Genomic DNA, 230,686 nt, shown 5'->3' with positions numbered 1-230,686 from the left:
TCGACAAATTGCTTATCCGCGGTAAAGGTCATCTTCAACCACTCTTCGGCGATTTCGCGGGCGCCGAGGTCCGGGTTCCAGGCCAGGCGGCCGAAGACATACCAGTTGGCCTGGTTGAAAATGGAGCCGCTCCAGTTGCGGTCCCTGCCGATATTGGCGACGCCGGCGATGCCGGTGCGCGAATAGTTGTGCAGGCTGCCGTCGATTACCCGGGCGACGGTGGCGCCGTTTCCGCAGGGTGATTCTTCATTATTGTAGGAGCGGCCGTTGGCCGCGATCGGCGGGCCTTCGGCCCGCTTGCCGATCTGGAGCTCGGCGCTCCCAGCACAGGTATCCGCGTCCAGCACCTCTTCGTACAGCGGCCCCAGATAGACCAGGTGGGTGGCAAAACCCAGGTACTCCTTGGTGATCTGGAACTCCATCATCAGCGGGGTCGACGGCATGGCGCCGAACAGCGGGTGGAAGGGCTCCCGGGGCTGGAAGTCGATGGGCCCGTTCTTCACCTGCAGCAGCACATTGTCGGCGAACTGCCCGTCCAGCGGCTGGAACTCGCTGTAGGCCTGCTTGGCCCTGTCCTCGGGATTGACATCGGAATAGACAAAGGCCCGCCACATCACCGCGCCGCCGTGGGGACGCAGAGCCTCGGCGAGCATATTGGCGCCCTCGGCGTGGCTGCGGCCGTAGTCCTGGGGTCCCGGCTGGCCCTCGGAATTGGCCTTCACCAGGAATCCGCCGAAATCGGGGATGGCCTCGTAGATTTCGTCAACCTTGGCTTTCCACCAGTTGCGCACCGCGGGATCCCGGGGATCGGCGGTTTCCAGGCCGCCGATCTCCACCGGGGCACTGAAGCGCGCGGAGAGGTAGACGCGAATACCGTAGGGGCGAAACACCTCCGCGAGGGCCGCGGTCTTGGCGATATAGCCCTGGGTCAGGCTGTTTGCATTGGTGTTGACGTTGTTGAGCACCGTGCCATTGATGCCGAGGGAGGCGTTGGCGCGGGCGTAGTCGGTATAGCGGGGGTCGCGGTAGTCCGGCAGCTTCCACCAGTCCCACAGGGACTGGCCGGCGTAGCCGCGCTCGACGCTGCCGTCCAGGTTGTCCCAGTGGTTGAGCACGCGCAGCTGAACACTCGGCCGGCTCTCGATAGCCAGGTCCGCCAGCGGCTGGAGGGTCTGCAACAGGCGCAGGAAGTGAAAAGTGCCGTAGAGCACACCGATATCGCTGTTGGCGGCGATGGCGGTGGCGGGGCGGCCGCCGATCTCGACGCTGCGGATCACATAGCCCTCGTTCCCCAGGTCGCCGAGCGGCAGATCAAGCCGGGCAATCAGCGGCGACGACGCCGGCGTGCCGATCAGCAGTGCGCCCCCACCGGCCTTTTCATTCAGGCGAACCTCTTCCCCCAGCAGCCCCCGCAGGCCGCGCGACAGCTCATCCCGCGCGGCGGCCAGGGTAGGCGAAGGATTTTGCGGCGCCACCAGCGAGCGCAGGGATTTCGCGTAGGCCGAGCGCCATTCCGCAGGAAGCTCCTGGTAGCGCAGCCACAGGTCGTAGCCGTCCTCGGCCCGGGAAAAGGGTGAGGACAGTATCAGCAAGGGCAAAATCAACCGGCACCAGAGGGCTGCAACGCGCATTACTCTCACCTCGATTTTTTATTGGAATTCTTTTGACAAGACGGCGCATGGATTTATTATGGTAGCGCTATCATCTTCCCCATACCATAACACACAATAAAGACAAAGGAGGAAGCCCGCCATGGAATCAGCGAATCCATCCAGGCGCCGGCTCGCCATCGGCCTCGGCGCCGGGCTCTGTATTGCCGCCATCGTTGCGCTCAAGCTGAACTCCGGACCTCAGCTCGCCGGCGCCGAACCGTCCGCGCCCCTGTACCGCGATCCGTCCGCGCCGGTGGCCGCACGCGTGGAGGATCTGCTGGCGCGCATGACCCTGGACGAAAAGGTCGCCCAGGTCACCACCCTGTGGCAGGGCAAGGCGGATATCGTCGACGCCGAACTCAATTTCGACCCAGCCAAAGCCCGCGACGCCCACCCCCACGGCATCGGCCATATCGCCCGCCCCTCCGACCGCCGCGGCGCGCCCTCCCCCGACAATGACGACGGCCCGCGCTGGCGCAACCCGCGCGATCACGTGGAGTTCGTCAATGCGGTGCAGAAATACGCACTGGAGGAAACCCGCCTCGGCATCCCGGTGCTGTTCCACGAGGAGGCGCTGCACGGCCTGGCCGCCAACGACGCCACCAGTTTTCCCCAGGCCATCGCCCTGGCCAGCAGTTGGGACCCCCAACTGGTGCAACGGGTGAACGCTGCGATTGCCGGTGAGGTGCGCGCCCGCGGCGTACCGCTGGTGCTGTCGCCGGTAGTGGATATCGCCCGCGATCCGCGCTGGGGGCGCATCGAGGAGACCTTCGGCGAAGACCCCTACCTGGTGGGCGAGATGGGCGTGGCCGCGGTGAAAGGCTTGCAGGGCGAAACCCTGCCGCTGGCGGAGGACAGGGTTTTCGCCACCCTCAAACATATGACCGGCCACGGCCAGCCGGAGAGCGGCATCAATGTGGGCGCCGCCCCCTTCGGCGAGCGCACCCTGCGAGAGTATTTCTTCCCGCCCTTCGAGCAGGTGGTCAAGCGCACCAATATCGGCGCACTGATGGCCTCCTACAACGAGATCGACGGCGTCCCCAGCCACGTCAACAAATGGATGCTGGGAGATGTGCTGCGCGGGGAGTGGGGTTTCAAGGGCGCTGTGGTGAGCGACTACGGGGCGATACCCCAGCTGGTCGACCTGCACCACCTGCTGCCGGATATGGAGTCCGCGGCCGCCGCGGCGCTGGGTGCCGGCGTGGATTCGGACCTGCCAGACGGCGAGGGTTACATCACCCTCGCCGCGGCGGTGCGCGAGGGCCGGGTGCCGGAGGCGCAACTGGACGACGCGGTGCGGCGCATGCTGACCCTGAAATTCAACGCCGGCCTGTTCGAAAACCCCTACGGCGATCCGGACAGGGCCGAAACCCTCGCCGGCGAGCCCGAAGCCCGCGAACTGGCCCTGGAGGCCGCGCGCAAATCCCTGGTGCTGCTGAAAAACGACGGCACCCTGCCTTTGGATGAAAACACACTGAAAACCCTGGCGGTGATCGGCCCCAATGCCGCGGCGGTGCGCCTGGGCGGCTACTCCGGCCAGCCGCGCCACACCGTGAGCATTCTCGACGGCATTCAAGCCAGGCTGGGCGATGCGGCGAATGTCGTGCACTCCGAGGGCGCGCGTATTACCGAGAGTTCCGACTGGTGGGCGAGCGAAGTGACCCAGGTGGACCCGCAGGAAAACCGCGAGCGCATCCAACAGGCGGTACAGGTGGCGCAAGATGCCGACGCCATTGTACTGGTGCTCGGCGATACCGAGCAGACCAGCCGCGAGGCCTGGGCGGACAACCACCTGGGAGACCGCTCTAGCCTGCGCTTAGTAGGCGAGCAGGAGGAACTGGCCCAGGCCATGTTCGAGTTGGGCAAACCGGTGGTGGTAGTGCTGATCAACGGCCGCCCGCCGGCGCTGGAAAATATCGCCGCCCGCGCCAACAGCCTGATCGAGGGCTGGTACCTGGGCCAGGAGGGCGGCACCGCGGTGGCCGAAGCGCTGTTCGGCGATATCAACCCCGGCGGCAAACTGCCGGTCACCTTTCCGCGCAACGTGGGCCAGCTGCCCCTCTACTACAACCACAAACCCAGCTCCCGGCGCGGCTACCTGTTCGACGACAAATCCCCGCTGTTCCCCTTCGGCTACGGCCTCAGCTACACGACTTTCGAAATAGGCGAGCCGCAACTCTCCGCGCCGGCGATCAAAACAGACGGTTCGGTACAGGTCTCGGTGGCGGTGGAAAATACCGGTGGGTACCCTGGCGACGAAGTGGTACAACTCTATATCCGCGACAGGGTGTCCTCGGTGACCCGGCCGGTAAAAGAGCTGCGCGGCTTCCAGCGTGTTTCCCTACAGCCGGGTGAAAAACGTGAACTTCGTTTCACCCTTGGCCCGGAAGCACTGTCCCTGTGGAACAGCACCATGCAAAGGGTTGTCGAACCGGGGGAATTTGAGATTATGGTGGGTGGCAATTCCGCGGACCTGAAAAGCACCACACTGATGGTTGAAAGATGATTTTGTAGAAGCAAAACCTGCCGCCCGGAGGGCGAGCCACAGGGCAGAGGCGAGTCAGCGGCGGGCCTCGCGACCCGCAAGCCGAGCTGGGGCTCGGCGTTCCCGGCAGGCCCCCTACAACAGAAACAAAAACCGACACACTGAAACAAATAAAAAAATGGAGAAACCAATAATGATGATGAAGAAACGGGCCCTGCCCGCCCTCGTGGCACTGACCGCCGCCCTATCCGGCTGCAACGGTTCGGAACCGGAAGCCAACGCGGCAACCCAGGGCGAGGTCCCCGACGTAATCCAGAAAGAAGCCGAAAACCGGCGCATGGCCCAGGAGCGCAAATTCGTCTCCGAGCCGCTGGTTTCCCATATCTACACCGCCGACCCCTCCGCCCACGTGTGGGACGACAAGCTCTACATTTATCCCTCCCACGATATCGAAACCGATATCCCCATGGACGACACCGGTGCGCACTTCGCGATGCGCGACTACCATATCCTGTCCATGGATAAGGTGGGCGGTGAGGTGACCGACAACGGCGTGGCGCTCTCGGTGGACGACGTCCCCTGGGCCGGCCGCCAGATGTGGGCCCCGGACGCCGCCAGAAAAGGCGACAAGTACTACCTGTATTTCCCCGCCAAGGACAAGCAGGATATCTTCCGCATCGGCGTGGCGGTGAGCGATTCCCCCACCGGCCCCTTCGAGCCGATGGAAAAACCCATCCCCGGCAGCTACAGCATCGACCCGACCGTGTTCGAGGACAACGGCGAGCACTACCTGTACTTCGGCGGCATCTGGGGCGGCCAGCTGCAGCGCTGGCAGACGGGGGAATATGTGGCGGAGGACAGCTACCCCGCCGACGACGAGCCCGCCCTTGCACCGATGGTGGCAAAGCTCTCCGATGATATGCTGAGCTTTGCCGAGCAGCCGAAGGAAGTGCTGCTGCAATACGAGGACGGCAGCCCCATTCCCGCCGGCGACAACGACAAGCGTTTCTTCGAAGCCGCCTGGCTGCACAAGTACGGCGATACCTATTACTTCTCCTACTCCACCGGTGACACCCACAATATCGCCTACGCCACCGGCGACAGCCCCTACGGCCCCTTCACCTATCGCGGCATACTCCTTGAACCGGTGCTGGGCTGGACCAACCATCACTCCATCGCGGAATTCGACGGCCAGTGGTATCTCTTCTACCACGACACCCAGCTCTCCGGCGGCCAGACCCATCTGCGCAATGTAAAAATGATGCCCCTTGCGCACAACGACGACGGCAGCATCCAGACCCTGAGCGCCTTTGCGGACTGAACCATGAAAAACAGCAAAAGAATCCCCTGCCTGCTCGCGGGCCTGCTTACCGCCGCCGCGGCCTGCGCCGATCCGGACACCCGCGGGGTGGAGGTGCACCGGCTGCAAAACGACAAGCTGAGCTACAGTTTCACCACCGGACTGGGCGGCCGCGGCCTGGGGTTTGCCGCCGCCGGCCGGGACAACCTGTTGAAAGTGGGCGAGGCGGTGCGCGAACAGCCCGCGCCCGAAGTCTCTGCGGACGCCGGCTTTATCCCCTACTTCGGCCATATCGTCTGGCCGGGGCCCCAGAGCAACTGGTGGGGACAGCAGACAGTGAATCCCGAACGCCGCGCCGCGAAGGCGGACTGGCCGCCGGACCCTTTCACCGTGCTGAGCAAATACTCCCTGACCGAACTCACCGACACCTCGGCAAAAATCGTCTCGCCGGTGAGCCCGGTCACCGGCCTGCAGCTCACCAAGGAGGTGCACCTGCAAGGCGATGCGCTGGAACACCGGGTGGAAGCCGTCAACCGCCGGGACGAAGCCGTGAGCTGGGATATCTGGTTCAACACCCGGGTGGGGCCGGAAACCCGGGTCTATGTGCCGGTAAAGGATTTCGACGGCGACCTGCGCCTGTCGGAATTTCCCGAGATGGCCGGCGAAGCCAAGGCCGATGAAGAAAAACGCAAGCGCGGATTTTTCGATTTCGCCCGCGGCGAAAAGATCAAGGCAAAGGCCTTTATCCACCCCGCCGCCGGCTGGTTTGCGGCCTTTACCGACGACCAGCTTTTCGTGATCGAATTCCCGATGCTGCCTCGCGACGCCATACACCCGGACCAGAGCCTGGTGGAACTCTACCTGGAAGCCGACCCGGCGCAGCCCGGCAGCGGCGTGCTGGAACTGGAAGTGCACGGCCCCTACCACACACTCGCCCCCGGCGAATCCATGTCCGCCACGGAAAAATGGCGCGCGGCCGCCTATACCGGGGAGGACACCGTCGAGGGACACCTGCGCGCACTGCGCGAGCTGGGCCTCAAAATTCCTTGATTGATTCCTCCCCTGTAGGAGCGGGCCATGCCCGCGATCAGTCTTGCTACGTAGCAGATTCCGATCGCGGGCATGGCCCGCTCCTACAGGGGTAAAAACAAATCCCGAAGGACAGAAACTCCATGTCGAAAATCACCGCCGCCCGCGTGATCATCACCTGCCCCGGGCGCAATTTCGTCACCCTGAAAATCGAAACCGATTCCGGCCTGCACGGCGTCGGCGATGCCACCCTGAACGGCCGCGAGCTGGCGGTGGCCAGCTACCTGAACGACCACGTGATCCCCTGCCTGATCGGCCGCGACGCGCACAAAATCGAAGACACCTGGCAGTACCTCTACCGCGGCGCCTACTGGCGCAGGGGCCCGGTGACCATGTCCGCCATCGCCGCGGTGGATATGGCCCTGTGGGATATCAAAGCCAAGGCCGCGGGCCTGCCTCTCTACCAACTGCTCGGCGGTGCCTGCCGCGAGGGCTGCATGGTCTACGGCCACGCCAACGGTGTGACCATCGAGGACACCCTGGCGGAAGCGCAACGCTATATCGACCGCGGCTATCGCGCGGTGCGCCTGCAATCCGGCGTGCCCGGCCTCGCCTCCACCTACGGCGTTTCCAAGGACAAGGATTTCTACGAGCCCGCGGACGCGGACCTGCCCACCGAAAACCTCTGGTCCACGGAAAAATACCTGCGCAGCGCCCCCGAGCTGTTCGCCGCAGCGAGGGAGCAGTTGGGCTGGGACGTGCACCTTCTGCACGACGTGCACCACCGCCTCACCCCCATCGAGGCAGCGCGGCTGGCCAAAGACCTGGAGCCCTACCGGTTGTTCTGGCTGGAAGACGCGGTGCCGGCGGAAAACCAGGCCAATTTCCGCCTGATCCGCCAACACAGCACCACACCGCTGGCAGTGGGCGAAGTGTTCAACACCATCTGGGACTGCAAGCAATTGATCGAGGAACAGTTGGTCGACTATATCCGGGCCACCGTGCTGCACGCCGGCGGCATCACCCACCTCAAGCGCATCGCCAACCTCGCCGAGCTGTACAAGGTGCGCACCGGTTGCCACGGCGCCACCGACCTGTCCCCGGTCACCATGGCCGCGGCACTGCACTTCGGCCTGTCGATTCCCAATTTCGGCATCCAGGAATATATGCGGCACACCGCGGACACCGATGCGGTCTTCCCTCACCAATACCAGTTCGCCGATGGCTACCTGCACCCCGGCGACGCACCGGGGCTGGGTGTGGATATCGACGAGCCGCTTGCGGAACAGTATCCCTACCAGAGAGCTTATTTGCCGGTGAACCGCCTGGAAGATGGCTCCATGCACGATTGGTAAAAGGCAAAAGCAGTTCTTTGTAGGGCAAAGCTAAGCGTGCTCATGAACGCTAATGCCGCCGACACACTGTTGAATCAAGCTGCGAACATTAGGGACGAACACAAGGTTCGCTCCCAACAACGCAATTTCGTCGTTCCGGCGAAAGCCGGAACCCAGGAGCCACAGTCCTGGATACCGGTACCGGATCAAGCCCGGCACAGGCTCTGCGCCGGTATGACGAGTCCACGCGAGCTTGATTTAAACAGAGTATCTGCGAACTCCGCACCCTTGTTTTTCTGTTCGCTTTTTTACAAGCTGGGCCTGTTCGCCCCATCTACCCTGTAGCGGCAGATCAACCGACAAACAGACAATAAGTAGCCCATGAAATATCCGACACTCGCGATCTCCCTCGCTCTCGCGACCCTACCCCTGCAGGTCACCGCGGCTGGTGCCGCCGAAAATCTCTACCGGGACAACTGCGCCGGCTGCCACGGCGGCAAACCACCGGCTGTCCCCGCCGGGCAGGCGGCGAGGACAATTCGCGAGGGCCTGGCAGACAGGGGCATGCCCGCCTTCGGCGCGCAACTGTCCGACAGCGATATCCGCGCGCTGGCGGAACTACTCGACGCCCGCTCCCGCGCCCAGACTTCCAGTGGCACATCCCCGCTCACCGGCACCGCCATTCCCGCGCAGAACCTGAATCCGGAACAGTCTTCCGGCTATCAGTTGGTAAACTCAGAAGCCGATCCCGACCTGCGTTACGTGGGTTACTTCAATACCGGCAGCAGCCTCTGCTACGACGACATAGACCTGAGCGGGGTCAGGAGCGTGGAACTGGAATACGCCAACGGTAATCTCGACCCGGGCCGCTTCGCCCTGATAGCCCACACCGGCAACGGCGAGCCGGTCCACCTGGGGGAGGGGAGCACCGCTGTCACCGGCGGCTGGGAAAACTTCCGCAGCCTGCGCGTGGGCCTGTCGCAGCAACTGGAAGGTCCTCACCAGCTGTGTTTTGGCGGCGTTGCCGGCAGCGGCATCTTTAACCTGCACAGCTTCACCCCCAGCGACCAGCCGGGCCGCAACGAGGGGATCACCCAACAGTTCGACCTCACCCCCCGGGGCCTGTCCCTGCGGGTCGCCTCCGACGCCCTATCGGCGGGAGGCCATCGCTTCCGGCTGGAGCCGGTGGCCAGCGCGACGGGGGAACTCTGGGATATGGACTTTCTCCCGGACGGCACCGCGATCGCCACCCAGAAGGAGGGCCGGTTGTGGCTGTTCAAAAACGGGGAGCGCCGGGGCCCGGTGAGCGGTATACCGGCGGTGAAATACGAAGGACAGGGCGGCCTGCTCGGGGTCACCGTCCACCCGGATTATGCGGAAAACGGCTGGATCTACCTCACCTATGCGGGCGTCGGCGACGGCGGAGCAATGACCACCGTGGTGCGCGGAAAGCTGAAGGGACTGCGCTGGGTGGACCAGGAGAAAATCTACAGCGCTCCCGACCGCTTCTATACCGGCACCAGCCATCACTTCGGCTCCCGCTTGGTTGTACGTGACGGCTATATCTATTTCAGCGTCGGCGACCGCGGGCACAAGGACGGCGCCCAGGACACCGGCGACCCCCGGGGCAAAATCCACCGCCTGCACGACGACGGCCGGATACCGGAAGACAATCCCTTCGCCGCGGCCGGCGGCGCCGCCGCCTCGGTGTGGAGCTACGGCCACCGCAATCCCCAGGGCGTGGCCCTGCAGCCTGGGACCGACGCCGTTTGGGCCGTCGAACACGGCCCCCGGGGCGGCGACGAAGTAAACCTGATCCAACGCGGGCGCAACTACGGCTGGCCGCTGGTCACCTTCGGCATCAACTACGACGGCACCACTATCAGCGAGCACAGCCAACGGGAGGGAATGGAATCCCCCAAACACCACTGGACCCCCTCTATCGCGGTTTCCGGTATCGACTTCTATACCGGCGACCAATTCCCCGCCTGGCGCAACCACCTGCTGGCGGCCAGCCTGGCCGCGCAGCAATTGCACCTGCTGCGTATCGACGGCGACAAAGTGACCGACGACCAGGTATTGCTGGACGGCACCGGCCGCATCCGCGGCGTCCGCGGTGGACCGGATGGCTATCCCTATCTGCTGATCGGCAGCGATATTTTCCGGTTGGAGCCGGTGGAGGGGTGAGCCAGTTTTGTTGAGTCAGGGAATAACCCTCTTGCAGGAGCCCGCCCTGCAGGACCAAACCGCGCGTTTATAAAGCGAAGCTTTGTGCACGGTTTGACGACCCACCATGGATAGCGCGGCTGGGGCCGGATCGAACACGCTTCGTCTCGCCATGGATGGCAACCGGATGTTCGTTGTCTACACCCTTCGCCTGCAAGGCAGGCTCCCACAAACCGACGCCCTGCGCGTCCGGCTTTTTCTCTCTTGTATTTTTACCCACGTGACCAAATTGGCGAGAGGATTTCGGTCTTCGGGGCGATATTTATGAAATGACACAGGAACCGCTCAAAAGGGCAAGTAAAATCAAAGCGTTAAATGAGAGTGTGAATATGCGGATATGAGTCTTGAGGACTGCTTTTCCAATATTGTACGATCGTACAATATTGGCTTCAGGCTTGACGTTCAAAGGGCTTCAAAGCATGCTGTTGCCAATCGCGTCTCGAAATATGGAGCAAGGAAAATCGGCCTTCGAGGCTACGATATAAATGTTAAGCAAAGGGAAAATGCATGGAGTCGTACAGGTACAGTGTCTTTGGCCGGGAAGTGTTGATAGAAAGAAGGGGCAAAGACTGGTCAACCTTCTATGTAGGGTCCGAAGGTAAGCGCAGAAATGCTGGTATTTTTATACCTCCAGAAATAGCAAATTCTGAATTAACGCAATTCTTGGATGATCTATGCCATGAGTGGGCTTCAGAAAGATTTCCTAATGTTATACGACTTAATAGAAAGTGAAATAAAGGTTCAGGATAGGAAATTGCTTAACAAGCGTATGCTGTCGCCGCTTCTCGGCTAGGAACCTCCGCTCCGCTACGCCTCACTACGGCCCCAAATACAGATGTTATGAGTAATCATCTATGGAATATGATGTAATTATATGAGTATGAACAAACGTGTTTTTTTCCCGATTTTTATCATTGCCTTGGTGTCTTGCTCTACATTGCAGAATGAAAATGAGTTATTGACCTATTCCAGCACAAAGAAAGAATGTATTTACCCTAATGAATTCACAGAAGGTAAAGCTCTTTTAGAGAGTGGAATTCGTAGTAAAGTTAAGTTTTTGGGGGAACCAGAAAATTTAGCTTCTATCTCTAGCAAAATGTCTGAGCAGAAAATACCCGCTCTATCTCTTGCAATAATAAAAGGGGGGCGTATTGAATGGACTGAAATTTATCAAAATAAGAGCTTTACCAAACAGCCATCGTTAAAATGCACAAGCCTTTTTCAAGCAGCCTCTCTATCTAAGCCAGTTACTTTTCTGGCTGCTGTACGTATGCATTCTGCCGGCAAGATAGATTTTGATACAGATATCCAACAATATTTAAAAAAATTTGAACTCCCAGTTGGCAAGCAAACAATTGAAAATCCTGTCACTTTCAGGAATATATTCTCACACACTTCAGGTATTACACCTGGTGGTTACGAAGGATATATACAAGGGCAAGAGTTACCTTCTGATTTGGATATATTAAAAGGAAGCTCAGGTGCAAATTCACCTCCAATAGCCGTCGTTATGCCTCCAAATGAAAATCTAGCATACTCAGGGGGCGCTTATACGTTAGCTGAATTAGCACTTCAAGATATTTACAAGAGTGAGTTTTCAGTCATTATGAGAGACTGGATTCTTGACCCTATCGGCATGGAACATTCTGATTTTTCTCAACCATTACCATCATCAATGTATGCACAAGTAGCTAAAGGCTACAAGCATTCAGGAGAAGTTTTAGATGGTGGTTGGCGAAACCAGCCGGAGCAAGCTGCGGCTGGGCTTTGGAGTAACGCTGTTGATATGGCTAAATTTCTAATTGAAATTTACAAAGCTTATCAAGGGAAAAGTTCTTTATTTTCTCAATCTGAGATTAAAGAGTTAATTAGTCATCAGCGAGATGGCCATGTGTATGGCTTTAGAGTAGAACAACATGCCGATGACATCTCAATCACTCATTATGGGGGAACAGCCGGTTACCGCTCAGGCATGACTATAAGCCTTACCAGCGGAAATGGCTTGGTTTACTTAATGAACTCAGATAATGGTATTGCATTAGGAAATGAACTCTTGTTAACCGCATCCCAAATATACAACTGGCACAGCTTTAAACAAACTACCGCCTATCGCAAGCAGGTCGATGCGCAAACACTTCGTGATTTAACGGGAAAATATAAGTGGAACAAACAAATAGAACTTTCGGTAGGTTTTGATGAAGACAGAAAACAGGTTTCATTATTTTTCCCTAATGGCGATGAATATAAGCTTGATCCTATTGTTGGTGATGAGCTTGAATTTATCCATCAAAATTCAGGGATTAAAGTTTCGTTTATGAAAGATGACGATATTCAATCATTCTCACTGTATGGGCAGCCAGCCGTCAAGTTGGAAGCTAAAAAGCCAATTCAGCCAACCGCTAGAGCGTCGACTGATTGAGGGTTTAGTGCCCTGAGCACACATATCCATAGACGCATAAGGATGCAGTATGAAAGACTTGATTACTGGTGGTTGTGTTTGCAGTGAGGTTCTATTTTCTGTTGAAGATGATTTTGAAAATTTCTATTTTTGCCACTGTGAACAGTGCAGGAAAATGACAGGTTCGGCTCATGCCAGCAATCTATTCACTCGTCCCGATAATATCAAATGGGAAAAAGGATTCGATTCGGTAAAGCGTTATGATCATCCGACCAGGACCTTTTAACCTTGACGTGGCGGGACTTTTGCGGGCATTCTGTGCGAAATTTCACAAAGAGATATCGGCCTGGGGCAAAACGGCCTCAGGGACCACTATACAAATGTTAGCAGTGGATATTTAATAACCGCAAGTAGGACAAGGAGAATCAGGAATGATTGCAATGGAAGATCTTTACATCATGGATGTGGTGGAGTTTACGAAGGATCTGTATCGTATGGGCAATGCTACTTGGCCAGCCTTTACAGAAGATCGAGCGAAGCGAGATGTACAGATAATCGTTCGAGATGGAATTGAAACTGTTGTCGCTAATGGCAATGGATTTTCTGCGTTTGATCATCTAACAAAAATTATGGCCAAGCCGGGAAAAAAAGTATGGAGAATAAAGAAGGGAGCAGTTTTGCCTCCAGAGTTAGTTTTGGTCAAGGATCAACGACCTGGTCATGAAGGGCATTATATGATTGCGCCTTCTAAGACAATGTCTCTAAGAAAATACCTTGGAGCTATGGAAGAGCTTGGTCTTGATCGTTCAAAAGTAGAGTTGTTAGTCGCAGGGAGTGGTGTCAATGCCGTCTAAAGGTTTTCGTCCTATTGTAAGTGAGTACCATATTTTATGGGAGGCACTTAAGCATTATGAAAATCGTCTTGAAAAGCTATCGTCAATGGAAACCGATGAAGATAAGCAGCTTTCCTATGATGAGAAACTCCAGGATCTAGAAGGAGTTCTGAACTCCATAAAAATTGCAGCCAAAGAGGATTTCCAGCTAGACCTGGAGTAGTCCGGCTGCTAACCAAGCGTTGCAGGGGACGGGCTAGAGTATGCACCTTTTGTGTGGCTCGCTGCGGTCGCATTATCGCACAAAAGCCGCATACTGCAGCCCGCCCCCGAATGCGGCGAGATTGTAAATTAAATTGTGTAACTGCTCATGCCTCCGTACTCTGCACCAGAGGATACTATGAGCAGAACAATGAAAAACCACGACCTGGAACAACAACTCAAAGCCCACGTCACTGAGCTGGCCAAGGGCGTCAAGTCCGAGGCCGACCTGAACGACCTTACCCAGAAGCTGGTGAAGATGACAGTGGAGGCGGCGCTAGGCGCGGAGCTGGACGACCACCTGGGCTACGACAAGCATGATCCAGTAGGGCGTGGTTCCGGCAATAGCCGCAACGGCACCAGCTCCAAACGCCTGAAGGGCCAGCACGGCGAAGTCGAGATCAATGCCCCCAGAGACCGCTCTGGCACCTTCGAGCCCCAGTTTGTGCGCAAAGGGCAAACCCGCCTGACGCAGATGGACAACCAGATTCTGGCGCTGTACGCGAAAGGGATGAGCACCCGCGATATCGTGGATGCTTTCAAGGAGATGTACGATGCGGACGTCTCGGCAACACTCGTCTCCAAGGTCACCGAGCAGGTCATGGAGACGGTCACCGAGTGGCAGAGCCGCCCCCTTGATGCCGTCTACCCGATTGTCTACCTGGACTGCATCGTTCTGAAAATCCGCCAGAACAAGCGGGTCATCAACAAGGCCATGTACGTCGCCCTTGGCGTCAACATGGAGGGACAGAAGGAGCTGCTGGGTCTGTGGCTGGCGGAAACGGAAGGCGCCAAGTTCTGGCTATCCGTACTCACCGAGCTGAAGAACCGCGGACTGCAAGACATCCTGATCGCCTGCGTGGATGGCCTGAAAGGCTTCCCGGAAGCCATCGCGGCGGAATACCCGGAGACCAAGGTTCAACTGTGCATTGTGCACATGATCCGTAACTCGCTGAAATACGTTTCCTGGAAGGACTACAAGGCCGTAACGGCTGACCTGAAGGAGGTCTACACCTCAGTTACCGAAACGGCAGCACACGCGGAGCTGGAGCGCTTTGCGGAGAAGTGGGACGACAAGTACCCGCAGATCAGCAAGTCCTGGGCAACCCACTAGCCAAACCTGATCACTCTGTTTGAGTATCCGCCAGAGATCCGGAAAGTGATCTACACCACCAACGCCATTGAGTCCCTAAACAGCGTTATCCGCAAGGCGACGAAACAGCGGAAGGTGTTCCCAACGGACGACTCGGCGATGAAGGTAGTCTTCTTGGCCATGCAGTCCGCAGCGAAAAAGTGGACGATGCCCATCCGCAACTGGAAGCCAGCACTGAACCGTTTTATGATTGAATTTGGTGATCGCTTGACCGATTACCAGTAACCAACTGGTACGGGCGGTTACACAGAATTATTTACAGCCTCAATGCGGCATTAGCTGTGAGTAGCACATGAAAGAATATAAAGTCCCATATTGTACAATTATCATTTCACTGGCTACCTTTGCCTATTCATTGTTTGTTTGCTACGAGATAAATGGCGCTTTCTTTGGGAAGACGAAAATCATTCAACTGGAAGAGTACGGCGGTATTACCTTCGAGCACTTGAAAAACTTTGAGCTCTGGAGGCTATTCGCATCTCAAATGATACATAGCAAGCAATTACACATGCTTTACAGTGTTCTGTCTCTTTTGGCTCTAGGGACTTTTATTGAACGTCACGTTAATTTTGTCCAATTTTTCTTTATCTGGTTCGTACCAGGAACAATTGGAACTTTAGCCAGCACACTTTCCGTAGATCCACCCTGGAACTTAGGGACGGGTGCTTCCCAAGCTACTTTAGGGATCGCGGCCTTTGGCTTGGTTTTGGCGGTCAAGAAAATTGAAAATTCTTGGAAATTTTATAGCGTCTTGCTTTTTTCTATAGCTCCTGCACTTACGCTAGATTTCATTTATGCAGGCTACCCTAAGCCTGGCCATGTAACTGGATTCTTCGTAGGTGTGTTACTCGGCCTGGCATATTTGAAACTCAATCAGCCCGGGGAGCTCATGGCCGATCGGCTCCGATCCAGCTAACGAGGCGCTGCAAAGGAGCATTAGTGCCTGAGCGCATATATCCATAGATGCATAAGGATGCAGTATGAAAGACGTGATTACTGGTGGCTGTGTTTGCGGTGAAGTTCTGTTTTCTGTTGAAGACGATTTTGAAAATTTCTATTTTTGCCACTGTGAACAGTGCAGGAAAATGACAGGTTCGGCTCATGCCAGCAATCTATTCACTCGTCCTGATAATATCAAATGGAAAAAAGGTTTCGATTCGGTAAAGCGTTATGATCATCCGACCAGGACCTTTTCCCAAGCTTTCTGTATTCATTGCGGTTCAGCTTTACCTTATGTGTCAAAAAGCGGTAAAGCTCTGGTCGTGCCGGCGGGAAGTCTGGATAAAGAGCCAAAGAAGACGCTGGACGCACAGATTTTCTGCAGCGAGGAAACTGAATGAGGGTGTTCAAAACTCTGTGTCAGCCAAATAGTCTCACAGGCTGATGTATTTCTCCAGGCGGTCCGGGAAGTGGATCGTCAGCTGTGATAGCGTCAGGTTCCAGTTCTGAATCGGATGCGTCCATCGCTCGGAGGCTTTCAGTATACCGGCATAGAGCAGCTTGAGTAAGCTGTTCTCATTGGCAAAGCCGCCTTTGGTCTTAGTCAGCTTGCGGAACTGGCGGTGGACAGCCTCGACGGCGTTGGTGGTGTAAATCGCCGTACGCACGTAATCCGGGTATTTGAAGTAGGCCGACAGGGTCGGCCACTTGCTGCGCCAGGACTTGATCACCATTGGGTACTTATCGCCCCACTTGGCCTCCAGCTCGTCCAGGGCGCTCTCGGCGGCAGTGAGCGTTGCCGCTTTGTAAATGCACTTGAGGTCGGCCATGAAGACCTTCTGATTTTTTGAGGCGACGTATTTCATCGAGTTGCGGATCTGATGGATGATGCAGTGCTGGATCTCGGTGTTGGGATAGATGCTCTCGATGGCTTCAGGGAAGCCCTTCAGGCCGTCTACACAGGCAATCAGGATGTCCTTGACCCCGCGGTTATGGAGGTCGGTAAGTACGCTCAGCCAGTGATGGGCGCCCTCCTGGTCGGACAGATAGAGCCCCAGCAGCTCTTTCTTGCCTTCGATGTTCAGGCCAAGAATGGTGTAGATGGCCTTGCTGACATAGCGGCCATTTTCCCTGATTTTGTAATGGATGGCGTCCAGCCAGACGATGGGATAGACGGCCTCCAGATCGCGCTCACGCCATGCCTGAAGCTCGGGCAGCAGCTTGTCTGTGATTGCGTTGATGGTGCCGTTGGAGAGTTCCATTCCGTAGATTTCGGCAATGTGTGTACGGATGTCCTGGTAGCTGTTACCCAGAGCAAATAGGGCGATAATCTTGCGCTCTAGTTCGTCGGTAAGCTGGGTCTGGTGCTTCTTGACGATCTGCGGCTCGAAGGTGCCAGCCCGATCCCGCGGCGCCTGCAGCTCGAAGCTGCCAGCGGGACTTTTCATAGTTTTGGACGTGGTGCCATTCTTGCGGTTGGGCTTGTCCTCGCTGGCGAGGTGCTCCTCCAGCTCCGCCTTCATGGCAGCTTCGGTGAGTTGTTTGATCAGTGGGGTCAGGATGCCGTCTTTGCCGCTGAGGTCTTTGCCCTCACGCAGCGCCTTGACAGCGGCATCCATGTCGAATGTAGGTTTGGTCATGAGTCATCTCTTTTTTGCGTATGGTAAAGAAATGACACAGAATTCTGAACACTACCAACTGAATGGCATAAGGTTGGCCTGTCTTCGCCCAGGTATTCAGGATTTCGGGAATAATCCCGGCACTAACGAATAAGGATAGCCTAAGAAGCGTCTGGACAAACCCATTTCGTCACTCCGGCAACTCACCAGAGCAGCGCGCTTTACCCGGAACCCGGAGAAATCACCCCGCCCTGGATTCCGGCTTTCGCCGGAATGACGATATTCAGGGGACCAGGGAACACCGAGTTTTTTCCGAGCCCCTAAATCGCAACCTGAAGCTAAAGACCGGCGACGCGCATTTCCAGGGTGTAGACGGAATCCATGGCGGTGATAAACAGTGTTCTGCGCTGTTCGCCGCCGAAGGTGACATTGGCGGTCCAGTCTTCGGGCACCGGGATGTGCTCCACCTGCCGGCCTTCGCTGTCGAACACGGTAACGCCCTTGCCGGTTAAATACAGGTTGCCCTGCGCATCCAGGGTCATGCCATCGGAGCCCATTTCGGTGAATAGCCTTTTGTCGGACAGGCGCCCGTCTTCCACCACCGAGTAGACGTAAGTTTTGTTCGCGCCTATATCGGCCACGTACAGTTTCCCGCCGTCGGCACTGCCGATAATCCCGTTGGGTTTCACCAGGTCGCCGGCAACGCGGACGACTTGCTTGCGGTCTGGAGGGAGATAGTAGACGGCTTCGGCTTCGATCTCTTTTTCGCTTCTGTCCCAGTAGTCGCGCAGATAAAACGGATCGGTAAAGTAGATGCCGCCATCGGGAGCAACCCAGAGGTCGTTGGGGCCGTTTAGCCGCCTTCCGTCGAAATTTTCCAGCAGTACGCTGATCTCCCCGCCCGGACCGATGCTCCACAGCTGCCCCTTGTCATCGGCGCAGGCCAGCAGCTTGCCGTCGCCATCGAAATACAGGCCGTTTGCGCGGCCGGCGTCGTCCATAAACAGGGAGAGTTTTCCGTCGACGCCGTACTTCCAGATTTTGTTGTTCGGCTGGTCGGTGAAAAATACATTGCCCTCCTTGTCCGCGGCCGGGCCTTCGGTAAACGCGAAGTCGCTCGATACCAGTTTCAGTTCCGCGCCTTCGGCGATAACCGGACTCGCCGCGATCGCGCCCTGGGCGAGGAAAATCAGCCCGGCATAAAAAGTCGCAAATTTAATGAACATGATCTTTCTTTAATCCCCAATGGTTTCGGTGTTCTTTTTCAGGCACAGCGTTTCCCTGTAGGAGCGGGCCATGCCCGCGAACAGGCTCTGATCGCGGGCATGGCCCGCTCCTACAAGGGTATAGTGCGCACCGGGCAGCTATTCAAACCGATGCCGGTTCGGTGCGCATGGCGCACCCTACGGGTGAAGAAGCGTTGGTGGCGGGCAGTAATATGCGCAGCTGGTAGCGGCGTCCCGCTTCTATCGGACTGATCAAAGGCTCGCGCAAAGGAACTCCGTCCAGCTCCACGCGCTGCTTTTCCGCCTCCGCCGCGCGGATAAAATCCACTTCGAAGACGGCGCCGCGGAAATGGCGTTCCACCCGCGCCCGCTGCCAGTGCGACGGCAGCTGTGGCGCTATGCGCAGGCCCGACCGCTCTCCTTTCAATCCGAACAGCTGCTCCAGCACGCAGCGGTACAGCCAGGCGGCGGTTCCGGTGTTGAACAGCTGGCTGGAGCGACCCGCGTGCTCCGGGTACTGGTGCCAGGCGCCGCGGTAGTAATTGGGCACGAATACCGGCAACTGGCCGCGCCGCAGCAGGTCCTCCGGATCGGGGCCGGGAATCATTTTCCGCAACAAACTCCAGGCTATATCGCTTTCGCCGACGCCGTAGAGGCTGTGGATATAAAAAATCGCCGCGTGATTGTACACGGAACCGTTTTCCGCACTGCCCGGGTGCTTCTGGGTGAGCCGGCCCACGTCTTCGCGCATGGCGGTGTAGGCGGGCGCGAGCATCACCGGGCCGAAGGGGGTTTCCAGTTGTTCTTCAACGGCGCGCAGCATGCGCGCGCGCTGTCCGTCGTCCGCGGCGCCGGAGAGCAGCGCCCAGCTCTGCGGGTTGAGATAGATGCGTCCCTCGCGATCGTCGCGCACACCGAAAGCGACGCCCTCGTCGGTGATACCGCGCGCGAACCAGTCGCCGTCCCACAGGTGGCGGTTTACCGCGCGATTGATTTCCTCCGCCGTGGAGAGGTATTTTTCTGCGAGTGCACCTTCATTCCGCTGCACACAGATCTGCGCCCAGAGTTTCAGTCCGTAAGCCGCGGCCAGGGACAGCCACCCGGAGACACCTTTTCCCCGATAGCCGGCCATATTCATCGGGTCGCACCAGTCACCCTGGTTGATGTAACTGAGGCCCCGCTCGTCCCGCGCCGCCGCCAAGTGTTCCAGAGCCCGGCTGACGCACTCGAAAACGCTGCGACCGCCCTGCCCGGGCACGGGCTCGTCCAGCAGGGCATAGTCGCCGGTCTCATCCAGGTAGGCACTGAGGCAAACCGGCAGCCACACGCAATGGTCCGTGTGCGGCACCTGGTTGATATATTTCAGCTCCGAATTCGCATCGAGCAGTATGCCGTCCGGCATAGCGCCGTCCGGCTTCTGCTGGGCCAGGGCGTGTAAAAATGCCTCGCGCGCGGTCTGCGGGCGGATATAGGCCATGCCCATATGATCCTGCAGGTAGTTGCGGGTCTGCGGGTCGGTGGTCAGGCGGTTTACGTCGCCGTGATAGAAAACCTGGCGCGGCAGCCAGTGGTTGACGAAATGATTCAGTTCCCTGTCCGGTGTATCAATGTGGAGACAGCCGCGCCCCTGCTCCAGGTAGCGCCGGTAACCGTCCGCGGCCGCGGTAAATCCGTCGGCGGAGAGATACCGCTCGCGCAGCGCAAGAATTTCCTCTTCGTCGCGGGCGGGGCCGAACAGGAAACGCAGGGTGCGGCTTTCTCCCGGCTGCAATTGAAGACGGTATTGCAACACCGCCGCCGGCATCTGGTAGCGCGCATCTCCGCAGCCGAGCAACGGCTTTTGAACGGCATCCGGATTGTGCAGGCCGCCCTCACCCTCGAAAGCCTGCTGGCACGCCTCCCAGGCCTCCGGAGATGTTTCGTGCAGGAAAAAGGTCTTGTCCTTGAAATCGCGGTTTTTGAAATAATCCTCGACCTTCTGGTAGGGCGTCACGCTGGAGCAGACGATGCCACCCAGGTCGGCCCGGTATTCGGCGGACTGGTTCATCCAGCTCATATAGCCGACGGGGAAATAGGGATAGACGGAAACAACCCGCGCCTCCGCGGAGGTGTTGGCAATTTCGCACTGCCACAGCTCCACCACCTCGTCGACGGGCAGGCTGAGCCCCATGGAGGCGCGCAGGCCGTGCTTTTGCACTTCCCAGGTAATTTCTTCCGGCGCCGCAGTAAAGCAAAAGCTGTCGGGTGCCGCGCGCACCGGCTCGTGGGGTGCGGAGAAAAGCGCTCCGCTCTGCTCGTCCTTGATATACAGAAAGCGGCCGGGGTGGTGGGCATAATACGGCTGCTCCGGCTGCATAAAAGTGGTGGCTTCTATGTTGGGCCCACGGGCATAGCTGGCCGGTTCCGGCTGCATAAACCGCGCCACTGCAAAGCCGCGGCAGTTGGCCTGGATCATCATGCGCCGGTTCCACAGGAAGGCGCCGGCGGCGGGCATGGCGGTGGGGCTGTGCAGCCGGCAACGGCTGCCATCCTCGGCGCTGCTCACGAGATCCGACGGGTTTTCCATATTACTCACAATACCTCCGGTATAACTGCTCCCCATAGGGAAGCTGCAATGATTTAGAAGAACCACACGGTAGGAGCGGCGGGGCGGCCATCCGACATACCCGCGACGGCCTCGCTACGAAGAGAGATCGATCGCGGGCATGTCGGATGGCCGCCCCGCCGCTCCTACAGATGTCCGGTTCTACTCACGCGCGAGTTCCCTCTCCCGGATTTCCGCCTGGATTTTTTCCAGCCTCGCGTTATTCAGGGGATAGAAGCTCACCAACAGCGCGGCCAGCAGGGCGAAGACGCCGGGGACCACCGTCTGCAGCAGGGCGATGCCGGTTTGCGAGGCTTGCGCCTGCACCTCATTGGCCACATAGCCGAAGGCCGCCAGGGTCCACAGCATCAGTGCCGAACCGAGGGCGCCGCCCAGTTTCTGCGCGCAGGTGGCGGCGGAAAAGGTCATGGCGGTGGCGCGCCGGCCGGTGCGCCACTCGTTGTAGTCGGCGCTGTCCGCGTACATGGACCAGGCCAGGGGCGATTTCGGCCCCAGGGCCAGGCTGATCAGGATATTCAGGGTGAACATCATCCAGATGGCGTCTTTCGGCACGAAATAAAAAGCCGCGGATAGAGTGCCGACAATTACCATCAGAATCACCAGCAGGCGCGTCTTGTCCACATAGCGGGTCAGCAGCGGGGTCAGCGCCGCGCCGGCGGCCAGCGCCAGTGCCTGCGCCGCCAGGTAGTTGGAAATCAGGTCCGGCCGTTCCACGTAGTACTTGAAGTAGTAATAGGAGGAGCCGCCGCGCAGGGTGATGGTGAGCATGATCACCATCGCCAGTGCAATCAGGATCAGCCAGGGGCGGTTGTGCAGCAGGTCCCGCAGGTCGTCCCGCACGCGGGTCTTCTGCGTCGGCGGCGGCACTATGCGCTCCCTGGTGGAGAAAAAGGTAACGGCGAATATCGCGCAGGCCATTGCCCCGTAGAGCGCCATGGTCAGTTGCCAGCCCAGCTGCTCGTCCCCCTGCCCCAGCCACTCCACCAGCGGCAGTGTGTATTTGTTGACGAAGGTCATGCCGGCAAAGGCGGCGATAAAGCGGAAACTGATCAGGGTGTTGCGCTCCTGCGGGTGAGCGGTCATCACCCCGGACAGGGAGGAATAGGGGGTGCTCAGCACCGAGTAGGCCAGCATCATGGCGCTGTAGGTGATATAGGCGTAGACGATCTTGCCGCTGTCGCCGAGATCCGGTGTGGTGAAGGTCAAAACGCCGGCGCCGGCCATGGGCAGGGCGCCCAGCAGCAGCCAGGGGCGGAATTTGCCCCAGCGGCTGCGGGTGCGGTCCGCCAGCGCGCCCACCACCGGATCGGTGAGCGCATCGACGATCTTGGTCACCAGCAGCATGGTGCCGGCGACCGCGGCGGGCAGCCCGAACACATCCGTATAGAAAACCGCGAGAAAGGAGGCGATGCTGGTCCAGTAGAGGTTGAAACCGAAATCGCCGATGGCGAAGCCGGCTTTTTCGCCCAGGCCCAGGCGGGCAAGCCGGGGATTATCCGAAACTGCCTGCTCGGGGACCGCGGCCGGTGCCGCCGGTGATGATGATGCCGCTTGTGGCATAGCTTGCTCCGTCTTTATCGTTGTTATTCGTTGCGAAGGAATTGTGAAAACCATCGCCTTCATCCCTTCGGCGAAATCGGCCGTAAATCGCTTCACGCCCTCGTCCTCTCATCCCGGTTGATGATAGCGCTACCAAATGCGCAGATAAAGGCGCAATTGCCAAGCGAACAATGGCGGGCCGAATCAGGTTACAAAATCCCAAAAAAAATAGATAACACAACAAAATTGATCTCAAGTCCGAGCCAATGTGAACCTTGCATACCGCGTTCAGATGAAGCGGCACAATGATCGAAGTGGCTCGCCCGGCCACTTATTGTAAACGTTTACATTGAATGATAGCGTTACTGTCACTACTCGGGGAGCGCCCGCACCGGCGCTCTGCAGTCCGCAGAACAAAAGCAATAAATCAACTGCGGCCGCCCGGCGTTTGCGGGCGCCCCGCATTCACAGCGGTGAATCAGGGAGGGGAAATATGAGCGTTCATTCGCCGATTCCGGCGCACACCAGTCCTTTGTGGAAATCCATCTGCGCGGGCGCGCTGGCACTCGCACTGGCGGGCCAGGCCCAGGCCGCCGACGGCTGCGGCTACCGGGTGGCCAGCGGCACCTACGCCACCTGGCCCGGCGGCTATCAGGCCTGGGTCGAAATCGGCAACCAGTCCGGAGAGACCGCCACCAGCTTCGAGGTGCTGCTGGATACCGGCGGCACCGCGATTACCGACGGCTCTCTGGCAAAATACCAGCCGACGGAAGGCGGTGGCTATCTGGTGAACGAGCCGAACTGGCTGCAGTGGCAGCAGATACCGCCGGGCGCCAGCTACCGCTTCCACTTCAACGGCGAACCGGATTACGCCGGGGTGACCCCCTACCTGATCTCCATCAATGGCAAGCCCTGCGACCGGGAGCCGCCGGAAATCAGTCTTTCCTCCAGCGCCCGTTACTTTACCGCCGCGGGCACCCTGACCCTCACCGCCGAAGCGGCGGACAACACCGCGGTGCGCAAGGTGGTCTTCGCTCGGGACGGCGAGGTGATCGCCGAGGACTGGGACAGGCCCTACCGGCTCGAGCTGGCGATAGATGGCACCGACTACGGTCGCCACGTCTACACCGCCACCGCCTACGATCCCGGCGGCAACAGGGCGGTCTCCGAACAATCCCGCCTGCTGGTCGCCATCGGCGACAAGTTCTTCGGCACCGCGCCGGATGGCGAGCTGGACTACCCCCGGCTGGCCGATTACTTCGACCAGCTGACCCCGGGCAACGCCGGCAAATGGGCCAGCGTCGAGGGCAGCCGCGATCAGATGAACTGGCAGAATCTCGACACCGCCTACCAGTTCGCCCGCGATCACGGCCTGCGCTTCAAACTGCACACCCTGATCTGGGGCCAGCAGCAGCCGGGCTGGATCGGCGATCTGCCGCCGGAAGAGCAACTGGCGGAAATCGACCAGTGGATGGCCGCGGTGGCGGAGCGCTACCCGGATCTGGAAATGATCGACGTGGTCAACGAGCCGCTGCACGCGCAGCCCGCCTACAAAGCGGCCCTGGGCGGCGACGGGGAAACCGGCTGGGACTGGCTGATCAACGCCTTCGCCCTGGCCCGCGCGCACTTTCCCGATGCCGAGTTGATCCTCAACGACTACAACATCCTGATCCTCGGGCAGTTCACCAACGACTACCTGGCGGTGATCGAACGGCTGCAGTCCCGCGGCCTGATCGACGGCATCGGTCTGCAGGCGCACTTCCTCGAACGCGCGGAGCTGCCGGTGGTGCAATCCAACCTGGACGCCCTCGCCGCCACCGGTCTGCCCATCTACATCTCGGAACTGGAACTGAACTTCGTCGACGACGCGCGCCAGGCAAACGCCATGCGCGACCTGTTCAGCATTTTCTGGGAGCACCCGGCGGTGGTGGGCGTCACCCATTGGGGCTATCTGGAGAACAGGATGTGGCGGGAAAACGGCTACCTGCTGCGCGCCGACGGCACCGAGCGGCCCGCACTCCAGTGGCTGACCTGCTATCTGGCCGGCGGCGACTGCGACCACCTGGTGCCGGAATACATTCCCGCCGGCTGGAGCGGCGGCGAATACGGCCTCACCCTGGAGGCGGAACTCTACGACGAAGGCCAGGGGCTGATCGCCTCCCGCAACCAAGTGGCCTTCACCGACGACGGCGACTGGATCGCATTTCGCGACGTGGAATTCCAGCAGGGTTGGGACATCTTCCAGGTCCACTACGCCAAGGGCAACGAGACAGTGGGCAGTATCTCCATTCACCTCGACGACCTCGCCAGCGACCCGGTTCTGACCCTTCCCCTGGAGCCCACCGCCGGCTGGGGCAGTTCCTCCACCCTGGAAGTGCCCTGGGCGCCGCTTGCCGGCACCCGCGATGTGTATATCCGCTTCAACGACACCTGGGGCGTGGCCAATGTCGACTGGCTGCGCATCGGCAAGCCGGAACCGGTGCCCGACACCAACCTGGTGACGGACGGCGGTTTCGAGGGCGACGCCCTCTCCGGCTGGCAGTCCTGGGCCGGCGCCACGCTGTCGCTTTCCAGTGACCGCGCCTACGCCGGCGAACAGAGCCTGTTGGCCGGCGAGCGCGGCAACAGCAACCAGTTCGCTGTCTACAACCTCACCGGCAAAGTGAATCCCGGCACCACCTACGCGGTAAGCGCACAGGTGCTGCATACCGGCGACACCGCGGACACCGTGCGTCTGGCGGCCAAAGTGGAGTGCTCCGCGGAAACGGTGCCGGATGGACACAGCACCTTCCCCTGGCTCGACAACAACACCGCCGTCGCGCCCGCCGAGTGGACCCAGCTGTCCGCCAACCTGGTGATCCCGGACTGCGAACCCGTCGACGTCGCGATCTTTTTCGAGGGCACTTCCGCCGGCGTGGATGTGTATCTCGACGAGGTGCAGATACTGCCCCCGCCGGACGGCAACCTGGTGGTCGACGGCGGCTTCGAGGGCACAGCGCTGGCGGCCGGCTGGAACGCATGGTGGACCGGCGGCACCGGGCTGGCGCTCACCGGTGAACAGGCCGCGGAGGGAACCCAGAGCCTGCGCGTACACAACCGGGCTGAAAACTCCAACCCGTCCTACGACCTCAGCGGGCTATTGGAAAACGGCAGCAGCTACGCCGTAAGCGCCCAGGTGCGGCACACGGGTCCGGCGGATACGCGGGTCAGCCTGACCGCCAAACTGGCCTGCAGCGGCGGCGACAGCTATATCGGCCTCGCCGACAACAGCGCCCTGGCCGCCGATACCTGGACCCAGTTGTCCGGCACCCTGGAAGTGCCGGCGGACTGCAGCCCCGGCGAAGCGCGTATCTATTTTGAAAATACGCCGCTGGAAGTAGAGACGTTGTATATCGACGAGGTTTCAGTAATTCCCCTGTAGGAGCGGGCCATGCCCGCGACCCTGGGAACGCCGAGCTCCAGCTCGGCAAGCGGGCCGCAGGCCCGCAATCGCGGGCATGGCCCGCTCCTACAAAACAGTGCTAAACGCGATGGATGTATCGATGAAACGCTTAAAAAAACCATTGATTCCACTGCTGGTTTCCAGCCTTTTTTCACTGGCAGCCAATGCCGATATCCGCCTGCCAAAACTGATCGGCGACGGTATGGTGCTGCAGCGGGACACGGCGGTAAAAATCTGGGGCTGGGCAGACCCCGGCGAAAGGGTATCGGTACATTTCCGCAACGGCAGCTATCAGGCCAAAGCCAACGGCGAAGGTGAGTGGGCGGTAAACTTACCGGAAATGCCGGCGGGCGGCCCCTACTCTTTGGAGATCCGCGGCGACAACACCATTTCCATCGAAGATATCCTGGTGGGCGATGTGTGGCTGGCCTCCGGCCAATCGAATATGGAGTATCCGATACGCCGGATACTACCGCCCTACGGCCCATCGCTGGAACTGGAAAATATCCCGGCCATCCGCCAGTTCCTGGTGCCCCAGCACTACAACTTCGACACGCCGGAAACGGATTTCGAGTCCGGCCAGTGGCAAAAGGTCACCCCGGAAACCGTGCTCGAGTTTTCCGCGGTGGCCTACTTTTTCGCGCAGGAAATCCACAGGAAACAGCAGGTGCCCATAGGCCTGATCAATGCCAGCCTCGGCGGCTCGCCCGCGGAGGCCTGGCTCAGCGAGAGGGCACTGAAACAATTTCCCGATCATTTCGCCGAAATGCAGCGCTTCAAGAGCGACAAACTGATCGCGGAGATCGAGCAGTCGGACCGCAAGCGCATCGACAGCTGGTACCAAGAGGCAAACCGCCAGGATAAAGGCCTACGCGATTCCAAGACACCGTGGCACAGCATGCGTATACCGGGCTACTGGGCGGATACCCAACTGGGCGACACCAACGGCATCGTCTGGTTCCGGCGGGAATTCGAGGTATCCCACAGCGCCGCGGACCGGGAGGCCATCCTGGTGCTCGGCCGCATCGTCGACGCGGACACCACCTACATCAACGGCGAACAGGTGGGCAGCACCGGCTATCAATACCCGCGGCGCAGGTACCGGCTGCCGGCGGGCCTGCTCAAGGCCGGAAAAAATACCATCGACATCCGCGTAACCAGCGAGCGGGGCCGCGCCGGCTTCGTGCCGGACAAGACCTACGCCGTCTTTGTGGGGGACGAGCGCATCGATCTTGCCGGCGAATGGCAGTACCGGCTGGGCGCGGCCATGCCGCCGCTCGCCGGCCAGACCTTCGTGCGCTGGAAACCCGGTGGCCTCTACAACGCCATGATCCACCCGCTGCTGAATTACCCGATCAAGGGCGCCATCTGGTACCAGGGGGAATCCAATACTGGCCGGCCGCGGGAATATGCAAGCCTGTTCCCGGCACTGATCCGCGACTGGCGCCGCAGCTGGAAACTGGGGGATTTCCCCTTCCTGTACGTGCAGCTGACCAACTTTATGGCAGCGAGGAAACAGCCATCGGAAAGCGACTGGGCACTGCTGCGCGAAGCGCAGCTGAATACCCTGGCCGAGCCGAATACCGCCATGGCGGTGACCATCGATATCGGCGAGTGGAACGACATTCACCCGCTGAACAAAAAGGACGTGGGCAGACGACTGGCACTGGCCGCGCGCAGGGTAGCCTATGGCGATAAAGAAATTGTCTTCTCCGGCCCGAGTTTTGAATCCATGCAGGTGGCGGGCAACAAAATCCAGCTCAGCTTCGACAATACCGGCAGCGGCCTGGTCGCCAAGGGCGGCGGCCCGCTCAAACATTTCGCCATCGCAGGAGAGGACAAACTCTTTGTCTGGGCCCAAGCCGAGATAAAAGGCGACCGGGTGATCGTCTGGAGCGACGAGGTCTCCGAGCCGGTGGCGGTCCGTTATGCCTGGGCGGACAACCCCGAGGGGGCCAACCTCTTCAACCGAGAGGGCCTGCCCGCCTCCCCTTTCCGCTCAGACCAGTGGTAAATTGAAAAGCCCCCGCAGGAGCGACCGTCCCTGGGAACGCCGAGCTCCAGCTCGGCAAGCGGGCCGCAGGCCCGCCAATCGCGGCCAGCGGCCGCTCCTACAGAGTGATTCCTCTAAATCATTGCAGGTTTCCTATGGGTCACGGCGCCGCTCGATTGCGCGGCGCAATGGCGATCGATATAGTCTTGATGGCTCGGCAGGGCGGTCGCCGTTTTCGCGACGGCATCTTTCAGCAGGCGCATGTTGTGAATGAGCGCGCTCGCGGGGACACGATCAACCAACGCATCGTAGCTCTGCGGCTCAATCCCTTGACCCAACATCACCGCCAACCAACTATGCGCAGTGAACAAATCGTCCGGACTGGGAATGATCCTGCCGCTGGCTTGGAAGATGTCCAGCTTCCACGCAAGCGTGTCCGGGATCGTCATGTTGCCGACATAGCGCCAAAACTCCGTGTCGTCGCGCTGCGTGGCGTTATAGTGCAGCACAATGAAATCGCGAATCCGCTCGTAATCAGCCGTCATCGACCGGTTGTAGTGTGCAATCTCGGCGGCGTTGAAGCCGCGGCCGGGCCACAAATTGATAAGCCGTTGGACGCCCATCTGCGCCAGATGGATGCTCGTCGATTCCAGCGGCTCGATGAAGCCGCCGGCGAGACCGATCGCGATACAGTTTTTCTCCCAGAAGGCGCGGCGATGGCCGGTCCGAAAACGCAGCGGCAGCGGATCGGCCTGTGGCGCGCCGTCGGTGCCCTCAACGAGCCGCCGATGGACTTCATCCTGATCGATGAAGGCGCTCGAATAGACAGTGCCGTTGCCCGTCCGCTGCTGCAGGGGGATGCGCCAGCGCCAGCCCGCGCGGTCCGCCGTCGCCCGCGTAAAGGGGTCCGGCGGTCCGGAGCGGGCCGTAGGAAGGGCGAGCGCGCGATCACACGGCAGGTAGTGGCTCCAGTCGATGAAGTCGCTCGCCATGGCGCCCTCGATCAACAGCGATTTGAAGCCGCTGCAGTCGATAAACAGGTCGCCAGCGAGAACCTGGCCGTCGCGCAGCGTCACAGACCGGATCAGGCCGTGCTCCGGATCCTGCTCGACGCTGACGACCATCCCCTCGATCCGGCGAACGCCTTTTTGCTCGGCGTAGCGGCGCAGTATCTGGCCGTAGCACATGGAATCCAAATGATAGGCGTGACGCATGGTCGATAAAATGGCATCGGCCCCGCCTTTCGGGGGGGAGAAATGACCGAGATGGGCGGCGGCCGCACAAACGTTGTAGTGACTGATATCGCCCGCGGCGTCGGGCGGCGCTGCGCCTTTCGCCGACAGGTCTCTCAGGCGAAGCCACAACTGGTGAAATGGGAACTCGGGCGTATCGCGGCCGTAAAAGCCGAACGGATGGAAGTAGCTTTCGCCCGCCTTCAGCCAATCAACGAATTCGATACCGAGCTTGAAGGTCCCCCGGCACTGCCGGAGGATGTCGTTTTCATTCAGCCCCAGGAAATCGTTGAATTCGATCAGTGTGGGGATGGTGGCTTCGCCGACGCCGATCACACCGATGTCCTCGGATTCCACCAGAGTGACGGCCAAATGAGGGGGCGCCATGCGCGCGATCGCCGCGGCGCACATCCAGCCGGAGGTGCCGCCGCCGACGATGACGACGTTCTCAACCGGGGCTGCGCTCGAGGCGCCGGACTCCGACCCCGGCCTCATCGCCGCGGGCCCTGGGAGGGACGGAAACCGCCCGCGACGACATCGTTCACCAGAGCGCGGTGAGCCGGCACGGCAGTCAGGGCGTTGTGGCTCTGGCGGCGGATGCTCTCAAATTCGCGCCGCGCGTCGTCATAGAAGCGAAGGGCGCCGGCGCGGGCCGTAATGTCGGTTTTGAATTCCATGCCGTAAAGAATGTACTGCCAACTGTTCTCGTCGAAGATGTCATGGCTCGAATCAACGTCGAGAAAAGACGGGGGCCGGTGCCGCCATTGCTCCAGTTTGTCCTTCAGGCTCTCGGAGATCGATGAAGGCGCGCGATTGTCGTGCCAGAAGTCGGTGTCAGTCCGCCGGCTCAAAAAATAGTGAAGCTTGATAAAGTCGATGACATGCTCGAAGCGTTTTGTCATGGCCTCATTGAACTGCTTGGCCGAGCGCTCGTAGTCACCCGACCAGGGGAAAAGATTGCAGAGCATGAGTGCGGCAACTTCAGCAAAGCTGATGCCGGTCGCTTCCAGCGGCTCGATAAACCCTACCGACAGGCCGATGCCCACACAATTCTTGTGCCATTGGATCTTTCGAAACCCGGCCTCGAACGACAACTGCCGGTGCTGCAGATCGTTCGCGGCAGGACCTATATACCGCTTCAAAGCTTCCAGCGCCGCATCGTCACTGCAGTGATCGGAAGAATAGACATAGCCGACGCCGCGGCGGGTATGCAGGCCGATATCCCAAGTCCATCCGGCTTCTTGTGCGGTGGCATAGGTGCAGGAGGGGATCGGCGCATCGGGCCGGTCATAAGGCACCTGCATGGCCACAGCGCGGTCACAGAATAGCTGATCCCTGTACGACGTAAATTCCGATCCCAGTGTTTCTCCGATCAGCCGCGCCCGGAATCCGGTGCAATCAATGTAGAGGTCGGCGCACAGCTCGCCATGCGCCCGCGCCTGCAGGGAGGCGATGGCACCGTGCTCGTCCAGCCGGACATCATCGATCGTATCGACAAGCCGCTTTACGCCCAACGCCTCCGCGCGGTGGCGCACAACGGCGGCAAGTTTCACGGCGTCGAAGTGATACGCATAATTGAGCGGCCCTTCATAATTCGGATGGGTGATCAGTTTCGGCGCGCGCATCGCCTCGACGACGCGCCCCTGCACTGTACTGGCCTGGGCCCAGGGCACTTTCCCGGCGACGCCGAGCAACCAATAGGGCAAAAGGTCCATATCCGTATGCTGGGCGCTGACCTGGAAGGGGTGAAGATACCAATCGTCCGGATGAGCGGCCGGGTTGGATTTCCAGCCCTGGAACCGGACGCCCTGCTTGAAGGTGGCGTCCGCGTCCCGGATCAGAACGCTTTCATCGAGGTCGATGCGGCCGAGCGTCCTGCGGATGATTGGAAAGGTGCCCTCACCAACGCCAAGGATGCCGATCTCGTCAGATTCCACCAGGGTGATCGAAACGCCGCCGGGGAGGTCGGCGGACAGCATCTGCGCCAGGTATGCGGCGCTGATCCATCCCGCGGTCCCGCCCCCGACGATCAGGATGCTCTTCTTCATTCAGGTCCTCCCTTGGCTGCGGATACTCGGCGCCGAGGCGCCGGGTATCCGGTGAACAGGCGTGTCGAAAAGCCACCCTTTCGCCCATTCAGAAGCTGACCCCCAGGTGCAAGCTGTAACGACGGTCGGTTGTGAAGTAGCTCCGCGTCACAAACTTGCCCGGCAGTATCTCCATCTCGGCTTCCGTGATCTCGTCGGTGATGTTCGCCACGTTGAACTTGAGATTGACACTGTCGCTGAACTGATAGGCGATGCTGCCATCGAGCCGCCCTTCCGCCGCACCGTAGACGGGCAGCGCATAGCTGATGCTCTCCCCGTCCGGAGACGTATAGCTGTTGGTGGTGCTGGAGTCGTTGGTGGTAATCAGGTAGCGATCACGCCACTTCCAGGCCAGGCGCACACTCCAGTTATCCCGATCGTAGAGCAGGGTCGTGTTGTAGCTTAACTTAGAGAGGCCGGTGATCGGCAGTCCGCTCATGGCCGATCCCGTCATGTCGAAGGCCAGGGCATCGGGCGCGCTGCTGTCGATGTAGGTGACGTTCGCGTCGATGCCGAACCCGCTCAGCCAGCCTGGAAGCGAGTCAAAATAGGTCCGCCCGCCAAGTTCGACCCCTCTTACGCTTGAGGTCTTGTCCGAGTTAATGTTGGCCGCGCCGTTTACCGGCCCATCGACGAAGCTGCCATCGCTCCCGTCCGCTCCGACTGATATCGGCTTCTCCGCGCCGAAAACGTCACCCGCGCTGAAATCGACATTGTTGTAGAGTATCTTGTTGTCGATCGACTTGTGGAACAGGGACAAGTGCATCGCCGTCCCCTGCTTTGGATACCATTCAACGGATATATCCTTGTTCAGGGAGATTTCCGGCTTGAGGGTCGTATTGCCGGAGTTATAGGTGTAGCCGCTGAAAATTCCAGGCAAGCCAGAATCGGTGCCCGTGCTGTATGGATTTGCGTCCGTGCTGATCGAAGCGTTGCCCTGCGCCCGAATGTCGTAGTAGTTCGGCGGTGTCAACGTCTTGGTTAAAGCGAAGCGGAAGATCCAGTGATCAAACGGCTCGAACTTGATGTTGAACGACGGCAGGAAATAGTCGTAGGAAGTGCTCTCGATGCGATCGGCTTCACTGGCGACGCTCGTCAGCGTGAGCGGCAGCTCCTCGTCCGGATGGGCTTGCCGCCAGGCTTCCAGGTTGTCAATGCCTCCGATCATCTCCAGCGAGGTAGCAGCATCCTCCAGGCTTTGGTAGTAGGTGTTGCCGCCGCTGAAAACGAAGTTGCCCACGCTTTCGGCCTCGTTGCGCACCCAGCGTACGCCGATATTGCCGGAAAAGTTCAGGAATGGATTCGCGCTTTCATTCTCGAAGCCGAGCATGGCGTAAACGGATTGCGTATCCGATCTCGTGGTACTGAAGGACGGCTGCTGGCCGAAGGTGGTATCCGGAGGATTGCCGTACAGGTAATTGCTTTGCGTCGGGTCGCTGCACTGGAAGATCAGGTCGGGTCCGCAAGCCGCATAGGTATTGAGCATGCGTACGAGCTGATCTCCCTTGAGGATCGAGGGGTCGGCAACGTAGGCGGAAGTCGGTGCGTCGATATCGCCCTTGAAGAAATCCGAGAATTCCTCCAGACGGAAATCGCCTTCCGGAGATGTGGCGATGTTGCGCGATGGTACGCCGTTCCAGCCACGCGCCGTTGCCGACCACCAGGTGCCGACGAAACTGTCCGATTCCTTGCGGCTCGCGGCGCGAACGCCGGCGGCGGCCTTCTTGAAGAAGCCGTTGTCGAGATCGTAGCTCAAGTCGAGGGTGACGGCGTCGCTCTCGGCTTCGTTGTCCTGGGTTAACCAGGCAAAGTTGGAAAGACTCGTGGTTTCCGGATCTGCCTGAAACGAACCGTCAAAGCTGATGTCAGGAAGCGATCCACTGAGGTCTATGTTTTGCTGAACCACTCCGGCCCCGTTGAGGCTGAGACCGTATTTGGAGGTCAGCGACTCGCTTTCTACGCGCTGGTAGCTACCGCTCACCTCCCATCGATCGGACGAATAGGTAAAGCCCTGGCTGTAATCGCGGACCTCTTTGGACGAGGGCGTATAGTTGCTGGTACTGCCTACCACAATGCCGCCGGCAGGGTTGGCGCTGTTTATAATAGATCCGCGCACGAAGACGCCGTCGCCGTCGATCTCACTGCCCTCGCCCACGCCGACGGTGTTGCTGACCGGCGAGATGAATTGGCTCTCGCGGTTGCTGTCGCGGCCCGAAATAAACGTGGTGTGAAAGAGTTCGAGTTCCGGCGTCGGCCGCCACTGGACGGCGCCATAATAGCCCTTGCGGGTTCGATCGAACTGGTCGGTACCGGCGAAATAACCGCCGGGCGCGAACGCCGTGTCACCGCTGTACTCGGTCTCGTAATAGGGCTGGATGCGGACGAAGCTGTCGTTCGACTCGATTCGCGAATAGGCGCCATCGACGAGAACACCGAATTCGCCGATGTTTGTATCGAACCGCGTGGAGCCCAGAATCGATACGCTCGGGGTGGTGCTCTCGGAGAAGTCGCCATAGCTGCCGGACGCTGCGGCACTGAATTGCGTGCCGTCGAAGTCGAAAGGCATATGCGTCTGCAGATCGATGGTGCCGGCCACGCCGCCCTCGATCAAATCCGCCCTGCTGGCCTTGTAGGTGGTAACGGCCTTCATCAGTTCGGGCCCGATGTCGGACCAACCGAGGCCTCCCTGGAAAACCTCCCGTCCGTTCAGGAGCCCCTTGGTACCGTTCAAACCACGTATCTGAAGCCCCGATCCTTCGAATGTAAATTGATCCGGTGAACCGGCGGAGCGGACCCGGTTTATGGTGATGCCGGGCACGCGCTGCAGAATCTCGTAGAGCGAAGTGCTGGGCACTTTGCCGGCCTCGTCCAGGACGATCGTGTCGCTGACCGTGTCCGATGCGCGCTTCAATTCCATCGCGTTTTCGAGCGATCTTCGTTGAGCGGTGACGGTGATCTCTTCCATGGACCCCGGGGCCGTGGCATCCCCACCTTTCCCGGAGACGGCCTCGGGAGCGGTGGCCTGACCGGATGACGGCTCTTGCTCTGGCGACTCTTTGGCCACCGCATCGGTAGCTTTTTGCGCCAACACACCGCCGGAGGCACTCTCCCGATCTTTTGCCTCCTGATTTTCAATATCCTGTGCAAATGTCGGAGAGGCGCAAGCCATGATGGCCGCTGCCAGCAGCGAGCGCCTGAAGAGGGGCCCGCTACTCTTTGCGCTGGACGAGACTGTGGTGGTGGATGCGTCTAGACGGGAAAAAGGACGGGTATTTTTCATTTTTTCAACGGCCGCCGTTGCCGGGTAACCCGCGGCGGCAACTCTCCTCTTCGCTGTTGCCGCGGCAGCGCCCTTGCAACAACCCAGGAAGCGTCTCGGCGGCGTGATTATTATTGATCTGCCGTGTACTACCGGAGAATGGTACCGCTACCATCAATACTCACATTAACTGACAATGTATGTCAATATTATTGTATGAAAAAACACCTTTTCTGCGGGTCTGCCCAGAGGGGGCTCCACAGTCGCCACTGCCGCCACTGCCGCCACTGCCGCCACTGCCGCCACTGCCGCCACTGCCGCCAGGATGATAGCGCCATCAGATTCAACTTCAGTGGGAGGGACGGGTGGGGAAATTCTCGCGCAGGCTGTGCGCCTCGCGTATCTGAGAAGCTCCTCCATGGGCTTGCCCTACGTCAGCTAAAAACTAAACAAAATCGCTCCCGGCGATTTTGTGCGCCAACATTCCACGGGTAACAATCAAATAGTTCAAGGTCGAAGTTGCCGCGAATACATGGAGCAGCCGGGCCGAACTATTTGATTGCCGGGTTAGTTAATACGCACACTCTCCGGCGACCCCAGGTAGCTGGGCTGGAGGCCGCCGGTGTCGATAACGATTTTCTGCAGGGTAACCGCCGGGTCCAGGGCGTAGATGCGCAACTGGTGCAATCCGGGTTTGGTGACCTGCAGGCGGCTTTTCGCCAGGCGCACGCCGTCGCTGACTTCCCGCGCCCACCGGCTCTGGTCCAAACCTTCGAGCAGATCCACAACCTGCGGTTCGCCGCCGTCCAGCGCCAGGGCGTAGCGCAGGCCGCGCCCGGGCACGATAGCCTGTGTCGGGGCGAAGTAGCCACTCACTTCGAATTCACCCGCGGAGAAGAAATAGATGTCGTACTCGAGCCAGGGCGCGCGCTGCGGCTGGTCGAAACTCCTGTCGGTAACGGGGAACACTGACATGGAGGAGCGGGTGCGCCCGTGCCCGGGAATTTCCTCCCAGGCGATGCCGTCCGCCCCGCCCTTGCGGTTGAAGTGGCCGGCCTCGATGGACACATAGCCGTCCGCCTCGACGAAGCCCCTGGCCGCGCGCTTCTGTTGCGGCGATGGATTGAAGGCGCTGACTCCCACGCGGGCGCCGCCCCAGCCGGTGCCGGTGATATGCATGTGACCCTCGCTGCGGCCTGCGGGCGCCGCGTCCCAGTCGATACTCACTTCCAGGGTTTCGCTCACCTTCACGCTGCCCTCGACCCGGCTGACGCGAATCCAGGGTGCGCTGCTGTCCACCTTGAAGTCGAAAGGCGCGGTGCCGCGGTTGTAGATTTCCAGGCGGCGGCTGGGCTGGCCGTAGGGGCTGAATTCCGGCAGCCGGTAGTCACCGGGTTCCGGCCAGGCGCGGGCCATGCCCTCCACCGCCACGCCCATATCCGCCTGTCCGTGCGGCTCGTAGCTATACAGCATCGGCAGGGTGTTGGCGGGCGGGTTGTTCCAGTGGGTGTAGCCTATCCGGGGCTGGGACATCATGTGATTCCACTTGCCGCCGGCCAGTTCCCGGTGGAAGTAGTCCTCCAGCAAACTGTCCTGCTCAAACAGTTCCCGGGCCCTGTCGGCCCAGACCTGCGCCTCGGTGCGGCCCTGGCGGGCATAGAGGCGGTTGCGCGCGGTGGCGGTATACATTTTGGTGATGGTGGCAGAGGCCTTTACCGGGTGCAGCACCAGTTGGTAGAAAGCATCGCGGCGGTTTTGCGGCAGTTTGCCGTACAGGGCTTCGGCCCTGTCCACCAGTTGATCCAGCTCCGCCTCGATCCGCTCCGCCTCGCGGTAGTGCAGCAGACTGTAGGTATCCGCATCCTGCTGTTCCGGCTTGCGACGGCCGTTGTGGCGGGTGTAACCACTCACAAGCGCCTCGATTTCCTCCGCGTATTCGGCGCCGAATTCGCGCGCGGCCCAGAGGCGGCCGAACTCCCGCAGTCGCTCTCTGGGCCAGGATTCCGGACTCCAGGCCAGGCGCAGGAAAAACTCGGTGGGAAATTCCATCGGCTTGAGGTCGCCGACGTTGACTATCCAGATCTTCTTCGCCTCGTAGGCCTGGGCCAGGTTCATCTGCTCCCACACCTTGGCGATGGGCACCGTGTTGATCCAGCGATAGGAACGCGGGCCGCCCACATAGTCGAAGTGATAATAGACACCGGCGCCGCCGCTGCGCCCGCGCTCATCCGCTGTGGGCAGGCGGCGGATATTGCCCCAGTTGTCATCGGACCAGAGCAGGGTCACGTCTTCGGGGACACGCATGCCCTTTTCGTAAAAACCCTGCACCTCCTTGTAGAGGGCCCAGACTTGGGGTACGGATTGCGGATCACCAAAAGCCCGCGTCAGGATTTCGCGCTGGTGGTCCACGATCTGCTCCAGCAGCGCTACGTTCTGGCCCTCACTCATGGGCGTGTCTGCCTGGCCGCGCATGCCGAGGGTGTAGAGGCTCTCGTAGGGCTTGTTGCGCGTTACCCCATCCTTCCAGAAGTCGCGGAGATTCTTTGCGTTGCTGGAGTACTCCCAGGGCCCTTCGCCGTAGCGGTTCCACTCCTTGTCCGCGCGCATCATCGGTTCGTGGTGGGAGGTTCCCATGACGATGCCGTACTCGTCGGCGAGGATCATATTCTGTGGGTCATCGTCGGCGAAGGCGTTGTTCCACATGGCCGGCCAGAGGTAGTTGGCCTTCAGGCGCAGCAGCAGTTCGAACACCTTTTCGTAGAAGTCGTGGTTGTAGTCGCCGAAGGTTTCTTTGACCCAGCCACTCAGCGCCGGCGCCTCGTCGTTGAGGAAGATGCCGCGGTATTGGACCTCGGGGGCATCCTGCACGAGAGTATTGGCGCGCGCATAGAGGCGCGGCTTTTTCTCCGGCGGCAGGTCCGCCCACCAGTGCCAGGGGGAGACGCCTATCTGCTCGCTGAGGTCGTAGATGCCATAGATGGTGCCGCGCTTGTCGCTGCCGGCGATCACCAGCGCGCGTTCCACACCGGGCAGCGGTTGCTGCACGGTTTCGATGTGGTAGCCCTCCCAGCGACCGGCGATGGCGGCGGGGTCGATCCTGCCGCTGGCGATCAGCTGATCTATCAGTGCGCTCCTGCCGATGGTGCCGGCGATTACCGCGTGTTTTTCGCCGGTTTGCGATACCGCCTGGCGGATTTGCGGACGCTGACCCGTGACCCGTTCCAGGTCACCGGCCAAGGTGGCAGCCGCTCGCTGCACCCCCTTGTGATCGGCGCTGTCCACATACAGGCCGGCGCCGTGCAGCTGCACCGCGCCGGGTTGTGATTCGGTGGTTACGTAAGGGGCGCCGCCCAGGGCCAGGACAGCGGGAGTGAGCAGGATGCCGATGAGAAACAACAGAATTTCGGCGGCGCTCGGGGCTGGTGGCACTCTCACTCGCGGCATTTTTTTTCCCTCTCCGGTTGCGATTTATATTGTGAGCGTTGTTCGCGTCGCCGGCACCCGCTCTTCGTTACTAGTTGTTGATATACCGTTCACGGGCGAAAATGATATCGCTACCATAAGCATTTACCCCGGCAGCTCGAGGCATGTCAAGGTTTTGTATAAAAAATCTCCATTTCACTCCTTGATTCCCATGATTCAAGACTGCCGGACCCATCTGGTTGCCACCTGCCCGGCAGAATGGTAGCGTCACCATGATTGCCCCGGCCGGCGCCCGGTGCGCCGATACAATAATAACCGCCGGCGCCCCCAAGCCAGGCCCCATCCGGCAGCTTGCCTTTAACGCTTGTACCCCGCTCTCCGCGATCGCCGCCGACATCCGGTTGCGACCAGGAGCTTCAGCCAGATATTTTTTAGAAGGGATAGTCCAATGAACACCAGACGACTCGGCAAAACCGGCTATCAGGTGAGTGAGATAGGCCTCGGTTGCTGGCAACTCGGCGGCGACTTCGGGCCCGTCGCCGACAGGGACGCGGAGACGATTCTCGCCGACGCCGAGCGCCTCGGGGTTACCTTCTGGGATACCGCCGATGTCTACGGCGACGGCCTGAGCGAGCAGCGTATCGGCAGTTTCCTGCGCAAACAGAAGGGGCTGCAGGAGGGACAGCAGAAGGAACAGCTAGTGGCGACCAAAGTGGGGCGTTCATCGCTGCTCTATCCCGACAAATACACCCGGCACGGGGTTCGCGGGAGCCTGCAGGGCTCCGCAAAGCGCCTCGGGGTCGAAGCCATCGATCTCGCCCAGCTCCACTGCGTTCCCCCCGAAGTTCTCGGGGACGGCGAGATATTCACCTGGCTCGACGACCTCAAATCCGAGGGGCTGATCCGCCACTACGGTGCCAGTGTCGAGACTATTGAAGAGGCTTTTCTGTGCCTGGAGCACGATGGCCTGGCGAGCCTGCAAATCATCTTCAACCTTTTCCGCCAGGACGCCAGGCTGCAATTGCTGGACGCCGCCCGGCAAAGGGATGTCGGCATTATCGTGCGTCTGCCGCTGGCCTCCGGCCTCCTCTCGGGAAAATTCACCAGGGACACCCGCTTCGCCACCTCCGACCACCGCAACTACAACCGCGACGGCGAAGCGTTTTCCGTGGGCGAAACCTTTGGCGGAATCCCCTTTGGGAAGGGCATTGAACTGACCGAAGGGCTGCGCGAACTGCTTCCCGGCTCCATGGATATGGTTCACTTCGCCCTGCGCTGGATTCTCGATCACGAGGCGGTATCCACGATTATTGCCGGGGTATCGAAGCCTGGACAGATAGGCGCCAACGTGGAAGCAGCAGGACTGCCGCCGCTCGATCCGGCAATCCACGAAAAGGCGTTCAACTATTACCAGGATGCCGTTAAACCGTTTATTCGCGGAAAGATTTAGGGATTCCTTAATAAGCGTTCCGGACTACAAGACATAATGTTCAGTTACAGATTTTCGCCCACCGGGTTAAACCCCATTGCATTTCTCGTTCTCTCTTTTCTGGTGGGCTCCTGCGGCGCCTCACCCAAAGAGCAGGGTCTGCAGCCCACTGACCAGATCCGATTAAACCAGGTCGGCTACTACCCCTTGCAGAAAAAAGTGGCGGTTGTTTTGTCCGAAAAGTCTCCCGGGTCCTTCAGGGTTCTGGACCGGAAGAAAAATACCGTAGTGCTCGAAGGAAAGCTTTCCGAAAATGCCGCCCCAACCTGGTCCGGGAAAAAGGTGTGGAACGCGGACTTTTCTGAACTGAAGAGTGAAGGGGAATACACCCTGGAGATTCCCGGCCTGGGCAGGTCCTACGTCTTTGCGGTGCAAAACGGGATATACAAAGATCTGGGAAAGGCCGGTCTAAAGGCATTCTATTTCCAGCGCGCTTCCACGGATATAGAGAAAGCCTATGCAGGCCGGTGGGCCAGGAAGGGCGGGCACCCGGACGACTGGGTAATGATCCACGCCTCCGCGGCGAGCACTTCCCGCCCGGAGGGGACCCTGATTCCCTCCCCGAAGGGCTGGTACGACGCCGGCGACTACAACAAATACATCGTGAACAGCGGCATTACCATGGGCACCCTGCTGGCCGCTTACGAGCGGTACCCGGATTACTTCGGCTCGCTGGACCTGAATATTCCCGAATCCGGCGACAATCTCCCGGACATCCTGAACGAGGTGCTGTACAACCTGGACTGGATGCTCACCATGCAGGATCCGGCAGACGGCGACGTCTATCACAAGCTCACCACCGCTGCGTTCGAGGGCATGGAGATAGCACCCACCGGCGCCACCAGCCAGCGCTACGTAGTACAGAAGAGCACCGCCGCCACCCTGGATTTCGCCGCGGTGATGGCCCAGGCAGCCCGGGTGTTCAAACCCTTCTCCCCGGAGAATTCCGCGGCCTACTTGAAAGCCGCGGAAAAAGCCTGGCAATGGGCCGGGTTGAATCCAAAGGTCCACTACCGGCAAAACGAAATAAACCGGAAGTTCGACCCGGATGTGCAGACCGGCACCTATGGCGATGAAAATCTCCGGGATGAATGGATATGGGCCGCTTCCGAGCTGTATATCAGCACCAAAAACCCTACCTATTGGAAAGAGGTGGAAAAGGGCTCCGCGGAATACACACTACCCTCCTGGCCCGATGTGCAATGGCTGGGCTACTACTCCCTGATCCGCCACGGGGAAAACCTCGAGCATGTGCCTGCGGAGTGGCTCTCCGGACGGAAAGCCACTCTCGTCGCCGAAGCCAAAAGACTCCGCCAAGAAGGCGCCCGGTGGTCGTACCTGGCCCCGATGGGATCGAGCGAGAAAAACTTTATCTGGGGGAGCAATTCGGTGGCATCCAACCAGGGCATACTGCTACTGGAGGCCTATCACCTGAGCGGAGACAGGGAATTTCTGCAAAGCGCGGAGGACAACCTCGACTATCTGCTGGGCAGAAATGCCACCGGCTACAGCTATGTAACGGGTTTTGGCGGCAACAGCACCCGGTGGCCCCACCATCGATTGGCCGCGTCCCGGCCGGATCTGCCTCCACTACCCGGCTTCCTCGCCGGAGGCCCAAATCCCGGCCAGCAGGATGGCTGCGAATATCCCAGCAATATCCCCGACGAATCCTATACCGACGCGGTCTGCAGCTATGCCAGCAACGAAATTGCGATCAACTGGAATGCACCCTTTGCCTACCTGGCCAACGCGGTGAATGCCATTCGCTCTGCAGACTGAAATAAACCGGATAGCAAGAATGAAAATAAACTGTAACTACTCGCCTTCGGGACTCGGGAAAAGAATACCGGGGCTTGATGCTAAGGCCCTGATACCGGGAGTCGTTCGAGAAAAGCGCCTGCGGCTGATAAATAGACCGATGAGGCTGTTGAACGAACGGCTACCGGTAGCAGGGCCGCCCAGGCCTTGGCTTAGTGATCTGAAGGCCCTGATACCGGGAGCCGTTCGAGAAACGATTGCCGATGAGGCTGTTGAACGAACGGCTACCGGTAGCAAGGCCGCCCAGGCCTCGACTTAGTATCACAGGGGGGGAAATGGATTATCGCGAACAGGCACCGCGGGCGGAACTCCGCCCCTACATCAACTGCTTCTGGGCGATTGATTCCGCCGAGCCGGTAACTGTACGCGATCGCACCCTGCCGGACGGCTGCCAGGAAATCATCTTCAATGTGGAAACCCGGGTGTTGCGCGACGACGGCCACGGGCTGAACACCAACCCCGCGGTGGAATTGGTGGGGCAGATGACCAAGCCTTACCAGGTCGTCACCAGCGGGCGCCAGCGGTATTTCGGCATCAAGTTCTACCCCCATAGTTTCTCACCATTTACCCGCGAATCCATTTGCGACCTGCGGGACCAGTCCATCGATCTGCGCGCGCTGTTCGGCGGCGACTTCGAGCGGATCGTCGACAGGGTGTTCGAGAGACCGGCGTTCGAACGCTTTGTCCGGCTGATGGAAAACCACCTGTTGCACCGGCTGCAGTCCGCGAATACCGGGAGCTGTTACCGGCTGGTGGAGCGGGCGGTGCGCAGGCTGTTTCTGCCGGAACCGCCGACCATCGACAGGCTCTGCGCGGAACTCGGGGTGAGCGACCGCCATCTGCAATCCCGGTTCAGGCGGCATACCGGCCTGTCGCCGAAACAGCTGGCGAAGATGATCCGCTTCCAGAAGAGCTTTCAGTACCTGGCCGATCCCCGAATCTCGCTGACGGAAGTTGCGCAGCACTGCGGCTACTACGACCACGCGCATTTCGCCCACGATTTCAAATCCCTCGCGGGCGTGAGCCCTTCACAGTACCTGTGCACCGACAGGCCCCTGACCGGCTTTTTCCTCGCTGCGGAAAGCCGGGCCTATCTGTGCAATCTTCGTTAGTTGACGTCGTTGTAGGAGCGGCCGTTGGCCGCGATCTGGCTCGGATCGCGGCCAACGGCCGCTCCTACCAGATATGTTCCCCTCCAGCCGGTTCGGTTTTTTACAAGACCCCCACACCACAGACCCTCTAAGGTCAGTTCCAAATAACACTGACCTCAGAGGAAGAAATCATGAAATATCTGGCGTGCACCCTGTTGACCGGAATACTCGCCGCCGGCACAGTCCAGGCGGCGACGCCCCGGGCGCTGCTGATCACCGGCAACGGCAACAGCGAGGAGAGAAACCCCGACTATCCACCCTGGGTTCACGAGTTCCACAACGACAGGATCGTGGAAATACTCGGCGATATCGCGGACATCACCGTGACCGAGGATCTATCCGTGCTCAACGACCGGGCGCTGGCGCGCTACGACCTGATACTCAACAACTCGATGTTTCTGACCCCCACGGAAAAGCAGCTGGATGCCTTCTATCGTTTTATCGGCGAAGGGAAATCCTATCTGGCGATGCACTCCGGCCTGGTGACCTTTCTCAACTCTGAGCGCTACCCGAAACTCATGGGCGGCCGCTTCCTGGGCGGCGCCGATATGGCCGAGCGGGTGGTGTACACCTTCGACTCCTGGTACGGCTACGACTACAACGATCAGGTCCAGCATCCCATAGTCCGCGGGCTGACAAATTTTTCCATTCGCGACGAGCTCTATTTCTTACAGACCAATACCGAGGACCTGGAGGTGATCGCACGCTCTGAACACCTGCCGGTGCTGTGGCAGCGCAGTTGGGGAAAGGGCAGAGTGATGGGGCTGGCCCTGGGCCACGGCAGGGAGGCGGTGGAGAACGCCGGCTACCAGGCACTGCTGCAAAACAGCGTGCGCTGGCTGCTGGGCTACCCAGTGCTGGAGGACATCACCGACGCCGTATTTGCCACCGGTACCGAAACTTCAGTGCACTACGTCGACCTGGATGAAATCGGCCACCACCCGGCGAACGCATCACTTCGGTACCAGATCACCGGCAATTCCAATACCGACCTGGTCAATGCCAGTATCGACAGCGAAAACCGTATCAGACTGAACTTTGCGCCCAACCGCGCCGGCTCGGCCGTGATCCAGGTGCGGGCGGAGGCTCAGAGCGGGCTGGCGAACACCTCCGATTTCAATATTTCCGTACAGGAGAAAGGCAGCGGCAACCTGGCGCGCTACCATGGCGTTTCCGTTCAGACCTCCTCCAACGAGGAGCGGAAATTCACCTCCGATCCCGGCTACCTGATAGACGGGGATTTCGGCACCCGCTGGTCGAGCGACTACCGGGACCCCAGTTGGATAACCCTGGATCTCGGAGAGGCCTATCCCATAAACAATGTAAAACTCTTCTGGGAGACCGCCCACGGGCGCGACTATGAAATCCAGATGTCAAACGATGCCGAAAACTGGAACACCGTTTATGAGCGGAGTGACAGCGAGGGCGGCACCGAAAATATCCGTTTCGAGCCGGTAACTGCCCGCTTCGTCAGGCTCTACGGCAAGGAGCGCGCGACCCGTTGGGGGTATTCGCTGTACCAGTTCGAAGTCTACGGGGAAAATGCCGGGGCGGTGCAGGCCAGGCGGGCCACAGAATAAAAGTAGGATGGGCAAAGGAGCACAGCGACGTGCCCATCAACGGGGCCACGATGGGCACGTCGCTACGCTCCTTTGCCCATCCTACAGAGACTCCAACCGCGCGTGGGGCCCCAGGGTGGTACCGACAAAGCCGCCGGCCACTTCGGTGCTGAGCAGCTTGCCATCCAACCCCGCAACCAGTTTTTTTGCCGGCCCGCCGGAGGACCGGTAGTAAAAGCCTATCTCGGACCGGTCGCCGCGAATTTCCAGCGCTATCGGTTCGCCCGCCTTTGCATCCACGGAAACGCTGTGCAAACGCTGCGGCTCACCACCGGCGGCCCGTTCCAGGAATATTTCGTAGCCATCTGTTCCCGCCGCCTTCACACCCAGGTAGTAGTGATAATTTTCATTCTGGAAGGCGACGATTCCGGCGGAAACCCCTTCGTCAGCGGGCAGCCGCAACTGGGCCGAGGTTTGAAAACGCTGGTGCTGCTGCCGGCGGCCGACATAAGCGGGCTGTTCCTGCGATGCCATGGAGCGGGGCTTGGGGAGCAACTGCAACTGTTTCCCGCGCAGCTGGAGCCAGTCCTGTTCGAAATCGCCGCGCAGCAGGTTCCAGTGGGGATTCAGTTCCCGCGTCTCGAAATCGTCGCGCCAGGTGAAGTTGCCGGTAAGCGGTGTGCCCTCCGCGGGCGCGGCGTCGATGGCGGGCGCGCTGGGGCGCATGGGAATCGCCCGGCCCGCCGCCAGTATCCGCGGCCAGCCGTCTTTCCAGCTTACCGGCAGCAGGAAAGTCTCCCGGCCGGTGTTGTAATAAACTTCGTCGTAGGGACGGGTGCCGAGGAATACCGACCACCATTCCCCCTCGGGGGTCTGCACCAGGTCCGCGTGGCCCGCGGCCACTATTGGATCGGCACGGCCGCGGTCCAGGTCCCGCTGGGTCAGTATGGGGTTGCCGCTGTAGGGTTCGAAGGGCTGGTCCAGTTTGCGGGTGCGGAAGACCACCTCCGAGTGGTTGTAGCCGGTACCGCCCTCGGCACACAGCAGGTAGTACCAACCATTCACCTTGTACAGGTGCGGGCCCTCGATCCAGATGGGCTTCTCACTCAGGTTCACGCCGCCGTTGACAATCACCCGGCCGGAACCCGGCAGCACCCGTTCCGCCTCCAGGTCGTACTCCCACAGCCAGATGGCCCTGTGACCGTCGTACAGCGGCTCGCCCTCCGGCGCATCGTTGTGGGCGATATACACCCGGCCGTCGTCGTCGAAAAAGATATCCGGATCTATGCCACCGATTTCCGGCAGCCAGACAGGATCGGACCAGGGACCTTGGGGATCTTTCGCGGTAATCAGAAAATTGCCCCCGGAGTCCACCGCGGTGCCGATCAGGTAGAAGCGGCCCTGGTGATAGCGCAATGTAGGCGCGAAAATACCGCGGGACACCTGCAGCCCACTCATATCCACCTGCGATCGTCGCGTCAGCGCGTGGCCGAGCAGCCGCCAGTTGACAAGGTCGCGGCTGTGCAGGATGGGCAGGCCCGGAACATAGGCAAAGGACGAGTGGACCATATAATAATCATCGCCCCGGCGCGCGATGCTGGGGTCGGGGAAAAAGCCGGCGGCCACGGGGTTCTGGTATTCCCCCTTCGCCAGGGAGCCGTTGAACAGGGGGTCCATACCGCGATATTCGAACCAGTCGAAAGCCACCGGTTCCACCGGCCGGGGCGCGGCGACAGTCTGTGCACTGATCAGCAGCGCGGCGGCGAGCAGCCATTTCAAACGCATCGGATTTATCTCCCTTGTCGGGGTTTATGGTGTGGAGCCTGCTTGCAGGCGAATAGCGGCGGCAACCGGCGCGTGCCCCCACGAACTCTCCGACTCAGAACCAAACCAGTTGCCAGTCGCCAGGGAAACTCCGACTACTGCACCTGGATCTTGGTCTTGTCCCGCTCCACCTTCAGCAGTACAAACTCATTCCCCCCTTTCGGGGAGTAGCGCTCGAGCGCTCTCTCCTGTTGTTTACAGGGCAGGCACCTGTCGGCGTAGAACTCGATAAACACGCTTTTGCCCCCGGGCAGGGATTGTGGCGAGAAGTCTCCGCCGTCGCGCTCCTCAAACCGGCCCAGGTAATATTCCAGTTCATGGGTGCAGCTCGGCTCGGGATTGATCGATTCCCGCAGCGAGGTGCGAATCGTCGATTCCTTTTGTTCCGGGGGGATGGATGTATTCTCGTAGACGGCTTTGCGCACCGCCAGCTCCAGGAGTTTACGCTTCTCAGGGCTGTCGACGGGTAATCTCTCGATACGCCCTCCGGCCAGCACTATGTCCAGCTCTTCGAGAAAGTGCTCCTCGGTTGAGAATCCCTGGCTGTGGTAAACACATTCCCCTTCCGGGTTGAAGATCAGAAATTCGGGTAGGCCCCGATCGAAGTCTTCACTAAAGTTCGCTTTCAGCCGGAGTTCCCGCTTGTCCAGCTCACCGGAACAGGCCGACAGCGCAATCGATACCGCCAGGACCAGCCATTTCAAGTAGTACATACCCCCACCTCCTTGTGAGTGCTTTTTTACGTACCCCGGGTCCGTATTTACTACCGGGCCGGGAGGAAAGAAAACCCCTCTACCTTATCATTTACTACCGGGTCGGAAGGAAAGGATACCCCTCTCCCGGGACACGCTGTAACCCTGTACGCTCGTAACCGGCATCCCTGGCTCATACGGTCCCGGGAGTATCCTTCCCTTCCGCCTTATATCCTTCCCTTCCGCCTTATTAGTATCTTTCCCTGCAGGAATTTGCCCACCTCCCGCAGAGTGGTCATCCAGAACTGTCCCCGCTTCGGGGTGTTCTCCCCCGACGCCGTATTGACCGCCCACCAACCACTAGTCACAAAATGCGATGGCATTTTATATGATAATATGGTTGTATAAGCATTAAAGTAAACATTTACAGCAATAACGAGACCGGCCGACTGATGCCGGCGCCGCAAGCAGATAAGCACAGCCATCACAGCTCAATGATTACTCATCCCGGCCACCCAATTGACGAATCTCCTTGCTGCCTGGTCACAATCCAACAGTGCCGTCATCACCTTGACGGAGCTTTAAGGATGACCACGAATGCCAGACACGGCAATCGTCCCTTCATGTTAATGACAACGATCGACGACTATGATCCGGCAAAGGCCTGCCTACAGTACCTGGATCTCGACCCAGCCTGCCAGGAGTGGGAAACGTTAATGGACCGCCATCAGCAGAGACTGCCTAATGTGCCGGCTGAGTCGCTGGCTTCTCGCACTATCCTTAGTGACCCGTGATCCCCCGACATGCTGGATTTCTATAATAAAGCGTCCTTGGGCCTGCTGGGTTTACTGCTGATCAGCGCCCTGGCGACTTACCTGTGTGTCGAGCGCGCTTTCCTGCATGTTCCGCTCTTGCCGGCGGATGCAAGTGAACTCTCCTGGGTTGCCGAGCCGCATACGGATATTCATCAGGGCGGGCTTTCCACTGTAAAAATAAACGATGCGCGCTACAGCCTGGATTTCGAGTTAAACGTTTCCGAACAGGCGCAGTATCCTTTCGCGTCGGTGGTATTACTGTTCAAGGACCGGGAGGGGCAGCCGAGGTTTGTGGATTTGTCTGCATTTACCAGCTTATCTTTTTCGGCCAAGTGCTCACCCGCCAATGTGCTTACCTTCATCGCTTCGGCGGTGGAGGAGGAGACCACCGATCCCGATGATTTTTTGTCCTACCGTACTCCTATGACGTTCTTTTCCTGCGATGAAGACTGGAACCAGGTGGAGCTGGACCTGACCCGCCTTGAAACACCGCAATGGTGGCTGGACAAGTACCAGCTCAAGCTGTCGAAGACGGAATACAAACTCGACCAGGTACGCCAAATCCAGTTCGGCTCCAGCTTTCAAAGTCCAATGGATGCGGCATCCAGGGTGCAGCTGCATGAGTTGGAGCTACACGGACGCGATTGGCGCTATATGTATTTTCTGGGAGCCTTTTTGTTTCTGGCCTGGAGCGCCTATGGGGTTTGGTTTTTTCGCCAGCATACACAGGCGCTGATTAGCGACCTGAGAAGCAAAATCCAGAAGGATCGGCCCCTGGTGGCCTACCAGCAGCTCTCAATGGAACCCCAGCGCGACAGGGAGAGAGCGGATATCCTGCGGTTTATGGGCACAGAGTACGCCAACGCCGAGCTGAACCTGGATACCATGGCCGCGGCTATTGGCGTGAGCCGAACCAAGATCAACGACATACTGAAGACGGAGCTGGGTTTTACTTTTACCGGTTACCTGAACAAGCTGCGCCTGACCGAAGCCGCACGCCTGCTCGCGGAAAAGGAGAAGGCGAGCATTGCCGAGATCGCCTATTCGGTGGGTTACAAGAACGTCTCCTACTTCAATAAGCTGTTCAAGGAAGAGTACGGCTGCACCCCCAAGAACTTCAAAAGCCTCTATGACCAGACTCCTGTGAAGCCAGGGACCAAGACGCACTGACTTCCTGGAGACCATTCCACAAACTGCGCGCCTGTCGGCGGCAGCATCTATCCGGCTTACCAGAACGCCCCCTACTTCAATAAGCTGTTCAAGGAAGAGTACGGCTGCCTCCCAAAGAATTTCAAAGCCTCTATGACCAGATCCCCGGCAAGAGTCAATACGCGCGCCTGACGGGCGGCGGCATCGACTCACAATACCTGCGGCAAACTTCAACTTATACGAGAAAAACTGCAACTTTCTGCAAGTTGGTAAGCTTTTTCAGAATAGCATTACCGACAAGTCTCTGTTTTCAATAGATTTATTGCTGGCAGTGACCCAGGCTCCACCCGGGCTACAGGTCCATATCCAACAACAATAAGCTTTCAGAGAGCGAGCATGAGCAGAAGCGGCGCCTTGGCCTATTTTGGCCTTCCAATCCTGGTGAGCGGCTGCGGCGGTGCAAGCGATGGTTCCTCTGCCGGGATTGGCTCAAGTTTCATCCAGCTCCTCCGCCGGGTCAGCGGCCCCCCTTTACCCCAGCTACAACACCAGTCCGCTCGAGCCAGATAGCTCGGGGATGCAGAGCACAGCCGTGCAGGTCGCCAGCCAGATCATCCCCGGCTGGAATATTGGACGTTCCACTTGGAGGTAGTGGAGCACCGTAATCCTTGGAAATCTACCTTACGTTCATTCCCGATATATTGGCCGAGCAGGAGCCCCATTAATGAGAAGCGGAATAATTTCCAAACTTTGCTTGCTTTGTGTTTTATTGCCAGCTGTCAGTACTTTGGCCCAAGACCGCACCATCACGGTCAATGCCAATGAGGTACAGGGAAACCTTAACCGATTCTTCAACGCCAGCATAGGCGCAGGCCGGGCCAATGAGGGGTTGCGTGCGGACTGGCAGCAGCAGCTGGCGCAAGTCAGGCAGGATGCTGGTTTCCGTTACATTCGCATGCACGGTTTGCTCACCGATGATATGGCGGTATACCGCATAGACAGCCAGGGCAAGGAGCAATACAACTTTCAGTATATAGACGCCCTCTACGATTATATCCTCAGCATCGGTATGAAGCCCTTTGTGGAACTGGGCTTTATGCCTTCGGCCCTGGCCAGTGGCGATCAAACCGTTTTCTGGTGGCGCGGCAATGTCACACCTCCACACAGTTACGAAAAATGGGAAAACCTGATCAGAAGACTGGCCGAACACTGGACTGAGCGCTATGGCGCCGAGGAAGTGGCCAGCTGGTATTTTGAGGTGTGGAACGAGCCCAACCTGGACGGTTTCTGGGCCGGATCACAGGCGGAGTATCTTAAGCTCTACGCCCATGCCGCACGTGCCATCAAAAGTGTAAACAGTCGCTACCGCGTAGGCGGTCCCGCAACGGCGGGTGCGGCCTGGATTCCGGAAACCATTACCTACGCCGATGAAAACAAGGTACCGCTGGATTTCGTCAGCACGCACGCCTATGGCGTGCGCCAGGGATTTCTCGATGAATTTGGCACCACCGGCACCGTGCTCAGCAAGGACGAATGGGCTGTAAGCGGCGATGTATTGAGAAACCGCCGGGAAATCTCCGAGTCAAGCATGCCCCATTTGGAACTGCATTACACCGAGTGGAGTTCATCCTACACCCCCGCCGACCCGGTTCACGACAGCTACCACCAGGCGGCCTACATACTGCAGAAACTAAAGCAGGTGGGCGATGCGGCACAGTCCATGTCCTACTGGGTGTTTACCGATATCTTCGAAGAGGCGGGGCCGCGCTTTGAAGCCTTCCACGGCGGATTCGGCCTGATGAATACCCAGGGTATAAAGAAGCCCGCTTACTTCGCCTATCAGTTTTTGAACCAGCTCGGACCGCAAGAGCTGCTGAATAGCGATCAGCAGTCCTTTGCGACCAAGGACGAGCAGGGCAACGTGCAGTTGTTATTGTGGGATTTCACTTACACCCTTCCCGAGGACATCAACAATCAGCAGTACTACGTTCAGGACCTGCCGGCCAAAGATAAGGGTGATGTCGACATTCAGGTAAAAGGAGTGAAGGAAGGTCATTACACCCTCAGTGTTTCCCAGGTCGGCTATGGGCGGAATGACGCGTACACCGCCTACATTGGCATGGGATCTCCCGCACAGCTCACCAAGGCGCAGGTGGAGACACTCAAGGCGCAGGCCACGGGCAAGCCCGCACAGGAAAAGAACATTCGCATTGGCAAAGAGCGCGTGTTTAACCTGAGCCTGCCGCTGCGTGAAAACGATGTATATCTGGTTGAACTCATCCGGAAATAAAAGGAGGCAAGTATACAAATTTAAGAAATCAAGAAGTAGTGTGAGAAATTTCAAAGCGAATAGAGAGAAATTTCTGGATCTAGTCGATTAACAATAATTCTTAACTTATCCAGGCGGGTTCTTACATGTCTAAAATAAACCAAAAATACTGCGAACTTAGGGGTTTCAAAAAGTCATTTTTAGCTGCGAGCATCATGGCGCTTGGCTCCATGTCGTATGCTGCGGAACAATCCAGCGCACCTTCGGATGAAAGCACTGAAAATAAAGTTGGCGAACATCTTGAGGAAGTCGAAGTTACGGGTATTCGCAGGAGTATTGAAACGGCACAAGCGTTGAAAAGGAATGCCAGTACCGTCATAGATTCAATTACTGCTGAAGAACTGGGTGACTTCCCGGACAAATCGATTGCCGAAGCACTGATGCGAGTGCCCGGCGTAGCGGTGGAGAGATTTGCAACGCGTACAGATAGCGGCGCATTTTCAGTCGAACCATCGGGTGTCGTTATCCGGGGTCTACCATTTGTCAGGAGCGAATTCAACGGCCGGGACACTTTTAGTGCAAATTCCAGCCGCGGCTTGAGCTGGGGCGATGTTTCTCCCGAACTGATGGGCGGTGTCGATATTTACAAGAACCAAACTGCCGAACTGGTTGAAGGCGGTATCGCCGGTCTTGTGAACCTGAGGACTCGATTGCCATTTGACAGCGACGGTGAAACGAAAATACTGACAGTCAGCGGCAACTACAGTGACCTGTCCAGCTCGAACACCCCTGAAACCTCAGGTATCTATACCAATCGCTACGATACGGATATCGGTGAATTTGGCGTTATGGCCAACTTCGCCTACTCGGATGTGGAAGCGACCTCACAGAGCTCCAGAATAGCGCGTGTCAATCGCTTCCGCGACGTCTATGCAGAGGATTCGCTGTACTTTATACCACAAGGCGTTACGTTCGGGGACGACGAGTACAGCCGGCAGCGTACCGGCACGGCGCTCGCGCTCCAATGGCAGGACAATGAAGAGCGCTTCCTGGCGTCACTTCAGTACAATCGCTCGCAGTACGAAAATAGCTCACAACGCAACGGCATCGGTGTCGGCTGGGCCGGTCTGGGCGGTGGTGACAGCTTATTCCTTGAGGTTACCGAGGGTGGTACGGGTTCCGGGGCAATCGTGCGGCCGGCTGAAGGTACGGGACCATTTGAGTTCTCGGAGGACGGCCTGTTTTCCTACGGCACGCTAACCCAGAACCATGGCTGGTGGGGTGCCAACAATGCGGACTCCGCACTTATCGCGGCCAACGCCAATGGTGAGGCGCTGGTGGAGACCTGCGCCAGTACCGATTCCTGGGCGGGATGCGGAGAAGGAGCAACCGTCACCGACTACATGGGCGTTAATGTCACTACGACTGCGGACGTCAGCGATTCAAAGAGCGTCACCGAGGATCTTGGCTTTAACTTTAAGTGGCATATATCGGATAACCTCCACGCAAACTTCGATGTACAACGCGTGGTCTCGGATCTGGACGAATATCGACTCAACAGTGCATTCACTACCTGGGCAAATGCTGAAGTTGATTTGCGTGACGATCTTGCCAGGGTAACCCTGCATCATCCAACCAATGTCAATCTGCTCGACGCCGGCCAGGGCGTGCACGCCAATCCGAACAGCTATTATCCGTCCAGTGTATTGGAGTTCCTGGGTGATAACCACGGGGAAGAATTCGCTACAAAAGCCGATTTTGTTTTCGATATCGATTCCGGGTTTGTTGAGAACGTCAAAGTTGGTGCAAGGTATGCCGAGCGTGATCAGCAAGTGAACCAGGCCAGCAATTGGCAGGCCATGTCAACCTCTTGGAATAACAATGCGGCCTGGTTCAACCTTGACAGTGCGCCCCACACCGGAGTGTACGATGGTGAGGAATATACCTTTAATGGATACCAGGATGCCTGGGTTGTTCAGGAGTGGGGCTCAGACTACGGTAGTGTCAATATAGCGGGGGGAAATAACCTGTTCGTTTTCCCCAATGCCGGAAGCATGCGGGACTGGAAAAATACCATGAGCGCGATGGCCACCGGACAGCCCGTCAACGGCTTCATACCAATATGCTCAGGCGTGCGTAGTCGCTCTGATGAAGTAGAGGGCACCTGCTTCCGTCCCAATGAGTCCCTGGATGTTACGGAAGAGACTGAAGCACTCTATGTTCAAGTTGATTTCGGCGGAGATGATCTAAAGCTTTTTGACAGGCCCATCAGGGGTAACATTGGCGCCCGTTACGTGAAGACGGAAATAACCAGTGCCGGCGGAGAGCAGTTCCCGTTCTTCGATCTGGAAAGCCGCCCCTGCGAGGAAACCCAACCGCGTGATCCCGAGGATCCGGATTCCAGGCCGCCGGTTCCAAGAACCGTTACTTGCTACCTGGACAGTGACGAAATAGCGTTCATGAACAACGCGGGAAACCAGGGCGAGTCAGAAGAGACACACCACCACCTGCTGCCAAGCTTAAACGTCAAATATGACGTCACCGACAATTTTGTGACCCGTTTTGCACTATCAAGGGCAATGTCGAGGCCGGATATAGGTAGCCTGCGCAACTATATCGGCGTCAGCGTTGATTTACCTGATGTGGATGACCCAAATGGCTCCCTCTGGGTCAAGGACGGGAATGGCGAGATTGTTGGTGCCAATGTGAGGTACCGTGGCAATGCGGCCAACCCGTTCCTGAAACCGATCATTGCCGATCAGGCAGACATCAGTTTCGAGTACTACTCTGGTCGAAACAGCGTTTCTCTGGCTCTATTTAAGAAGTCATTTGATGACTATATCCAGACCGGAACCTACCTGCGCGAAATGACCAATAACGGCATTACAAGGCAGGTCGAGATTACCGGACCCGTCAATGGCGACGGCGCGGAAATTCAAGGTTTTGAGGTTCAAGGGACCTACCTGCTGGACTTCCTACCGGGTATCTGGGGTGGTTTTGGTGTCCAGGCCAACTATACCTACGTCGACAACAAGGGCATTGAGAACACTGGAGTCAACAGCTCCTCAGATAACGGTTCCAGCGGCTCCAGTGCTGCGTCTGACCGCGTGCAAGTGGATCAATTGGAAGGTCTTTCCAAAGATACCTATAACATCAGCACCTTCTATGAACGCAACAAGTTGTCCGCTCGCCTGTCCTACGGTTGGCGCTCGGAGTATCTCGTAACTGTTCAGGACTGCTGTATCGGAACGCCAGTCTGGCAGGATGACTATGGTCAGCTCGATGCGTCGGTTCGCTATCGCTTTACCGATACGCTCGAGATGAGCTTGTCCGGAAGCAACCTGCTTGGCGAAGAAGCGGTATTGACGCAGCAGGTCGAGAATAGCGACGATGGCGGGAAGAAACTGAAATTCGCAACTAATCAAAGCGATACTCGTTATACGTTGAGTCTGCGTATGCAGTTCTAACGCACGATACAGTTCCAACTTACCTGCAGAAGGATCTGCGGCTTTTCAGCTGCAGATCCTTTTTCTACAGGATTTAAAAATGCAACAGCCCTATAGAATAGTTATTGTTGGCGGAGGCACGGCCGGCTGGATGACCGCGGCTTCCATCTCATCGCTGTACAAGGACCCAAGCCGCTACCAAATTGTGCTGATTGAATCCGAAGAAATAGGGAGCGTTGGCGTTGGTGAGGCCACCCTGCCACAGATTAAAAGTTTCAACGATCAGCTCGGTATTGTTGAAGCGGATATGATGAAGGAAACCAATGCGACCTTTAAGCTGGGCATTAAATTTGTCGATTGGGGGAAAATTGGAAACGACTATATTCATCCTTTTGGCCTGTATGGAGGACCTGGAAATACTTTTGAGTTCCATCAGTACTGGGCGCATATAAGATCACAAAAATCCATCCCTGAAATTTCGCATTATTCCCTTGCGGTTCACCTTTGTAAGAAAAACCTGTTTAATCTTCCCTCCAAGAACCCTGATGAAATAGAAAACACCTTTTCCTACGCCTATCACTTCGACGCTACCCTGTATGCCAGATATCTCAGGAAAATCAGCGAAAAAGCCGGCGTACAAAGAATCAACGGGATCGTTGTAAGCATCAACAATGACAAAGAAACAGGAGAGATTACCTCAGCCGGTCTCAAAGATGGCAAAGAAGTTTGCGGTGACTTCTTTATCGACTGTTCAGGATTTCGATCGCTTTTGCTGGAGAAAAACCTCAAGGCAGAGTTTGAAGACTGGTCTGATTGGCTGCCCTGCGATAGAGCGATGGCGGTTCAAAGTGACAGGGAAGAGAACATTCCTCCATATACGGTATCCACTGCGAAGGAAGGTGGCTGGCAGTGGCGTATTCCACTACAACACCGCACCGGGAATGGCTATGTATTTTGCAGCAGCGTAATAAACGAAGCCCAGGCGCATGACTCGCTTTTGCAAGATATTCACGGGAAAGCACAGACCGAGCCCAGACTGCTCAAGTTCAAGGCCGGGCGCTACAAGAATTCCTGGAGAAAGAATTGCGTCGCTATTGGTTTGTCCAGCGGGTTCCTGGAGCCGCTGGAATCAACAAGTATATATTTGATTCAAATTGCCATAATCTGCTTGTTGCGCCTGTTCCCTGCCCGGCGCGATAGCCGCAACTCCATCCTCGCTGACGAATACAATCGACTCATTGACAATGAATATGAGCGTATTCGGGACTTCCTGATCCTTCACTACCACTTGAATGAACGCACGGACTCTGAACTCTGGCGTCACTGCCGATCCATGGAGATTCCGGAAAGCCTGTCGCAAAAGATGGATCTATTCAAGCGACGCGGATACACGGAGAGCTTTAAGTACGGGCTATTCAGTACACCAAGCTGGCTCGCTGTTCTTTATGGGCAGGGCTTAAGCCAAACGGGCATTGATCCATTCATCTCATCAATTCCCCTGGCGCAGATAGAGCCCCTGCTCAGCGATGTTGAAGCCAAGATAAATCAAGCCCTGTCGTCTTCATATACTCACAAACAGTTTATTGATGAGTATTGTGCATCACACGCTATGAGTGGCGAGCAGAATGAGCGATAAGATCAAAAAAATTTCAGTTATTGGCCGCGATCTGGACGCCTGGGTAACGGCCTTGTTTCTAAAGTCCATTCTCGATAGATTCGAGAACAAGTACGACATAGAACTGATAGAACTGAATACTGAATTAACGCCACATGACTTTTACGCGGTTTTGCCGAGTTACAAAATGCTGCATAAGACTCTTGGTGCAGACGAAGGGAAACTGCGAGCAACGGCAAACTCACACATCCATTTCGGACAGAGATTTACGGATTGGAACCGGGATCAGCCGGAATTCTTCCACGCTTATGATAGGCACGGCATAAACTTTAACGGCGTTGATTTCTACCAGTACTGGGCAAAGGCAAAACAAAACGGCCTGGACCTGCCCCTGGAAGCGTTTTCCCTGGGTGTGGCGGCCGCCAAGCATCGCCGGTTTATTTCCGGAAATGATGAATCCGGATTTTCACATGCCGCACATGGATACCACCAAAGTGCCATTGAGTATACCGGCGCTGTCGCCCGGGCAGCCCTGAACGCAGGGGTCAGGCGGATTGCCGGGAGCGTTAAATCGGTTAACTGCGAGAATGAGAGGATCATTTCCGTAGAATTGAATGATGGAACTGTTGTAGAGGCTGACTTTTACATTGATGCATCGGGCCCTGACTCAGATCTTATCAATGCGCTTTCAACGAACAACTTTTCGGATTGGGGCCGCTGGTTTCAATGCGACCGAATGATCGCGGCATCAGGCGGCCCTTTGACGCCGCACCCAGCATTTTCCCAGATTACTGCCTTCTCCTGTGGTTGGTGTGGACTTTATCCACTTTCCAATCGCACTGGCATCCATGTTTTGTATTCCTCCCGAGAGGCAGATTTCAACAAAGTAGCCGGGGAGATCCGGTCACTCACCGGCGCGGATATCAGCAATGGTGTTGAACGTAGCATAAGATGTGGTATTGCAGAGAAGTCATGGATCGGAAACTGTATGGCGGTTGGCTCTGCGGCAGCGACCTTGGAACCGTTGGACGCATTGCAGCAGCACCCCTTGGTTATCAGCCTGGTCATGCTGAGACAACTCTTTCCCAACGGAAACGAGTACGTCAACGAAAGGAAGATCTACAACGAGAAAATGCATTCTTTTGTTGGCAACCTGAGAAATTTTCAACTGGCCCATTATCACCTGAATACAAGGGATGATCCATTTTGGAAGGCTTGTCGCAGCGTAAGGCCACCGGAGGCACTTTCGGAAAAGATTGCCTTGTTCAAACACAGTGGTTACGTATCAATCAGGGAAGATGAGACATTTCAAGAAGAGAACTGGACAAGCATATTCAACGGGCATGGACTGGCTCCAGAACACTATAGCCCGTTAGTTGACAATATCCAGGAAGAAGACCTGATGAAACAATTCAAGGAAATACTAAGAACAATTAAAGAGCGAATTGAATCAGCACCACTAATAGATTGAATAAATTTCAGTTGAAAGGTTCGCCTGACAGATTTTTGCTCCTGCAAAATCTGCATTTCCGCTGGGCGGCACTCCGCCATCCTTGGCGGTCACAAGCAGGCTCCTACAGAACGACAGAGTTTGATAACAAGTGAAGTACGAACAGGACCATGAAAGAATATAAAACCTATGCACGCCCACTGATGGCACTCGCCCTCTTCCCCTGGCTCTACGCCTGCGACGGCGCGCCGAAGGAAACCACCGCCGAAGCTGCGGCTAAAAACTGGCAGAAGACCGCCAACGGCGCGGTAGTCGAGCTGGCGGACGGAGAATTCAAGCGGGTGCGCCTGCAGGTGATCGATGATGACATCATTCGCGTAACCGCTACCCCGCAGACGAGTTTCGCCAATCTGCCCGATAACCTGATGGTGATCGCCGAGCCGCAGAAAACGGCATTCTCCGTAGCGCAGCGCGACGACCGCCTGGTGATCAAGACGGAAGAAATTTCCGCGGAGGTCTCCCTGGCGAATGGCGCGGTACAGTTCAAAGACGCACAGGGCGAAGTGCTGCTCGCCGAGGCGGAGCGCAGCCTAGCCCCGGTGCAGGGTGATCCCGGTGCGGTGGATGCGGATTCCTATTCGTTCCGCCAGCAGTTCCAACCGCTGCCCGATGAAGCCTTCTACGGCCTGGGCCAGCAGCAGGACGGCCACGTGAACTACGCCGGCAAAAATATCGAGCTGACCACTTACAACCTGGAAATCACCATTCCCTACCTGGTTTCCAGCCGCAACTACGGCCTGCTGTGGAACAACAACGGTATCTCCCGCCTGGGCGATCCGAAGCCGCCGCAGCCGCTGTCCGCCGCCTTCGAACTCTACGATGCCGAGGGCAACAAGGGCGGCCTCACCGCGCGCTACTACGACGGCGACGAGCTGAAAATGGAACAGGTGGTAGCGGACCTCGATTACCAGTTCCTGTCTCACGCCAGCGTGCGTGAAGTACCGCTGCCGGAAGAAGTGGCAGAGGCGAAAAACTTGCGCATAGAGTGGGAGGGCAGCATCTCGCCGAAAACCAGCGGCGAGCATGAGTTCAAGATGTATTCCAGCGGCTACGCCAAGCTGTCTCTGGACGGCGAGCTGCTGCTGGACCGCTGGCGGATGAACTGGAACCCCTGGTACCACAATGCCGAAGTGGACCTGCAGGCAAACACAAAATATCCATTGAGCCTGGACTGGACCCCCGGGGGCGGCTACTTCCGCCTGCTGCAGCACGCCCCCCTGCCGGCGGCGGAAAAGCAGCGGCTGTCATTCGCCTCCGATACCGGCAAGGCGGTGGATTACTACTTTGTCGCCGGCGACAGCAAGGACGACGTGATCTCCGGCTATCGCGAACTGACCGGCAAGGCCACCATGCTGCCCAAATGGGCCTTCGGTTTCTGGCAGAGCCGCGAGCGCTACAAGTCCCAGGATGAACTGCTGGGAGCGCTGGAGGAATACCGCGAGCGCAAAATCCCCATCGACAATATCGTACTCGACTGGTCCTACTGGCCGGAGGACGCCTGGGGCAGCCACGATTTCGACAAGGCGCACTTCCCTGAACCCAAGGCCATGGTCGACCGGGTACACGAGCTGAACGCCAATATCATGATTTCCGTATGGCCCAAGTTCTATCCCACCACTGAGCACTACAAGGCGCTCAATGCCAAGGGCTGCATGTTCAACAAGAACATCGAGAAAGAAAACCTCGACTGGATCGGTTCCGGTTACCTGAACAGCTTCTACGATGCCTACAACCCCGAGTGCCGGGAAATCTACTGGGGCCAGATCCGGGACAAACTCAACACTCTCGGTTTCGACGCCTGGTGGCTGGATGCGGTGGAGCCGGATATCCACTCCAACCTCAACTTCGAACACCGCAAGGACCTGATCACCCCCAACGCCCGGGGCACCGGTGCCGAGGTCTTCAACGCCTACGCGCTGCCCCACGCGGAGAGCGTGTACCAGGGCGAACGCGAAACCGACGGCCACAAGCGCAGCTTTATTCTCACCCGTTCCGGCTTCGGCGGCATCCAGCGCACCGGCTCGGCGATCTGGAGCGGCGACGTGGTCTCCCGCTGGTCCAACCTGAAGGAGCAGATCGCCGCGGGCGTCGGTGTGGGCATGGCGGGCATGCCCTACTGGACCTTCGATATCGGCGGCTTCACCCCCGAAGACCGCTTCCGCCAAAACGGCAGCGTCACCGTCGGCCACTACAGCGAAATGGCGGAGAGCGAACAGCAGGAGTGGCAGGAACTCAACCTCCGCTGGTTCCAGTTCGGCGCCTTCACCCCGCTGTTCCGCTCCCACGGGCAGAACCCCTACCGGGAGATCTACAACCTCGCCGACGAGGGCAGCGAAACCTACGAAAGCCTGGTCTGGTACACCCAACTGCGCTATCGCCTGATGCCCTACATCTACACCCTGGCCGGCGATGCTCACCACAAGGACGGCACCATGATGCGCGGCCTGCCGATGGACTTCGGCGACGACCCCAAGGTGCGCGATATCAACACCCAGTACCTGTTCGGCCCGGCACTGCTGGTGAACCCGGTATATGAATTCGGCGCGCGCAGCCGCGATGTCTACCTGCCCGCGAGCAGCGACTGGTATGACTTCTACAGCGGCAAAAAATACCGCGGTGGCCAGAGCATCGACGCCGAGGCCCCCTATGCGCGTATGCCGCTGTTCGTGAAAGCCGGCTCCATCATCCCCACCGGCCCCGCGATCCAGCACACCGGCGAAAGCCTGAATGCACCGCTCACCCTCAACGTGTACACCGGTGCGGACGGCAGCTTCGAGATCTACGAGGACGACGGCAAGAGCTACGGCTATGAAAACGGCCAGTGGTCCCGCATCCCTCTCAGCTACGACGGCGCCACTGGCACCCTGACCATCGGCGAGCGCATCGGCAGCTTCAAGGGCATGGCGGAAAAGCGGCAGATCAAAGTCCGCTGGATCACCGAAGGCCAGAGCGCGGCGGACTTTGACGCCGAGCCGGCGGAGGCAGTGGAATACAACGGAGAAAAACTGGTACTGAAAAAACCCACCTGAGCCCCGATAGGAATGGCACTAAGTTAATCGAAGCCCCCCTGTAGGATGGGTAAAGGAGCGCAGCGACGTGCCCATCTTCCGCGGCAGTGATGGGCACGCTGCGCTTTGCCCATCCTACGCAAAGCTCATAACTTAGTGCCATTCAGCACCGACAGTATTTGGACCTAACAACTAGTGGAAAAATCATGAAAAGATCTCTCTCGACAACTCTGTTCCTGGCGCTGTGCACACCGGCACTTGCCGCCGACTGGTCCCTGCAATCCCCCGACAGCAGCCGGGAGATACAGGTCCGGCAGAACAAAGCCGAAGCGCTCGAATACCGCATGCTGCTGCACAGCGGAAAGGACACTACCGAACTGCTCGGTTGGTCGCCCCTGGGCCCGGTAATTCACAGCTACAACTTCCGGGACATACCACTCGATCCGATAGTCAGTGATTTCTCGCACACGGTGAAATTCCACCGGCAGAGAGAGCGCCGCGGAGAGGACAACTACACGCTGGTAACCGGCAAGCGCCGGGAAAACCACGCCGAATACCGGGAACTGGCACTGGAATTCACCGACACTGAAACCAAGCTGGCCATGACCCTGGAACTGCGCGCCTACGACGACGGGCTCGCCTTTCGCTACGTGTTGCCCGAAAAGAGCGATTCCTACTACCGGATGGTAGAAGAGAAAACCGCGTTCAACGTGGGAGAGGGTTCGAGCTTTTGGGGCCAGCCCTACGACTTCAACACCATCTACCACCCTTCCTACGAAACCCCCTGGCAGCAGGTTACAAGCGGCACAGCGGTGCTCGAGGACGAGGGCGTGGGCTGGGGATTCCCCTCGCTGGTACAGAAGGGCGACGCCTGGCTGGTGATCCACGAAGCGGGCCTGGACGAGCACTTCCACGGCTCCCACCTGCAGCCGAAGGCCGAAGACGGCATCTACCGCATAGCACCGCCCTCAAAGGAATCCGCGCTGGGATTCGGCAGCAACATCGCCGCCTCCACCCTGCCCTGGCAAATGCCCTGGCGCTTTGTGATCGCCGGTGAAAACCTCGCGGAAATTGTCGAGAGCAACCTGGTCTTCCACCTGTCGCCGGCGAGCCGTGTCGAGGACACCAGCTGGATAGAACCCGGCGTCTCCTCCTGGAGCTGGCTGACGGACCACGAGAGCCCCCGGAACATGCAGACCCTGAAGAAGTTTATCGACCTGGCCGCGGAGATGGGCTGGGAGTACTCGCTCATCGACACCAACTGGAACACCATCGCCGACGATGCCATGGAGCAACTGGTGGCCTATGGCAAGCAAAAGAAGGTCCGCCTGATCTTCTGGTACAACTCCGGCGGCCGCCACAACTTTATCGGCGAACTGCCGCGCAACCGCATGGACGAACGCAGCATACGCCGCGCCGAGTTTGCCAAGCTGCAGAAGCTGGGCGTGGCCGGCATCAAGGTGGATTTCTTCCAGAGTGACAAGCAGGACATAGTGCGCCTATACCAGGAAATCCTTGAGGACGCCGCGGACTTCCAGCTACTGGCCAACTTCCACGGCAGCACCATCCCCCGCGGCTGGCAGCGTACCTGGCCCCACCTGATGAGCATGGAGGCGGTGCGCGGTGCCGAGTTCTACACCTTCTCCGCCGATACCGATTACGACGAAAATGCGCCCCGCTACAACACCATTCTGCCCTTCGCACGCAACGTGATCGGCTCCATGGACTACACGCCGTCGATCTTTTCCCAGCCACCTGCCGGGCGCCACACCACCAATGCCCACGAAGCGGCACTGGCGGTGGTATTCGAATCCGGTATCCAGCATATCTCCGACAGTGTGGAGTCCATTCGTGCACTGCCGACGGACTACCGCAAATACCTGCAGCAGCTGCCCACCGCCTGGGACGAAACCCGGCTGCTCGCCGGCTTTCCCGGTGAACACGCAGTGCTGGCCCGGCGCAGCGGCAAGCGCTGGTTTATCGCCGGCATCAATGGCGAGGCAAAGGAAAAGACACTGCAATTGAATATCAGTCAACTGGATGGCCTCGGCAAGCGCGCCCTGCACTTGTACGACGACAGCGAGCACCCCTTCGCCGCGGGCCAGGTGCAGTTGAAATCCAGCGAGATGTTGCAGGTTTCCATGGAAGCCAACGGCGGCTTTGTAATGATGGTCGATTAAGCGGAAGTTTTTGTAAGGAAGTTCCTATGAAGAAATCAATCTTATCCGCCCGTCTCCTCTGCGCGGCGCTACTGTTCCCGGCGAGCTGGGGGCTGGCGCAGGCGGACAAAAGCCCGGAGCTTTGGCCGCAGGCCACAAGCCCGGCTGGCGACGAGAAAATCGAAATCCAGGTGGAGAAGCTGCTGGCAAAAATGCCCCTTGAGGAAAAAGTCGGGCAGATCATGCAGGCAGAAATCCAGTCGATCACGCCGGAAGAAGCCGGGAAATACCATATCGGCTCGGTCCTGAACGGTGGCGGTTCCATGCCCAACCGCAAGGATGGCGCCGGGCCGGACGACTGGGTGGCGCTGGCGGACGCTTTCTGGGAGGCGTCCATGGATACCGCCGACGGCGGTACCGCCATCCCGATTTTCTGGGGAACCGACGCGGTGCACGGCAACGGCAACCTGATCGGCGCCACCCTCTTCCCCCACAATATCGGCCTGGGTGCTGCGCGCAATCCGCGCCTGGTGCGTGCCATCGGCGAGGCCACCGCGCGCGAAGTGCGCACCACCGGCGTGGAGTGGGTCTTTGCCCCCACCCTGGCGGTGGCCCAGAACGATTTTTGGGGACGCACCTACGAGAGCTATTCGGAAAAGCCCGAGGTGGTGCGCCAGTATGCGGCGGCCATGGTACAGGGGCTGCAGGGCACTGCCGGTGCAAACAGTTTCCTCAATGAGGACCGGGTCATCGCCACCGCCAAGCACTTCCTCGCCGATGGCGGAACCTACGGCGGCGACGACCAGGGTGACGCGCGCATCGACGAGCGCGAGCTGGTGGATATCCACAACCCGGGCTACCCCGCCGCCATCGAGGCCGGGGTGCAGACGGTGATGGCCAGCTTCTCCTCCTGGAACGGCGAAAAGCACCACGGTAACTCCTACCTGCTCACCGACGTGCTGAAAGAGCGCATGGGCTTCGACGGCCTGGTGGTGGGCGACTGGAACGGCCACGGCCAGGTGCCCTGCTGCACCAACGACAGCTGCGCCCAGGCGATCAATGCCGGCATCGACCTGCTGATGGTCACCTACGACTGGAAAAAAATGATCGAAAATACCCTGGCCCAGGTGCGCGCCGGGGAAATTTCCGAAGAACGGCTGGACGACGCGGTAAGGCGCATTCTGCGCGTCAAACTGCGCGCCGGCCTGTTCGACAAAAGGCCTTCCGAGCGGGCACTGGCCGGCCGCGAGGATATCGTCGGTTCCCCGGAGCATCGGGCGCTCGCCCGCCGCGCCGTGCGCGAGAGCCTGGTGCTGCTGAAAAACCGCAACAATATTTTGCCGCTGAACCCGAAACAGAAAATCCTGGTGGCCGGCGACGGCGCCGACAGCATCGCCATGCAGTCCGGCGGCTGGAGCGTCAGCTGGCAAGGCGCGGGCATTCCCAACGAGAAATTCCCCGGTGCCACTTCGATTTATGCAGGCATCAAGTCCGCGGTGGAAAAGGCCGGCGGCAGCGCCCTGCTGTCCGCGGATGGCAGCTTCGAGCAGAAGCCGGATGTGGCGATAGTCGTTTTCGGCGAGCGTCCCTATGCCGAGGGCCAGGGCGACCTCAATACGCTGGAATTCGAGGCGGGCAAAAAGCAGAGCCTGGCGCTGCTGAAATCCCTTAAATCCAAAGGCATTCCGGTGGTTTCTGTATTCCTCTCCGGCCGCCCGCTGTGGGTCAACCCGGAGCTGAACGCCTCCGAAGCCTTCGTCGCCGCCTGGCTGCCCGGTACCGAAGGGGCCGGCGTCGCCGACGTGATTATTGCAAAAGACAGCGGAGAGCCGAATTTCGACTTCAAGGGCAAGCTGTCGTTTTCCTGGCCGAAACTGCCGTTGCAGGCGCGTCTCAACCCCCACCACCCGGACTACGATCCGCTGTTCGCCTACGGCTACGGCCTCGACTACGCGGGCGCGGAGCAAGGGCCTTCAGGCCTCGCGGAAAATGTCCCCGGCCTCACCAGTGGCGAAAGCGACAGCATCGCCCTGTATGTCGGTCGCCCGCTGCAGCCCTGGGGAGTGCAGATCAACGAGTTCGGCCAGAACCAGATGCTGAGCGGCGCCTTTGCCAGGCTGCCCAGCGGCCACGTCACCCTGGTGACCAGCGACAAGGACGTGCAGGAAGATGCCCTCACCCTCACCTGGAAGGACACCTGGAGCGCCGACCTCAGCTTGCAGCACGGCGGCCCACTGGACCTGTCCGGCTATGTGCCTGAGGGCGTGCTGTCCTTCGACCTCAAGGTGGACGATCTCGACAAGGGTGACCTGGAACTGGTACTGAGATGTGGCAACGAGTGCGAGCGGAAGCTGGATCTCTCCAGCCACGGCCGGGCCACGGCCGGTAAGGGATGGCGGCATATCAGCGTCGCGCTCAGCTGCCTGGCCCAAGGCGACGATTTCTCTGCGGTATCCGTGCCCTTCGAACTGCGCGTCGCCGGCGCCGGCCAGGCGGCCGTGGCCAATATCCGCCTGGACCGCAAAGGCGAGGCGAATCAGGCCTGCCCCGACTACAGCAAGCTCTCCGTCACCCCGGCGACACTCGATCACTACTGGTCGCGGGACTGGTGGCTGCCCCGCCACGAGGAAAAACTGGCGCGCATCGAGCAGGGCAATGTGGACCTGCTGATGATTGGCGACTCCATCACCCAGGGCTGGGAAAAGGAGGGCAAGGCCGTATGGGAGAAATTCTACGGCGAACGCAATGCGGTCAACCTCGGTTTCAGTGGCGACAGGACCGAAAACCTGCTCTGGCGTTTGCATCACGGCGAAGTGGACGGCATTAACCCCAAGGCCGCAGTGCTGATGATCGGCACCAACAACACCGGCCACCGCCACGAGGACCCGCAGCTTACCGCCGCCGGCATCCGCACGGTGCTGGACGAACTGCGCAGCCGCCTGCCGGAGACCAAAATCCTGCTGCTGGGCGTCTTCCCCCGGGATGCGGAGCCCGGCACGCTGATGCGGAACATCAACAGCGAGATCAACAGGATCATTTCCGGATACGCGGACGGGAAAAATATTTTCTTCCTGGATATCGGCGACGAGTTCCTCTCCGGGGACGGCCGCCTGAGTGCGGACATCATGCCGGACTACCTGCACCCGAACGGGAAAGGATACGAGATCTGGGCCGAGGCCATGGAACCGACCCTGGCCAAACTGTTGCAATGATGTCGGGACCCGGGACTCGAATTTGTAGGATGGGCACACTGTGTTTTGCCCATCCTACGAATACAACTCTGTAGGAGCCTGCTGTGACCGCCATGGATGGCGGAATGCCGCCCAGCGGAAATGCAGATTTTGCAGGAGCAAAAATCTGCCAGGCGAACTGTGCCGGCAACAACCTTCCAGTTGCCATCACTGGCGAGGGCAAAGGGGCGTTCGATTAGGCCCCGGCCCCGCCATCCCTGGCGGGTCGCCAAACCGGACACAAAGCTACTACAGCCTTAACAACAAAGTCCCGCACGCAGGACAAACGGGAAGAGTTCGACCATGAAATTTGACCTATTTCGAGTGGTTTTCCTCGCCGCCGCGCTGGCCACCGCCGGCTGCAGCGGCGGCAAGGGGAGCGAGGGCCCGGACGAATCGACGCCTGACAACAACGCACCGCCGGTGGCCGACGCCGGCGCCGACCTGACGGTAACTGCGGGGAACGCCGTCACCCTGGTGGGCTCCGGCAGCGATGCCGACGGCAGCATTGCCAGCTACAGCTGGAGCCAGGTCTCAGGCGCCTCGGTATCCCTGTCCGCGGACGGCGCCGAGGCGGGCTTCACCGCACCGGCGGTGGGAGAATCGGCGCAACTGGTATTCGAGCTTCTGGTCACCGACGACGACGGGGCCACCAGCGAGGCGGACTCGGTGACCGTGACGGTGCTGCCGAAACAGGAGAAATTCTTCGGCACCGCGGTGGAACAGGCCGACGACTACAACCAGCTCACCGTCTACTTCGACCAGCTCACCCCCGGCAACGCCGGCAAGTGGGGCAGCGTCGAGTCCACCCGCGACCAGATGAACTGGACGGCCCTGGACACCGCCTACCAGTTCGCAGCGGACAACGGCCTGCGCTACAAGCACCACACCCTGATATGGGGCCAGCAGCAGCCGGCCTGGATGGATGACCTTCCCGCAGAGGAACAGCTCGCGGAAATCGAGGAGTGGATGGCGGCATTGAAAAACCGCTACGACGAGATCGATATGATCGACGTCGTCAACGAACCCCTGCACGCCCCGCCCTCCTACAAGGAAGCCCTCGGTGGCGACGGCGACACCGGCTGGGACTGGGTGATCACCGCTTTCGAGATGGCGCGCGAGCACTTCCCGGATTCCACCCTGATCCTCAACGATTACAACATTCTGCAGCTCCGGGAATTCACCGAGGATTACCTGGAAATCATCGAACTGCTGCAGGCGCGGGAACTGATCGATGGCATAGGCCTGCAGTCGCATTTCCTGGAGCAGACGTCGGCGCAGGAAGTACAGGACAACCTGGACCGGCTGGCCGCCACCGGCCTGCCCATCTATGTATCGGAACTGGACATCAACTTTGTCGACGACGCGCGCCAGGCCAACAAAATGCGCGAATTATTCAGCGTCTTCTGGCAACACCCGGCGGTGGTGGGCGTCACCCACTGGGGCTATCGCCAGGGCCACACCTGGCGCACGGAAGCCTGGCTGCTGAACAGCGATGGCACCGAGCGGCCGGCACTGAAATGGCTGCGCTGCTATATCGCCGGAGAGAGCATCGCCGGAGAAAGCGGTTGCGACGCGCTGGTCCCCGAATATGTGCCCGCCGGCTGGAGCGGCGACGCCTCCGGGGTGAAGCTGGAAGCGGAACTCTACGACCGGGGCCAGGGCGTGCTCGCCTCCGGGGACATCGTCTCCCACACCGACATGGGCGACTGGATCCTGTTCCAGGGCGTGGAATTCCAGTCGGAATGGGACAGCTTCTCGATCAACTACGCCAAGGGCAGCGGCGCGGCCGGCAGCATCTCCGTGCGCCTCGACAGCCTTGAAAATGGCGATACGCTCATTGTGCCGCTGCCGACCAGCGGAGGCTGGGGCGAGTTCGACACTGCCGAAGCCGAGTGGCCGGCAATCGAAGGCACGCACGACGTCTACATCCGCTTCAACGAGGTGGCCGGCGTGGGCAATATCGACTGGCTGCGCTTCGCGGGCGCGGCGGAGGAAGTGAACCAGGCATGCGATCTGCCCGGTTCCTTGAACTGGACCTCCAGCCAGCCGTTAATCACACCGAAGAACGGCAGGGCATCGGTGAAGGACCCGACGATCATTAATTACAATGGTCAGTATCATGTATTCTCGACGGTTTATGACACCGCCTATAGATCCATTTACATGAACTTTACGGATTTCAACCAGGCAGACGCTGCGGATCAACTTAATTTTGCACCCGGTGGAAGGAACACCGTCGCTCCGCAAGTGTTCTACTTCGCGCCCCAGGACAAGTGGTACCTCATTTCGCAATGGCCCGGCAAATACTCGACCAACACGGACATCACTAATCCGAATGGCTGGACCTCGCCGCAAAACCTGTTAGCTGGAGAGCCCGATGCCTCCCTGGATTTCTGGGTGATTTGTGATGATGCGAATTGTTACCTGTTCTTCTCGCGGGACGATGGCGCGTTGTACATGAGCAAAACCACCATTGACAATTTCCCGAACTTCAGTGGTTACACAACAGTCATGTCCGGTGCGCAGAACGTGCTGTTCGAAGCCTCCAATGTGTATAAGCTGCAGGGACTTAACAAATACCTCCTGATGGTGGAAGGCTGGCAATCGGGCCCCCGCTTCTTTAGAGCCTGGACCTCGACCAGCCTGGAAGGACCCTGGACACCTTATAAGACTTCGGAGTCCGATCCCTTTGCGGGCTCAAACAATGTTTCCTTCCCCGGCGGCCGGTGGACCAACGATATCAGCCACGGTGAAATGATCCGGGCCGGCTATGACCAGAAAATGGAAATCGACGCATGCAATATGCAGTATTTGTATCAGGGTCATGATCCCGACATCACTGTTGAGGATTACAACCAGCTGCCGTATAAACTTGGCCTATTAACCGCCAATTAAACTCTACTCCCGATAGCGCAGTGCCCTTTGTAATAAAGGGCACTGCAACTTTTTTATGGAATAAATATCAGCGTTGATGGGAGTGCCGCTGTGACCAAGAGAAAATTGGTTACGCTCTTTTACCCGCGGCTGCCGCCCACCCGGCGATTTCCATACTACAGCCTTAACAACAAAATTCCGCACGCAAGACAAACGAGAAGGTTCGACCATGAAATTTGACCTGTTTCGAGTGATTTTCCTCGCCACCGCGCTGGCCGCAGCAGGCTGCAGCGGCGGCGGCAGCGACAAGGGAACAGGGAGCCCGGACGACCCGGCGCCCGACACCAACACGCCGCCGGTGGCCGACGCCGGCGCCGACCTGACGGTAACTGCGGGGAACGCCGTCACCCTGGTGGGCTCCGGCAGCGATGCCGACGGCAGCATTGCCAGCTACAGCTGGAGCCAGGTCTCCGGCTCCCCGGTATCCCTGTCCACGGACGGCGCCGAGGCCGGCTTCACCGCACCGGCGGTGGAAGCGTCGGCGCAATTGGTGTTCGAGCTCCAGGTCACCGATGACGGCGGGGCCACAAGCCCGGCGGACTCGGTGACCGTGACGGTGCAGCCGAAGCGGGAGAAGTTCTTCGGCACCGCGGTGGAACAGGCCGACGACTACAACCAGCTCACCGTCTACTTCGACCAGCTCACCCCCGGTAACGCCGGCAAGTGGGGCAGCGTCGAGTCCACCCGCGACCAGATGAACTGGACGGCCCTGGACACCGCCTACCAGTTCGCAACGGACAACGGCCTGCGCTACAAACACCACACCCTGATATGGGGCCAGCAGCAGCCGGCCTGGATGGATGACCTTCCCGCAGAGGAACAGCTCGCGGAAATCGAGGAGTGGATGGCGGCATTGAAAAACCGCTACGACGAGATCGATATGATCGACGTCGTCAACGAACCCCTGCACGCCCCGCCCTCCTACAAGGAAGCCCTCGGTGGCGACGGCGACACCGGCTGGGACTGGGTAATCACCGCTTTCGAGATGGCGCGCGCACATTTCCCCGATTCCACCCTGATCCTCAACGATTACAACATTCTGCAGCTCCGGGAATTCACCGAGGATTACCTGGAAATCATCGAACTGCTGCGGGCGCGGGGGCTGATCGACGGCATCGGCCTGCAGTCGCATTTCCTGGAGCAGGCCCAGGCGCAGGAAGTACAGGACAACCTGGACCGGCTGGCCGCCACCGGCCTGCCCATCTATGTATCGGAACTGGACATCAACTTTGTCGACGACGCGCGCCAGGCCAACAAAATGCGCGAATTATTCAGCGTCTTCTGGCAACACCCGGCGGTGGTGGGCGTCACCCACTGGGGCTATCGCCAGGGCCACACCTGGCGCACGGAAGCCTGGCTGCTGAACAGCGATGGCACCGAGCGGCCGGCACTGAAATGGCTGCGCTGTTATATCGCCGGAGAAAGCGGTTGCGACGCGCTGGTCCCCGAATATGTGCCCGCGGGCTGGAGCGGCGACGCCTCCGGCGTGAAGCTGGAAGCGGAACTCTACGACCAGGGCCAGGGCGTGCTCGCCTCCGGGGACATCGTCTCCCACACCGACGCGGACGACTGGATCCTGTTCCAGGGCGTGGAATTCCAGCCGGAATGGGACAGCTTCTCAATCAACTACGCCAAGGGCAGCGGCGCGGAGGGCAGCATCTCCGTGCGCCTCGACAGCCTTGAAAACGGCGATACGCTCATTGTGCCGCTGCCGACCAGCGGAGGCTGGGGCGAATTCGACACCGCCGAAGCCGAGTGGCCGGCAATCGAAGGCGCGCACGACGTCTACATCCGCTTCAACGAGGTGGCCGGCGTGGGCAATGTCGACTGGCTGCGCTTCGCCCCCGCGGCCTCCAGCGGCGACTCCCCCGCTTTCTTCGTGGGCAACATCACTACGGGCGGCCAGGTCCGGTCCGACTTTATGCAGTTCTGGGACCAGATCACGCCCGAGAACGAAGGCAAGTGGGGCAGTGTGGAAGGCGTTCGCGACCAGTACAACTGGAGTGGCCTGGATGCGGCATACAACTTCGCCCGGGAGAACGGTATTCCATTCAAGCAGCATACGTTCGTATGGGGAAACCAGGCTCCGGGCTGGATCGATAATCTCAGCCCCTCGGAGCAGGCCGCGGAAATCGAAGAATGGATTCGCGACTACTGTGCGCGTTATCCGGACACCCAGATGATCGACGTAGTCAATGAAGCCACCCCCGGTCACGCACCGGCGGGCTATGCGCAAAGCGCCTTCGGCAATGACTGGATCATCCGCTCGTTCGAACTCGCCAGACAGTATTGCCCGAATGCCACTCTGATTCTGAACGATTACAACGTGCTGAGCTGGAATACCCAGGAGTTCATCGATATGGCCAGACCGGCGGTCGAAGCCGGCGTGGTGGACGCCATCGGCTTGCAGGCGCACGGTCTGGAGGACTGGTCCCTGAGTGACCTTAAGAGCAAACTCGACGCGGTGGCCGCCCTGGGTCTGCCTATCTACATCTCTGAGTATGACGTCAATGAAGCTGATGACCAGCGGCAGTTGCAGATCATGCAGGAGCAGTTCCCGATGTTTTTCAGCCATCCATCCGTTGCCGGAATTACCCTGTGGGGCTATGTGGTGGGCGGAACCTGGGTGCCCGACAGCGGCCTTATCCGCAGTGACGGTTCACACCGCCCGGCCATGACCTGGCTGATGGACTTCCTGGAACGGTAGGTCTTCAACTCGCCGAACTGATTCAATGAGCTAGTCGGTTCGAATATGTAGGATGGGCAAGGCGCAGCGTGCCCATCCTACGGGAGTAGTTGCTCCCAATAAAAAATAAATGGGGATTCCCGATGCAGTTTTTGACTCGTAATTTTTGGGGCGTCGTCGCCCTGCTGTCGGCCACCTTCGCAACTGGTGTGGCGGCGGACCCGGGAGCGCTCAAACTCTGGTACGAAAAACCGGCCACCCGCTGGGAAGAGGCGCTGCCCCTGGGGAACGGGCGGCTCGGGGCCATGGTCTACGGCGGCGTCGGTACCGAAACCATCCAGCTCAACGAAGACACCTTCTGGGCCGGTGGCCCCCACAACAACCTCAACCCCGCTGCGCTCGAGGCCCTGCCCGAGATCCGCCGCCTGATCGATGCCGGCGACTACGCCGGCGCCTCGGCCCTGGGGGCGAAGAGCATCACCAGCCAGGGGGCCCAGGGCATGCCCTACCAGTCGGCCGGTGTGTTGCGAATCGACTTCCCCGGGCAGGAAAATTTCCAGGACTACCACCGGGAACTGGACCTGGAGAATGCCGTTGCGCGCACCCGCTACAGGGTGGGCGAGGTTCAATACGAGCGCGAGGTGTTCAGTTCCTTCGTCGACCAGGTGGTGGCAGTGCGCCTGAAGGCCAGCCGCGCGGGGGCCCTGAACTTTTCCCTGACTTTGGAGCACCCGGATGGCATGGCGGTGACCGCCAATGCCGCTGATCGCAGTGTCCTGATGGAGGGGCGCTCGCGCGACCATGAAGGCATCGAGGGGCAGGTCAAACTGGCGGATCTCGCCAAGATCGTCCAGGTGGATGGCCGGGTTCGGGCAAAGGGCGATCGGCTGCAAGTCTCCGGCGCCAGCGAGGCCCTGATCCTGGTGTCCATGGCGACGAATTTTGTCAATTACCGGGACCTCAGTGCCGATGCACTGGCGCGCGCCGAACAGGCCATGCAGAGTGCGGAAAACCGGTTTGGCGCGGGGGCGGATGCCTATGCGGAGCGCCTGGAAGCGCACAGCGATTTTTACCGGCAGTACTTCGACCGCGTCAGCCTGGACCTGGGCGGCAATGACCTGGACCCCAATCGCCCGGCCCTGGAGCCGACCGACAAGCGCATTCGCGAATTCGCGAAGCGCCATGACCCGGCACTGGTGGCCCTCTATTTCCAGTTTGGCCGCTACCTGCTGATTTCGTCTTCCCAGCCCGGCACCCAGCCCGCCAACCTGCAGGGCATCTGGAATCCCCATTCCGAACCGCCCTGGGACAGCAAGTACACCCTGAATATCAACGCCGAGATGAACTACTGGCCCTCCGAGGTCACCAATCTCAGCGAACTCAACGAACCGCTGGTGCAACTGGTCCGCGACCTGTCGCAAACCGGCCGCGACAGTGCCCGCCTGATGTACGGTGCGCGCGGCTGGGTTGCGCACCACAATACCGATATCTGGCGCATCAGTGGCGCGGTGGACTGGGACTGGGGGCCCTGGCCCACCAGCAATGCCTGGCTGGTGCAGCACCTGTGGCAGAAGTACCTGTACAGCGGCGACGAGGATTTCCTGCGCAGTGTCTACCCGATTTTCAGATCCGCCTGCGAGTTCTTCGAGGATTTCCTCGTGCGCGATGCGCGCAGCGGCTGGCTGGTCGTCTCGCCCTCCATGTCCCCGGAAAACGCCCCCTGGGCCACGGGGCAGAAAATTGCCAAAGGGGTGACTCTGGACAACCAGCTGCTCTTCGACCTGTTCACCCACAGTGTCGAGGCGGCCAAACTCCTCGGTGAGGACAAGGCCGCCGTCAAGCGCTGGCAGGCCATCATCGCGCAGCTGCCGCCGATGCAGATAGGCCAGTACCACCAGTTACAGGAGTGGATGGAGGATTGGGACAATCCCCTGGACCACCACCGCCATATCTCCCATTTGTATGGCCTCTATCCAGGCAACCAGATTTCCCCGCTGCGCACACCGGAACTCTTCAATGCCGCGCGGGTGACCATGGAACAGCGCGGCGACCCCTCCACCGGCTGGTCGATGAACTGGAAAATCAATCTCTGGGCGCGCCTGCTCGACGGCGACCGCGCGCTCAAGCTGATCCGCGCTCAGATCTCGCCGGCGCGGAAAGACAATGCAGTTGCTGGAGACGGCGGCACCTACCCCAATATGTTCGACGCCCATCCGCCCTTCCAGATAGACGGCAACTTCGGCTTCACTGCCGGCATCGCCGAGATGCTGGCGCAGAGCCACGACGGCGCCGTACACCTGTTGCCGGCGCTGCCGCAGGCCTGGCCGGAGGGCGAGGTCCGGGGCCTGGTGATGCGCGGTGGCTTTGTGCTCGACATGCGCTGGGACAAGGGGCAGGTCAGTTACCTGAAGGTACTGTCGCGGTTGGGCGGCAACCTGCGCCTGCGCAGCCATGCCCCGCTTCCACAAGCGGGGGACTTCGCTGTGAAAAGCGCGCGTGGCAGCAACCCGAACCCCTTTTACGCCACGCCGCAGGTGAAAGCGCCGCTCGTGCACACCCAAAAACGCCTGCCGGAAATATCACTCGACAACAGCAGGCTGGTGGACGTGGCGACGGAGGCAGGTCGGGAGTATGTCTGGACAACCGCAGAAAACTAGTGTCCTGTCTGGGCATATCAGCATCGGGTCAGCTGCCTGGCCCAAGGCGACGATTTCTCTGCGGTGTCCGTGCCCTTCGAACTGCGCCTCGGTGGCGCGGGCCAGGTGCTGAGCGCCGACGGTGACACCTTGCTGTGGAACCCGGGGGCGAGAACTGCTACCGCTCTCTGGATGGCGGCCTGAGCTGGAATCCCGTATCCGACCTGCCCGCGTGTCCGAAGCCAGTGGCGGACAGGGCCGATGCCGGGCATTCCTACGCACTCGCCGGAGGCACCCCGTACGTTAAGACGGCGGCCAGAGTTTCAGCGCCGCCGCGGGCGGGCCCGCCGGCGGCCGACTCAAGGCACTGACTCCCTGGAAGCCATTTCACAGCGACTGCGCCACTGGGGCGGTAGCAGCGTCCACGACGCCTGCTGCAAACTTCAACTTACACAAGAAAAACTGCAACTTTCTGCAATTTGATAAGCTTTTTCAGAATAGCATTACCGCTAAGCCTCTGTTTTCAATAGGGTTATTGCTGGCAATGGGCTAGACAGGCCCATATCAACAAAACAATAAGCCTTCAGAGAGCGAGCATGAGCAGAACCGGCGTCTTGGCCCAATTCGGCCTTCCAATCCTGGTGAACAGCTGCGAGAGCGCAGGCGATGACTCCTCTGCCGGGATTGGTCCAGGTTCATCCAGTGCCTCCGGCGGAATCAGCGGCACACCCTTACCCCAGCTACAACACCAGCCCACTCGAGCCACACAGCCCGGGGATGCAGAGCACAGCCGTGCAGATCGCCAACCAGATCACCCTGGGCAGAAATATTGGCAATACCCTGGAAGCCCTTGGCGGGGAGACGGCCTGGGACAACTCCACGGTCTCCTGCGGTTTGATGGAGTTGGGGAGGATAGCGGTTTCGACCCGGTCCGTATTCCGATCTCCGGGAGCAGCACGCCACCCTCAACATCTCCCAAGTCGGCTACAGGCAGAACGACGCTTACACCGCCTACATTGACATGGGATCGCCCGCACAGTTAACCAAGCCGCAGGTAGCGGCACTCAAGGCGAAGGCCACGGGCAAGCCCGCACAGCAAAAGAACATTCGCATCGGCAAAGAGCGCGTGTTTGACCTGTGCCTGCCGCTGCGTGAAAACGATGTATACCTGGTTGAGCTCATCCGGCGCAAATAGAAGTTGATTCAACAAAATCATCTATTCCAAGGGCGGCCGCCGTCCCAGATAGATGGCAACTTCGGCGCTACGACGGCATCACTGGGATGCTGCTACAGAACAGCGACGAACTGCGAGCGCCTGCCACAGAAAAACAAGTTCAGTTTGCGCCGAATTTAGTAATAACAAATTCTCAACCTGCGCCCAGGAAGGCAAACAGTGGCTTTCGAGGCGCGGGGCGGAGTTGCTCACCTTCTGACCGATGGTGAGTCAATAATCACGGGGAGGTAGATTCAGCACCAGGCTCCCATCCAGGTGTGCAAGCCAAATACCTTTTGGTTTCGCTCACTAGGTGCTTGTGGGGTTCGCAAGAGCCCCTTTTTTTCCATTGTCCTCAAGTCTGTACCAATGAGTGGAGTGAAAGACGAACACTGTTAAAAATATGGTTTTGGCCGAATCAGCGGCCACCCGTGCACGCCAACGGTATCACCGGCAATCGTGGCTTTGGTACTTTCCATCGAGATACGACCCGGCCGGATACCCCGATATTATCGATGCGGTCGCACCATAGAGAGAAAAATTCTTCATGTATATCGACAAGTCACACCATCTTTGCTCAGTCGTCGCCCTGGTGATTATCGCTGGATTTTTGGCGGTGGTTGCACCTCGGGAAGCCGCCGCCAAAGAAAGAGGGCTGTCCGATGACTGGCGGTTTTTCAAAGGGGACGTCTCGGGTGCCGAAAGGACGGATTTTGACGACCGAAAGTGGAAAACAGTTACCGTACCCCACGATTGGTCGATCATGGATCGTGCGGGAACCAAATCTCCGTTTACTCCAGAGGCAGAGAGTGGTCAGGACTCCGGTTACCTGCCAGGCGGAACGGGCTGGTACCGCCGGCAATTCATTCTAACCGAGGAGGAAGCCGCGAAGAACGTAAGACTTAATTTCGGCGCTGTGTACATGGATGCCGACATCTGGGTCAACGGTCGGCACCTGGCATCCCATCACTATGGCTATACGGCCTTCACGGTTGACCTGACGAATAAGGTGCGGGCTGGAGGCAATGTTGTTGCCGTGAGAGCGCGCCATGAAGATCCATCGTCCCGCTGGTATGCCGGTTCCGGAATTATCCAGCCAGTTGCACTGGAGATATTGAACTGCGTTCATATCGATCCGGATTCCGTCTTTGTGACCACACCAGTAGCGACAGAAAAGGTCGGCAAGGTCAAGGTGAGCGCCCAGGTCAATCACTGTGGAACTGATCCCCGACAAGCGCTCCTTTCGTCGCGAATACTCGATGGTTCCGGCGCGGTCGTAGCCTCGACGCGCGCTGAAAAGCGGCGCCTGTCCGGCAAGCCCTCTCCCTGGGAGCTGTCCGTCTCCATCGAAAACCCATCCCTTTGGTCCCTGGAGAAGCCGAATCTGTACACCCTTGTCCAGGAGGTCCAGGTTGATGGACGTGTCGTGGATGAGCGTCGAACAAGATTCGGTATTCGCAGCATAACGGTGGACGCGAAGAATGGCTTGCGTCTCAACGACAGGAGCATTGTGCTGAAGGGTGGGAATATCCACCATGACAATTACATGATTGGGGCCGCCGGCTTCCCGGATGCTGATGCACGAAAAGTGCTTTTGATGAAGCAGGCCGGATACAACGCCATTCGTAATGCGCACAATCCCGCCAGCAAGGCGACACTCAACGCGGCGGATGAGCTGGGTATGCTCGTCATCAACGAGGCTTTCGACAGCTGGAACAAGCACAAACGAGCAAAAGACTACTCGCGCTTCTTCGCCACTGACTGGAAGGCCGACATTGACAGCATGGTTATCAGCGGCCGGAACCATCCCAGCGTTCTGTTCTGGAGCATCGGCAATGAAATCCCTGAACAGGGCACACCTCTGGGGGTCGAGACGGCAGAGGCACTGACCGAGCGTGTGCGTGAACTCGACCCCACCAGGCCGGTGACTCAGGCTGTCAGTATTGACCCACCCGAAAGTGCGGGCCAGTACGCCGCCATAGATGTGGCTGGATACAATTACCGGTCGCATTTGTTTGAGAGCGACCATACCGATTATCCGGACCGCGTGATGTATTCTTCCGAGTCCCTGCCCAAGAATGCTTTCAAGGTCTGGCAAACCGTTGAGGATATGCCCTGGGTGATTGGCGACTTCGTATGGACGTCGGTCGATTACCTCGGCGAAGCGGGGATCGGCTGGATGGGCTATAGCCAGGACTGGCAAAAACTCGGGCCCTATCCCTGGCATCTGGCGTACTGCGGTGAAATCGATGCGACGGGGCGGAAACGTCCTGCGGCCTATTATCGCGAAGTACTCTGGAAATCCGCACTGAACCCGATTTCGGCGTTTGTCCAGCAGCCGGAAGGCACGGCTGATTTACCGGATCGCCACTACTTCAAAATAGAGCCTCCCCACCTGGATTGGTCACTGGAAGACGTTCACCCGAGCTGGACATGGCCGGGGCAGGAGAACAAACCCCTGACCGTCTTCGTATATTCCGAACATCCCGAAGTTGAGCTTTTCCTCAATGGTGAGAGCCTTGGGCGCAAAGCGGTAGGGGAAGCATCGGAATACAAGGCCACCTATACGGTTCCCTACCAGCCGGGCTTGCTGAAAGCGGTAGGTTATAACCAGGAACGCGAGGCCGGAAGCTGGGTATTGCGGACGGCGGGTTCCCCAGCCGCGGCGAAGGTTTATGCAGACCGCCATAGGCTGCAGGCAAATGGCCTGGACCTGGCCTATGTATCCGTCGAACTCACAGACCAGAATGGTACGCCAATCTACGCCAGAAGTGATGACCGCTTTGTCGATATCCAAGTGGAAGGGCCGGCTGAGCTTATCGGCGTAGGAAATGGCAACCCCATGGATGCCAGCAGCTTTCAGTCCGGACGCAAGAAGACCTTTCACGGCCGGGTTGTCGCTGTCGTCAGGGCGGGCACAGAGCCTGGCCAGGTCACCGTGCGCGTAGCGGTAGAAGGCCAGCCGGAGCAGCAACAAGTGCTTCACGTAACGTCGGTTGATTATCGTTAATGGATCACTGACGGCAATGGATAACAGTTTTAACAGTATGGTACGAGAATGGCAGTAAAACGAATGAATCTGGAACATAAAAAGTATCTTAAGGGAATCTCCGCGGCAATCGTGGCACTTGGTGCGACCTGCCTGACCGCGTGTGCAACGACTGAGCATCCAAAGCCTGATCAGGCGACGGCTTTTCAGTGGGAATCAAGTAATCCCCTGATCTCGCCGCCACCCGACGACTCGCAAAAATACCACGGGGTCAAGGATCCATCGATTGTGCACTACGATGGAAAATACCACCTATTTATGACCACCGCCGGAAGCCAGGGCTGGGCTGTGGCCTATACGTCCTTCCGCGACTGGGACGATGCGCCAAAGGCGCAGATCACAGGACTGGACAAATCACCGATGGGGCCGGGGTATCGGGCCGCACCACAGGTACTCTATTTTGCGCCCCAGAAACTATGGTACCTGATCTACCAGGGCGGCGACCCGCTTTATTCAACCAGTAACGATATAAGCGATCCGCTGTCCTGGAGCGTGCCGGCACCCTTCTTCGAAACGCCGCCGGATATTGTAAAGCATGAAGATGGATACAACGTATGGCTGGACTTCTGGAATATCTGCGATGATGAAACCTGTTATCTGTTTTTTACCAACGACAATGGGGATTTCTATCGCGCGGAAACCCCGCTGGAGCAGTTTCCGAAAGGTTTCCATAACACGACACTGGTGATGAAGGGTGATACGCGGGATGACCTGTTCGAAGCCAGCAACACCTATAAGATAGCCGGTGCAAACAAATATCTCACGCTGATCGAGGCCATCGGGCCTAAAGGGCGTTACTTTCGTGCATGGACGAGCGACAGTCTTGCCGGTGATTGGCAAGCGCTGACGCCTGACCCTATGAACGTATTTGCAGACTCCGACAACGTGAATTTCGAGGGACGTGTCTGGTCGGAAGGCGTATCGCACGGAGAAATGATACGCGCATCCTCGGACCAGACCCTGACTATCGATCCCTGCAAGCCACTGCAATACCTTTACCAGGGCCTGGATATGGAGGCGGGGAAGTCGTACGAGTACATAGAGCTGCCTTACAAGCTGGGTATTCTGACGGCATCCGCACCTAACCCGATAAGTAACCTATGCAACCAGTAGTTTGGTAAATGTAATGCACAAAAATCCCACAAGAGAGAGATAGCCATGATATTCCGATCGGATTGGTCGCTTTCTATCCTCAGCCTGCTGATAATTTCCGGCGCAAATCCGGCGTGGTCCGTCGCCCCGCCCGTTGTTGAAGGCGCTAAGCCGGTAGCGATTGAACACGTAAAGGTTCCCGGTCCGTCCCTGGTTGGCAATCTGGAAGGCGAGTCTGCCGATCGCGATGTCATTGTCTATCTCCCTCCCGGCTATGACAAAGATCCGCAGCGCCGCTATCCGGTTATCTATGCACTGCACGGTTACAGTATGACGGGCAAGAGCTTTGCCGGTTTGCTCAAGACACCACAAACCCTGGAGGGAGCCTTTGCGCTCGGCACGGCGGAAATGATTGTGGTAGTGCCTGATACCCAAACCCTGCATAACGGATCTATGTACTCAAGTTCAGTAACCATCGGCAATTGGGAGGGTTTTATAGCCGATGACCTGGTGCGCTACATTGATGAGCACTATCGAACGCTTCCCGACAGGGCAAGTCGTGGCCTTGCCGGCCATTCCATGGGTGGCTACGGAACGATACGCATCGGCATGAAGCGCCCCGATACGTTTGGGGCTCTATATATCATGAGCCCATGCTGTCTGTCCGCGCGCACCGCGCCGCCCGCAAAGGTCATGTCGCAGCTCAAAAGCCTGAAGAGCCTTGACGATGTCAATCAACTGGATTTCCTGTCACGCGCCACTCTGGCGGTAGCCGCCGCCTGGTCGCCAAATCCAAAGCGCCCGCCTTTTTACCTCGACCTGCCGTCAGCTGACCCTGTGGATACTCAGGCGGTTTTGTCGCGTTGGGCAGCCAACGCCCCCTTGGTTATGGTCGATCAGTACAGTTTTAATCTTCAGCAGTATCGGGCAATCGCAATGGATGTGGGGGATCGGGACTATTTGCACAAGGACGCATCGATACTTCGTCGGCGCATGGAGGAGCTGGATATAGCGATTTCGTTTCAGATCTATAACGGTGACCACGGCAATGCCGTTGCCGATCGCTTCCAGAATCATGTTCTGCCTTTCTTCGGTCAAAATCTTTTATTCGAATAAATTTACTGAGAGGAGGTATATCTTGAGTATACGTAAGAATTCATTATGGGCCGCATGTTCACTGGCGCTGTCCATAACCCAGGCCCCGATTGCGGCGCACGCAAACGACCGAACTGCGGATTGCCCGACTGATAAGACGTCGCAGCAGTTAGATAAGCCAAACTACAATATTCCTTTAGTTGAAGGTCCTTTTGATTCCTCTGTTGAATCCCTGAAAACCTACCAGACACCGACATGGTTTCGTGATGCAAAGTTCGGTATATGGGCGCACTGGGGGCCCCAGGCTGTACCGCGTGCCGGCGACTGGTATGCCCGCAACATGTATATTCAGGAGTCTGCGCAATACAAACATCATGTGGAGCACTACGGGCATCCAACAAAATTCGGCTACAAGGATATTATCCCATTGTGGAAGGCCGAAAAGTTTGATCCGGAAGCACTGATGGATTTGTACGCCAAAGCCGGCGCCAAGTATTTTGTCAGCATGGGCGTGCATCACGACAATTTTGATTTATGGGATTCCAAGCACCATCGATGGAATGCTGTGGACATGGGCCCTAATCGGGATATCGTGGGTGATTTCAAAAAAGCCGCGGAAAAACGTGGATTGCGCTTTGGAGTATCGGAACACCTCGGGGCCAGCTATACCTGGTTTACACCTAGTCATGGTTTTGACCGACTATGGACGCCAGAAGCCTACAACTCCTACGATGGGGCTGATCCCGCATATAAGGATCTCTATCACAATGGCGATGAACCGTTCAAATGGAAAAAAGATACCTGGTACGCCAAGAACCCGGCCTGGCATCAGCAATGGTTCGATAGAATCACGGACCTGGTTGAACGTTATCAACCCGATTTGCTTTACACCGATGGAGGGATTCCATTCGGCGAAGTCGGGCGTACCCTGGTAGCCAATTTCTACAACCAGAACATTTCCACACATAACGGCGACCTTGAAGCTGTTTACAATCATAAAGACCATGGTACTGGAGAATTCATTCGTGAGGCCGGGGTTCAAGATGTGGAACGTGGTGTCATGTCTGACATCAATCCCCTGCCCTGGCAAACGGATACGTCTATCGGAGACTGGTACTACAGCGATGGATTTGAATATAAACCCACTTCGCAAGTAGTCCATATGCTCGCCGATATAGTGAGCAAGAATGGCAACCTATTGCTAAACGTCGTTCAGTATCCTGACGGCAGTTTGCCGCCGGAACCGCTTCAATTTTTGCGAGAAATGGCAGATTGGATGGAAGTGAATGGCGAAGCCATTTACGGAACCCGCCCGTGGGTGATCTATGGTGAAGGGCCAACCGAAAGTTCAGGTGGCTCGTTCAGCGAAGGCGATACCTACACGGCTGAGGATGTCAGGTTCACCAAAAAGAATGAAACACTTTATGCCATCGCCCTGGGTTTGCCAAAGAAGCAGGTTCGCATCAAGGCACTGGGATTGAACGCGGAAGCTGCGGGCAAAAAAATCAAATCTGTAGAGCTTCTCGGTTATCCAAAAGCGCTGAAATGGGCGCAGGATAACGACGCACTGACGATCAAGGTTCCCGGAAAAATGCCAACGAAGCATGCGGTCAGTTTTAAGGTTGAGTTTATTTAAGGGATTTCTGCTTAACGTCATTCCGGCACAGGCCGGAATCCAGAACCCACGACCTCTATGAACTCCGGCCTACACCGGAGTGACGAAATGGACTTATTCTGAGGTTCCTTAGTTTATTTGGAGAAATGAAGAAGATGATCAGGACGTTGTTTTTACTGATGTCGATTATGACACTGTCATTGATGGGATGCGGTGGAGGGAGTTCCGGCGGTTCAGGCCCCGAGCCAGTGAGTGAGTCCCCTACGCAACCTGACCCTATACCTGAGCCGACTCCGGAGCCCGAGCCGACTCCGGATCCTGATCCGGCTCCAGATCCCGGTACAGCGGTAGAGGGACCTTATACTTGGGATAACGTCGCTATCGGCGGCGGTGGTTTTGTGTCCGGCCTGATCCCAAGCAAGACCAAGCCCGACCTGCTTTACGCGCGGACGGATGTTGGAGGTGCATATCGCTGGGATGCCTCAACGGGCCGCTGGATACCTCTCATGGACTGGGTGTCTGCTGAGGAATTGGGCTATCTGGGTGTCGAATCATTGGCGATCGATGAATCCTCGCCTGGTAACCTTTACATTCTTGCCGGCACCAGTTACTTCAGCAGTGGCCGCACCGCCATTCTCAAGTCAACGGACTATGGCAAAACGTTTACGGTTAAAGAGGTTACGTCTCAGTTCCGTGCACACGGGAATGGAATGGGCCGAGGCACCGGTGAAAAATTACAGGTCGACCCGAACAGCAACAACGTTTTATATACCGGTACTCGCTGGAACGGCATATGGAAAAGTACCGATTATGGTGAAAGCTGGAGCAAGCTGACCGCTTTCCCGGTTGACACGACGGATAATGAAAATGGTGTTAGCTTCGTAGAGCTTGATAGCCGGGGAGTTAGCACGAATACCTTGTATGTCGGAGTTTCGCAGTACGGCAACAACCTCTACGTCTCACATGACGCCGGTGCAAGTTTTACGCAGATTACCGGTGGCCCGACCGATTTGATGCCGCTGCGTGCGAAGTTGTCGGACGATGGTTTTCTGTATATCACCTACGCGGACGGCTCGGGCCCGCACGGCCATTCAAGTCTATCCGAGCCAGTCGAAAATGGCGCAGTATACAAGTATGACACCAGTAACAAGCAATGGACTGATATTACCCCCGCGGGATTTACCGGTGCTTTTGGTGGTGTGTCCATTGATCCAAATAACCCCCAGCGCATTATTGTCTCTACGTTAAACACCTGGCTGGAGCAGGTACAGGGTGAGTACGGTGAGCGATTCCTGATCACCACGAATGGCGGTGCAAGCTGGACTGACTTGATCGCTGAGAATGGCTATCAGCTGGATGATGACGGAAATGGCTGGATTAACGGCCGTTCAATCCACTGGGCCGGTTCCATTGAGTTTAATCCGTTTAATCCCGACGAAGTATGGGTTGTTTCAGGTAATGGAATTTTCCGGAATTCCCATATCAATGAAGCTCCCAGCACTTGGAAATTTGAGGTTCGCGGACTTGAAGAGACCGTGCCGCTTGAATTGGTCAGCATTCCAGATGGTCCGGTTGTTTCAGTGATTGGCGATTATGACGGCTTTATTCACTACGACGTAAAGAAGTACGCACCAATCCATAGTCCTTCCATGGGAACCACCACCGGGCTTGCGGTTGCGGCACAAAATACAAATGTGATCGTTCGTGTCGGTAATTCAATGTATTACTCCAAGGATATGGGGAAAAGCTGGTCAAAGACAGGCAACATGAACGGCACCAAAGGACGTGTGGGGCTTAGCGCCGATGGAACTGTGATTTTGCACACGCCCGACGGTTCCGCGACGACATACCGCAGCGCCAATGACGGGAGCAGCTGGTCGGAGGTCGGTGGTTTGAATATCACGAACGCACGCCCTATGGCTGACCCGGCCAATGAAAACGTTTTCTACACATACGATCCGGCGGGAGGCTTTTGGAAGAGTACAGACAAGGGCATGACCTTCTTCTTTCTCAGTGATGTACCGGCCAATGGCGCCACTCACCTCGCCTTGGCGCCGGGGCAGGAAGGGGATATTTGGCTGGCACTGAACAACGGTGGTTTACAAAGATCCACTGACGGCGGTAGCTCGTGGACGCAGATTACCGGGCCCAGCTTTGTTGAGGCAGTGGGTATGGGTAAGGCGGCTCCGGGCGCGAGCTACCCCGCAGTTTATATCTGGGGGGATGTTGATGGAGTACGAGGCCTCTATCGATCTATTGATGAAGGTGCAAGCTGGGTTCGAGTCAATGACGACGCGCATGAGTTCGGTGGTCCGGCCAATGGTGCTTTCGTAGCCGGCGACATGAACGTCTATGGCCGTGTCTATATGAGTACCGCCGGTCGCGGTATTGTTTTTGGTGAGCCTTTGTGAGTACCGAATTTTCCTGCAACACACTAGAGAGCATAAGAAGATGATCAGAACGTCGTTTTTACTGGTGTCGGTTATGACACTGTCATTGATGGGATGCGGCGGAGGGGGTTCCGGCGACTCAGGACAAGTGCCTGAACCTACTCCGCAGCCTCAGCCTACACCCGATCCAACCCCGGACCCCGATCCGACCCCGGACCCCGATCCGACCCCGGACCCCGATCCGGACCCGGACCCCGATCCGGATCCGCAGACTGCCGGTGATAACTGGACCAACGTCAAAATAGGCGGGCACGGTTACGTTCCGGGACTGATATTCCACCCGGTTACCCCGGATGTCTATTACGCGCGCACCGATATCGGCGGCGCCTATCGTTGGGATAAAGATGCCTCGTCGTGGCATGCCATAACTGACGGTTTTGACGTGACGGAAGGTGGCTACATCGGCGCGGAAAGCATAGCGCTCGACCCAAACAGTGACCACCTCGTCTATATGAGCACGGGACAGTACACTCAGGGTGGCAACGGGCGTCTCTACATTTCCTCTGACCGCGGTGATAACTGGACACACGTGGAGCTGCCTTTCCCGGTGGGCTCCAACAACCAGGGACGTGCCATTGGTGAGCGCATGATGGTAGACCCTAACCTGCCGTCGACCTTGTTCTATGGTTCACGCACTGCAGGGTTGTGGAAATCAACCGATAGCGGCTTGAACTGGACACAAGTGACCAGTCTTGCTTCAACTGTGATGCCATCCCAATGGGGCGACCCCATCCCTGCGGGTATTGAATTTGTGGTGTTCGATACCGACACCATGGGCAGCGGATCGGCAACCCAGACGCTCTATGTCGGCGTGGCTCCTGATTACGCCAGCGCAACGGGCCTGGACAAAAAGGTCTACAAATCGACGGACGGCGGTGCTAGCTGGGAAGGCATTGCAACACCCGTGGACGGGGACACCGTTGATTACTTTATCCCGCACATGGTGCGCGCGGATGATGGTCAATTCTATTTTGTCTTCACTGGTGCCATGGGCCCTGGTGCTTCCGGCCCCGGACGGCTCTACCGGTTTGACGGTACCGACTGGACGTTGCTGCGCAAAGTGGACCCGGGCGAGCACGTAAACTTTGGCTATAGCGGCCTTTCGGTTTACGGCACGGGCAGCAATACCAGGATCGCCCTGGGCATCAGTAACTCCTGGGGTGAGTTTGAAGGCAAACCCGTCGTGGAGTTTTCGGAAGATGGGGGCATGACCTGGAGAGAGATTTCCAACAATAAACCCCATACGCCCGACGAATCGGTCTCGGGCTGGATCGATGACGTGGAGATAAACCCCTTTAATCCGGATCACGTACTGCACGTAACTGGCGGTGGCGTATGGGAGACCTACAATGCCACTGCCGCCGATCCGAATTGGGTTAAACAGGTGAATGGCCTTGAAGAAACGGCCACCCTCAATCTGACCACGCCGCCGGCTGGCGCTCCCTACAAGCTGCTCAATGCTTCGGGTGATATTGGTACCTTTGTGCATACGGTACTGGATGAAGAGGCTACTCGAGCCCCGACCGGTAACCTGAAATTCGCCAACGGCGTCAGTGTGGATATGGCCTGGTCCGATCCATCCTATATCGCCACCATTGGCACCATCACCTGGGGCCTTCCCAACTCTGGTGCGCCTGCCGCCCGCTACTCACAGGATAACGGTATGACCTGGTCGGCCTTCGGCTCGTTGCCTGGCGGGCTTGAAGAGGCCGAAAACTTGCCCAATCCAAACAATATCGCGGTAACCTCGCCAAACAATCTCGTGTGGTCGGTAGTCAACAAAAAACCCTACTATTCCACCGACAGCGGCACTACCTGGCAAGCAAGCGACCTGCCCGAACTGACTGAACACGGAGATCGCAGTTACCATGTGGCGGCGGATCGTCAAAATCCGAACAAGGTGTATGCCTACGACCACGGCGGGCAATGGTGGAGCGGTGTAACTGGCAAGTTCTATTACTCAACCGACGGTGGTAAAACCTTTACCGAGAGCACGGATTCGAATTTGGCGCTGAGAGCCAATGGCTACTCGGTAACGTCGATGGCAGTCAATCCGAATGCAGAAGGTGACGTGTGGCTGGTCGATGGCCACAGCGTGTTCCATTCGCTGGACTCCGGGGTGACCTGGGAAAAGTTGATGGTTACCCAGTCCGTTTGGGGCGACAAAGATCCTTGTTGCTTCCCGGAAATTTACGGCGCCACCAGTATTGCCCTGGGTAAAGCGGCCAAAGGATCAGACTATTCGGCAGCGGTCTATTTGATCGGCGTTATCGACAATGTCTGGGGCTTGTACCGGTCTGATGATATGGGAAGCAGTTGGGTGCGGATTAACGACGATGCACATCAGTACGGTGGCATGGACCAACTTGCCGCAGACAATAACATTTACGGAAGGGTATATGTATCTGGAGTAGGACGAGGAATACTTTACAACTACTAGCAGGCTGTGGAAAAACATCTGCTAGTCTAGTCCGGGCCATGGATGGCTCGGTTGCAAATCAATTAGTAGCGATATTGCAGTAGAGCTCCCAAATTACAACCTGCTTGGGAAGGGATGCCTTTAGTACAGCGGGTTGAACGATCTCAATGTTACAACAAAACACAATCATAAGAGAGAAATGATCATGCTTAAAAGAATACTCCTTTTCAGCACTTTAATCTTATCAATTCCCTGGACGGTGGTCGCTAACGCGGATATTTCCGATGGCCGTTACGTCTTGGTCAGCAAGCTCAGCAATAAAGTTGTAACCGTTGCTGATGCCAGTCAAGAGAATGGCGCCAACATTCACCAATGGAGTGATGGCTCAGAGCTGAATCAGCAGTGGGACATAACCGATCTCGGCAATGGCTACTTTTCCATAGTTTCCGCCGATAGCGGCAAGTCTATGGATGTCTGGGGATGGGATTCCGAAAACGGCGCAGACCTTAGGCAGTATAGCTATACCGGCAATATCAATCAGCAGTGGAACATCGTTGATAATGGCGATGGATACTTCAGAATCACCTCCCGCTACAGCGGTAAGGCCCTGGATGTGGAGGGTTTTAGCACCAGCGACGGTGGCAATATCCACTTGTGGGAGTTCTTCGGAACGGATAATCAGTTGTGGAGCATGCAGACTCCTGCTGCCGGTAATGACTGGACCAACGTCAAAATAGGCGGGCACGGTTATGTTCCGGGACTGATATTCCACCCGGTTACCCCGGATGTGTATTACGCACGCACCGATATCGGTGGGGCCTATCGTTGGGATAAAGATGCCTCGTCGTGGCATGCCATAACTGACAGTTTTGGCGTGACGGAAGGTAAGTACATCGGCGCGGAAAGCATCGCGCTCGACCCCAACAATGACTACCGCGTTTATATGAGTACAGGGCTGTACATTTCCAGTGGCAACGGGCGCCTCTACATTTCCTCTGACCGCGGCAACAGCTGGACACATACAGAGCTGCCTTTCCCGGTAGGCGCCAACAACAATGGGCGTGCCATCGGCGAGCGCATGATGGTAGACCCCAACCTGCCGTCGACCCTGTTCTATGGTTCGCGCACCGCCGGGTTGTGGAAATCCACCGATAGCGGCTTGAACTGGACGCAAGTCACCAGCCTGTCTTCAACCGTGATGGACAACAGTACGGGCGTCACCCCTGCGGGTGTGGAGTTTGTCGTGTTCGATACCGATACCATGGGCAGCGGATCGGCAACCCAGACGATCTATGTCGGCGTGGGACCTGACTACGCCAGCGCCGCAGGCCTGGACAAAAAGGTCTACAGATCGACGGATGGCGGTGCTACCTGGGAAGGCATTGCAACCCCTGTGGACGGGGAAACCGTTGATTACTTTATCCCGCACATGGTGCGCGCGAATGATGGTCAATTCTATTTCGCCTTTACTGGTGCCATAGGGCCTGGCGCTTCCGGCCCCGGACGCCTTTACCGGTTTGACGGTGCCAACTGGACGTTGCTGCGCAAAGTGGACCCGGGTCAGGGGGTAAACTTTGGCTATAGCGGCCTTTCGGTTTACGGCACGGGCAGCAATACCAGGATTGCCCTGGGCATCAGCAACTCCTGGGGTGAGTTTGAAGGCAAACCCGTCGTGGAGTTTTCACCGGATGGGGGTATGACCTGGAGAGAGATTTCCGGCAATAAACCCCATACGCCCGACGAATCTGTCTCGGGCTGGATCGATGACGTGGAGATAAACCCCTTTAATCCGGATCACGTACTGCACGTAACTGGCGGTGGCGTATGGGAGACCTACAATGCCACTGCCGCCGATCCGCAATGGAATAAGATGGTGGAAAACCTTGAAGAAACGGCCACCCTCAACTTGACCACGCCACCGCCGGGCGCCTCCTACACGCTGTTAAATGCCTCGGGCGACATAGGTACGCATGTGCATACGGCACTGAACACGGAGCCCACCTTAACACCGAGCGGCGACCAGCAAATGGCCAATGGGGTCAGTGCGGATATGGCCTGGTCCGATCCATCCTACATCGCGACTATTGGCACAGTCACCTGGGGACGCCCCAACAGTGGTGCACCTGCCGCCAGCTATTCGCGAGATGGTGGCTTGACCTGGTCGGCGTTCGGTTCGCTGCCAGAGGGTCTTTCGGATAGCTTACCCAATGCAAACAATATTGCGGTAACTGCTCCAAACAATCTCTTGTGGTCAGTAGCCTACAGCAAACCCTACTATTCCACCGATAGCGGCGACAGCTGGCATGAATCCAACCTGCCCGTGCTGGGCTCATTCGGTGTACCCCGCAGTTACCATGTGGCGGCGGATCGCCAGAACCCAAATAAGGTGTACGCTTACGACCACGGCGGGCACTTCTGGGGCACGCCCGGCAAGTTCTATTACTCGACAGACGGTGGAAAAACCTTCACCGAGAGCACAGACCCGAATTTGACAATGAGTGCCAGCGGTTACTCAGAGACATCAATCGCGGTCAATCCGAACGCGGAAGGAGACGTGTGGCTGGTTGATGGCCATAGCGTGTTCCATTCAACGGACTCCGGGGTGACCTGGGAGAAGCTGATGGTTACCCAATCCGTTTGGGGCGACAATGATACCTCGACCTTTCCGGAAATTTATGGCGCGTCCAGCATAGCGTTGGGCAAACCCGCCAATGGTTCAGACTATTCGGCAGCGGTCTATCTGATCGGCGTTATCGACAACGTATGGGGCCTGTACCGGTCTGACGATATGGGAAGCAGTTGGGTGCGGATTAACGACGATGCACATCAGTACGGTGGCATGGGCCAACTTGCCGCAGACAACAACATTTACGGCAGGGTATATTTCTCCGGAGTCGGACGAGGAGTGATCTACAACCGCTAACAGGCTGTAGAAAAACATCTGCTAATCCGGGCCAGGGATGGCTCGGTCGCAAGTCAACTATTAGTGATCAGGTTCAATACCTGTACTACAACACCCCGAAAGGAATGACACCAAGTGAAAAAAAATTTTTCAGTGTCCATAGTTCTATTAATTCTTTTATCAAAATTGGCACTTGTGTCGCAGACTGTTTCAGCGGCTCCATCAGCCCCATATATTGTGAATTACAATAGCAGCAATAACATATCTGGTAGTACTGATTCCACCGTTGTACCTGGAAGCACCGATGTTGCCTCCCAGAAATTTGTTGTTTCCGAAAGTGGCTGGAAAGGGGCGTTTTACACGGATTGGCAGACTCATGACGTATCCGATTACAATACTTTGGATTTTTGGGTAAAAGGAGGATCCGGCGGCGAAGCACTTTCCATAAGCGTTGGCGATGAAGAGAATAATAATTATTCCACAAGTATACAAACTTCTTATGATGCATCCTGGCAGCACGTTTCCATCGATCTTTCCGCTATGACCGAGGTTGATTTTACAAAATGGAAAGTAATTACATTCAGCTTTAGTTCAGATATTGTTGATACTACCTTCTATATTAATAACGTTCAGTTCTCATACATAGAGCCGTACACCGGACCAGAAGTAACAGTATTGCCCTGGAATGGATTACAGTCAGCAGTATCTCTTACCTTTGATGATGGACTTGATTCGCAGCTTGATTATGCGATCCCAGAGCTAGATGCAAAAGATATTGATGCTACGTTTTTCATAACGGAAACTGCAATAACGGGTAATCGAAAAGATTATTGGAAAAATCTCCCTTTTAACGGCCATGAAATTGGAAACCACTCCAAACATCACTATCAACCAAGCGACAATCCAACCGAATCCTATGAAAGGACTTTTGACGATACTTTAGGCTATGATGAAACCGTCGCAGCTCAAACGGAGATAGAGCAAGCGATGGATACAACGATTGTCTCTTATGCCTATCCTTACACGACTAATGATCCACATCTGGTAAAATACCTGCAAGATACGCACATTTCAGCAAGAGGGGGTTGGGTTAACAGCGGATACTATATGAAATCGTCGGATACCCCCGATTGGATGAATATCTCTTGCCAGTTTACAGGGACAGAGGGAACGTTCGAACTCTACAAGGGTTGGGTGGATGAGGCAATAAGCCAACAGGCCTGGACAGTCTTGGGCATACATGGTGTGGGTGATATAGACTACACCAGCTTCCCACAGGACACGTTCAATTTATTCATTAACTATTTGGATGCCAATCGATCCAGCATTTGGATAGCTCCTTACGGAACGGTAAGCGGCTACTGGAGAGCGCAGAAAATAATTGAAGACCTTACGCCAGAGGCGACTTCAACTGGAACGAGCTATACCTGGGAGGTTCCAGCCTACTTTCCCAATAATATCAATCTGAAGGTGAAGCTAAAGAACGCGAAAGGCTATCGGCTTGTACAAAATGGTCAAGCAATTCAAGCTGATGCAGATGGTAACTATACGATCTCCTTTGATGCCAAGTCACTTGAATTGGTAGAGTGGTCATGTACGCCTTCATAGCACTTTACTTTTATCAATTTTCTGGATGACCGCCAACGCGAACATTTCTGATGGCCGTTACGTGATGGTCAGCAAGCTCAGCGAAATAGATCTGCCCTACAAGCTGGGAATACTGACGGCATCGGCGTCTAACCCGATAAGTAATCTGTGTAACAAGTAAAGAGATTTGGAAAATGAAGATTATCAGTACGTTTATTTTACTAATGGCGGTTATGACACTGTCATTGACTGGATGCGGCGGAGGGGGTTCTGACAGCTCAGATACCGGGCAAGTAACTGAACCTACTCCGCAACCTGAGCCGACCCCGGACCCCGAGCCGACCCCGGACCCCGAGCCGACCCCGGACCCCGAGCCGACCCCGGACCCCGAGCCGACCCCGGACCCCGAGCCGACCCCGGACCCCGAGCCGGCCCCGGACCCCAACTGCGAATAGAACCTGGGCAACACCTTGGAGGCGTCGGACGGCGAAGGCTCGTGGGCCACGGCGGTGACCCAGGAGCTGATCAATGGCGGCAGCCGGCTTCAACACCATCCGCATCCCGATTGCCTGGAACAGCCGTGCGGATCAATCCCCCCTGGAATCGACCCCGGCTGGCTGGCGCGGGTGAAGCAGTTGGGTGCGGATTAACGGCGATGCACATCAGTCCGACCAACTTGCCGCAGACAACAATATTTACGGCAGGGTATATTTCTCTGGAGTAGGACGAGGAGTGATTTACAACTACTAGCAGACTGTGGAAAAACATTTGCTAGTCCGGGCTATGGATGGCTCGGTCGTAAGTCAACTATTAGTGATCAGGTTCAATACTTGTACTACAACACACCGAAAGGAGTGATACCAAATGAAAAGAAATTTTTCATTATTCATAGTTCTATTAATTCTTTTATCTAAATTGGCACTTGTGTCGCAGACTGCATCAGCAGCACCATCAGCCCCATATGTTGTGAATTACAGCAATAGCAATAATCTATCTGCAAGTAGTGATTCCACCGTTGTACCAGGAGGCACCGGTGTTGACTCCCAGAAATTTATTGTTTCAGAAAGTGGCTGGAACGGGGCATTTTACACGGATTGGGGCACACATGACGTATCTGATTACAATGCTTTAGATTTTTGGGTGAAAGGAGGATCTGGCGGCGAAGCTATATCCATAAATGTTAGCGATGGGACTAATAATTATTCCACAAATATACAAACTCCTTCTGATGCATCCTGGCAGCACGTTTCCATCGATTTTTCTGCTATGACCGAGGTTGATTTTACAAATTGGAGGACAATTACATTTACCAGTAATACAAGTACTGTTAATACCACCTTCTATATTAATAACGTTGAGTTCTCATACATAGATCCGTACACCGGGCCACAAGTAACAGTATTGCCCTGGAATGGATTACAGTCAGCAGTATCTCTTACCTTTGATGATGGACTTGATTCGCAGCTTGATTATGCGGTCCCGGAATTAGATGCAAAAAGTTTGGATGCTACGTTTTTTATAACGGAAACTGCAATAACGGGTAGTCGAAAAGAGTATTGGAAAAATCTCCCTTTGACCGGCCATGAAATTGCTAACCACTCCAAACATCACTATCAACCAAGCGACAATCCAACCCAATCCTATGAAAGGACTTTTGACGATACTTTAGGCTATGATGAAACAGTCGCAGCTCAAGCAGAGATAGAGCAAGCGATGGACACAACGGTTGTCTCTTATGCCTATCCTTACACGAATAATGATCCATATCTGGTAAAATACCTGCAAGATACGCACATTTCAGCAAGGGGGGGGTGGGGTAAAGACGGAACTTACTATATGCAATCATCGTATACCCCCGATTGGATGAATATCTCTTGCCTGTTTACAGGGGCAGATGCAACTTTCGATACTCACTACAAGAGTTGGGTAGATAATGCAATAAGCCAACATGCCTGGATAGTATTTGGGATACATGGCGTGGGTGACGCCAGCTTACCACTGGATCAGTTCAATTTATTGATTGACTATTTGGATACCAATCGATCCAGCGTCTGGAACGCTCCTTACGGAACGGTAAGCGGCTACTGGAGAGCGCAGAAAATAATTGAAGACCTTACACCAAATGCGACTTCAACTGGAACGAGCTATACCTGGGAGGTTCCAACCCACTTCCCCAATAATATCAATCTAAAGGTGAAGCTAAAGAACGCGAATGGCTATCAGCTTGTACAAAATGGTCAAGTAATTCAACCTGATTCAGATGGCAACTATACGATCTCCTTTGGTGCCAAGTCACTCGAATTGACGCATAGCTCATATACTGTGAACTATAGCAATTCTCATAATCTTACTCAAAGTACTGATGCTACAGTTGTACCCGGAAATACTGGTGTCGCATCCCAGAAATATGTCTTTGATGGAAGCGGTTGGAACGGGGCTTTTTATACGAATGATTGGGGCACACATGATATATCTGCTTACAACACTTTAGATTTTTGGGTGAAAGGAGGAACCGGAGGTGAAGTTCTTTCCATGTATGTTAGTGACGGTACTAATGGTTATTCCACAGATATACAGACTCCTTCCGATGCATCCTGGCAACATGTTTCTATTGATTTAGCCACAATGTCTGGAGTCGATTTTACGAAATGGCAAACAGTTACGTTTACCTCTGTTACCAATCCAGCTACGTTCTACATTAATAACGTCCAGTTCTCACCATAGATCCAGGAAACAAATACCTATAGCCGGAAATTCGAATACCATCTCGTTTCGCAATAAAGGAAAACTGTCTACATGGTAACTGTTCATCTCCGACAGGGGCAGCATCTTGATGCCCCAAATTTGACGCTCATGAATTCTGCTCATGTAACCTCCTGCCGTGTGCAGCATGCGTTTTAGGAAAAATAGAATGAACTACAGACAAATGGCGACTATCGCTGCCATTACAGTCGCGGCCGCGTCATGTACAACGGAACCACCACCCTCAGCTCCAGCTCTTGATGAAAACGGCCATCTTGTATCTTTGTTGCATGAGATTGATGGCGAATTTGACTATCGCCGCTTGCCGAGCGGCGTGCAGATCAGGTTGGGCGATACGGTCAAGAACATCATTTTCTACGGACCGAAAACGGTCAGGGTCAACAGCAATCTGGGGGAGAACTACTGGCAGCACCCGAGCCTTGTGGTCATCGACCAGCCTGATCCCATTGCCTTCGATCTGGAGCACGGCGGCACCACACTCAAACTCGCATCTGCAGAGTTGACGATAGAAATTGATAAGCACAGTGGCTCGCTAAGTTTCAGCGACGGCAACGGCAAGCTCTACACCCGGGAATCGGCCAGCGCGCCCCAGCGCATCGAAAAGGTCGAGATCGCCGACGCGCCGAGCTACGAAGTATCCAACACTTTCTCCCTCAAGCAGGATGAAGCCATTTATGGATTCGGCTTTATCAATGAGACGGAGATCAACCGCGGTGCCCAGGAAACGCTGTTGAACCGCCGCAACCAGGAGCTGCTGTTGGTTCAAACCAACGTGGGTAGCGTCATCCCCGTGATGATGTCCACGGAGAACTACGGCATCCTGTGGGATACCTACTCAGCGATGAAGTTCAAGGACGACGCCGAAGGCGCGACCCTGTGGGCGGAGAGCGCGCCCGGCGGTGTGGATTACTACTTCATGGCCGGGGACGATATGGATGATGTGGTCTCCGCCTACCGGGATCTCACCGGCGATGCCCCCATGTATCCCAAGCAGGCCTTCGGCCTGTTTATGAGTAAAGAGCGCTATCCAACGCAGGAGCGCATACTGGAAGTCGCCCGTACCTTCCGTGAAGAGGACTTCCCCCTCGATTACATCGTGCAGGACTGGCAGTACTGGGGCGGCGGCGAATGGGGCGGCGAATGGGATGGCAACTGGAGCGGCATGGTCTGGGACCCGGAACGCTTCCCCGACCCGGAGGCCATGACCTCGGCGATTCACGACCTCGACATGAAGCTCATGATTTCCATCTGGCCGTCGGTGGGTAACGACACGCCCCTCGCCGCCGAACTGGACGAGCATGGGTTGCGCTTCGAACCCCTGCACTGGATTTCAAAAAAGGCGCGCATCTACGACGCCTTCAGCGAGCAGGGCCGGGAAATCTACTTCAAGCATGTGAAGAGCGGCCTGCTGGACAAGGGCGTCGATGCGCTGTGGATGGACGGCACGGAAGTGGAAGTTGGTTCCGCCTGCTGGGAAGCCGATCAGGTTGCCTCGGACATCAAGAGCCTGGGCAACAACGCCATGGGCGATTTCTCCCGTTACCTGAACCCTTACACCCTGATGACCACCAAGGGCACTTACGACGGCCAGCGAGCCACCGGCAACAAGCGGGTATTCACCCTGACCCGCTCGGCTTGGGCCGGCGCCCAACGCACGGCGGCGGCCTCCTGGTCCGGCGATATTTTCGCAAGCTGGGAGACGTTGCGTGAACAAATTAGCGGCGGCCTCAACGTCACTATCACCGGCAGCCCCTATTGGACCAACGACATTGGTGGTTTCTTTGTAACCGACTATCCGGGCGGCGAGCAGAACCCCGCCTACCGCGAATTGTTCACGCGCTGGTTCCAGTATGGCGCCTTCAACCCAATCATGCGCGTGCACGGCACCAGTATTGAACGCGAACCCTATATTTTCAAGGAGTTGGATCCGCCGGTATACGATGCGCTCAAGCAAGCCGTCGACCTGCGCTACCGCATGTTGCCCTATACCTACAGCCTGAGCTGGCAGGTCACGGAAAACGACTACACCCTGATGCGCGCGCTGGCGATGGACTTCCCCAGGGACAGGCGGGTGCACAATGTCAACGATGCTTTCATGTACGGTCCCTCACTCTTGGTGCACCCGGTGACCTGGTCCATGTACCATCTCCAGGACCCGCCCGCCAAAACGATTCCTGCCGCCTACCTGCGCACGCCCGATCACAAGCCCGGCCTTGCAGGGCAATACTTCGCCGGTCGAAATTTCGAGAACCCGGCCGGCAAGGTGGTCGACGCGGTACTGGATCACACCTGGCCAGGGCCGCCGCTGGCCGAGTTGCCGCCGGGCCTGTCGAGTGTGAATGACTTCTCCGCGCGCTGGAGCGGCAGTCTGGTCGCGCCGGAAAGCGGTGAGTATGAGATCGGTTTGGAGGGGGATGACGGCTTCATCCTGTATCTCGACGGCGAAAAGGTCATCGAGGACTGGAACGTCGGCGGTCGCCGTTACCATGGCGTCAAACGCAAGTTGAAGCAGGGTGAACCTGTGAAACTCGATATCGAGTATTACCAAGGCGATGGTGACCGCAATATCCGCCTTTCCTGGCGGACGCCAAAGGACCTCGCCGGGCTGGAAAGGAACCGGTCCAAGTTCGACACCAGTGTCACCACTTACCTGCCCGCTGGGGCCGACTGGTACGACTACCACACCGGCGAGAAAATCCGCGGTGGTCAGGAACATACGCGCGAGGCACCCCTGGACATCATCCCGCTGTATGTGCGCGCCGGCTCCATCCTGCCCACCGGCCCCTTGCTGCAGTACGCCACGGAAAATCCCGACGCGCCCTACGATATTACCGTTTACGCCGGAGCGGATGCGGAATTCACCCTCTATGAGGATGACAACGAGACATACGACTACGAGCGCGGCGAGTATGCGACGGTTGCCCTAAGGTGGGATGACGAGAAGAAAATCCTGAGTATCGGAGAGCGCCAGGGGAGCTTCGCAGGTATGACCGAACGGCGCGAACTGAATGTTCGCCTGGTTTCGACCGAATATCCGAACGCATCGGTGCAGAAGGTGACCTACGGCGGGTCGGAAATTAATTTGAGTTTTTGATACACGCGAAGAGGCTCGAATAGCGAGCCTCTTCGCAGGTACCGCTCACACATAGAAAACCCACATTGACACAGGAGCTTACCGCCCAGCGGCGAGGTATTCGTGCAGGGCCCAGGAAATGTTCGAGCAGTCCCCTTAGCTGGCGGGGCTACCTGCATTCAGTTCCTGGTTGAGATCATCCAGCGAGACGACCTCGACTTGCGGTTGACAATAACTCGTGACGGTATCCTTAACTGCGTTGTCATGATGCCAAGCCCAGGTCAGTACCTTGAACTTGTCTACGTTTGTATAGGAGATAATGATGCTCAAAGCTGACCCGATGAGCGCCCTCGTACCTTCGCGGCGTCCAGCTGCCCGTAGAGGTATCGCCAAGTTGCTATTCCTGTTCTTGCTGATGCTCTCCCATGGACAGGCATTGGCTGCGGTTGAGCTGGGAAAAATATTCTCCGACCACATGGTGTTGCAGCGGGATCAAGAGATTGCCATTTGGGGGCGCGCGGCGGCCAGTAGCACCATTAGTGTGGCGTTTAATCGTCAGTCCTTTTCTGCCCGGGCCGATGGCGACGGACGCTGGCGGGTGACCATTCCGGCACAAAAGGCCGGCGGACCCTTTACCATCCGCGTGACGGGCGATGGCGAGCGCACGATTCAGGATGTATATTTCGGCGACGTATGGCTTGCCGGTGGCCAGTCCAATATGGAGTGGAAGCTGAGTTGGGAAATCAATAACTCCGACGAGATCATCGCCACCGCCAACTACCCGCTGATTCGCTTTTTTGAGGTGCCCAACGAAGCGGCTCCCCGTCCGCAGGCCGAGTTGAGCGATGGCGCCTGGCAACCGGCGTCTCCGGAAACCGCGCAAAATTTTTCCGCCGTGGCCTATCTGTTTGCCCGCCAGAACCACCTTGAGAAGGGCGTTGCGGTTGGCATTATCGACAGCAACTGGGGCGGCACCCCCGCGGAAAGCTGGATCAGCAGGCAGTCACTACAGCAATTGCCTGCGTATCGTGAGAGAACCGAAGCTGTGTACCAGCCGGATATTGATTGGCAGGAACGGTTTGCAATCAATGAGAAAAAGGGCGAGGAGAAAAATCGGCGGCTTAACAGCAGGGAAGACGCGCTCGCCACGGGTGCCTATCGATTTGATTTCCCCACTGGGGACTGGACCGAACAAACCCTGCCAGCTGACTTCGAGCACCTGGCGTGGCTGCGCCGAGAGTTTACCCTGGACAAGGTGCCTGCCAAGGCGGTGCTGGAATTTGGCGCCCTGTACGAGAGAGCTTTCCTTTGGATTAATGAGAAACTGGTGACCGTTGAAGACTGGCAAGGCAGGGACGCGCGCTATGAAATACCCGCGGCCATGCTGCGCAAGGGCCGCAACCTGATTGCCCTGAGAGTGGGTAATAGCTGGAGTAACAGGCCCCATGTGGGGCGTGCCAACGAACTCTGGCTGCAGTATGACGACCGCAAGTTGGACCTGAGCAGCGGCTGGCACTACAGCAACCAGGTGGAAGCACCCATACCGGAGTATATCAACTACCAAAACACCCCCTCGTTCCTGTACAACAGCATGATCCACCCCATTCGCGGGTATGGTCTTCGTGGCGTGATCTGGTATCAGGGCGAAGCCAATGCGGGTGAGGCCAGCTTGTACCACGACCTGTTCAGCACATTGATTGAGGACTGGCGCCAACAATGGCGGCAGGAGTTCCCCTTTATCTTCGTGCAATTGGCCGCATTCATGCAGCCGCAATACCCGCAGCCGGACAGCAGCTGGGCGCTGCTGCGCGACATGCAGAGCCGCACCCTGAGCCTGCCGGGCACCGGCATGGCCACGGCCATTGATATCGGTGATATCAATGATATTCACCCCCGCAACAAGCAGGATGTCGCGACGCGGCTTTGGGGAGAGGCGAAGCGGTTGAGCTTTGGCGACAAGGCGCTCAGCCAGGGACCCAGCTATCGCGCATACCAGGTCAAGGGCAGGCGCATTCAGGTGTTCTTCGATCACACGGGCCAGGGGTTACATCTGAAAGAAGACGACAGCGTTAAAGGCTTTGCAGTTGCCGGTGCGGATGGGGTCTATCACCCGGCGCGCGCCGAAATTCAAGATGATGCGGTGGTCGTATGGAGCGATGAGGTGTCAACCCCAGCAGCCCTGCAGTACGCCTGGGCGGATTATCCCCAGGTCAACCTTTACAACTCCGCTAACCTGCCGGCGTTGCCTTTTGCCATTGACGTGCACTGACAGGCTTCCAGTAATCTTCCTATTTAATTGAAGAGAATATTTCCATGTTTAAGCGACTCCTCAGCACTATCGGCCTGCTGGCAACCGTTGCGGTTGCCAGTACAAGCCATGCTCAGAAGTTCGACCAATTGGCGAAAACCCCGCAACTGGGTTGGAACAGCTGGAACACCTTTGGCTGTAATGTCAACGAACAAATGATTCGCGACATGGCCGATGCCATGGTCAGCTCAGGCATGGAAGCGGCAGGTTATGAGTACATCAATATTGATGACTGCTGGCACGGTGATCGAGATGCCAATGGCAATATTCAGGCAAATAAAGAAACCTTTCCTTGATGGAAGTGGGAAACGGCATGAATGACGAAGAGGATCGTGCTCACTTCTCGCTCTGGGCGATCATGGCGTCACCGCTGATTGCCGGGAATGACCTGCGTAGTATGAGCGAGACCACGTTGGTTGATTGGCGCCGTTCTGGCCGCAGGGCAGGTGTCGGTAGTGCTGGCAGCGCCGGTGAAGCTTGCTTCACTTGACGGCAGTAATACCTCCGCGCCAGCCTACCGAAGACGGGCTGTATCGGGGATGCTGACACTGCAGCCCCGGATTTGAGCAGGAAAACTGTTGATTTTTAAAAGGTGATTTATGAAAAAGTGGTCTTTGTCCCTGGTGATGAGTGGATTTATCGCCGCCGTTACCCCGTTCGGGGTGTTGGCCCAGCCCGACAGCGCGAAACCGGCGTGTGCATCTGATGCCCTGGGGACTTCGCGCACCCTGACGCTGAAGCGTGAATATGTGGGTTATGGCAGTGAGCAGTACGGCCGGCTTCCCCTGGAGCCGGGCGAAATCGTGCTGACCTTCGACGATGGCCCGCTGCCGGAAACGCTCGACCGGGTGCTGAAGACGCTCGCGGACGAATGTGTCAAAGCAACCTTCTACATGACCGGCGCCAACCTTGCCAAGCATCCCGAACTGGGCCGGCGTGTGGTTCAGGCCGGCCATAACGCGGGGCTGCACAGCTTTGCTCATCCGCCCTTGGCGTCGATGCCGGTGGCCGAACAGCTGGCCGACCTTGACAAAGGCCTGGAAGCCTTCGCTGATGTATTCGGCACTGAGCCGGCCAGCTACCGCTTCCCCTTCCTGGCGGAGACACCGGCAATCCTGAAGGTGCTCAAGGAAAGAAACATCACCGTGGCCTCGATGGATCTCGGCATTGAAGACTACTGGCCCAATGACATGCAGGTCCCGGCCCTGGTGGGACGCCTGAAGGAAGAGCTGGACCACTCGGGGGGCGGCATCCTGCTGATACATGATGCGAATGGCCCGACGGCCGACGCCTTGCCGGCCCTGCTCAAGACCATTAAGGACAAGGGCTACAAGATCGTGCATCTGCGTTGGGAGGATGCGCCTAGTTGAGCGCAAAACGGCGGGGTCGCCCGCCGGTTAAGAATGCTATTACCACCGTTGGCCGATACAGTCGACGGTATTCCTGCGGTGGCACCAATCGTGGTCCACGCAGTTTTGTTTTAACTTACTGCGATGAGAGCTGAATGAACGCGAAAAAACGACAGAAAATGAGTCTCCTGCTCGCCCTGGCTTTGAGCAGCAATGCCGCACTGGCGCTGCAAAGCCCCAACAAACAACTGGACATGTCGGTGTCGGTCAATGCGGACAAGTCCCTCACCTACAGCATCACGCGCAACGGGGAACCGGTGCTGTTGTCTTCACCATTGGGGTTGAAGCTGGAAGGCGACACCGTCGGCGCCACCCTGCCGCCGCTGCCGCCCATCCCCGCCATCCCCGCCGCCCAACCCATGGACAGCGTGCCGATGGCCGACTCCAGGTCCGCGCCGGAAGTTAAACTCGACCTTCCCATCACCCCCGGCCCCTACGCGCCGACTTGGGAATCCATTGAGAAAAACTATCCCGGCACCCCCGCCTGGCTACGCGAAGCCAAGTTCGGCATCTGGGTCCACTTCGGCCCGCAAGCCGCCGGCAAAAGCGGCGACTGGTATGCCCGCAACCTCTACAAGCCCGACTTCAACGCCTACACAAACCACCTCGCCAACTACGGCCACCCGTCCGAAGTCGGCTACAAGGAGGTCCTGCGCGATTGGAACCCCACCAAGCTCGATCCCGCCAAACTTGTCGAAATCTACAAGGACGCCGGCGCCCGCTACCTCATCATCCAAGGCGTCCACCACGACCAATACGACATGTGGGACTCCAAGTATCAGCCTTGGAACTCCACCCGCCTCGGCCCCAAGCGCGACCTCCTCGGTGAATGGACCAAGGCCGCTCGCGCCGCCGACATCCGCTTCGGCGTGACCTTCCACCACGAATACTCCTGGTGGTGGTGGCAGACCGCTTTTGCCGCCGACGGCCCCGACGGCCCCAAGCCCGGCGTCCCCTACGACGGCCACCTCACCCTCGCCGACGGCCAGGGCAAGTGGTGGGAAGGCCTCGACCCACGACTCCTCTACGGCGTCGATCTCCGCGAATACAAGGGCGTCGTCAAAGCAGCCAACGACGGCTGGAGTCCCCCGCCCGCCGGCATTTTTCAAAACCACGCCGCCTACGCCGAGTGGTATGCCACCTGGTGGGCCCTGCGCATGATGGACGTCGTCGATAAATACCAACCCGACTTCATCTACACCGATGGCTGGAGCAGCCAGCCCTTCAGCGGCTGGGGCACCGGCACCGGCTACAAGTCCGACGCCATGCAGCGCGTCATCGCCGACTTCTACAACAAGACCCTCCAACGCCGCGGAAAAGTGGACGTCTTCAGCATCGTCAAATTCCGCGGCAAGACCAACGGCACGGTCAACACCGCGGAAGCCGACATCCCCAAAGACATCAAGAGCGACCAGGACTGGATCGCGGAAACGCCCGTCGGCGACTGGTTCTACGCCCCCGGCTTCACCAACGACTCCGGCGCGGTCATTCGTTACCTGCTCGAAGAGGTGTCCCGCGACGGCAACATCGGCGTCTCCATCAGCCCGCTCCCCGACGGCTCGCTCGACGACGCCACGGTCAAGATGCTCAAGGAAATCGGCGAATGGACGCGCCTCAACGGCGCCGGCATCTACGGCAGCAAAGCCTGGACGCGCCTCGGCGAAGGCGCCGACGGCAAGCTCAACGTCCTTCCCGGCGGCAAGCTCGGCCGCAAACAAGCCGAGCATCCTTTCGCCGCTTCCGACATCCGCTTCACCGTCGGCAAAGACGGCAACCTCTACGCCTACTGCATGACCGTGCCCGCCACCGGCACCCAGGTGCGCATCACCTCGCTGGGCACCACGGCCAACGCCCTCGGCAAGCCGGTCAAGTCCGTCACCCTCCTCGGCTACACCGGCCCGCTCGCGTGGAAGCAGGCACCCGACGCCCTCGTCGTCACCTTGCCCGACACCTCCGCGTTCAAAACCGCGCTCGGCTTCAAAATCGAAACGACAAAAGGGGACGGAGGTAATTAATCCAGCGATTGCCCTGAATTATTTGCCTCCATCCCTTGGGCATTCGCCGAACGCATATCTGTTGCCGCATCCACCTGAGCCGGAGCGCGCTCAGGCCGGAACCACATAGTGCAACAAAAAAAGAAAGAAACATGAGTGTAGTGAAGAGCAGCGTACTGGCGCTTGCGATGCTGGCGACCTGGTGGGACGCCTGAAGGAAGAGCTGGACCGCTCGAGGGGCGGCATCCTGCTGATACATGATGCGAATGGCCCGACGGCCGACGCCTTGCCGGCCCTGCTCAAGACCATTAAGGACAAGGGCTACAAGGTTGTGCATCTGCGTTGGGAGGATGCCCCCGCGCCTAGTTGAGCGCAAAACGGCGGGGTCGCCCGCCGGTTTAAGAATGCTATTACCGCCGTTGGCCGATACAGTCGACGGCATTCCTTCGGTGGCACCAATCGTGGTCCACGCAGTTTTGTTTTAACTTATTGCGATGAGAGCTGAATGAACGTGAAAAAACGACAGAAAATGAGTCTCCTGCTCGCCCTGGCTTTGAGCAGCAATGCCGCACTGGCGCTGCAAAGCCCCAACAAACAACTGGACGTGTCGGTGTCGGTCAATGCGGACAAGACCCTCACCTACAGCATCACGCGCAACGGGGAACCGGTGCTGTTGTCTTCACCATTGGGGTTGAAGCTGGAAGGCGCGGATTTTTCCCGAGAGGTCAAGCTGGTGCACACGTCGCCGGTCAAGACCGTGACCGACCGCTACACGCTGGCTGTCGGCAAGCGCCGTGTTAACCAGTACAAGGCCAACGAACAGGTCTACTCGGTGGTGGATGCCGCCGGTCACAAAATGGATGTAGAGTTCCGCGTGTCCGACGATGGGGTGGCCTTTCGTTATGTGGTGGCCGACCCTAGCCTTCCCACCAAGCGTTTTCTGGGCGAGGAAACCAGTTTCGCTTTCAAACCCACTACGCGCGCCTTCCTCCAGGCGATGACGGTCGCCCGGACAGGCTATGGCCAAACCAACCCGTCCTATGAAGAGCGGTACCAGGTGGACACTCCGGTTGGCCAGCCCGCGCCCATGAAAGCGGGCTGGGTCTTCCCGGCCTTGTTCAAAAGCGGTGATACCTGGGTGGCGCTGACCGAAGCCAATATGGATGGCAGCTTTCACGCCTCGCGCCTGGCAACGGACTCCCCGAATGGTGTGTACCAGATTGATGGCCCGACACCGCTGGAGGTGTTCACCCATGGCAAGTTACTGGCGGAAACCACCGGCACCCTGACTACGCCCTGGCGCGTGATCGCGTTGGGTTCCTTGAACACCGTGATGGACTCCACCCTGGGCACCGACCTGGCGGCGCCGGCGATTCCCTTCGATACCAAACAGGTACAGCCTGGCCACGCGTCGTGGAGTTGGGCGTTGCTCAAGGATGGAGCCACCGTATTCGATGTGCAGAAGAAGTTCATCGACTACGCGGCGGACATGAAATGGGACTACACGCTGGTGGATGCCGAATGGGACAAGCAGATCGGCTACGAGAAGGTGGCGGAGCTGGCCCGCTATGCCAGCAGCAAGGGGGTCGGCCTGCTCGTCTGGTACAACTCGGCCGGCGACTGGAATGAGGCCATGCAGACGCCGCGCGCCAAACTCCTGACCCATGCTTCGCGGGTGCAGGAATTCGCACGCCTGCGCGAGATGGGCGTCAAGGGCGTAAAAATTGATTTCTTCGGCGGCGACGGGGTCTCCATGATCCAGTATTACGTCGACATCCTGAAAGACGCGGCCGACGCCGGCCTGGTGGTGAACTTCCACGGCGCGACCCTGCCGCGCGGGCTGCAGCGTACCTATCCGAATCTGATGACGGTCGAGGCGATTCGCGGCCTTGAGTTCACGACCTTCGCGCAGACGGAGCACGACGCCGTTCCCGGGCATGTGGTCAATGCCACCATGATCCGAAGCCTGTTCGACCCCATGGACTTCACACCAATGGTGTTTGGCGACATCCCCAATATCCAGCGCATTACCCGCAACGGTTTCGAGCTGGCGCAATCGGTTCTGTTCCTGTCGGGCATCCAGCATTTCGCCGAGGTTCCGGAAGGCATGGCTACTGTGCCCCAGTACGTCAGGGACTTCCTGGGCGACCTGCCGCGCAGTTGGAATGACAGCCGCTTCCTGGCCGGCTACCCGGATTCGCACGTCGTCATCGCGCGCAAGGCCGGCGAGCACTGGTATGTGGCCGGCGTCAATGCCGAGGACAGCGAACGTACCCTCGACCTGGACCTGTCCTTCATCGGCAAGCGCAAGGGCACCATGATCACCGATGGGGCAGGACAGCGCGAGTTTACCCAGACCGAGCTGCGGGCCGGCAAGGCGCGGGTAACGGTGAAACCGCGTGGCGGCTTCGTCGCCGTATTTCGCTGACCGCTGGCAGGCCGGCGCCATGGATTCCAGAATTCATGGCGCCCAGCGCGTGAATATTCCACCCCCTCGGGAGCGGGAAAAGAGTTCCACGGCCTGAAGCGAAGGCCCTGATGCCGGGGGCCGTTCGTGAAACGTTTGCCGATGAGGCTATTGAACGAACGGCCACCGGTAGCAGGGCCGCCCAGGCCTCTCTTACCGGTAACAGGGGTGAATAGTTACCAAAAACCTTCATGCGATAGCCCTGCGACGGACACTTCCCAGTAGCGGCCGAATGGCCTCAAACTGCTCTCGCGTGGTATCGCTGGGGTATTTCTTCCGCTTCATCCGTCCGGTATCGGATATTTACGCGATATCGTGAACAGGTTCTCAAGCGGCTGACATAAAATTCCTTATGTTTGGTGGGTATGTTTGGTAGGTACACAAGAATCTTCTGATATGCTGATGGTAGCTTGCCGCCGGAACCGCTCGATTTTTTTGGAGGAAATATCAGAGTGGATGGAGGTAAATGGCGAATCCATTTTCGGCACCCGCCCATGGCCAGCTTATGGTGAGGCACCTTCCGATACTGTAACGAGGCGCTTAATGGAAACGTTTCTTACACTACGGAGAATTTAAAGTTCACCCAAAAGGAGGAATATCTTTATGTTATCACTTTAGGTTTTCTGAAAAGGCAAGTTCGTGTTGACGCGCCGGTCCTGGGCTCACCGGTCGAGAATAATAAAATTTAAGTCTGTTCAATTACTGGGTTATCGCAAACTTCTCAAATGGAGGTAAAAGGACGATGCCTTGATTATTGAGGTTCCGAGAAAGTTTCCAAGTAATCATGCCGTGATTTTTAAGATTGAGTTTATTTATAACTCATATCCATATCGTTAATGGAGGCATGCCTCACAGACTTCGACTCACCCCGCCCCTCGGAAAGCGCTTTGACTGATACAAACAGCACTAAACAACAAAGGCATGGGCCAATTCGAGATCCACCCAAGGAGAAACGAACACTCGTGCCGCAATAGATGAGAGAATCAAGATGCGTAAAATAATATATACAACTGCTCGCAGTATCGCCTGCCTGCTAATGCTTCCCATGATGGCGTTCGCCCAACTACCCGAGCCCACCTACGGCTGGAACCTGGGCAACACCATGGAGGCGCCGGACGGCGAAGGTACCTGGGCCCCGGCCGCGACCCAGGACCTGATCAACTCAGTGGCCGCTGCGGGCTTCAACACCGTCCGCATCCCGGTCGCCTGGGACAGCCATGCAAATCAATCCACCCTGGAAATCGACCCCGCTTGGCTGGCGCGAGTGAAGCAAGTGGTGGACTGGTGCTACGCCGCCAACCTCACGGTGGTCATCAACAGCCACTGGGACAGGGGGTGGCTGGACGAGGCTCTCGACGGAAACGTGGACGCGACAGTCAACGCCAAGATGCGGTCCTACTGGACGCAAATAGCCAGTACATTCGCCTCCTACGACTCGAAGCTCCTGTTTGCCGGCGCCAACGAGCCTCCCGCCGACACGGCCGGGAAGATGTCCGAGCTGATGACCTACTACCAGACTTTCGTGGACGCCGTGCGCGCCACCGGCGGCAACAATGCCGACCGCTGGCTGGTGCTCTCGGGGCCCAACACCAACATCGACCTGACTGACGAACTCATGAACACTTTGCCCAACGACCCGACGCCGGGCCGTCTGGCAGTCGAGGTGCACTTCTATAGTCCGTACAATTTCTCGCTGATGTCGGAAGACGCGAGCTGGGGCAAGATGGCGTACTTCTGGGGCGAGGGCTACCACCACCCCACCCGGACTGACCGCAACTCCGACTGGGGCGATGAAAACTGGATGCGCTCCCAGCTGCAACGGATGAAAACCAAGTTCGTGGACAACGGCGTGCCCGTGCTCCTCGGCGAGTTCGGTGTTATTCTGCGCAAGGACTACCAGGACCTGACCGGCAGCGACTACGACCTCCACGTCGCTTCCCGGACCTATTGGAACCGGTACTTCGTCGAGACCGCTAACGCCATGGGAGTGCGTCCCTTCTACTGGGACAACGGCTGGACAGGCAGAGATGCCTTCGCCCTCTTCGATCGCAACACCACCGCCGTGGTGGATCAGGCCAGCATTCGCTCGCTGACGGGCGGCGCCGCCCTGCCGCCTCCGGGGGGCGACGGGATCATTGCCAATGGAATCTACAAGATTGTTTCCCGCCTAAGCGGTAAGGCACTCGAGGTCGCAGGTCTGGAGACTTCGAACGGGAGCAACGTTCAGCAGTGGGACTACTGGTGGGGCGAGAGCCAGCGGTGGGTCGTGACTCACCTGGGCAACAACGAGTACAGCATCATCGGCGCCCAGAGCGGCAAGGCGCTGGACGTGGCGGGCTGGGGGACGACCGACGGCACCAATGTGCACATCTGGACCTACGGAGCCGCAGCCAACCAGAAGTGGACGATCAGCGCCACAGGCGACGGCTACTACCGCCTGAGTCCGACGCATGCCACCTCGATGTGCCTGGATGTCAATGGCTACTCATCCGAGAATGGAGCAAATATGCAGATATGGTCGTGCCACGGGAGCGACAATCAGCAGTGGACGTTCCAGACACCCTGAAGAAAACCCTTGATCGAGCCGCTGCCACTGTGTGACGGTCGATTACGTGCGGGGTCCTCCAGGGCAACAGTGCGCTGATGGAGTCGGTTCACATTCAGTCGTCCGTCATCCCGAGATGGCGGACGGCTTTTTTGCATTGGGAGATAAGGAGTCCGGACTGATCCGGAATCCATGACGAGAACGCCACATAGAGCAATGACTAAGCTCACTTCGATTTTTTAAACTGTCTTGATGTCTTAAACACATGAAATATTCTATTTTCCGCCTATTGTGCATAATTCTTTCCGTATCAGTAATGGGGGTTAGGGCCCAAAACCCTAACGATTGGGAAAACCCAGATGTCAACGGGATAAACAAAGAAGAACCCCACGCTTACGGATTTTCGACGGATGAAAAGGCTAACAACCCGATGATCCGGTCACTCAACGGCATATGGAAGTTTAAATGGTCGCCGGATCCGGAATCACGCCCGACTGGGTTTTACACTGAAGATTATTCCACCAGAGAATGGGACAACATCGTCGTTCCGGGGAATTGGGAACTCCAGGGGTTCGGAACACCGATCTATACCAATATCAGCTACCCCTTCAAACCAGACCCTCCCAAGGTGACAAGCCAGCCGGAAGAGCATTTCACGAGTTTTCTCCACCGGAATCCTGTCGGCAGCTATAGCACCAACTTTACGATTCCCGAAAGCTGGAATGACAAACTCGTATTCCTGAACTTCGGAGGCGTGCGATCGGCGATGTACGTGTGGGTAAACGGCCAAAAAGTCGGATATAGCGAAAATTCCATGACACCCGCCGAATTCGACATCACAAGATATATTCGCAAGGGAGAAAACAAACTGGCCGTAGAGGTATACCGCTGGTCCGATGGCAGCTACCTGGAAGACCAGGACATGTGGAGGCTGAGCGGCATATTCAGGGATGTGGACCTGATGGCCCGACCAAAATCCTTTATTCGCGATTTCTCCGTGACTGCCGAGCCGGACAGTGCTTTCAGTAATGCCCTTGTAGATATCAGACTTAACATTGAAAATCGGTCAGATTTGAACCTGAAAGGACTGACTGTTGAGGCCACTCTCTCCGGGCATTCAGCCAAAGAGGAATTGATTGATGTTGAAATATCGAAAGATACCGGTTTTTTACCCAAAAGGTCCGAAAATGTTGTGGAGCTGAGCACCAGGATTGAACGCCCCCGCTTGTGGTCGGCAGAAACTCCTTACTTATACCGGTTGCAGCTAAAACTGAAAAACAGCAGCAAAGAGGTGCTTGAAACCATAAACTGGAAATTCGGTGTCCGGAAGATCGAGGTGAGAGGTGAGGTTTTTTATGTGAATGGAAAACCCATAAAACTGAAAGGCGTAAATCGCCACGAGCATCACCCCCGCACCGGAAAGTACGTCGACAGGCAAACCGTTGTCCGCGATATCGAGCTGTTGAAGCAGGCAAATATAAATATGGTTCGCACGAGCCACTACCCAAACGATTTGTTGTTTTATGAACTTTGCGATGAGTACGGCCTTTACGTCATGGACGAAGCCAACCAGGAATCCCATGGCTTTGGCATTGGCAATACCGTTATTGGCGACGATCCGGCTTGGAAAAAGACGCATGTGGAAAGAGCGGTTTCAATGGTCGAACGCGATAAAAACTATACCAGTGTGATCATGTGGTCGCTGGGGAATGAAGGGGGACGCGGAAAAAATCTCGTTGCGATGGCCGATGCCGTAAGGAAAATCGACTCGACAAGACTGGTGTACTCCGATAGTCACCGGGATGTGTCCGACATTTACGATGAAGGCTATCTGTCACCTGACAAATTTAAGACGCTTGCTGAGGAGATCAGCGATAAGCCTGTGTTCATGCGCGAGTATGCCCATGCCATGGGCAACTCGGTGGGGAACCTGCAGGAATACTGGGATGTCATCCACGCGGATTCAAGTATCGTCGGAGCCGCCATTTGGGACTGGGTCGATCAGGGGATAGCCAAAAAGATTGATGGCTCACCGATGAAGTACCCCCAGCACCCTGCCAATCCGAGTCTCAAGGACGATGAATTTTGGGCTTACGGGGGCGACTTTGGCGATCAGCCCAATGATGGAGCCTTCGTTATCAATGGATTGATCGGGCCAGACAGGATTCCGCACCCTCATTACTACCAGGTGCAGAAAGTCTACCAGTCGATTGATTTTAAACTGGAAGATGTCAGTCCGCTCCGGGTGGAGATAGCGAATCACTACGACTTTGTTTCCACTGACAGGTTCGACTTCGTATATGAATTGCTTGTGGATGGCCAGATAGCGGAAAAAGGACTGCTGAATCTACCACCGGTCCCTCCGGGACAAGCGACAACGGCTTCGGTTGATAACCTTAAGGGATACCAGGCCCGCGACGGCGAAATTATCCTGAACCTATATGCCCGCTTAAAGGAACCGGCGCTGTGGGCCGAAACGGGATTTACTGTGGCCCGGGAGCAGTTTGTCCTGAAATCGGTTGTAGCCCGGAAGATTGAGGCCGAGGGCAATACTCCCGATGTGGATGAAACACAGTCGACAATCAAAGTGAAGGCGGAGAGTTCCGAATTCGGGTTTGACAAGAGAAACGGAGCATTGATCAGCTGGCAGATGGGGAATGCAGAACTACTGAGGGGAGAACTGGAGCCCTATTTCTGGAAACCTGCGAACGACAACCAAAAAAGGAACGGATATAATCAACGGCTGGAAAAATGCCGCTGATACTCGCCGGGTAGAGAATGTCCTGGTCGAAAAGGCCCCTGGTTTGACGATTATCGCCTTCGATATGAAGCTTCCAGACATTGGAGCCACGTATCAGTTGACCTATTCTGTGAGCGGAGCCGGTAGATTGCAGGTGGAAGCGGCATACAAGCCGGAGTCTGACCAAATTCCACTGATGCCAAAGTTTGGAATGCGGGTGAGATTGTCTTCGGATCTGAACCTGATCAAATGGTATGGACGCGGGCCCGTTGAGAACTACCCTGACCGCAAAACCGGCAGCCTCATCGGAATACACAAATCGAAACTCGAAAATTTTGTAACGGATTATATTGCGCCCCAGGATAATGCCAACCGCAGCGATGTGCGATGGTTTTCCCTCTCGAGGAAAAGCGCCGAAGGCATCAGGCTCAGCGGTTTACAGCCACTTAGTTTCCGTGCCTGGCCGTATACTGAAGAGGACCTGCAAAAAGCCAATCACCCTTATGAGCTGCCCGATCGCGATTTTATAAACCTCAATGTCGATTTGAATATTCACGGAGTCGGCGGCAACGACAGCTGGGGCGCCAGAACACTGGAGAAATACACGCTCCCGGGAGACAAGCCTTTCTATTACGGTTTTATCCTCGAATATGCAGATGCGAAGGGACCCAGCCTGGCTGCCCAAGATCAATGACGCCGTAGATTATGGCAATTCCACGCGATTTTTCTCTCCCAAATTGGCAGTGAGAAAGCCGTTCACCTCCAGCCAATGCATGAAGGCATCAAACCAGCGGTTGCTGGTGCGGTCCGGATTCCCGAGGCCGAAACCGTGGCCGCCGTTCTGATAGAGATGAAACTCGACCGGCCGGCCCGCTTCGAACCAGGACTCGACCACGCCGAACTGGCCGCGGAAGAGAAAATCATCGGTGGCGATAACATTGAACATGGGCGGAGCGTCCACTGGCACCTCGACCGGCCCCATGCCGCCATAGATAGGACCGATAAAGGCCAGGTCCATGGTCTTGGAGTTGAGCGTGGAATGCATCGTGAGAGCGGCACCAGCCGAAAATCCGATCATGCCCAGCCGATCGATATCGACGCCCCACTCCCCGGCGCGCTCGACGATCAGGGTATAGGCGGCCTCGGCATCCTCGAGTTGATTGGACAGATCCCATCGCGGCGGGCTCGGCGGTTTTTTATCTTGCGAAGCGTCGGAAGATGCGCCCGCTGCGGCGAAGAGTTGCTTCATCGATTCCCTGAAGCCATCGAGCGATTCCGGAGTCGGCTGGAGACGATATTTAAGCACGAAGGCAGCGATCCCCCGCTCCGCCAATGCCTCCGCGACTTCCCAGCCCTCGTTGTCTATCGACAGCCATCGGAAACCACCACCGGGCGCCACTATGACGGCCGCGCCGTTCGCTTTGTCCGGTTCAGGTAGGAAGGGAGTGAGGGTTGCAGTGGAGACATTTCGGGCCATCGGGTCTCCCCATTGGCGAAACCAGGTCTCGGGCGCGGTCTGCTTCTCGACTTCACCGGTACCGAGCGGAATGGCATTCGGCTCGCCGGGGGCTTCAAGCGGGTATATGGTCCCGTCCTGAGCCGTGGCGAATGCGGCGAAGACGAGCCCGGTTGCAGCGAATGCCAGTAATGAGGCGAGGGTGGCGGTTCTAGTCAGGTTCATAAATGTACTCGTCATGGTTGAGCGGTTGGCGGAAACTTTTAGCCGTCCGCTGCGCAGCGGCGAACAGCGTGGAGCAACGCGAAGCGAGCGAATTCCTCAGAATACCCCGCCCCTGGGGCGGGGATGTTTATCGTCTAAAACAATTGAAAAGCCTGGTTCGGTGCATCTGATATGCAGTCCCATTGGTGTATGTTGGCACCATCGGCTGCTGACACTTCCGAAACGTCCAGACATTTTCCACTGTGACGGGCAATAATTTTAAAATGACCATTACCAGTCTCTTCGAACCTCCATTGCTGATTGTCTCCGCCAACATATGCCCAGGTATGGATATTGGCGCCGTTGGCAGTTGATCCCCCTGAAACATCAATGGCTTGCCCCGCGGCAATCACCGGACTGATCCTATGCCAGCCATCACCGAGGTGGGTCAACTGAAAAGCCTCGTTATTATTGGACTCACTGAAAGACCACTGTTGCACGTTTGTCCCATCGGAAGTACCCCCACCGGCAACATCAATAGCTTTACCGCTGTGCTGGACCACGAAGGAATAAGTCCCGTTAAATGTGACCCCACCATTAACAGCCACATTGAAATTCTGCGTATTCTGGGCGCCGCATGTATTGGTATAAGTGGCTGTAGCCGTACATGAGCCTGTCGGGGAAATGGTTTGTTCGCGCGAGCTACCGGATGTTCCGCATCCGCTCCAACCCCAGGAACCACCGCTGACAGGTTGAGGGCCGAATCTTACCTGATCTCCCAAATTTACTGTAACATTTGAAGTTTGTTGCCAACTGCCATCGTTTAGCTGTACATACGGGGTAATAGATGCAGGAGTGCAATTGCTACTGTTATCCTGGTAAAACCATGAAAATGCAGCTTGCGCACCTTCCTTTGAACTCAGATTGGAATCGGCGGGCAGTGTATCGTTGAGATTATCAAGCAGGTCACTTAGAAAGCCGACCATATACGAGATGTTACCGGCGGCATCCATGTTGGCCTTGAGCGTATTACCGTAGTTGGCCGTGCTACCGGCGACGAGGCCGTCATCTTCGGGAAACCAGAAATTTTCCGTGATGATCATCGGCCACAGGTCTGCAGCAGGCTTGTATTGAGTGTTCCACAGGTTGTTATGACAATCGACGCTATCATAACAGCCGCCATACGCCGGATAATAATGTACTGCTAAGCCGCAATTCGAACAGGTAAAGGGAAATTGAACATGCTGTTGCGGTGAACCCTGCCACTCCAGGGTTGGCACCAATATAACGTTGTTTGCGCCCGTGCTCTGAATGTCATTTATAACAGGCTGAATCCAGTTTCTAAAAGCTTGGAAATATTGCGGTTGGCCGAAACCCCAGTCCCCATTGCCGGGGGAAGATTCGATTTCTACCGGCTCATTCATAAGCTCGAACATGATGTTATCAGCGTTCTTGACGCCCGGAGCATTGGCTACTGTACTCCAGAATGTGCGCAGGCGCTGCTGTTCTGTTACACCGGCGTTACGGGTACCGTTATTGGGTGTGTTAATCGGACCTGTCGCGCTAAGCACCAGGTAAAGGCCACGCGACTTGAGATGCTCGGCGTAAGGAACCACAAAGTTCTGTATCCAACCGTTGAACTGTGCCTGGCTGACCAGCCCTGACTCCTGTGTCCAGCCGCCTATGGCATCGGTATTGACGCGCACAAAGGTGGCATACCATCCGTGGTCCCGGCCATATCTTGGGCTGGTGTCGCTCATGAGAGTCGCAGCGTCCCTCAAAAAATTCAACATACCCGCCACATCGCCGGGATTGGTCCAGTCGGTCGGATTGCTGTACCACCTTCCCCCACCGTTAAACCAGGTTTCCGTAGGCTGCATCCATCCTCCACGGAGCACGACGTTCTCTCCGCTGGGATTTTTCAGGAATCGGCCTTCCACATGTAAAGGTGGCGTAGCCATGCCCTCTGATGCAAATAATTGCATAGGGATCAACCCTAATACGAAGAACAAGATAAACATTTTTGGGCTTTTTATAAAATTATGGACATCTCTCATGGCTTCTGCTCCTTGATTCCGAAGTAATCGAAGTCCGCGAAACCGCCGGTCGACTGGGTTGCGCAAATGAACAATGTAAACCGGTACCCAGGAAGTGCGGAACGCTCCATGACGGACCATCCGCCTGGGCCCAGCCGGAAAGAGCAGCGCCCCGCTTATCGCGAGGCGCTGCTTTTCCGATCATATTTTCCGGGAGACCGGGCTGGGCTTAGAACTGACTGAAGAAATCCCAGACGGCGGTGGAGTAAAAGGACGGTGTCGAATGGCCTCCATTAAACGGACACCAGACAACGGGATACCCTGCGTCGCAATTTTGATATTCCACACAAGGCCACGGATCCGTGGGAACGGTCGTGTTGGAGCAGTTGTTGGCCGAAATATATAGATTTCTTGCCTCCTCCCCGCTGCCGAATCCGACGACACTGTCACCAGTCCCGTGGGATATCCACGCGGCCATCGGCAAACCGCTGTCGTTGAACGGTGTCCAGAGCGCGCCGGACGCCGGGGCAATGGCGCGGAAGGTTGCGGCCATCTCGCGACCCACGGCGAAAGACATCATTCCGCCGTAACTCCAGCCGGCGGAGAAGATACGCTCTTCGTCGATGCACAATGAATTCTTGAACTCGCCGAGCATCGCCCGTAGAAAGTCCATGTCCCGGCCGTTGGTGTTCGTCCAGCCGTCGGTGCCGTCCGCACGGTTGGGAGCCACGAAAATCGCCGTACCGTTCGACAGTCCCTTCAGGTTGTAATAGGAATCGTTGGCAACGTTGTCGGCGCTTCCGCCCCGCCAGTGCCAGGCGAAAACCAGTCGATAGGGGTTGTTCATGTCATAGTTGTTCGGGATATCGATAATGTATTCCCGGTTCAACCCCCCGACATTGATATTGTGCCGGCCGTTGCTCAGCCCCAGGGCTGAACCGCACCCGGCCGATCCGTCATCGTTTGAACTCGACGAGCTGCCGAAGTTGATATAGCCGTTGCAGTGCAGCCACTCGCTGTTCGAGCCGCCGCCGCACTGGTTGTTGCCCCAGGCGCCGGTGTTCTCGCTCTGGTTCTCGGCCTGACGGGTCTGGCCATTGACCTGCACGAAATCAATCTGCACGTCGGCATCGCCATCGTTGTCGTTGGTGAAGGCCACGATGACATCACCTTCCAGGTCGGTGGTGGCGGTGTAGTCCATCATGGCGGTGGTCAGCGTCCAGCTCTGCACATCGGTGCCACCCACGCTCAGCGTGATCGACTCGCTGCCGGTGGTGCCGCGGGCGCGAACGGTGATCGCGTTGGTACCGCCGGAGCTGCTGGAGCTTGAACTGCTTGAACTGCTTGAACTGCTTGAACTGCTTGAAGAGCTTGAACTGCTTGAAGAACTGCTGCTCGAAGAGCTCGAGCTGCTGGATGAGCTGGAACTTGTATCGCCGTCGCCGCTGACCGTGACACTGACCGCGGACAGGTTGCCGGGCGAGGCGGTGAAGCCGAACGTCGTCGAGGCGCCGGGCGCTATGTCGGCATTCCAGGCGGCCGGCCCGATCACGAAATGGTTCCCGTTGCTCGACTGGATCTGCGCGCTCCAGATATTGTTGATGGAGATGGCCATGTCGAATTCAGCCGTCCAGTTCGACAGTGTGCTGCTGCCGTCGTTGGTGACCGTCACTTGGCCCTCGAAACCCGAGCCCCAGTCGTTGACGATGGTCATGGAGCCTTGCGCGGCGTGTACCGTCGGCCACGCCAGGCATAAAAGTATTGCAGCCAGGCTGCGCTTGATAGCATTCATAGAAAATCCCTCCACTATTATTCATATCGTAACTACTCTCTCCTCCCCCGCCTGTGCGGGAGGGGGGGCTTTGGTCAGCGCCCCCTCTCCCTAAGCCAGTGACTCGCGCCATCCATGGCGCTCGGCCTTCGGCCAGCTAAAGCTGCCCAAATCCGCTCCCGGCGGATTTGTCCCCCAAGGGGGAGAGGGGATTGCTGGGGTGAGTAGTTACCTCTCCAAAAAATTCATCAACCAGGTCATGGCCGGGCGGTGTGTGCCGTCACTCCGGATAAGGCCGCTGTTGGGCACCCAGGTTCCGCCGACCACATAGCCCCACAGGGTAATCCCGGCGACGGACGGATGACTGAAAAACATCGGGAATTGCTCCTGCATGATCTGCAACTGCCTCTGGTCGTCGGCATGATTGACGTCGTACTCGGAGATGTAGATAGGCAGACCCAGGGCGGCCACCGCATCGAGTTTGCTCCGAAGATCATTCAGGGACCAGTCCTCCAGACCGTGCGCCTGCAAGCCGATGGCGTCCACCACGCCGGCTTCGACGGCCGGTCTGGCCATATTGATAAACTCCTGGGTGTTCCAGCTCAGCACGTTGTAATCATTCAGGATCAGAATGGCATTCGGACAATACTGTCTGGCCAGTTGGAACGAGCGGATGATCCAGTCATTGCCGAAGGCGCTTTGTGCATAACCCGCCGGCGCGTGGCCGGGGGTGGCCTCGTTGACCACGTCGATCATCTGGGTGTCCGGGTAACGCGCACAGTAGTCGCGAATCCATTCTTCGATTTCCGCGGCCTGCTCCGAGGGGCTGAGATTATCGATCCAGCCCGGAGCCTGGTTTCCCCATACGAACGTATGCTGCTTGAATGGAATACCGTTCTCCCGGGCGAAGTTGTATGCCGCATCCAGGCCACTCCAGTTGTACTGGTCGCGAACGCCCTCCACACTGCCCCACTTGCCTTCGTTCTCGGGCGTGATCTGATCCCAGTACTGTATAAAGTCGGACCGGACCCGGCCGCCGGTGGTGATATTGCCGACAAAGAAACCGGTGGGGGAAGGGCCGGGGTCGGTGCCAGAGACCGGGCCGAAGTTGATATGACCGCTGCAGTGCAGCCACTCGGTGTTCGAGCCGCCCCCGCACTGGTTGTTGCCCCAGGCGCCGGTGTTCTCGCTCTGCGCCTCGGCCTGGCGGACCTGGCCGTTGACCTCCACGTAATCAATCTGTACGTCGGCTTCGCCGTTGTCGTTGGTGAAGGCCACGGTGACGTCGCCATCCAGTTCGGTAGTGGCCGCGTAATCCGTCATGCTCGTGGTCAGTGTCCAGCTCTGTACGTCGATGCCGCCCACCCGCAGGGTGATCGACTCGGTACCGGTGGTTCCCAGGGCGCGGACCAGGATCGTATTGTCGCCACCGCCACCACTGCCGGAGCCGGTGATCTCCCCGGCGGACGCCGTCAGCTCGACCCGATCCAGCCCCGCGCCGTCTTCGCGCCGCAAAATCCGCAGTGTGTGCTCACCCATCGACAGGTTGTCGAAGGTCGCCGGCATCAGCGTATCCCAGCCGCTTGTGGCGGTATTGTTTTGCGTAACCCACGAACCCGAGTCCAGTTTGTAATAGAAGGAATCGTCATTGGCATTCGGCAGGTTGACCCGCACCTGGAACTGCACGTCCGCCGCTTGCGAGAGCGTAAATGGGATCTCGACCTGGCCGGTTGCGCCGTCCGACGGCGAGCTCAGTATCTGGTTGCCGTTGTTCGGCCAGGCAATATACTGCCCGCCGGACGCGGACGAATCGAACTCCACATTGAACGGCGAAAAACTGCCCTGGCCGGAAAGGCTTTCCAGCTCCACCTCCAGCGTGCTGCCCTCGACCGCACCGCTAAACCGGTACCAGTCCAGATTGAGCAGATAGTCGCTTTCGCCGGAAAACCGCAGGAAGAGATCGTGAAGACCGGTCACGGTGTTGATCTGGGTTGAAACCGTCTGCCAGTTCTGCCATCCCCCGGTATTGCCGACGCTGAGACTGCCGACCGGTGGATTGTTCACATCGTCGAGGATTATCTCAACGGTGCCGCCACTGGTGTCCGAAGCGACACCTGCCTCGAATCCGGTCGCGCCGGAGCCGAAATCGACGTTGGAGATCTTCACCCAGTCGCCATTTTGAATGAACGCCAGATTTCTCGTACCGGTGGCAGGGCCCTCGGTCTCGATACCCTGCTCTCTGTCTATGGTTTCCGCTTCATTTCGGGCGAAGGGATCGACGTTTTTCAGCTTTGGCACACCCGCCGATCCCGCATTGACCTGCTGTATGCTGCCGTCGCCATTATAGAAGAGCCGGTCCACGTTGATGGAGCGCTGGAAGGTGCTGGCGCCGCGCGCATTGGCGACCGCCCGGTTGTGGTAGAAGAGGTACCACTGGTTGTTGAACTCCACAATAGACTGGTGATTGTTGTTATTGTTGTTTTCCCAGGGATTAGGGAGCACAGTACCGCGGTGCACAAACCCGGAAGTCGGGCTGTTGCTGGTCATGTAGTCTATCGCCAGCCCCGCCTCGGTATTGGTGGAGTAGGACAGATAGTAGGTGCCGTTGCGCTTGTGCATATACAGCGCTTCAAAGAAATTGGGTACATCCAGCGTTATGGCCGCGCCACTGGTGCTGATCATATCCTCGTTCAGCCGGATCACGCGGGCGTTGCCCGGTCCGCCACCGCCGAAGTACAGATAGGCCTGGCCATCGTCATCGATAAACACGCCGGGGTCGAACACCCAGTCCACATTCGCATTGGGCGTATTCCGGTCGACCAGGGGGCGTCCCAGCGGGTCGGTAAAGGGCCCGGTCGGGCTGTCACTCACCGCCACTCCGATCGAACTGGCGCCGTCGGGAAAGTACAGGTAGTACTTTCCGTTGCGTTCGATGATATCGGGCGCATAGGCGAGGTTGGCCCAACTGGTGTCGGTGCGCGCATTGAAGACCACGCCGTGATCCTGCCAGTTGACCATGTCGTCCGACGAGAACATGTAGTAGTCGTGCAGCTCGCTGTAATCCGACTGGGTGTCCTGATCGTGAGTGACGATCACGTACATCCGGTCGTTGAATACCCGCGCCGCCGGGTCCGCCGTGTAGACATGGGATACCAGCGGGTTGTCGGCGGAGCAGACAGCTGAAACCGATAACAGAACTGCTGTTAAAAGGACTTTCAGCGGGTTTTTTATTCCATGCCTTATAAATAGAAAGTTGCCGCGCCCGTCCGCCAATGGCAGGAACGAGACGATTAGTTTTTTAATTCTCATACGCTCTCTCCAGTATTGTATTTTATTTCTACCACCATTCTCTCTCACAAAATCTTTCATTTTTCGCTGAATTTTACCGCTGCCAGGATGGGAGCACGCCAAAGAATATGCACTTGCCAGCAATCAATTTATTGGCCTTCACCAAACAAACAACCCCGCGCGATCATTTCTCCCGATGCATTTCCCCGTATAAAGCCAACCCGAAATCGCCTGTTTTCGATTCTTCCCGAATCAGCGATCGATCCCGATAAGCCGCTCCCGCTGAATAGGCATCCGTCCGTGTCCTGCGCCAGAAAAGTGGAGCCGAGCCACTCACACCCTGAAGTTCCAGTACATAGCGTCTGCCCGCCTTCAAAACTGGCTGGCGGGATTCGGCCAGACGAAGCTGAAGCAAACCCTGTGCCTGGGGCTTGTAGTTTATTCGCAGTCCGTCGCCTGACCCGAGAAGGTTCTTTCCCGCCGTGTAGGAAGAAGAGGCGTTCTTTTTCGACTCGCCTTCGTCGAATTCATACAGAGCCAGGGTTAAAGGTTTATCTTCAATGGTCCCCAACCCGTCGCCGGCATATAAACTGATTTCCTGTAAGGTAAAATCAATATCGGGGCTGAACGTTTGTCCGAGAGAGGTAGCGCCGCTGTCACCTCGATTAAAACTCTCTGAAACAATGGCAGTCTGATAGGGATCACCGGTAGTCCGCAATGCCGGGGTCCCACTCCACTCGGTGGCGGCGGTTACCGTATTCTGCGTAACGTCTATATCGCTTTCCACTGTGACCAGAGGACCGTCGGGATTGAAGATGGGCGCTCGGTAGCCTTCGGGTGGATCGGGCGGAATACTCACGCCTGCTTGCGTTTGCCTGATCGGCTTAATGGTGCCGTCTTCGTTATAGTGAAGATACTCCACGGCAACGGACCGCCTGCCCATGGCTCCCGGTACACCGTTTATCGTGAGCTTGGCGTCGTGGTAAAAAAAGTACCACTGGTCCTTGTACTCGACGATGCCGGGATGGATGGTGTAGCTGTTTTCGGTGCGGTCGGTGAGGATGCCCCGGTAGGTCCAGGGGCCCGTAATCCGGGGAGCCGTGGCGTAACACATTTTTTCATACATATTCTGGTGCGCAAAGCAGGGATAGGTCAGGTAAACCATTTCCTTGCGCTTGTGCAGCCAGGGTCCTTCGGTATAGTTGGGCAGGTATATTTCCCGGATGGGCCCGTCGAATTCGATCATGTTGGGTTTGAGCCTGGCCAGGTACAAATGCATGTTGCCCCACGCTAACCAGGTCGTACCGTCATCATCGGTAAACGCGGTCGGGTCGATATCGTCCCAGTCGTGCGGATCTTCCGGTGTGGGAGTCGTGGCATCATGGGCCAGGGCGGAGCCTCTTGCGTCCTTGAACGGCCCGAGCGGCGTATCCGCGACCGCGACCCCGATGGCCTTGGCGTTGTGCGGGGGACCGTGCTCCACAGTGGTGTAGAACCAGTACTTTCCGTCCTTTTCGATCACTTGGGACGCCCAGGCATCCCTGATCGCCCAATCGAAATCAGTGGGTTTCATAACCGAACCGTGAAACGTCCAGTCCTTCGTATCCGTGGTGGAGTAGACGACCCATTCGGTGATGTTGAACATCTGGCCTTCACCGGCTTCATCATGGCCAACATAGACATACAAAGTATCGCCAACGACCAAGGGCGCGGGGTCCGCCGTAAATATATTCCTGAAAATCGGGTTTTCGCCGGGCTTGTACTCTTTCGCAAGTCCGGATGCCGCAAAAGTCGTAAGTACGGACAGCGTCAGTAGCGTTCGGGCGATTTTGAAGTTTTTCATGTTCATGCATGCGCGTGTAAAGCGGTTTTCGTGTCTTTTCAACTACGAGTTGATCAAACTGACCCGTCTCGGCAACTACCGCGGGCAAGTTGCCGTCGGCGGCATCAGTTTGGGGGCATCTCTAAAAATTCGTTTCTCGTCACTCCCGCGAAGGCGGGGGTCCAGTAGCCCTGGGCTTTCTGGATTCCCGCCTTCGCGGGAATGACGATTTTTAGAGATGCCCTTGTAAGAAAACTGCTCAATCAGGTAATCGGGCAGTTTTCAGGGCCTCCTTCTCGAAGGAAGGTTGTTCTACCACCAATAAACCGAGGCCCAGGGAAAATCCCCGGCGCTGGCTTCAAAAACGTAGTAGTCGCCGAAACCTTTGGCCGGCAACGGCGCGCCGGGGGAAGTCACAGCGGCGCCGGAGCCGTTCACTGTCACAGAGATCGAGCGCCCGGAAAAATTCGACACACCCCAGCCGTGGATCGTGTCCTGCGTACGGAAGCAGTAGGCTCCGCTGGTGTTGAAATTGCCTGACTGCCCCCCCGATATAACCGGGCACTCACCGCCGCCGCTCGAGCTGCTGGAGGACGAACTGCTGCTGGACGAACTGGACGATGAGCTGGAGGAACTGCTGGACGACGAACTTGAGCTGCCGCCGTTATCGACGGGCGGCGTACCGTTGAAGCCTTCCTGGCCCTCGCGGGTTATGGACAGTACGAGGTAGCCGTTGGTGGTCACGGCGTTGGCCGGCGCGAAGTCCGCGCGGTTTTCGGCGAAGGTCCAGTCGGCCTTACTCCAGCGGCCGGTGTCGAACCAATTGAAGTCGTCCCGCCACTCAAAGTCGAAGCCGCCGCCATTCCAACTGTAGTACTCGATCCAGTTGACGAACATATGGACCGGCAGGATGCTGTCGTTCCAGGGGCCGACCCAGTCGGGGATATTGGGGGGCCAGAAATTGAAGCGCGCCTGCGAAGGGCTGATCAGGTCGCCGGCCTGCCCCCCCTGCGTCTCCCGCACCAACTGTCCGTCGACCAGCCACCGCACCCATTGTGGCGTCCATTCAATGCTGTAGGTATGGTAGTCCTCGGCGAGGGATACACCGGCGTTGTGCACCTGCTCGGAGGTGATCCGGCTCCCCAGGCCGGTGATGATATTGCTTTGCCATGACTGGGCGTTGTTCTTACCGAAGACCTCGATATCGACCTCCTCCCAGGGCACGCCCTCCAGTTCCGACCCGTCTTTCCACAGGAAGAAATTGGAGAGGATCCCGCTGCCCTCGGCCGCACGCATCCGGAATACGTACTTGCCGTAGATTTGACTTTCGTTGGTGAGAATTTCCGCGGCCTTGTACGGCTTGGCGCCGACGGCCAGCGGTGAGAGCGCCACGACGGCAATGAATACCGTCCGCATGGCGTAAAAGGTTGACTGAAGCACGATTTGCCCTCCCTAGACTTTTATTTGAACCTGAGCCAGCCATTGCGGGCCGCCCCGATGCAACTCCGGTAGGCCCTGCGGAACAGCCGGGGCCCCAAGACGCGACCACCTCCGGCCCCGCAATAAGGCGGGGTTGCCGGTCAAGCGATGGCTTGGGAAGTCTGGTACAGCCGTGGTGGCGGGTAAAGTTGCAATTTTTGCGCAACAAAAATTGAGACGCGCCTGCGGTGTGCTGGCGCTGCAGTCAACCGGGCAAGCCGGTCAGGCAGTGGCGTCGGTATTCAGTGGGAGTAACACCGACAAACTTCTTGAAGAAGCGGTTGAACGTGGCTTTACTGTTGAATCCGGATTTTGAAGCGATATCGAGCACGGAGTCGTCGCGGTTCGCCGGGTCGGCGAGACACCGTTTGGCCTCTTCCACACGGTAGCTATTGACGTACTCCAGGAAATTGCGACCAAATCGGTGCTTGATCGCCGAGGACACCTGTCGAGGTGGCAGTTTCACGTGCCTGGCAAACTCGTCCACGGTCAGCCTGGGGTTGAGGAACAACTTTCCAATTTCCATGGCCGTACGGATTTGATCGACATGTTGCGGGTCGACTGGGTCACAGTCTTCGGACCGGTTGCGTTTTGTCTTCTGGCTGAGGCTTTCAAAAACATTTGAGTAGATCAGACTGTAGAACGCAAGAATATTGATCAGGACAAAGATCATGTAATTGCCGATGATACCCATCATGTCACTGATGTCGACGGACCGGTACAGGCCGAAGACGTGTGTGACCAGACTCCAGGTCCAGGCCAGCAGAAAACCGCCGATCAGCAGATGCAACCATACGGAATCGATTTTCTCGATATTCGAGTAGCTGTCCTTCAAACGGACGCGATAACGGGCGAGTTGGAAAAGACAGGCTATGCCGTAGACGACTACGATGGATTTTTGCGCCGTAACGAATATATCGTGATAACCACCAGTGGAACTGAAAATCTCGAGGCCCAGAACCAGGTCGCCTTGGACAGCCGCAGGGTAGCGATGATACACAAAGTACAGATAAAGCTGTGCGGCGACCGCTGGGAGTAGGTGCAACATAGTCAGCCGACGAAAGGAGAAGTCGTTGTAGATCATCGACCGGGTGTACCAATACAGCGCCGGGCCTTGCAAAAAATAGGCGAACCCGAAAAGGAAAAACAGGTTTGGCGAGATATGGAACACCCAGTAGCGAACCACCTCGCCCCAGTATATGAGGGTATCGATCGCAATCAGCGCATTCAGAATCAGGAAAATCGCCAGCAGCAGGCGGGCGAGGGGCCTGGTGCCGCTGCGATACGCCAGAAACAGTACCGAGAGAATACTGCATTCGCCGGCGATCAACAGCAGGGCAACATCATGAATGTTGAAAACAATCGCCTTCATAGTGAGATCCCGCTCCCGATGCGTTTCCCCATAGAAAGCCAGTCAAATCGCTTGTTTTTCGCTTCATCTTGAATCAGCGATCGATCCTGGTAAACCACTCCCGCTGAACAGATATCCGTCTGTGTCCTGGGCCAAAGAAGCGGAGTCGAACTACGCACATTCTGAGGTTCCAGTATAACCGGGTATGTTCATTTACCGTTTAAAGCGCCTTGTAACTGAAGTTCCTGATCCGGGCACTGCCCTCGCCCGCGCTATAGAGACCAATCCTGAGACTCAGGAAGCCGCCGAATACATTGTGGTGAATTCCGGAAACCTCCATGCGGTGCCCGTGCAGGGTCCAGGTCTTGCCGCCATCGCGGGAATAGCGGTAGGTGATGACATTGTTGTCATTGGTCATCCTTATCCGCAGGCTGGAAGTGTTCGCCGGCTGTCGGAACCAGCTCTGTTCCTCGGCGTATTGGAAAGTCTTGATATGTTCCCGTGAAAAGCCGAGCCCCACAAATGCCTTGTCGCTGTAGAAGAGCAGCAGTCCGCCCTCGGCGCCATCGTCGAGCAAATCGACATTGACTTCCACTTCGTAGGCGCGGTCACCGACGATGCAGGTGAGCGGTGCGCTGTCCGCCGGCGTCGTGCCACTGGTGGCAATGCGCAGGCCTTTTTCCTCGTAGCGGATGCGCCGCATTTCGTCGGGCGCCGGGTTGTGGAAAGACCACTGCACGCCGAAACGGTTGCTCTTGAAGTCGTCCGACAAGGCAAAACCCGAAGGCCCGCTTTCTCCGCCCGAGGGTTTCGGCAGGGGCTTGGAAAGGTCGCCACCCACGGCCCGGAACCAGCCGTCGTCGGTCCACTCGATCGGCTCCAGCAGTGTCTGGCGCCCGAGGGTCCGGAAACCGTTTTCATAGCCGTGATAGACCATCCACCAGTCGCCCGCCGGCCCCTCGACCAATGTCGCATGGCCACGGGACCACCAGGGCTCTTCGCTGCTGGTCGTGCGCACCAGGGGATTGTGCGGGCAGTGCTCCCAAGGACCGTGAATGGATTTCGAGCGGGCGGCGATTACCATATGACCGGTGGCTGGGCCGGCGGTGCCGCCGACCGCGGTGACCAGGTAAAACCAGTCCCCGCGGCGCAACAGCTTGGGCCCTTCCGGGGCGAAATTTTCCACCACCCAGTCGTCGGGATAGCGCCAGGGGCTGTAGGCATGCTCCAGTTCGCCGTCGGCGGCAAGACCGTCCTGGGTCAGGCGGATCTTGCGGATGCCGTTTACAAACAGATAGCGGTTGCCGTCCTCGCCCACTATGTGGCCGGGGTCGATACACCCGTGGATTTTCATATCGATGGGGTCGCTCCAGGGCCCCCGGATATCGTCGGCCCAGATCACATAGGTGGACCACCCTTTTCCATCCGGATCGGCGGGGATATAGATGTAATAGCGGTCTCCGTGCTTGCACAGATCGACGGCCCAGATAACGCCGAGCGACTTGAACAGCGCCGGCCCCACCGGGGCCCAATTTACCAAGTCGGTTGAATGCCAGATGACCAGGCCGGGATAGGAATAGAAGGACGAAAACGTCATGTAGTAATCGCGGCCGTCCTTCAGGATCGTCGGGTCCGGATGGTCTCCGGCAATGATCGGATTCAAAAAGGTTCCGTTTCCCTGGTCCGCTTTGCGCTGCCCCTCTATGCTTCTCGCCCAATTTGGCAAGAGTTGTGGCGGTCGTTGCGGCGTATCGGAACATTCGCCGGCTCTGGCCAATCCGCTGGCGAAGGGCGCCGTTGCCGCTCCGGCGATCAGTGTTTTAAACAGGTTGCGACGGGAATTATCGACCATGAGTGACACCTGGTGGTTGTTCTTGCCCGGCTTTTTTACCAAAGTATTTGCGCGGCACCGTCGTATTGGATCGCGGTTGCGTAAGATCTTGTTATTTTGGCGTCACCGTTACTACGACTCGTTCATAGCGAGTTAAGGGTGGTGAGCCACGATCAGTCACCTTCAAGATAAAATGCAGTTCCTGATCCTCCGTCACATCGGGTGCAAGGACATGGCCGTAACTACTTACCACTTTGTAGGGCCCTGCTTGCAAGCGAACAAGAGCGGGACTCCGTAGCCGTTCGCCTGCGAGCAGGCTCCTACAAGGTGGCTTCCCCTAATTCAATGCGGATTTCCTACGAGTGAGTAGTTACCTTTGGTCAAATCGCTATGAGTCAATTTACGATCCCGCCCCGACCCTGCACGACAGTGCAGGGCCGTAAACAGGTTCAACTCCCGCAGCGCACCGTGGCGCTGTCCGCGCCGCCGGGTATGTATTTGATATTCGCCAACGCCAGGGACAGCGGCCCGTCGCTCTCCAGCACCAAGCTGCTGTCGATCCGCGAGAACTCCGCGCCCCGTTCGGCGAAGCACTGCAGGTCGATGGACAGCGGCGCCCACTGGCCCGGTTGCAGTTTTTGCAGCGACGCCTTGAGCGGCAGTTTGCCCAGGCAGTCGTCGCCGCAGGTCACCGAGGCGTACACCTCGCCGGCGAGTTCGCTGTCCACTCGGACGTCCAGGCTGAGAGTACCGCCGGCCTCCAGGTAGCGGCTCAGGTCCTGGGGTTTATCCGCGCGCAGGGCTACCCCGCCGGGGCGCAGACCGGCCCACTCGACCAGGCGCGCGTCTTCCTGGTTGCGCATGTCGATGGCGGACACGCGGATATTGTCGTCGTCGCTCGCGGCGAGATTGCCCTCCACGACGAGCGGCGCGTTGCCTTCGTCGAGGATGACCAAGTCCCAGGGTGCGCGCGGGCGCCACACCATCATCCAGGCGTCCTCCAGCTTGCCCGAAGCGTAGCTCTCGCCCTGCTCCGGCAGATCATTGGCGATCTCGATATCGTCGGCATAGGTAAGGCCGTAGCCGTAGGCGAAGAGCGGGTCGTAGCCGTCGTCGCCCAGGTTGAGCGGCACCTGGTCCACCAACCGCGGCCAGCTGAAGGAGAGCTTGCCGGTAAAGTCGTACTGGGTTTTTCCTTCCGCGTCCGTGAGGATCACGTCGGCCACGCCGGCGCCCTCGGAGCCTGGCAACCAGGCAGCGACAAAGGCGTCAGAGGCGTTCAGCTCCTTGTTGATCCACAGGGGGCGGCCGGAGATGAAAATGCTCACTACCGGAATATTCTGCTGCTTGAGCTTCTTCAGCAGCGCCAGATCACGCTTGCTGCCGAACTGGTATTCGAGACTGGTGATATCCCCGTGCCACTCGGCATAGGGTTCCTCACCGAAGACCACCACCGCCACATCGGGTTTGTCTCCCTCGAAATCTCCATTGATGGAAAGCAACGCCTCGCCACCGGCCTTTTCTACCGCGCTTTTGATACCGGCGTATATGGAGGTGGCACCGGGGAAGTCCGCCGCCGTATTGCCGGTACCCTGCCAGGAAATGGTCCAACCGCCGCTCTGCTTGCCGATATTGTCCGCCGCGTCGCCGGCCACGAGGATTTTTTGTTTCGGATTCAACGGCAACAGGCCACCGTTGTTTTTCAGCAGCACCAGGGATTTGCGCACCGCCTCGCGGGCGATAGCCCGGTGTTCCGGGCTGCCCAGAATACCCTTCTTGCCCGCCAGGGGTTTGTTGCGCTCGAACAGGCCCGCGCGCATTTTCACCCGCAGTATCCGCGTCACCGCGTCGTCGATGCGGCTCATGGGTATCTCGCCGCTCTGCGCCTGGGCCAGGGTATTTTTGTAGAGTGCCTTCCAGTCCGATGGCACCATAAACATATCCAGGCCCGCATTGATCGACTGGGGGCAGCTCTCCAGGGTGCAGCCGTCCACGAAGCGGTGACCGTTCCAGTCCCCCACTACGAAACCGTCGAAGCCCAGCCTGCCTTTCAACACGTCGGTGAGCAGGTGTTTGTGCCCGTGCAACCGCACACCATTCCAACTGTTGAAGGAGGCCATCACTGTCTGTACGCCGGCGCCCAGCGCACCGATATAGCCGGCTGAATGTATGCGCGCCAGTTCCTCTTCACTGGCCTGTGTGTCGCCGCGGTCCATGCCGCGCTCGGTGCCGCCATCGCCGATAAAGTGCTTGGTGGCGGAGATCAGCTTCTGGCCGCCGAGAAATTCATCGGAGGACTTCTCCCCCTGAATGCCCTCGACCATGGCGCGAGCGTACTCGCGCACGATTTTCGGGTCCTCGGAATAGCTCTCAAAGGTGCGGCCCCAGCGGTCGTCCCGCACCACCGCCACCGTGGGGGCGAAGGTCCAGTCGATGCCGGTCACCGCCACCTCCCGCGCCGTGGCCTCGCCAATGCGCCGGATCAGCTCCGGGTCGTGGGCCGCGCCCAAACCGATATTGTGCGGGAACAGAGTCGCGCCGATCACATTGTTGTGTCCGTGCACCGCATCCGAGCCCCACATCACCGGAATGGCAACGCCGCCGTGGGAGGTATCCATGGAGGCTTCATAGTAGGCGTTGGCCAGGTCCAGCCAGTCCTGCGGCGTGGCGAACTTATCGTTGTTCGGATAGGTGCCGCCGCCGTTCAGGATCGAACCCAGATGGTATTGCTTGACGTCTTCCGGGGTGGCGTACTTGATCTCCGCCTGGATCATCTGGCCGACTTTTTCCTCCAGGGACATACGGGACAGGAGATCGGCGATCTTTTTCTCCATTTCCGGGTCCGCGGGCAGCGCCGGCTGGAGTTTCGGCCAGGGGTTTTCCTCAGCTTTTGCAGCAGCCTGTGGCGAGGACTCTTTGCCGCCGCAGGCGGACAGAAGTGACAGAAGACCAGCAATCATTATTTTTTTATTCAACATAAATTCACTCTTACATCGTTTCCGCCCAGAGCCAGGCTCCTATGGAGTGTATTCGTAGGATGGGCAAAGCGTAGCGTGCCCATCGTGGCGAGTGATGGGCACGCTGCGCTTTGCCCATCCTACAAATTCGCGTCCCGGCATCATTGCATCAGTTTGGCCAGGGTCGGCTCCATGGCCTCGGCCCATATTTCGTAGCCCTGTTCACTCAGGTGCAGGCGGTCCGGCATGATTTCCGCGCTCAGGCGACCATCTTCCGCCAGAAACCTGTCGCCGATATCCAGGAAGAAAATATTTTCCCCATCGGCGTAGCTGGCGATGATTTCATTGATACCACTGTTGATTTTTCTCATCGGCGTGCCGGGCTGCTCGTCCCGGGGAAAGATTCCCAGTAACAGGATCTTGGTATTCGGCAGCCGGCTGCGCAGTTCGTCCAGCACCGCGCGGATGCCGGCGGCGGTGAGCCGCGGTTCCTCGCGGCGATGGCCGGTGTTATTGGTGCCGATCATCAGCACCGCGGCCTTGGGTTCTATGCCGTCCACTTCGCCGTGCTGCAGACGCCAGAGCAGGTTTTCGGTCCTGTCGCCGCCGAAGCCCAGGTTAACCGCGTTGCGCCCGTCGTAGAATTTCTCCCACACGGCCTTGCCCTCTTTCTCCCAGCCCTGGGTAATGGAGTCACCGAGCATCAGCAGGTCCACATTGCCCTGTTCGATGCGCGCCAGTTTTTCCTCGTGGCGGGGCAGCCACCAGTCCCGCGCCCAGTAATGGTCGAGGGTCGCGGGGGTAACAGAGAGCTTGCGGTAGTCCGGGCAGCTCTCATTGGCCTCGCCTTTGCGATCCAGGCGGATATTGGCCACGGACACCTGGCCGGTGCCGCCGCCGCGCAGCTCGAAGGGCACGGATATCGCCGAGAAGTCGTCGCCGTCGCGGACGAAGCAGCTGAGTTTGACGCTCATGTGCCGCCAGCCCTGCCCGGCCATGGCCTGGGCCTGACTGGAGATATCCAGTTGCCGCTCGCACTCGTCGCCGCAGGTCAGCACCACACCCAGGCCGCCCTTGTCCAGGTCGTCCACCTTGAGGTCGAAGGACAGCACACCCTCCGGCACATAGGCGGACAGGTCCAGCGGATCGCCGTAGCGCAGGCTGAGACCGGCTTGCCAAGTGTCCTGCCATTTGAAGGTGAGCGCGTCCTCCTGAACATCCTTATCGCTGGTCACCGCGGTGACGCGGCCGCTGGGCAGTTTGGCGAAGGAGCCGCTCAACAGCTGATCCTGTTCGAAATCGTTGATTCGCACTCCCCAGGGCTGCAGCGGGCGGCCGACGTACAGGGCGATACTGTTGCTTTCGCCACTGGTCAGGCCGGGGACATTTTCCGCAAGGCCTTCCGGTCCCTGTTCCGCGCCCGCGTAGTCGAGGCCGTAGCCGTTGGCGAACAGCGGATCGTACTCCGGGTGATGGGGATTGAGGCGCGCCTGCAGCGGCAGTTTTGGCCAGGAAAAGGAAAGCTTGCCGGAAAAATCGAAATTCGGCTCGCCGTCGGCCTTGGCGATAATCACGTCCGCCACGCCGGCACCCTCGGTGCCCGGCAACCAAGCGGCGACGAAGGCGTCGGAAGCGTTCAGCTCCGGGTTGACCCACAGCGGGCGGCCGGAAAGAAATACGGAAACCACCGGAACGCCTTTGGATTTGAGGGATTTCAGCAGCGCCAGGTTGCGCTTTTTGCCCGCCTCGAATTCCAGGGTGTTGAGGTCTCCGCTGCCCTCGGCGTAGGGCTGTTCGCCGAACACCACGATCGCCACGTCGGGCTTCTGGTCGAAGCTGCCGTCCGCTGACAGCACGGCGCTGCCGCCGGCTTTTTCCACCGCGGCTTTAATGCCCGTATAGATCGAGGTGGCGCCGGGGAATTTTTCGTTGGGAATACCCGCGCCCTGCCAACTGACACTCCAGCCGCCGGATTGCATGGCGATGCTGTCGGCGCCGTCGCCGGCCACCAGGATTTTCTGTTTCGGGTCGAGCGGCAGGATATTGTTGCGGTTTTTCAACAGCACCAGGCTCTCGCGCACGGCGCGGCGGGCAAGTGCGCGGTGCTCCGGAGAGCCGACGATCTCCTCGCGGCCAGCCAGCGCGCGCTCGGAGGGCTTTTTGTCGAACAGGCCTGCGCGCACTTTGACGCGCAGGATGCGGCGCACCGCGTCGTCCAGCCGTTCCTGGGAAATTTCCCCGGCGCGGACCTGGGCCAGGGTGTTTTTGATCATCGGCTTCCAGTCGTAGGTGACCATCAGCAGGTCGATGCCGGCGTTGATCGCCTGCGCGCAGCTGTCGTTGGTACAGCCGGGCACCTGGCCGTGGCCGTTCCAGTCCCCCACCACCAGGCCGTCGAAGCCCATGCGTTTTTTCAGTACATCGGTGAGCAGGTAGCGGTTGCCGTGGTGCTTCTCGCCGTTCCAGGAGGAGAAGCTGGCCATCACGGTCTGCACCCCGGCTTCAATGGCCGCGGGGTAACCCGGGTTGTGGATATCCACCAGTTCGCGCTCGTCGATGCGCGCATCGCCCTGGTCGTCGCCGCCGTGGGTGCCGCCGTCGGCGAGGAAATGCTTGGCGGTGGCGATTACGTGGGTCTCACCGAGATGGTCGCTGCCGCCGGCTTTGCCCTGCAGCCCTTCCACCATGGCGGAGGCGTAGTCGCGCACCACTGCCGGGTCTTCGGAATAGCTTTCGTAGGTGCGGCCCCAGAAGTCGTTCTGGGCCACCGCCAGGGTGGGGGCGAAAACCCACTCTACGCCGGTGGTGCGCACTTCCTCCGCGGTGGCCGCGCCGATTTCCCGCACCAGGTCCGGATCGCGCGCGGCACCCAGGCCGATGTTGTGCGGGAACAGGGTGGCACCCACCAGGTTGCCGTTGCCGTGCACCGCATCGGTTCCCCAGAAGATCGGGATGGCGGTGCCGCCGTCGGAGGTGTCCATGGACGCCTCCCAGAAGGCGTCCGCCAGCGCCACCCATTCGTCCGGCCCGGCGCCGTCCACACGGTTGGGCATGGAACCGCCACCGTTCAGGACCGAGCCGATATGGTATTTTTTCACCTCTTCCGGAGTGATCGACTGGATCTCCGCCTGCATGATCTGCCCGACCTTTTCCTCAAGGGTCATCTTTTGCAGCAGCGATTCAACCCGCTCCTCGACTTTGGGATCGCCGGCGGGGCTGGACGCCTGCGGCCAGGCTTCGAGGCTGGGGGACTGCGCTTCGCGCTCGGCGGAACAGCCCTGGATCGAGAAGAGTATTGCCGCACACAGGATTGCGTGCAGGGGTTTCGCGGAGAAGTCTTTTATTTTCATGGTAATTATCTTTTTAGCCGGTACATCTTGCGGGTCCGTAGGATGGGCAAAGCGCAGCGTGCCCATCGTTCCCCGTTTGATGGGCACGCTGCGCTTTGCCCATCCTACAAATCGTTCACCACCACCGTGCTGTTAGTGGGAATTCCTCGGCGTGCCGTGGCGCTCCACCAGGCGCAAGTGCTCCTCGTCCATGGCCATATCGCCACCCTCCTGCAGTTGGGTCACCGTCTTGCGGTAGATTTCCTGCCACGGAGTCTGGTTGACCAGGGGCGGCTGTTGCAGTTCCGCGCGGCGGCGCTCCAGTTCCGCGTCTTCCAGCAGTACATTGACCCGGTTGTTGTTCAGGTCGATCTCCACCGGGTCATTGGTCTGCAGCAGCGCCAGGCCGCCGCCGGCCGCCGCTTCCGGCGAGGCGTTGAGAATCGACGGACTGGCGGAAGTGCCGCTCTGGCGGCCGTCGCCGATACAGGGCAGGCAGTTGATGCCGCGCTTGATCAGGTAGTCCGGCGGACGCATGTTCACCACCTCGGCGGAACCCGGGTAGCCCAGGGGGCCGCAGTTGCGGATTACCAGTACGCAGCGCTCGTCGACGTCCAGCGACGGATCGTCGATCCTGTGGTGGTAATCCTCGGGACCGTCGAACACGATGGCGCGGCCGCGCAGCACATTGGGATGTTCCGGGTCGGAGAGGTAATGTTTGCGGAAATCCTCGCCGATCACCGATTTTTTCATAATCGCCGAGTCGAACAGGTTGCCGCGCATCACCGCGAAACCGGCGTTTTCCATCATCGGCTGCGCAAAGGGGCGGATGACCTTTTCATTGCGCGAAACCTGTTCGCCATAATTTTCGCCGATGGTTTTTCCGCTCACCGTGCGGCAGTCGCCGGCCACCAGACCGGCGCGCAGCAGTTCGCCCATCACCGCGGGCACGCCGCCTGCGCGGTAGAAATCCTCGCCCAGGTATTCGCCCGCGGGCTGGCAGTTCACCAGCAGGGGAATTTCCTCGCCGTATTCCTGCCAGTCCTCGATGGAGATCTTCACCCCCACCCGGTTGGCGATGGCCTGCAGGTGCGGCGGCGCATTGGTGGAGCCGCCGATGGCGGAGCACAGGCGGATGGCGTTGAGGAAGGCTTCGCGGGTCATGACGTCGGATGGCTTCAGGTCTTCCCATACCATATCGACGATGCGCAGGCCGGTGTAATAGGCGATCTGCGCGCGCTCCTTGTAGGGAGCGGGAATGGCCGCGCAGCCGGGCAGGGACATACCCAGACCCTCGGCCAGGCTGTTCATGGTCAGCGCGGTGCCCATGGTGTTGCAGTGGCCGGGACTCGGCGCCGAGGCGGTGACATTGTCCATAAAGCCTTCGTAGTCGATGTCACCGCGCGCATACTGCTCCCGCGAACTCCAGATAATCGAGCCGGAACCCACACGCTTCTCCACGTCCCATCCATTCAGCATGGGGCCGCCGGAGAGTACGATCGCGGGAATATCCACCGTCGCCGCAGCCATTATTGTGGCCGGGGTGGTTTTGTCGCAGCCGGTGGTGAGCACCACACCGTCGAGGGGATAGCCGTAGAGAATTTCCACCAGCCCCAGGTAGGCCAGGTTGCGGTCCAGCGCGGCGGTGGGGCGCTTGCCCATCTCGTGGATGGCGTGTACCGGGAATTCGAAGGGCACACCACCAGCGGCGCGGATGCCGTCGCGAACCCGCTGGGCGAGTTCCATATGGTGACGGTTGCAGGGAGCCAGGTCGCTGCCGGTCTGGGCGATGCCGATAATCGGCTTACCGGACTGCAGTTCCTCACGGGTGAGGCCGTAGTTCAGGTAGCGCTCGATATAGATGGCGGTCTGGTCCGGCTGGCTCGGGTCGTTGAACCAGTCGGTGCTGCGGAGTTTTCTTTTCTTGCTCATTTGTTAAATCTTACAAATAAAATTTTGGCGAGGTTGTCCGTAAGCCGGGGTCGCTGTAGCTGAATTTGTGGCGGCCCCGATGCCGGTGGCCGTTAGCTCAACAGCCTCATCGGCAAATGTTTCGCAAACGGCCCCCGGCATCAGGGCCTTCGCATCGGGCTGCGGTATTCTTCCCCGAGTCCCGAGTCAGTCTGTAGGACGGGCAAAGGAGCGCAGCGACGTGCCCATCACCAGCTCAGCGCGATGGGCACGCTGCGCTTTGCCCATCCTACAAATCTATCCGTAGGGTGCGCCGCGCGCACCGCCCAAATCCCAAACCCCAAATCAGGCCAGGGTATAGGCCGTCTTCACGACGGTATAGAATTCCCGCGCATAACTGCCCTGCTCCCGCGCACCGAAGCTGGAACCCTTGCGGCCGCCGAAGGGCACGTGGTAATCCACACCGGCGGTGGGCACATTGACCATCACCATACCCGCCTGTGCATTGCGTTTGAAATGGCTGGCCTGTTTCAGCGACTGGGTAACTATGCCGGCGGAGAGGCCGAACTCGGTGTCGTTGGCGAGCGCCAGGGCGTGGTCGTAATCGTCCGCGCGCAGCACCGAAGCCACCGGGCCGAAAATCTCCTCCCGGTTGATGCGCATTTCCGGAGCGGTTTCGGTAAACAGCGCCGGGGTGAGGAAAAATCCTGGGGTTTCCCGCTCCACCTGTTCGCCGCCGCACGCCAAACGGGCGCCCTCTTCCGAACCGATTTTTATGTAGTCCAGATCCTGCTTCAACTGTCGTGCGTCCACCACCGGGCCGATATGGGTGCCCTCCTTGAGGGCGTGGTCCACCACCAGGCCGCGCATGCGTTCGCACACCGCTTCCACGAAGCGGTCGTGAATACCGGCGGTAACGATCAGGCGGCTGGAGGCGGTGCAGCGCTGGCCGGTGGAGAAGAAGGCGCCGTTGACCGCGCATTCCACCGCGGTGTCCAGGTCGGCGTCGTCGAGCACCACCAGCGGGTTCTTGCCGCCCATCTCCAACTGCACCTTGGCCAGACGCGCGGCCGCGGCGGCGGCGATATTGCGCCCGGTGTTCTGTGAGCCGGTGAAGCTGATTCCGTCCACCTGCGGGTGGTTGACCAGCGCATCGCCGATCACCCGGCCGGGGCCCATCACCAAGCTGAAGACGCCGGCGGGCACGCCGGCCTCGGCGATGATTTCCGCCAGCGCGTGGGCGGAGCCGGGCACCAGTTCCGCGGGCTTGAATACCACGCAGTTGCCGTAGGCCAGCGCCGGGGCAATCTTCCAGGCGGGGATGGCGATGGGAAAATTCCACGGCGTGATCAGGCCGATCACCCCCAGGGGTTCGCGGGTGACGGAGACGTCCAGGCCCGGGCGCACCGACGGCTGCAGCTCGCCGCGCAGCTGCAGCACTTCGCCGGAGAAAAATTTGAATATCTGGCCCGCGCGCACCACCTCGCCGGTGGCCTCCGGCAGGGTTTTGCCCTCCTCGCGGGCGAGCAGTTGGCCCAGCTCGGCGCGGCGGTCGAGAATCATCTGGCCGATGCGATCGAGCAGTTCACTGCGCTGCTGGATGCCGCTTTGCGACCAGGCGGGGAAGGCCTGCCGGGCCGCGGCCACCGCGTCCTCCAGTTGTGTGGGAGACGCCTGGGCGTAGTCTGCAATCAAGTCGCCGGTGTCGGAGGGGTTGATGTTGGCGAGGGTGCCCTGGCCCTCCACCCATTCCCCGGCGATGTAGTTGCGTTTGGTGGTCATTTTCAGTCTCGTGTCTTTATTTGTTTTCGCGGGGCTGCGAGCCCCCTTCCCCGGCCCCTCCCCCGCAAGCGGGGGAGGGGAGGTTTTATAGGAGGCCGCGGGCGGCCAGGTTGCGCATCAGGGCGGAGAAGCCGAAAGTCCAGGGGGCGGCCTTGTCGCTGGTGGTGACGGAATTGATCAGCGCGCCCAGTTTGGGGGAGCGGATCATCACCCGGTCGCCCTCCTTGTGGGTAAAACCCTGGCCCGGCTGGTCGCGGTCCTGGGTGGGGGCGAACAGGGTGCCGGTAAACAGGGCGATGCCGTCCGGGTACTGGTGGCTGGCGCCGATGGTCTGCGCCACCAGGTCCAGCGGGTCGCGGCTGATGGCACTCATGGGGCTGACCTCGCGCAGTTGGAAGCCGTCTTCCCCCTCCATTTCCAGGGTGACTTCGGCGCTGCGCACGTCGTCGATGGAGAAAGTCTCGTCGAACAGGCGCACGAAGGGACCCAGGGAACAGGAGGCGTTGTTGTCCTTGGCCTTGCCCAGCAGCAGCGCGCTGCGGCCCTCGATATCCCTCAAATTGACATCGTTGCCCAGGGTGGCGCCCACCGCTTCACCGCGGCTGTTCACCACCAGCACCAGTTCCGGCTCCGGATTGTTCCAGTTGGAAATGGGATGCACGCCCACCTGGTCCCCCAGCCCCACGGAGGACAGCGGCTGGGATTTGGTGAACACCTCCGCCAGCGGGCCTATGCCCACCTCCAGGTACTGGGACCAGATGCCCTCTTCCTGCAGCGCCGCCTTCAGCGCCTCCGCCTCCTCGGAGCCGGGGACGACCGAGCCGATATCGCCGCCGATCTTCTCTGCCAGTTGTCCGCGTATTTCCTGTGCGCGGGCGGGGTCGCCGCCGGCGCGCTCCTCGATCACCCGCTCCAGCATGCTGCAGGCGAAGGTGACGCCGCAGGCCTTGATCGCCTGCAGGTCCACCGGCGCCAGCAGGTAGGGGTTGCGCGGGTCGCGCTTCTGTCCCAGCAAGGGGGCCATGGTATTGCGCAGCAGTTCGTTCAGGCCGCCGATGCGCTGCACCCGGTCCATGTCCGCGGTGCGGGGGGAAAAACCCTGCTCGATAAGTTCGGCGACGGTCGGCGCTATGGCGCTGAGGTCGAAGACGCCGTCCTCGCACAGCCACACCGGGCTGGGGCCGGGCACTTTCGACAGGGGCTCAGGCACCCAGGCGCGGCCCAGCAGGGTTCCGGCCAGGCCGTCTTCCGGCAGCAGTGTCGCGCGCAAATCCCGTGGTTCAATCATGGTCAACTCTCACAAATCGATAGCCGTAAACGTTTACATTCGAGTACCGGGGGAAACTCAGCCCCCGAACAGCACCGGCGCAGGGCCGCGCACGCCGGGGCGGCAGCGGAACAAGCCGCCAGCCAGGGGCTGGTCCGCCAGTTCCGCATCGCTCAGGCCCTTGCGGGCGGTGGTGATATACAGGGTGTCCAGGTCCGGACCGGCGAAGGTGCAGCTGGTGACATTGGCAACCGGCAGTTCGATGCGGCCGATGGCCTCGCCCTCCTGGGAGAAGCGGGTGATGCCCCAGCCGCCCCAGTGGCAGACCCACAGGCAGCCCTCGGCGTCCACGGTCATGCCGTCCGGGTAGCCGGACTCCTCCGGCAGCTGCAGGAATACCCGCTTGTCGCGCGGGCTGCCATCGGCCTCCAGGCCAAAGGCGTAGACGGTGCGCTTCAGGGTATCCGTGTGGTAGAGGGTGCGGTTGTCGGGGCTGAATGCCGGGCCGTTGGTAATCACGTAGTCCGCGTCCAGCCGCTGCCAGCTCAGGTCCGGGTCCAGGCGGTAGAGGGCGCCGGTGGGCTCCTCCTCGCCGTCGTCCATGCTGCCGGCCCAGAAGCGGCCGGCGGCGTCGACTTTGCCGTCGTTGAAGCGGTTCCCGGGGATATCGCTCTCCGGACCGCCCAGGGGTTCAATTCCCACTCCTTCGCCGTCCGGGAACAACAGCGCGAAGCCGTCGCGGATCGCGCCTACAAAGCCGCCGCCGGCGCGGGGGGCGATTGCGGACAGCTGGCTGTCCAACTGCCAGCTGGATCGTTCATTGCTCCCTTTACTATTCTCGGGGGGACAGTAGCGGTGCAGCACGCTGCGCTTGATATCCACCCAGTAGAGGGCCTGCTCCCGCTCCACCCAGACCGGCCCCTCGCCGAGGGTGGCGGCGGCGGGCCAGACGCATTCCGGTTCCATTTGCAGCTGCTGCACGGCTCAGCCCTCCATCTGCTCCAGTTCGCGACCCTTGGTCTCGTGCACCATGCGGGAGACGAACAGGATCGAAATAAATGCGCAGAGGGCGTAGAGGCCGTAGCTGCCGGACAGCTGGATGCTGACCAGCAACATGGGGAAAGAGGCGGTGATCAGGAAGTTGGAACCCCACTGCGCCAGGCCGCTGACCGCGAGGCCGGAACCCCGGATCTGATTGGGGAACATCTCTCCCAGCATCACCCACATCACCGGGCCCCAGGAGGCGTTGAAGAAGACCACATAGGCGTTGGCGGCGAGCAGCGCGATGGTGCCCACGCCGTCGGACAACTGCAGGGAGCCGTTCTCATCCAGGGTGGCCTGGGAGAAGGCCACGGCCATCACCGCCAGGGTGGCAGCCATGCCCACCGAACCCCACCACAGGAGCGGCTTTCTGCCCACCTTGTCGATCAGCAGCAGCGCGGTGATCACCGCGGCGATGCTCACCGCGCCGGACACCACGTTGATCAGCAGCGCGTCGCTCTCGGTGAAACCCACCGATTGCCAGAGCACGGCGCCGTAGTAGAAGACCACATTGATCCCCACCAGCTGCTGGAAGGTGGCGAGGCCGATGCCCACCCAGACGATCTTGCGCAGTCCGCCGCCGGGCGCCTTCAGGTCGGAGAGTTTCGGACTGTGATCCGCGGAGAGGGAGCGCTCGATTTCCGCCACTTTTTCCCCGCCCGCGCGATCGCCGAACAGCTTGCCAAGTACCGCGCCGGCCTGCTCTTTTTTCCCCTTCGCCACCAGAAAGCGGGGGCTCTCCGGAATAAAGAAGAGGCCGACCAGGAAGACCAACGCCGGCAGCAATTCCATCCAGAACATCCAGCGCCAGGTTTCGAAGCCCAGCCAGAATTCGGCGGTGGAGGCCCCGGCCCAGCGGGCCAGCAGGTAGTTGCTGACAAAAGCGCCGAACAGGCCGCTGATGATCGCCACCTGCTGCACCGTGGCCAGGCGGCCCCGGTAGGCGGCAGGCGCCACTTCGCTGATATAGGCGGGGGTCATCACGCTGGCAGCGCCCACAGCGAGGCCGCCGAGGATGCGGTAGATCACGAATTCCAGGGAGCCGGTGGCGATGCCTGAGCCCCAGGCACTGATGATAAAGAATACCGCAGCAGCCATCAGCAGCGTGCGGCGCCCGTAGACGTCCGCCAGCCGCCCGGCGAAGAAGGCGCCGACGGCGCAGCCCAGCAGCATGGAGGCCACGTTGAAGCCGGTGCCGGCACTATCTGAGTTGAACGCCGCCTGCAGGCCGTCCACGGTGCCGTTGATCACACCGCTGTCGAAGCCGAACAGGAAGCCGCCGATGGTGGCCACCACACTGATGGCGATCACCAGGAAGTGGTTGGTCTCGGAAGCGCTGGAGACGCCTTGCTCCAGTGCTGCACTGTCTAGGGTGGGATTCATTATATTATTCCCTCACTCGCTGTATGGCCGGGGGCGGCCTGTTTGTTTTTTGTTCTGCCCATTGTCGCCGCAGATTACACATCAAGCCAAGCGACTTTGCACCACATTAATGTAAACGTTTACATTCAGTCAAGAGGTTAGGGCTGATGCCGGGGATTGTCATTGACTCGTCATACCGGCGCAGGCCGGTATCCAGTCCGGGGGCACCTGGGTTCCGGCCTGCGCCGGAACGACGAAAGTGGCATTTGCGGAGCGAACTCTGTGTTCGCCCAGTGGCCCTGTACCCGTGATGCCGCGCTGGGGCTCGGTGCTCCCGGCCCTCAGTCCGCCGGCGGCGCCCCGGTGGACTCGCGGATCACCAGGCGGTGGGGCACGATTTCCGGCTCGCCGCCGATATCGTCCCCGCCGATGGCGCGGCACAGCCGCTGCATGGTGTGCTCGCCGATCTCTTCCGCCGGCTGGGCGACAGTGGTCAGCGGCGGGTCGAGGACCTCCGCGTAGCGGATATCGTCGAAGCCCAGCACGGAGATATCCTCGGGGATGCGCAACCCGGCGCGGCGCAGCTCGTGCATCGCGCCCATGGCCATTTCGTCGTTGGCACAGAAGATGGCGGTGGGCCGGGGGCTCTGCTCCAGCAGGTAGCGCACCGCGCCCCGGGCGCCCTCAAGGGTCTGGCGACCCTCGGCAATCCAGTTGTCGGCCACTTCCAGGCCGGCCTCCGCCATGGCCTGGCGGTAGCCCTGTTCGCGGCCACGGGTGAGCAGGGAGGTGTGCAGCCCGGAAATAAAGCCGATGCGCCGGTGGCCCAGGCGAATCAGGTGCCGGGTAGCCTCGGCCGCAGCGCTCTCGTTGTCGACCCGCACACTGGGGTAGTGGCTCAGTTGCGGTGCAACCGTCTCACAGCCGATCACGATGGGCGGGAGCTTCTCGCCCTTGTTGCCGCCGTTTTTCCCCAGCTTTCCGTTCCCTTCCTTCATGAACGGCGAAGTACTCGCCAGCAGGATGATGCCGTCCGCCTGCTTGGAGAAGACGATATCGCTGTATTCGTCGAACTCCAGGGTATTGAATTGGGTCTCGCGGATCAGGATGCTGTAGCCCTCCTTCCGGGCCACCCGCCAGATGCCGCGCATCACCCCGGCGAAGAAGGGGTCGCCCACCGAGGGCAGGATCACCACCACCAGGCTGGTGCGGCCGCGGCGAAAATTGCGCGCCAGCGCATTGGGGGCGTAACCGGTCTGGCGTATCGCCTCCTGCACCTTGCGCCGGGTCTTTTCCCGCACGTGCTCCGGGCTGTTGAGATAGCGCGAGACGGTGGCGATGGAAACCCCGGCAATTTTGGCCACTTGTTTGATCGACACCTGTGATGTTCCTGTACCAGCAATTGAAACCCGGCGATATTAGCGTTTCCAGCATAAAATTTCCCGGTTCGCGGGACTCACTCTGCCGCATAGCGAAGAAATTGTAAACGTTTACATTTTATGTTAGCGTTGGTGCCTTAGAATGACATACAGCCGGCAGAAGAAAATGCCGCGCGCTTTACACGAGAAGAAGTAGAAATGGCCAATAACAACAAACTGGCGGTAGTGACCGGAGGCACCACCGGTATCGGCAAGGGGATCTCCCTCCGCCTCGCCGAGGCAGGCTGGAAGGTCGCGGTCAACAACCTGGAGGCGGAGAGCGAATCGGCGCGCGCACTGCAGTCGGAAGTCGAAGCCCTGGGACAGAATCTTTACTTCGCCCCCTGCGACGTGGGCGACAGCCGCTCTGTGGACCGCTTCTACCAGGGAGTGGTCGATCACTTCCAGCAGGCTCCCGACCTGTTGGTCAACAATGCCGGGGTCCAGACCTGGGCGCCGCTGCTGGAACTGAACGAAGACGACTGGGACCGGGTGATCCGCACCAACCTGAAGGGCTGCTTCCTCAACACCCAGCGGGTGGCGCGCCTGATGGTGGAAGCGGGCGTGGCCGGCAGCATCGTCAATATCGGCTCCGGCTGTAACAAGCTGGCCTTCCCCCGCCTGGTGGATTACGCGGCCAGCAAAGGCGGCATCGAGATGCTCACCAAGACTTCCGCAGTGGAGCTGGGCGAGTACGGCATCCGCGTCAACTGCGTGGCGCCGGGGGGCATCCTGATTGAGCGCACGGAAAGGGAAGCCCCGGACTACGCCGCCGCCTGGTCGGCCATCACTCCCCTGGGCCGGGTCGGCTACGCCCGGGATATCGCCGACGCGGTGCTCTTCCTCGCCGACGCCAAGGCATCGTTTATCAGCGGCCAGACCCTCTGGGTGGACGGCGGCGCCTTCAGTAAGGCCAACTGGCCCTACGCCAAAACCGAGGAGACGGTGCCGGATCTGGCACAGGAGAAGATTGCGGACAGTTAGGTGGCTCGCATGCCAGCGGTATCGAACTGTCCCTTATTGCGGATAGAAACAGAAAGCCCCTTGTCGAGGGGCTTTTTTTTTACTTATCAAACGGCGACCGCGTTCTTTATCGCACCGCCTAGCTCCTCTTGCTGCTCCCTGACGAAAAACACCGAGATTGCGCCGAGGATCATCGAGCCCCCAGCCAGCACGATAATGTAGATGGCCTGGTTGTCGAATACCCCCTTCAGTATCTGCCCCGCCACCAGCGCCGAGACGATCTGCGGTGCGGCGATGGTGAAGTTGAAGATACCCATATACACACCGGTTTTACTGGGCGGCAGTGAGTCGGACAGTATTGCGTAGGGCATGGCCAGTATCGCCGCCCAGGCGACGCCCACACCGATCATCGGCAACAGCAGGCCGAGGGCGCCGCCGGGCACCGTCACCTCGGTAATCAACAGGTCCACCTGCGTCTGCTCCCCGCCCCGAAACAACAGGAAGCTGATATAACCCAGGCCGCCCAGTGCCAGCGACAGGGCGTAGGTGGGCCTGCGGCCGATGGTGTTGGCGATTTTGGTGAGCACCACGGAAAAGAGCGCGGCGAACAGCGAGTAGGCGGCGAAGAGTATCCCCACCCAATCCCCCGCGGCGCCCTTGGCCGCGGCGATATGCGCCGGTATCTCGCCGATGCTCGCCAAATAGTGAGGATCGAACCACTTGGCCTCCACGCCCCACACATGCTGAGTGATGGCCGGCGTGGTGTACACCCACATGATGAAGAGCGCAAACCAGGAGAAGAACTGCACCACCGCCAGTTGGCGCATGGTTTTGGGCATGGTGAACAGCAGATTGAAAAAGCCCCTGAGTTTCTGCGCCGGGGATCTGTGCTGCGCCTGCTCCCGCGCCAGTTGCTCTCCATCGATGCCCTTAAACGCGTTGTACTGCTCCGGTGCATATTCTTTTGTGCGCACCACGGTCCACAACACACTGCCCAGTAGCATGGTAGCGCCGATGTAAAAAGCCCAGATCACCGAAGGCGCCACCTCGCCGGCCCGCGCGGTGTTTTCCAGGCCGATCACATTGGTGAGGACAAACGGCAGTATGGAACCGCACACGGCGCCGATATTGATCAGCAGCGACTGCACCGAGTATCCCAGGGTACGCTGTTCCGAAGGCACCATATCGGACACCAGCGCACGGAACGGCTGCATGGTGACATTGAAGGCGGCGTCCATCAGCGCCAGCATCACACCGCCGAAGAGTATCGGCGCGATAAAGGCGACCACGATACCGGCGTTGGGCATAAACGCCATGCCCAGCGCCGCGGCGATGGCGCCGAACAGGATATAGGGATTGCGGCGCCCGAAGCGGTTCCAGGTGCGGTCGGAGGCAGAGCCGACGATCGGTTGCACGATCAGCCCCATCAGCGGCGCGACTATCCAGAACAGCGACAGCGAGTGCAGGTCGGCTCCCAGGTCGGAGAGAATGCGGCTGGCATTGGCGTTTTGCAGCGCGAAGCCGAACTGCACCCCCAGGAAACCGAGGCTGACGTTCCACACCTGCCAGAAGGGGAGTCGGGGCTGTTTCACCGGCCGCGCGGCCGCGCCGGATGCTGATTCGGTCATGGGGTCACCGCTGGTTATGGTTATACGGTGATTGTGGCAGGAGTGTCGATGAGGGGCCTCCTCCCCCGGTGGGGAGGAGGGGGCTAAGAAGAGGAGCGCCGAAATCCAGTGCAGGACAAGCATCTCAAATGCCAACATCGCTGTCGGCACCACCGGGTAATCGAGTCCACTGCAACTATTAACACGCCAGAAAGACTTCCCCAGAGGTGTGCGGCCGTAACGACTGGAGCCTCGATTAAATCAGCTGTCAGCTGAAAATCAGTATTGTCAGTTTCCCAAAATAATTTGGCTGCCAAGCATGCGAGCAAAGCCGTCGAGACATAGGGGTGGCTGCTAAAATCCCTGAAACAGCCCCACACCACAAGCCCATGCAAAGCCCCGGAGAGGCCGACGTACCATATCAAATCCCTTTCGAATAAAAACAACCCTGTGGTGGTCAGCAGGGAGATAAACAGGAGCCCACCCACCAACTCCATATTTCGAAAGCAATTGCCGTGCAGAAACCATAACACCAGCAGGCCACTGCCATTAAGCAACATATGAAAGGCATTGGTGTGAAGGAAATTACTACTCAGCAACCGCCAAACTTCACCTTCCAAGATACCGGTTCTGTTATACCCCAGGTCCTCGAATAACAGGGAATTCAATAGCCAGCCGGATACAATAATGCCCAGAACGCACGATACTGTGGCGAGCGAACCTCTGCCATCAATGGTTATCGATGTGCTTTCACGCATGCCTCAGCCCACCTGTGGCTATTCGCTTGCCACGTGCAAAGCGGAAACGCCGGACAGCTGCCGCGAGCGCGAGCATAAGCAGTACAACTCCCAGGCTTCCGCCGCCTCCGGAAGAGCCGCTCGAGTCCCCACCACCTATCGAACTGCCACCACCCGAGGAGCTGCCACCACCGGAGCCACCATTTCCGCCACCATTTCCGCCACCGGAGCTTCCGTCACCGCCACTCGACCCATTGGAGCCACCGGAGCCGCCATCGACTCCATCGTAAGCCGTAGGATCACTGCCATTCAGGTACTCTTCGTAGTTGGTCATTCCATCGCCATCGGGGTCCTCAAGAGAATCCCCGGCATATTCAATGTCCAGTCCATAATCGATTTCCCAGGTATCGGGCATACCGTCGCCCTCAGTATCCGTACCCTCCGACTGCAAACGGATATTATCTATGACACTGCCGTCAAAACCGTTAAAACCTCTCCTGTTCTGAGAGAATTCCCAGCGCACTTCATGTCGGCCGGCTGATAGTGGCACATAGTAGGTGGACCAGCGGCTGGATATAGCTTCTTCCTCTAAGACCTGCTGACCATCCACGTATAACGCTAAAGTTGCAAGCGAAATAAATTGCGGGTCATAGAAGTCAAATAACAGGTTCCCCGCAGGGAAATTTCCAGCCCAGGAAATGCTGGAAGACCCACCTTCAGTGATATGAGGTGTGGAATGGAGCGCGTAACGACCATCGCTCGCCCGCTCCCGCACAACGACCCAGCCGTTTTCGGCCCCGTCAACCTGCAACCAACCCGGTGGCAACGCCCCCCGCTCAAACGATTCATTGATATATCCCATAGGCCCAGGGTAACGGTCCGCATTTTGGGGATTTGAAAGTGTATTCACTTCCCATAGATCATCGAACCCATCTGCGTCGGTATCATCTAGCAGGGGATCGGACAGATACAGCTCTAACTCGTTGCGATCGGAGATACCATCACCATCCGTATCCACCCGCAGACTGTCAGTCCCGGCCTGCAGAAGCTCTCTATCGTCGCTCAGTCCATCGCCATCCGAATCAACCGAGTTCAACTTCATTCCGGACAACAACTCCACCTGGTCGTCAATTTCATCGGCATCGGAATCGGACGATACAGGACTGGATCCGAGGTAAAATTCTCGCAGGTTCTTCAATGAATCGTTATCTGCGTCCAGGGACGCGTTCTCCGGATCACTCGCCGCGAGCCCGTAAAATTCTTCCCACGAATCGGGCATTCCGTCTGCATCTGTGTCGGGCTGCAGATTAATCCCGACCAACTCGCCGGTAGCCGTGGCGATCACCAGTTTCCGGTCATTCCCCAGAGCCATCCTCCCCGGTGCCGGATAGGACCACTCCTCAAGACCAGATTCCAGATTAACGGCGACGACTCTGGATTCAGTGGAAACGACCAGGTGTGACAAGGTGATCATCAGATGACCAACGGGTGACTCACCTGAAAGGTTGTAGCGAGCCAACTCAGTGCCGTCGCGATCGTCAAACGCCGCGACACTATCGCCCTCAATAGCATACAGCCTCCCTGGCGCATAGGCCGGAAGGCCGTGGAACTGCCCGTGCAGCTCCCAGGCTTTACAGCGACAATCCGGATCAAAGGAGAGAAGCCGCCTTCCCTGGATTACCGCTGCTCCTGAAGCCGTAAGTACCGGTGATACACCTCTGGCAAGCGAAGTGGGTACAACACCCTCATCCCGGATCACGAGATGCTTTTTGCCGCTTTCGCGATCGGTGACAGCAAACTCCTGGGAAGCAAGCGGGGTATAGCCGTAGATATAATTGTCATCTATCGCTGGAGACCACCCGCTCCAGGCCAGACGTGCCCTTCTCCACTTCGTCTCGCCTGCCCTGCTATCGACACTGAACAGCCTTCCCTTGTTAAACATAGAGGGAGTATAAGAGGGGATATTTGAATAGCCATAGAGCATCTGGCCCGCGATTGTGGGCGGCGTATAAGCCGTCGGCTCCAGGTACTCAAATACATTGGTCCGCACATCCCCGGTATCGGTATCGAGCCCGAGAATGCCGCGTTCGGCAAACAGCCAGAGTCCGCTGTCTCCTACCGCCGGAGGGCTTACCGAAATCCCGTCTCCCAGCTTCTTCTGCCACATTCTCGAGCCAGTGCGCGTATCGAACGCCGAAATCAAATTTCGGCTGTTGGGCCCGCGATGGGTCACAAACACCACCCCATCTTTCGAGGCAGGAGTACTGGCGGGATAATAGAAGTTCTCTAGTATCCTGACTGACCAGGCCTTGCCGAGTTGCTCAGGATCAATCCGGACGGGTACAAACCCGGTGTGCCCGCTATTGCCGCCGAGCCCTGACCAGGGGCCGACAGACGGAATTGAGCCTGCCTTCAGCGGATCGGTACCCGCATCAAATTCCACCAGGTCCGGATAGCCGTCACTATCCCGATCACCGCCTTCCGGGTTTACAACGCCAGGATCGAGACCGTAGTCAACTTCCCAAAGATCGGGCAGACGATCGCCGTCGGTGTCACGGGAAAGCGGCGAGGTGGAATACCGGTCGATTTCCAGCCCATCACTGATCCCGTCACCGTCGGAATCAATCGCCGTCAGTTTGCTGCCGAGCCGGTATTCGTCGAGATTTGCAATCCCGTCTCCATCCAGATCTGCACTGGCATCTGCCGTATGGACAGGGTCCAGGCTGGTCTCGATTTCAAGACCATCGGGCAACCCGTCAGTATCCGTGTCAGCTGAGGCCGGGTCAGTCCCATACCGCACAACTTCATCGTGATCCTGCAAACCGTCACCATCTGAATCCTCATTCGCCGGATCTGACCCGTACAGGTTGACCTCATCGCCATCCATAAGGCCGTCACCATCACTGTCATTGAGGGCCGGATTGCTGCCTGCAACCTGAACCTCGGCGCCATCATTGAGGCCATCTCCATCCGAGTCGGCATTCGTTGGAGACACCTGCCACTGATACTCCTCAAGGTTGGTCAAGCCATCTGCATCGGCGTCGCGGTTTGCATCCCCTTCCGCGCGGGGGTTGAGGTGATGTTTCCGTTCCCACCAATCCGGTATCCCATCCGAGTCCTTATCACCTTCAATATCTACGGCATGGACGCTTCCATCGGACGCAACAATATAGAGCAGACCGTTATTATCCATAGACAGAGTGCCGCCCACCGGGTAGCTCCACGAACTATCCTGAGACTCGAGAGATACCGCCATGGTCTTGTGGTCCGTTGCCACAAAGATATGATCGTTGGTCACCACCAAGTTATGAGTAATATCGAAATCGCCCGTATCCCAATGCCAGATCTCCTCCCCAGTGCTATCGTCCAGCGCAAGAAGATCGCCGTCATGAACGAGATAGAGCACCCCGTTGGCGTGGGCGATATAGTCCCCGTATTTCTCTGCCAGATACCAATCTGGTGCTGGAGGCAATTTTTTGTGCCAGGCAACTGCCCTGGCATCAAGATCAAAGGCCACCACCTGTCCGCCGTACATCATAATCAGCTTCCCGGACCGGGTAAGCAGTGGCGTAAAGTTCGAGGAATTGAAAGACAGGTTCGTATCGATTGAGAAAATGACGTCGGCACTTTCCCGATCCAGTACAGTTAGTTTGAGAGGAACAGACAATCCCCCGGAAAAATGATAAACATGCTTATCATCCACCGGCGTCAGCTGCTGTCGCGCCTCACTAACGTACTGGAAGCTCTCCTCTCCGAGTTCGATGTCGAGGCCAATAACTCCCCCCCCATTAGGTTTTGGAAGATATAGCGAACCCGCAAAAGGCACGGGGGGCCGCATATACCAACGGTTCCAGACCGGAGTAAATTGTCGGCTCAATTTGGTGGAACCTGTCTGCAGATCGAGACCCAGGATTCTACCAGTGTCCCCCGCTGCCAGGTAAATGACCCCGCTGTCAATGGCCGGGCCACTCATGTTGCGGTAGGAATTGAATCGCCTCCCCCAAATCTCGGTCCCGGATCTGGCATCGAGGACGAAGACACGCTTCTCCGGCAGAAGGCTCCCCTCCGATGATGAAGGCCATCCAAACCCGACTAGAGCGGCATGCTCTCCCCAGGTCACGATATTCGAGAAGGCTGTTTCCTGCGCACCGTCCAGATCCTTTTTCCAGCGCAGCTCGAAATTGTTGGGGTCCAGGCTCAGCGGCACATAGCTGTCAAACCGCTCGCTACCACGCTCAATACGCCAGCTGGGAACTTGCGGCGTACTCCCTGTATCGGTGATATCGGAGCTGGCAAAGTACTCTTCGATGTTCAGATAACCATCGCCATCGCGATCGGCCATGCCGTCACTGTTGTCCAGCGGATCGATCGCCGCGGCCAGTTCCGCCGGATCCGGTATACGGTCGCCGTCGGTGTCAGCCGACAACGGATCCGTACCCAACGAGCTGACTTCCTTGCCGTCTTCCAGGCCATCGCTGTCCGAGTCCGGCATACGGATGTCCGTACCGAGCTGGTATTCGCGGAGGTTACTGAGACTGTCGCCGTCCGGATCATCCGCCGCATCACCGGCAGCCAGCGGATCCAGAGCGGATTCCAGCTCGTAATCGTCGGACATACCATCACTGTCAGTATCCGCCGACACCGGAGAGGTTTGATATGAGGCTACTTCCTCACCATCCGCCAAGCCATCGACGTCACTATCCTGCAGCAGGGGATCGGAGGCGTAGGTTAAAATCTCGTCCGCATCGGACAGCCCATCAGCATCGGTATCCTTCAGTCTCGGGTCTGTAGCGAGATTGAGGATTTCCTCCCCGTCCGTCAGCCCGTCATCGTCCGTATCGCTATCGCGCGGCAGGGTCCGGGCGGTAAACTCCTGGTAGTTGGACACACCATCGCCATCGGGGTCCAGTAAGCGATCGCCTGAACTTTCCGCGTCCAATCCGTGCAGACGCTCCCACCAGCCCGGGATACCATCGCCATCGGCATCCGCTACCTGAAGGTCGATCGCGGTGACGCCACCATCGAATCCGGCGATATACAGCGCGCCGTCCTCGCCCATACTCAGGTGTCCCCCCCGGCCATAGCGCCACACGGGTTCTGCCGTGGCCAGGTCAATGGCGAATACTTCGGTCTGCGCCGAGACAAAGGCATGCGAGTCGGTAACCAGCGGGGAGTCAACCAGTGGGGCTTCCGCACTCTGCCATCGCCAGAGGATATTTCCATCAATTTCATCGATGGCGACAAGTCCCCTGGATTCCACCGCATAAATTACCCCATTGGCATAGGCTGGCCGAAAATCAAAGCTGCCGACCAGCTCCCAGTTAAGCGTTCCCCGGGCGATATCGAAACTCGACAGCCGGTCGTCCTCAAAAAAGCTGCGGTCGAAAGCGGCGATGAGATTGTCCTGTGCCCCGAGCACCGGCGACAGCCACTGTCCGAGAATACCCTCCCTCAATATTGGATAGGGGATATCCCTGACAATCTCACCAGTATCCCGGTCCAATACCTGAACACCGTAGCCGCGTTGCGAGTAGTAACCATAGACATATTGTCCATCAACCGCCGGGGCCATAAACGAGGAGGGAAATAGGTCCATCGGCTGTGACCAAAGCTGTTCACCAGAGCTGGCGTCAATGCTTGTCAAACTATTGCGGTTGAGACTCGATGAATAAAATCGGCCCTCATAAGGGGTCAACGGAGCCGTGCGGGCGACATACGAGACAGTTTCCGGTTCTTTCCATTCCACTTCACCGGAAATTCCATCGATCGCATAGTAATGAGAGATGTTGTCACCTGACTCCGCAAAGAAATTGACTGTGCCCTGCCCCAGCGCTATCTCTTGAGCGGGGTCCACTTCGCCGAATTCCCGTCTCCAGCGCCGGCCGCCATCTACTGCATCGTACGCCTGCACCGACAGGTTAACCTTATCCGAGAAGACATTGCGTTCGGAAACAAACACCTCCCCGCCACTGACCTTGACCGGGTTTGGCACCTTCAAGGTATTTTCGGAAACCCGCTCCAGATTCCAGCGTTCAATAAAGTTTTCAGGGTTCAGGGTTACAGGTACATGCCCGCGATGGCGACTGTCGCCGCCAATTGTCGTCCATCCCCGAGGACGAGGAAAATTCGCGGCATCCTGCGGATCTGTTCCGGCGAAGTATTCTTTTGAATTGGAGTGGCCGTCCCCATCGGCGTCGCCGGCAGCGTCGGCCGGGTCCATCGGTTCCAAGCTGTTCTGCACCTCCCAACGATCCGACAGGAGGTCGCCATCCGAATCCCTGACCCGTGCGGAACTGCCAAACTCCCTGACTTCCTCAGCATCACCAAGCCCGTCGAAATCGGAATCCGGTGCCGCCGGGTCGGTCCCCGCCTGGTACTCCTCCAGGCTATTCAATCCATCGTTATCCTGATCCAGGCTTGAGTCCGCGTTACTCAGCGGATCCAGCTCATGGCTAAGCTCCCAGCCGTCAGCAATGCCGTCACCGTCCGAATCTTCCACGAGTGGATCCGTGTTGTGCGCGACCACTTCTTTGCCGTCTTCAGCACCATCCGCATCGGAGTCTCGACTTGCCGGGTTGGTACCGTAGGTTCGCACCTCTTCTCCGTCGTCCAGGCCGTCATTATCGCTGTCGGCAGATCCCGGACTACTCCCGTAAACAGTGACTTCTTCGGAATCATCCAGCCCATCGAAATCGGTATCCGCTTCCAGGGGGTTGGCGCTGTGAGAATATTCTTCCAGGTTGGACAGGCCATCGCCATCCAAATCGCCGGCAGCATCCTCCGAAAGTCCCAGGTCCAGGCCATAGGTGACTTCCCACCAGTCCGGCATACCGTCCGCATCCCGGTCATTGCCATCCACCCGGATCCGGGAAACAACTATAGGATGGTATGGAGGGAGGGTCTGGCCAATCTGCTCGACCGGGAATAGATCGACATACAAATTATCGTCCATTACCCCCAGGCGAGACCCCGATACAAAAAGATCTCCGGCCGAATTTGCAGAAAAATCATTACCAGAAGCAAGACGCTCATCCGATCGGGAAATCACCTGCCCTTCACCACTCAGTCGGTGGAGATACCGGCTCCCATAAGCAGTGGCGAGAATCTCACCCTGCTCGAGTACATGTATCCGGGTTAACTCCATATCGGTCTGGATAGTCTTTGTGACCTCCCGGGTAGCGGGGTCGATCACGTCAATCCTGTCTCCCGATGCATACCAGGAGTCGCCGACCGCCAACGCATACAGGCTGCCGTCCGGTCCGGCGGCAAGGTCGAGATAACGGCTTTCGTGGAGAAACGCTCCCATGTAGCGGCCCGATTCACTGATCTGCGCAATACCGTAGCCCGCAGTACACTGGGAAAATGGAAAGTAGATCGAGCTGCCGATTGCCGCTAATCGGCCGGAACTGGACAGGCTCGCACACGACCCCATATTCCCGGCCGGGTTTTCGATCGAGTGGACATGGCCCGACAGGAAATTGTAAAAATGAAAGGTTTCGCCATCTGCGATCAACAGGCGACGCCCCGAAAGCATAAGAATATCGTTGGCCTCTTCCACTTTCGGCAAATCAATTGGCACACCTATCCGATTTCCCGAGCGGTCAAATTCATACAACTTCGACTTGTGGAATGCCAGCATATTTAGCGGATTCATCGCCATCGGCGCTGAAGACTGAAACAACAGGTTGTCGATCCATGCAGCACTGTTTTCGTAGCCGTCGCTACTGTTACGCAGATAGGACCACCTCACTGTGTGGTAACCGGCGGGGATATCGATAGACACCCGTCGCCAGTCGCCACTGGCGACACTGTGGACCAGTTCGTCATCGAGATACACGCGGAGGATATCGCAACAACCTTCACCGTCGACCCTCGCATCGAATGACAGGGTTCCGGACAGGAAAAGCTGGCTCCAGCTCATATCTGCCGCCTCACCGGTTTCCAGCGAGTCGGCTGTCAGACTACCGCCCCCTTCTGTCGCGACCTGGTGATCATAGCGCCACCTGGCATCCGGATAGTCCGGCGTTACCCAAAGGTCGGGGACTCCGCCCTCGAAAGATTCCCGGCTGCTGGACAAAGGCTGCGGTCTGCTGTTCGCGTCCAACGGGTCCGTGCTGAATACCAGGACCTCATTGCCATCGCCCACACCGTCTCCGTCACTGTCCTCAGCCAGTACGTCGGTTCCGTAGGAGGTCCGCTCGCTGCCATCGGAGAGCCCGTCGCCATCCGAGTCCGGATTCGCCGGGTCAGAGAGGACTGTGTCCCGCTCTACCCCATCAGCAATACCGTCTCCGTCGCTATCTGCCTGGGTGGGATCGGTACCCAGCGCGTATTCGTCCGAGTTGGACAGCCCGTCCGAATCCCCATTGGATATCGCGTCCGCATTCAAGGGATCCAACCCATATTGCCGCTCCCACCAACCCGGCAGACCGTCGAGATCGTGATCCTTTTCGAGATTGACCGAGTACAGGAATCCTCGACCGCCATTTATGATCAAGGCGCCGTCATCCGTGAGCGCTATGCTTCCACCCTTCCCGTAACGCCACTCGATCGCCCCGGTATCCAGTTTCACCGCAAAGGTACCGGAAGGACCGGAAATAAAGGCATAGTCCAGGGTGACCAGTAATGATTCCGGGCGACCGCCCGGGAAATCGTCAATTACCCGACGGACACTGCCATCCTCCAGCCGATAGATGCGCAACTCACTTTCAGTCAGGGCGTATACCGAACGGTCATCAATCGCCACTTCGATCACCGCACTGGATTCAATATTCCAGGCGGGCCGTTGGTGCTCCAGATCATATGCAAACAGGCAGCCACCGAAATACACCACCGCCGTAGACTGATAGGCCGCAACAGAGCCGTTACCGGCGTAGCGGCAGTCAGCCCCGAACCATTCCAGCTCCCGGGTGCCATCCTCCAGATTGAAACCGACCAGCGCGCCTTTCCTGAAACCCAACACCAGATTTTCAGTCAACACCGGTGACCAGAGCCCGGATTCATCACCGACCTGAGCCTGCCATAACGTTTCCCCGGCCTCTCCGTCTACCCTGGCGAGGGTGTCACCATCTTTGACAAAGATATCGCCGTCCGCCGCTGTGGGTGAAGGTAAAACCTCTCCGGGAATCATGTTGATGCTAAGGACACCGATGTTATACGGGCCGGGTGTGCGCCTGGTCAGCTGCTGCCTGAAAAGTTGCTCGCCATTTTCCAGGTTGAGAACAATCAGCTGGTCGGTATAGTCAGTCGGCGGCTTGCTTCTTACATTGAACGGATTATTGCGCGCCTGCTCCACGATCACGCGATCGTTATCAATAACGGGAGCTGACAGGTCACTTGGCCGCCATTCGGATCCCAGTCCCGTTTTCAGCTCTGCTTCCCACAACAGCTGTCCATTAAAGGGAGAAAATGCGAAAAGGCCGCGAGAGTCGTTCTGCTTGACAAGTACCCTTTTCCCGGAAACCGCGAGTTCGCTGGTCTCATCAAGATCCAGGTGGTGCGCCTTCCAGCGCAACTGCGCAGCCGCCAGATCCACTCTCATTGGAATGAACCCGTTTTGCTCCCTGTTCCCCCGCGGCATTGGCCAGTACAGGGAAGCGGGCACCGACGCGGCATCCAGAGGATCGCTGGAAGAGAAGTACTCGCGCAGCGCATCGCGGCCGTCCCCGTCCTGGTCCTGCCGCGCATCCTCGGCAGTCATCGGGTCTAGGTTATGTGCAACTTCCCAGTTATCGGGAATCCGGTCCCCATCTGAATCCCTCGACGCCGGATCGGTACCCCGGAGCTGGATCTCCTCCGCATCGGAAAGTCCGTCACCGTCCGTATCCGAACTGTCCGGAGCCGATCCGTGCAGGGCTTCATCTCTGTTCTCAATCCCGTCTCCATCGCTATCGACCGCCGCATCAGAGGCATCGAGGGGATCGAGACCGTACGCAGCTTCCCAGCCGTCCGGCATGGAGTCGCCATCGCTGTCGGCAGCCAGCGGATCGGTTCCGTGCAACTGGATCTCGCTGTTATCCTCCAGGCCATCGCTATCGGTATCCACGTTATTCGGATCCGTCCCGTGGGTGAGTAGCTCGTCGCCATCGCTGAGCGTGTCACCATCCGTATCAGCGAGTAGGGGATCGGTTCCGTGTGCGTTGACTTCCCCACCATCCGATAGGCTGTCGCCATCGCTGTCCGCGCGCCGGGGATCGGTTTCCCACTGAAACTCCTCCAGATTGGTCAGCCCGTCGCCGTCCGGGTCCGCCCCCGCATCTGTTGCATTGGCGCTGTCCAGACCATGCCGCTTTTCCCAATCATTCGGCATGCCATCGCCATCCGCATCATTGGAGGGCAGACTGAGCCTTGCCATAGGGTAGGTGGATGCCTGGGTGGTGAGCGCGGTATCGAACAGCAGCTGCTTCAGCTCCCGGCTATCGAGCTCCGATTGGTTAGCCTTGTACAATCCGAGCATGCCGGTGACAACCGGCGTCGCCATGGACGTGCCGGTCGCGTAGCCATAATGATTACCGGGCAGTGTGCTGAAAATATTCAGGCCGGGTGCGTGAACATCCCCCACACACAGGAAGTCATCACCAGTAGTGCCCTCCGTAGCACCGACAGAGATGATGTTGTCCCAATCGTAATCGGCAGGGTAGTGGTCATACCCGCAATCACCGTTTCCAGCAGCCGCCACCAGCAGGATCCCTTCCTGTAAATGCGCATGAATGGCATCATAGAGGAAAGTGGAATAACCCAATCCTCCCCAGCTGTTATTGGTTGCGATGAGGTTGACCCCGTTTCGCTTCAGCTCAGCAAAATAATTCAGGCAACTGATCGCACCCGCTGTGCTGCCCCCGTCCGGCCCAAGAAAACGGCAGACAGCCATCTTCGCGTCCCAGAGAATACCGCTCACACCCTCGCCGTTGTTGCCCTTTGCCGCCAGTATCCCAGCGACATGTGTGCCGTGCCCCTCTTCATCAATCGGGTCTGAATCCCCGGTATAGGTGTCGATTCCGTGAATATCATCGACCCAGCCATTGTTATCGTCGTCGATACCATTGCCGGCAATTTCCGCCGGGTTGAACCAGATGTTGTCTTTCAGGTCCACATGGCTGTAATCGACGCCGGTATCGATGACACCAATGACGACATCTTCACTTCCCGTATTCAGCTCCCAGGCCTCGGGGGCATTGATATCAATGTCGAATATTGCGCCATCCTGGCCAATATTCTGCAACGCCCACTGCCGTTCAAAGTAAGGGTCATTCGGGATCCGCGCTGGCTGGTACAGGTAATTGGGCTCAACTCCGGCAGCAATATCACTCCCGTCAAAGTACGATTCTGCCTGCTTAACCGTGATCCCATTGGGGAGTTGCAACAGATAGAGGCCTGCCGGGGTTTCGAACTTTCTCAAAACCCTGGCGCCGAGCGCGCTGATAACCGATTGATTCTCACTCGCCGGAACACCGGACTTGAACTTCACTAGCAACTGGTCCGGAACATAGGGCGGCGCGCTATGCTGGCCGTTCCGGGACCGCTCGTCGCCCGGTTGATCGCCGACTGCTTGGTCCTTGCCAAGCTGGGGGGCGGTAACGGTTTTCCGCGCGCCACCTTGCATGAAATCAGGTGCAAGCCCCAGCCAGAGAAGGAAGAGGGAAAAGATAGCGGATAACAGGATCGTCAGATTTCCGAGTCTTCTTTTTCTCATTTTGTCTTTCCGCGACAAACTTAATTTATTGGAACAGATCGCCTCACCAGCCCACTGTGACGGCAAGCTCTGAAAGTCTCTCCCAAGTCACATCGTCGGCCGCCATCACTGAGGGGCACGTAACAGAGAAGAATTTTGTGATTTTACCCGCAATTGCAGTTGGACGCTGCCCACAATTCATACAGCATATAAAAGTATCATCTAGCAGCCTGTCGGACTCAGTCCTACCGGTAATATTGGTATAAACATGCAAATAGGACTGAGGCTGAGCTCAAAATACCCAAATTCGTGGAGTCCGATCAAAGCCTGACATTTTTTCTGCCACCGGACCTGAGAAACTGGTTGCCGACAGACGATCTCGCCCACTTCATGCTGGAGGCTGTGGAGTGGGTTCCAATGTCCATTTTCAGAGTGAGCGGACGCCGTACTGGTTCTGCCCAATACCATCCACCATCTGTGCATTTCGCCGTAAAAACCTTGTCGCGATCAGCGAAAGCTTGCCGCAGGTATGCTGGCAACCAAAGAATTCAGGCTGTTCAAGGTTGGCACGGTCAGAGTGGGGACGAAATCTCTGTTAGCCAATGACCCCCGGGTTGTGAGAAAGAGAAGGGAACGCGGTTCCCTCTCTCCTTAATTGGGAAGGGGCGCCGGTGTTGCCGGCGAGTGCGGAGCTGGAGCTCCGCGGTCCCGGGCCCCTCTCCCGCAAGCGGAAGAGGGTTAGGGAGAGGGGCCGCCGGCTATGCCGGCACGGAGATCAGTGCAGCACAATCACCTCATTGGCATCCAGCTTCAGCACCGCCGAACCGCCGCTCACATTCACCGTATCGGAACCCACCAGGCTGTTATAGCTGCCGTCCGCCAAGCCCAGGTTATTGACGGAAATCGAAGTGCTGCCACCCCGGTTTACCGCCACCATCACCACATCGCTGCCGGCCTGGCGCTCGAACACCAGGATATCCCCGTTGACCCAGCGCTGGGTGTAGCTGCCGCCGGCCAGCGCTTCGCTCTCCGCACGCAGTCCGGCCAGCGCGCTGATCAGTTGGAAGGCGGCGGAAGTCTGCCCGAAGGACGGCATGGCCTCGCGGTTGTAGGGATCGTGCCCAACCTGGCCGTCGCCGTTGGCGGTGAACCAGGTGGAGTTCTGCTCGGTGCCGTAATAGATGGTGGGAATGCCCGGCAGGGTCATCACCAGGGCCATGCCCAGGTTCTGGCGCGCGTCCGCCAGGGCCTGGGAGAAGCCCTTGCCGGTGCGGCCGTTGTCCACCGGGCCAGTGGTCTGCAAGTAGACACTGGTGCGGGTGGCATCGTGGTTGTCGAGGAAGATCGGCTGCCAGCTGTCGCGGCCGCCCATGGCTGCCGGGCGGGACTCGATATGGGTGTTGAGCTGGGTCATGGTGATGTCGCCGGCGATGGCCTGCTCGATATGGTCGCGCAGGCGGAAGTCGAGCAGCTCGGAGCCGCGGCCCTCGTTCAGGAAGGTCATGGAGTCACTGTGGCCTGCGCCGGCACCGTACCACTCGCCGAAGATATACACATCCGGATTCTGCGCGCGCACCGCGGCGCTGAAGCGGTTGATAAAATTCGGCTCTATATGCTTGATGGCGTCGATGCGGAAGGCGTCCACCCCGTGGCTCATCCACTTCAGCGCAGCGTCGATCAGGTATTGGTCTGCGGCGCTGTTGCTGCTGGTGCCGTGATTGAAGTCGGTCAGGTTGAACAGGGTTTTGTTGCGGTAGGCCCAGGGATCGTCCCACTCCGCGGGGCAACTGGTGGACGGGTCGCTGTCGTAGCAGTCGGCGATGGCGCCGTTGTGGTGATACCAGGTGCCGTTGTCGGAGGTGTTGTCGGTGATGAACACACCCTCCTTGTACAGGGCACCGAACTCGTACTGGTCGTCCTGGTTGGAGTGGTTCAGGGCAATATCCAGCACCAGCTTCATACCCCGCGCCTCCATGGCCGCGTCCAGCTGGTCCACCAGCGCCCAGTCCCCCAGGTGCTCGTCTACCGCATAAAAGTCCCGACCCCAGTAGCCGTGGTAGGCGCCCTCGCTACCGGAATTGTCGATATTGTCGTTGAGCGGCGTGACCCAGATGGCGGAGACGCCCAGGGCCTGCAGATAATCCAGCTTGTCGATCAGGCCCTGGATATCCCCGCCCCAGTACTTCTTCCACTCGGACAGACCGCCGGACTGTTTGACCGTGGAAGTGGCATTGGCGTTGTTGCCGTTGTCGTTGCCGGTATCGCCGTTGGCGAAGCGGTCCACGAACACGAAATAGATGCTGCGGTTGCGGAAGTCGGCGCTCACTTCCGCCTCACTGCAGTCGGCGCCCAGGTCGGTGGTGACGCTGACCAGGGAATTGCTGTCGCCGTCGACGACGATATGGGTCCAGCCGCTGGCGGCCCGGTCCTGCGCCGGGAATTCGTCGCCGCCCCAGCCGCCGTCCGGGTCCACCTTGAAGCGCGGACCGCCGGTGTCGTCGCCGGAGGTAAAGTTGCGGCAAGCCTCGTACTGGTAGGTGCCGGCCATCGGGGTCATCAGGTCGCCCTCGGCCCAGCCGTTATGGGTGCCGCGCAGGTGATACGCCGCCGCGCCCGTTGTGGAAGCGGTAATTTTGTAGTCATGGGTATCCGTGTAGAACTCTATATCCCAGGTACCCGCACTGATGGAAATATTGGCTCCATTAAGCTCACCGTTTAATCCGTAATTCTCGCTCCAGTCGCCGTAGCGATCGAACTTGAATTCGCCGTCCGCGGCGAACGCCACATCGTCCGCCAGCATGGTGTTATTGCCGACGTCCTGCATAGGGTCCGCCTGCCAGTTGTTGTGGGTACCGCGCAGATACCAGTCTGCCTGGGCGCCGAAGCTGATCGCCATCAGCGCCGCCATCAAGGGAATCTTGTTCATGGTGGTCTCTCTTATTTTTTATCTCATCGCTTAGCGTCCGCGCGGAACGACCTCTCCCGCACGGCCCGCAGCAGGTATAAACCGGCGCGCCGCCATGAACATCCTCCCCCGAGGGGTGGTGGAGGTTTTGGGCGCCAGGCGCGCTGCCGCTCTCCCCCTCTGGTGGGGGGGGATACCAGCAGAAATGAAAGATTGCAGAATGAGGATCGGGGCATTGCGAATAAGTAGATAAGGAGCCCGTTATGAAACGCCTGTCAGCACTGTCTGTGTTAATAACCGCCGCGTTCGTTTGCGCTTCACCCGCCGCAGCCGATCCCGCAGTGGAGCGAGCCGTTGAAAGGGTCGAGCCGCCCAACTGGTGGACCGGCATGGCGGTGCCGGACCTGCAACTGATGGTCCACGGGCGGGATATCGCCGGCCTGGAGGCGCGGCTGGACTATCCCGGCGTGACCCTGCTCGGCAGCGAGCGCACAGAAAACCCCAACTACCTGTTCCTCGACCTGCAGTTATCGCCTGAGGCCCGGCCGGGCACAGTGGAAATCGCCCTGCGAGACGGGGGCGAGACCAAGGCGATAATCCAGTACCAACTGCAACAGCGCGCCCCCGGCTCCGCCCAGCGCCGCGGCTTCGATTCCTCCGACGCCATCTACCTGATCACCCCGGACCGCTTCGCCAACGGCGACCCGGCCAACGACAGCACCCCGGACACCCTCGAGGGCCCGGACCGCAGGCATCCGGGCGGCCGCCACGGCGGTGATATCGCCGGTATGCGCGAGCACCTGGATTACATAGCGGACATGGGCTTTACCCGGATCTGGCCCAATCCGCTGGTGGAGAACGACCAGCCCGAATATTCCTACCACGGCTACTCCGCCACCGATCACTACAGGATCGATCCCCGCTTCGGCAGTAACGAGGAATTCCGCGAATTTGTCGCCGCCGCGGATGCGCGGGGCCTGGGGGTTATCCAGGACGTGGTGCTGAACCATATCGGCAGCGGCCACTGGTGGATGGGGGACCTGCCGTCCCGGGACTGGCTGAACGGCAGCGGCACGGCAAAAGGTGAGTACGAGATCACCAACCACAGCCGCATCACCCATATCGACCCCTATGCCAGCGATATGGACAAAAAGGGCTTTGTGGATGGCTGGTTCGTCGACTCCATGCCGGACTTAAACCAGCGCAATCCGCTGCTGGCCAATTACCTGATCCAGAACAGCCTCTGGTGGATAGAGTACGCAGGTTTGAGCGGCATCCGCGCCGACACCTACGCCTATTCCGACCCCGATTTCCTGCAGCAGTGGGCGCAACGAATCCACAAGGAATACCCGGATTTCAATATCGTCGGCGAGGAGTGGACCCGTAACGCGGCGCTGGTTGCCCACTGGCAACGGGGCGAAGAGAGCGCGGTCCGCGGTGGACGTCTGAAGAGCATGATGGACTTCCCTCTGTACTACGCGTTGCGCGAAGGACTGGCGCAGGCGGACGGCTGGGACAGCGGCCTGATTTCTCTCTACGAGGCCCTCGCCAACGACTTTGTCTATCCCAACCCGGAGCGCCTGGTGATCTTCGGCGGCAACCACGACACCAGCCGCCTGTTCAGCCAGCTCAACGGGGACTTGGCCCTGCATAAAATGGCCGTCGTCTATCTCGCCACCATGCGCGGCATACCGCAGTTTTTCTACGGCGACGAAGTGCTGATGCAGAGCCCCAAGGAGCGGAATGACGGCATAGTGCGCAGCGACTTTCCCGGCGGCTGGGCCGGTGATCCCGGCAATGGCTTTACCGGCAAAGGGCTGGGCAAACAGCAAAAAGCGACACAGGACATTGTTCGCAAGCTGTTTACCTGGCGCAAACAGACCCCGGCCATCCACAGCGGCAAGCTGAAACACTTCGCGCCGCAAAACGGCACCTATGTGTATTTTCGCTATGACGACAAAGACAAGATCATGGTGGCCTTTAACAAATCCGACGAGCCGCAGCAGCTGGAGATGGGGCGCTTTGGCGAGTTGATCGGAGACGAGACCCGGGGCACCGATGTGGTCAACGGCCATCGTTATTCCCTTAAAAATTTGACGATTCCCGCTCGCGACGTGCTGGTGCTGAACCTGAATTGAACTCGTATTTTGTAGGATGGGCAAAGCGCAGCGTGCCCATCACCGACGCCGAGTGATGGGCACGTCGCTGCGCTCCTTTGCCCATCCTACGAATTAGAATTGAATTAAAACAGTCGTCGTAGGGTGCGCCGTGCGCACCATCGGAGTTTGATCCCGGCTGCATTTGGTGCGCACGGCGCACCCTACAATTAAAGGTTTAAAAAGGGCAATGAAGAACCGCAATTTACTACTGCGCTGCTGTGCACTGATCTTCCTGCTGTACTTCAACCTGGCCGATGCCAGCGAGGCGCGTGAATACCGGAAACACTCACAGAGTAATACCAGTCTTACCATCTATACCAACGTCGGCAGCGTTACCCTGACCCCGCTGAGCGATGCGGCCATGGAAGTGCACTACCGGCGCGACGGCCTCAAACAGCTGCCGTCCTTTGCCATCGACAGCAGCCAAAAGCATACCGCCGCCGCGGAGCTGATCGAAGGAGAGGAAAAGCTGGCATACAGCCTGCCCGGAATTACCGCTCTGATCCACAAATCGCCGTTCCGCATCGAATACCTGCGCGGCAGCGAGCCGCTGATCGGCGAGGAGATCGGTTTTTTCGCCAACGAAACCATGCGCGGTTTCCGCTTTGCCCTCAGCCCCGGGGAAAAACTGCTCGGCGGCGGCGAGCGGATTCTGGGCATGGACCGCCGCGGCCAGCGCTTCCCTCTCTACAACAAAGCCCACTACGGCTACACCACCGAGTCGGACCAGATGTATTTCTCCCTGCCGGCGGTTATGTCCAGTAACAAATACATACTACTGTTCGACAACTCCGCCACGGGCAACCTGGATCTGGGCGCCTCAGAGAAAGACGTGCTGCAGTTCGAGGCCGTGGGCGGCCGCACCGCCTACGTCATCGTCGCGGGCAGAAGCTACCCCCGGCTGATCGAAAACTACGTCGATGTCACCGGCCGCCAGCCGCTGCCGCCGCGCTGGGCGCTGGGCAACTTCGCCTCCCGCTTCGGCTATCACACGGAAGCCGAAGTGCGCGAAACCGTGGACAAATTCGCCGGGGAGGACTTCCCGTTGGACGCGGTGGTCCTCGACCTCTACTGGTTCGGCGCCGATGTCGAGGGGCATATGGGCAACCTGGCCTGGGACAGAAGCGCTTTCCCCGACCCGGAAAAAATGATGGCCGACCTCAAGCAGCGCGGCATCAACACCATCCTGGTCACCGAGCCGTTTATTCTCTCCAGCTCCGAGCGCTGGGAGGAGGCGGTGGCCAATAACGCCCTGGCAAAAAACCTCGCCGGCGCTCCCAAACGCTTCGACTTCTTCTTCGGCAACACCGGCCTGGTGGACGTGTTTTCCGAAGATGGCCGCGACTGGTTCTGGAATATTTACGACGGCCTGTTGCAACAGGGCGTGGCCGGCTGGTGGGGCGACCTGGGCGAGCCGGAAGTGCACCCCTCCGACACAGTGCACGCCATCGGTATGGCCGACGAGGTGCACAACGCCTACGACCATCGCTGGGCGCAGCTTCTCCATGAAAAACAGACGGCGCAGTATCCGCAGCGGCGCCCCTTTATCATGATGCGCTCCGGTTTCGCCGGCTCCCAGCGCTACGGGATGATTCCCTGGACCGGCGACGTCAGCCGCTCCTGGGGCGGCCTGCAGCCGCAGGTGGAGCTCTCGCTCTCCATGAGCCTGCTGGGATTCGGCTACACCCATTCCGACCTGGGCGGCTTTGCCGGCGGCGAGAAGTTCGACCGCGAACTCTATATCCGCTGGCTGCAGTACGGTGTCTTCCAGCCGGTGTACCGTCCCCACGCCCAGGAAAAAATCGCCCCGGAGCCGGTGTTCCACGACCGCAAGACCAGAAATATCCTGCGCGAATACGTCAAGCTGCGCTACCGCCTGCTCCCCTACAACTACACCCTGGCGTTCGAGAACAGCCGCAGCGGCTTGCCGCTGATGCGCCCGCTATTTTTCGAGAACGAAGGTGATACTGATCTGATCGATTACAAGGACGCCTACCTGTGGGGCAGCGATTTCCTGGTGGCGCCTGTGACCGAAGCCGGTGTCGACGAGGTCACCGTCAAATTGCCCGGCGGTGTCTGGTTCGATTACTGGAGTGATCAGCAGTACAGCGGCGATAGCGCACAGGTGAAGGTTGACCTGGAGACCATTCCGGTACTGGTGCGCGCTGGAGCCTTTATCCCCACCATCGGCGATATCGCCACCACCCGCGACTATTCCAGCAGGCAGCTGACCCTGGACTACTACGCCCACGAATCCGTCGCGCAGTCCGATGGCACTATCTATGAGGACGACGGCGAGACTGCGGGCGCATTTGAGCGCGGCGAATTCGAGAAACTGCTGTTCAGCGCCGCCCAGGACGAAACGGGTATCGATTTCCGATTCGAACTCAGCGGCGACGGATACAAGGGCATGCCGGAAGTGCGGGACATAACCCTGAAGATTCACAACTGGAATCGATCACCCTCTGCCGTGAAAGCGGCTGGACAGGCAATCGAGCTGCACCAAAGGGAAAAAGACTTTTCCCGCGCTGATCGGGGTGCCTGGTACGACAAGCGCAATCAGCAGCTGCTGGTGAAATTCACCTGGGGCAAGCAGCCGTTCAACCTAACCATTAAGAACGGATCGTAGGATGGGCATAGCGCAGCGTGCCCATCAGACAGCGTCGATTTGATGGGCACGTCGCTGCGCTCCTTTGCCCATCCTACAGAATTCTCCCTGTAGGAGCCTGCTTGCAGGCTCCTACATCGACAGAAAGATCAAAGGGCACACGAACCGATGAAGAAATTCCAATCCCTGTTTGCCGCAATCCTGCTCATTGCAACCATGGCTTGTACTGAGAAGACCGCCGAAACGCCTCCCCCGGGACCGCGGAGCTCCAGCTCCGCAACAGACAATGCGGAGCTGGAGCCTTCAGCCAAAGGTAAAGAACTCCGCGGTCCCGGGATTGTGGAAAAACCGGTAATCTACCAGGTCCTCCCGCGCCTGTTCGGCAACACCAATCCCACCAACAAACCCTGGGGCACCATCGCGGAAAACGGCGTGGGCAAGTTCAACGACTTTACCCCGGAGGTACTGGCGGATATCCGCGAGCTGGGCGCCACCCATATCTGGTATACCGGTGTACTGCACCACGCGCTGATCGGCGACTACAGCGAATACGGCATCACCGGCGACGACCCGGACGTGGTCAAGGGCCGCGCCGGTTCGCCCTATGCGGTCAAGGATTACTACAGTGTAAATCCGGACCTGGCGGAAGATCCCGCGAAGCGGCTGGAGGAATTCCGCACTCTAGTGGAACGCAGCCACGACCAGAGCCTGAAAGTCATAATCGATATTGTCCCCAACCATGTGGCTCGGGGCTACCAATCGCAGCACAAACCCGAGGGCGTGCGCAACTTCGGTGCCGACGACGATACCTCGGTCGCCTATGCGCGGGACAACAATTTCTATTATGTGACCGGCGAGAATTTCAAGGTGCCGGAGGCAAGGGACGGCTACCGTCCCCTGGGCGGAGAAGCCCATCCGCTGGCGGATGGGAAATTTCCCGAACGCCCCGCCAAGTGGACCGGCAACGGCGCGCGCACGGCCCAGCCGCAGCAGGACGACTGGTACGAGACGGTCAAGATCAACTACGGCGTGCGCCCGGACGGCAGCGAGGACTTCCCGCAGCTGCCGAAAGGTTTTTCCGGCCGCGGCTACCGCGATCACGCGGAATTCTGGGCGGACAAGGAGGTCCCCGACTCCTGGAAAAAATTCCGCGATATCGCCCACTACTGGCTGGACTTCGGCGTGGATGGCTTCCGCTACGATGTGGCGGAACTGGTGCCAGTGGAATTCTGGAGCTACCTGAACGCCTCCATCAAACAGCGCCGGCCGGACGCCCTGCTGCTGGCGGAGATCTACCAGCCGGAACTCTACCGGGACTTTATCCAACTGGGCAAAATGGATTATCTCTACGACAAGGTGGGCAGCTACGACGCGATCCGCGCGGTGATGGAGGGCAAAGGCAGCACAGACAAACTGGTGGAAACCCAGGCCGGCCTGCTGGATATAGCCCCCCATATGCTGCACTTTATGGAGAACCACGACGAGCAGCGCATCGCCAGCCCGCAGTTCGCCGGCAATGCGAAAGCGGGCAAGCCGGCGATGCTGGTCTCCGCCACCATTTCCGCTGCCCCCACCCTGGTGTATTTCGGCCAGGAGCTGGGCGAACCGGCGCTTGAAGACGCCGGTTTCGGCAAGGCCAGCCGCACCACCATTTTCGACTACTGGTCAGTACCCAGCGTGCGTCGCTGGCTCGAAGGACAGTCGACCGGCGAGGAACTGGAGCTGCGGAATTTCTACCAGCGGCTGCTGAACTTCTCCGCCCACAGCGAAGCGCTGCGCGGCGGCTATATGGAGATCCACAGCTACAACCGCAAACACAACCCCGGCTACGACGACAGGCTGTTCGCCTTCGCACGCTGGAACGACAGCGAACGACTGCTGGTAATTGCTAATTTCGATGGAGCAGCCCGAGAGCTGGATCTGAAATTGCCGGGAGAGCTGTTACGCCAGTGGCAATTGAAAGACGGCAGCCACACGTTGGTGGACCAGTTGGACTCAACGGCGCAGGCAACGCCGGTGGCCGGTAACAAGACGGGGAAAATCACTCTGCAATTGCAGCCCTACGCCAGCCATATTTTTCGCATAAATTAATCGAGCCCATATCGTCATTGCGGCGCAGGCCGCGATCCAGCTCTGGATGCCGGCCTGCGCCGGCATGACGAAGTCGAGGGCCCATGGCCGCGAAGCGGGTGTGCGCCATGGATGGCGTGAATCAGCGACTTTTGCCAATAACACAGATTGATCGCGGCCATGGGCCGCTCCTACAAATAAGGAAAATAAGATTAGGGGAAACGCCCCCCCGAACACTCGCGTCAGTAAAACTCGTATTCGACCAACAGGCGCAGTGTCTGGTCCGGGCTCTCGTCGGTAACCCCCAGGATCAGCCCCAGTTCCCAGTAGAACTGGCGTGCGCCGCTCAATCGCTGCAGGCCCCGGGCCACCGGACCTATGCCCAGTGTGTCCTGGCCGGCATAGAGTTCCACCGCGGGTTCAAAGGCTTCGGAAAGGCGATAGCGGGCCTGCATGCGCAGCTGGGACTCCAGTTCATTGTCGATATCGTCCCCCCATTCATAGATGGCGGCCAGGTTGGCGGTGCCCACCCAGCGCCCCCACTCCCTGGCGACAAGCAGGGTCGTCGCCGCCTCCCACTCGTCCCCGTCGCGCTCCTTTTCCAGTTCGAACAGCAGGCCCCAGTCCGCGGCGTATTCCCCCTGCTCGGTCAGCTGCCACTTGGCCTCCAGCTCGACCCCTTGCAGACGAAAACTCTCGTCCTCATTCCGCTCGCCGATCAGATAGACTTCCCCGAACCAGCGATCGGAAAAGCTGCGGCCCAGTCCCAGGCGGTGGAGCTGCAGGGAATCCAGTGATTCGTCCTCGTCGTCGCGCAGGGCGACGGCACGCCACTCGATCTCGGTTTCCAGCGGCTGTACATAGGGATCGTACACCTTGTCCACCACCACACCGTCGGCTAGGGCGAAGGGAGTGTAGCCGAGCAACAGCAGTGCGGCAGCGGACCGGCAATTCAAAACGCTTTCATCGAGCTTGGGATACATCGCGGGCAGTCCTGATTTTTTTCTGGTGGTACCGGGTTAACAACAGCAACAGCGCCATTGCGGCAACGCTGGCGGTATAAAGAATCACCTGCAACGAAGTGGGTGTGGCCTCGTAGCCCACCAGTGCATACATCATCTGTCCGGCCAGCGAGCCCTCCGCCACCAATGCGGAACTGTCCCAAAGCGGTACCTGCGCCGGCAGCCAGTCTGCCTGGATCAACAGTTGTGTCGCCTGCAGAACCATACCGCCCGCCACCAGGGTGAGCAGCACACAGGTGACGAGCAGCGCACGCCGACGTGGCAGGCCGACCAGCAGGTAGTAAAACAGCGCGCCGACACTGAAACCGATCCCTGCACCCAACAGAGAACCGGCCAGCACACCGGACCAGGGTTGCGGACTGTAGCGGAAAGCCGACAGGTAGATAAAAATTTCCGACCCCTCGCGCAGTACCGCCATCGCAACCGCCGCCGTCATTGCGGCGGACAGTATTCCGCGGTGGCGCTCGCCGGCATAGTAGTTGGCGGTATAGTAGTTGACCACCAGCAGCGACGCGATGACGAGCAACAGGAGGTAGATGGCAATCTGCAATGCGGCGTTAAGCAGCTCCTGGCCCACCCCGTCAAACGCGTCGGAAATGGCCGCCAGCTGCACGCCGTAGACCACCGATCCGGCGACTCCCGCCGCGAGCGCGGCGTAGAACCACCGCAGGCGCAAATGCAGGAAGTGGCTCATCGCCAGCAGTATGCTGAGCAGCAGCGCCGCCTCCAGCACTTCGCGCAAAATGATAATCACGCTGGTCAACAGCATATCTGACTCCGCCTGTTCATTGCGCGATGATTTTTCCCTGCGCCGTCTTGGGATTGAATTCCCCGAAAAACGGGTATTCTCCCGGCGCCAGGGGGCCGATAAAGACTATCGCCCGCTGGCCGCCCATGATGACTTTTTCCCGGTTGAGTTCGTAGCTCTCGAATTCTTCCGGAGTGGGATCGCGGTTGTAGACGATCAGTTTCACCTTGGTATTTGCGGGCACCACCAATTCCGAGGGGTGAAACAGGTGGCCGCGTATTTCGATCTCAAACACCGGGCGCCCCGCCTGTGCCGCCAGCGGCAACAGTGCCAGCGCGGCCACGGCCAATAATCGCACCACTCCGCGGCATCGATGATCAGTCACTGGAATCTCCCTTCGGGGAAAGGTAGCCGGGCGACGCCGGCAGGCGAACCTGAATCGACAGGCCGCGGCCAAATTTTGATTTATCCAGCTGGATTTCCGCATGGTGCAAGCGGGCAATATGCTGCACTATCGACAAACCCAGGCCGCTGCCGCCAACCGGGACCGGGTGGCGGTCGCCGCCCACCCGGTAGAAGCGCTCGAACACGCGCCCGTATTCCTCTTCGGCAATGCCGGGGCCGGTGTCGTCCACACGCAACACTACGCGATCGCCATCCACCCTGGTATTCACTTCCACACGGCCGTTTTCCGGCGTGTACTTGTTGGCGTTGTTCAACAGGTTCTTCAACAAAATGGTGAGTGCGAAGCGGTCCGCCTCGAGTGGCGCGGCCCCGCCGGTCAGTTCGATCGCCTGGCCCCGGCCGGCAAAATCCGCGTGCTGCTCGGCAATGACCTCGCGCGCCAGCTCGTGCAGGTCCAGCGGCTCGAACTTCGCCGGATAGTGGTCCGGCGTGGTGCGATAGAGATTCAGTATCTGCTCCACCAGGTGCGCCATGCGCTCGACGCTCCGCTGCAGCTTCGCCAGCGAAAGCGGGGACTGCGGCAGCCGGTACTGGCTCAATTCCCGCTCCAGGTTGTGCGTGTGTACCTTGATTGCGCTGATGGGTGTGCGCAGCTCGTGGGCGGCATCGGCGGAGAAACGCCGCTCGCGCTCGAACGACGCCTGCAGTCGCGCCAGCAGCGCATTCGTGGACTGCACCACCGGCAGCAGTTCTTCCGGCGCATTCTCCAGTGGCAGCGGACTCAGGTCGTCGGCGCGCTTCTGGCGCAGCGCGTCCGCCAGCAGGTGCAGGCTCTTCAGGCCGTGCCCCACCACGAACCAGATCAACAGACCGGCGACCGGCAGCCCCAGCAGAATGGGAATCACCGATTCCAGCACCACCTTGTCCGCCAGATGGAAGTGCAGACCTACCGGCTCGGCCACCTGGGTCCAGTAATTGCGCTCGCTGGAGAAGTGGCTGTATACCCGCCAGCGCTGGCCGGAAAAATTGACATTCTCAAAGCCCTCTTCCAGGGCGTTGATCGGCTGAGGGGGCGCATTGGCAGAGCGCATCAACAGCCTTCCTCCGGGCGACCAGACCTGGAAAGCCAGGTGCCCGGTCCGCTCCACCACCTTCGGCCTGTCCGCGGACGCGGGCATCGCTGACAGCAGGCTGGCAGTATCGGCCAGCTGGCGGTCGAACAGCTGCTGTGCCTCCGCCATACTTGCGCGATAGCCGTGCAGAGCGGAGACGAAGTTGACCAGGGTGATGGTGGACAGCAGCGCAACCACCAGGTAGATGCGGATGGATTTCACTCAGGGCCCTGCCTTTGGTCCCAACTTGTAACCGACACCGCGAATGGTCAGAATAAATTCCGGATAGAGTTTCTTGCGCAGGTTGTGAATATGTACATCCACAGCGTTGCTGGAAATCTCTTCCCCCCAGCTGTAGAGCTTGTCCTCCAACTGTTCGCGGCTGAGGATATGCCCGGGGCGCTCCGCCAGCGCGCGCAGCAGGGTGAATTCCCGGCGCGAGAGATTGATCACTTCGCTATTCCTGGTTACCCGGTGGCTGGCGAGATCGATGGTGACATCGCCCAGTCGGATTTCCGCGCTGAGCCCCAGGCCGGCGCGGCGCTCCAGCGCGCGCAGCCGCGCCAGCAACTCGTCCACGGCAAAGGGCTTGGTCAGGTAGTCGTCGGCGCCCGCGTCCAGGCCGCGGATTTTCGACGGCAGGTCATCGCGCGCGGTAAGGATCAGCACCGAGGAATCGACGGATTTGTTGCGCAGCGCCTTCAGCACCTCGACACCGTCCATATCCGGCAGGCCCAGGTCCAGGATAATCGCGTCCGGCCGCGCGGCCCGCGCCAGTGCGATACCCTGGCGGCCACTGTCCGTGTGGTCCACGGCGTAGCCGGAATGCCTCAGCGCGGTGGCGATGCCATCGGCCAGCGACTGGTCGTCCTCTATCAGCAGTATCCGCATTGGCTATCGCATTTTTTTCTCGACCTCGATCATCAAGGTCCGGATTTCCTCGCGCCGCCCCTTGTCCGCCACCGGTCGCTGCGGATCGGCAGGTGCGGCCAGGGCCTTTTGCAGGTAATCCAGCGCCCGGTCGTAGTCCTTCTGGTGGTAAAGATAGTCGGCATAAAAGTAGTTGGCATCTATATCCGCACTGCCGTACTCCAGCCCCTTGCGCAGATATTCATCCGCTTTTTTAGCATCACCGAACCCCAAAGGCCAGCCGGGGACCTGGTAGTAGAGGGAGCCGAGGCTGGTGTAGGCGGCGCCGTCCAGTGCACTGCCGTCTATGGTGACGGCCCGTTCCAGGTCGGCCTTTGCCGCCTTGACCGCGGACAGCGCGCCCAGCCCGCCCTTGGCGCCCGCGTAGGAGGCGCGGATGATGCCGCTCCACACCCACACCGGAGCGCTATCGGCAAATTTTGTGGTGGCCGCATCCGCCTGCTCGGCAAGCTTTGCGAATGCGGCTTCCTGCTGTTTCTCCGGAGTCTGATACTTGACCTGTGCCCAGGCTTTTTGCAGTTCGGCAACCGTCTCCTCGGCGGGACCGGCCCAGAGCGCCGGGGAAACCACCAGGGCCAGGGCCATGGAGAAGGTTTTCAGTGTGCGGGGAAATTTCATGAGGTTTCTCCTGATGTGCAGTTTTGTCTGGCCCAGTTTTGCTTGGCATAGCGGCGGATCAAGGGCACCTTCTTGCCCAGTGCCCCATCCACCAGGGAGGGGAAGAGCGCATTCAGCTTGATGAAAAAACGCTCCGGCCAGCCGATAAAGCGCCGGGCGCTGCGTCGCTCTCCGAGCAGATTCAGCACCTGCCGCGCCACCATCTCCGGCGGGTCGGACTTGTTGCCCAGCGCCCGGTTGAGGCTGTTGACCGCCTCGGTATTGAGTTCGGTGTCCACCGCACGCGGCGCCAGGTAGTGCACTGCGATGCAGCTGTCGCTCAGCTCGCGACGCAGCGCCTCGGTAAAACCGTGCAGGCCGAATTTGCTGGCGCTGTAGACACTGAACCCCGGGTGGCCGATATGCCCGAAGGCGGAGCCGATATTGATCACTGCAGGGTTTTCGCTGTTGCGCAGCAACGGCAGCAGGTTGCGGGTGAGGGCGATGGGCACGAGCAGGTTGGTGTGCAGCATGGCGCCCAGTTCCGTATCGCCAATATCGCCGAGCTCGGCGAAGGTGGAGACCCCGGCACCATTGATCAGCACATCCACGCCACCGGGCAGCGCCGCGCAGGCGGATACCAGGGCGCCCCTCTGAGCGGCATCGAGCAGGTTGGCGGTTATCACGATATGCCGGTTGCTGTTCGCGAGTGTCGCGCGCAACTGCTGCAGCCGCCCGGTGCTCCTGCCCACCAGAATCAACCGGTGGCCCTCCTCGGCCAGCGCCCGCGCTATGGCCGAGCCGATGCCGCCGCTGGCGCCGGTGAGTAATACCGTCACGGGTATGCCGCCCATTTCAGGCCACCTCCGCCGGCAGCGGTACTGTGTCCAGCTCGCGGAAGATATCGCCATAGAGCCGGTAGAACACCCGCGCACAGTGCACTATGACCTGCCGCTCTTCCTCCGCTTCGATGCGGTTCATCAAACCCTTGAAGAACTCCACGTGGCCGATATCCAGCGCGCCGTGGGAGCGCAGGTAGCTGAACGCCGCGTCCGGCAGGCCGAGGGACCGCTGAATCGCCCCCGCGGCACTGTCCGCCAGCTGGATACTGGTACCTTCGAGGACGTGGACCATGCCGAAGAAACCGAGCGGATTGCCCCGTGCAATGGTGTCGTAGGCGTAGGCCACCATCAGTTCGGTACTGAGATTGGGCGCACTGTTGCGAACCGCCTCCGCGTCCGCGCCGCAGGCGGCGATATCGCTGAGTATCCACTCCTGGTGGCCGGTCTCCTCCTCGATGTATTCGGCGATGGCGACCCGCAGCCACTCCTGCTTTTCATTCAGCCGGCTGCCGCAGGCCATCAGCAGCGGCACCGTGTGCTTGACGTGGTGGTAGGCCTGGGTGAGGAAGGCCACATATTCCTCCAGTCCCAGTTCGCCGCGCGCGCCGCGTTGAATCAGCGGTATTTCCACCAGCGAATGGCGCGCCGCTTCCGTCTGCTGTTGCAACCGGTCGAAAAACTGCATGGCAGTAACCTCTTAAACTGAATAAAGATTTTCGATGACTTGTGCATAGCGCCCGGCAATGGCATCGCGCCGCGGGCGGCCGTTGGCGGTGAGCAGGCCGCCGGCAAAGGTCAGCGGCTCCGGCAGCGGCGCCCAGCGGTGCACGCGCGCGTAATCCGGCAGGCGCCGGTTGACCGATTCCAGCCATTGTTCAATATGCACGCGCTCTGTTCCCGGCCGGGGAAAAATCAACGCGCTGCAGTGAGGCCGGCCGTCGCCGAGCAGCACGCACTGCATCAGCAGCGGTGTCAGCAGTATTTCGCTCTCGATCCACTCCGGGGAGATATTGCGGCCGTAGGAAGTGATCAGAATATTTTTTTTGCGCCCGGTGATATGCAGGTAGCCGTCTCTGTCCAGCTCCCCCAGGTCGCCGGTGGGCAGCCACTCGTCGCAGCCGTCCGCGTCGTCCAGGTAGCCGAGATAGCGCGGGCCGCGCACCAGCACTTCGCCCTCGCGCACTTTGATCTCGCAGTGCGGCAGCGGGCGCCCGGCGCTGCCGGGGCGGTCGGCGGCGGGCAGGTTCAGGGCCACCACCGAGCCGCACTCGGACAGGCCATAGCCCTCGTACACCGGCAGCCCCAGCGCGCGAGCCCGCAGCGGGAGTTCCGCCGATACCTTGCCACCGCCCACGGCGGCAAACACCAGCGAGCGCGGCGGGCGCCAGCCCTTGTGCTCACTCTGTTCCACCAGCATCTTGAGCATCTGCGGCAGCAGGATCAGGCTGTGCGGCTGCCGCTCATCGATGCAGCGGCACAGCTGCGCGATATCCAACTGCGAACTGCCGGACAGGCCGAGGCTCTCCAGCCCCGGGGCGATCACGCTGCCGCCGATCAGCCAACTGGCGTAGGCGCCGGCGACATTTTCCAGCAGCGTGGCCAGCGGCAGCACACACAGGTGGCGCTCGGGTCGCAGTGCGGCCAGGCTGTCGCGCAGCACCCGCGCGGTGGTGAACTGGGTCTGATTGGAAAGGCAGACACCGCGCGGCGTGCCGGTGGAGCCGGAAGTGAAAGTGATTTTCGCGGTCTGCGGCGGCAGTTGCGGCAGTTGCCCCTGCACAACCTCGATCAGCGCCAAGCCGGCGATCTCCGCCAGCGCCTCCCCCACCTGCTCCAGCGCGGTAAAGCGCTCGCAATCGTCGGTCAGCAGCGCCTGCATACCACTGGCCCGTAGGGTGTGCGCCAGCTGCTGCGCGGAAAAAAAGCCCGGCAGTGGCACCAGGGTGATGCCCGCGGCCTGGCAGGCCAGATCCACCAACAGCCAGTTGGGGCCGTTGTCGGCGTAGAGACCGAGGGTGGAGATGCCCCGCGCGCGCAATTGCTGCGCAGTAGCATCCACCGCCTGAATTAATCCGGCGTAAGTCAGGCTCACGCTGTCGCCCATCAGCGCGGGGCGCTCCGGGTGCAGTGCGGCAGTGCGGCGCAGACTATCGATCAGTTGCATTTATTGCCCTCAAGAAACATCCGGGCCAAAGGTTTTGCCTGCGCCGCACAGTTGCGCAGCAGTTCGCAAACAAGCGGACGCTGCAGCAGGATCTCGCGAGAGGCGGTTACATCGATCGCGGTGACCGCGGGACAGGTGTCGTAGTAGCTGCCCCAGTTTTGCAGCTGCGCACCCAGGCGTCCGCCGTCGGCAACACAGAGAACGATCTGGTCGGCGGTGAGCCTGCTCAGCAATTTATGCACTTCCGGGGTGGCGGTAAAAATCGCCCAGTTCACCCGGGCTTCGGCGAACAGTTCGGCGAGCATCAGGAACAGCATCTGGCTGCTGCCGCGGGAGGTGGAAACCAGGTTGCCGATCTCGACGATGTCCGAGCGTGCCACCGGCCGCCCGGCGGCAGCGGCCAGTTGCCGCTCCACCGGCCGGTCCAGGTACTGTTCCAGGAACAGGGCACCGCTGTCGGCGCGGCGCAGCCCGAGGGCCGCGTCGATGACGCCGCCCCTGTGCAGCGAGAGTAGTTGCGGCAGGAAACTGTGGATGCGCGCGCCGTAGGTCGCGGCAAACTTTTGCGCGATATAGGCCTCCACCGCGGCGCGCCCGGCATCACCGGCAGTGGTTAGTTCAAAGCTGTGTGAAGCCGCCGCCGGCGGCCGGACCGGGTCCCGGGGTTCGCGGTATTGACTGCCTTCCAATGCCATTGCACACACTCGTGGGGAGATTCGATAGAAGGCAGTCTAGGTGGGTAAAATTAAGTGATCCTTAACGCGGGGGTGAATCTCTCGCCGGGAGCGTTTTCTAGGTGAAGCTTCGGATATGGGGGTAGTGGGGACCTTGGAGCCTGTTTGAAGTCCTTAAAAATCAGCCTCAGTGCGAGGTCTGGAGACGCATAGTCGAAATTGACCAGGGTGATGGTGGACAGCAGCGCGACCAGCAAATAAATACGGATCGATTTCACCTGGCCGGTCCCCGCTCGTAACCGACGCCGCGCACAGCGCAATACCTGCAGTGGTTCGCTGTCTGCACTTAACCACCAGCCTCGCCGCTGGACTGACGGATTCCGGAAAACAAGCTGGCGGCGCGCTTCTTATTGTCGAAGCACGCCGCCAACTTTTAATGTCCCGGGATCGCCTGCGACGAAAAAACCGGGCCGGTTACTGCAATACCGGACGCGCACCCACCATCTGTATCGGGCGGTTATTTGGATGGTGCATTACGTGTACAAACTTTTCTATCTGGGCTTTCGAGGCGGACACCGGCTCTTTCATGACGAGCCATTCAACCCCCTCAGAACAGGGCGGCGTGGTGAGGGAGCCATTGTAGCGGTAGTAATCCCGTGAGGAAGGCAGAATATCTTCCGCCGCAACGCTGGAAGGCAAGCCATGGCTGTCACCCGCCTTTTCGGGCATCTTGGCCCAAGCTTTGGCGAGGGCCTTGTTTGCTTCACCCTCCTCAAACATCACGGCGATAACGGCGAGATTTCCCTTCCCATCGGCATGCACCAGGTGCGCTTCCATTGGGAAGGATTTGCCGTTTATATGGTTCTCGCTCGGGGAATGGAAGTGATACTGCTTGAGAGTAAACTCATGTCCATCGACAGAGATTTTACTGCCGGGAGCATAGTTCACCTGAACACTGTGTCCATTGTTGAGAATCTCGTCCCCGCCCGCCTGGTAGTGAATCTCTATGGGCTTCAGGTCGGACTCGATGAAATTGCTGAGATTGATTGGTGACTGGTTTCTCCCCTCGGAACACGCGGTGAATTGCGGGCTGAGTTCACCCCAGTGCCCGGGGCCCTTGGCTCCGGAATAGTCCCATTGCGCTCCATCGCCAGCACAGGCGACTGCAGACGCGAAAAATAAACCAGTTGCGACCATCAGTTTCTGCATGATTGACTCCAACAGATAAGTGGTGAAAAAGAATGTTTACCGAAGGCTTCGATGCAAAAGCAGAATCATTCGCCCTTTGGTATCGGGAATAGTGACAGGGCATTACGGAAGGGGCCCTGACCGCCGGCCCCTGATGCGACTGCCCATAGACAACCACTCCCACAGCGCCACCACTCTATACAGACAGGATTAAGGAAAACTTAAGAGTCACCAAGCTAAACAACGAGTATCGGCTCCCGGGCGATGGAGGCAGTAGACCTTAAGGTTCACTTAATTTCCCCCCCCTATGGTGACGGCCATCAAATTGCTACAGGTTCTGCTGTGCCGATGAATCCGTCAAACTCCTCTCTTCCGTATTTCCGGGGCATACCGCTGCTGGTGTGGTGCGTCAGTTTTGCACTGTTGATGCTGCACGGCCTGCCAGCCCTGAGCGGCGCCGTGCAGATCGGCTATTTTACCGCTGCCACCATCGCGCAGGCGGCACTGCTGGCATTGCCCGCCTGGCTGCTGGTGCGGGGCGCCTCGGCCACCCGCCCGGGGTGGCTCAGGTTTTCCCTGCTGGCGCTGCTGCACCTCTACGCCGTGGGAATCGTGCTGGCCATCGACGCCAACTACCAGATCTACGCACTCTACGGTTTCTATATCAACGGCTTTGTGTGGAATATTATTTCAACGCCCGGCGGTCTGGAGGCCTTGGGTTTCAGCAACTCCTTTTATGTCTCAAGTGCCCTGCGTGTACTGGCAGTGGCGGCCGTCTACGCAGCGCTGGTCCGCTGGCTGCCGCTAGCGCGGATCGCCAATACGCGGCCGGTGCGGGCCGCTGCCGCAGTCCTGCCGCTGGTGTTCCTGCTACAGGGAGGAATCTACGCCTACGCCGACCACACCGGTGAGCAGCAGATACTGCAAAGCGTACAGCGTATCCCCTGGTATTCCCCAGTCACCGCCAAGGGGCTGTTGAGCAAACTGGGCGTGGAGCGCAAGCGTCCGGAACTGGACGGTTCCCTCAGCCGCAGGAAAGGCAAGTTCGCCTATCCGGCAGTCGATGCCCAAAGTATTGTGCTGGACAAGCCCTACAACATCGTCTGGCTGACCTCCGAATCCTGGCGCGCGGATATGCTGGACCCGCGCATCATGCCGGAGACCTACGCCTTCGCCCGGGACAATGTCCATTTCCTCAACCACTACAGCGGCGGCAACGGCACGCGCATGGGTATGTTCAGCCAGTTCTACGGCTTGCACGGCAACTACTGGTTCGACGCACTGCCCGCAGAGCGGCCGCCGCTGTTGCTGGAAACCCTGCGCAAAAACAGCTACTCGCTGATGGCCTACACCAGCGCACGTTTCAGCTATCCGGAATTCGACCGCACCGTCTTCCGGAATTTCTCCTCCGAACAGTTGCACTCCGATCACGAGGGAGACCCCTGGCAGCGGGACATCAGGAATGTCAGCAAGCTGACCGCTTTTATAAATTCAGCGAAGCAACCGTTTTTCAGTTTCATGTTCTTTGAGTCGACACATGCCAACTACTCATTTCCAGCGGAGAATGCGCTGGAGACGGACTACCTGGAGGATTTCAACTACCTGGATACGGATATCAAAAGCCAGATCTCACGTATCAAGGCTCGCTATATCAATGCCAGCCACCATCTGGACTCCCAGTTCGCCAGGGTACTCCACGCGCTGAAGGAGAGTGGCAGGCTGGACAACACCATCGTGGTGATCACCGGCGACCACGGCGAGGAATTTATGGAGAACGGCCGTTGGGGGCACAATTCCACCTTCGTGGAACAGCAGGTCAAAGTGCCGTTGGTGCTGCATATTCCCGGGCAAAAGGCCCGTACGATCGAGCGCATGACCAGCCACGTGGATCTGCCGATCACCCTGCTCTCCGCCATGAGCCGGTTGCAGGGTATCGACAAACGGCAGGTCAGCTTTGGCCACGACCTGTTGGATAAAAATTACCGCCACGACTACCTGGTTGTCAGCGACTGGCACGGCAGCACATTGATTGCCGAGGACCTGAAACTGGTGCTGTCGGCCAAGGCCAGCGATGAGCGCGGTCGATTTTTCACGCGCAACGACCAGCCACTGGCGGAAGCCGATGCAGCCGCACTTTCGCGCCGACTAATCGGGGACTACCTTCGGGAAACGCCGCGCTTCTATAGCCGGCGCGGCAAGAGTGGAGGGCAACCGCCACTGGCGGCGCCCTGATGGGATACCGTAGGAGCGGCCGCTGGCCGGCCGCGAATTTTGTAAAACCAAACCGGGAAAACGCGAGTTCGACTGACGTTTATTTGGATATTTCCTTGAAATTTCTTTAGCGACGGTTTCCCTAATCTCGCGCTGTCGCTGTCAACCCGGTTAGGACCGGGTCAGCAGCGCGGCACAGGGAAGTGCAGCCGCCGGCCGAAGGCCGGCGCCACAATCCATAGATCAGGGCCGGAGGCGCCGCGACAGCGGCCGGACCGAACTCTCTGATCGCCGGGTTAATAGCTGCAAAGGTGATTGTTTCGATGTCGACCCTCAGCACAAGACCGCTGCGTTTTCTCGTTTCCGGCGGGGCCGCCACCGCGGTGCACTTCACCGGTATGGGGCTGTTGATGACGCTGCATGCAGACGCACCCCTGGCCACCGCAGTGGGCGCGCTGCTCGGTGCCACGGTTAACTATGGCCTGCAGTACCACTGGACCTTCGTTTCGCAACGCGCGCACCAGGACACGATATCCGTATTTCTTCTCGTAACCGCCGCCAACTGGCTGCTCAACCTCACTCTGTTTACCGTCCTCTATCAACTGGCCGCACTGCCGGCTCCGCTCGCGCAATCGGCCACAACCGGGGCGCTCACCCTGCTCAACTACCGTCTTTACGGCAAGGTGGTGTTTACATGAACACGATATCCGCACCCAGACTACACAAGCTGCGCCACCGCCAGCCTCTCAAGCTGTCGGTCATTATCCCGTTTTATAACGAGGGTCCCGTATTACCCCAGTGCCTGGAGCGCCTGCTGCGAGTGCTGGATCAGTTGCCGCTCTCCGGCGAACTGCTGTTCGTCGACGATGGCAGCCGGGATGGCGGCGCCCAATACCTGGCGCGGCAGGCCATTATTTATCCCCAGATCAAACTGGTGCGACTGAGTCGCAATTTCGGCAAGGAAGCGGCAATGACCGCGGGCCTCGACCAGGCCACGGGCGATGCGGCGATTATCCTGGACGCGGATCTCCAGGACCCTCCGGAGCTGATACCGCAGATGGTGGCCGCTTGGCGCGAGGGCGCCGACGTGGTGCTGATGCAGCGCCGCAGTCGCGCCGGGGAAACCCTGTTCAAGCGCGCCAGCGCCCACGTCTTCTACCGCCTGCTGAATCGCATCAGCGACTGCGGCATTCCCGCCGATACCGGCGATTTCCGCCTGCTGAGCCGCCGGGCGCTGGATGCGCTGCGGCAACTGCCGGAGCGCAACCGCTATATGAAAGGCCTGTTCGCCTGGGTCGGCATGGAGACGCGCGTCATCGAATACGATCGAGCGGCGCGCGCCGGGGGCGTCACCAAGTGGGACTACGTGGCGCTCGCCCGCCTGGCGATCGAGGCTATCACCTCCTTTTCCATCGCACCCCTGCACTGGGCCACGATCGCCGGCGTGCTGGCGGCGGCGACCGGCGGCCTGTTCGGGCTCTGGATAGTGATCAAGGCGCTGCTGCTGGGCGACGTGGTGCAGGGGTATCCGTCGCTGATCGCGGTCATCACCTTCTTCGGCGGCATACAACTGCTGACCATTGGCATCCTCGGCGAGTATGTGGGCAAAACCTACCTGGAAACCAAACAGCGTCCCACCTATCTGATCCAGGACATTATCGGCGGCATTCCGGCGATGGGCCTGGCGGGGCAGCGCGCGGAGGCGGTGGGCGATGAATAAATCCCTCTCCCGCTTCGCCTGGCTGCTCGGATTGGCACTGGTGAGCCGCCTCGCTGCCATGGTGCTGCTGCCGCTAATGGATACCTCGGAACCCCGCTACGCCGAGATCGCCAGGATCATGGCGGAAACCGGTGACTGGATTACACCCTATTTTGATTACGGCGTCCCCTTCTGGGGGAAGCCGCCACTGTCCTTCTGGAGCCAGGCGCTCTCCTTCAAACTGCTGGGTGTGGGCGAGTTCCCGGCGCGCCTGCCATCCCTGCTCGCGACCCTGGGTATCCTGTGGCTGGTCTTCAGTGGGACGCGCGCGCTGGCCGGCCGGCAAACCGCGTGGCTCGCGGTCACCATCTACGGCACCAGCGCGCTGGGTTTCGTGGCGGCAGGCGCGGTGCTCACCGACCCCTTCCTGACTTTCGGCACCACCCTCACTCTGGTCGCGGCGCTGCGCATCGGTTTGTCCGGCGGCCCGTCGCCGCTCTGGGGGTATCTGCTGTTCGCGGGGCTGGGCATCGGCCTGCTGGCCAAGGGGCCGTTGGCGCCGGTACTGGCGCTGGTGCCACTGGGCACCTGGCTGTACCTGGAACCGTCCGGGCGCATTCGACACATACCCTGGGTCGGCGGCACTCTGCTCGCACTGGCGATCAGCCTGCCCTGGTATATCGCCGCGGAGCTGAAGACACCCGGCTTCCTGGAGTATTTCATCGTCGGCGAACATTTTCTCCGCTTCGTGGATTCCGGCTGGAACGGCGACCTCTACGGCAGCGCCCACCGGGCGGCTTTGGGTACCATCTGGTGGTACGCGGTGCAGGCCACCTTCCCCTGGGGCCTGGCCGCCGCGGCGCTGTTTGTCGCGGCTGTTCGACGGCGGGGATGGCATTTTCCGCGGCCGGAGAGCTGGCGCGGCCTACTGCTGGCCGGGTGCCTTTGGCCGCTGGTTTTTTTCACCTTCGCGGGCAATATTCTCTGGACCTATGTCCAGCCCGCACTGCCGCCCTTCGCCATGCTGCTGGCTATGGCGCTGCAAAAGAGCGACTCGCGCTGGTCCCGCCGGGCAGTCGTTGCCTGCGCCGGCCTTATGCCCGTTGTTATCCTGGCGTTCACCCTTGTGGTGCACTACCGGCCGGGAAGCGCGAAGACGGAAAAACAGCTGGTGGAATTTACCCGCAAGAGCGGCGGCGCGCAGGCGGAGCTGCTGTACCTGGGAGACAGGCCTTTCTCCGCGCGCTTTTATTCCGCCGGCAGCGCGAAAAGCGTGGACAGGGGGGAGCTGGACAAGCTCCTCGGCGATCGGCTCGCGCGCAATTTCTATCTGGCCGTTCCCAAAGAGCGCATCGATTCGATACCTGCGCCCCCCGCCGGCCACTTGCAGGAACTCTTCACAAACCGGCGCTATGCGCTGTTTCAAGCCTCCCGCAAGCCGGGTGCAGATGCGCTGTAGCGGAATGGAGATTACGAGCGACCGCCCGGGATGGGCGGGCGCTGTCTATGCTTTCCTATTCCAGCGCTTTCACCCGAATCGCCGCGCCGCCGCTGGATGCCATGGGGAGGGTGAGCTTGTCGCCGAGCCTGACGGTTTTGTTTTCGATCACCAGGTCATAGGGGTTGGTCTTCCAATCCGCTTTGTCCCCATCCCGATAGATCTGTGCCCGATAGGATTTTCCCTTGTCCAGGAAGTCCAGGTCCACGGTGATCTCGCGGGCATCGTTGCCGGTGATTCCGCCGATATACCAATCTTCCCCGCCGCGCTCCCTGCGCGCGAACACCACGTGGTCACCCACTTCGCCCGCCAGGGCGATGCTCTGTTCCCAGTCCACCGGCACGTCGACGATAAACTGGAAAGCGTCGGGCCGCTCCAGGTAGTTTTCCGGTAAATCGGCGGCCATCTGCACCGGGCTGTAGAGCACCACGTAGAGGGCCAGCTGCTTGGCCAGGGTGGTCTTTACGCGGATATCCGCATCCAGCCCCTTGGGCGCCAGGTCGAAGATGCCCGGAGTGAAATCCATGGGGCCGGAGAGCATACGGGTGTATGCCAGCACCACCTCGTGCTCCGGCGGGTTCGGCGGCTGGCCCCAGGCGTTGAACTCCTGCCCGCGGGCGCCCTCGCGGCTCAGCCAGTTGGGGTAGGTGCGGCGCAGGCCGGTGTCCTTGACCGGTTCGTGGGTGTTGATGCAGATTTTCCGCTTTGCCGCTTCGGTAACATTGCGCAGGTATTCGTTCACCATAAACTGGCTGTCGTGCCACTCGTGGCGCACTATGCCGTTTTCGTCGATGCGCTTGATGTCCCCGCCGTCGGCCACGTAGCCGGTCTTCACCTGGGTTACTCCCAGGTCCCAGTACAGATCGAGGGCGGCGTCCATCTGCTGCGCGTAATTGCTGACGTTGCCGGAAGTCTCGTGATGGCCGATCAACTCCACGCCGCGGGCCCGGCCGTATTCGGTAACGGCCTTCAGGTCGAAGTCCGGATAGGGCTCGGCGAAGCGGAAAATATCTCCGTTGTGAAACCAGTCTCCGTCCCAGCCTTTGTTCCATCCTTCCACCAGCACGCCGGAAAACCCGTATTTGCCCGCGAAATCCATGTACTCTTTGGTCCGCTCGGTGGTGGCGCCGTGCCGATCACCGGAGGCCCAGGTGTATTTGTCCAGGTGCATGCCCCACCAGATGCCCACGTATTTCCCCGGTTTCACCCAGGATACGTCCCCCAGTTTGTTGGGCTCGTTGAGGTTGAGAATCAGGTCTGAATTGAGCAGGCCTACCGCGCCCGGCGATATCTGCACGGTGCGCCAGGGGGTTTTGAAGGGGCCGCTCAGTACAACCCGCGCGCCGTGGCCCCAGGGGGTCAGGTCCGCGCGCAGATTACCAGGGCGCCCCTGGTCCAGCACCATGGCCGCGTAGTCCACCAGCGCCGCCTCGTGGATACTGAGGTGTATACCGGAATCCAGTTTAAGGGTCAGCGGCGTATGTGCGCGGTCAATTTCCGCGAGTGGGGTTTGCCGGTAGATATACTCGTAGCGGTTCCAGCCGCGGCCGGGTATCCACCAGGCGGTGGTGTTCTCCGCTGCGGGAATCCGGAATTCGGTCAGCTCGTGAGTGATGACGGCTTGCCGGTCCGGTTTGCGGTTATCGATTTCGTAGCGGAAACCGACGCCATCGTTGAATACCCGGAAACGCAGGGCAAATTCGTCCTCTTTGCGCTCTGGGTGCCGAAGCCGCACCAGCAATTCTTGGTGGTGGTCGCGCACCAGCCGGCGCTCCCCCCAGGGCTGCTCCCAGGTCTGGTCCCGGTTTTTTTTCTCCACCGAATCGATTGCGAATGACGGGCCAAGTGGATGGGTATTTTTGAAGGATATACCCAGGGGCGACGTATCAACCACCACCTGATCGCCATAGGCGATCCGGTAGGTAACCGCGTCACCCTCGTCGGACAGGGTGACGGTGATATTGCCATCGGGGGAGCTTGCGGTAACTGTTTTGGCCAAGACCAGTGGGGTGGCTGACAGAGCCAAAAGAAAAGTGAGAGAAAGTTGCCGCATTCGTGTCATTTTTTGCCTGCCGCCTTTACTGATTGTCCCTGTAGGAGCGGCCCATGGCCGCGATCGGCCTCGCTTCGTAGCACCGCCGATCGCGGCCATGGGCCGCTCCTACAAACAGATTATTCGCGCTCTGCGCTTGCCCCCAACAGCAGCAGATCGTAGGCGGTATCGAAGCTGACCCACCCCTGCTCCACCCGGCTCTCTGTGCCGGAGTAATAGTCCCTCAGCAGGGTGCCGTCGGCAAACAGGTCGTACACCGGCAGGGATTTCTTTCCGGTTTGCTGCCCCAGGGACACCAACACCGGGCTCTCCCCCTCCAGGGTGCGCGCAAAAGTATAGGGTTTGTCCGCGAGTTTTTTGTGCTCGCCGGCACCCAGGGACGGATTGGCGCGGCGGAACTGTCCCAGCTTTTGCCAGTGGCTGAGGATTTCCCGGGTCGGTTCCCGCTCCAGGTCCAGGTCCTTCCAGTTCATAAAACTGCGCATGGAGGCGTCGCCGATGGCGCCTTCCACGATCATCGGCCGGGCGAGTTCGTCGCCGTAATAGATCTGCGCCGCCCCCGGCGCCAGCATCAGCTTGAGCGCGGCCTCTTTGGCCTGTTCGCGCTCGCGGTCGAAGGAATGGTGGTCGTCGTGGGAGCCCAGATAGTTGAGCACGCCCAGGCCGTCCAGAGGGCCGCCGTGCAGGTTCTGCGAATAGCTGGAGAAGATTTCTTCCGGCGACTGCCCGGCGTGCTGGGCGAAGCCCATATTGATCAGGCTGTCGAAGCCGAAATCAAAGAAATCCACCCGGCGGTCGCCGAAGTCGTAGGCGCGCCCCCTGGTGGACCCGAAGTCGTTGACGCCGAAGTGGTAGACCTCTCCCAGCATAAAGAAATCGCGATCATCGAGCTTTTTGTCCGGGTTTTGAGCCTTCCATTCCGCCAGCGCCAGGCTGGCCTCCTTTTTCAGCACCGCCCAGACTTCCGGCTCCACGTGCTTGACGGTATCCGCGCGGAAACCGTCCACACCGTATTCCCGCACCCAGTCGGTGAGCCATTTGATAATGTAGTACTTGGGTGCGCGGGGGTAGCCGGTGCGTTCGAAAAAGGCGTCCAACTCGCGCTGCTCCCGCTCCAGGCGCCCCTCCTTTTCCCACTTGGCCAGCAGTTGCGGTGGCAGATCCACCGGCTGCTCGCTCTCGGTACGGATGTCCGGCAGGTTGTCGGTAAGCGCGCAGCTGACATTGGCGGCAAAACTGCTCCAGTCGCACACCGGCCCGGTGCGCACCCACTCCGCGGGCCACACCGGGTCCCGCTCGGTGACCGGACCGGTGTGGTTGACAATGACATCCAGCAGTATGCGAATCCCCTGGCTGTGGGCGGTTTCGATCAGCCGGCGCAGGTCCTCCTCGCTGCCGAAGTTGGTGTCCACCGCAGTCCAGTCCCGGGGCCAGTAGCCGTGGTAGGCATAGGTGCGGCCGTCGCCCTCATCGTAGCCTTGCACCTGCTCCACCACCGGCGACATCCAGATGGCGTTTATCCCCAGATCGCGGAAGTAGCCGGTCTCCAGCTTGTCGATCACCCCCTGCAGGTCGCCGCCGGCAAAACCCCGCAGCAATTCGGCATCGTCCTGTCGGCCGTAGGAGAGATCGTTGTCCGGATCGCCATTGGCGAAGCGGTCCGGCAACATGAAATAGATACTGGCGTTACCCCAGAAGGGGTCCGCTTGCGCACCGGCCTCCCGCTTGTCCACGGCGGCCGTCCCTTCACCGCCGCATCCCGCCAGGCAGAGAGCGGCGGCCACACCGACTAACTTTTTCATTATTCTGTTCTCTCCAGGGCTGCATCTTTCGCTTTGCCCTACTGTAGCGCCGGCACCAGCCGCTGCCTCCTCCCTGGGGGGGCGTAGATTGCAATCCGCGCGCGACTACTATAAACATGCCAGGATACCCGGGAACCAATTACTCGCCGGCAGTGTCCCCCATATATACATAGGGTGCGCCGGAACAGGAGGCTGAAGATGGAAGAGGATCGCAATTACGGCTGGATAGCCGTCTTGATTGTCGTCGTCGCGCTGGCGGCCGCGGCCTATCTCTTCTACTCCAGAAAGGGAGAGGAGCCTCCGGAAACACCGCTGTTCGAGGTGCCGAAGAAGGAAGAGGCGGTCCCGGAGCCCAAACCGGAGCTGGAGGAACCCGCCCCCGCGGAGCCGGCACCCGCTCCCGCCGAACCGGAACGGGAACTGCCGCCGCTGGACGAGAGTGACGGCCCGGTGCTCAAGGATCTGCGCAGCCTGGCCCCCGGTGATGCCCTGAGCCGATGGTTGGTATCCGACGAAGTGATCCGCAAGTGGGTCGCCGCGGTCAATACCGCCTCCCAGGGCCAGTTGATCCACAAGCATCGACCCTTCAAGAATATCAGGGGTTCGATTGTCGTCAGCGAGGAAGGCGCCACCGGGATGGTGCTATCCGAAGAGAACTACCACCGCTACGATGTGCCGGTGCGCCTCTTCGCACAGGTGGATACGGACACCGCTGTCAAACTCTACAGATTCTGGTACCCCCGCCTGGCCCAGGCCTACGGCGAGCTGGGGATCAGGAATAAGACCTTCCACCAGGTGCTTCTGCAGGCCATTGACCGGGTGCTGGAAGCACCGCAGGTCGAGCAACCCATCCAACTGGTGCGCCCCTCGGTGTACTACAAGTTTGCCGATCCCAAACTGGAGAAACTGCCGGGGCTGCACAAGCTGATGATCCGCATAGGGCCGGACCATGCAGAACGAGTCAAGGAGAAACTGCGGGAACTCAAGTCCGAACTCCAGTCACTGCAGATGGATTGACCCAACTCCCCAACCCAGTTCTCCCCCCAAAGCCCGCTCCCGCGGGCTTTGTTTTATACCCCCCTGCCAACAAAGAAACCGCCGCCTGTGGTAATCTTGGGCAGACCATCTGGTCTGCGCCGGTTGAGTGGTTGAGAGACAGGTGCGGAGCGGGAAAGGTGAGAGAAAACAGAAAAACCGTTCCCACGTGAGGAGGAATGATGCAAGCAGAAAAAGTCATATTCGTGGTCGTGGACCCCAACGATGAAGAGCATGTAGCGCTGAAGCGCGCGCTGATCACCGCAAAAATCCGCACCCCCCAACCCAAGTTGGTTGTATTCGTAGCCGTGGACGGCGAAGCCGTGGACACCCGGGCGGTCAACGATCACCTGTTCCGGGACGAGTTCTGGTTCCGCGACCAGATCCGCCAGCCGGTGGAAGAGGCCGGACTGGAGTACGAACTCATGGTGTGCTGGTCCAGTGACTGGCAGGCCGCCATTATCCAGGAGTCCAAGCGCTGCAATGCCGAAATGGTCTACCTACCGGTACACGCCAAGGTCAGCCGCCGCTTCACCTTTGCCGAGTCCAAGTGGCACGTACTGAAGAAATCCGAGCGCCCGGTGGTACTCATACGCCCCGGCGCCAAGGACCGCCGCAAGGTGGTACTGGCCACAGTGAACTACCAGGCCCAGACCACCCAGCAGCGCCAGCTCAACCGCCAGATCACCGAACGCGCCAACTATATCGCCAAGTGCTACGACGCCGAGCTGCACCTGGTGAATGCCTACCTGGACTCCATGCTCTACCCAGACCGCGGCGCCCTGGCCAAGCTGGCGGACAAGACCGGTGTGCCCACCCATCGCATCCACGTCAAACGGGGCTATACCAACGAAGTCGTGGCCCAGGTGGCAAAGGAAATCGATGCGGATCTGGTGGTGATGGGCACCCTCAACCAGTACGGCGAAACCGGCTCGCTGCTGCGGGGCAATACCGCGGAGCGGGTGATAGGGTCGCTGGAGGTGGATGTGATGGTTTGTAACGAGTTCACTACCACCAAGTAACACTATAAATTGGCGGGCTCTAGGGAGCCCGCCGCTTGATACAAATAAGACCAATAAAAACTGAAAGGGAATTCACATGGCCCCGATAGCCTCCCCTGCTCGCCATCTGTTGATTGCGCTCTTCGCCCTGTCCCTTGCCGCCTGCGGTGGCGGCGGGTCTTCCGGCGGCGACAATTCTGGCGGCTCATCTGGAAGCAGTTCTTCCACCAGCAGTTCCTCCAGCTCTTCGAGCAGCAGCAGCTCGAGCAGCTCTTCCTCGAGCTCTTCTTCCAGTTCCAGCAGCAGCTCCGGCGGCCCAGCCAATACCCCTCCGACGGCCAGGACCGCCGCGGACACTGAGAGCCCCATTCCCAGCGGCCGTCAGGTCACCCTTATAGGCGAGGGCCAGGACGACGACGGCGATGAGCTGAGCTACGCCTGGAGCCAGATTTCCGGCCCAGCGGTGGAGCTGGTCGACGCAGACAGCCCCATCGCCAGCTTTACCACCCCGGTTGAAAACGGAGAGCTGGTTTTCCAACTGTTGGTCAACGACGGCAAGGAAGATTCCCTTCCTGCGGAAATACATATCCTTGTGCGCAACACCCCACCGCAGATCACCAGCCTCAGCATCACTCCGACCGCTGCTTACACCGATACGGAATTGCGCGCGGAGATCAGTGTATCCAATCGCGACGGGCGCGACCTCAGCTACGTGTACACTTGGCTGGTCAACGACAAGGTGGTTGCCGAGGCCAATGGCGAAACCTTGGCACCGGAACATTTCCGCAAAGGAGATAAGGTACAGGCCGCGCTGCAGGTAACAGACGGATACGGCGGGGACGCTGATGCCGTTCAGATTGTGATTGCCGACAGCGAACCTGTCATCAGCGTGTCCGGCGTGCCGGAAACCGCAACCTACGGCGTTCCAGTGACTTTCCAGGTGCAAGCACAGGACGCGGACGACGACCCCCTCGAATTCCATTTCCTCGCCCGCCCCAATGGGATGGAGATAGATACCAGTGGCAATGTGACCTGGACGCCCACCGGCCCCCTGTTCACGGACGAAACGAATTTCAACTGGGAAATTGCCGTCACCGGAGGCGGTGCCAGCGCGACCGTCGGCAGCAGTATTCGTGTCATCGACAAGGACAGGCGCTATCCGCTGAGCCGCAGCGGCATCGAGGTGCCCAAGAATCAGGAACAGGTGCGCCTCGGAGACTTCGATAATGATGGAAACAATGAATTGCTGATAACCGACGGAGGGCACCGGTTATTTATCCTGTCCTACAACGGCACGGATTATGTCCAGGACTGGCTCTATCCGTTCAGCCTCACAGGTGAAGACACCAGCATCTCATCCGTCGCCGCTGCGGACACGAATGGTGATGGTCACGCCGAAATTTTTATCGGTTTGGAAGCCCGATACTCCACTGACCCGACTCAACTACTGGTCCTGGATGGAGCCACCAGACAACTCTCTCAGTTCATCCAACTTGAGGGCGACAACGTCAGCGCCATACACATGGCCGATATGGATTCGGATGGCGAGCAGGAACTGGTCCTGCTGGTAAACATGACTTACTACTACGATGGAAACCAGGTAGTCCAAATCCGCGATGCTCAAACTCTGGAACTGGAATGGCAATCTTCCGAACTGCTCCTGGGCACCGCCATGGCACTGGGCAACGTCGATTCAGACTCACCAACGGAAATGGTCTTTTCCAACGGTTACATCTACGGCCACAACGGCACCACCTATGTCAACGAATGGATTTATGGTGAAGGCTTCGGCTCCAAGATGCAGACCGGCGACGTAGACGGTGATGGCGTCGACGAAATCGTGGGCATCGCGAGCAGTCCGTATACCCTGCGGGTTTACGACGCTAGACAGAAAGCCATTCTCGCGCAAAAACAAGATGTCGGACTCCCCAACATAGCCGTCGGCAATATCGACGACGACCCGGAGGCAGAGATACTGCTGGGAGCAGGAACAGCCTACTCCTTCAGCCGTGAATCGGGTCTGACAGAGGACTGGACATCTTCCGCATCGAGCAGCAGCGGCCTGCTCATCGGCGATGCCGACAACGACGGCGAACCCGAAATCGTCTGGGGCACAGGTACCGGTTCCAGCGGAGAGGATTCTCTGGTTGTTGCGGGGCTGAACCCAGGTTTCGAAATCGAGTGGCACAATGTATCGCCGAGCCAATTGGACGGCACCTTCTTCGGCGGCGAGCCAATCACCCTGGCCGGTGGGGGGCGCCGGCTGGCCTTCGCCTCTCCCCGCACCGACAGCGGCTACGAAGGCACCAGGCTGATCTACCTGGACCCGTTTTCCGGTGCATTGGAAATCAGTTCCGAACAGGGCTCCAACTGGGAGAGAGCACTCGCTTTTTGCGCCGCCGACTACAACCTGGATGGCATTCACGAATTGTTTATTGCCACCAACGAACTTTATGACCCGCTCGTGTACCTCTACGACCCCTCGAGCGACAGCCCTCTATGGACAGCACCACCCCTGACGTCACCCGGCGTTGCCGTGGCCAGCGGTGACCTGAACGGCGACGATCTGAGCGATTTCGTAGTCACCTCCAGCGACGATGCGATTTTTGCCTACGACGCCGCGGGCTCCACGCTGATCTGGAGCGACAGCACCGGTGGTGGAACGGACGTTGCCGTTGCCGACCTCGACAACGACGGCGCCGAGGAGCTCGTAGCCGCATCGGACAAAGGCCTGCTGATCATCTCCCGCACAGACGGGGCCCTCACTAGAAAATACTCGGCCAATATCACCGATGTAGAAGGGGTTGACGGATATGCCGATATCGTCGATATCGCCGTGGGAGACATCGATGGCGATGGCATCCAAGAGATAGCCGTTGCCACGCAATATTATTCCGGCAGCAACTGGGTTCTGGTCTACGAAGCAGACCTCACACTGCGCTCCGTATTCGCGAGTCCCAACTATGTACGCGCCATAGAGATCGAGAACTACGGCGGCGGCCACAGAAACCTGCTGCTCAATACCAGCAACACTAACTACTATAGTTCCGGAACTTCTTTCCTGAAACTCGTTGATCCTTACTCAGGCAAGGAGGTGTACCGCTCACCGGAACTGCCGAGCTCGGTGCCGCTCAACAGTCTCCATTTTATCGACGTAGATGACGACGGCATCCAGGAACTGAGTTACGGTACAAAGATAAACATGAACGTTACCCGGTAAATACTTGCCGCAATAAAAGCAAAAGCGGCGGCCAAATGCTGGCGGCTTTTATTGGCCTGGTAAGGTAAATCCCGGCGGATATTCATGGAAACCGTCGAAATCCCGCTTGCCAACAGCGACACCGTTTACCCGCAGTATTGCGTAGGCCATGGAGTAGTGAAACAGGAAATTGGGGATGGTGTAGAGATGCAGGTATTCCCAGCTACTAAAGCGCCTTTCGGCGAATCCTGCTTTGGTAGTCACGGGTCTGTTCTCCAGATTTTGGAACGACGCCGACGGAAGCTTCCGCACAAAGCGACGCGTTCGGTCAATCAGCAACCGCAACTGCTCCGCAGTTTGCGGCTGCCCAAAATCTGTCCGACTCTACCAGGGTTATGTCAATGACCTTGCCGAGCACTTTAACTATCAGTGCGGCGGTGCCTCCACCCGGGATTACGAGTCTTTTTATATTGTGTTCGTTCACGCGAAATACCTGCAATCAAAGCGAGAATAAAAAAAGCCCTTGCAACGGGAATTGCAAGGGCTCTTCGCCTCGGTAACCAGCTACTGAGGTTACAGCTTGTAGCTGAAGCCCAGCAGGTAGGTCTTGCCGTAGCTCTGATAGTCGCGGACTTGCAGGTCGTTGTCGCCGCTCAGAGTTGTGAAAGGTTCATCGGTGAGGTTCTGTCCCTGCAGGAACACCGACAGGCCTTCCAGACCACTGATACCGGCTTCGCTGAAGTCGTAGCCGATCTGGGCATCCCAGATGGTTTCACCCAATACATCGACTTGCTGGGAATCGAAACCGATACCGTAGACTTCGCCCTTGAAGTCGGAGCGCCTGCGCATGCTGGTTCGGGCCTGGAAGCCGTGGTTTTCGTAGTAGAAGGTGAAGGTTTCGATGCGCTTGGACAAGCCCGGCAGCTCGTACTCGTTGCCGTTTATATCTTCGACATCCGAGCTGACGCCGGTGTGGCTGGCCAGCAGGCCGAATCCGTCCAGGCTTTCGCTGAATACGTTGAACGGCAGTGCAACGGAAACCTCGTAACCCTGCAAAGTACCGCCGCCGCCATTGACTTTGCCGGTACCGGTAGCGGTGGAGGTTTCCGGGATTGCGCCAGTGGCCGGATCGGCAACGCCGGTCAGGTCCACTTCATAGCTGCCGTCGAAATGCCAGGAATCCAGGTCTTTCCAGAACACGGCCACGGAGAAATAACCTTCATCGCTGAAGTAGTTCTCATAGGACAGATCCAGGCCCACGGCTTCTTTCGGCTCCAGCAGCGGGTTACCGCCGCTGATTTTCCAGAAGTTGCCATTCTCATCGGGTGTCGGGTTGAGGGTCACTTCTACGGAAGCGTTCATCTCGTCAAGACGCGCCCGTGAAATAGTCTTGGCTGCACCGAATCGCACAGTCTGCTGGTCGTCGATGGCCAGGGCCAGGTTCAGGCTCGGCAGGAAATTGCTGTAGTCGTGACTGATGTCAGTGGGTTCGGCAACGACAAGACCGTCGACCACCTGGCCGGCAAAGCCTTCGGATTGCTGCTCGGTATAGACGTAACGCAGGCCGGCATTACCAGTCAGTTGAAGGCCGGCAACCTCGGTCTCGAAGTCCGCCTGGGCAAAGGCCGCGGTAACGCTCTCGTTCACGGACCAGGACTTGGTCAGGTGCTGGATGCCGGTGAGCGCTTCGTCGGTCAGGTTGTAGTAGCCGTCTTTCAGCATCGCTTCCGCGTCATAGGCGATCATGTCGCCCATGCCGATGAAGTCCAGGGACGCGGTGCCCAGACGGTATTGCTCCGGAACCACCAGCATGCCACCTGTCTCCGGGTCGAAGATGTCCAGGGTCATGTAGTAACCCTTGGACTTCTTCGTCTTCTCGCGGTCGCGGTAGGACACGCCGTAACTGATCTCGTTGACGATGCCGACTTCCACCATCTGGGTCGCAGCCAGTTTCAGCGAGGTCAGTTCGTCGTCGATTTCCGGCGCGTTCAGGAAGCCGTCCTGCGCGCTGTTGTAGTACTGATCGCCTTCTTCCAGCCCGTACTTGCCGTTCAGTGCCGCACTGGCGCCCCAGCTTAGGGGGCCGCCCATCTGGATCAGGTTCCAGTCGCTGTAATCCAGTTCGTGGCTGAATTTGGCACCGGTGTTGCTGCCGTCAAACACGTAACTGAGATTGTCAGCCTCGCCTTCACTGTCGCCACGGCCTGTGCCGGAATAGCTCTCGAAGCTCCAGATATCGCGCTTCACTGCGGAGTGGCTGGCATCAAACTCCAGCTGCAGCGAATCGCTGAAATGGTATTTAGTGTTGAAGCCGAAGGATTTCAGCTCAGCGGCGCGGGTCTCCAGGTCGTTACGCACTACGACGCGCTGACCCTCGGTGGTGGCGCTGGTGATAAAGCCGGTGGCGGGGTCCACGACGGCGCTGTCCTGGCTGATAGATCCCTGGCCCCAGGCGAATGGAATCTCGATGCCGCGCAGGATCTTCTCATCGGAGAAGTCTACGTACAGGGCGTCGAAAGTAGTGTGCAGCTTCTCGCTCGGCTTGGCCTCAACCACCAGCATGACGCTGTCGCGATCCAGCACGGAGGAGCGCACGAACGGCTTGGCGCCGCCCAGGATGGAGTAGTTCTGGCCTTCGTAGGTGAATTCGGGATAACCCCAGGTATTCCAGCGCTCTTCCTGGTTCGGAGAGCTCATGGTGTTGTAGGCAAAGGCCACACCGATTTTGTCATCGGCGAACTGGTCGATGTAGGAGATGGTAGCGCGGTGGCCCTGGTCCTCACCGTCGGGGTTCAGCTTGTCAAAGCTGGTCATCTCATACTGGGTGTTCACCTGAATCACGCGTTCACCGCGCTCGAGGGGCTTGACGGTCTGCATGTCGATCACACCGGCAATACCTTCGGCTTCGAGGCTGGCCTGCGGCGTCTTGTATACGGTTACGCCGCTCATAATTTCAGACGGGTAGAGATCGAACTCCACGCCGCGGTTATCACCGATGGACACCTGCTCGCGGCCATTGAAGGTAGTGGCGCTTTCGTTTTCGCCGAAACCGCGGATGCTGACGCGGCTGGAACGGCCGTCCAGGCGCTGGGAAGTCAGGCCCGGCAGACGGGAAATGGCTTCGGCAATGGAGGAATCCGGCAGCTTGCCGATATCTTCAGCGGAAATGGCCTCGACAACGGCCTTGGCGTCGCGTTTGGTGCTGATGGAGTCCATCACACTCTTGCGGAAGCCGGTAACGGTCACCTCTTCGAGCGCCGCGGAAGCGGCCTCGTCGTCCGCCGCGAGAACCGGCAGGGAGACACTCGCGGTGGCAGCAATGGCGACGGAAAGCAAAGTGGGCCGGAAAGCCCCTCTACCTTTGTTGGATAGACTCATCATCTTCTCCCAGGTCTTATCGTTATGGTGAGACCTTGAATCCTAGGCCTGCCCCTCATCCATAACATCCTCCCCCGAGGGGGAGGAGGTGGGAGAATTGGTGGCGCCTCTGGGCGAAGCGCCAAATAACACCGTAACCCTTTGTTTTCTCTCCTTTTTACCTTATCCCTGTCAGTCTTCCAGATGCGCCGCAGCGCCAATCAGGGCCTGGTAACCGGCCTTGAGGGCATAGAGGGGTACCGTTTCCATCCAGCTCTCCACCCGCCCCTTATTGAGGAAGCGCTGCTCGAACTGGCTCTCCGGCAGCAGCTCGGCAATACGGGGCAATATACCACCGCCGATGAAAACACCGCCACGCGCCCCCAGGTACAGGGCCACGTCGCCCGCGGTGCTACCCAGAAAGTTGAGGAAATCGAGCAGGGTCTCCCGGCACAGGGGGTCGGACCCGTCCAGGCCGCGGTTGCTGATATCCGGGGGAGCGTAGTCCTCCGCGCTGCGGCCATTCAGCTCGCAAACCGCGCGATACAGGTTGACCAGGCCGTTGCCGGATAGCACCCACTCGTTGAACACCGGCTGGCGGGTCTTGAGCAGGACTTGCAGCAACTGCAGTTCCCGCTCCGTGGCCGCGGCCAGGTTGGCGTGGCCGCCCTCGCCGGCCAGCACCTGGTAGTGGCCGTTCTCCACCGCCAGCCCGGCGACGCCCAGGCCGGTGCCGGGGCCGAGTACCGCCATGGCCGTATTCGGCAGCCGCGGCACGTCGCGCAGCACCTGATAGTCATCACCGCCCAGCAGCGGCAGCGAACGCGCCAGCGCCGCGAAGTCGTTGATCAGTTCCAGGTGATCGAGATTGAATTCGTCGCGCAGCGCCTCGGCACAGATGTTCCAGCCCAGGTTGGTCATATTCACCCGGCCGCCGGCTTCGGTCTTGTCCACCGGGCCGGCCACGGCAATGCAGGCCCGCTGCGGGCGCGGCTGGTCCAGCCCTTCCATCCAGTGGTGCAGCGCGGCGTCGAAAGCGTCGAATTGCTTGCAGTCCACTACCTTCAGCGACTCCAGCTGATAGCCCTCCGCCGTTTGCCGGGCTACGGCAAAACGGGCGTTGGTACCGCCGATATCCGCTACGATACTCGTCATCTTTATTCCTTATTTATAATAAGCACCCCAAAAAGTGGCGGTATAAGTTACGGTTTCGGATAAGAAAAAGCCAGCCCCTGCCGCCCGACGCCTTTCCTCCCCGTTCCCGGGGGATGGACTTTCCCCTTTCGCCGGATACTGACCGGCTCGTAAGGCAAGAAACCGGTGGTTACACCAGTCTCTGCCCTCCATCGACGTAGGAGACTGTGCCGCTGACGAACGGGTTCGCAGCACTGGCGATAATGGCCATGGCGACATCCTCCGGCTGGCCGATGCGCCTTGCGGGTATCCTCTCGCGCATGCCGGCAAAGGCCTCGGCTTTCCGCTCTTCCGACATGACGTGTTTCCAGATCGGCGTATCCGTCCATCCCGGCGACACCGCGTTTACCCGGATCGGCGCCAGCTCCAGTGCCAGGCCGCGCACCATGGCGTTGATAGCGCCGTTCACGGCCCCCGTCAGGCACCCCCCGGGGATCGGGCGCTCCGCCGCAATGCCCGATACCAGCGTTATACTCCCGCCGGCCCGCAGCCGCGCGGCGGCGCCCTGCGCGAGAAAGAAGGGCGCCAGGATTTTCGACTGGACTACCTGCAAGGCCGCGGCCTCGGTAAATGCCTCCACCGGCATGTAAGCGAGATCGGCGGCGGTGACGATCAGGTGGTCGGCGCGGCCGCCTCCATCCAGAATTCGCTTGCGTCCTTCACCAGTCGTCATATCGGCCGCGATACAACGGACCCGATTGAGACCGGCATCGATTTCCTGCGCTTTCCGAAAGAGCCGCTCTTCGTCGCGGCCGACCATCACCACTTCGCCACCCGATGCGTGGATCAGCGCGGCAGTTGCCAACCCCATGCCGGAGCTGGCGCCGACGACGATCGCGGTTTGTCCGGACAGGTTCATTCGCTATCCTCCGCTGCGTTTATTTCCGCCAACATTTTCCTGTGGCGATCTATCTTCTTGTCGATGGTCGCTATTGCGGCCAGGCGACTCTCAATCTCGCACTGCAACTCGTCCCGGTATTGAACGAAATAGGCAATGCGCGCTTCGATACCCCGGTTACCCTGCCTGCGCAGCCGGTCCAGTTCCTTCACCCGCCGTATCGGCATACCGGTACTGCGCAACAGCTTCAGCGTTTCTATCCAGGCTACGTCGTCACTGGTGTAAACGCGGTGCCCATTGGCGGACCGGCCGATGCCGGTAATAAGGCCGATGCGTTCGTAGTAGCGCAGCGCGTGGGCGCTGATGCCCGTTCGTTCCTGCACTTCCCGGATAGTCAGTATCCCGCTCATTGATCCCACCCCGAATCCGTGTAAGCCGAAGCATAGGGCTTTGAGCGCGCTCAAAGTCAAGGACTGAAACCCCATAAAAAAGGCCGGCGCGGAGCCGGCAGGAGATGGGAGAAAAGGAGAGAAGAAAGTCGGAACGGACGGCTACCACCAGGTCGCATAGAGCGCGACCAGCACCAGAGTGACGCCCAGCGCCGCCAGGTTGAAACCCTGGGTCGTGGAGAAATTGATCTCGCCCAGGGCCACCGCCCCGTCTGCCGTCACCGTAACCGCGCGGCCACGCCCCTCCCACAGGGAGACGCCGACGGCCAGCAGGCCACAGACCAGGAATACCAGACCCACCCGGTCGATAAACGGCAGTTCGGGCCACCACAGGTAGCAGGCCAGCGATAGCACCGCCGAGGCGATAGCCGCGGTCAGCGCGCCGTTGGCGGTGGCCCTGGGCCAGAAGACCCCGAGCACGAACAGCACCACGATGCCGGGGGTGAAGAAGCCGGTGAATTCCTGGATGTACTGGAAAGCCTGCTCGAACTGGCCCAGCAGCGGCTGGGCGCAGAGCATCGCCAGTACCAGGGAGAGGGCGCTGGCCAGCCGGCCCACGCGCACATAGTGCTGCTCACTCTGCTGCGGCCGGTAGCGGGAATAGAGATCCATGGTAAAGATAGTGGCGATGCTGTTGGTCATGGAGGCCAGGGAGGACACGATGGCCGCCACCAGCGCCGCGAACACCAGGCCCTTGAAGCCCACCGGCATCAGGTTCATCAGCGCCGGGTAGGCCTGGTCCGGGCGCTCCAGGTCCGGCAGCAACACCGCCGCGGCGATGCCCGGCAGCACGACAATAATGGGCATCAGCAGCTTCAGGTACGCGGCGAAGGCGATGCCCTTCTGGCCCTCGGCCACGCTCTTGGCTGCCAGCGCCCGCTGCACGATGTACTGGTTGAAGCCCCAGTAGGAGAAATTCATTACCCAGAGACCCCCGACCAATACCGAGAGCCCTGGCAGGCTGGCGTAGTGGGGGTTGTCTTTGGAGAGGATCATGTCGAACTTTTCCGGCGCCTGCTGCACCAGGGTGGCAAAGCCGGCGAGCGGGCCCGAGCCGTCTCCGATCAGGTCCAGGGCCAGGTAGGACAGCATCAAACCGCCGAATACCAGCAGCACCACCTGGATGATATCCGTCAGCGCGACCGCCTTGAGACCGCCGTAGAGGGAATAGGCCGCGGAGAAGAGCCCCAGGAACAGCAGCCCGAACAGCAGCTCCACCCCGGCGATGGCATTGATCGCCAAGGCCCCCAGCCACAGCACCGCAGTCAGGTTCACGAAGGTATAAACACCCAGCCAGAAGATGGCTAGAACCACCTTCACCCGGTGGTCGTAACGCTGCTCCAGGAACTGGGGCATGGTGTAGATCTGCTTGCGCACGAACACCGGGAGGAAGTACTTACCCACCAGGATAAGCGTGATCGCCGCCATCCACTCGTAGGAGGCGATGGCCAGGCCGATGGCGTAGCCGGAACCGGACATGCCGATGATCTGTTCCGCGGAGATATTGGCGGCGATCAGCGAAGCGCCCACGGCCCACCAGGGCAGACCCTTGCCGGCGAGGAAGTAGTCCTGGGTATTTTTCTGGTGACCGGATTTCTCGCGGGAGACCAGGTAGCCAATGGTGACCAGGGTGGCCACATAGGCGATGAAAATCAGTAGGTCGACGGTTGCCAGTTGCATTGCTTTCACCAGGTTTATTGTTTTACTCGGGCCCGTTGATGGGTACGCTGTGCTTTGCCCATCCTACTCTCTATCGTCGTCACTCCGGCGCAGGCCGGAGCCCAGGGGAAATGCCACTGGATTCCGGCCTGCGCCGGAATGACGATTGTTTGAATATCTATTTATATTTTCACAATGCGGAACCAGTTGATATTCCAGCCGCCCTGCGCCGCAAAAATGCCCAATTGGTAGCTTCCCGCCGGCAACTGGACGGTGTGTTGAACCGTGGTCCAGCTCTGCCAGGCGCCGGTCACCGGAATATCCACTTCTCCCAGCACGGTCTGCCCGGCATTCATATCCAGGGACAGGCGGCCGCCGCTGGCTTCACTGGCCACACGGTATTCCACCCGATAGTCGCCCGCCTCCGGAATCTCCACATTCGCGTAGGCCATCCAATCGCCAGCGTCTATCCAACCCACATTCAGACCACCGCCGTCATCGGAAGTTGCCTCGGTCTGAACCCCGGCCATCGCGGTGTAGTCCTCGGCCTGGATGGTCAGATCGAACGCCGGCGGCGGTTGCTGGCCTCCGCCGTTTACCGACATCTGCCCGGCGGGCACGCTGAAGCTGGCACCGTCGGAAAAAGTCACGGTGCGCGCGCTGCTGCCGAAGTTGTAGGCCAGATAGGTTTTCTGGCCGTTGTAGTCGAAGGCCAGCGCCGCCGGGTAGTCCGCACTCAAGCTACCATCGCCGCTGGCCAGGTGCCCCAGTTGCTTGTAGGTGTGTACCCAGTGATAGGTGTGCGCCTTGGTCTCGCCCGCCTCCGGCGTGTAGTTGAAATTCATCGTATTGAAATCATCGACCGCCGCCTGGCCGTCGGTCATGGCCCAGATGTTCCACCACACATCGCGCCATTGGTCCTCCGGCAGGCCCGAGGGCTTGCCATTGGCGGACTCCGTCATGCCCAGGGTCACATAGTCCCGCAGGTAATCCGGATGCTGGCCGATGTGCAGCACCAGCGGCGACAGCGGCAACCCCTGGATACCGAGAATATGCGCGTAGGCGCCGCTGAACCAGGTGGAGAACACATGCCCCTGGCCCCAGATGATGGAGGTGGTGAGCTTGTCGTAATCCGGGAAGAAGTTGTCGTAGTCACCGCCCAGGCCGCGGTAGCGGTCCAGGTTGTTCCAGTACTCCCAGTAGGCGGCGGAGGAGGAGGCGTGCAGGTAGATGCCGCGGTCCACCAACTCGTCGTTACCGGTAATCAGCCCGTACAGGACGATCGCGCCGTAGGCATTGGCCGCCTCGGAGGTGGACTCGTTGTTGTTGCCAAGAGTGAAATTGGCGTGGCCGGAGGCCCAGGAAAAGCCGTTCGCCGGATCGAAATTGCGCAGGTAGGGGAACATGGCATCACCACGCCCGGCGGCGTAGTCGCGAATGAGGAGTTCCACCATCGATCCCCAGGCACCCGGTGCGCACCAGCCCGGATCCACGCGGCAGATTTCCGCCGCCGCGCGCACGAAGTAGCCGTAGTGGAAGTGGTGATCATTCAACTGCTGGTGCGCGCCGAAGGACTCATCCATGCCCAGCAGCGTGTTCCAGTTGCCGTCGTAGGCAAAGTACTTGTTGATATCCAGCCCGCCGCTGGTGTTCGCGCGGAACCAGTCCTCCAATTCGGCTTTGAGCCAGTTGATCAACTGGTCCGCCTGCGCAGTCATGCCGTTGCTGCGCGCGATGGCCGCCAGCTCCGCCACCTTGCCGTAATTCTTGCCGGCCCAGTAGGTGTCCGTGGCCGTATTCCAGTTTGCCTGCCCCCGGTTGATAAACTCCATTACCAGTGCCTGCAGCTGGTTCGTGTCGTAATCGCCGATATCTTCGGGGAAATAGGGCAGCACGCCCACAAACGGCAACTGATAGCTGAACTGGCTGGTTGCGGCAAAACGCAGCATGCCGCGCGCACTGCGCGCCTTGTAGGCCGAAAGCGGCTGGCTGGAATTCTTCCAGTGCAGCGGCGCCAACCCGGCCAGGGTGGTGACCGGCACGCCCCGGTAGCGGTACTGATGGGAAACGGTTACCGAGTTGTTGCCGCGATTGACCGCGTAATCAATGAACAGCTCATCCACCGGCTGGGCGCCGTACTGGGCGAAAGTCTGGATCATGCCACTGTCCGGCGTGCCGCTGGCAGGCAGCCAGGCGATGGTCAGGCGGCCGCTATTGGCCACGGTGATCTCGGAGCTGCCGGGATTGTTGAACTGTACACCGCCCTCGCCGATGGCCAGGAAGTGGTTGCGCACCCCCGCCACATCGGTCCACAGGCCCAGCGTGTTTCCGCCCTGGTGGAACAAACCTTTCTCCGGCCCGTCCGCCGCCTTGGTGCGCAGCACCAGGTTGCCGGCCAGCACGGTGAAGTACACAAAGGGCGAGCCGTGCACAAAGGTGGCCTCCATCACCGGCGTGGCGCCGCTGCGCCACTGCACGGTCACCGAGCCGTCACTGTAGTCCTTGAGAAAAGCCTGCATATTGCCGTAAGCGGAGTTGCCCACGGCGATACCGTCGAACACCTCGCTGAAGGGGTCCGGCACCGGGTAGATGGTCTGGTTATCCTGGGTCTGCAGGCCCGCGGGGATGGACAGAATGCGCGCCCCGCGCTCACTGATGCGCGCGCTGATCGGGTCCGGGGTGATATAGGCCGCATCCTGGGAATTGCCGGTCTGCATGGCACCGAGGAAGGGAATGGAACCCCACCAGCGGTGGGTCATAGTGGGCTTGTTACTGGCCGGCGCCACCAGCTGTGGGTAGCGGGGCGTAGGCGCGCCTATGGGATCGCAGGAACTGACGCTCGGTTCCACCACTCCCGCGTTGTGAATCCAGGTGCCGTGATCCACCACGCACTTGTAACCCGCCGGGTTGACGGTATCGCTGATATTGCCGGCACCGGCCGGAATAATATCCGCCTGTGTTGGGGAGGCCGAGGCCAGGGCTGCGCCCAGCAGCAGCCGGGAAAGCATCTTGAGGGAACGCATCTTGGGGTATTGAGTCATCGCTTTATCCGCCGTGTCATCGTTATTTTTTGTTTGCGACTTCAAGCTTCCGCAGCTGCACATCTTCGGGGACGCCGCCAACCCCGTCGCCCCACATTGGCCCCGGGCGCAAACTGGAGTGTCCCGGTTTGCGCGGCGCAAAGCGGGACCTGGGGCTGGTATACTCCCGCGCATAATTCCAATAACGAGGCGGTCGGTGATGAAAGCCTATATCTTCAATATCCACGACGTGGTGCTGCTGATGACGGCGGCCGAATGCCTGCTGCTGGCGGTATTCCAACTGGTACTGCCGGCCCGCGAGCGCAACCAGGGCCTGCTGCTCACCGCCTTCCTGCTGATCGTAGCCACCGCCTCCGCCTGCACCCTGCTGCTGTGGAACGACCAGATCCCGGCCCTCCCGCTAACCGGCCAACTGCTGCCCTACTTCCTGTTCGCCGCTCTCATGCTCAAGGGCCCGGCCATCTACCTGTACGTGACCGCCCTCACCCAGCGCGGCCTGCGCCTGCGACGGCGGCACGCCCTGCACCTGATTCCCGCGCTGGCATTGCTGACATACATCTTCTTCTTCGACCTCACCAGTGACAAGCTGCGTTACATCACCACTCCCGACCAAGTGGTCCCCGAAAAGCTGGTGGGCTTCATCTGGGACCTGGCCACCCTGATCCCCCTCGCCTACGCGGCGGCCGCGGTATTGCTGGTGCGCCGCTACAAGTCGGAGCTCAAGGACGAATACTCCCACTTCTCCACCACCGAACTCAGCTGGCTGAACATACTCACCCTGGGCGTACTGGCGAGCTGGGGCTGGACCCTGATCGTGCACGTGGCCGCCAAATACACCTCGGTGGAGACCGCCGACCACCTGGGCATCGCCGACAACTACGTCACCTTCATCCTGATCAACGCCTTCTTCGCCTACAGCCTGGCCTACGCCCACCAACTCCTGGCCACCCGCCCGCAGCAGAGCCGCGAACCCGAAAACAGCGAAGCCCCCTCGAGCGCGGCCATAGCCCTGGTCCAGCGGGCCGTGGAAGTGGACAAGCTGTACCTGAAGAAAAATCTCAATTTGGAGCAATTCTCAGAACGCGTCGGCCTGCCCGCCAAGGAAGTCTCCGCGGTGATCAACAAACACTTCGGCACCAACTTCTTCGAATTTATCAACTCCTACCGGGTGGAAGAAGCCAAGGCCCTGCTGGCGGACGAGAGCAAGGCAGAGATGACGGTACTGGACGTACTGCTGGAATCCGGCTTCAACAGTAAATCGGCATTCCATCGCTTCTTCAGCCGGCTGGTGGGGATATCGCCCAGCGAGTACCGCAAGCGAGCGTTGGAAGGGAAAGCGGAAGCAACCTCCTTATAGTCCCCCGGGACCGCGGAGCTCCAGCTCCGCACGGCGGCCTATGACCACCCTGCCCATCCGAAAACGGAGTTCACAAACTTGTTAAACGCCAAACCACTCCTTTGCCTCTTTAACTGAAGGTAGTATTCTGAACTCCCATGGCGTATTAAGAGCCCTGTTTCTTTCTATATATTCGCTAATCTTTTCGATATTTATCGAACTAGTAGTTACCATAGCAACTTTTAGGGTTTGATTTGTTTTTGTCGCCCCTAAATCAGTGGCAATTACCAGAAACAGATTTGGAACAGATACAGCACTTAAATCACATTCACTAGCATTTAAAATCAAATAATCACAACTATAAAAACGATCATCACCATTTAATTCAAAATGGGCCTCTTGAATATCTTTGTTTGTCACGTTACCAAAGTAATCGACACATACTAATTTCTTTTCCCAGGTTATTTTGTATTTCATAGCTGATTTCCATGCCATTCCATAGTGCTTCTTGCCAGCGTAGGCTGTCCGAGGAGACGCGCAGTGTCAGAGCGTACTGCCTGACCGGGTTGTGGACGGCGCCGCGCTGGACTTGCTAATGGCACTTTGCCCGTAGCGCAGCAGTCAAACTCTAAACTCCAGGATACCCACCCTAGAGACTCTAGGACACCAATGAACAAACTCCAGGACATCCACACCAAAAAGAGCTTTTCGCGCCACCACTATTGCATCGTATCGTCATTTGCGCAGAAAAATGGTTATACATCCAGCTATATGAGCCAGAAGAAAATAACTGCGCCACGCAAAGCTCTTATCTGCCCAGACACCACACTCTACTACCATTGTGTCTCCCTCCTGTAGCCCCCGGGACCGCGGAGCTCCAGCTCCGCATTGCGGCCTACACAACCGTCTCCGTTCGCAACTCTCGTGCGGTAATTTAAAAGATTGGAATTCAGGGATGCGGTGCTGGGGCGTTATAGGGGTCACTTGCATAGTCGATACCATCAGTCGGACTGACTCTGCCAGCTTCCAATTCTGGCGTCGACAGCAGAGCCGCAACGCAGTCACTGGACGCGCCTATGTATGTTGTATTGAGGTCGATCTCTGTCGCCACACACCATGAGCGATCTTGCGGCCACCACAGATTGGGAGTTTGCCACCACATAGGGTCAATTGATTCGCCTGCAGCGGTAGCTGGGCCGAATAACAGATGGTAGCGACGTTGTGGCACGGCAAAAATGGGGGCTTGTTGTACCCAGCGGGGCAATCCGCCGAATCCCTCCCAGAAGCCAAACCAGCATTCCGTTGCTGTACTCGTGTGTTGAGACAATACGTTCACCAAGTCGGCGGCCAGGTCCGGCGGTAACGTGCCCACTTCCGGTGGTTCGTCGAAAACTCCGGGCTGATCGCGATAGTTTTGCTTATAGTTGCCAGTCAGGGAACACAACTGCATTTGCGGGCTGGCTTGCTGGCCGTTCGCTGCGACGATCTGTGCCCATCGCACAACCTGCTTCTTGTTCCCACGGCCAATGTACGCAGGGTGGAAGACCCGCACATAAGCAGGAAAACCGGCGGGAACAATCGACGTTACAGCGTGTTCCTCAAACCGTCCCAATCCGGTTGCGATCCAGCCAGCCTCTTCAGTATCCGATGGAACATCGTAGCTACAATGGTGTTTCATTTTACTTACAGATCAACAAGTTATACGTATTTTCAGGCTCGGAATGAACCGCGAAACTTTAATCAGTAGAAGGAATTTACTAGATTTTCTTCGGAATACATACTTACAAACTCCAGGATAGGCACCCACCATGAAAGTTTTTCGCGCCACTGCTATTGCACCGTATCGTTATTTGCGCGCAAAATACTGGTTATACATCCAATCCTATGAACCAGCAGAAATAACTGCGCCACGCAAAGCTCTTATCTGCCCAGACATCACACTCTACTACCACTGCGTCTCCCGCCTGTAGCCCCCGGGACCGCGGAGCTCCAGCTCCGCATTACGGCCTACACAACCGTCTCCGTTCGCAACTCTCGTGCGGTAATTTAAAAGATTGGAATTCAGGGACGTGGTGCTGGGGCGTTATAGGGGTCGCTTGCATAGCCGACACCCTCAGTCGAACTGACTCTGCCAGCTACCAGTTCTGGCGTCGACAGCAAAGCCGCAACGCAGTCACTGGACGCGCCTATGTATGTTGTATTGAGGTCGATCTCTGTCGCCACACACCATGAGCGATCTTGCGGCCACCACAGATTGGGAGTTTGCCACCCCATAGGGTCAATTGCGTGCAATGCAGCGACGCGTTATACGCGTGTCATTGCGATCCTCCCAAAGCTTCCTTTCGACCAAATTTCTACACCACTTCATTCAAACCGAGATAGCTTTTTCTCTAGAGCGATTCCGGTGAGCCCAAGAAAGGTCAAAAGAACACCGAAGGCTGCGACAGCCTTGTTTTGCCACGGATCGGTGCTGCGCGAGGTCTTGCGGTAGTACGTGCGCGAACCACCTTCGACTGGTATGTTGAAGACGTCACCTCGAAACCGGCGCGTAGTGAGAAAATCCTCGTCGATCCTCTCCTCAAGAGAAGCCCGTCTCTCACAAGCTGAGCCGGTACACGATAGCTCGAGGATCGAAAACAGTTCCTTGGGCTCCCCTTCCGCTACAATTCCGTGAGACATATATTGGTAGACGATAGCGGGTACGAAAAGCTTCGTGGCTCCACTGTAAATGAGCGCCGCTCCGATAGCGAGTAACAAGGCGGAGCCCAGCAACCACCGCCGGCGGTTACCGATGATGAGTTGCTTCTGCTGATCAAAGTGATGGGCCACCTCTGGAATTTGGCGAAGCTGAAGCCGAGACCGGTGATTCAAGTCCTCGACGAAATCGCCCACACCGAGCCGAAAGACCTCCAGGATTCGGCTGAACACATCACTTGAAGGCAGGCATTTTCCATTCTCGAGCTTCGACAGGTACGACTGCTCAATCCCGACCGCCTCGGCCAACTGTGGCTGTGTGAGATTTTGGTCTTGTCGTAGTTGCTTGAGCTTTTCCCCAAAGTTCATTGCTTGCTCCTATGGCTGAATTTAACCATAGTCTTTCGTATTCATTCCGGAATAGAAAGATGAATATACTCGAATATCCATGAATCCGTCCTCCGAGGGCGAATCCAAAAATGGGCCGAAAGCGGACCTCCCCTGGCCGCGATGGCATGCCGCCTGCGCTGCCTAACATTTATATAGTGGCCCCCAGCCACTTTGCCCCAGGCCGATATCTCTGGTGAAATTTCGCACAGAATGCCCGCACCCCCTGTCACGTCAAGGTTACAGGGGATTCATGTGTGACTTCCGCTTTTGGTCAAAGTGATCGCCGGCCTCCTATACAGGAGAGAGTTGGGGTGACGGGGACAGGCCTCAATGGCACTAACGGTACTCAAATTCGCAACGGATTGGTGAATGATGACTTGTTTCCGCTGAACTAATCCAACTTATGCGAATTGTACGGCCTGACCCCATGCCTCCGCTCGCACGTCGCCTGTAGCGCATTGTTCGGCTGTTCTGGAGGCGATAGCCAACAGATCAGCGCTGCGAGCGCAGCACCGGTGAGCAACCCAGGGCCATGTCCGTCGTTCGTGAAGATCATGACCACTGCGCCCAAAATGCCGAGAACCGCGAAGATGGGATACTGCTTCGGCGCGCTCTTTCGGTACCACAATACGTACACCAGCACTGATCCCATCACACCGAAGACGGCGGTAGAAGAGCCCCCTCCACCTGGATTCCACGCGCTATTCACGAGTTGGCCAACCACGCCCGGCACGAGATACAGGAACCATATCCTTGACCCATATATCCGCTCGGCCATGGGTAGAAATACGACGAGGAATATCATGTTGATAAAAAACTGGAACACTCCATGCACCTGCACGAATATTGGTGTAACAAGCCTCCACCATTCTCCCGCTTCTAGATCATCTACATTCAGGCGAAGAGCTTCGAGAACCTTGGGGTAAGTCACTTGGAGCACAAACATCAGAATCGTCAGTGTGATAATCAGCGTACTGGCCATCAAGGGCCGCGCCTTGAGGTCCCGCCAACGATACTTGTACAGGTACGCACAACAGCAAACCATCGAGGCCGTGATGGTGATCCCATTCGATGCGGCAACCGCGGCATTGAAAGTGAAGCTCATGTTTTTTCCTTTACGGGTGACGGTATGACGGGGTCAGACATGAATGGCACTGACTTAAGCGTAAGTTATTGAGTGTGCGGCACATTTTATGCGGCCAGCCCCATCCGCTGCTTTGGAGGGTGCCCATGTTTTCTCACATACGCCCTCGCTTGTTCTCGCGGCAGCATCAGGAGCGAATAAGGCTTTGGTCGTCGCTTTATCGCTCGTGGCTCAATCCTGCCAGGTCGGTTACCGACGATATTTTTTGCAATCATATGCAACAGCACTAACAACTTCTCATTGTCGCTGATATCAAAAGAGCGCTGACGGCATGCCTGCCACAGCTGTAGACAGTGCTTGAAGCTCAGTTGGCGAGGAAGAATTTCTGATAGGGATGCCGCCTCAGCCATTATTGTTCTGATCAGATTGTGCGCCAGAAAATAGACCCAGATTTCCTTGATGACCATGTCTGGAGTCTTACAGCTTAAAATTTCCATGCCGAGTGTGGTCTTTATGTTGCGAAAATCAAGCTCAATATGCCAGCGGCTTTTGTATAAATCCTTTATTGCTTTCCTTGGTGCATCGCCTTCAGAGAGAAAGGTTGTAACCAAAATTTTTCCGCCGACCTTGATCTCACGCATAGTAACGGAGTCCGGCGCAGCACGATAGGAATCTTCTGTCATCCAATTCGGTTTTTGCTTCGGCTTACAATAAGTGACCAAGTGATCTTTTGGGCCAAGCCTTTTTCCTTTACGAAAGTCAGTCAACTTTTTACGCATCCCATTTTGTTCAAAGATGCAGTCAACTCCCTTCGATACAAGCTCTGCAAGCAGGAAATAGCTGGGATAACAAGCGTCTCCTATGGCAACATCACCTTCCTCAAAGCAACCGATTATCGACCGTAGAAGCGACTGTTCTCCGCTTCCCTTGCCGCGATAAGGACCTATGCCAGCATCCAAAATGGTCCCGCTGCCCAGGCATACAACTCCGACGATACGACAGATCGGAAAACCAAGCCCTGGGGCTTGGGCCTGCTGCTGGGGGAAAACCTTTTGGTTTTCCACTGTGTCCGGCATTGTCGTCGTAGTTCCATCTATCAGTTTCACTGGCCGTCCTCGCCATTTCCAGTGATCAGAGGCCGTAGCGCTTGTCAGCTTACCGGTGAACCGAACCAGTTCGGAAATCATTTCTAGTGGCAACCTCTTGCGGGCTTTACAGTAGGCACTGGTACCGGTGCTGATCGGGGGTAAGTCGCCAGTGAGGCGCGCTATGGCAGCTTGATTGACAATATTCTGGCAGGAGCGATCGGCATGCATCGCTTGCGCCAGGAACATGGAAAGTGTTTCTGTGGGCGGAAAGGTTCGTTCACGATGATCTGGAAGCAGCCCTTCAACAATCTCGAACAGTTCCTTGCTTGTCAGTAAATTGAAGAAATCGTAGGAATTGGTACGCTCTGCGCATTTCTTGATCCGACACCGTTGAATGCTGGCATGTTTCTTATTAGGATGCATGTAGGCTGGTCCTCCGTGATTAGCGTTTTGTTTGGTCGCAATTAGCTTATCACGGAACCAGCCTTTCTTTATACTTTTCAAACACTTACGCTTAAGTCAGTGCCATTCAGGCCTGACCCCATGCCCCGACTATTCTTTATTCAAGCTAACACTGAGCTTAATGGCCGTTTGCTTTGTGTATCGTTTATACAAAAATTCGAGCGTAGCGATTGTATAAAATATGCACAAAGCAGACTGTCCCTTACAGTGACGGGTTAACTTACTCTTCCTCATCGCTCCGATCTATGAGGTTGTCAGGAGAACCGAATGTATCTTTTTTATCCAGCTCCTCCTCAATATCTTTAGGTCGAGGCTTAAACAGCTCTTCAGAAGATTTCTTTAATTCTTCTTCTATTTTCTTTAATTTATCTTGATCATTCATATATTTTTCACCAAATAATGTGGAACACCTTGCCTTGATCTGCAATACTCAAACCCGCCATAGGATGAATAGTATTTCACCAACCTTTCATTGAGCGGGTCCATAATCCTAATTTGAGCAGCACCAATAAGTCTTGCGTATGCTTCATATGTTAAAAGGGATATAGGGAACATGTCATTGGCAAATAGTACGTGCTTATTAAAGCGCTCTATGAAATCAAGCCGAACGGCTGCTCCCTTGTAGGTTGGACGACCTAATGTCAATGAGCAAAGTGTGTTTCCATGCCAAACAGACAAGTCAAAAGCTTTTGGATAGAAAATTTTGTAGCGATTGGCAAAATTCCAATTCCAACTCACTACTCTTTCTTGAGAAAGATCTATAGATCTAAATGCGGCAAGTGCTTTGTGATCTATAGCTTCAAGGCATACTTTTCCAAGCAAGTGCCTCGGTAAACTCCGTGATGCCATTTCGCGCGCTTGACGTCCAAGTTCTTCGTACTTACTGATTGTCTCAATATGTGAAAGCTGCATTTCGACTCCTTTTTGATGCCATTAATTGAGAACGTTCTTGCTGTAGGAACCCCGGCTACCCAAGGCCCCGACACAGCCCCGGATGTGCAGTTTTCCCGAACTCGATTCCTCGGTTGTACTCTCTTCCGCGCGGATCTACTCCACAATCCGTGCCTAAACGCAAAACCCGCCCGTCGTTTTAATGAATTCTAATTTCTCATTATTACCAACGATTCTATACCAAACTTGATGCCAACATCCGCCTGAGTGGTACGAGAACTTGGCAATGTCATCGTCGATTTCAACTGTAGAGACACGATGCGGATGTTCTAGCCAACGCTCCATCCAATCATTTGCTGGAATTACCGGAATATCCTTATGCGCTGCATACGCCCAAATTGCCGTCTCAACATCGGATGTTTTTTCTATATAAAAATATTCAGATGGATTCTCGCTATAGAACGCCTGATTCAAAATCAATGTGCAGATCGCTTCTTTTTGCTTTCGTAGTTTAGCTGGGCACTCAATAGAATAAAAGAACACCTGGTTAGCGTTATATTCATGCGGCGTGAATTTGTAGGTAGTTGTGTAATCCAAATGACTAGTGTCTTTAAAGATAACTTTTTGAGCCGATAGTTTCTGGAAGCTATCAGTTAATGCCTTTTCAGTTAAACGATACCTCCATTCATTATGGTTGTTGAGTGAACTTTTTAGCTCAAGCAACTCGGCTTCACACCAGCTTTTAAATCGTGCCGGCTCCTTTGAACAATATTCTTCCTGCTCACCAATCCATGCCATTTTCAATTCTTCTGCTGCCTTATCTCCAATATACTCATAAGGTACTGTCAAGGTAACTATTTCTTTAGGTTCAGATGTTTTAAATAGAGCGACATTTTTTGCACCTCTCGCCAAGAACATACTATATTCGTTGCCACTTTCGAAGCGGCGACAAGTATCCTCGTTCCAGCAATATTGCGCGGACTCGGAATAATTCTCTTCCAAGTGTGTAACGATATTTGTTTTGCACATATATCTATCTGTATTTTTGACAGATAGCTGCTCTGTCGAAATAAAGCTTGACTTTTAGAACAGTATTCGGACCAGGATCAAAGCCTCGCCACCCTCTGTACACCACTCCATCTTTAATAAAGCACAGATGCCATTCATAGAGAGCTATGTTTGGCGAGCCTTTACGACTGAAACTGAAGTTCCTTTTAGCAGGGTCAGTAGCTGAAATTGTATCCTGAGTGTAGATATGGCCTTTATCGCAAAGAGTATCACCAGCAGCATTAGATATTCTGATTTTTAAACTAATCGTCTCTTCGCTGTCTGTCTCAATCGAATAGGTGTGATCATCTTCGTCAGACGATGAGCCAGTATCATAGTGGATAGGCTGCCTGTCCTGTGAAGCCGGAGCCGCAGCACAAGCGGATAGAAGTATGGACAATATTGTAAGTATATGTTTCACAACACTCACTCTACAGCTAACGCCCCAAATATGGAGCTGTAGTGAAGGCGCGACGTGCCGTAATGGAGGCCCCAGCAGCGATTGCGCTGTGACATAATTTTCTTGTTAGGCTCTTTCACACTGAAACTGTCTTTCATCTTCCTCAGCAGCGATTCTATCTTGTTGAGAGCAAGATGAGTGGCAAGATTGATCTACCATTTGTTCTTTCATGTGTGGATCCGCGATAACTTGGTTATGTGCGTGTTCATGTCCACGTATCCAACTTATAAAGCTATCTAGGTAAGGTGCATTTGCATTGGATCTGTGTCCTCGTTTATGCACTATAGGCAATAACTCACAAGGCAGGGGAATAGCATCTTTACCGAAGTAATAAAAATCCTCAGACATTAGCGAAAATCTTCCACCCAGATCAGTAGGTATATTGCCGTGGTCGTGAACACTTTCTCTAAGAACTGGGTTCCCGCCATTAGAGTAGTCATATATGCAATCACCTACCTTCCTACGGTAATCTTTTGATGACCATAATGGAATTTTCCCTACCAGGTTGGAGCGGCAAAATTTATCGTGATCAGCAAGACTCCTCTTATCAGTTACTTTCATAGCGTAAACAACACTGTCACTCCGCAAGCCTACCAGCCAATCACCTATTTCGGCGACGCGTCGTATTACTGGCTTACAAATCGTTAATGTACACAGATTCCAATAAGGGTTTGGAGCCGATCCTGCATCAAAAGGTATGGTGTAAGAAAATAGTCGCATGGTTAAAGCCTTAGAGAGATAGAGCCTAACATTTATTTATATATAGGCCACTTCCTCCCAAGCCGATATCTTCTAGTGAAATTTCACACAGAATGCCCTCAACCCCCCGACACGTCAAGGTTATAGCGAACTCTAGGAACTCTAGCACCCACCAAAGAAAAAGCTTTTCGCGCCACTGCTATTGCACCGTATCGTCATTTACGCAGAATACTGGTTATACATTCCAGCTGCATGAGCCAGCAGAAAATGAGTGTGCCACGCAAAGCTTAGTCCATTTCCGAATTCAACAAGGAGTTCGCTCCGAGCGATTTCGAAAACGTCGTAGTTGTCGCTAAGGGGTGTCTTCAGGGCAAAGGGCAGCCTTTTTTGAAGTTTGACGATGAGTATATTCCTTTTCATGGATCTGCCTCAACTTTGACTTAAGCGCATCCATCCCCCGTTTTATATCATCCGAAAATCGACCAAGCCCGTGAGCGGTGGCCTTATCGATACAATCACTTTCTACGACCAAGCATGCAACTGCATCGCATAAAAATGCACAGTAATCATTGAACTCGGCGACCTCATCATAAAGATGCAACATATCATGAGATATCAGAGACTCTTCCGTTATAGGCTCTAACTCCGGTTTATACATAGCTCCTCCTTGCCGCGCCTTTTTAAGGAGATAAGTGTTATTTATTGATCTTAATAGTCTATTTTAGACTATTAAAGTCTAATATATCAAGTATCGATTGTCTGAAGATGGTAAAAAGTGGCCTGATCAAATCCCCCGAGGACAGGCTATGGACAAAACGCAGTTCGGCAAGCGAATAAAAATGGCCCGTTTGAGAAAGAATATGCGTCAGATCGATCTTGCGATAGCTCTTCAGGAATACGGTATTGATATGAATCAATCGACGTTGGGAAAAATTGAGCGAGGCGAACGCAATATGTACGTTTACGAGCTATCGGCTTTTGCTGAGACTCTCGATGTTTCAGTTGAATGGGTTGTTAACGGGGGAGAATTGGAAATCTCCTGATTTTCCTTTACCCGCCCGCATAACACGACAGTTCTAGGCATGAGCCACTCTTTCGGGTGGCGTCTCCCAAGTGAGTCGGTCAAGGAAAACCTCCCCCTTCCCGATCTATCGAGTCCGACCCTATCAACGCGTTACCAAGGTGCCCCTGGCGCCTTTTTTCAATCTGAGGACATAGGAGACGTCTTTCGCGTCAGGGTTAAAGCCGTACTTGCGAACCATAAAGCTGGCGTCGCTGTCCTAATACGCCCCCATTTTTAATCCCGTTTTTCCCCTTTCCGTGCCCGAACGAGCAACAGCTACGGGGGTCAGATGCCTGTTTTACGCCACCCGCGCGTCTCCATACACTGGAGGTACATGGTGTCGCGCTGGATTTTAACCTTGTTGAGAGATGCTGTATCTTTCATATACTTCTGCAGCTGGGAGCTTCTATTGGTGCTCGCAATAACTGAGTAGTACCCGCCATCGTGGCCCCTGTAGGGTTCTGAATACACACCGTAAACCGGGCTTTCCCCGAATACGGAGAGGGTTGCATCCACACATTCGCCCTTGTCCTGCGCAAACAGCGCATCCTGCGCGTCTTCAGGCAAATCGTCTCGAGTGAAGTTCATGGTCGGGTTATAGGTTGCACACCCCATGGTGGAGAGGATTATTATCGAAATCGCGATCCGCATTCAGAATTGATCCCTTTCAAAGCTGCAAAAGACTGCAGAGTCTGAACTAACTACCATCGGAACGCCAGAGTCATTCTGCGTGCAACCGCTCATTCTGCGGCATCATTGCCCCAGCCGTAGATGTCTGATCGCAGAGGCTTGTCAGCAAACTTTTCGTTCCAGACGCGGGGCGTCAGCGCGGTCACGTCCTTGGCCGGGTGCTGACCGACACAGCCATTCGGGTCAAGGTGAAGGTGCCATTCGGGCCTTACATTTTACACGTACTGTGTGAATTATAAGGCCTGACCCGAATGGCACTGACTTAAGCGTAAGTTATTGAGTGTGCGGCACATTTTATGCGGCCAGCCCCATCCGCTGCTTTGGAGGGTGCCCATGTTTTCTCACATACGCCCTCGCTTGTTCTCGCGGCAGCATCAGGAGCGAATAAGGCTTTGGTCGTCGCTTTATCGCTCGTGGCTCAATCCTGCCAGGTCGGTTACCGACGATATTTTTTGCAATCATATGCAACAGCACTAACAACTTCTCATTGTCGCTGATATCAAAAGAGCGCTGACGGCATGCCTGCCACAGCTGTAGACAGTGCTTGAAGCTCAGTTGGCGAGGAAGAATTTCTGATAGGGATGCCGCCTCAGCCATTATTGTTCTGATCAGATTGTGCGCCAGAAAATAGACCCAGATTTCCTTGATGACCATGTCTGGAGTCTTACAGCTTAAAATTTCCATGCCGAGTGTGGTCTTTATGTTGCGAAAATCAAGCTCAATATGCCAGCGGCTTTTGTATAAATCCTTTATTGCTTTCCTTGGTGCATCGCCTTCAGAGAGAAAGGTTGTAACCAAAATTTTTCCGCCGACCTTGATCTCACGCATAGTAACGGAGTCCGGCGCAGCACGATAGGAATCTTCTGTCATCCAATTCGGTTTTTGCTTCGGCTTACAATAAGTGACCAAGTGATCTTTTGGGCCAAGCCTTTTTCCTTTACGAAAGTCAGTCAACTTTTTACGCATCCCATTTTGTTCAAAGATGCAGTCAACTCCCTTCGATACAAGCTCTGCAAGCAGGAAATAGCTGGGATAACAAGCGTCTCCTATGGCAACATCACCTTCCTCAAAGCAACCGATTATCGACCGTAGAAGCGACTGTTCTCCGCTTCCCTTGCCGCGATAAGGACCTATGCCAGCATCCAAAATGGTCCCGCTGCCCAGGCATACAACTCCGACGATACGACAGATCGGAAAACCAAGCCCTGGGGCTTGGGCCTGCTGCTGGGGGAAAACCTTTTGGTTTTCCACTGTGTCCGGCATTGTCGTCGTAGTTCCATCTATCAGTTTCACTGGCCGTCCTCGCCATTTCCAGTGATCAGAGGCCGTAGCGCTTGTCAGCTTACCGGTGAACCGAACCAGTTCGGAAATCATTTCTAGTGGCAACCTCTTGCGGGCTTTACAGTAGGCACTGGTACCGGTGCTGATCGGGGGTAAGTCGCCAGTGAGGCGCGCTATGGCAGCTTGATTGACAATATTCTGGCAGGAGCGATCGGCATGCATCGCTTGCGCCAGGAACATGGAAAGTGTTTCTGTGGGCGGAAAGGTTCGTTCACGATGATCTGGAAGCAGCCCTTCAACAATCTCGAACAGTTCCTTGCTTGTCAGTAAATTGAAGAAATCGTAGGAATTGGTACGCTCTGCGCATTTCTTGATCCGACACCGTTGAATGCTGGCATGTTTCTTATTAGGATGCATGTAGGCTGGTCCTCCGTGATTAGCGTTTTGTTTGGTCGCAATTAGCTTATCACGGAACCAGCCTTTCTTTATACTTTTCAAACACTTACGCTTAAGTCAGTGCCATTCAGGCCTGACCCATGCCCGTGCGTAAGGCCTGATCCCATGCCCGTGCGTGACCCCATGCCCTGTGCGCTTCAATCTGGCATCTTTGCTCATAGGTCAGTTGCTTGTAGTGCTTCATCGTATATCTCTTGCCGGAGAAAAAGCGCGAAGCCTACGGGCAACTGGCCGCCTTTTCTACCCCTTTCAAGATATGCACTTACAAGTTGAATCTGGGTTGTGTTGCTGACCTTCTTGCATCTTTATTCATCTGAAAGAACAAAATTAATTTTTATGGTTCTTTCTTCGCCATTTTCTCCATCTAGAATTTCCTTGTTTACGGAAAATGTAGAGATAGAGTTTAGGGCTGCCTTATCAAGATAAGGAAATCCTGATGAAGTAATTACTTTACTGCTCGTTATAAGCCCGTCCTTATCAATAAGTAGGCTCAACCTAACACTCCCTTCTTCCCTAAGCATTATCGAGGACCAAGGATAAACAACCTTTCCGGGGATCGAGAGAAATGAGAAATTTAAATCCATTGTTTGAGGGTTCTTATTATCGATAAGTTGACCGTTTTTTCGGCAAATCGATTCTCCTAAGTAACAAGTACATGAGTAGAGGTAAAATACAAAGACAAACCCAATTAGTAGTAGAATTAATAACAGCGTATACTTTTTCGATATCCCGGGTATATTTTTTCTAGCCTGAATCTCGCCTTCCGTCCATTTATCCATATTTTTCCGAACCTTCTTCTAAATGTTACGCCGCGCACTACGGAAAATTTAGAGCGCGACGGAAAATTTTTCGACAGTAGCGCGTTGTTAGTTGTCTAATATACAAAAATGTAGTTACACGTCTGCGGGGTCGGTCACGTCTGCGGGGTCACACGTCTGCGCCTGCGGGGTCAGGCCTGAATGGCACTGACTTAAGCGTAAGTGTTTGAAAAGTATAAAGAAAGGCTGGTTCCGTGATAAGCTAATTGCGACCAAACAAAACGCTAATCACGGAGGACCAGCCTACATGCATCCTAATAAGAAACATGCCAGCATTCAACGGTGTCGGATCAAGAAATGCGCAGAGCGTACCAATTCCTACGATTTCTTCAATTTACTGACAAGCAAGGAACTGTTCGAGATTGTTGAAGGGCTGCTTCCAGATCATCGTGAACGAACCTTTCCGCCCACAGAAACACTTTCCATGTTCCTGGCGCAAGCGATGCATGCCGATCGCTCCTGCCAGAATATTGTCAATCAAGCTGCCATAGCGCGCCTCACTGGCGACTTACCCCCGATCAGCACCGGTACCAGTGCCTACTGTAAAGCCCGCAAGAGGTTGCCACTAGAAATGATTTCCGAACTGGTTCGGTTCACCGGTAAGCTGACAAGCGCTACGGCCTCTGATCACTGGAAATGGCGAGGACGGCCAGTGAAACTGATAGATGGAACTACGACGACAATGCCGGACACAGTGGAAAACCAAAAGGTTTTCCCCCAGCAGCAGGCCCAAGCCCCAGGGCTTGGTTTTCCGATCTGTCGTATCGTCGGAGTTGTATGCCTGGGCAGCGGGACCATTTTGGATGCTGGCATAGGTCCTTATCGCGGCAAGGGAAGCGGTGAACAGTCGCTTCTACGGTCGATAATCGGTTGCTTTGAGGAAGGTGATGTTGCCATAGGAGACGCTTGTTATCCCAGCTATTTCCTGCTTGCAGAGCTTGTATCGAAGGGAGTTGACTGCATCTTTGAACAAAATGGGATGCGTAAAAAGTTGACTGACTTTCGTAAAGGAAAAAGGCTTGGCCCAAAAGATCACTTGGTCACTTATTGTAAGCCGAAGCAAAAACCGAATTGGATGACAGAAGATTCCTATCGTGCTGCGCCGGACTCCGTTACTATGCGTGAGATCAAGGTCGGCGGAAAAATTTTGGTTACAACCTTTCTCTCTGAAGGCGATGCACCAAGGAAAGCAATAAAGGATTTATACAAAAGCCGCTGGCATATTGAGCTTGATTTTCGCAACATAAAGACCACACTCGGCATGGAAATTTTAAGCTGTAAGACTCCAGACATGGTCATCAAGGAAATCTGGGTCTATTTTCTGGCGCACAATCTGATCAGAACAATAATGGCTGAGGCGGCATCCCTATCAGAAATTCTTCCTCGCCAACTGAGCTTCAAGCACTGTCTACAGCTGTGGCAGGCATGCCGTCAGCGCTCTTTTGATATCAGCGACAATGAGAAGTTGTTAGTGCTGTTGCATATGATTGCAAAAAATATCGTCGGTAACCGACCTGGCAGGATTGAGCCACGAGCGATAAAGCGACGACCAAAGCCTTATTCGCTCCTGATGCTGCCGCGAGAACAAGCGAGGGCGTATGAGAGAAAACATGGGCACCCTCCAAAGCAGCGGATGGGGCTGGCCGCATAAAATGTGCCGCACACTCAATAACTTACGCTTAAGTCAGTGCCATTCAGGCCTGACCCCATACCTGTGACCCCATACCTGTGTAAGGCCTGACCCCATACCTGTGCATAGTTGGCCTCCGTGTTGTTGACGGTTGCCAGAATAGTGTTTCAGATTGGCGTGGTGAATGACGCCCTACAATGAACGGTTACTTTGCCTCAGCTCTTCAACTTCTAACAAAAATTCTGCAACTTTATCAATTTGACAGCATTTTTAGTTATACTGCTACCCAATCGAGGCGGCTAATCAATATTCTGGGCCTTTAATAATAATTTCACGGTGCACCTCAATGAGAATATTAAAGACGTTGCTGCTTCTCGGCTCACTCATTTCTATCGTAAACTGTGGCGGAGGGGGCGGTGGCTCCAACTCCGACAGCAGTACCAGCTCCTCTAGCTCTAGCAGTACCAGCTCCTCTAGCTCCAGCTCTAGCTCCAGCTCTAGCTCTAGCTCTAGCTCTAGCTCTAGCTCTAGCTCTAGCTCTAGCTCCAGCTCTAGCAGTTCCTCATCCAGTTCCAGCTCTTCTGGAATGTCTGCGCTATATCCGAGCTATAATACTAATCCTATCGCCGCGGATATGGTGGGAATGGAAAGCGACGCCGTTCAGATTGCCAGCAAGATAAAGTTGGGAACTAACATAGGAAACCAAATGGAAGCAACGGGTTGCACGCCAGCGGCAGAGACTTGCTGGGGCCATCCGATGGTTTCTGAAGCTTATGTGAAATTGGTCAAGGACAGCGGTTTTGATGCGATTCGGATCCCCGTATCCTGGGATCAGTATGCTGATCAAACTACTGGAAAAATCAGTGACGTTTGGCTTAACCGTGTGAAGGAAGTGGTGCAGTATGGGGTGGATAACGAGCTCTACGTGATCGTCAACATCCATTGGGATGGTGGTTGGTTGGAGTGGAATTTTTCCGAAGAAAAGAAAGAAGCTGTAAACGCAAAACAAAAAGCCTACTGGGAGCAGATTGCCACGCATCTGCGTGACTTCGATGAACGTGTCTTGTTTGCTAGTGCCAACGAGCCTGATGCTGAGGAAGAAGCCGAAATAGCCGCTCTTGATATGTATCACCAAACATTTGTAAATGCGGTTCGTTCGACGGGCGGTAGAAACGCTTATCGCGTGCTGGTAATCCAAGGCCCAAGAACCGACATCGATCGGGCTGTCAATGATTGGCATGTCATGCCGTCCGACACTGTAACGGGTCGCCAAATGGCTGAAGTTCATTTTTACCCATTTAGCTTTACCAATCAGGACGAAGATATAGTGGCTGACTGGGGCACCTTACAGGTATTTTGTTACTGGGGTGAAGGCAACCATTCGGAAACTGATACTTATCGCAACTCGACTCGCGAGCAAGAGGATTTTGTTGATGAGAAATTTGCCCAAATGAAAACAAAATTTGCGGACCAAGGCATCCCCGTTGTGTTAGGAGAGTTCGCAGCAAGGCCGCGTACAGAGGAGATTTGCACTGACTATCCCAAGCATCTCGCGTCGCGCGCATATTACGCTCAATATGTCACCCAGGCGTCGCTTGAAAATGGCATGTTGCCATTCTTTTGGGATACAGGCGAGGTGTTTGAACGCGGTACTCCGGCTGTCAATAATCAACAAACGCTTGATGGACTTTTAATAGGCGCTGGGAAAATGGATGGCAGTTCATCGGAATAATTGCTGGAACAATTGCTGGACACCCAAACTCTACTTGACAAACAACTCAAGCCGAGGCAAATAGTTTTATTGCTGGTTATCCGAGCGTCATGCGCCGCTGTGGCAGTTTGAGCAATTTGGCACCTTGCGGCGCAAGTTGATCCAGCGCGCAGGGCGCCTGACCAGGCCGCAAGGTCAATTGACGCTGACGATGAGCGCCAACTCCGCTGTCAAATCCGAGCTGTTGTATTACTTGGATCGTTTGAAACATGTGGCTTGATCAAAAGCCACCAAAATTTATGCAACGATTGGGTAAAGTTAGGAGCAAAGTAAGTAATCTGTTCATGTTCTAGGTATAAGCCACTCTTTCGGGTGGCGTCTCCCAAGTGAGTCGGCCAAGGAACCCTGGTGAAATTTCACACAGAATGCCCGCAACCCCCCGTCACGTCAAGATTGTAGGGGATTCAGGTATGGCTTCCGCTTTTGGCAAAGTGATCACCGCGCCTCCTATCCCATTTCCAGGGGAGAGCTGTAACCATTTGTTTCCATTGTGATTTCCGGCCACTCTGGGTTCTGCGCAGCGATATCGACCTCGGTGATCGTTTTTTCAGGCAGGAAATATAGGAAGTCGGTACTGACCGTGGTGAAAATAAGAAACGGCAGCCCCAGTAAGGGCTGCCGTTGCTGTCAGCCGCAGCTGATATCCGCGTCGATGTTTTCCACCACGCGAATATGGTGCAGGGAGATATCCAGTTCGCCGTCGCTGGACAGGTAGAAAGGGGACAACACCATATCCAGTTGCGCGCCTTCGGCGGCGAGGCATTGCAGGGCTACGGATACGGTGCGCCACTGGCCGGGTTCGGCGCTCTTCAATAATTCGTTGATGGGTTGGGTGGCGCCGCAGTCGGTGCCGCAGTTGATGCCCAGTTGCACCCGGCCCGCGGGCGGGCGGTCCACTTTTATGTCGAACACCAGGGCGCCGCGCTTTTGCAGGTAGCCGGAAAGATCGGTGCGGCGGTTGGCATAAAAGCCGGCGCTGCCGGCGCTGCGCCATTGCAGGCGGCGGCTGTCTTCCTGCATGTCGCGGTCCACGGCGCGCACGCTGATACCGTTCAGTTTTGCCACGCTGCCGGTTACCGCGAGACGGTTGTTCTGCGCATCGGCGATTTCCAGGTTCCAGGGGTCCAGGGGGCGGCCGTCGAAGATGTCGAGTTGCTGCGCGGTGTCGCGCGGGGTGAGTCCGCTCTCTTCCGGCAGTTGTGCCAGGGCGCCTTCGTCGGCGTAGCCGAGGCCGTGCCCGAGTGTGAACAGGGCCTCCCCTCCCGCCGCCAGGGGTTGGGCGTCCTTGGGCCAGGTGAAAGGCAGGCGGCCGACGAAGTCGTATTGAATACCGCCCTCGAGGTCGCGGAACAGTACGTCGGCCACGCCGCCGCCTTCGGTGCCCGGTTGCCAGATGGCGACGAAGGCGTCGGAGGCGTTGATCTCCCGGTTGACCCACAGGGGGCGGCCGGAGATGAACAGGGATACCACGGGGATACCTTGCGCTTTCAGTTGCCGCAGCAGTTGCAGGTCGGCTTCGGAGTCGTAGGCCAGGTTGGGAATATCCCCCTGCATTTCCGCGTAGGGGTCTTCGCCGAATACGACGATGGCCACGTCCGGGGCTGTATCGGGATCGTCCTCGAAGCTGCCGTCTTCGCTCAGCACCGCGTGCCCGCCGGCACTCTGTACCGCTGCGGCAATGCCCTGGTAAATGGAGGTGGCGCCGGGGAAATCGCTGTTGCTGTTGCCGGTGCCCTGCCAGGAAATGCTCCAGCCGCCGGATTGCTTGCCGATATTGTGGGCGCCGTCGCCGGCTACCAGCACCCGGCTATTGCGCGCAAGCGGCAGCAGCTTGCCGTTGTTTTTGAGCAATACCAGGGATTCGCGCACTGCCTGCCGGGCGATAGCCCGGTGCTCCTGGGCGCCGACCACGCTGCGGTCTCCGGCCAGCGGGCGCGCGGAGGGCGGGCCGGCCTCGAACAGACCGGCGCGCAGCTTGACGCGCAGGATACGGCGCACTGCATCGTCCAGCCGCTCGCGGGGGATTTCGCCGCTTTTCACTTGCGCGAGGGTGTTCGCGTACAGTTGCTTCCAACTGGCGTCCGGGGCCATGAACATGTCCAGGCCGGCGTTGATGGACTGCGGGCAGCTCACCCGCGAGCAGCCGCTGACAAATTCGTGACCGTTCCAGTCCCCCACTACGAAGCCGTCGAAGCCCATTTTGTTCTTAAGCACTTCGGTGAGCAGGTAGCGGTGCCCGTGTAGCTTTTCGCCCTGCCAACTGCTGAAGGAGGCCATCACTGTCTGTACGCCCGCTTCGATGGCAGCGAAGTAGCCGGGGGCGTGGATTTCCAGCAGTTCCTGTTCGCTGATGGCGGCATCGCCGCGGTCCACGCCGTCCAGGGTGCCGCCGTCGGCGATGAAATGTTTGGCGGTGGCGATGATGTGCCCCGCGCGCAGGAAGTCTTCACTTTCCGCCGCGCCCTGCAGGCCTTCCACCGCGGCGGCGCCAAACCTGGCCACCAGTTGCGGATCTTCGCTGTAGGCTTCGTAGCTGCGGCCCCAACGGATGTCCCGCGCCACCGCAAGGGTGGGGGAGAAGTTCCAGTCGATGCCGGTGGCCGCCACTTCACGGGCGGTGGCGCGGGTGATCTCACGCACCAGTTCCGGATTGCGGGTGGCGCCGAGGCCGATGTTGTGCGGAAAAAGCGTGGCCCCGACCACGTTGTTGTGGCCGTGCACCGCGTCCGTGCCCCAGATCACCGGGATGGGCAGGCCGCCGTCGCCGGTGTCCATGGAGGCGTGATAGAAGGTATCGGCCAGCGCCACCCAGTCTTCCACTTCAGCGTATTTGTTGTTGCCGGGGAAGGCGCCCCCGCCGTTCAGGATCGCTCCCAGGTGGTAGTTTTTGACATCTTCCGGGGTGACTTCCTTGAGCTCCGCCTGGATCAGCTGGCCCACTTTGTGCTCCGCGGTCATGCGCGCGAGCAGTGTTTCTATTCGCTGCTCCAGCGCTTCGTCGCGGACCGCGCGGCTGGCGATCTTCGGCCAGGGGACCGGTGCCGGCTCCTGCGCCAACCGCATCTCCTGGGCCGGTTTTTCGCCGCAGCCCCCCAGGCCCGCCGCCAGCAACAGGCCGGCGCAGGCGCTCCACAATCGATTCATGGTCATCACTGTAAACCCCGCTGACTCTTATTGGTTTTCATCAGCGAAGTCTTAACTGGCGCCTCTCGTCAGTCGTCCCACTTTGAAGCGGAGCGGCAAGGTGACGCATTTCACCTTCCGCCCAGGACGGGATGGAAAATGGGACTTTCGGAAAGTCGTTACCGGGTCAGCGCTACGTTGTCCAGTTGCAGCACCACGCCGCGCTGGTTGCCGCTGGCGGGGGAGATTACGAAGGGGGTGTCGACGCGGGTGGCATCCAGGCCGCGGTTGGCCAGCTCCAGCATCGGCACTTGGTAGCGGGTCCAGGCACCGGTTTCCGGGTAGCTGAGAGGATAGTCGCCGGAGGTGCAGGGCCAGACGCAGTCGGCGCGAAATACCAGCGAAGCCGCAAACGCATCCTGCGGTTCCCGCTGTATGCGCAGATCGAATTCCACATAGGTGTAGTCGCTCAGGTCGTAGGTGGATGGCGACTGGAAAAAGCCGATACCGTCATCGGTGTTGTAGACGATCTCCGCCACCGGGCCCCGCTCGCCGCCGGCATCCACCACTTCAAAATCCACGCTGCCGTCCGCGGTGTAGGTGCCCCACACGTAGGGTGCATGGGCTTCGCCGTCGAATATCGCCAGGTGGTCCCCCGCATCCTCCGGCGGCTGCGGCGGCGGGTGGCCGGGGTTGTGCACGAAATCAGCAACCACCCGCAGAGCGGGTGGTATGATGAAAGCCCCCAGAGGGGGCTATGTTACAGCCCCGTCAGTCTCATCTGCTCCTGACGGCGCTCTTCACTTTCTTGATTCTTGATGTACTCTCGAATCATCTGCTCATCTAAGCCAACCGTGCTAACACAGTAGCCTCTGGCCCAGAAATGCCTACCGGTAAAATTTCTCTTCACCTGCAAGTACTCACGAAATATTCGAATCGCCGACTTGCCCTTCAGAAGCCCTACCGTATGAGCCACGCTGAACTTCGGAGGGATCATTAACAACATGTGGATGTGGTCCCTCATTGCATAACCCTCAACTAGCTCAACTCCCGCTTGGCGGCAAAGATCACGGAATATGGCTCCGATCTCTCTGCGTAAAGTCCCAAATATCGCCTTTTTTCGGTACTTCGGGACAAATACTACGTGATACCTGCAATAATGCTTGACGTGAGCTTGGCTCTGCCAATCTCTCATATGGCCTCCTAATAGAACTTGCCGGTTCATGGGAGGCCATATTCTCTACCCTGCACGACTGAACGGCAGAGCCCTGTCAAGTCTCACCGCCAGAGGCGGTGGTTTACCTATGTGTTAATTACCATCGGTGCTGGCGCAGCCCTTGCCGGTCTCGAAATCGGCGGTGCATTGATAGACGCGCACATAGTCGATTTCGAATTGTTGCGGGAAGACGCTCTCGTCGATGCCGGTGTCGTTGACAGTGCTTGGCCAGTCGCCGCCCACCGCGAAGTTCAGGATCAGGTGAAATGTCTGGTCGAAGGGCGCGTTGGAATTCTCCAGGGCCGTGGTGGAATACCAGCCGTCGCTGGTCTGGGTGGCGTAGTGGTCGCCGTCCAGGTACCAGCGGATTTCTCCTTCTTCCCATTCGACGGCATATTCGTGAAAGCCGTCCGCGGGATTGACGCCGCCGGGCAGGCGGTAGGCTTCGCCGGAGTAGACGTTGCCGGGCCAGGGACCGCCGTAGTGCAGTGTGCCGTGTATCCGGTCTTCACCGCCCACTTTCAGGTTGACCGCTTCCATGATGTCGATTTCGCCGGAGCCCGCCCAGCCGCCGTAGGCCCATTCGCTGGGCAGCATCCAGAATGCCGGCCAGGTGCCCTGTCCCTGTGGCAGTTTTGCCCGCATTTCAAAGCGGCCGTATTTCCAGTCACCCAGTCCCTTGGTGCGCAGACGCGCGGAAGTATAGGTACCGCTGGCTGAGGTATCGTGGGGATCGTAATCCGGGTCGTCATCCATGACACCTGGGCCTACGGCATCCTTGCGAATCGCCTTGATGTACAGCAGGTTGTCGGCAACCCAGGAGTTTTCCGGGTCGTCCACATAGCACTGAGCTTCGTTGTTGCCGCCACCCATGCAGTTGCGCTCGTGAGTCCATTTTTCGCTGTCGATGGCATCGCCGGAAAATTCGTCCTGCCACACCAGGCAGTAACCGGAACTGAGCGGGTCTTCCAGGCAGCGTTCGGGGTGGGTGTTTATCGGCGGATCTACTGGACCGGCGTCGTCGTCGCCATTATTCGAGCCGCCACCGCCGCCACAAGCGGCTGCAGCCATCGCCAGTCCGAGTGCAGTTGTTCTGAATAGGAATCTGGACATCGTTGTATTCTCATTGCATGGTTATTGTTTTTTGATCTCTCGCGTCTCGCATCTCCCGCGCTCTTGGAAGAGCAGTTTTTTGGTAACTGCTCCCGCTGTAGGAGCCTGCTTGCAGGCGAAAAATGGTGAGCCTTGCCCCACCGGCTATTCGCCTGCAAGCAGGCTCCTACAGGGGAACATCAGGACTCCTGGTTTCGAGGGGCGAGTAGTTACGTTTTTTGTAACCGTGAAGCGCAAAAAAGTTGCCCCACATTGGGAAATAAGGAACCTCTGAACAAGTCTATTTCGTCACCCCGGCGTAGGCCGGGGTCCAGAGAAATCGAGGACTTCTGGATTCCGGCCTTCGCCGGAATGACGTTAGTCAGAGGTTCCATAACTCAAGGTGGGCCTGTACCTGAAGAGGTTACAGGCAGAAATTACAGAGAGCCGAGAAAATTCAACAGATCCTGCTTTTCGGAAGCCGACAGGCTCTGATAGCCGTCATTGGCGACTTGCCCTTCACCGCCGTGCCACAAAATGGCCTCTTCGATGGAGCGCGCGCGGCCGTCATGGAGATAGCTGTGCTCCGGTGTACAGATTTCATTTCCTTGCCCGCCGATCGGGTTTTCCACCCCACCGGTGACACAGGCGGAAAGCCCCAGCCCCCATAGCGGCGGTGTACGCCACTCGGCACCGCTGGCCTCGCCTTCACCGAGGTTATCCGCGAGTCCGGGACCCATGTCGTGCAGCAACAGGTCGGTATAGGGGTGAATGGTCTGATTGCGCAGTTCCGCCAGGGGATGGTATTCGCTGGTCTGGTGGGTTGGTGTATGGCAGTCGGCGCAACCGACATTCGTGAATAATTGCTCGCCGTTTTGCACCGAAGGACTGTCGTAATCGCGCTGCGGGCGGACTCCCAGCAGGGAAACGTACTTGGTTAGATCCGCCAGATGTTGATCGGCGAGGTCTGCTCCGCTCGTACCGCAGTCGTTTTGGCTGCTGCCACAATCCGGTTCGGGGAACACGGAGGTGAGTACCCCCATATCGGTATTAAAGGCGCGAGCCAGCTGGTGTCGAATACTTGCTGTTCCGGCTTTCCAGCCGAAGCGGCCGAGTCGAGTATCCCCGGTCTCCGGATCCAGAACGCGATTGGCCCGCCCGGAAATACCGTCGCCATCGCTGTCCTCCGGGTCTGCCCGCGCCAGAATCGCGGATTCCCGAATAGCCTCCAGCAGGCCCATGCCTACTAAATTGGGGGCAATGCGTGCGGAGAAACGCTCGGGTGTCACGCCGGTAAAGGCGTAATTCGGCGAGCGCAGCCCGTTCTGCTCGGTCCAGTAGGCGATGGATACACTGCCCTCGCTGACGGCGCCGTCCCTCGCTTTGGGCTGCAGTACAGAGCCGAGGTAGGGATCGGGATTACCATTGGCGTCGGCCACCTTGAATACCCACTTGTCCAGTGGCTCGCCCACGGGCGCTGCTGCCGCGCGACCGTTGCGCTCATGGCAGCTCGCACAACTGCTGTTGATATGGTGCGGACCGGCCAATCCCACCATTTCCGTAAACACGGGATTCTCGGTCGGGCGCTCATCGTGCCGGCCATCCACTGCGGAGCTGTGCAATACGCGGCGACCGAGGACAAATGGCTGGGCATTTTCGTATCCCAGGTTGGTCGCCATCTGCATAAAGTGGTTGTCGGTCTCTCCTGACGTCAGTGCGTGAATGGTTGTATTCCCGCCCAACCAGGCGCGCTCCGGAATCTTGAAGGAATCCTTGATACCGCCAAATGGCGTTGTGCCACCGGCATCCCAGGGCACCAGCCCTTCACCGACAATGTACAGGAAAGTGGTACCGTAATAATTGGCGCGCCCGTTGGGTACGCTGGGGTCCAGGAACTGGCTGATTTCAAATTCCAGTTTGTCGCCAATCTGAATGGAACGATTCTCCCGGCAATTGAAACTGCGGACCTTGTAATAATTGAAATCGTCGACCACTTGCATGACGCCGTTGTCACAGTACTCGGCGACGGTGCCGACACCGCGGTAGAACCAGCGATTCTCCGCCTCGGTGTCACTCAATCGAAATTGAGTGCGCACATTCATTCTCACCGTGTCACCGCCTTTGGCGACTTCGTCGATGATTTCAATGGAAGCCGTTCGGTCTTCCCAGTAAAAACTCAGGTAATGATCGTATGCCTGAAAGTGATCTTCCTTCGCATGGCGGTCCCGGGCTCGATCGGAGAAGCGGGTGATCAAAGCGGTTTCGGTCTCGTACTGGATGGCCGGTTCAAGCGGGGTGCCTCCGTCGTACAGGGGAACGATATTGCCCAGATCGGGCGAGCCACCGGAAGGTGAGCTGCTGCTGGACGAACCACCTGAAGAACTGCTGGAACTACTGGAACTGCTCGCCCCGCCGGAACTGCCAGAGTCGCTCGTTTGAGCTGGCGAAGCGGTCTGAGGTGCTTCCTGTTCTGTCCCGGACGTATCCTGGCGACCGCAGCCCATCGCCAACGCGGCTACAAGCAGTGCAACGATCATTGTTTTCATTATCGATACCTCTTGGGGCCTTTCTTACCCGATGCAGCTCCGGATGCTTATCCGGTCCGCCGTACACTGTCGGGCAAAAGGCCGGCCAGATAGGCGTTATGGTCCTTGAGACGGGCCATCTTGCTGTCCACTTCCGCCTTGACCTGGCCGATAAAATCCGCGAGCTCCCGCTCGGGCATGGTGTCCACCAGTGAGTGGTAACGCTCCGGCATCAGCCCCTGGCCCAGCATCACCTGTTGCCAGGAGTCCACGAACAGTTCGCTGTCCGCGCGGAATACGTGGCCGGTTTCGCGGAACATATCGATCTTGGTGGCCAGGCTGTCGGGAATGCTCATCTGCCGGCAGTGGCGCCAGAAATCCGTGTCTGCCCGCTCGGTCACCTTGTAGTGCAGGATGATGAAATCGCGGATGCGCTCCATATCGAAATCCGCCTGGCGGTTGAACTCGTCCACCTCCACCTGGCGGATTTCCGTGCGCGGGAAGAAGCGCAGGAAGCGCACTATGTTCTGCTGGATCAGGTGAATGCTCGTTGATTCCAGGGGCTCCAGGAAACCGCTGGACAAGCCCACGGCGAGGCAGTTCCTGTGCCACTGTTTGCGCCGGCGGCCGGTCTGGAATTTGATCAGCAGGGGATCGGTGAGCTGGTCTCCCTCGATATTTTCCAGCAGTTGTTCGCGCGCCGATTCGTCGTTTCGATAACTGCTGGCGTAGACCAGGCCGTTGCCCACCCGGTGCTGCAGGGGAATGCGCCACTGCCAGGCGCTCTCCCGCGCGATGGAGCGGGTGAAGGGAACCGGTGGCTCAACGGCCTTGGTCTGCACCGCCACGGCGCTGTCGCAGGGCAGCCAGTGGGACCAGGATTCGAAGCCGGTATGCAGGGCTTTTTCGATCAGCAGCGCGCGCATGCCCGTGCAGTCGATAAAAAAGTCGCCGTCCAGCTCCCGACCCGAGTCCAGTTTGAGCGCGCGGATATAGCCGGTGTCCGGGTGCAGATTTACCTCGGAGATTTTTCCCTCCACCCGATTGACGCCGAAGCCTTCACTGAATTCGCGCAGAAAAGCCGCGTAGCGGCTGGCGTCCAGATGGAAGGCGTAGTTGAGGCCGTTGTTGGGCAGGTGGGAAAATTTGTGGGCCTCGGCGGCGCGCCGCTCCAGGCAATATTCACCGAAATCGCCGGCCAGCCCCAACTGTCGCGCGCGCAACCAGAAGTGCTGGAAGCCGCAGGCCCAGCAGTCCCGGCCGGTGACGCCGAAGGCGTGCATATAGCTCTCGCCCCGATCGCGCCAGTTTTCGAAACGGATGCCCAGCTTGTAGGTGCCCTGGGTGGCGGCGAGGAATTCCGCCTCGTCGATACCCAGCAGGCGGTGGAAAAACACCAGGGTGGGGATGGTGGCCTCGCCCACGCCGATGGTACCGATGGACTCGGATTCCACCAGGGTGATCTCCAGTTCCCCGCCCATCAGTTTCGACAGGGCCGCGGCGGTCATCCAACCGGCGGTGCCGCCGCCGGCGATCACGATTTTTTTTATGGCTTGATTCATTGTTTTCTCACCGTTTCATCATCGCACCGCTCCGTCGACTCAGGGCGGAATGGCACTGGCTTAAGCCGAAGATCGGTATTTTTGTAGGATGGGCAAAGCGAAGCGTGCCCATCAAAGCCGCGGAAGATGGGCACGTCGCTACGCTCCTTTGCCCATCCTACGGAAGAACCCACGCTCAAGTCAGCACCATTCGGCTCAGGGCATCCGCTGCAATTTTTCTATCAATAATTTTTTCAGCCTCGCGGCCGTATCCCGATCGAGGTCGGCCAGTGGGCCGCGCCGCTCCGGCGGTATATGCGCCGCGGCCCGCTCGCGTTTGACCACGAAGTGGTCGAACAGTTGCCCCCAGGCCTGCCTTTGCGCCTGCGGCAGGCTGCCGATGGCCAGCAGTGCGTGCATCAGCGCATCCTGCGGCAGGCCGGTCCAGGCCGGGGTGGAGCGCCACCAATAGTTCACCAGCATGTTCAGGTCGTCCAGCCCCTCCACCTGGTGCCACCACATGCTGGGCAGGTAGAGCAGGTCGCCGGGTGCCATCTCGGCCACCTGGGCCGCTTCGAGTGCCTCGCGGTAGCGCGGAAAGCGTTCGAAATCCGGCGCATGGAAGTCCACCAGGCTGACGACCTGGCCGGCGGGGGTGAAATCCAGCGGCCCCGGGTACAGGTTGGCCACCTGCTCCGGCGGGAACAGGGTGAAGCGGCGGCGCCCGGCCACCACGCAGGCCAGGTTGTTGGGCAGGTCGAAGTGCGCGGGGATCAGCGAGCGGTTGCCGAACCACAGGGACACCAGCGGCTGGCAGTCCGGCAGCTCCAGGTCGTTGTGTGCCCGCAGGCCGGGCAGGTGGTGGTCGACGGGAATCGAGCCCACGTAGCAGTGGTCGCCGCCGGTGGCCCTGCGCTCCAGTTCTTGCAGCGTCGGCAACAGCCGGCCGGTGGTGCGCTCGAAGTTGAAGCCATCCATGGCGTCGTTGTAGAAGATGCGGCCCCGGGTTTCGGCCTCGGCTCGAAATACCACCAGGGGCCGGTCCAGATCAAAGGGGGCCAGGTAGTCGCCCAGGCGCCCTGCTTTTGCCGCTTGCACCACGGGCCAGTGGGCCACGGCGCCCTTTATCAGCAAGGGTGTGGTGCGGTCGGCGATGGCGTCGGGCAGGCCGGTCTGGGTCACGTCGTCCCGGGTTTCCACCGCGGGAATAAAATCCGGGTAGTTCATCCGGCCCGGTTCCGCTCGCCGGTCGGCACCGGAACTGATTTTGGTAATGAAGCCTGCTGCATTGCAGATCCTCTCTCTCAACAAATGCAAAAGGCGTGATCACTCACGCCTTTTGCTTCCTGCAAAGTAGGATGGTGACTGACCCGTTTTGGAGTTCAACCGTAGGGTGCGCCGTGCGCACCGCTCCAGGACGGGTGGGGGCCTCAGGCTTTTGGTGCGCGACCGCCATGGATGGCGGAAGTGCAGAAAATGCAGGAGCAATTTTCTGTCACGGCGCACCCTACGACTGGCACCCAGGAGCCTGCTTGCAGGCGAACAAGAACGGAACTCCGTAGCTGTTCGCCTGACAGATTTTTGCTCCTGCAAAATCTGCATTTCCGCTGGGCGGCACTCCGCCATCCATGGCGGTCACAGCAGGCTCCTACAAAAGTGGCTCCCGACGGCACATCAGAAGCTGTAACGCACGCCCAGATTGTACCGGGCGCCGGTTTGGATGGCGCCAATCATCATCTTGTCATGGCGACCGTACAAACGCTGGGTTTCGTTGGTGACATTGATGCCCTCAGCGAACACGGAGAGGTCCTCGTTTACGTCGTAACTCACGTTGAGGTCCCACTGGCCGTAGGCCTCGGTGTACACCGGGTTGCGCTCGCCGTTGCCGTCGAAGGTGCCGGTCAGGAAGTCGTCGCGCCAGTTGTAGGCGATGCGCGCCTGGATGCCGTTCTTGTCGTAAAAGCCCACGACGTTGAACGAATCGCTCAGGCCCAGCAGCGCGAACTGGTTCTCACAGCCGTCACACTTGTTGGTGTTGAAGTTGTCGTAGGCGATGTCGCCATCGACAGTGGTGAAGTTGACGATGGCGCCGAAGCCGGATTCGCCGAACATGTGCTGCAGCGCCACTTCAAAGCCGTCGATCTTCGCGGTTTCCGCGTTGACCGGGATGATCACGGTGAATACTGCCAGTGAGTCCCCCTCCGCCGCCGAGCCGGTGACGGGTTCACCGTACAGGGCGTTCATATGGGCGCGCACCGCCGCCGCATCGTCGGTGCCCAAGTCGGCCACCGCTTGCTCGTAGCGTGGACCATGTGCCGGGTGCGCCAGATCAAAGGTGGTCTCCTGGAACGAGGTCTGACCGATGAAGTTGTCCACGTCCTTCTTGTAGTAGCCCACGGACAGGTAGCTCCCCTCTGCGTAGTACCACTCCGCTGACAGGTCAAAGTTGGTGGACTCGAAGGGGTCCAGGTCGGGATTGCCGAGATTGGAGATGCCGCCGTTAAAACGCACGATAGGATCGATAGTCTGCCCCCCCTGGATATCACTGTAGCCGGGGCGCGAAATGGTCTTGCTGAGAGAGGCTCGGGCGACCAATTCCTCGGTCAGCGAGATGTCGAAGTCCAGGTTCGGCAGCCAGTTGCTGTAGGCTCCGTCCCGCCGCTCAATGGTCTCGCCATTGGCCTGGGCGACGAACTCGTTATCTCCCACCCAGGCGAGGGTTTCGTAGGTTGGCACCAGTGCCCTGGCGTCCACCTTGGTGTCCTCATAGCGCAAGCCCACCACCAGATGCATCGGCATAGCGCCATTTTCCCAGGCCAGGTTCACCTGCGTGTAAG

General features: G+C 58.2%; 137 protein-coding genes and 2 pseudogenes (2 of these 139 cut by a window edge). 64 read left to right on the top strand and 75 right to left on the bottom strand.

The window, feature by feature from the left end:
- On the bottom strand, window positions 1-1,631 hold the 5' portion of the coding sequence (locus tag PP263_RS19770; RefSeq protein WP_308365728.1) for an alpha-glucuronidase family glycosyl hydrolase. Its footprint begins 622 nt before the window's first position; only the first 1,631 of its 2,253 coding nucleotides appear in the window; its start codon is at window positions 1,629-1,631; its stop codon lies off the left edge, out of view.
- Between the two features lie 121 nt (window positions 1,632-1,752).
- Here PP263_RS19770 and PP263_RS19765 point away from each other — a divergent pair, with 121 nt between their 5' ends.
- From PP263_RS19765 to PP263_RS19710, 12 genes and pseudogenes are all read left to right on the top strand, one after another.
- Window positions 1,753-4,158, top strand: coding sequence for a glycoside hydrolase family 3 N-terminal domain-containing protein (locus PP263_RS19765; protein ID WP_308365727.1), 2,406 nt, complete (start codon window positions 1,753-1,755; stop codon window positions 4,156-4,158).
- A gap of 316 nt (window positions 4,159-4,474) precedes the next feature.
- Complete coding sequence (locus tag PP263_RS19760) at window positions 4,475-5,458, top strand: glycoside hydrolase family 43 protein (protein ID WP_308368642.1); 984 nt, start codon at window positions 4,475-4,477, stop codon at window positions 5,456-5,458.
- A 3-nt stretch (window positions 5,459-5,461) separates the two neighbouring features.
- Window positions 5,462-6,487: a DUF4380 domain-containing protein gene (locus tag PP263_RS19755; protein WP_308365726.1), complete on the top strand. Its 1,026-nt coding sequence runs from the start codon at window positions 5,462-5,464 to the stop codon at window positions 6,485-6,487.
- Between the two features lie 122 nt (window positions 6,488-6,609).
- On the top strand, window positions 6,610-7,821 hold the full coding sequence (gene manD, locus PP263_RS19750) for a D-mannonate dehydratase ManD (RefSeq protein ID WP_308365724.1): 1,212 nt from the start codon (window positions 6,610-6,612) through the stop codon (window positions 7,819-7,821).
- A 360-nt stretch (window positions 7,822-8,181) separates the two neighbouring features.
- A complete protein-coding gene (locus tag PP263_RS19745; RefSeq protein ID WP_308365723.1) occupies window positions 8,182-9,987 on the top strand; it encodes a PQQ-dependent sugar dehydrogenase in 1,806 nt (601 codons plus the stop codon).
- A 913-nt stretch (window positions 9,988-10,900) separates the two neighbouring features.
- Complete coding sequence (locus PP263_RS19740; RefSeq protein WP_308365721.1) at window positions 10,901-12,445, top strand: serine hydrolase domain-containing protein; 1,545 nt, start codon at window positions 10,901-10,903, stop codon at window positions 12,443-12,445.
- 49 nt (window positions 12,446-12,494) lie between these two features.
- On the top strand, window positions 12,495-12,710 hold the full coding sequence (locus PP263_RS19735; protein WP_308365720.1) for a GFA family protein: 216 nt from the start codon (window positions 12,495-12,497) through the stop codon (window positions 12,708-12,710).
- Between the two features lie 145 nt (window positions 12,711-12,855).
- On the top strand, window positions 12,856-13,278 hold the full coding sequence (locus tag PP263_RS19730; protein WP_308365719.1) for a hypothetical protein: 423 nt from the start codon (window positions 12,856-12,858) through the stop codon (window positions 13,276-13,278).
- Entirely contained in the window at window positions 13,268-13,480 is a 213-nt protein-coding gene (locus PP263_RS19725; RefSeq protein WP_308365718.1) for a hypothetical protein, read from the top strand. The genes PP263_RS19730 and PP263_RS19725 overlap by 11 nt, the downstream gene beginning before the upstream one ends.
- Window positions 13,481-13,669: 189 nt before the next feature.
- Window positions 13,670-14,896: pseudogene (locus PP263_RS19720) on the top strand (IS256 family transposase).
- A 67-nt stretch (window positions 14,897-14,963) separates the two neighbouring features.
- Window positions 14,964-15,587 (top strand): rhomboid family intramembrane serine protease, encoded by a 624-nt coding sequence (locus PP263_RS19715; RefSeq protein WP_308365717.1) that lies wholly within the window; start codon window positions 14,964-14,966, stop codon window positions 15,585-15,587.
- A gap of 64 nt (window positions 15,588-15,651) precedes the next feature.
- Window positions 15,652-16,011 carry a GFA family protein gene (locus PP263_RS19710; RefSeq protein ID WP_308365716.1) on the top strand — a complete coding sequence of 120 codons (360 nt, stop codon included), beginning with the start codon at window positions 15,652-15,654 and terminating at the stop codon, window positions 16,009-16,011.
- A 33-nt stretch (window positions 16,012-16,044) separates the two neighbouring features.
- Here PP263_RS19710 and PP263_RS19705 read toward each other — a convergent pair whose 3' ends face one another.
- The 4 genes from PP263_RS19705 to PP263_RS19690 all read right to left on the bottom strand — a co-directional run bounded on the left by PP263_RS19705 (window position 16,045) and on the right by PP263_RS19690 (window position 22,620).
- Window positions 16,045-17,250, bottom strand: coding sequence for an IS256 family transposase (locus tag PP263_RS19705; RefSeq protein ID WP_308364866.1), 1,206 nt, complete (start codon window positions 17,248-17,250; stop codon window positions 16,045-16,047).
- 317 nt (window positions 17,251-17,567) lie between these two features.
- On the bottom strand, window positions 17,568-18,455 hold the full coding sequence (locus PP263_RS19700) for an SMP-30/gluconolactonase/LRE family protein (protein ID WP_308365715.1): 888 nt from the start codon (window positions 18,453-18,455) through the stop codon (window positions 17,568-17,570).
- 142 nt (window positions 18,456-18,597) lie between these two features.
- Window positions 18,598-21,021 carry a GH36-type glycosyl hydrolase domain-containing protein gene (locus tag PP263_RS19695; protein WP_308368641.1) on the bottom strand — a complete coding sequence of 808 codons (2,424 nt, stop codon included), beginning with the start codon at window positions 21,019-21,021 and terminating at the stop codon, window positions 18,598-18,600.
- A gap of 180 nt (window positions 21,022-21,201) precedes the next feature.
- Window positions 21,202-22,620 carry a glycoside-pentoside-hexuronide (GPH):cation symporter gene (locus PP263_RS19690; protein WP_308365712.1) on the bottom strand — a complete coding sequence of 473 codons (1,419 nt, stop codon included), beginning with the start codon at window positions 22,618-22,620 and terminating at the stop codon, window positions 21,202-21,204.
- A 472-nt stretch (window positions 22,621-23,092) separates the two neighbouring features.
- On the opposite strand from PP263_RS19690, the gene PP263_RS19685 reads away from it, so the two are divergent.
- Together PP263_RS19685 and PP263_RS19680 are read left to right on the top strand one after the other, a co-directional pair.
- The gene (locus PP263_RS19685; protein ID WP_308365711.1) at window positions 23,093-26,020 is read left to right on the top strand and encodes an endo-1,4-beta-xylanase; all 2,928 of its coding nucleotides are present in this window, start codon (window positions 23,093-23,095) and stop codon (window positions 26,018-26,020) included.
- 121 nt (window positions 26,021-26,141) lie between these two features.
- On the top strand, window positions 26,142-28,055 hold the full coding sequence (locus PP263_RS19680; RefSeq protein WP_308365710.1) for a sialate O-acetylesterase: 1,914 nt from the start codon (window positions 26,142-26,144) through the stop codon (window positions 28,053-28,055).
- A 113-nt stretch (window positions 28,056-28,168) separates the two neighbouring features.
- Here PP263_RS19680 and PP263_RS19675 read toward each other — a convergent pair whose 3' ends face one another.
- From PP263_RS19675 to PP263_RS19660, 4 genes are all read right to left on the bottom strand, one after another.
- Window positions 28,169-29,761, bottom strand: a complete 1,593-nt coding sequence (locus PP263_RS19675; protein WP_308365709.1) for a tryptophan 7-halogenase — start codon at window positions 29,759-29,761, stop codon at window positions 28,169-28,171.
- Window positions 29,758-31,314 carry a tryptophan 7-halogenase gene (locus tag PP263_RS19670; RefSeq protein ID WP_308365706.1) on the bottom strand — a complete coding sequence of 519 codons (1,557 nt, stop codon included), beginning with the start codon at window positions 31,312-31,314 and terminating at the stop codon, window positions 29,758-29,760. The genes PP263_RS19675 and PP263_RS19670 overlap by 4 nt, the downstream gene beginning before the upstream one ends.
- Before the next feature lie 88 nt (window positions 31,315-31,402).
- A complete protein-coding gene (locus PP263_RS19665; RefSeq protein WP_308365705.1) occupies window positions 31,403-34,633 on the bottom strand; it encodes a TonB-dependent receptor in 3,231 nt (1,076 codons plus the stop codon).
- Window positions 34,634-35,179: 546 nt separating this feature from the next.
- Window positions 35,180-38,056, bottom strand: coding sequence for a glycosyl hydrolase 115 family protein (locus tag PP263_RS19660; protein ID WP_308365704.1), 2,877 nt, complete (start codon window positions 38,054-38,056; stop codon window positions 35,180-35,182).
- 427 nt (window positions 38,057-38,483) lie between these two features.
- On the opposite strand from PP263_RS19660, the gene PP263_RS19655 reads away from it, so the two are divergent.
- From PP263_RS19655 to PP263_RS19640, 4 genes are all read left to right on the top strand, one after another.
- Window positions 38,484-39,485 (top strand): aldo/keto reductase, encoded by a 1,002-nt coding sequence (locus PP263_RS19655; protein ID WP_308365703.1) that lies wholly within the window; start codon window positions 38,484-38,486, stop codon window positions 39,483-39,485.
- Between the two features lie 36 nt (window positions 39,486-39,521).
- Entirely contained in the window at window positions 39,522-41,303 is a 1,782-nt protein-coding gene (locus PP263_RS19650) for a glycoside hydrolase family 9 protein (protein ID WP_308365702.1), read from the top strand.
- Window positions 41,304-41,617: 314 nt separating this feature from the next.
- Entirely contained in the window at window positions 41,618-42,454 is an 837-nt protein-coding gene (locus PP263_RS19645; protein ID WP_308365700.1) for a helix-turn-helix transcriptional regulator, read from the top strand.
- Between the two features lie 170 nt (window positions 42,455-42,624).
- Entirely contained in the window at window positions 42,625-44,073 is a 1,449-nt protein-coding gene (locus PP263_RS19640) for a ThuA domain-containing protein (protein ID WP_308365699.1), read from the top strand.
- 81 nt (window positions 44,074-44,154) lie between these two features.
- Here the strand turns inward: PP263_RS19640 and PP263_RS19635 are convergent, their stop codons facing one another.
- Together PP263_RS19635 and PP263_RS19630 are read right to left on the bottom strand one after the other, a co-directional pair.
- Window positions 44,155-45,837 carry a glycoside hydrolase family 43 protein gene (locus tag PP263_RS19635; RefSeq protein WP_308365697.1) on the bottom strand — a complete coding sequence of 561 codons (1,683 nt, stop codon included), beginning with the start codon at window positions 45,835-45,837 and terminating at the stop codon, window positions 44,155-44,157.
- 134 nt (window positions 45,838-45,971) lie between these two features.
- On the bottom strand, window positions 45,972-46,589 hold the full coding sequence (locus PP263_RS19630; RefSeq protein WP_308365696.1) for a thioredoxin family protein: 618 nt from the start codon (window positions 46,587-46,589) through the stop codon (window positions 45,972-45,974).
- A gap of 782 nt (window positions 46,590-47,371) precedes the next feature.
- On the opposite strand from PP263_RS19630, the gene PP263_RS19625 reads away from it, so the two are divergent.
- The 12 genes from PP263_RS19625 (at window position 47,372) to PP263_RS19570 (ending at window position 74,049) form a co-directional block, all read left to right on the top strand.
- On the top strand, window positions 47,372-48,553 hold the full coding sequence (locus PP263_RS19625; protein WP_308365695.1) for a helix-turn-helix domain-containing protein: 1,182 nt from the start codon (window positions 47,372-47,374) through the stop codon (window positions 48,551-48,553).
- Between the two features lie 766 nt (window positions 48,554-49,319).
- Window positions 49,320-50,822 (top strand): glycoside hydrolase, encoded by a 1,503-nt coding sequence (locus tag PP263_RS19620; protein ID WP_308365693.1) that lies wholly within the window; start codon window positions 49,320-49,322, stop codon window positions 50,820-50,822.
- A 125-nt stretch (window positions 50,823-50,947) separates the two neighbouring features.
- Window positions 50,948-54,268, top strand: coding sequence for a TonB-dependent receptor (locus tag PP263_RS19615; RefSeq protein WP_308365692.1), 3,321 nt, complete (start codon window positions 50,948-50,950; stop codon window positions 54,266-54,268).
- A gap of 79 nt (window positions 54,269-54,347) precedes the next feature.
- Window positions 54,348-55,883, top strand: a complete 1,536-nt coding sequence (locus PP263_RS19610; RefSeq protein WP_308365691.1) for a tryptophan 7-halogenase — start codon at window positions 54,348-54,350, stop codon at window positions 55,881-55,883.
- Window positions 55,873-57,333, top strand: coding sequence for a tryptophan 7-halogenase (locus PP263_RS19605; RefSeq protein WP_308365690.1), 1,461 nt, complete (start codon window positions 55,873-55,875; stop codon window positions 57,331-57,333). Before PP263_RS19610 ends, PP263_RS19605 begins: the two co-directional genes overlap by 11 nt.
- Before the next feature lie 149 nt (window positions 57,334-57,482).
- Entirely contained in the window at window positions 57,483-60,401 is a 2,919-nt protein-coding gene (locus PP263_RS19600; RefSeq protein WP_308365689.1) for a TIM-barrel domain-containing protein, read from the top strand.
- A gap of 185 nt (window positions 60,402-60,586) precedes the next feature.
- On the top strand, window positions 60,587-62,560 hold the full coding sequence (locus PP263_RS19595; RefSeq protein WP_308365687.1) for a glycoside hydrolase family 97 catalytic domain-containing protein: 1,974 nt from the start codon (window positions 60,587-60,589) through the stop codon (window positions 62,558-62,560).
- 26 nt (window positions 62,561-62,586) lie between these two features.
- Window positions 62,587-65,751 carry a glycoside hydrolase family 3 N-terminal domain-containing protein gene (locus PP263_RS19590; protein ID WP_308365686.1) on the top strand — a complete coding sequence of 1,055 codons (3,165 nt, stop codon included), beginning with the start codon at window positions 62,587-62,589 and terminating at the stop codon, window positions 65,749-65,751.
- Between the two features lie 83 nt (window positions 65,752-65,834).
- Window positions 65,835-65,969, top strand: coding sequence for a hypothetical protein (locus tag PP263_RS19585; protein WP_308365684.1), 135 nt, complete (start codon window positions 65,835-65,837; stop codon window positions 65,967-65,969).
- Between the two features lie 103 nt (window positions 65,970-66,072).
- Complete coding sequence (locus PP263_RS19580) at window positions 66,073-68,667, top strand: non-reducing end alpha-L-arabinofuranosidase family hydrolase (RefSeq protein WP_308365683.1); 2,595 nt, start codon at window positions 66,073-66,075, stop codon at window positions 68,665-68,667.
- A 208-nt stretch (window positions 68,668-68,875) separates the two neighbouring features.
- Window positions 68,876-71,413, top strand: coding sequence for an endo-1,4-beta-xylanase (locus PP263_RS19575; RefSeq protein ID WP_308365682.1), 2,538 nt, complete (start codon window positions 68,876-68,878; stop codon window positions 71,411-71,413).
- Between the two features lie 122 nt (window positions 71,414-71,535).
- Window positions 71,536-74,049: a glycoside hydrolase family 95 protein gene (locus PP263_RS19570; protein WP_308365681.1), complete on the top strand. Its 2,514-nt coding sequence runs from the start codon at window positions 71,536-71,538 to the stop codon at window positions 74,047-74,049.
- A 1,018-nt stretch (window positions 74,050-75,067) separates the two neighbouring features.
- On the opposite strand, the gene PP263_RS19565 is transcribed toward PP263_RS19570, so the two are convergent.
- Window positions 75,068-75,244 carry a hypothetical protein gene (locus tag PP263_RS19565; protein WP_308365680.1) on the bottom strand — a complete coding sequence of 59 codons (177 nt, stop codon included), beginning with the start codon at window positions 75,242-75,244 and terminating at the stop codon, window positions 75,068-75,070.
- Between the two features lie 544 nt (window positions 75,245-75,788).
- Between PP263_RS19565 and PP263_RS19560 the strand changes: the two genes are divergently transcribed.
- From PP263_RS19560 to PP263_RS19470, 19 genes are all read left to right on the top strand, one after another.
- Window positions 75,789-78,251 (top strand): glycoside hydrolase family 2 TIM barrel-domain containing protein, encoded by a 2,463-nt coding sequence (locus PP263_RS19560; RefSeq protein WP_308365679.1) that lies wholly within the window; start codon window positions 75,789-75,791, stop codon window positions 78,249-78,251.
- Window positions 78,252-78,299: 48 nt separating this feature from the next.
- Window positions 78,300-79,403 (top strand): non-reducing end alpha-L-arabinofuranosidase family hydrolase, encoded by a 1,104-nt coding sequence (locus PP263_RS19555; RefSeq protein WP_308365678.1) that lies wholly within the window; start codon window positions 78,300-78,302, stop codon window positions 79,401-79,403.
- 45 nt (window positions 79,404-79,448) lie between these two features.
- The gene (locus PP263_RS19550) at window positions 79,449-80,498 is read left to right on the top strand and encodes an alpha/beta hydrolase-fold protein (protein ID WP_308365676.1); all 1,050 of its coding nucleotides are present in this window, start codon (window positions 79,449-79,451) and stop codon (window positions 80,496-80,498) included.
- 22 nt (window positions 80,499-80,520) lie between these two features.
- Window positions 80,521-82,113, top strand: a complete 1,593-nt coding sequence (locus PP263_RS19545; RefSeq protein WP_308365675.1) for an alpha-L-fucosidase — start codon at window positions 80,521-80,523, stop codon at window positions 82,111-82,113.
- Between the two features lie 125 nt (window positions 82,114-82,238).
- The gene (locus PP263_RS19540) at window positions 82,239-84,503 is read left to right on the top strand and encodes an exo-alpha-sialidase (RefSeq protein WP_308365673.1); all 2,265 of its coding nucleotides are present in this window, start codon (window positions 82,239-82,241) and stop codon (window positions 84,501-84,503) included.
- Between the two features lie 40 nt (window positions 84,504-84,543).
- Window positions 84,544-86,982, top strand: a complete 2,439-nt coding sequence (locus tag PP263_RS19535) for a dockerin (RefSeq protein ID WP_308365671.1) — start codon at window positions 84,544-84,546, stop codon at window positions 86,980-86,982.
- 184 nt (window positions 86,983-87,166) lie between these two features.
- Window positions 87,167-89,884 (top strand): RICIN domain-containing protein, encoded by a 2,718-nt coding sequence (locus PP263_RS19530; protein WP_308365670.1) that lies wholly within the window; start codon window positions 87,167-87,169, stop codon window positions 89,882-89,884.
- A 114-nt stretch (window positions 89,885-89,998) separates the two neighbouring features.
- Window positions 89,999-91,471, top strand: coding sequence for a polysaccharide deacetylase family protein (locus PP263_RS19525; protein ID WP_308365669.1), 1,473 nt, complete (start codon window positions 89,999-90,001; stop codon window positions 91,469-91,471).
- Window positions 91,472-92,314: 843 nt separating this feature from the next.
- Window positions 92,315-94,174 carry a polysaccharide deacetylase family protein gene (locus tag PP263_RS19520; RefSeq protein ID WP_308365668.1) on the top strand — a complete coding sequence of 620 codons (1,860 nt, stop codon included), beginning with the start codon at window positions 92,315-92,317 and terminating at the stop codon, window positions 94,172-94,174.
- Between the two features lie 304 nt (window positions 94,175-94,478).
- Window positions 94,479-97,307: a TIM-barrel domain-containing protein gene (locus tag PP263_RS19515; RefSeq protein WP_308365667.1), complete on the top strand. Its 2,829-nt coding sequence runs from the start codon at window positions 94,479-94,481 to the stop codon at window positions 97,305-97,307.
- A 298-nt stretch (window positions 97,308-97,605) separates the two neighbouring features.
- Entirely contained in the window at window positions 97,606-99,555 is a 1,950-nt protein-coding gene (locus PP263_RS19510; RefSeq protein WP_308365665.1) for a sialate O-acetylesterase, read from the top strand.
- Window positions 99,556-99,599: 44 nt separating this feature from the next.
- Window positions 99,600-99,890 (top strand): hypothetical protein, encoded by a 291-nt coding sequence (locus PP263_RS19505; protein ID WP_308365664.1) that lies wholly within the window; start codon window positions 99,600-99,602, stop codon window positions 99,888-99,890.
- A gap of 17 nt (window positions 99,891-99,907) precedes the next feature.
- Window positions 99,908-100,084, top strand: coding sequence for a hypothetical protein (locus PP263_RS19500; protein ID WP_308365662.1), 177 nt, complete (start codon window positions 99,908-99,910; stop codon window positions 100,082-100,084).
- A 109-nt stretch (window positions 100,085-100,193) separates the two neighbouring features.
- A complete protein-coding gene (locus PP263_RS19495; protein WP_308365660.1) occupies window positions 100,194-100,964 on the top strand; it encodes a polysaccharide deacetylase family protein in 771 nt (256 codons plus the stop codon).
- Window positions 100,965-101,098: 134 nt separating this feature from the next.
- Entirely contained in the window at window positions 101,099-103,018 is a 1,920-nt protein-coding gene (locus PP263_RS19490) for an alpha-L-fucosidase (protein ID WP_308365658.1), read from the top strand.
- A gap of 484 nt (window positions 103,019-103,502) precedes the next feature.
- A complete protein-coding gene (locus PP263_RS19485) occupies window positions 103,503-105,425 on the top strand; it encodes a glycoside hydrolase family 97 catalytic domain-containing protein (RefSeq protein WP_308365657.1) in 1,923 nt (640 codons plus the stop codon).
- Between the two features lie 1,027 nt (window positions 105,426-106,452).
- A complete protein-coding gene (locus PP263_RS19480) occupies window positions 106,453-108,030 on the top strand; it encodes a cellulase family glycosylhydrolase (RefSeq protein WP_308365656.1) in 1,578 nt (525 codons plus the stop codon).
- 244 nt (window positions 108,031-108,274) lie between these two features.
- Window positions 108,275-110,770, top strand: a complete 2,496-nt coding sequence (locus PP263_RS19475; protein WP_308365654.1) for a glycoside hydrolase family 2 TIM barrel-domain containing protein — start codon at window positions 108,275-108,277, stop codon at window positions 110,768-110,770.
- Complete coding sequence (locus PP263_RS19470) at window positions 110,700-111,443, top strand: beta-galactosidase small subunit (protein WP_308368640.1); 744 nt, start codon at window positions 110,700-110,702, stop codon at window positions 111,441-111,443. Before PP263_RS19475 ends, PP263_RS19470 begins: the two co-directional genes overlap by 71 nt.
- A gap of 9 nt (window positions 111,444-111,452) precedes the next feature.
- Here PP263_RS19470 and PP263_RS19465 read toward each other — a convergent pair whose 3' ends face one another.
- The 17 genes from PP263_RS19465 to PP263_RS19390 form a co-directional block, all read right to left on the bottom strand.
- Window positions 111,453-112,430 carry an alpha/beta hydrolase gene (locus tag PP263_RS19465; protein WP_308365652.1) on the bottom strand — a complete coding sequence of 326 codons (978 nt, stop codon included), beginning with the start codon at window positions 112,428-112,430 and terminating at the stop codon, window positions 111,453-111,455.
- Between the two features lie 134 nt (window positions 112,431-112,564).
- On the bottom strand, window positions 112,565-114,466 hold the full coding sequence (locus PP263_RS19460; protein ID WP_308365651.1) for an RICIN domain-containing protein: 1,902 nt from the start codon (window positions 114,464-114,466) through the stop codon (window positions 112,565-112,567).
- Window positions 114,467-114,674: 208 nt separating this feature from the next.
- Window positions 114,675-116,237, bottom strand: coding sequence for a cellulose binding domain-containing protein (locus PP263_RS19455; protein WP_308365650.1), 1,563 nt, complete (start codon window positions 116,235-116,237; stop codon window positions 114,675-114,677).
- A 207-nt stretch (window positions 116,238-116,444) separates the two neighbouring features.
- Complete coding sequence (locus PP263_RS19450; RefSeq protein WP_308365648.1) at window positions 116,445-119,525, bottom strand: endo-1,4-beta-xylanase; 3,081 nt, start codon at window positions 119,523-119,525, stop codon at window positions 116,445-116,447.
- Between the two features lie 163 nt (window positions 119,526-119,688).
- Window positions 119,689-121,347: a glycoside hydrolase family 43 protein gene (locus PP263_RS19445; RefSeq protein ID WP_308365646.1), complete on the bottom strand. Its 1,659-nt coding sequence runs from the start codon at window positions 121,345-121,347 to the stop codon at window positions 119,689-119,691.
- A 291-nt stretch (window positions 121,348-121,638) separates the two neighbouring features.
- Window positions 121,639-122,766, bottom strand: coding sequence for a family 16 glycosylhydrolase (locus PP263_RS19440; RefSeq protein WP_308365644.1), 1,128 nt, complete (start codon window positions 122,764-122,766; stop codon window positions 121,639-121,641).
- A 244-nt stretch (window positions 122,767-123,010) separates the two neighbouring features.
- A complete protein-coding gene (locus PP263_RS19435; RefSeq protein ID WP_308365643.1) occupies window positions 123,011-124,177 on the bottom strand; it encodes a helix-turn-helix domain-containing protein in 1,167 nt (388 codons plus the stop codon).
- Between the two features lie 199 nt (window positions 124,178-124,376).
- Entirely contained in the window at window positions 124,377-125,819 is a 1,443-nt protein-coding gene (locus tag PP263_RS19430) for a family 43 glycosylhydrolase (protein WP_308365641.1), read from the bottom strand.
- Between the two features lie 280 nt (window positions 125,820-126,099).
- The gene (locus tag PP263_RS22765) at window positions 126,100-126,240 is read right to left on the bottom strand and encodes a hypothetical protein (protein WP_374693678.1); all 141 of its coding nucleotides are present in this window, start codon (window positions 126,238-126,240) and stop codon (window positions 126,100-126,102) included.
- A 196-nt stretch (window positions 126,241-126,436) separates the two neighbouring features.
- Window positions 126,437-128,965, bottom strand: coding sequence for an exo 1,3/1,4-beta-D-glucan glucohydrolase (locus PP263_RS19425; protein WP_308365639.1), 2,529 nt, complete (start codon window positions 128,963-128,965; stop codon window positions 126,437-126,439).
- A gap of 140 nt (window positions 128,966-129,105) precedes the next feature.
- Complete coding sequence (locus tag PP263_RS19420; protein WP_308365638.1) at window positions 129,106-132,294, bottom strand: glycoside hydrolase family 3 N-terminal domain-containing protein; 3,189 nt, start codon at window positions 132,292-132,294, stop codon at window positions 129,106-129,108.
- 132 nt (window positions 132,295-132,426) lie between these two features.
- On the bottom strand, window positions 132,427-134,205 hold the full coding sequence (locus PP263_RS19415) for an IlvD/Edd family dehydratase (protein WP_308365637.1): 1,779 nt from the start codon (window positions 134,203-134,205) through the stop codon (window positions 132,427-132,429).
- 324 nt (window positions 134,206-134,529) lie between these two features.
- Complete coding sequence (locus tag PP263_RS19410; RefSeq protein ID WP_308365635.1) at window positions 134,530-135,966, bottom strand: aldehyde dehydrogenase family protein; 1,437 nt, start codon at window positions 135,964-135,966, stop codon at window positions 134,530-134,532.
- Between the two features lie 85 nt (window positions 135,967-136,051).
- On the bottom strand, window positions 136,052-137,254 hold the full coding sequence (locus tag PP263_RS19405; protein WP_308365633.1) for a fumarylacetoacetate hydrolase family protein: 1,203 nt from the start codon (window positions 137,252-137,254) through the stop codon (window positions 136,052-136,054).
- A gap of 57 nt (window positions 137,255-137,311) precedes the next feature.
- Window positions 137,312-138,214 carry an SMP-30/gluconolactonase/LRE family protein gene (locus tag PP263_RS19400; RefSeq protein ID WP_308365632.1) on the bottom strand — a complete coding sequence of 301 codons (903 nt, stop codon included), beginning with the start codon at window positions 138,212-138,214 and terminating at the stop codon, window positions 137,312-137,314.
- 3 nt (window positions 138,215-138,217) lie between these two features.
- The gene (locus PP263_RS19395) at window positions 138,218-139,630 is read right to left on the bottom strand and encodes a sugar porter family MFS transporter (protein ID WP_374693729.1); all 1,413 of its coding nucleotides are present in this window, start codon (window positions 139,628-139,630) and stop codon (window positions 138,218-138,220) included.
- Window positions 139,631-139,977: 347 nt separating this feature from the next.
- On the bottom strand, window positions 139,978-141,015 hold the full coding sequence (locus tag PP263_RS19390; protein ID WP_308365628.1) for a LacI family DNA-binding transcriptional regulator: 1,038 nt from the start codon (window positions 141,013-141,015) through the stop codon (window positions 139,978-139,980).
- A 198-nt stretch (window positions 141,016-141,213) separates the two neighbouring features.
- On the opposite strand from PP263_RS19390, the gene PP263_RS19385 reads away from it, so the two are divergent.
- A complete protein-coding gene (locus PP263_RS19385; RefSeq protein WP_308365626.1) occupies window positions 141,214-142,038 on the top strand; it encodes an SDR family NAD(P)-dependent oxidoreductase in 825 nt (274 codons plus the stop codon).
- Window positions 142,039-142,124: 86 nt separating this feature from the next.
- Here the strand turns inward: PP263_RS19385 and PP263_RS19380 are convergent, their stop codons facing one another.
- From PP263_RS19380 to PP263_RS19365, 4 genes are all read right to left on the bottom strand, one after another.
- Window positions 142,125-143,645 (bottom strand): MFS transporter, encoded by a 1,521-nt coding sequence (locus PP263_RS19380; RefSeq protein ID WP_308365623.1) that lies wholly within the window; start codon window positions 143,643-143,645, stop codon window positions 142,125-142,127.
- Window positions 143,646-143,728: 83 nt separating this feature from the next.
- Window positions 143,729-144,382 carry a rhombosortase gene (gene rrtA / locus PP263_RS19375; protein ID WP_308365621.1) on the bottom strand — a complete coding sequence of 218 codons (654 nt, stop codon included), beginning with the start codon at window positions 144,380-144,382 and terminating at the stop codon, window positions 143,729-143,731.
- Window positions 144,375-156,053 (bottom strand): PQQ-binding-like beta-propeller repeat protein, encoded by an 11,679-nt coding sequence (locus PP263_RS19370; protein WP_308365619.1) that lies wholly within the window; start codon window positions 156,051-156,053, stop codon window positions 144,375-144,377. Before PP263_RS19370 ends, rrtA begins: the two co-directional genes overlap by 8 nt.
- Window positions 156,054-156,807: 754 nt before the next feature.
- Window positions 156,808-158,958 (bottom strand): alpha-amylase family glycosyl hydrolase, encoded by a 2,151-nt coding sequence (locus tag PP263_RS19365; protein WP_308365618.1) that lies wholly within the window; start codon window positions 158,956-158,958, stop codon window positions 156,808-156,810.
- 242 nt (window positions 158,959-159,200) lie between these two features.
- On the opposite strand from PP263_RS19365, the gene PP263_RS19360 reads away from it, so the two are divergent.
- The 3 genes from PP263_RS19360 (at window position 159,201) to PP263_RS19350 (ending at window position 165,795) form a co-directional block, all read left to right on the top strand.
- Window positions 159,201-161,075: a glycoside hydrolase family 13 protein gene (locus tag PP263_RS19360; RefSeq protein ID WP_308365615.1), complete on the top strand. Its 1,875-nt coding sequence runs from the start codon at window positions 159,201-159,203 to the stop codon at window positions 161,073-161,075.
- Window positions 161,076-161,283: 208 nt separating this feature from the next.
- Window positions 161,284-163,725, top strand: coding sequence for a TIM-barrel domain-containing protein (locus PP263_RS19355; RefSeq protein ID WP_308365613.1), 2,442 nt, complete (start codon window positions 161,284-161,286; stop codon window positions 163,723-163,725).
- Window positions 163,726-163,872: 147 nt separating this feature from the next.
- A complete protein-coding gene (locus PP263_RS19350; protein WP_308365611.1) occupies window positions 163,873-165,795 on the top strand; it encodes an alpha-amylase family glycosyl hydrolase in 1,923 nt (640 codons plus the stop codon).
- Window positions 165,796-166,016: 221 nt separating this feature from the next.
- Here the strand turns inward: PP263_RS19350 and PP263_RS19345 are convergent, their stop codons facing one another.
- The 11 genes from PP263_RS19345 to PP263_RS19295 all read right to left on the bottom strand — a co-directional run bounded on the left by PP263_RS19345 (window position 166,017) and on the right by PP263_RS19295 (window position 175,477).
- The gene (locus PP263_RS19345; protein WP_308365609.1) at window positions 166,017-166,757 is read right to left on the bottom strand and encodes a hypothetical protein; all 741 of its coding nucleotides are present in this window, start codon (window positions 166,755-166,757) and stop codon (window positions 166,017-166,019) included.
- Window positions 166,738-167,565, bottom strand: coding sequence for an FTR1 family protein (locus PP263_RS19340; protein WP_308365607.1), 828 nt, complete (start codon window positions 167,563-167,565; stop codon window positions 166,738-166,740). Before PP263_RS19340 ends, PP263_RS19345 begins: the two co-directional genes overlap by 20 nt.
- A gap of 16 nt (window positions 167,566-167,581) precedes the next feature.
- Entirely contained in the window at window positions 167,582-167,893 is a 312-nt protein-coding gene (locus PP263_RS19335; protein ID WP_374693728.1) for a cupredoxin domain-containing protein, read from the bottom strand.
- A 28-nt stretch (window positions 167,894-167,921) separates the two neighbouring features.
- On the bottom strand, window positions 167,922-169,283 hold the full coding sequence (locus PP263_RS19330; RefSeq protein ID WP_308365604.1) for an ATP-binding protein: 1,362 nt from the start codon (window positions 169,281-169,283) through the stop codon (window positions 167,922-167,924).
- Window positions 169,284-169,952 (bottom strand): response regulator transcription factor, encoded by a 669-nt coding sequence (locus tag PP263_RS19325; protein WP_308365603.1) that lies wholly within the window; start codon window positions 169,950-169,952, stop codon window positions 169,284-169,286.
- A 3-nt stretch (window positions 169,953-169,955) separates the two neighbouring features.
- Window positions 169,956-170,609 carry a hypothetical protein gene (locus PP263_RS19320; protein WP_308365601.1) on the bottom strand — a complete coding sequence of 218 codons (654 nt, stop codon included), beginning with the start codon at window positions 170,607-170,609 and terminating at the stop codon, window positions 169,956-169,958.
- Window positions 170,606-171,442, bottom strand: a complete 837-nt coding sequence (locus PP263_RS19315; RefSeq protein WP_308365599.1) for an SDR family oxidoreductase — start codon at window positions 171,440-171,442, stop codon at window positions 170,606-170,608. Before PP263_RS19315 ends, PP263_RS19320 begins: the two co-directional genes overlap by 4 nt.
- 1 nt (window position 171,443) lies before the next feature.
- Entirely contained in the window at window positions 171,444-172,115 is a 672-nt protein-coding gene (locus tag PP263_RS19310; protein WP_308365597.1) for an iron-containing redox enzyme family protein, read from the bottom strand.
- 12 nt (window positions 172,116-172,127) lie between these two features.
- Entirely contained in the window at window positions 172,128-173,594 is a 1,467-nt protein-coding gene (locus PP263_RS19305; RefSeq protein ID WP_308365596.1) for an AMP-binding protein, read from the bottom strand.
- Window positions 173,585-174,289 (bottom strand): thermostable hemolysin, encoded by a 705-nt coding sequence (locus tag PP263_RS19300; protein WP_308365595.1) that lies wholly within the window; start codon window positions 174,287-174,289, stop codon window positions 173,585-173,587. The genes PP263_RS19305 and PP263_RS19300 overlap by 10 nt, the downstream gene beginning before the upstream one ends.
- Window positions 174,290-174,742: 453 nt before the next feature.
- On the bottom strand, window positions 174,743-175,477 hold the full coding sequence (locus PP263_RS19295) for a carbonic anhydrase family protein (RefSeq protein WP_308365593.1): 735 nt from the start codon (window positions 175,475-175,477) through the stop codon (window positions 174,743-174,745).
- A 327-nt stretch (window positions 175,478-175,804) separates the two neighbouring features.
- Here PP263_RS19295 and PP263_RS19290 point away from each other — a divergent pair, with 327 nt between their 5' ends.
- The 4 genes from PP263_RS19290 (at window position 175,805) to PP263_RS19275 (ending at window position 180,825) form a co-directional block, all read left to right on the top strand.
- A complete protein-coding gene (locus PP263_RS19290; protein ID WP_308365591.1) occupies window positions 175,805-177,688 on the top strand; it encodes a sulfatase-like hydrolase/transferase in 1,884 nt (627 codons plus the stop codon).
- 302 nt (window positions 177,689-177,990) lie between these two features.
- Window positions 177,991-178,365, top strand: coding sequence for a GtrA family protein (locus PP263_RS19285; RefSeq protein ID WP_308365589.1), 375 nt, complete (start codon window positions 177,991-177,993; stop codon window positions 178,363-178,365).
- Window positions 178,362-179,387, top strand: coding sequence for a glycosyltransferase family 2 protein (locus PP263_RS19280; protein WP_308365588.1), 1,026 nt, complete (start codon window positions 178,362-178,364; stop codon window positions 179,385-179,387). Before PP263_RS19285 ends, PP263_RS19280 begins: the two co-directional genes overlap by 4 nt.
- Window positions 179,380-180,825 (top strand): glycosyltransferase family 39 protein, encoded by a 1,446-nt coding sequence (locus tag PP263_RS19275; RefSeq protein WP_308365586.1) that lies wholly within the window; start codon window positions 179,380-179,382, stop codon window positions 180,823-180,825. The genes PP263_RS19280 and PP263_RS19275 overlap by 8 nt, the downstream gene beginning before the upstream one ends.
- 55 nt (window positions 180,826-180,880) lie before the next feature.
- On the opposite strand, the gene PP263_RS19270 is transcribed toward PP263_RS19275, so the two are convergent.
- Window positions 180,881-182,863 carry a glycoside hydrolase family 97 protein gene (locus PP263_RS19270; protein WP_308365585.1) on the bottom strand — a complete coding sequence of 661 codons (1,983 nt, stop codon included), beginning with the start codon at window positions 182,861-182,863 and terminating at the stop codon, window positions 180,881-180,883.
- A 173-nt stretch (window positions 182,864-183,036) separates the two neighbouring features.
- Window positions 183,037-184,719, bottom strand: a complete 1,683-nt coding sequence (locus PP263_RS19265; protein WP_308365584.1) for an alpha-amylase family glycosyl hydrolase — start codon at window positions 184,717-184,719, stop codon at window positions 183,037-183,039.
- Window positions 184,720-184,917: 198 nt separating this feature from the next.
- Between PP263_RS19265 and PP263_RS19260 the strand changes: the two genes are divergently transcribed.
- The 3 genes from PP263_RS19260 (at window position 184,918) to PP263_RS19250 (ending at window position 189,975) form a co-directional block, all read left to right on the top strand.
- The gene (locus PP263_RS19260; RefSeq protein ID WP_308365583.1) at window positions 184,918-185,736 is read left to right on the top strand and encodes a DUF3014 domain-containing protein; all 819 of its coding nucleotides are present in this window, start codon (window positions 184,918-184,920) and stop codon (window positions 185,734-185,736) included.
- Window positions 185,737-185,936: 200 nt separating this feature from the next.
- Complete coding sequence (locus PP263_RS19255; RefSeq protein ID WP_308368638.1) at window positions 185,937-186,776, top strand: universal stress protein; 840 nt, start codon at window positions 185,937-185,939, stop codon at window positions 186,774-186,776.
- Window positions 186,777-186,852: 76 nt separating this feature from the next.
- Complete coding sequence (locus PP263_RS19250) at window positions 186,853-189,975, top strand: FG-GAP-like repeat-containing protein (RefSeq protein ID WP_308365581.1); 3,123 nt, start codon at window positions 186,853-186,855, stop codon at window positions 189,973-189,975.
- A gap of 48 nt (window positions 189,976-190,023) precedes the next feature.
- On the opposite strand, the pseudogene PP263_RS19245 reads toward PP263_RS19250, so the two are convergent.
- From PP263_RS19245 to PP263_RS19215, 7 genes and pseudogenes are all read right to left on the bottom strand, one after another.
- Window positions 190,024-190,305, bottom strand: a pseudogene (locus tag PP263_RS19245) (DUF1993 family protein); the annotation flags it as partial.
- A gap of 222 nt (window positions 190,306-190,527) precedes the next feature.
- Window positions 190,528-193,332 (bottom strand): TonB-dependent receptor, encoded by a 2,805-nt coding sequence (locus PP263_RS19240; RefSeq protein ID WP_308365580.1) that lies wholly within the window; start codon window positions 193,330-193,332, stop codon window positions 190,528-190,530.
- Between the two features lie 171 nt (window positions 193,333-193,503).
- The gene (gene glk, locus PP263_RS19235) at window positions 193,504-194,466 is read right to left on the bottom strand and encodes a glucokinase (RefSeq protein WP_308365579.1); all 963 of its coding nucleotides are present in this window, start codon (window positions 194,464-194,466) and stop codon (window positions 193,504-193,506) included.
- Window positions 194,467-194,635: 169 nt separating this feature from the next.
- The gene (locus tag PP263_RS19230) at window positions 194,636-195,364 is read right to left on the bottom strand and encodes an SDR family oxidoreductase (protein WP_308365578.1); all 729 of its coding nucleotides are present in this window, start codon (window positions 195,362-195,364) and stop codon (window positions 194,636-194,638) included.
- Window positions 195,361-195,753, bottom strand: a complete 393-nt coding sequence (locus PP263_RS19225) for a MerR family transcriptional regulator (protein WP_308365576.1) — start codon at window positions 195,751-195,753, stop codon at window positions 195,361-195,363. Before PP263_RS19225 ends, PP263_RS19230 begins: the two co-directional genes overlap by 4 nt.
- Before the next feature lie 141 nt (window positions 195,754-195,894).
- Window positions 195,895-197,472, bottom strand: coding sequence for a sodium/sugar symporter (locus tag PP263_RS19220; protein ID WP_308365575.1), 1,578 nt, complete (start codon window positions 197,470-197,472; stop codon window positions 195,895-195,897).
- Between the two features lie 161 nt (window positions 197,473-197,633).
- The gene (locus PP263_RS19215) at window positions 197,634-200,492 is read right to left on the bottom strand and encodes a glycosyl hydrolase (RefSeq protein ID WP_308365574.1); all 2,859 of its coding nucleotides are present in this window, start codon (window positions 200,490-200,492) and stop codon (window positions 197,634-197,636) included.
- A gap of 199 nt (window positions 200,493-200,691) precedes the next feature.
- Between PP263_RS19215 and PP263_RS19210 the strand changes: the two genes are divergently transcribed.
- Window positions 200,692-201,849, top strand: coding sequence for a helix-turn-helix domain-containing protein (locus PP263_RS19210; protein ID WP_308365573.1), 1,158 nt, complete (start codon window positions 200,692-200,694; stop codon window positions 201,847-201,849).
- 81 nt (window positions 201,850-201,930) lie between these two features.
- Here the strand turns inward: PP263_RS19210 and PP263_RS19205 are convergent, their stop codons facing one another.
- From PP263_RS19205 to PP263_RS19155, 11 genes are all read right to left on the bottom strand, one after another.
- Window positions 201,931-202,305 (bottom strand): hypothetical protein, encoded by a 375-nt coding sequence (locus tag PP263_RS19205; protein ID WP_308365570.1) that lies wholly within the window; start codon window positions 202,303-202,305, stop codon window positions 201,931-201,933.
- A gap of 472 nt (window positions 202,306-202,777) precedes the next feature.
- A complete protein-coding gene (locus tag PP263_RS19200) occupies window positions 202,778-203,506 on the bottom strand; it encodes a hypothetical protein (protein WP_308365568.1) in 729 nt (242 codons plus the stop codon).
- A gap of 686 nt (window positions 203,507-204,192) precedes the next feature.
- Window positions 204,193-204,891, bottom strand: a complete 699-nt coding sequence (locus tag PP263_RS19195) for a helix-turn-helix transcriptional regulator (protein WP_308365566.1) — start codon at window positions 204,889-204,891, stop codon at window positions 204,193-204,195.
- A gap of 412 nt (window positions 204,892-205,303) precedes the next feature.
- Entirely contained in the window at window positions 205,304-206,017 is a 714-nt protein-coding gene (locus PP263_RS19190; RefSeq protein WP_308365565.1) for a rhomboid family intramembrane serine protease, read from the bottom strand.
- A gap of 86 nt (window positions 206,018-206,103) precedes the next feature.
- Window positions 206,104-207,507, bottom strand: coding sequence for an IS4 family transposase (locus PP263_RS19185; RefSeq protein WP_308368580.1), 1,404 nt, complete (start codon window positions 207,505-207,507; stop codon window positions 206,104-206,106).
- Between the two features lie 259 nt (window positions 207,508-207,766).
- Window positions 207,767-207,928 carry a hypothetical protein gene (locus PP263_RS19180; protein WP_308365564.1) on the bottom strand — a complete coding sequence of 54 codons (162 nt, stop codon included), beginning with the start codon at window positions 207,926-207,928 and terminating at the stop codon, window positions 207,767-207,769.
- Window positions 207,925-208,458, bottom strand: a complete 534-nt coding sequence (locus PP263_RS19175) for a hypothetical protein (RefSeq protein ID WP_308365562.1) — start codon at window positions 208,456-208,458, stop codon at window positions 207,925-207,927. Before PP263_RS19175 ends, PP263_RS19180 begins: the two co-directional genes overlap by 4 nt.
- A 153-nt stretch (window positions 208,459-208,611) precedes the next feature.
- Entirely contained in the window at window positions 208,612-209,355 is a 744-nt protein-coding gene (locus tag PP263_RS19170; RefSeq protein WP_308365560.1) for a hypothetical protein, read from the bottom strand.
- A gap of 115 nt (window positions 209,356-209,470) precedes the next feature.
- The gene (locus PP263_RS19165) at window positions 209,471-209,905 is read right to left on the bottom strand and encodes a hypothetical protein (RefSeq protein ID WP_308365559.1); all 435 of its coding nucleotides are present in this window, start codon (window positions 209,903-209,905) and stop codon (window positions 209,471-209,473) included.
- Window positions 209,906-210,010: 105 nt separating this feature from the next.
- The gene (locus PP263_RS19160) at window positions 210,011-210,664 is read right to left on the bottom strand and encodes a hypothetical protein (RefSeq protein ID WP_308365558.1); all 654 of its coding nucleotides are present in this window, start codon (window positions 210,662-210,664) and stop codon (window positions 210,011-210,013) included.
- 331 nt (window positions 210,665-210,995) lie between these two features.
- Window positions 210,996-211,301, bottom strand: a complete 306-nt coding sequence (locus PP263_RS19155; protein WP_308365557.1) for a hypothetical protein — start codon at window positions 211,299-211,301, stop codon at window positions 210,996-210,998.
- 148 nt (window positions 211,302-211,449) lie between these two features.
- On the opposite strand from PP263_RS19155, the gene PP263_RS19150 reads away from it, so the two are divergent.
- A complete protein-coding gene (locus PP263_RS19150) occupies window positions 211,450-211,686 on the top strand; it encodes a helix-turn-helix transcriptional regulator (RefSeq protein WP_308365556.1) in 237 nt (78 codons plus the stop codon).
- A gap of 305 nt (window positions 211,687-211,991) precedes the next feature.
- Here PP263_RS19150 and PP263_RS19145 read toward each other — a convergent pair whose 3' ends face one another.
- From PP263_RS19145 to PP263_RS19135, 3 genes are all read right to left on the bottom strand, one after another.
- Entirely contained in the window at window positions 211,992-212,357 is a 366-nt protein-coding gene (locus PP263_RS19145; protein WP_308365555.1) for a hypothetical protein, read from the bottom strand.
- Window positions 212,358-212,690: 333 nt separating this feature from the next.
- Complete coding sequence (locus PP263_RS19140) at window positions 212,691-214,094, bottom strand: IS4 family transposase (RefSeq protein WP_308368580.1); 1,404 nt, start codon at window positions 214,092-214,094, stop codon at window positions 212,691-212,693.
- Window positions 214,095-214,438: 344 nt separating this feature from the next.
- Window positions 214,439-214,912, bottom strand: a complete 474-nt coding sequence (locus PP263_RS19135; RefSeq protein ID WP_308365553.1) for an energy transducer TonB — start codon at window positions 214,910-214,912, stop codon at window positions 214,439-214,441.
- 286 nt (window positions 214,913-215,198) lie between these two features.
- Here PP263_RS19135 and PP263_RS19130 point away from each other — a divergent pair, with 286 nt between their 5' ends.
- The gene (locus tag PP263_RS19130) at window positions 215,199-216,602 is read left to right on the top strand and encodes an IS4 family transposase (protein ID WP_308368637.1); all 1,404 of its coding nucleotides are present in this window, start codon (window positions 215,199-215,201) and stop codon (window positions 216,600-216,602) included.
- 622 nt (window positions 216,603-217,224) lie between these two features.
- Window positions 217,225-218,313: a glycoside hydrolase family 5 protein gene (locus PP263_RS19125; protein ID WP_308365551.1), complete on the top strand. Its 1,089-nt coding sequence runs from the start codon at window positions 217,225-217,227 to the stop codon at window positions 218,311-218,313.
- Window positions 218,314-218,979: 666 nt separating this feature from the next.
- Here PP263_RS19125 and PP263_RS19120 read toward each other — a convergent pair.
- The 8 genes from PP263_RS19120 to PP263_RS19085 all read right to left on the bottom strand — a co-directional run.
- Window positions 218,980-221,496 (bottom strand): glycoside hydrolase family 3 N-terminal domain-containing protein, encoded by a 2,517-nt coding sequence (locus tag PP263_RS19120; protein WP_308365549.1) that lies wholly within the window; start codon window positions 221,494-221,496, stop codon window positions 218,980-218,982.
- Window positions 221,497-221,654: 158 nt separating this feature from the next.
- Window positions 221,655-222,176 (bottom strand): putative glycoside hydrolase, encoded by a 522-nt coding sequence (locus tag PP263_RS19115; RefSeq protein WP_308365548.1) that lies wholly within the window; start codon window positions 222,174-222,176, stop codon window positions 221,655-221,657.
- 59 nt (window positions 222,177-222,235) lie between these two features.
- Complete coding sequence (gene tnpA / locus PP263_RS19110) at window positions 222,236-222,670, bottom strand: IS200/IS605 family transposase (RefSeq protein WP_308365546.1); 435 nt, start codon at window positions 222,668-222,670, stop codon at window positions 222,236-222,238.
- A 114-nt stretch (window positions 222,671-222,784) separates the two neighbouring features.
- Window positions 222,785-223,762 carry a glycoside hydrolase family 16 protein gene (locus PP263_RS19105; RefSeq protein ID WP_308365545.1) on the bottom strand — a complete coding sequence of 326 codons (978 nt, stop codon included), beginning with the start codon at window positions 223,760-223,762 and terminating at the stop codon, window positions 222,785-222,787.
- Between the two features lie 458 nt (window positions 223,763-224,220).
- Window positions 224,221-226,329, bottom strand: coding sequence for a di-heme oxidoredictase family protein (locus tag PP263_RS19100; RefSeq protein WP_308365544.1), 2,109 nt, complete (start codon window positions 226,327-226,329; stop codon window positions 224,221-224,223).
- Between the two features lie 47 nt (window positions 226,330-226,376).
- On the bottom strand, window positions 226,377-227,870 hold the full coding sequence (locus tag PP263_RS19095) for a tryptophan 7-halogenase (protein WP_308365542.1): 1,494 nt from the start codon (window positions 227,868-227,870) through the stop codon (window positions 226,377-226,379).
- 195 nt (window positions 227,871-228,065) lie between these two features.
- Window positions 228,066-229,076: a cupin-like domain-containing protein gene (locus PP263_RS19090; RefSeq protein WP_308365541.1), complete on the bottom strand. Its 1,011-nt coding sequence runs from the start codon at window positions 229,074-229,076 to the stop codon at window positions 228,066-228,068.
- 447 nt (window positions 229,077-229,523) lie between these two features.
- On the bottom strand, window positions 229,524-230,686 hold the 3' portion of the coding sequence (locus PP263_RS19085) for a TonB-dependent receptor (protein ID WP_308365540.1). Its footprint extends 1,771 nt past the window's final position; only the last 1,163 of its 2,934 coding nucleotides appear in the window; its start codon lies beyond the right edge, outside the window — the gene reads right to left on this strand; its stop codon occupies window positions 229,524-229,526.

The organism is Microbulbifer sp. TB1203, from assembly GCF_030997045.1.
Classification (GTDB): Bacteria; Pseudomonadota; Gammaproteobacteria; order Pseudomonadales; family Cellvibrionaceae; genus Microbulbifer.
Note: the sequence above shows the minus strand (reverse complement) of the source record. Positions and strands in the feature narration are given on the sequence as shown.

What these genes read in the sequence shown, in the direction of transcription:
- PP263_RS19275 (WP_308365586.1), top strand. Translation starts at nt 179,380, where the DNA reads ATGAATAAATCCCTCTCCCGCTTCGCCTGGCTGCTCGGATTGGCACTG.
- PP263_RS19125 (WP_308365551.1), top strand. Translation starts at nt 217,225, where the DNA reads ATGGAAAGCGACGCCGTTCAGATTGCCAGCAAGATAAAGTTGGGAACT.
- PP263_RS19610 (WP_308365691.1), top strand. Translation starts at nt 54,348, where the DNA reads ATGCAACAGCCCTATAGAATAGTTATTGTTGGCGGAGGCACGGCCGGC.
- PP263_RS19565 (WP_308365680.1), bottom strand. Translation starts at nt 75,244, where the DNA reads ATGATTTTGTTGAATCAACTTCTATTTGCGCCGGATGAGCTCAACCAG.
- PP263_RS19220 (WP_308365575.1), bottom strand. Translation starts at nt 197,472, where the DNA reads ATGCAACTGGCAACCGTCGACCTACTGATTTTCATCGCCTATGTGGCC.
- PP263_RS19490 (WP_308365658.1), top strand. Translation starts at nt 101,099, where the DNA reads ATGAACGCGAAAAAACGACAGAAAATGAGTCTCCTGCTCGCCCTGGCT.
- PP263_RS19740 (WP_308365721.1), top strand. Translation starts at nt 10,901, where the DNA reads ATGAGTATGAACAAACGTGTTTTTTTCCCGATTTTTATCATTGCCTTG.
- PP263_RS19170 (WP_308365560.1), bottom strand. Translation starts at nt 209,355, where the DNA reads ATGTTCTTGGCGAGAGGTGCAAAAAATGTCGCTCTATTTAAAACATCT.
- PP263_RS19305 (WP_308365596.1), bottom strand. Translation starts at nt 173,594, where the DNA reads ATGCAACTGATCGATAGTCTGCGCCGCACTGCCGCACTGCACCCGGAG.
- glk (WP_308365579.1), bottom strand. Translation starts at nt 194,466, where the DNA reads ATGACGAGTATCGTAGCGGATATCGGCGGTACCAACGCCCGTTTTGCC.
- PP263_RS19200 (WP_308365568.1), bottom strand. Translation starts at nt 203,506, where the DNA reads ATGAAACACCATTGTAGCTACGATGTTCCATCGGATACTGAAGAGGCT.
- PP263_RS19605 (WP_308365690.1), top strand. Translation starts at nt 55,873, where the DNA reads ATGAGCGATAAGATCAAAAAAATTTCAGTTATTGGCCGCGATCTGGAC.
- PP263_RS19365 (WP_308365618.1), bottom strand. Translation starts at nt 158,958, where the DNA reads ATGAACAAGATTCCCTTGATGGCGGCGCTGATGGCGATCAGCTTCGGC.
- PP263_RS19370 (WP_308365619.1), bottom strand. Translation starts at nt 156,053, where the DNA reads ATGAGAAAAAGAAGACTCGGAAATCTGACGATCCTGTTATCCGCTATC.
- PP263_RS19155 (WP_308365557.1), bottom strand. Translation starts at nt 211,301, where the DNA reads ATGTATAAACCGGAGTTAGAGCCTATAACGGAAGAGTCTCTGATATCT.
- PP263_RS19555 (WP_308365678.1), top strand. Translation starts at nt 78,300, where the DNA reads ATGGCAGTAAAACGAATGAATCTGGAACATAAAAAGTATCTTAAGGGA.
- PP263_RS19355 (WP_308365613.1), top strand. Translation starts at nt 161,284, where the DNA reads ATGAAGAACCGCAATTTACTACTGCGCTGCTGTGCACTGATCTTCCTG.
- PP263_RS19655 (WP_308365703.1), top strand. Translation starts at nt 38,484, where the DNA reads ATGAACACCAGACGACTCGGCAAAACCGGCTATCAGGTGAGTGAGATA.
- PP263_RS19465 (WP_308365652.1), bottom strand. Translation starts at nt 112,430, where the DNA reads ATGAACCTGACTAGAACCGCCACCCTCGCCTCATTACTGGCATTCGCT.
- PP263_RS19475 (WP_308365654.1), top strand. Translation starts at nt 108,275, where the DNA reads ATGAAATATTCTATTTTCCGCCTATTGTGCATAATTCTTTCCGTATCA.
- PP263_RS19310 (WP_308365597.1), bottom strand. Translation starts at nt 172,115, where the DNA reads ATGCAGTTTTTCGACCGGTTGCAACAGCAGACGGAAGCGGCGCGCCAT.
- PP263_RS19650 (WP_308365702.1), top strand. Translation starts at nt 39,522, where the DNA reads ATGTTCAGTTACAGATTTTCGCCCACCGGGTTAAACCCCATTGCATTT.
- PP263_RS19745 (WP_308365723.1), top strand. Translation starts at nt 8,182, where the DNA reads ATGAAATATCCGACACTCGCGATCTCCCTCGCTCTCGCGACCCTACCC.
- PP263_RS19360 (WP_308365615.1), top strand. Translation starts at nt 159,201, where the DNA reads ATGAAACGCCTGTCAGCACTGTCTGTGTTAATAACCGCCGCGTTCGTT.
- PP263_RS19315 (WP_308365599.1), bottom strand. Translation starts at nt 171,442, where the DNA reads ATGGGCGGCATACCCGTGACGGTATTACTCACCGGCGCCAGCGGCGGC.
- PP263_RS19300 (WP_308365595.1), bottom strand. Translation starts at nt 174,289, where the DNA reads ATGGCATTGGAAGGCAGTCAATACCGCGAACCCCGGGACCCGGTCCGG.
- PP263_RS19675 (WP_308365709.1), bottom strand. Translation starts at nt 29,761, where the DNA reads ATGAGGCCGGGGTCGGAGTCCGGCGCCTCGAGCGCAGCCCCGGTTGAG.
- PP263_RS19405 (WP_308365633.1), bottom strand. Translation starts at nt 137,254, where the DNA reads ATGATTGAACCACGGGATTTGCGCGCGACACTGCTGCCGGAAGACGGC.
- PP263_RS19510 (WP_308365665.1), top strand. Translation starts at nt 97,606, where the DNA reads ATGATGCTCAAAGCTGACCCGATGAGCGCCCTCGTACCTTCGCGGCGT.
- PP263_RS19735 (WP_308365720.1), top strand. Translation starts at nt 12,495, where the DNA reads ATGAAAGACTTGATTACTGGTGGTTGTGTTTGCAGTGAGGTTCTATTT.
- PP263_RS19755 (WP_308365726.1), top strand. Translation starts at nt 5,462, where the DNA reads ATGAAAAACAGCAAAAGAATCCCCTGCCTGCTCGCGGGCCTGCTTACC.
- PP263_RS19380 (WP_308365623.1), bottom strand. Translation starts at nt 143,645, where the DNA reads ATGACCGAATCAGCATCCGGCGCGGCCGCGCGGCCGGTGAAACAGCCC.
- PP263_RS19450 (WP_308365648.1), bottom strand. Translation starts at nt 119,525, where the DNA reads ATGAGAATTAAAAAACTAATCGTCTCGTTCCTGCCATTGGCGGACGGG.
- PP263_RS19690 (WP_308365712.1), bottom strand. Translation starts at nt 22,620, where the DNA reads ATGCCACAAGCGGCATCATCATCACCGGCGGCACCGGCCGCGGTCCCC.
- PP263_RS19225 (WP_308365576.1), bottom strand. Translation starts at nt 195,753, where the DNA reads ATGAGCGGGATACTGACTATCCGGGAAGTGCAGGAACGAACGGGCATC.
- PP263_RS19700 (WP_308365715.1), bottom strand. Translation starts at nt 18,455, where the DNA reads ATGTTCATTAAATTTGCGACTTTTTATGCCGGGCTGATTTTCCTCGCC.
- PP263_RS19105 (WP_308365545.1), bottom strand. Translation starts at nt 223,762, where the DNA reads ATGGCTGCAGCCGCTTGTGGCGGCGGTGGCGGCTCGAATAATGGCGAC.
- PP263_RS19340 (WP_308365607.1), bottom strand. Translation starts at nt 167,565, where the DNA reads ATGCTGTTGACCAGCGTGATTATCATTTTGCGCGAAGTGCTGGAGGCG.
- PP263_RS19505 (WP_308365664.1), top strand. Translation starts at nt 99,600, where the DNA reads ATGTTTAAGCGACTCCTCAGCACTATCGGCCTGCTGGCAACCGTTGCG.
- PP263_RS19175 (WP_308365562.1), bottom strand. Translation starts at nt 208,458, where the DNA reads ATGCAGCTTTCACATATTGAGACAATCAGTAAGTACGAAGAACTTGGA.
- PP263_RS19215 (WP_308365574.1), bottom strand. Translation starts at nt 200,492, where the DNA reads ATGACTCAATACCCCAAGATGCGTTCCCTCAAGATGCTTTCCCGGCTG.
- PP263_RS19325 (WP_308365603.1), bottom strand. Translation starts at nt 169,952, where the DNA reads ATGCGGATACTGCTGATAGAGGACGACCAGTCGCTGGCCGATGGCATC.
- PP263_RS19705 (WP_308364866.1), bottom strand. Translation starts at nt 17,250, where the DNA reads ATGACCAAACCTACATTCGACATGGATGCCGCTGTCAAGGCGCTGCGT.
- PP263_RS19680 (WP_308365710.1), top strand. Translation starts at nt 26,142, where the DNA reads ATGAAACGCTTAAAAAAACCATTGATTCCACTGCTGGTTTCCAGCCTT.
- PP263_RS19250 (WP_308365581.1), top strand. Translation starts at nt 186,853, where the DNA reads ATGGCCCCGATAGCCTCCCCTGCTCGCCATCTGTTGATTGCGCTCTTC.
- PP263_RS19625 (WP_308365695.1), top strand. Translation starts at nt 47,372, where the DNA reads ATGCTGGATTTCTATAATAAAGCGTCCTTGGGCCTGCTGGGTTTACTG.
- PP263_RS19715 (WP_308365717.1), top strand. Translation starts at nt 14,964, where the DNA reads ATGAAAGAATATAAAGTCCCATATTGTACAATTATCATTTCACTGGCT.
- PP263_RS19695 (WP_308368641.1), bottom strand. Translation starts at nt 21,021, where the DNA reads ATGGAAAACCCGTCGGATCTCGTGAGCAGCGCCGAGGATGGCAGCCGT.
- PP263_RS19615 (WP_308365692.1), top strand. Translation starts at nt 50,948, where the DNA reads ATGTCTAAAATAAACCAAAAATACTGCGAACTTAGGGGTTTCAAAAAG.
- PP263_RS19670 (WP_308365706.1), bottom strand. Translation starts at nt 31,314, where the DNA reads ATGAAGAAGAGCATCCTGATCGTCGGGGGCGGGACCGCGGGATGGATC.
- PP263_RS19550 (WP_308365676.1), top strand. Translation starts at nt 79,449, where the DNA reads ATGATATTCCGATCGGATTGGTCGCTTTCTATCCTCAGCCTGCTGATA.
- PP263_RS19665 (WP_308365705.1), bottom strand. Translation starts at nt 34,633, where the DNA reads ATGAAAAATACCCGTCCTTTTTCCCGTCTAGACGCATCCACCACCACA.
- PP263_RS19290 (WP_308365591.1), top strand. Translation starts at nt 175,805, where the DNA reads ATGAATCCGTCAAACTCCTCTCTTCCGTATTTCCGGGGCATACCGCTG.
- PP263_RS19095 (WP_308365542.1), bottom strand. Translation starts at nt 227,870, where the DNA reads ATGAATCAAGCCATAAAAAAAATCGTGATCGCCGGCGGCGGCACCGCC.
- PP263_RS19765 (WP_308365727.1), top strand. Translation starts at nt 1,753, where the DNA reads ATGGAATCAGCGAATCCATCCAGGCGCCGGCTCGCCATCGGCCTCGGC.
- PP263_RS19630 (WP_308365696.1), bottom strand. Translation starts at nt 46,589, where the DNA reads ATGTACTACTTGAAATGGCTGGTCCTGGCGGTATCGATTGCGCTGTCG.
- tnpA (WP_308365546.1), bottom strand. Translation starts at nt 222,670, where the DNA reads ATGAGAGATTGGCAGAGCCAAGCTCACGTCAAGCATTATTGCAGGTAT.
- PP263_RS19730 (WP_308365719.1), top strand. Translation starts at nt 12,856, where the DNA reads ATGATTGCAATGGAAGATCTTTACATCATGGATGTGGTGGAGTTTACG.
- PP263_RS19580 (WP_308365683.1), top strand. Translation starts at nt 66,073, where the DNA reads ATGAAATTTGACCTATTTCGAGTGGTTTTCCTCGCCGCCGCGCTGGCC.
- PP263_RS19435 (WP_308365643.1), bottom strand. Translation starts at nt 124,177, where the DNA reads ATGAAGGCGATTGTTTTCAACATTCATGATGTTGCCCTGCTGTTGATC.
- PP263_RS19195 (WP_308365566.1), bottom strand. Translation starts at nt 204,891, where the DNA reads ATGAACTTTGGGGAAAAGCTCAAGCAACTACGACAAGACCAAAATCTC.
- PP263_RS19410 (WP_308365635.1), bottom strand. Translation starts at nt 135,966, where the DNA reads ATGACCACCAAACGCAACTACATCGCCGGGGAATGGGTGGAGGGCCAG.
- PP263_RS19710 (WP_308365716.1), top strand. Translation starts at nt 15,652, where the DNA reads ATGAAAGACGTGATTACTGGTGGCTGTGTTTGCGGTGAAGTTCTGTTT.
- PP263_RS19485 (WP_308365657.1), top strand. Translation starts at nt 103,503, where the DNA reads ATGAACGTGAAAAAACGACAGAAAATGAGTCTCCTGCTCGCCCTGGCT.
- PP263_RS19385 (WP_308365626.1), top strand. Translation starts at nt 141,214, where the DNA reads ATGGCCAATAACAACAAACTGGCGGTAGTGACCGGAGGCACCACCGGT.
- PP263_RS19455 (WP_308365650.1), bottom strand. Translation starts at nt 116,237, where the DNA reads ATGAATGCTATCAAGCGCAGCCTGGCTGCAATACTTTTATGCCTGGCG.
- PP263_RS19595 (WP_308365687.1), top strand. Translation starts at nt 60,587, where the DNA reads ATGAAAAGATCTCTCTCGACAACTCTGTTCCTGGCGCTGTGCACACCG.
- PP263_RS19160 (WP_308365558.1), bottom strand. Translation starts at nt 210,664, where the DNA reads ATGCGACTATTTTCTTACACCATACCTTTTGATGCAGGATCGGCTCCA.
- PP263_RS19445 (WP_308365646.1), bottom strand. Translation starts at nt 121,347, where the DNA reads ATGAAAAACTTCAAAATCGCCCGAACGCTACTGACGCTGTCCGTACTT.
- PP263_RS19180 (WP_308365564.1), bottom strand. Translation starts at nt 207,928, where the DNA reads ATGAATGATCAAGATAAATTAAAGAAAATAGAAGAAGAATTAAAGAAA.
- PP263_RS19530 (WP_308365670.1), top strand. Translation starts at nt 87,167, where the DNA reads ATGCTTAAAAGAATACTCCTTTTCAGCACTTTAATCTTATCAATTCCC.
- PP263_RS19570 (WP_308365681.1), top strand. Translation starts at nt 71,536, where the DNA reads ATGCAGTTTTTGACTCGTAATTTTTGGGGCGTCGTCGCCCTGCTGTCG.
- PP263_RS19660 (WP_308365704.1), bottom strand. Translation starts at nt 38,056, where the DNA reads ATGCCGCGAGTGAGAGTGCCACCAGCCCCGAGCGCCGCCGAAATTCTG.
- PP263_RS19460 (WP_308365651.1), bottom strand. Translation starts at nt 114,466, where the DNA reads ATGAGAGATGTCCATAATTTTATAAAAAGCCCAAAAATGTTTATCTTG.
- PP263_RS19535 (WP_308365671.1), top strand. Translation starts at nt 84,544, where the DNA reads ATGATCAGAACGTCGTTTTTACTGGTGTCGGTTATGACACTGTCATTG.
- manD (WP_308365724.1), top strand. Translation starts at nt 6,610, where the DNA reads ATGTCGAAAATCACCGCCGCCCGCGTGATCATCACCTGCCCCGGGCGC.
- PP263_RS19495 (WP_308365660.1), top strand. Translation starts at nt 100,194, where the DNA reads ATGAAAAAGTGGTCTTTGTCCCTGGTGATGAGTGGATTTATCGCCGCC.
- PP263_RS19255 (WP_308368638.1), top strand. Translation starts at nt 185,937, where the DNA reads ATGCAAGCAGAAAAAGTCATATTCGTGGTCGTGGACCCCAACGATGAA.
- PP263_RS19350 (WP_308365611.1), top strand. Translation starts at nt 163,873, where the DNA reads ATGAAGAAATTCCAATCCCTGTTTGCCGCAATCCTGCTCATTGCAACC.
- PP263_RS19540 (WP_308365673.1), top strand. Translation starts at nt 82,239, where the DNA reads ATGAAGAAGATGATCAGGACGTTGTTTTTACTGATGTCGATTATGACA.
- PP263_RS19725 (WP_308365718.1), top strand. Translation starts at nt 13,268, where the DNA reads ATGCCGTCTAAAGGTTTTCGTCCTATTGTAAGTGAGTACCATATTTTA.
- PP263_RS19480 (WP_308365656.1), top strand. Translation starts at nt 106,453, where the DNA reads ATGCGTAAAATAATATATACAACTGCTCGCAGTATCGCCTGCCTGCTA.
- rrtA (WP_308365621.1), bottom strand. Translation starts at nt 144,382, where the DNA reads ATGCGTGAAAGCACATCGATAACCATTGATGGCAGAGGTTCGCTCGCC.
- PP263_RS19645 (WP_308365700.1), top strand. Translation starts at nt 41,618, where the DNA reads ATGGATTATCGCGAACAGGCACCGCGGGCGGAACTCCGCCCCTACATC.
- PP263_RS19140 (WP_308368580.1), bottom strand. Translation starts at nt 214,094, where the DNA reads ATGCATCCTAATAAGAAACATGCCAGCATTCAACGGTGTCGGATCAAG.
- PP263_RS19635 (WP_308365697.1), bottom strand. Translation starts at nt 45,837, where the DNA reads ATGCGTTTGAAATGGCTGCTCGCCGCCGCGCTGCTGATCAGTGCACAG.
- PP263_RS19345 (WP_308365609.1), bottom strand. Translation starts at nt 166,757, where the DNA reads ATGTATCCCAAGCTCGATGAAAGCGTTTTGAATTGCCGGTCCGCTGCC.
- PP263_RS19260 (WP_308365583.1), top strand. Translation starts at nt 184,918, where the DNA reads ATGGAAGAGGATCGCAATTACGGCTGGATAGCCGTCTTGATTGTCGTC.
- PP263_RS19265 (WP_308365584.1), bottom strand. Translation starts at nt 184,719, where the DNA reads ATGAAAAAGTTAGTCGGTGTGGCCGCCGCTCTCTGCCTGGCGGGATGC.
- PP263_RS19205 (WP_308365570.1), bottom strand. Translation starts at nt 202,305, where the DNA reads ATGAAATACAAAATAACCTGGGAAAAGAAATTAGTATGTGTCGATTAC.
- PP263_RS19320 (WP_308365601.1), bottom strand. Translation starts at nt 170,609, where the DNA reads ATGAAATTTCCCCGCACACTGAAAACCTTCTCCATGGCCCTGGCCCTG.
- PP263_RS19130 (WP_308368637.1), top strand. Translation starts at nt 215,199, where the DNA reads ATGCATCCTAATAAGAAACATGCCAGCATTCAACGGTGTCGGATCAAG.
- PP263_RS19295 (WP_308365593.1), bottom strand. Translation starts at nt 175,477, where the DNA reads ATGCAGAAACTGATGGTCGCAACTGGTTTATTTTTCGCGTCTGCAGTC.
- PP263_RS19280 (WP_308365588.1), top strand. Translation starts at nt 178,362, where the DNA reads ATGAACACGATATCCGCACCCAGACTACACAAGCTGCGCCACCGCCAG.
- PP263_RS19685 (WP_308365711.1), top strand. Translation starts at nt 23,093, where the DNA reads ATGAGCGTTCATTCGCCGATTCCGGCGCACACCAGTCCTTTGTGGAAA.
- PP263_RS19575 (WP_308365682.1), top strand. Translation starts at nt 68,876, where the DNA reads ATGAAATTTGACCTGTTTCGAGTGATTTTCCTCGCCACCGCGCTGGCC.
- PP263_RS19285 (WP_308365589.1), top strand. Translation starts at nt 177,991, where the DNA reads ATGTCGACCCTCAGCACAAGACCGCTGCGTTTTCTCGTTTCCGGCGGG.
- PP263_RS19590 (WP_308365686.1), top strand. Translation starts at nt 62,587, where the DNA reads ATGAAGAAATCAATCTTATCCGCCCGTCTCCTCTGCGCGGCGCTACTG.
- PP263_RS19420 (WP_308365638.1), bottom strand. Translation starts at nt 132,294, where the DNA reads ATGAAAATAAAAGACTTCTCCGCGAAACCCCTGCACGCAATCCTGTGT.
- PP263_RS19120 (WP_308365549.1), bottom strand. Translation starts at nt 221,496, where the DNA reads ATGAATCGATTGTGGAGCGCCTGCGCCGGCCTGTTGCTGGCGGCGGGC.
- PP263_RS19150 (WP_308365556.1), top strand. Translation starts at nt 211,450, where the DNA reads ATGGACAAAACGCAGTTCGGCAAGCGAATAAAAATGGCCCGTTTGAGA.
- PP263_RS19640 (WP_308365699.1), top strand. Translation starts at nt 42,625, where the DNA reads ATGAAATATCTGGCGTGCACCCTGTTGACCGGAATACTCGCCGCCGGC.
- PP263_RS19240 (WP_308365580.1), bottom strand. Translation starts at nt 193,332, where the DNA reads ATGAGTCTATCCAACAAAGGTAGAGGGGCTTTCCGGCCCACTTTGCTT.
- PP263_RS19135 (WP_308365553.1), bottom strand. Translation starts at nt 214,912, where the DNA reads ATGGATAAATGGACGGAAGGCGAGATTCAGGCTAGAAAAAATATACCC.
- PP263_RS19230 (WP_308365578.1), bottom strand. Translation starts at nt 195,364, where the DNA reads ATGAACCTGTCCGGACAAACCGCGATCGTCGTCGGCGCCAGCTCCGGC.
- PP263_RS19760 (WP_308368642.1), top strand. Translation starts at nt 4,475, where the DNA reads ATGGCCCAGGAGCGCAAATTCGTCTCCGAGCCGCTGGTTTCCCATATC.
- PP263_RS19425 (WP_308365639.1), bottom strand. Translation starts at nt 128,965, where the DNA reads ATGTTGAATAAAAAAATAATGATTGCTGGTCTTCTGTCACTTCTGTCC.
- PP263_RS19185 (WP_308368580.1), bottom strand. Translation starts at nt 207,507, where the DNA reads ATGCATCCTAATAAGAAACATGCCAGCATTCAACGGTGTCGGATCAAG.
- PP263_RS19600 (WP_308365689.1), top strand. Translation starts at nt 57,483, where the DNA reads ATGAAAGAATATAAAACCTATGCACGCCCACTGATGGCACTCGCCCTC.
- PP263_RS19415 (WP_308365637.1), bottom strand. Translation starts at nt 134,205, where the DNA reads ATGAGCAAGAAAAGAAAACTCCGCAGCACCGACTGGTTCAACGACCCG.
- PP263_RS19520 (WP_308365668.1), top strand. Translation starts at nt 92,315, where the DNA reads ATGAAAAGAAATTTTTCATTATTCATAGTTCTATTAATTCTTTTATCT.
- PP263_RS19560 (WP_308365679.1), top strand. Translation starts at nt 75,789, where the DNA reads ATGTATATCGACAAGTCACACCATCTTTGCTCAGTCGTCGCCCTGGTG.
- PP263_RS19190 (WP_308365565.1), bottom strand. Translation starts at nt 206,017, where the DNA reads ATGAGCTTCACTTTCAATGCCGCGGTTGCCGCATCGAATGGGATCACC.
- PP263_RS19100 (WP_308365544.1), bottom strand. Translation starts at nt 226,329, where the DNA reads ATGAAAACAATGATCGTTGCACTGCTTGTAGCCGCGTTGGCGATGGGC.
- PP263_RS19145 (WP_308365555.1), bottom strand. Translation starts at nt 212,357, where the DNA reads ATGCGGATCGCGATTTCGATAATAATCCTCTCCACCATGGGGTGTGCA.
- PP263_RS19210 (WP_308365573.1), top strand. Translation starts at nt 200,692, where the DNA reads ATGAAAGCCTATATCTTCAATATCCACGACGTGGTGCTGCTGATGACG.
- PP263_RS19090 (WP_308365541.1), bottom strand. Translation starts at nt 229,076, where the DNA reads ATGAACTACCCGGATTTTATTCCCGCGGTGGAAACCCGGGACGACGTG.
- PP263_RS19500 (WP_308365662.1), top strand. Translation starts at nt 99,908, where the DNA reads ATGAATGACGAAGAGGATCGTGCTCACTTCTCGCTCTGGGCGATCATG.